Here is a 230686-nt window from a genome sequence, read left to right on the forward strand (position 1 = left end):
TAGATTACATCTAACACTCTTTTAGTAGCTTTTTCCCTGCTATTAGAAGGAATCCCAACGCATTTATTTACTAATTTACTATAAGTCATATATAATTTCCCAGCGTTTTTACTACCTTGAGATATTGCAAGTGGAATTAATTTAGCCATTATTACATCTGTTTCATTTCTTCTGCATAGTTTGCCTTTTACTCTTGTTGCCTTCCAGTCACTAGATAACTTTTCTCTCAATAATTCTCTCATCCTAAAAAATTCTTTCACTAAATCAAACTTAAATTTTACTACTTCAGGTGAATTTTTTAATAATGTCATGAGAAAAGTAGTTTGTTGTTCATTCAAATATGCAATCTTTTCTTTTTGGCCACTTTCTAAAGGTCGCATTTGAAATGCGACCTTTCCAAACTCTTTTATAAGATTCATATATCTATAAATCATATCAAGTATACTTTTATGATTATTTTTCGTTTTAATTGCTATTAATTTGCTTTCTACATATAAATCCTCTATTCCATTAACTCTTTTTATTATTACTAATTTATCCATTTTGTATTTACCTCCTAATATAATTTATCTAGGAGCAGCCGGAACATACCCGGCTGTTACTCTCACCTAGGAGGTTCAGCATGTCTCACGACGTTCTTTTCCTCAAAATAAAAAAACACCCTTTCGAGTGCTTATTATTATCTATTTACCTTTTCCTTTACCGCCTTTACATTTCCCCATCACTTGCTACCTTCATCTTTCTTCTTTCTATTTATCAAGCATAAAATTATTATAGTAACACATATTATTGCTGTTATTTGTACAGATATAGCCATGTTATTCCTCCTATTTAAAAGACTTATTAAAACTACATTTTATACTGAATGCATTCCTGTAAAATTGCTTCTTTATCTTTTCCTTTATTTCTTCCATACTGGTATTTATATTGCCATATTCGCCCATGTTTATTGTTATTGGTGTATATGGCCTTGCCATTGGTGCCATTAATGAGGCTGTAACTGGTACTGTATGATTAACGGAAGCTTTCTCTGATATTTTCACAAATGCACAAGCTTCCATTCTTTTATCATTGCAATAATCTACATGAGGACACTTCTTACATTTCTCTGCTAATTTACTTATGCTCGCCATCAAACCATCCCTCCTTATAACCAACTAGGCACACCTTTTGCCCTGCGATATTCCTTCCCGTTTATTATTTTTACATTTGGATTATTTGTATTAAAAAACAAAAAATCCACTAATGTTTCAAAGTCTGTATCATCTATGTTATTTAAACACCAATTAAAAGTATCTACTAGCTTTTTATATATACTCATAAGTCCGTCATAATCGTTATCGGGTTCAGATTCTCCATCATCCCCCATATTTAGTTTTTTGTTGCTTTCCTCACCACTCCCGTTACTCCATTGAGGATTTTGTTGACCTCTAAGTCTATTTCTTCCATTGTTAAATTATTTTCTAATTCATCTATAGTAAATTTACTTTCATAAACATCTATTATTAATTGTTCTTTGCGATCATTTAATTCCTCTGTTGAAATAATTAATTCCCCTGCTGTATTTATTAATTCCTCGTCAGTCATATCATTTTCAACACCTTGAGCTTGTAACTTTGTCCCTTTTTGGGCAAGCTCTATAGCTTCTCTTTGGATTTTCAACGCTTCTCTGGTAATTCTAGCTGTAATTTTCCCGGTACTATATGTTTTATCTCCTAATTTAAGTTTTAAGACTTTCATATTTTCCCCCTTTTATAAATTAAAAAGGTGGCATTTAAGCCACCATTAAGCTGTTGCAAAATTTATCACTTGGTTTGATAAAGATTGTCCATAGATATCTTTTATATTCGTTGCAATAACAGCGTATGCACTTGCAGCATCTAAATTTGAACTTGGATTTATTGTTAATACTTTTCCTGCTGTATCGAAACTATTTGCAGTAGTTACAGGCGTAAAGTCTGATTTAACCATAGTTACATTATAGGATGCTATCTTATTATTGAATGTAAGCACAACATTTGCATCAACTGCCACAGACGTTGCGTTATCATCTGGAACACTGGATATAGTCAATGTACTTGGTGCTGTAGTTGTATCTGGCGTTTGCACTTGTGTAAACCATCCAGCAGGATTGAATGCGCTGTCGGTAGTTTCTCCTATGATCCTCTTTAAGGATTTTTCAACTCCATCAATTAACCACTGATATGTTGTAGTTACTGCTGTAAATGTCATTTGATATGTCCTTATATCAACATCATTGCTCTTTGTAGCACCTTCTTCATTTCCGCCACTAAACTTTCCTTTCAAATACCAATAATGTCTAGCATCAGTTTTCCCTTTGTTAAAAATAAATCCCAATGCTACATCTGGTGGATCTGGTTCACCACTATCATACATCCTTCCAGTTGATGCATCATAATGTTTTCCAAGCAGTATAGCCGCATCTTCGATAGGTACACCGGAAACCGTAATTGTAACTGTTGTGGCACCTTCTGTTATATAAGTATCTGCAGGTTTATTGTCATAATACGTAGGTGTATTAGATAAATCCGGCTCATTCGTTATCTCTGCTGCTGGAGCTAGATATTTTGGTGCGTCGGCTGAATAAGCTTCTTCCGTATCTGCTGTAATTATGGCATAATGTAAGTCTTTTACACCTACAAATTCACCATATTTTTTATCCATATAAATTCCTCCTTATTTTTACAAAATAAAAAAGCACCTTTCAAGATGCTTTAATCTTCTATTAGATAGTACCTATAGTCACAGCTATAGCAATAATGCCCCGTATCAGGATTAAAAGGTAGATCACGTCCGCCTAATCTCGTAAAGCCTGCCGGGAGCATTACAGATTTAAATAAATTATCTCCACTCTGTTTTATACTTGGTTTTTTACTATATATATTTACTTGTATCCTTGGTTCTTGGCTTGCCAACATATTGTCATATGCGCTACTAGTAGGATTATCCACTATGAAATAAGTAATATAAGTTTCTGGTAATGTGCTTGTATCTATATATGTCCCCTGTTCTTTCACAGGGTAGCCTAATTGGATTAAGGTATTATAAACTAAAGAATATATGTTATCCATCAGTAGGCACACCCCATTTTTTTAATACAAGCTTCTGTATTTGTTTAACTCTCTTTTTATTGTTATCAAAAGCCGGTCTAATAAAAGGGTCCGGAAATCCGGCAGAGTGACCGTCACCATACTCTTGAAATACCGCATGTCGGGCATTTGGATTTTTCTTCATATCTATACCAACAAATGACGATATTGTATTCCCACTTTTTGTGGCTGGTGTTGCTTCTATGGCATCATATACGGTTCTTTTGTCCATATGTCTGGCTGCTCCTTCTTGCATATCTTCTAAAATTGGATCAACAGATTCATTTACAGCTTCTATCACAGCATCATCAACATTTTTTCCTAACGCTTCAATAGCTTTTAAATATTCGTCTATACCACTAACTTGAAAGCCTTTCCCTAAAGCAGTTTTACCATAGCTTTTATAACCGCCTCTTTGTGACCAAGTTTTTTTAGTCATTACGAAATCACCGTCCTTTTAACTCGAACCTGCATATACATACGCCTTTGCTCTATATCCTCTACATTCTCTACCTCATAAGCTTTATCTGTATTATTGTCTAATAATATTACATCTTTTTCACTTAAGCCTGGATCATACCACATTGTCAAAGTGGCAGTATCTAATATTGTAACTACTCCAGCATTCGCATTGTCAGTACCACCCATACCCTTCCAATTGCAAAATCCTAATTCTGGATCACCATAGCTTACTTCTATAGCTCCATTTACATCTGTTTCAATCCTATGCTTTATTCCTATGGCTGTACTGAATTGCTGTATTCCACTTGGCCTCCACATATCAAGTCACCTCCTGGGTATCGGGTATGCTGACTACATAAAGTTGTTCCATCAATATACCAAAAGCAGGAGAAAAACTTATATCGCCACTTGTTAAATTCCACAAATCAGTTACTCCAACGGTTAAAGTTGCAATTCCTAAATCAGTTTCAATTTGTTCTTGAGTTATCCCCGCATTTAGCATATATTGTTTTACCGCTATCGTTTTCCCTTGTAAAGTATTATCATTAAAAGTTCCGGTAATTGTTAATCCTTGCTTTACCTTTTCTAATAATTCTGTATCTTCCATAAATACACCATCACACAATCAAATAAGCATCTACTACTTTACTATTCAAGCTACTATTTAAATCTATAGTATTTCCTTCTAAATTGGCACTATCTATAGTTACGACGGGTGCTGTAGATTCTTTTGTATTATCCAAATAGGAAGCCAATACGGTATTATGTGCCAATTTATAGGGCAAGCCTAGCTTTTCCCCAAATCCTATGGCCGTTGTAGCTCCTGTTCCATCATGGGCAGGAATGGTTATCTTGGTAATTGTCTTAAAAGCCTTGCTACCCGTTACAGTTCCAGCAGTGTCTACAGTAAAAGCCGGTAATGTTTCAGTTATTGTTTCCCCTGCATAATTAGTTCCTTCAATAACTACTTGTATTGCCTTTATATCTGTTGCTGTTCCCCCTGCTGTGGCTGTGATATTCCTCGGTACACTTGGCTGAGTTATTCCTGTAGTAACTACAGATGGGCTTGCAGTGCTTGTTACTGCTGCATGAATACCCGTTGTACTCGCTACCGTTGCTTTTGTTGCACTCACTTTAAAATGTGCTATATATGACCTTTCTGCTTTTTTCCCTTGCACATCAGAGGGGATATATTTATCAAACTTAGGATAAAATCTGCTCATTCAAATACCTCCATTCATTTTTAAATAGAAAAAAGAAGGCTTGTCGACCTTCTTTTATGCTTCTTCATAACTCCAATATGTGAATGTATCTTTTGCAAATAACGATTTGCCACCACTATAAATTTTCCCTCTCCAAACTGTCTTATCTGCACTAAACTTTTCAGATGTATTAGACTCAATAACAAATGATCCAGATTCATTTACAACAAAGGTTGTTAAATCTCCATAAAGTATGGAATCTGTATCGGGCATTTGTGAAGTAAATATTACTGGTTGCCCTGCTATTAAATAAGGGCTTGCAGCTCCAAAATTATCTTGTCCAGGTTGGCCTTGTACTGGTGCTACTGTAACAAGTGGTTTTCCTGCTGCATCTGTAAGAGCAAAGAATTTCTTAAAGAATGTACTGCGTTTCATAACCCATGTTGCATTGTCACCATATGGGCTTTCGACTTCTGCACATATATTTGCAATTTGCTGCCAATCCATAGTAGAATAAGTTTTTGCTGCGGAAGGTGCTGTTTTTAATGCTGTTATAATACCCTCAAAAGTAGAAGTTGAAAGGGAACCACTCAAAACATAATTTTCAAGTAATATCCCAATATATTTTCCTATTTCATTACTTAAGTATTGTTCAAAAGCTGGAATACTATTTCTAAGCAATACATTCTTAACCTCTATAGTTGCCACTACCGCCATTTGTGAAATTTTAACTTCTGTAAATGTGAAATTAAGAGAAGTTGTACCATCTGCATTATCTGTTGGTGTTCCTGCTGTACCTATAGGTAATGCTACATCTCCGGTAAATCCATATTTGGTTATAGAAGAATATAATTTACCATATTGTTTAATAACATAATAAACATTATTAAGCGTTGTTTGTGGTACTAAGTATTCACCACCAGATGTCACAGCCCCGCCATTTACATCAGTAATTGCTCTTTTACCAAAAGACATTATTTCTGCATCTGCTTCAGCGACTTTGTTATTTAAGAAGCTTCTGTAAAAAGCATCTCTATACTTTGCACTGGACCTATAATTTTCTGCTGTTATTTCTTTTCCATTAATATCTTTTATCATATTAAACACATCCCTCTTTTCTGGCACATCAGCATCTTTTAATTGTTCTCCAATTATATCCAATCTTTCAGATACGGTCCTTAGATTTTCAGTTACACCATTTAAATCTTCGACCGACATATCTCTATGGTTCTTGCACTTTTCTTTAAGTTCAGATCTTTTTGTTTCAAGCTCTGTTTGCTCTCTTTTTAATTCTGCTATTTCTTTTTGAGTTAATTTCATTTTTATATTCCTCCTTATAATTGACTTATTAGATTCATTAATGCTTGTTTAGTCGCTTCTGTATCTAAACTCTCGTTCACATTTTCTTGTACATCTTCTGGGGTTGGGTCTGGCGGTATTTCTTCCTCTGGTGTCGATATTGGACTCGGAGTACTTCCATCTGCTGTAATAACAACCGTTTCTTCATAAGCCGGAAATGTTACTATGCTTACTTCATAAACTGCATTTATCTTAGTAACAACATCGATTTTATTAGACCAATCTGTAGCCACCATAGCCTGGTTATCAAACCAGAAACTCATACCGTCCACCAATTCACGCTGTACTCTATCATAAACATAATCATCCAACCAAGTATTGCCTAGTGTTACGCTTACAAATAATCCAATATCGTCAATAGAAACTTCCATATTCTTTCCTGATTTACCTAAAACCATTGAAGTATCATGGTTAAAAAGTATTACTAAATTTGAAAAATCTACTGTTGCCAATGCGTTTTTATCTATCTTTTCTAACCATTTACTACCTAAATATGGATGCCCATATACATCAAATAAAACCGGATATCCTTTTAAAATTCTTACCTGTTGCCCATTTATTTCCTCTGTTACTGCTCTAAATTTAGATTTTGTATTCTCAAAATTGACTCTTCTTTTATTTTGTTGTAATAACGGTGATCTTTTTTCTTTATTTTCATCCAAAATTCTATACCTCCTTACTTTTTAATATTGAATTACATTTAATTTTGCAAATTCTTTGAAATAAAAAAGAGCCTTTTCGCTATAAGCTCTTGCAGCATCTTCTTCATTCTCAAAAGTGCCTATCAATATTCTTTTACCATCTACTTGGATTCTCGCTTTCCATCTTTTAAATTGCGAGTTCCAATAAACGCCTTTATATTTTGAAGTTTTCAAGACTTTATATCGCCTATTGAATGAATTTTGTTGACTCGTAACTATTCTAAGGTTTGATTTGCAATTATTTAATCCATTGCCGTCAATATGATCTATTATTTGTTTTGGTTTAGCATTCATTAAAACTCTATGCATATGTGCCGCGGTACGTTTACCATTTTCATTTTTGATATTGCATCTAACATAATAAGTATTACCATCTTTAAGTGCGTACCATTTTCCAAAATTAGAAATCGAATAATTATAATCTTCATCATCAATGTTAGTCTCAAGTCCATTCTATAATTTTATTTTTCTCATATCATCCCTTCTTTACTTACCGTCTTCCGGATTATTCTCTTGTCCACCCACTTCATATATTCCTGGCTCTAACGATTGAAAATTTTTGTTTCCTAAGAATTTGTCAAGTTCTGGTGGTCCTTTAGGCATCCCTAATCTACGCCTTATTTCATTTCTTGTCATAATAGTTCCGTATGACATTTCTTTATAAAACGCTGTCTTTGCTGCCAATGTACTAATTTCTAAATCTACAGTTTCAGCCTGGATTTTATTATAAAAAGATATCTCACCCTTTGAAAATAGTTTATAAGTGAGTTCTTCTTCAATTTGATAGATAATAGGTTTTAATGTGTTGTCAACAAACTGCTCATATTGCAATTCACTAGCTATATTGTTAATAATTTCATACGATACACCAAAATAGTTATAAAGCTGCTTTATTATGCTATTTAAAAACTCTGTATTTAGTGGTGTATCTTTAAAATTAAAAGGTAGCAACTCATATTCGCTGCCTATCATACCTAATCCAGCTACATTTTCAGCAGTTAAGAATGTATCTTTAAACTCATTTAATTTCTTTTTCATATCAGAAGATTTTAAATTAACTTTTGTCTGTAATAATCCTGCTATTCTTCCGGAAGTTTCACTATCCTTTACAGCTTGATTTTCCATAGCATTAACCATGGTTATATAATTGCCTGTAGCTTGTTTACTAGCACCACCTTTGAAAGTTGGGAATCTTTGCAGATGAATAATATCATCATAATAAAATGTATAGCTCGAATTACCTTGAAACTGAATTATTAATTTCCCTGTTTCCTCTTCCTGTGCAAATTGAAATTGTGTAAAAGGTAAAAGATATAATGCTGTAAGATTTCCCCTATTATCCCAATCAGGCATTATGAAAGCATTATTATTTAATAGATACATAGTAGCAACATGTGTCCAAAATACTTGTGGACCTTGATATTTATTTGTCCTAACTGTAAGAACGTATTGGAAACTATCGTTTATCATATCCATATTGCCTTCATTGTCTGCCCTCACATGATAGAAAGGTACGCTACCAATCTTTTCAGCTACGAAATTTATGGCTGTCCTTATTTCAGGAATATCATATATGTTTGAATTTATTTGTAATAACGAATACCCTTGATTAAGTAAATCCACAAGCTTTGTTATTGTTAGTCCATCATTATTTCTATTAAATAAATTTGATATTCCTCCTACAATACTTCTGAATAATCCCAATGTCTCACCACCTTTCAGGGCAAAATAAAATCAACTTTGGTATTCCTCAAATTCATCCTTACATTTTTTATAAGCAATATAAGCACATAAAAAAGACACGTATCCATCAATACGTGACTTTGATTTTGCCTTATCTGGTTGGATATTCATATTTAAATCTATCCTTGCAGCTGTATTAGTTGTACACCACCTGAATAAACCATTATGCTTACTAAATTGTATTATTTTATCTTCAAATAATGATCGGGTTTCTTTCATAGGCGTTGATAAACTCTTTGCACCCATAGCTACAGGAAATACAACTCCCCTACCTTCCTTATCTTCTTGCGGGAAACCATTCATAGCCATATCCTCGCTCCATTCATCAAAATGCCATCTATCGGCACCTATCTTCCAGAATGTCACTTGATATTTTTCTGAAAGTTCAACAAACCATTCTGTAACATCTGATTTTTTAACTAAACTACCCTCGCATATTTTAAGTAATTCATTATTGAATGGATCCAAAGCGTTAGTATGGCAAAAACTTTCATAAGCCATCTTGTCAACCTTAGAATTTTTTTCTATCCTTTGACTAGCAATAAAATATTTTTGGAATAAATATAATTTACCATTCAAAGGTATTAAAGCAGATGCACAACACAAGTCTGTAGTCTCTGCTAAATCAGCACCACCTACAGCATATTTATCCTGTATCATATCTAAATTCATATCTATGGCACATTTATCTACTTGCTGCAAATCGAAATATACAACGCACATAGAGCTTGCCCTATTTAAATGCTTGCATAAAAAAGAAGGCATTTGAGCCGGATCTTCAAATGCCTTTTGATATTCTCCTTCAAGATAACTCATTGTTGGTCTCGCTTCAATTAAACCAGGATTAGCTTTAATCCAACATTTTCTATCATTTGGTTTATCATCATCATCTATTCTAAATATCATAGGGAATAATCGTTCTTTGCTTTTACCTTTTAATTTATTTTGGCACCTTTCAAGAACACTATCAAATATTCCTTCCCTAACAAAGCCAAATGTCGATATGATAAATATTAAAGGCTGTGTCCTAGCTCCCATAGCTGAACTAAATACATCATAGGTATTTCTATCTTTAATAGCATGGCATTCATCTATAACACAACAATGAGGATTCAAACCATCCTGAGATTGTGAATTTTTACTTCCTGCCTTCATATAACTATTTCCGGCAGGGAATAAAAATATTTCCGAATTGTCTTTATCTCTCCTGGTTTTTACATGAGGTTTTAAAGCTTCACTACCTAATGCAAAATTTTTAGCTGCTTCGTAAACTATTGAAGCCTGTTGTTTTTGAGTAGCCAAGCACCAAACTTGCGCTGCCGGTTCCCTATCACACATGAGCATAAAATCAGCTATTGCAGATACGAAAGTGGATTTCCCCCATTTTCTAGCCACTAATAATACCATTTCTTTAAAGTATCTAACAACCATATTCAATTCAGTATCCATTATCTTAAAACCAAATACACAAGCTGCAATATATTTTTGCTCTATACTTAATTCCAAAGGTTCCCCAGCCCAACGTCCTTCTCTATGCTTTACTAATTTGCAAAAATCAATAAAAGCCTCAACATCTGTATTGTCGTAAAACACCGTTTTACTTTTTAATAATTTCTCAATCATTTTCTTTAAAAGTTTTATATCCTTGCCATGGTTCTGTGGTTCTGTTTCAACATAATCATGCCAATCTTTTATATATTTTGGTATCTCAGCTTTAACCATTATTCTCACGCTTTAATATTTTAATAAATTCATCTTCTTTCTTAGGAGCCGGTTTCTCTGGCATAAGATCAGTGAGTTGTTTTATTATTCCCATGTGATTTTTTATCATGGTATTATATACTTCGACCTCAGGTGATTTCTTTGTACCATATTGATTTTCGCCATTTTTATATTCGCTTATCGTACCATTTTTATTTATGGCATCTTGCAAGTCTTCAAGGGTAACAGTCATAAATGCAGCATTCTCAATAAGTGAAATTACTTTCTTCATAGTATTTTCTGCCATGTCTTTATATAATTTTTTTAATCTGTTTATTTCTTTTTTTATTCTATCTTCTTTTGTTAATTCTTTTTTAATCATAAAAATCACCTTCTTTATTAAAAACACACTCAAAAATGGCTACACCCATTATGTATAAAGGCTCGAGTGAAATGAAAGCTAATCCGTACGCTCCCTTCATATCGTAAATTCCGATCGACCCCGGGGGGATTTTAAAAATTATTTCACAGGCTCTACAAAATTTTTAAGAGTTCCAACTCTTTCATGAACCTCTTCATGGCATGGATTACAAAGATATTCTAAATTATCAGGATTATAGGCTATATCCCAATCTTTTTTATTCTTATCTGTTAGCCATACCTTATGATGTACTATCTTGCCTGGTACTATCTTCCCTTTTGCCTTGCACCTCTCACATAATCCATTAGCTCTCCCAATCACATAGCCTCTTACCTTCTCCCATTCTTTAGCTTTATATATATCATTGTGTCTTGCCATAATCTTTATCACCTCTCTTAAGTCTTCTCAAGAACAATCCATCTAGTTCTTTACTCTTTACATTCCCCAACAATCTTTCTGTCTCGAGATATACTTTTATATCCATGTTCATCCTCCCTTATATTCCTAAGTAACTATTAATCAATAACCCTTATTTGCTTCCTATTATATTATAATATTTATTTACTAAAGTATTTATAAGAGCAATAGTAGCAGCCAGCTTATCAGTCTTACTTAACTAAGTATTATTATTCTCAGTATTATTACACTGTATATTTTACATGTTCGTAGCTGTATGATTTTCATGTTCTGACGTGCATATATTGCATGTCATTGTAAAATCAGGTCTGAACTTGCCTATATAGATTCTATTAGGCATATTTAATCCCTGCCTTTTCTGATATATTAATTCGCATTCTTCCAATACCTTAAATGCTTTATATACAGTTCTAACACTAATGCCTAATATATTGGCTATATCTTCCTTAGTATACAATAGATATATTTCATCTCTATGGTTAACCCATTTATTCTTTTCAGATAGATGCATCCTATCCAGTAATAAGGTATATGTTAGTTTAGTATCTGAATTTAATTTACATCTATAGCATCTATTTATAAAAAGTTCCTTTGGTATTTGAAAGAACTTAAATTGATTAGCTTCATTGATTTTATATTTTTCCATTTCCGAAATTCCACCCCTAAACAAAAATAGAGCCAACTAAATGACTCTATTCCTGCATATTAAACTAAATTTAAACTTTAAAGGAGACGTAATAATAATGAACTTACTTAACAATACTATTTTATGTCACGTGGTAGTTGCACTTATACTTTACGTCTGCTACAACCGCACAGACAGCAATTGAAATAACATTTTATCTTATCCTTTAAGTTAATATCAGTTAGTGCAAATATGTAATAACTGATATATAGTTTACATTTATTTTTATTAACATAATATTTCATATGTATACTTTTGCTGGAGTAGGTGAAGAATCTAACATCACAATACTACTCTGATTAAATAACATCATGGCAGGAGTTGCACCTGCTGTATATCTGGTATACACTCTATCACCATACATGATGTTACCATTACATAAATGCATGTAATATTTATAATTCAAATATGTTGGTAGTTCCGTATTATTTATTTATGCCCCGGAACCATAGGCACTATTTTATAGGAAGATTAATTATATTTGAAAATAACTGCCTGTAGTCCTGCTGTTACTTTCATCCAATCATTGCATACTACTATATTAAATCTTTAAGGTGGACATTGAAAGGACATCTTTATGACACACTTTTGTCAATATTCAATTTTAACTGCATCAACCCCGAATAAGAATATTCCTAATTCTCTACACATATTATTCATCCATCTTCTTAATGTCCTTTCCACAGTGTGAAATTTATCTTCTAATTCCTGGTATGTTTTACCTCCTATATAATGATCTATGAATGCTTGATACTCATTTGATTTTTCATTTTCGTACGTTTTTTTCTTTAGTAGCTCTAAGGATACATCAATATGTGTAATCATTGTCAACGTTCTAAATTTACTTCTTTCTATACTTTTTATATATAATTCATCATAATCTACCATTCCATATATTTCTTCTAGATTTTCCTCTTCTATATCATCAAAGCTTTTATCAGAGCTTAAAATTTCCTTTGCATCTTTTAAATTACTGATTGCCTTTTTAGCATGTTCTTTAAGAGAATTATAATTCTCCATAAGCAACTTTGTATTGTGAAATACATATTTCTTGGCTTCTTTCTTATGTGCCTTGTCAAATTCTTCTATTGCTGTTTTGGTAGCTTGTTCTATTATTTGATGTATATTTACTTTATTTTTCAAAAGAACTCACCTCACATATTATTTTTTCTCCATGCTTTTATTCTCCATGTACTTCACCTATATCTATTTTTTCAAACTCAAACACCCATACCCAAGGATTACCACTCCAGCTATTAGGCCATTTATACCCACAACTATCCCAGAGTTTCCCGAATCCATATTTATAATTATCATCTAGCCCATTAAAAAACTTTTGTGAATAATGATTATAAGAGGCTTTTTCTTTTATCCCTTCCTTTTTAGCTTCATCTTCTGTTATATCCTGTATTCTTTGAACCTTTATATCCGTAACCTTTAAAAATATTCTAGCTGCTTTCTTCGGCATATGAATTGAAGGTATCCACACTTCATCTTTACATTGGTTAGCATTTCCCCAATAAGGAAATTTAGATGGTTCGCCATCTGCTTTATATACAAAACCTTCTTTGCCATCAGGAGTCCATGTATTTGCAAAAGTTTCCCTAACATAAAGAATGTCTCCAATCCAATAAGGTAGTTTATAAAACTTCTCCCCATATTGTCCATCAAAGATTCCTCTAAAACTCACATGATGTTTAGGAGTAAAAAATGTATATCCCCACTTGGCATCTTCAGGAATGTACTCCTTTATAATTCTCCTGGTCTGCGTTTTTCTACTCTCAAGTATTGCTTTTATCATTTTAGTATTAAAAATAATAGGCTTCATCCCATTCCCTCCTACCTCAATCTATTTATCCTCTCCTGGGTTTTCCTGATTCTGTCCTCAAACTCCTTGTCTTTCCTAGCTTTATATTCCTCATACCACATGTCACGATTCTTTTTATAATTATTTATAGTAATGCATATAGCCACAGTACAGATAATACTTATCAGAATCCACGCCCCTATTATTTCAGGGATATATTTTATTAAATCATGCATTTAATCACCTTCTTTAAATTTAGCTTTTACAACCAAAGGATCATCTTTTAAATGCTTTCTAGTATAAACCAAACTATATGGTAGCAAACTTGTTAAACACTCTTTTATACCCCATATAATTAAGAATGGCGCTGTAATTATAACTCCAGCAACAGATAAAATAAGTTTGAATAACTCAATATACGTTTCCTTTATTTTCTTAAAATAATATCCTTCATTTGTAAGGGTAAATACATATTGTATTCTTTTATCCGGGTCATATTTAATTCCAAATTTTCTCAACATTTCTCGTTGTTGAGTAGTTTTTATTATAGTCATTTCATCACCCTACTTTCACATTACACTAATACAGTAGTGGTATGACTATTGCAGGATTCTACTGTATTAGTGTCTTTAATTTATAATTGTTTTAAATATCTAATCAGCAATTCTCTATCTGTATCATATAGTTCTTCTCCTGTCCAGTTTATCATCTCAATATTAATTGCATTAACTGTTTGGACTTTATCTATAATTCCAAACCTATTATATTTTAAATCTAATTCAATCCCATAATAGTAGCCCTTCTTTATAGTAAAATATACGGTACCTTGTTTTTCTTCAATTAGTGTTGTACCATCCAACTTCATGGAAAACCTTGCTTTTTTAAGACATTTTGGTTTACCTTTAGGAACTTTGAATTCATTTGGATAATTACAATTCAAAAATTTCATTTTAAAACTCCTACTATGAGATTATCTTTACTCCTTCAATATCTTTGAGGTTTTCTTCCAAGTACTTCTTAATCCTCTGCATAGCCTCATTTCTCCACGCTCCACCATCTGCCTCAAAGAGTGCTGCGCGTGGTCCACTTTGCATCCTAAAAATAAATTTACTTTCTGGCTGCTCTATCTCTGGAAATGTTCTGTATGGTGCAAGAACTACTGGATTCGGTACAACCACATCATTCACACTTGCGACACCTGTCTTGACGGTCGCTGCTTGGCTAACTCCATCATCTCCATACTCTTTTACAGATGAATCTTTAATATTTCCAGTTATCTTTAACAGTAACCCTCTATCCTTATTTTCTACAAAGCTGCTCTGCAGCATGATATTGAATTCTTCAGTGCCTATAAACCTATCAAATACAAGATTATCTGGCAACAATGCTCTAACAGATATATACTTTTCTCTATCCTTATCGTCTCTAAGTTCTGAATAAAGTTCTACACTAGATGGACTAACAACGTGTATTAATCCTTTATCTCCAAATTTATCATCAATTCCTGACTTAATATAATCAATTAAAGCTGTAAGTGTTGTAACTGTCAATTCTGCTGGCTTAGGGTCTTGTACTCTATAAACTTGGTTTGTGGTAAATTTCTTCCCATCAATATCCAAAACCTTTATTTCACCTAACCCCACTAAATATTCCAATGCTTCTCTTTCTGTGTAATTACTCATTTTTACATTCCTCCAATTTTTTATTTATTATTTAACTATTTTTAAGCCATCTGTATTGTCCTGGTTGTCATTTTCTTTCTTTTCAAGTATTTCTCCAGTTTCAGTGTCAATTTTTACTGCCTGTTGTCCTGGAATCTGCTTTTTATATTCTGCTGCAATTATTTCACCGTCTAAATCCCTATCTATGATTATATTGGTGTGTACTCCTTCTTTTGGTGCCAACGTTGGTTTAGATACTATATCCACATTGGTAATATTTCTGTCTTCATTGGCTTCAAAAACCATGGTTATTACAACTTTCCTCTTGGTCTTCCAAGGTGTATTAGGGTCTGATATATTCTCCATTACTTCCTGGATAGCCTGATTTACCCTTTCTGTAAAAGCCCCCCCTGCAAGATTTTCTAGATTTAACTTTTTAGCCATGATATTTCCTCCTTAAATTTGATTTAATTTGAGAATTACTCTTGGTTGCTCACTATAAAATTTATTTATAGACAAACTTACAATTTGTTTATCATCTGAATAAGCTATTGAATTTAACGAATCACATATCACCTTGGCAATATTATCTAAATCAGGCTTTTTATCTGGTCTTAATTCATTGTGTAGCATTTGTTGACGTTTCTTATTGCTTGTACTTTTGGGAATTTTATAGAATGCCATAATTTCAACTTTTATATATCCTTCAAGCATTGGCAATCTATTGCTTACATAAAGTTCTTTTATATACGTCTCATAATTCACTGTCTTTTCTGGAGTATGTGCTGACTTTGTAAAGCTATTAAATTTAGGTCTTTGCTTGCCCATTGGTTCTCCTGGTATTAATAAGTTTACTGCTTCTTTCACTTTATCACCCCAACAAGCTCCTGCAACTCCAATATCAATCCTGCCAGTTCATCCTTTTTAATTGAGAATCCTGAATTTGGCGTGCTTTTGTATATTATTACTATGTCTTCACCCATTTTATAATTGAAGATTTCTCCTTCTAATTCCTTAATTTTCAGTCTTTTCTTAGGCTTTGCTATGCACGGGTTCATCATTGGCTCACCTTTTGATTTCTCACCCGTTGGAGTTGATTCCCAAGTGCGTTCTGGCTTACTATTTTGTTTTTCTTCTGGAACTATTTTCTTTTCCACTTCTTTTCCTTCATCCTCTCCCCAAATCTGTTCCACTGCTTTCTCTGCCACTTCATCAATACTTTTATTTCCTTTCCACTGGTAGTAATAATTCTCTGCTGTTAAAAGAGTTATTTTAAGTTCCTTGGCTGCTCCATTAATCATTTTTTGTTTAGGTAATTCCTTATGCTCATCAAAATACTTAAAATATTTTTCTTTGTTGCTCATTAATTTCCCTCGCTTTCATATTTTACATATCCTTCCTCTACACCATGCCCACAACACGCTGAAATTGCACCCTCTATATGTCCTAAACAAGCATCATATCCCTCTCTAGTCGGCATACTTCCACACCTTATGCATGGCCTTTCTTCTTTGCTTATAGGTACTCCATCTTCATATACCCAACTATTATCAACATATTTTATTAGGTTTCCTCTGCTATATGCTGTAGCCAATTATCCATCCTCCTATCATATTAGTATTCTAATTTACTCATACATCAATTTTAAGACTATGCTATTTTCCAGTATCCATTTATACCTTTTCGTATTTACTCTTTGAAATTAAACGTTTTTTAATTAATCTGTGGGGTTATTCATCATGCTTTCTAACTTGTCTAGCTTCTTTCTCTTAAATTCATCTATCTTTTTAACATCAAAGACATATTTTAATTGCTCCAAAACTATCTCAACATCTGCGATTTCTTCCTCAACATTATGCTCTTTTCCATGAATATCTTTAACTAACGCCTGAATCAATTCACTACATTCTTCTATGGCTTTTTCTTCTTGATGCTGTATCCCATAGTAGCTTATGGCTCTTTTGTATATCATTGTCCTATATGCATCCTGTAACCTTTTATCTGCAAATCCTTCTTTCATGGCTTTTACTATTTTCTCACCAAGATCTCTTCCTAGTTTACTTTCACCGACTTTAGATTTTGGCACTTCATAATTACCGCATTCTTCATTTCCATCCTTACCCTTTGCAAATCTACATATTGAATTTGTAAATTTACATCTGCCATCTTCACGTTTGTTATCACAATCTTTCTCCAACTTCCATCACTCCTTTACATAATCTTTGTATTGTGAATTAACAGCTTAACCTCAATTGCCCATTTGAATCTGATATTAAATCAGTCCCATAATCCTCATTTATTATCACTTCAAAAACAGCTTCTAAAACTTGTACTACAATGCTATTGCCAGCCAATGCATAAAGAGTTGCATTGCGCTTACCAGTTTTTGTAGGAAATTCTTTTAACATAAGTTCATAATCTTCATCATCAAAACCAAGTAACCTCCAACATTCACGTTCTGTTAAATAGCGATACTGTGGTTTGTTCAATCTAATAATACCTGCATTGGGGCATCTATCTTGCCGTTCAGTTATCGTATAACAGTACTCACCTATAACATCTAATTGGCGTTTATAATTTCCAGATGGATTAGGATTAAATTCTTTGATTTTATTAAGCATTGATGGAATGGTGATTAAATATTGTTCTGGAATCTTATCATCTGGTCCATATTCCAAAAATTCTTTAATATTCCTCATAGATTTGTGCTTCAACTTACTAAAATCAAATATCGAATTTCCTAATAAAGAGATACAAAACAATCTTTCACGAGCATGAGGAATGCCAAAGTTACGTGCATCCAATATATCAAATGAATTGGTATATCCCATATTCTCAATCTCCTGTAGGTAGTAATTAAATATTGAAACCACATCTTTATCAAGTACACCCTTCACATTCTCCCAGATAACTACTTTAGGTTTCCATTCACCCATTTCTTTAATTATCCTCAATGTTTCTAACATTAATTGTGAACGTGAACCTTCTGCGACTCCTTTACGCTTTTTATTTCCTCTACTGTTGTCTTGGCACGGAGAACCATGTACTAATATATCGGGTTTTAAATCCCACCCTCTAATATCTTGTGGCTTATGCAGATGGTCATAAAGAGCGTTATATGCTTTAACTCTATTTGGCTGCCATTCCACATAATCTATACATTTATGATCCACACCAAGATTTATTAATGCTTTACGTGGAGCACCAATGCCGCCAAATAACTCAAGAATTTTAATCAATATTACCGCCCTTTCCTTCGCTTATTTCTTTCATGAATGTTATCTATTACAGTAATAGTGTTGTCAATACTGCCTATTTCTTTATTGTTACGCTCTCCCCATGTTTCTACACATTTAGGACAATACAAAGCACTTCCATAACTTCTCCATCCTGCATGTATGGTTTTATTTACATTACTTGCGGTGTATGTAAGTCCTCTTATAGCACCACAATTACTACATTGAACACGCATATTGATATCCTCCTTTTCTTCGCATAAATTTCACTTCACGAAACAACCTCCACATCTCTAGTAAGAAAATCCACATAACTAAAACTCTCTCTGCACTTTGCTTTATTCCTCACAGTAATAAAATAATTAGTTCTAGCAATTACAACTCCTTTAAAATACCTGTCTCGACCTCTCCCATCCCTCCTTTTGATTCTTACACCTTGCCCTATCCTGAATCCATCTCTGATATATCTCAAACTAGCCCTGTTGAAAATTCCTGTATTCATTTTTTCTTTAACTGCACTCATAATATTTCCCTCACTATCGTTTTTCCGGTGTAAATATCCTCAATTCTGAAAGTCTCTGTATAGTTCTTGGTTTGGATCACAATCAAGTGTTGTGTTTTGCCTATGACTTTTCCCATAGTTGGCACATATCCAACTTTCTTATTTATAAATTCCTTGATATTCAATACCTTATTATCTGGTATCAAATCTTTTATTTTAGGAATAGCAGCAGTCTTTCTCCTGCCCTCTATTTCAAGAAGAGTATCGTTCCCAGACTTATATGTCTCTATTTCTTTAGCTGTATTTGACATGGTAAGCTTTGGTTTTAGTCCAAGTTGCCTAGCTTTTCTTGAAATAGAAGTCTTGGAGATATTTAATATTTTTGCTAATTCCTTATTTTTCATCTTGTGAAAATTCTGCATGAAAAATTGTTCTTTTTCAGGTGTTAATCTTCGCATGGCATCACCTCTTTTCTCTTTCCTTGAGTAATATAAATTCTATCAACCCCTCCTTGACTTCTTCTGCCTGTGCTTTCTCTATGTCCTTGACAGTTATCTTATTATTTCCGCCCTTGAGATAGTTAAAAATCTTCCATCTGTCTATCACCTAATTACCTCCTAAATAAAAATCTGTGATTCTCTGATATTCTGGTTCCCATTTAAATTTCAATGTTCCAATTTCACCGTTTCTCTGTTTAGCAATTATAGTCTCAATAATATTCTTTTCCTCGGTATCGGCATTGTAATATTCATCCCTATATAGGAACATAACTATATCTGCATCCTGCTCTATGGACCCTGATTCTCTCAAGTCTGATAAATTAGGTCTATGGTCCGATCTTTGTTCTGGTGCCCTGCTTAATTGTGCCAAGGCTATTATCACAATATTTAATTCTTTAGCCATTTGTTTTAGTTGCCTGGATATTTTACTCACTTCCTGATTTCTATTTTCAGACTTTGCAACTCCATCTATCAGTGTCAAATAATCTATAAACACTATGTCCAATCCTTCTTTAAGTTTTCTTTTCTTACACTCTGCTTTAATGCCATTAAGTGAATATATTTGGTCATATATTTTTAAATTAGAACTCACTATCAAACCACTTATTCGGCTTATTCGTGTCCATTTCTCATCCTCTAAATTACCTGTTTTAATCTCTTGAAGTTTTATTAATGCCTTAGCTGCTAATGCTCTTTCTAAAAGTTGCTCCTTTGACATTTCAAGAGAGAAGAAGCTTACTTTAGAGTTTTTAGATGTATTAAGGGCTATATTTAATGCAAAGGCTGTCTTACCCATACTTGGCCTAGCTCCTAGAATTATAAAATCCGTTTTATTCAATCCATTGATAGCCTTATCCAATTTTCCAAGTCCTGTTTCTATTCCTTGTATAGCACCACCATTCTCATATCTGGTTTGAAGATTGTCCAATACAGTTTCCATAGCATTACTTATATTCCCATCATCTTTGTTTTGTTTAACTTCAAGCTTTAGTGTAAATTCCTGTAGTTCTTTAGAAATATCCTCTATATCCGCATCAGTGTTTTTTATTTTTAATAAATTTGTCTGAAGCAAATTAGCTAGTTTTCTTATATTGGAATATTTCTTTATAATCTCACCGCAGCTTTTTATATTGTTATTTATTAAAGTTTGCCCGGCCAACTCGGAAATGTATGTTATCCCTCCAGCATCTGATAAAGTTTTCCCCAAGCTTTCTGCAATGGTAGTTATTGATACATCTTTACTCCCTGTATAAATCTTTTTAATTGCACTATAGATTAATTTATGACTATCCTGGTAGAAATCATCTGGATCTACTAAGTCTATACAATCACATAAGTTGTCTGGCTTAATAATTACACTGCCCAACAAATCTCTTTCAGCTTGTAAATTACACATATTCATAAAAATCACTCTCCAAAGGGCTTATAAGCCTTAGAATTTATCTTGGCATTTGACTTAGTATCCTTATTCTTTCTTTTGTGGTTTTCCTTATCTGCATTTATAGCTTCTACAGTCAATAAATTATTATCTAGGTATCTATGAAGAACTGCTTTCACAAATTTCATGTTCCTAACGTTGCTATCTATGGCTTCCTTAAGTGCCATGACTATAGCTCCTGGTGTAAGTCCATCAGCCTCAAAGCTTTCAAGTTCCTGCCGTTCAAAGTCTGTTATAGGGTGAAAATTTTCATTAAAAAATTTGTAGTAGTTAGTGGTAATATTATCGTCCCTATGATCTATAGTTAGATCTACTACTACAGTATTATCTAGATCTATATTCTTACTTCTACTTCTAATATAAGAAGGAGTCCCAGGGGATTGTCCCGGGATTGTCCCGGGGACATTGTTAGGTTCCTTATTATTTTCAGGGGGTAATTCTTTAAGTTTTTCCCTTTGTTTCCTTTTTTTGAGCTTTTCTTTTTCTCTTTGTTTTATCTTCTCTAGCCCTTCTATATTCTGATACTTAGTAAAGTTAGAAATAAATATAGGACCATTTTCGATTAATTCAATCATTCCTAGTTTGGTAAATGTACTAAAAGCAAGTTTTATTATAGATTCTGGTTTTTTAAACTTATGAGCCAAGGCATCAATCGTATATGGAATATTTTCAGTTAGAAATATATATCCTCCTGCATTACACTTGCCCGCCATTGTTAAAAGCCTTATCCAAATTATTAGAATTGAGTCTCCTTCAGGTAAGCTTTGAATATAATCAATTTTTTCATCATCAAACATATCAGTCATCAGTTTGATCCATTTTACTTCTGCCATAATTTCACCTCTAAAGCTCTGTATAGTGAAAAGCCCTATCTAGTTTCTTGGTAGCCCTACAGTATGCACACCTCTCACACCTCATAGGTTTTTCAAGTCCATTCTTAACTTGCATAACACGCTCTATATTTTCTCTAACCTGATTCATGCCTATTTCATAATCTTCTGGTTTGAAATATAGGATTATCTTATCAGGTGGGTCTTGTTTGGTTACAGCAATTATAAAGCCCTCTAAGTCATTAATTCCTGTGTTTTGCCTTAAGATTTCCTTGTATACTGCTATTTGAATTAAATATTTCCATTTCTCTACAAAGGAAACCTTTGTATTTCTTCCTTCTTTTTCAATCCACTGTTTTTCAAAGTCTCTGGTGGTTTTCAAGTCTACAAAATATCCATCCTTGACGTTCAGGCAATCAACTTTAATTTTCCAATCTGCATCAAATAATTTACCGGTGAATATCTTTTCTTTTTCCCCGACATATATTTGTTTAAAATTTTCATCCATTTCCAGGCAATTTATCATCTCATTAGCTTGTCTATAATTTGCTTTAAGTTCCCCCTTTGCTGTAAATATTTGTGGATGTTCCTTCTTGAATTTATCTAGTGTTCCTTCGAAATGACTGTGGAAGTAACTTCCTACTAATAATGCTGTACTCTCTTCTTCTTTCCATTCTCCACTCAGGGAAGCCAGGGCAGCTGCTTCACAGCCGCCGAAAGCTTTAAATTGTGATACTGACATATATTGTTGGTTAGCTTCTTGAGAAAAGTAATTTTCATCTGTAAGTTTTATAAGTGTAGCTTCCATTATTTATCATCTCCCATCTCAAAAGGTGTACCTTTAAATAAATTTTCCTGTTTATCTTCTGAAGGGGTATCGTCTTTTTTCTTATCTTGTGCAGAATCTCCATTAGCTTTTTTAAACTTATCATCCAGTTTAGTTGTTGCCTTTCCAGAATCCACTTCCTCAAATTCCGCATCTATACTATCAGGATTATCAATATAATCTAGGTTTACCTCCACAGACTCACCATCAAGCACACCTTTTTTAACTGTTGCCTGGTCTGCTTGCAATGCTGTCTGCATGTCTATACTTAAAATCCCCCACTTGCTTAAAGTGTTCTTGAGTATAGTTTTCTTAGCCATTGCATCAAAGTCAGTCTGCCAAGGGCCATTATTATAAGTTTTAGAGAATTTTTTTCCATGAGCTGTAACTTTCTCTTTGCTCCAATAAACCGTCTTTTCAAAGCCATTAATCAAGCTAAAATATGCTGCATACCCTACAACCTCATTACTCTCTTTACTGTCAAAATCAAGCTCTAATTCTTCTGTAAGAGGATTATAAGTTTTTAGTTGTCCTTTATATATCTCAATGACATTTATGTGCTTATATTGGCCTGTTCTCAATGCTAATTGTACAAATCCTCTATATCCCATTTGGAATTGTGCTTTCTTGCCATAGGGAACTATCCATGCAAAACCCAGGTTAGGGTCAATAGGCAAGTCTAAGGTAGCTGCTATCATTGCAGAAGATACAATGCTATAAGGCTCTATCCCCTTTAATTTGCCATTAGATATATTTACGAGATTCGCCATAAACCCCGCGGCCTTTTTACCTAGAATCTCCTGAAATCTCTTCTGCATATTTATATTTGCTAGAATATTTTTCACTTCCACAGGCTTACCATTTATTAAATTACCCATTTACTACCCCTCCTAATTTTTGAATTTCCATTTCTTCACTGTCCGTATGTTCCGTTATAAAGTACTGGTATTCATCATTCATTGCAGCCTTAAGGATTGCTTTCTGGTCTGATTTAAGGCTTTCAAACCTATCAAGGCATATAACCTTTAAATCTCCTGCTTGTGCCTTTGCTATTTTAAAGGCTAATTCCAGTTTTTCTCCATCTGAAAGGCCATCTATTAAAGTTCCATTTATCCGAATCAATCCTTTTTCATCTACTGATATGCCATCAATCGGCATCTTAGCAGTTTTCAAAAGTTCTTCGGGTAATGTTCTTGCTTTCTCAATCCTTGCAGTAAGCCCAAGGGAATATCTTTCTTTATCTGAAAGTTGGTTGTCTCTAATGTCAATCATCATGTCCCATTGCCTAAGATAGCTCTGCATTTCTGCTACTTTGTCAGCTTCCTGCTGTAACGGTTCAATATCTACCGATTCATTCTGTTCAAGATATTCTGCAGCCTTTCCCACCCTGATTTTTTCTTTCTCGATTTCAGATATCACCTTTTCATCTATGCTTTTTAATTCCTGCTTTTCCAAGTTATCCAATGAATTTAATTCTTCTGTTTTTTGAGTAATCTTATTATTCTGGATATTTATATTGTCAATGTTTTCCTGTTTTTCAGCTTCAAGAGCTTTCTTGACACATTCTTTCGATTTCTCTCCAGCTGCCTTTATCTTTGATATGGCTTCTTGAATTTGCTTGTCAATTTCTAGGTCAATGGCTTGAAGCTCATTGGCACTTCTTTGATTAAATCCATTAATTAAATCCTGCGATTTCTCAATCTTACTCTTAGACAAATCAATAATATCTTTAATATCCTGTCTTTGATCTTTATACTTCATCTGCGCCCTTGATTTATTACTGTCAGCATTGGCTTGTATAGCTTGAACCTTATTTTCAAGTCCTTCCTGCAATGCTTTTGCCTGTTCTATAAATTGATTAATCTTTTGGGATTCTGAAACTTTACTGTAATATTCCTGGACTTTTTTATTTCTCCATTCCTCACCATCATAGTTAACAGGAAGATCCTTTTTTATAACTTCAACTTGTGTCTTTAATTCCTTGATTTGTCTATTAACCTCTTCTCTATCCTTAAAATATTTAGTCTCAATAGCCTTTAAAACCATCAAAATGTGTTGACTATATTCGATATTTGAAGGTATTTCACTAAACCATTTTTGAATATCTTCTTGCACCCAATCAATTTCAAGCATGTTTAAAATGCTTTTTGTCTGTTCTTTGGATGAAAGATTTACCCATTCAATAGGTCTAAAAATATTACCATTTATGAGTTGCCTTAAAAATCTTTCGGTAGAAGGAACACCTTCGTCACCTTTTCTGAGCTTCAAATAATCTGCTTTTCCATTCCTGATTTTACGGTTTATTTCAAGTCCATTATCTAATTCAATGTAGAGAGTGGCTTCATCCTGTCCGTGCCTTATAACCTCTGTACGTCTCTTTGAATTTGTAAATGCTGTTTCCAACGCTTCAATAATACTGCTCTTTCCTGAACCTTTGGGTCCTCTGAATATATTTATTTTTCCTGCATCAAAGCCAAATTCTTTAAGCCCAACATAACTATTTATCTCAATTTTTTTAATCTTACTCATGTTTTTTATCTCCTTTACAATCATCACATAATCGTGGATATCCTGGTCCAGGTAATAATTCGTCAGTACCTTCTTGAATTAAATCTTCTATTAAGCACCCACATCTTTCGCACAGAACACCTTCCATAATCAATTCAGATATATCTCCCACCAATGATTACCTCCATATTAATTTTTCTATAAATAAATCCTTAACAACTCTTTCAAAGTCTTATTTTCACCCTGCAACTTGTCGAATTCACTTTTGGCTATATATGCTTGTCGCAACCTCTTTTCTGTCTCTTCACTCTTCTCCCGCCACCAATTAATTACTTCTTTTATACTGCTTTTGGTGCATTCATCTTCTTTAACGGGTGCAGTAAACCCCATTGTGTCTGTGAGAAGATCTATACCTAAGTACCCATCTTCTTCTTTTAAATTCATGCATTTATTTTTATTCCAACCTACAAAACCAATTTTATCTTCATTTATTTTTACAAGGTCACCAACCTCAAACTTTGCCATCTTAATATCCCCCTTAATTATCTATATCAAAGTAATTGTCTATATCATCTTCACTCTCAACATCAATTTCTATTGGAGTATCATTGTATTTTAAATTTACAAGTAACCTTTCGATATCAGACATATTACCAAAATTCAAAGTTTTATCTAAGCTATATCCACCAATACGTAGGCTCCCTATACTCCCCATATTTTTATCAGAATAACTTCTATGAATCGTAAATTTAATTCCGTCAAAATCATAACTATTTTGAGGCTCTTCTTTTGCAAGTTTCACATCTAACCAATGATATTTTTCATCCTCTTTGATACTTATATAAAAATATTCCAAGTCGTATTTTTCATCTTCATCCGTATTGTCATTCATATAATCCCTATATGCATCACATATCTCTGAAAGTTTTATTTTATCTCGTTTAAGCACTAATATTTCATCAAATGTTTTAGCTATCTTATCCTGAATATCTTTATTTATAACTCCTTCTGTAATCTGTTTGAACTTTTCAACTATAAATCCGTTGTAGGCAGTAAAACCAATCTGTGATACAATTCCAGATACTTCTTTTTCAAATTTTCCCTCAATCATGCATTTTAATGAATATCCTTCTAAAGCATCTTTTGCAGCTTTAATGATTGTCTTTTCTATAGTTTCCTCAATAGCATTTTCAACTACTTTCTTTTCTTCCATATCCTTAATCTTATCTATGACAATTTTTGATATATCTATATTCATTTCACAATCCTCCATTTGATTTTTTACCCATTCCGGTGTAGAATGGGAATATCGAATTTTTAATTTATTTACCCTTTGGCGAGGGTATTTTTTTATTCTTGTGGCATTTCGAGTACTGGTTTATAGGTAATTTGTCTATTGCCTTGAAAGCTTGCTGATATAAAAGGTTTAGTATCTTTTCCCTCTGTACAATGTAAAATTTGATTCTGTATATCATCTAATATTTCGATAGCTCTTTCTTCAGATTCATATTCTCCTAAAATGTCATAATCGTCTGATACATCTCCCATGTACAAAACCTGATTAATAATTCTAAACTTACCTCGGTTTTTACATATATTAAGTCTTTTGGGTTCTACCAAACTCATTCTATCCTGTGATCTAATCCACATATCTATCCCTCCTTTGCAATAATTACAGCTACTTTCCAATATGCTTGTAGTAAGTCATTCCCTAGCTTTTCATACATTCCCCAATGTTCTTCCTTAAAACTATCTTTATAGCCTATATCTAGCGTATATCCATAATCGCCATCATAATAAATTTGAACTTTAGTATCTGTCTTTTCCTCTATGAATTTTCTAAGTTGTCCTTCTGTGAATAATGGCATACATAGCTCTTTATCCTCCCATGCATAGTCATTGCCAAGGGGTAATATATAACAATTTTTACTAGGTTGATCTGTTACTTTTATTGCTAAATTAATTTCATTAAAGCCCTGATAATCAAATATATACAAATCACCGTATTCAGGCTTCCACCAGTCTTTTAAAACCTTTTGCACTTTTTCAGATTGCTTTAAGAACTCTTCTGAACTTATAAAATCCATGTCTATCCCTCCATAAATCTTTTAAATTGTTCTGGTGTTGCATCCCTGATATCCTCGCATACAGTTTCGCCAGTTTCTTCATCATATAATTTCTCACCATCTAGTCCTAAACCATAGTTGCAACATTTATTACGGTTATTGCAAGCTTCCTCACAAGTGGGCTTCTGTTTGCAATAGATACAGCATAGTCTATCTTTTGTACCTTGTGGGCATGGTAGATTTAAGGTACAGTAAATCATTTAATCACCTTCTTTCTCCTTTTCTTCTCTGAATATCCATAGTTGAATTAGAATAACCCAACATACACCATATATGGCTTTATTCCAATTAGCATTAAATGCAAATACCGTAGAAGATACAAGCCATATAACTAACAGAACTTCATAAATTTTTTCCTTCATAACTTCCCCCTTTCAATCCATCATGTCAAAACGCAGCACGTGATATCCTTTTTCTTCTAAAACTTTTGAAAATTTATCCCTTATTCTAGTTCTGTTGTTTGCTTGACCACCACCAGTATTAATCATGTATCCTTCGCCGATCCAGTGGGTCTTGTGTCTGCAATAAAGGCCTGCCTTTTCTATAGCTTTAAGTACTTTTCTTTCCTGCCATCTCTTTAATATCAAAAATGTACTATCAAAATTGCAGGTACCACTATCATCTGTTGCGCTAACTTCTAACGCCTTTGAATAAGCTTCTTTCAAATCCTCTGTTAACTGTTCGTATCTATTAGGTTTTTCCGGTTTTAATTTCACACTTATCTTTCTCCTTTCAAATCACATTTGCCAGAAATATTACTACTGGAATTAAAACAGCTATTGTCAGTTGGTTTTCTCTGTCATCTTCTCTTTTGTATTTCACAGCATTATATATAGCTAGTCCTATAATGGCTATTAAACTATATGCTCCTAGAATCTCCTTGCCTAACTGTGTCACACTTTCACCTTCTTTCTGGCATTTCTAATTCTCATGTAAACAACTATCCACAGGGCCATCAAATTTTCAAATACCATTGCCCACTCTGTAATATCTCTGCTAGTTGTTTGTTGTTAAAACAGAGGCTTAAATTGTACATAATACATGAAAGCATCCTGAAACTACTAAATATATTCTTTAGCCCTTCATCTTGTATTAAGAAATGGTCTACCTTTACTTTTATATCTGGACTATTTTTTATAGCTTCCAATGCCTCATTAAAATTCCCTGACATGTTTATATCCCTCCCACGTTTTTTGTAATCTCTCTAGATTTGGCCAATCATACTCACAAATGACGTTCATAAGCCCAATAGATATTTCTTTTGCTATGTCATAGTTGGTTTCATTTACCTCTGAAAGCTTCTTGATATTTAGTAATTCCCTAACTATTTGAGATATTGGGTTTAAGAAATAACTTGAACATGGTCCAATATATCCATATCTTTTTCTTAGTCTAGGGAGTAATTCACCCTCTCTTATTCCAGTCCAGTTCTTTTGTTCTCCTAACTTCTTGGTAAGTTCTAAATTCTTATTTTTTAGATTTTCATTTTCCATAGTTAGTTCCTGCAGCTTTTTAACTAAATCACAATGTTCCATAAAGTACCTCCTATAATATGAATTTTAGCAAGAATCCCAAGGCTATAATTGCCGCCCATAGTTCGCCTTTTCTTTGATCTACTTTCTCTTTGGTGGACATATTGTAAACTTTATGATAATCCACTTAATCAGCCCCCTTGATATACCACTTGCCATTTAGAATAACTTCTTTTAGTTCGCTTGAAAGTAATTCTCGACCTAAAAGGTACATTAAATCGCATAATGGATTATATTGTTTTAAAGTGCTTTCTCGGCATTTAGTTAATTTAGATAGAAGTACATGTTCAACCTTTACTCTTCCATCACTCTCCACAGCTTCCATAAAAGTTACTGGCCCTTGAACTTCTTTCCATTTGCCATCCAGACGTAATGAACAGGTTTGACAACCATAGCATCCTTCACAATCCACTCTGATACCTCCGGAAACTAGCAATAACGTCTGTGTGCAATCACCACTCTCTACTTTAAATTTTAATTTAGGATTTTCAGTAAGCATTTTCATTGCTTCCCAAGTCTTATAAATCTTTTCCATTCATCTTTCCCTCCTTCAAATTGCCTATTAGAGTGCTTTTGTATAACTCATAAGCATGTTGAGTATCGTCATGATTAAATCCCAAATACTTGTAACGTAGGTAGAAATCATGCCTTAGACTTTTTAAAATCTTCTTTGGGTCCGTCATGGGTTATTCCTCCTCGTATTCTACAAATTCACCATCTTTAAGCATATAATAGGTATCAGCCTTTATTTTTTCTCCATCTACTTTAATAGATTTAACTTCTTTCATATCTTACCTCTCCTTTTTTATTTTTATATGTTCGGCCACAAGGGCCTTTTTCAGTTTTTTCTCTTCCTCCTGTGAGGTCTTTTCATCCTTTTTAACTCTTTTGAATATTCACTCAAACATAAATTTTCTAACTCTTTCGCATAGTAATCGGCATCCTCGTATGAGTAACAATAGCTTTGAATGATGGTTTCTACCAATTTTTCATGTGAGTATTTTCTCACTTCCTTGTCTGGTGTAAATATAACCTCTCCATTTTTAACAGTCCAAGTATATTTTGTTTCCATTTTTATAAAACCTCCTTTGATTTTATGTAGTAATGAGGTATATTTACTTTTATTTCAATTACAAATCTAAATCATTTTTACTTTCATTAATTTCAATTTCTTTAGGCACGATAACAAGTAATTTATCACCTGAATTGCTATCCTCTGAAAAATAAATATCTTCTGTATCTGAACAAAATTTTTCTTCGCCTGATACTATTGATTCAACTACAACCTCTGTATCATCATCTAAATCTTTTATAAATTCTTTTAATTCTCTTATATTCCATTTCACTTACTATTCATCTCCTCCTTTAAAACCTAATTGGTAATAATGTCTTTCCTGTTCTCTTGTCTTTAATTGCAAAGAGTCATAATCTGATCTTACTAATATAAAATTGTTTGGATTTATGCCGTTCCAATAGAGGATATTCCAAAACTTTCTAGGCATTTCTTTGTTCATATCTGAAAAGCCTCCTTTTCGCATAGCATAGCTTCCGTAGCAGTAATATTTATTTTTCGTAGAGCTGCTTCTGCCTTTTCTGCCCGAGTTTTCCACTCTTCCAGTTCTCTTTCAAGGCGTTTTCTTTCAAGTGGTGAAAGTTTATCAAGTTTTATGCCTATCAATTCTCTGATTTCCTGTGGGTTGTATCTTACAGCCGGTATCCTGCAAGGGGTTATTATTCCGTCCTCTCTATACCTATCTACGGTCCTTTCATCCACCTGAAGGATTTCAGCTACTTGACTCTTTTTTAGTAGTGGTTCTATATTTGGCATTTAGATCACCCCATCCGACAATTTGATTTTATCCTTGATAGCCATCTCCTTAACTATAGTAATGTAGATTTCTTTGAGCCTTGGCTCATTCTCAAGAACATCTAAAATATTTAATTGTTTCACTTTACTAGGTGGCATTCCATTTTTTTCAGCCCTCTTTTTCAGATTTATTATTAAAACATTAGGTCTACACTTTCCTCTAACCTTTAGAATTTCATATACCTGATCCTTTGGAGCCTTATAATCTCCAAGTTCTCTACCTATTGCATTCAAAATCCTGTTACATTCTCTTCTCCATGCTGCCTGAGGGTTCAAAGTTATGACATCACGTATGCCTTGAACTTCTTCTTTAGTTTCTTTAATCTGCAATTTTACGTCTTTCATCTCTTGAAGAGATTGGATTAAAACATCTTCAATACAGGTTGGTTTTTGCTGTTTACTCTCCATATCATTGAATTTTTTAGTATACATAGCTGTAAAAGCTGTTCCTTTTACTCCAGTCAATTTGTTACTAACAAACTCACACCCTAATTTTGTTAACAAATAACACGGATTTTCTTTTCCTGATGTATCCTTATAAGTGCTTTCGATAAAATAATCTGCTGAACGCAATTTTGCGTTGAGTGTTTCGTTAGCTTCATCCATTTGACTTATATAAGTTTTTATATCTCTCAATAGATCACCATGTCTTTTACTTATCATTTTCGCAACTTCTCTGCTGTCTAAAGTTATTAGCTTATTGATTTGCGTTAAATTTTTCATTTCCCCATCCTCCTGTTTTTTAATCTTCTTCCATGATTGCTTTTGCTACTTCTTCGATAGACACTCCTAATCTTCTTGCTATTTTAGTAAGAATTTGCAATGAAGGATTTTTATATATGCCAGTATTAAGTCTAGATAAATAAGTAAACGAAACGCCTTCTTCTTTAGATAATCTTCTAAATGAATATCCATGTTTTTTGCACAATGCCATTAAGCTCATGTCATACCTCCTTTCTAAAAGCAAAAGAGCCACCGGCTCGATACATTCAACTAGTATCGTCTGGTGGCTTCTGCGCTCTGGCATCTCGTGCTCTGGCATCTGAGCTCTGGCTCTCTATATCATTTTTTATTTCTATCTCTCTGTTGCAGTGTTTATTTCTACATTTTATAAATACTCCTGAAATATTTTGGGTATCATCTATCATTGCGAGCTTTTTCCCACAGTATGGGCATTCATACCATACCTTCATAATAATCCCCCTATCACATATCTTTTACACTTGAAGCAAATTTCATTCTATGTACTCCTTTCTTTCTAAAATTTTAGTTTTAAATTTATGTACTTTCTTTAATTATAAATTCCTTATCATTGGAGTCTATGATTATATCTGATTTAAGTAATTTATAAGCTATAACTTCACCTCTTTTCCTTAAATCCAGAAACTCATCATTGATTTCCAACGCATCTGCAAAGAAAACCATACCCAAAAATCTAACCTTGTTAGGCAAATCTATTTTGATATTTTCTTCAAAGCTTAAATGTTTAATCAAACTATCATCTCCTTTAGCTTTTGAACAAGCTGTGTTATAATCAACTTGTATCATTTACCTTTTTCAACTTTGTTTTCCCTCCTTGGTACAATTTTATATTACAGTATACTCTAACATAAATCAAAGTTCATATTACCGTATACTGTAACATTAGCTTTTAATATCTTTTCTTTTCTATATTTTTCTTTAAATATCTTCCATTTTAAAAATTATTATGTTAGAATAAATTAGCGTATACTATAACACTAAGGGGTAATGATATGTCTATAAGTGAAAATTTAAAAAGAGCAAGAAATGCGAAAGGCTTGTCGCAAAGAGGCTTAGCTGAAAAAGCTAATGTTAGTTATACCTATATTAACAGAATCGAAAGAGAAGTTTATAAAAATCCTTCATATGAACTTTTAAATAAATTGGCAATAGCTTTAGAAATTCCTGTAGAAAGTTTATACAAAGAAAATAACGAAAAGGAATTATCTTTACTTGAAATTCTACAAGGAATTTATGAAAATACGCCTGACATGAAAGAAACCATAGTAGGCCAACTTGTTAAAGGGTTAATAGAAAATGATTTAATGAATCCAGATGGTACTATACCTAAACAAGTTGACAAACAGGTTAAAGATTTAATAATTGAAGCTTCGAGACTTCAAGCCATATCTAAAAATATAAAGAAAGGTGAATAATTCATTTATCTTTCTTTATATTTTTGAGTGTGTTTAGATCAAAAAGGGTTATAGGGTGATTCTTCAAAAACTTCTTATAGGAATTAATTACATGAAGTAAATTTTCCTCTTTAAGTTCATTTATTTCTTTATCATTTTTCATTAGATTACCCCCTAAAAATATATCTCAATATTATATATGAAAATGTGTGAAAATTATGTAATACCCTTGGCTCTATTATAAACCCACCCTTGTCCTAATGATTAGGACAAGCCAATATTTTGATTATTTCAGTCGACATCATTGTCGCATATAGTTCCCTTGTATATACACTTGTAAACATTTACCACTATTTTTATATTAATTTTTAATTTAAAATAGATATACGGTAAAATTGTCGAATGGAGGAATATTATGCAAATGATGATTAAGAAATATAGAGAAGAAAAAGGATTATCTTTAAGGCAATTGGCAAAATCGGCGGGTATTTCTAGAAGTCAATTGAGTTATATAGAAAATAGAGAGAGTGAGTATTTAAAAAAATTGAAAAGAATAGCTAAGCATTTGGAAGTATGCACAAAAGATTTATTTGTGAATTGCTGTGACATAAAAGAAGAATGTGACTATAAATGCGCAAACTGTTGTCACCGTAAAAGGGGAATTTGACATTGCTAAAAGGTTTGCAACCTTATGCAACTATATGCAACTTTAACGTTAAAGTTTCAAACCTTTTATATACTTTATTTGAAATCTAAAGTATATAAAGCAGGTGAAACAATGATAAAAAAAGAAAATATTAGAATAGCAGCTATAATTCCTCGGAAAGTTTATAAAAAACTTATAAAAGAGGCTGAATATGAAGATAGATCATTAAGTAATATGGTATGTAAAATATTAAAAGAACGATATAATTATAAAGATGATAAAGAAGATGAATAAAGAAGTCTAGAGAGGGCTTCTTTATATCATATATAATTTTATAAAGGAGTTGGTTAAAATGCAATACAATATTATATACAGAGAAAAGGATGGCAGTTGGCAATATATAATTTCCTACAAAGATATAAATGGAAAATGGAAACAAAAAAGTAAACAGGGGTTTCCGCTAAATAGAGAAGGTAAGCGAAAGGCAAAAGATAAAGCGTTGGAAGCACTTAAGGAATTAGAACAAACAATAGGGCAAAATGTAGATATTAATACTGAATATGAGAATATTACTTTTAAAGAGTTCTCTCACATGTTCTTAAGTCACGAGAGACTATATAAGGAGGGTAATACATTAAGAAGATACAATACAAGCATAAAAGCTTTTGATAGCCTTTTTGACGCTAAAATAGTAGATATCAAACCGTTGCATGTGCAAGAATGTATTGACAATCTAATAAAAAGGGAACTAAAGGCATCCACTATAAAATTATATATAAGAGGAATTAAATTAGTATTTGATTATGCTATCAATCTAAATATAATATTATTAAATCCAGTTACCAAATTGCAGGTACCTAAAGATAAATCAAATAGCGATAAAAAAGCATTAACAGTAGATGAGCTAGATGATCTTTTGAGCAAAATAGAAAACAGAAAGTTTTATATAATATCTATGATTGCAGGAAAATGTGGCTTACGTTTTGGAGAAATTATGGGGCTTACTTGGGATGATGTAGATTTCCAAAATAAACTAATTAAAATTAATAAACAATGGAAAGTATTAACTAATAATAAATATGGGTATGGGGAATTAAAAAGTAGAAATTCTAAAAGAGAAGTGCATATACCTAAAACCGTTAGGATTGAATTGAAAAAATACAAAAATGAATGTGGTATAAATAAGAATAGAAGAATTTTTAATAATATCAATAATATTTCTCTATCACGTAATCTTATGCGTAATTATAAAAAAGCCGGCTATAATATAACGGTGCACGAATTGCGGCATACCTATGCTACTAATCTTGTGGCCGGCGGGATGGATTATCCATCTGTAGCTAAAATAATGGGACATGATGTAAAACAAACCATGGATACTTATTCACACGTAACTAAAGATATGATAAATAGAGCGTCAAAATTAATTGACGAAATTTTTTAATTCTAAATTTTTGACGAATTTTTGACGTATGAATTTTAACCCCTTTGAAATAAGGGCTTAGAGACATTTTGTCTGATTCCAAAAACAAGTTATACCATGAGTATTTGGAAATGCTCCCGTAGCTAAAGATGCCCAGTTAGGAGGGGTAATTGCCGGCAATACACTTCTCATAGAATAATCTTTTGTTGTAACACCGCTGGATATTACTTTCTTGAAATTCGGTAACTTACCTTCCTTTATATACTTCTCAACTAACATTGGATCCGCACCATCTAATCCTAATAAAAGTACTTTCTTAGCTTTTACCTGACTATTCAATATCTTATACCTCCTCGTAAGCCTAAAAAAGCTGGATAACAAGTTACTATATAGTATTTTAATTACTATATAAAACCTGCCTCCAGCTTTCTGGTCAACAACTCTATTTAAATGTAAAAATTACATAATAAAGACAATACATTTTACATTTTTAATATAGATACATACTATAGCATTTAATATATACTGTCAATTAACTAATATTTATACCCCCAATAACTTTCATTTATTTATACAAAAAATTCAATAAAAAAATTAGATTTTAAACCTCTTCTTTTGTCAACACCTCATTCACACTTTCAGTTCTATAACCTAGTACATCTAAAGCAACATATACAAATCCTATAGGCGTTAATTTTTTTACGGTTACAAATATTTTACAGCATCAAGGAATAATAAAACAATATTGACATGCATCTACAAAAACATTAAAATAAAGGAAATACATGAATATTAATGTAAAAATTAGATATATATTGCTAATGTTAAAGTACATAGGGGGGAAAGTAAATGGATTTTAAATTAGATATAGGGGAATTAACTAATACAATAAATGAAGATGAAAACATTATAAAGACATTAGAAGAAGAAAAAGAAAATATAAATAAAACTATCGCAGAGCTTACTGAAGCTGGATGGTCAGGTGAAGCAAAAGATAAATTTATGGAAGAGCATATTAAAAAACAGGAGTCTTATACAAATTTAATAGAAGATATAAAGTATACGAAAAATGCTTTAGAAAATGAAGAAAAGCCAAGGGCAGTTAGATTAAAAAAGCAAAGTGAGGATTTCGTAAACTGCATAAAAAGAAGTGCAGGAGGAGCAGCCCTTACAAATGATGATACAGGAGTTATTTCGCTCCAATATGAAGGACAACCTAGAATAAATAACAATGTTGATGAATGTATAGATAATTATAAAAAGATGAATTCTAAACTTGAAGAAATATTAAATTTAGCAAATAGTTTAACTTTTACATCATTCCCAATTGCAGATGATATCCTCAATTTACAAAATTCACTTAAAAATCAAACAACAAGTTTGACAGAATTTAAAGATTCATTTAATGAATATTGTAATGGTGTAAGAGATATGGAAGAAAATATATGTTCCGTATTTTCAAAAATATCAGGAATAACTGTAGGGATATCTGAATTCAGGGGTGTTTCTGCTATTTCAGAAAATGGACAAGTAGATAAGAATAAAGTAATACAATTAATGCTAAAAAATCCAAAGGATTTGACTAATGGGGAAAAAGAGTTATTATCATATGTAGAAAAAGTACTAAGTAAAGATGAATATAAGAAAATAAAAGAAACCGTATTTACATATGAAGAAGCAGAAAAATATATTAAGAGTGATATTTTAGGACTTAATGTAGGACTTAAGACATATTTTCCAAATGAGATATCTAATTTGCCTAAACAAATAACTTATGAAAAAGATGGATATATTTATACTTATGTTTTAACAGAAAATTCTCCACTTACATTTAATGGAGTAGAACTTTCTGATGATGATATAATGACAAAAGATGGTCAAGTGATTAGCAATAAATTATATGGTTATAAACTTTTTTATACTAATGAACCAAAGATATCAGCAGGGACTGTTTTTGTTTCACCTACAAAGGGATCGGCTGACCCTAGAAATGTGTCAGAAATTGCAAGTGGTGGTGAAAATCTATCAAATCCACTTAAGTCAATGAGAGGTTCGAATGGTAATATAGGGTTAGTACCAAAAGAAGTTGCTGATAACTTAGGGGGGAGAGAATTCAGTAATTTTGATGAATTTAGAAAAGCCTTCTGGAAAGAATATTCTAATTCAAGTTATGCAAGTGAATTTAGCAAGTCAAATATTAAGAGAATGAGTCAAGGATTAGCACCAAAAGCGCCTGCATCACAACAATATGGAAAAATTTCAAGTTATGTACTTCATCATAAAAATCCAATTTATAATGGCGGAGGAGTATATGATTTAGATAATATAGTGATATCTTCTCCAAGAATGCATCAAGAAATATTAGATAAGGGATTCCATTTTAATAAATAAGGGAGTGAAAATATATGCTAGAAAAATTAACAAGAGAAGAACTGATAAGTTTAGTGAGTAAAATAGTGGAATGTGAAGGAACGGAAGAAGAGATTGATGAAATGATAGAAATTGTAAAAAGAAATGTTCCGCACCCAGAGGTAAGTGATTTAATATATTGGAATGAAGAAGAACTTACTCCTAAGCAAATAGTTGATATAGCACTAGCTTATAAGCCAATACAACTTTAGTAAGTTGAGTTTCTCAACATTTCGCTGCATAAATAGTGTTGATGTAGCTACATAATTAAAGAAAACTTAAAAGAGCTATAAATTCAATACTAGTAAGAAAATAGCTATATGCATAATTTCAATAATACAGTGAGAAAAGACTAAATGAACTAGCTGAAAATAAGTAGGCTAGTTCATTGCTTTTTATAGTGATAAAAAAGTCATAGATTCTGAAAACAGTAGACTGTACCACTAAAAGATAATAAGACAGACTCAGTATCAGGGGGCGACAGATGCTGCAAAGAAAGTTAGTACAAACTATAAAGAAACTTTCTTTGAGAAACATCCTGACTTAAGAGGAGAAGTTGTAGCATCATTCTGTCGAACAACAGGTATTAAGAAAGTATCCAGGGCTTTTTACAGAGGAAGAGATGCCTTCATATGAAAGTTTGAGAGGAATTCCGAATGAGGTAAACAGTGAAGTCCACTTATCAAAGATTAGAATTGAATGGAATAAATTCTATAAAGATATTGCTAAAGGTAAAATTGAAGTTACAAAAGAAAACTTTTTAAATAAAGCAAAAGAAATAGATGAAAAATTCGGAGATAAATTTAATCCGAAAATGAAATAGGAGGATAAAGTTATATGGATATGTTTAGGCTTGAACCAGAAGTTGCAGGTGAAATAGGAGAAAACTCTAAGATAAAGTATGAAGGAGGAATGCTGAGTGAGGTAGAATTCTTGCATTATGAATTTGCAGGATGGTTAGGAGATGAAATATTAACATCTTATCCTTGCTTTATAGTGAGTGAGAATATTGTCGATGATATTTTAAAGAGTAATTTAAAAGGATATAGATTTGAGGATATAGAAATATCAACATCTGATGAATTTAAAGAAATGTATCCAAATAGGACTATACCAAATTTCAAAAGATTAATTCCTTTAGGAAAAGTAATTGTAAGCGATGAAAAAATAGTTCAGTTTTCTGATGACGATTTTTGCTTAGAAGATAATGTAGAATTGGTAGTTAGCTATAAGGCATTAGAAATATTAAAAAGGCACAAGATGGAATATTGTGAAATAACTCCTTTAAGTTGCTAAGGTAAAGTTAATACAAAATAGGAGAAAAATATGCTACATAAAATTGATACTTTAAGTAGCTTATTAAAATTAATGAAATGCAAATTGAATTTTACTGCATAACTTCAGTAATGCAGTGAACTGTAACTAAAAGAAAAATTAGATATATATTATAACAATGATAAGAGTCAATATTTCAAATGAAGAAGCATTGGCTCTTTTTCCATGTAAAGAAATTGAAAGGAATAAAGATGATGTGGCAATTAATTGAAGATTTCAAGATGAGCCTAATTGAGGATGGTAAGAGCCCTAAAACAATAGAAAGCTATGTTGGAGATACTTCTGCCTTTGTAGCTTTTCTTGAGAATAGAGGAGTAGACTTCACAGGAGAATGAAAAGATTCTACATCACCAGCTATAGGAACTACCTCATTGAAAATCGATATGAGCTATCAACTAAAAATCAAACAACAAGTTTGACAGAATTTAAAGATTCATTTAATTTATATTGTAATGGTGTAAGAGATATGGAAGAAAATATATGTTCAGTATTTTCAAAAATATCAGGAATAACTGTAGGAATATCTGAATTCAGGAGTATTTCTTCTATCTCAGAAAATGGACAAGTAGATAAGAATAAGGTAATGCAGTTAATGTTAAAGAATCCAAATGACTTGACTAATGGAGAAAAAGAGTTATTATCATATGTAGAAAAAGTACTAAGTAAAGATGAATATAAGAAAATAAAAGAAACCGTATTTACATATGAAGAAGCAGAAAAATATATTAAGGGTGATATTTTAGGACTTAATGTAGGACTTAAGACATATTTTCCAAATGAGATATCTAATTTGCCTAAACAAATAACTTATGAAAAAGATGGATATATTTATACTTATGTTTTAACAGAAAATTCTCCACTTACATTTAATGGAGTAGAACTTTCTGATGATGATATAATGATAAAAGATGGTCAAGTGATTAGCAATAAATTATATGGGTATAAACTTTTTTATACTAATGAACCAAAGATATCAGCAGGGACTGTTTTTGTTTCACCTACAAAGGGAGCGGGTAAAGCTGAAACTAAAACCTTAAATGAATGGTTAAAGGATTCACCTGACTTGCTCGATGAAACTAAACAGTGGTATAATGAAAAACCAGAATGGTGGAGTATTAACCCAGATAAGACAGAAGTTTTCTACAGGACTAAAGACGAGGTTGATGCAATTAGAAAATTGCCAGGTGAAAGCGGAGGCCATCATCCTCATGGTTTAGCTTTAGGTGGACCAGAAGGACAGGAATTAACTATAACTGGTGAAACAAGAACAGTTAAAAATCCAACTCATAGTCAAATTACTGGACTTCAAAGAAGAGTTATAAGAGAAATAAAGAAAAATACGAAATGATAGGGGGGAATTTAATGAAAGACAGAATTGAAAAGTTTTTAAAGTGGGCTGAAGATAATGGTTGGAATGTTAAACGACATCAAAATACTGATGTATGCTTGCCAGATAACATAATTAGTCGTTATCCTAGTATTTCTAAGGAGTATATAGAATTTCTGAAATCAGTAAATGTTTGCATTGCTCCGGATGATAGTTCATGGTTCTTATGTCTAGACGATTATAATGGAGTAAGTGATTCTGCGTATTCTTGGAATGAAATAGAAAAATTGTGCTTAGAAGAAGCGGAAAATGATGAGGAATGGAAACAAGAAATAACTGAATTTTGGGATTGTCATCTACCAGTATATTTTTCAGTTAAGAGTGGATATGCTTATTATGCATTAAATACTACTGGTGAATCAGGTTCTATAGTGCATGGTTATGAACCTGAATTTGAAGAGACGGATATAGTAACAACATCTTTCGTGGATTTTTTAGATGCAATCATGAAAAATAGCATAGAAGTTTAATAGAAAAGTAAGGGTTTTAATAATGTTTTACAAGGAGTTGTAGGACAAATTTTATTGGATTCTGATGGAATTAGTGAAGATAGGTTGAACACAAATATCAATAAACTATATGAATTAGAAGGTCAATATATATACAATGTATTAGGTCGGGGGGCAATGTCATCAACTTAAAGATACACAAATTGGTAAAATGACTTTAGAGAAAATTGAAAAAATAAGATTTTTAATAAGACACCTTTATAATTAATAAAGCAACCTTTAATGGGTATGACTTATTAATTATAGAGGTGTATTTAATGAAAAAAAAATTATTTTTTACAAGGGATAAAAATCACTAATGCACTTATTGATGATATAATATTCTTGTTTGAATCAAGAAGTAAAGCAACATATTTTACAAGAATAGGGAGTAACATAATGACATTTAAGAGTATATTAATTTTCATTTTAAACTTTGTGAAGAGAAGTCTTCAAATAGAATTGGATGATTTTTTTACTAGGGTGTGTCTGAAAACATGAAGTTGCACCAAAACTAAGTTTTAGGTAAAATAGAAGAAAAACTTGGAGGTTACTATTATGGCACAAAAGCGTTATGAAATATCAGATGAACAATGGAATCAAATAAAAGACTTATTTCCAGTTGCAAAACTGGACGACCTCCAATAGATAATCGTATTATATTCAATGCTATCTTATGGATTGCAAGAAGTGGAGCACCTTGGCGTGATTTACCGGAACGTTTTGGTTCATGGAAAACCGTATATAGCCGTTTTTGTAAGTGGCGTGATAACGACACTTTATTAACCATTTTTAAGGAACTAAACTCAGAAGCTGATTATGAAAATCTAAGCATCGACTCTTCATGTGTAAAATCCCACCAGCATAGTGCTGGCGCTAAAAAGGGGCTATAAATCATGAATCAAATCAACATATTGGGCTGAGTCGTGGTGGACATACCACGAAAATACACGCAGTTGTTGACGGTATTGGTAATCCTATCTATTTTCAATTATCTCCTGGTAATTTGCATGATAGCACACTAGCTGTAGATGTTCTTTCCAATATCGATATAAAAGATAGCAATATTTTAGGTGATAAAGCCTATGGTACAAAGGAAATTAGAGAATACATTGCTTCAAAAGAAGCTTCTTATACTATTCCACCAAAATCCAATACTCAAGATCCTTGGGACTGTGACTGGTGGGTATACAAAGAACGCCATTTAGTTGAATGTTTTTTAATAAAATCAAGCATTTTCCCAGAGTTGCAACTCGTTATGACAAGCTGGCATCTTCTTTTCTTGCTTTTGTTTATCTTTCTTCTATTTTTATTTTGTCCAAATAATGTAATCTGTAGCTTGTTTTCAGACACGCTCTAATACAAATGGGATAAATTCTTATGTTACAAAACAAGCATTTTCAAAGGCAAGAAAAAAGATACTGCCTGCGGCATTTATAAAAATGAGTGACGAGATAATTAAATGGTTTTATAGAGATACTGATTTCAAAAAAATATAGGGGGTATAGATTACTTAGTATTGATGGAAGTGTATTAGAAATTAATAATACAGAGGAATTAAGAGAAGAATTTGGTTACATTGAAAATCAAAGTATAAAAGTTGCTCGTGCTAGAGGAATAGGATTATATGATGTAGAAAATGATATGATTATAACATCAGCTATAGATTATTACAGGACAGGAGAAAGAGCATCAGCTATAGAGCTGATAAACAAGCTAGAAGCACTAAGTTCTTATAATGATTTAATTTTATTTGACAGAGGGTATCCTTCAAGAGATTTTATTAGTTTTATAGGAAGTAAGAATATAAAGTATCTAATGCGTGTGTCCACTGCTTTTTTGAAATCAGTAGTTAATGTACAAGGTGAAGATCAAATAGTGGAAGTGAAATGTAAGAAAGAAATTATTAAAATTAGAGTTCTTAAATTTAAATTGGACTCAGGAGTAACAGAGATTTTAATAACAAATATATATGATAAAACTTTTACAGTAGATGACTTTAAAAAGCTATATTTCAGGCGTTGGGGTATAGAAGTAAAATACAATGAATTAAAAAGCAGGTTACAAATAGAGAACTTTAGTGGTGAAACACCAATTGCAATAAAGCAAGATTTTTATGCAACAATGTATTTATCAAATATGGTATCTCTAGCTAAAAAGGATGCTAATGCAATCATTGAAGAAAGTAATGCTGATAAGGAACTAAAGTATGAATATAAAGTAAATACTAATATTCTTACAGGTAAATTAAAGACTTCATTAGTTGTTATGCTATTAGAAAAAAATCCTAGGAAACGCCGCAAAATTTTCAATAAAATAATGGAAGAGATATCAAGAAATGTTATACCTATTCGTCCAGAAAGACAGTATGCTCCAAGGATGGCTGTCAGAGCTAATAAAAACTCATTAAATACTAAGAGGTCATTGTAACTTTACCCACAATTGCAATCATTATCTAAATCCAACTCAAAAATAGTCGTATGTTTATTAATTATACTTAATATTACTACTAATTGCAAGTTTAATATTTATAATCAGTGATATTAAATTCACTATAATTTTAGTCACTACAATCTAAACCATTCCATATTATAAATTTCCTTGGTAACGTACTTTACATTTAACAGGTGATATGCAATACCAATATAAATAAATGTGCCTTTATTCTTTCGGCTTTCTGGTGATATACCGGCCTTAGCCCAAAGTCTGTTTTTAGTGTCTTGAATGAATATTCTACATTTGTTAATGTAGTGTATAGGTTCTAGATATTTTTCACATCCAGTTCCTTATGGGTTGTTTCTATAACATAACATCCAGAAAGCACATCTTTCTCCTGTTTTTCAGGTTTTCTACCCCAATTTATTCCTTCAGCTTTTCTAGTCTCTCTGAATTCAGGGGTGTTTCTGCTATTTCAGAAAATGGACAAGTAGATAAGAATAAAGTAATACAATTAATGCTAAAAAATCCAAATGACTTGACTAATGGGGAAAAAGAGTTATTATCCTATGTAGAAAAAGTACTAAGTAAAGATGAATATAAGAAAATAAAAGAAACCGTATTTACATATGAAGAAGCAGAAAAATATATTAAGAGTGATATTTTAGGACTTAATGTAGGACTTAAGACATATTTTCCAAATGAGATATCTAATTTGCCTAAACAAATAACTAAGGAATTTAATGATGCAGCTTTTGCAGATAATAGACTAAATAAGAGGTTAACTAAAATAGCTAACTCTTTCTACGAAAACCCTGAAAGTTCAATACCTCAGGCATGTAAAAGCTATGCTGGAACACAGGCAACATATAGATTCTTTAGTAATAATAGAGTTAAACCGGAGGTAATCCTAATGAGCCATAGAGAACAAACTATCGAGCGTATGAGAAAGTATGACACTGTCTTGGCAATCCAAGATACTACCGCATTAGATTATAAAGATCATCCTGCAACTAAAGGTTTAGGTGTATATGGTAACACAGAACATGATCTTGGGTTGTTAAATCATACTACTCTTGCAGTAACAGTAGATGGTATTCCTCTTGGCATTTTATCAAGATATGTATGGACACGTAATCCAAAAGAACTTGGAAAACGGGTTACCAAACGTGAACGCTCTACATCAGATAAAGAAAGTCAAAAGTGGCTTGACGCTTTAGATTCAAGCCTCAAAGATGTTCCAAAACATATAAATGTAGTTACTGTGTGTGATCGTGAAGCTGACATTTATGATTTCTTCCATAAAGCAGTATCAGAAGAAAGAGATTTGCTCGTAAGAGTCGCTCAAAAAAGAAGAGTTCTGGAAAACGAAAAATCTCTAATTCAAGAAATTGAGAGTAGTCCTGTAATGGGTCAATTACTTATAAGTGTACCTAGAGACACTGGAAACAAACGTGCACCAAGAGAAGCTACATTATCTATGAAATATTGTCCTGTTACAATAAAACCTCCGGTTAATCGTAAAGATTCAAAGTCATTACCGAATCTTGAATTATATTTAGTTTTGGCGGAGGAGATAAATCCTCCTAAAGGAATTAAACCTATATATTGGCTTCTTTTAACAACATTACCTGTAGAAAACCTTGAACAGGCAGTTGAAAAAATCAAATGGTACAAACAACGTTGGAAAATTGAACGTTATCATTATACTTTAAAAAGTGGTTGTAATATTGAGAAACTCCAATTGGAGAGCACAGAAAGCTTGCAAAACGCCCTTGCAGTATATTCTATAGTTGCATGGAAGCTTCTTTGGTTAAAGTTCGAATCTGAGCAAAATCCAGAAGCAGCATGCGATATAGTTCTACAACAGTATGAGTGGCAAGCACTCTATTGCGTAGTTAATCGAGTTTCCATTCCACCAATGCAGCCTCCAACATTGAAGGAAGCTGTAATTATGATAGCTAAATTAGGTGGATTCCTTGGTCGTAAAAGTGATGGTCAACCAGGCGTAAAGGTTATATGGCGTGGTTTAATGTGTCTTAATAATATTAACCTGAGTTCGAAAATAAAAAAAGTATTTATAGATATAAAAAATCCCATCAAAATGTTTTATTATATAAATACAGAGAAAAAACAAAACAAAAGGATGGGATTTTATGCAAAATTTATTATTTGAAGTATTTTACGATGTTGATAACTATTGTATAGCTTTTGAAGAATACTGCCGGAGCCATTTTATAGAGGAAAACAACTGTAGTCATTTTTCAATAATAAAAAGTAGAAACTTATCGCTTAGTGAAGTCATGACAATAATCATATACTTTCACTTATCAGCCTACAGAAATTTCAAAGCCTATTATATAAAGTATGTATCAACTGTTCTAAGACCCTATTTCCCTGAGCTTGTAAGCTATAACAGGTTTGTAGAACTAATGCAGGAAACATTGCTTCCACTACTATTATACATGAGAAAATTTAGAATTGGCAAGTGTACAGGAATTTCTTTCATTGATTCCACCACTTTAGATGTATGCCATAACAGGAGAATCCATTCCCACAAGGTTTTCAAGGGAATTGCAGAAAGGGGAAAGAGTTCAACAGGATGGTTTTATGGCTTCAAACTTCATCTTGTCATAAATGACAAGGGTGAAATTCTTTCTTTCTATCTGACACCTGGGAATGTGGATGACAGGAATATAGAGGTTATAGAACAACTCTCAAAAGAACTCTACGGAAAATTATTTGGGGACAAAGGTTATTTGTCCAAGAAAATATCAGATATACTGTATTCCAAGGGGGTACAGCTCATAACAAAACTAAAAAGGAATATGAAAAACAAGTTAATGTGTATGGAAGACAAAATTATTCTTAGGAAAAGAGCTGTTATAGAGAACCTAAACGATCATTTGAAGAATGTATGTCAAATAGAGCATAGCCGTCATAGAAGCCTTACCAACTTTATGGTAAATATAGTTTCTGGACTAGCAGCATATAGTTTTCTTCCTAAAAAACCTTCCTTGAAATTGGACAAACATCTTCATTTAGCTTAATCACAATATTGCTTTAAATGTGAATAAATGTTAAATAATTTCTTCATTTGTAGTTAAATTATTTTTTGCATTTTCTATATCTATATTTATACAAAATTGTAGTTTATTTTTTCGAACTCAGGTTAATATTACAAAAGGTTGGCTTGCAGCTCGTTTACCAATTTCTTACCAATGATGTGTACAATGTATAGCTTTGAAGAAGATAGGGGAATTAGCAATGGTAGCCTTCGGATAAAAGACAGAAAGATGTATTAATAGTTAACATTAATCTTATTTTTACATACTAATAAATTAACAACAATTAATTTTTTGGAGAGTTATATGAACTTCTGTCCTTTTACAGATTATTTTTTATCTCGCAGCCCCAATCCTATATATAATATCACAATCAACAGGGCTGCCCGAAGACTTACCTTATATAGAAACGGGAAGATATATAGAACATATCCTGTAGCTGTTGGCAAAAGTGAGACCCCTACCCCTGCAGGAACATTTAGAATAATAAATAAACAGATTAATCCCGGTGGTCCCTATGGTGCCAGGTGGATGGGATTAAATGCTAGAGGTGTAGGAATACATGGTACAAATAATCCACATTCTATAGGTGGCCCTGTATCCCACGGATGTATACGAATGTATAATAAAGATGTAATAGAACTATTTAATATAGTTCCAGTAGGCACTGTAGTAAGAATCATTTAAATTTCACAATTAATTCCATGAGTATAGTCTTTTTAAAATATCCTATTGATTTTTCACAACAGGATATTTTAAATTTGTTAATTATTTTTTTCTATTGAAATGTTAATTTCAACGGGAAGATCATCTACAAATAATTCAACGCATAATATCTTGTCACTAGCGGCAGTGGCTTTAAATTTACCGTACATTAAAGTAGGTGTAGATATTTCTATATTAACACCTTCATCTGAAAATAAGGTACAGGCTCTTGCAGTTACCATATTGGTCATCTCTGAAATAGCGCTTTGAGCCATTTCATTCAATTCTTCAACAGGCATTCCCATCATCATTTTAGAGGCAATATTTTTTGCACTTTCCATGGTAACTCCATATATAATATTTCCTTTGAGATCTCCTACGATTCCAATTATAATTAACACCCCAATGCTATCTATGGTCTTATTCTTAACACTAAGTTTGCCTTTTTTTATATTACCTACGCCAAGCTGAGGCATTATATCTATAAATGAATCTATAAATGGATTTATATACCTGACATCCATTCTCCCGACCTCCTTTGAAAACCTATATTTATATAAATATCCCCAAAGTTTGTTTTAGCTGTAGAAGAAGTAGTAGTGTCTAGTTCTGCTTTAGATATATTTATAGAATTTCCATAAAATATAGTCGGAGGTGCTACTCTTAACCCCATTAATTTATTGGTCCTATTCATTACAGAAGATGCATTTCCTGCTATCATATTGGACAATTCCCCCATGATATTCAACATTTCCTCTGAACTTTTAGGTTTTCTCTTCAACATAAATGTAGAAAAGCTTTCTGCAGTATCATAGGACATGTCCAGTAACATCCTACCTGAATATTTCCCTATAATGCCCATAACAATGGATACTCCTTTAGATACATGTTCTACATTTGATTTGTCCTCTTTTTCAAATTCAGGAATGGACTTTACCAGTTTATTGAATATATCCATAAAAGCTTCTTTATATACTTTATAATATACAGCTTCCAGTTCCTTAAAAAGCTCTTCATCTGCCATTATTCTATTTATTAATAGAGAAAGCTCTTCTGGATCTGCAGGTTTTTGAATGTATCCAGAAGCATGATTTTTTCTTGCTTTTTTTACTATTTCATCATCCATCATAGAACTTACTATTATAACATTTATATTTGAATCTATATTATGAATTGCCCTGGTACATTCAATACCATCTGTTCCAGGCATAGTCATATCCATAGTTACAATATCCGGTTTAAGTTTACTTACTACTTCAATTGTTTCTTCCAGTGAAGTTGCCTCTCCCACAACTTCAAAACCATTTTCAACAAGCATATCTCTAAGCATTGCAATTGAAAATGGAGAATCATCTACAATAACTATTCTAGTTTTTTTCATTTTTGCACCAGCCTTCCTAATTTTTGTACAATAACATCTTCTATAATATATCAATTATGGAGATAACTTTTTATTATTTTCTACTACCTTTATTATGTTCAAAAATGTTTTATTAACAGGGGTATCCATGTCATATTTTTTCCCTAATTTGCAAACAGTTCCTGCAAACATATCTACTTCTGTTTTTCTTCCATATGTAATATCTTGAAACATTGAAGTCTTGCTGTCAGGATTCATAGTCTCTAATACTTTATACCATTTGTCAATATCTCCTTTATCTAAATTAACCCCCACCTTTTCAGATAATTTTACTACCTCCCACATGGCAGATTCCATAAGTTCTCTGGCCTCTTTTACCTTTTGAAATACACCATAGGTACCTTTAATTACTGCTGATGCTTGATTTATGCCTACATTTATCATAAATTTCCACCACAGTGAATGCATCATATCCCTGGGAATTTCATAGGAAATACCCGCCTTACGAAAAATTTCTTCAACAGCTTGTACCTTTTCACTATAAGTTATATTCTTTTTCTCTCCAAAAATTATACTGCCATAGCTTGAAAAATGAATATTATTTTCCCTGCGGTTAGCATCAATGGCAATACATAGTGAATACAGCACCTTGTCCATGCCATATTGCTTTCCTATAATTTCTTCACTGGTAATTCCATTCATAAGGGAAATAATAATTGTATCTTTTCCTACATGATTCTCAATATCCATGACAGCCTGTTCCAATTCATTTGCTTTTACTGAAACAATAATTAAATCCGCTGGTTCACATTTTTCCTGGGGAGATACGTATGTAAAATCATATTTTTTACCATTAATTATAAATCCATTCTTTTTATATCTATCTGCCCTTTCTCCTCCTGCTATAATCTTTATTCCTTCTGGATTCATATCATATAATTTACTGTTATACGCACATCCAATGGCGCCCAGTCCTATAGCAGATATATTTTTTATGCTTTTCATAAAAATATCTCCTCTCTTATATTAGGTGTACTTAAAAAATAGCTGCCTTAATATCTATTGTAAAACAAATGCTTCCTTTATAGTATACTTTTTTCTAAAATCATAAAAATATTTATATATTATTTTTCAAAAATATTTGATAAGCTTTCTAATAATTTTTTTGGTTCTAGTGTCAAAAGGAGGGTATACCATTGATAGCAGAGAAATTTTACCTTGTTTCATATAGGAACGTTCATGGGTAAATGCCATAAAGCCATAATATCCATGGGATTTTCCAATACCACTGTTGTTGAATCCCCCAAAAGGCAGATTGATATTACCAGCATGCACTACTACATCATTTATTACTGCATCTCCAGATTCGGTATTATCCAATAAATAATTCACTGCTTTTTTATCTCTGCTAAATATGTAAATAACTAAGGGTTTAGGTTTAGATTTTATATATTCTAGGGCTTCATCCATAGATTTATAGGATATAACTGGAAGCACTGGGCCAAATATTTCTTCTTCTAATAATTTAGAATTTAAATCTACATCAGTAATTATGGTGGGATATATAAAATTATCATATTCATTAAAATATCCCCCACATCTTACTTTTGCCCCTTTATATACAGCCTCTTCTACAAGCTCTTTTATTCTAAAAAAATGTTCTTTTGTAATTATTCTAGAATATTTTAGATTATCCATATCCTTTTTAAAAGTACCATAATACTGAATAATATATTTAATCATCAGTTCAACAAATACTTCTTCTTTATTTTGCGGAATTAATAAATAATCGGGAGCTACACATATTTGACCTGCATTTAGACATTTGCCCCAGGCTATCCTTCTGGCAGCCTCATCCAAATTTGCAGAGGGATGAATTATTACGGGAGATTTTCCTCCAAGTTCCAAGGTAACAGTGGCAAGATTCTTGGCGGCAGCTTCCATAACCATCTTTCCCACAGTAGGACTTCCCGTAAAAAATATATTTTCAAAAGGCTTTTCCAGAAGCATTTTAGAAATTCTATAATCTCCTTGAAATACAGCCACTTCATCCTCTTGAAATATACAGGAAATCATTTTTTTTATACACTTCCCTGTAAGAGGTGTATACTCTGAAGGTTTTAATATTACACAATTTCCTGCTGCAATGGCAGAGACAAGTGGTGATATTGCCAGCTGAAATGGAAAATTCCAGGGAGAAATTATTAGAGAAACACCCTTCGATTCATATTTTATTTTGCACACAGCTCCAAAATATGTAATAGGAGTTTTTACTTTTTTGTCTTTCATCCATTTATGTAAATTTTTTATGGCATGATTAATCTCCCATATAACAGGATAAACTTCTGTCAAAAGTACTTCTTCTCCTGGCTTTTTAAAATCATCATAGAGAGCCTTTTCAATTTCATCCATACAATTTATTATATAATTCTTCAGCATTTTTAATTTTTTAATTCTATCCCTAGCACTACTTCTTCTTAATTTCCATTTATTATTTATCTGTAAATTAAAAATCCTGTCCATTTCTTTTTTTATTTCAATTAAATTTATATCCATTTTTATACCCTCTTTAAATATTTATCGAATTAATAACAATTTCAATTAAAGATAATATATATTGTACTTAAAGAAATTGTTGTGATATCATTATAATGTTGGTTTAAAAACATAATATTGCTTAATATAGAATACTTTGAATCAGGCGGTGAGTTGTAAATGAAAAAACAGGAATTAAAATCCAATATACTTCTTTTAATAACAGCAGCCATATGGGGACTAGCTTTCGTGGCCCAAAAGGTGGGTGCAGAATATATAGGCCCCTTTGCTTTTAATGGAATTAGATTTGCACTGGGAGGCATTTCTTTAATTCCCCTGTTATTATATTTTAATAAAACTCAAAATCAAACTATAGACAACTGTAACAAAAAATATACATTTATAATTGCTGGAATAATAACTGGATGTGTACTTTTTTTTGGAGCCTCTCTTCAACAAATAGGTCTAAATTACACTTCCGCGGGAAAAGCCGCCTTCATAACAGGATTATACATAGTATTCGTACCTATTATAAGTATTTTTTTCAAAAGAAATATACCTTTAACTATTTGGATCAGTGTAATTATAACTGCATTTGGTCTATACTTTTTAAGTATAAATGAAAATTTTTCCATAGGTCAGGGAGACTTATTAGAAATTATAGGTGCATTTTTTTGGGCAGCACATATATTACTCATTGACTACTTTATCAAAAAAATAGATGCACTAAAATTATCTTTTGTACAAACTCTAACTTGCTCCATACTCAGCATAATAGCATCGCTTATTTTTGAGAAAACAACTATTTCCAGTGTATATAGTGCTCTTATACCTATACTTTACGGTGGAATATTCTCTGTAGGAATAGCCTATACCCTACAAATAGTAGGGCAAAAGCATGCCAAACCTTCCCATGCAGCAATAATACTCAGTATGGAATCAGTTTTTGCAACCCTTGGAGGTATGATGCTTTTAAATGAACATTTACAATTAAGAGAATATATGGGCTGTTTTTTAATGCTGTCAGGAATGCTTTTATCCCAGGTTTCTAATTTTAATAATGCTAAAACAGTCAAGGAATAATTATCTATTTAATTACTTGATCTGGTTACATTAAATTTTGCCTTATTTACACTATCTCTATTTAAATCCACCTTAGGTATGGTAAGTGTAAGGGTTAAGAATACTGCAATAATTGGTAATATAGTTAAACTAGATAGAGCTGTATGAATTCCATAATTATCTGATATCCATCCGAGCACAGGTGAAATTACCCCTCCCATGGTAACTGCCAACCCCAGGGTAACACCTGATGCCAGTCCCATATGGTTTGGCAAATACTTTTGGCCCAATACCACCATAGGACTATAGGGTGCATAGAGAGAAAGACCTATTGGAATTAGCAGTAAAGTCGCTAAAATGACATTTCTTACATTTATAAATATAAAAAGGAGTGGTATAAGTGTAAGAAAACCTGCCATTATTACTCTTCTGTTCCCAAATTTATCTGCCATCCGTCCTGCAATGAGAGTTCCGACCGCACCTACAATTATAAGTGTAGACAGTGCTATACTCCCGCCTCTTTTAGACTGATTCAATACATGTATCCAATAAAGAGGCAAAAATGCATTAAGGCCAAAAAAAATCATGGCTCTACAGGTAAGTGTTGCTGTCAAGCGGCTAAAAGGCTTCCATTCATCTACTGTATTTTTAGCCTGTACCTCTTTTTTAACCGTGGCTTGCCCTTTATTTTTTGTCAATTTGGGTAACTGAATCAAAAAAACTATACACATAACTAGGGCAGGCAAAGCTAAGATAATTGTTCCCTTTAAACCAAATAACAATAAAACTTCTGTAGTTATTATGGGACTTACAGCAAACCCTATATTTCCTCCCGCAGCAAATCTGCTTACACCTGTTGCTTTATTTTCTCCAGCAAAAGTATTTGCAAGCTTAACTCCTTCTGGATGAAAAGAAGCTATTCCAACCCCACTCAATGCTATAAATACAGCCATAACCCAGTAATTGTCCACAGCACCTGACATACCAAAACTAATTCCTGCCAGTAATACTCCGAGAGGTAATGTCCAAGGTACAGAAATTTTATCTGAACATATGCCAAATAGAGGTTGTATTATGGAAGAACTCACATTAGCTGAAAAAATTAAAAAGGCAGCAGCAGCATAACTAAAATGCTTGTCAGAAACCAAAAAAGGAAGCAGTGCAGGTAATGCACCTTGATAAAAATCCGCTACAAAGTGTCCAAAAGTCAAAAGATTACCATAAAATCGATTCATTGTCAGCTCTCTCCTTTACCTACAAGCTACAGAGCTATCTATAATATATCTAAAAATAACTGATGATTTTTTAAAAATATTTCTGATGATATACTGGCTGAGTTTATAGGAATTAAATATATATGTAAATACTTCAAAATTTGTATAAACTTATTTAGCTATTGATTAATAACATTTATAGTAGCATAAAAAATTAAGAAATACAATAATAACTATAAAGCAAATTACAGGCAAAAAGAGAACCTATATTTCAAGATTCTCTCTTTTTTATATTATTTAAATCTTTACTTAATTAAAGAACACACATCATTTGCAAACTGTACAGGATCATCCACAGAAAGCCCCTCAATTAATAATGCCTGGTTATAAAGCACATTGGAAAACATTTTTAATTTGTCTTTATCCTCTGTAAATGCCTGTTTAACAGCATTGAACATTTCATGATTTGTATTTATCTCAAGAATTTTATCCGCTTTAATATTCTGACTTTCTGGCATCATATTAAGTACTTTTTCCATCTCAATAGAAAGTTCTCCACTGCTTGCAAGGCAAACAGGATGGGTTTTCAAACGTTTGGATGCCTTTACTTCCTTCACCTTGTCCTTTAAAGCTTCCTTCATAAAATCAAATAACTCTTTATTATCTTCTGTTTCCTTATCACTTTCTTTATTGTCTGATTCAAATCCCAAATCCTTGCTGGAGACGGATTTAAATTCCTTTTCATTGTACTTTGCAAGCACTTTAATAGCAAATTCATCTACATTATCAGTAAAATATAATATTTCAAAACCCTTATCCTTAACCAGTTCAGTTTGAGGCAGTTTATCAATTTTTTCTATACTTTCTCCTGATGCATAATATATAAATTTCTGCTCATCTTTCATGCGAGATATATATTCATCAAGACTTACAAGCTTTTCCTCTGTAGAAGAGTAGAACATAAGCAGCTCTTTAAGTACATCTTTATTCATTCCAAAATCAGAATACACCCCATATTTAAGCTGCGTTCCAAAATTTTCATAAAACTCATTATACTTTTCCCTATCATTTTTGAGCATAAGTAAAAGTTCACTTTTAATCTTGTCTTTTATTTTTTTAGCAATAAATTTAAGCTGTTTATCATGCTGCAAAAGTTCTCTTGAAATATTAAGAGAAAGGTCCGCAGAATCTACCAGCCCCTGTACAAAGCCAAAATAATCCGGTAATAAATCAGCACACTTTTCCATTATCAGCACACCATTTGAATAAAGTTCTAATCCCTTTTGAAATTCCTTTGTATAGAAATCATAAGGTGTCCTTGCAGGAATAAAAAGCAAAGTATTATAACTTGTTACTCCTTCTACACTGGCATGAATTGTTTTAAGAGGTTTTTCATAGCCAAAATGTTTATCCATATAAAACTGCTCATAATCCTCAGGCTTTAGTTCGTTTTTATTTTTTCTCCAGATAGGCACCATGCTGTTTAAAGTTTCATCTTCAAAATAGTCTTCATAATCCTTGTCACTGCCTTCTTTCAATTTACTCTTTTTCACCATCATTTTAATAGGATATTTTATAAAGTCAGAGTATTTTTTTATTAAGGATTTTATTTTATATTCGTCTAAAAATTCGCCATACTTTTCATCCTCTGTATCCTGTTTAATTTTCAGTATGACTTCAGTTCCCACATCTTCTTTTTCACAGCTTTCAATAATATACCCTTCTACTCCCTTTGATTCCCATTTATATGCCTTATCTGAATTGAGGGCACGACTTTTTACCGTAACTAAATCAGATACCATAAAAGCAGAATAAAAGCCAACTCCAAATTGACCTATAATATCTACTCCTTCTTTCAATTCATTCTCATTTTTAAAGGCAAAAGAGCCACTTTTGGCAATAGTCCCCAGATTATTTTCAAGTTCTTCTTCTGTCATGCCTATTCCTGTATCAAAAATTGTAAGTGTTCTGTTTTCCGCATCTGCAGTAATTCTAATATAAAAATCCTCCTTGTTAAAAGTAACATTTTCATCAACAAGCGAACGATAATAACTTTTATCAATTGCATCACTGGCATTGGATATAAGTTCTCTTAAAAATATCTCTTTATTGGTATAGATAGAGTTAATAACTAAGTCAAGCAGCCTCTTTGATTCTGCTTTAAACTGTTTTGTAGTCATTTTATCATTTCCTTTCTTTAATATGTAAAATGTATGGCTTAAAATTTTAATAACACATGGATCACATAAAATCTATGTAAATATATGTACTTTTCATCCATACTATATTATTACATAGATACTATTTATGGTTTTCATATGACCTTACCTGAAAGGTGTTTAAATTTACTTTTGTTAGCACTTATAATACTTGAGTGCTAATTTTATTTTAGCAATTATTTTTTCTTTGTCAATACATTTTTAAATTAAATTTTCCTCTAAATCCATTTTAACTATTATATTTTCCACATTTTTTATCTCTTTCTCTGGTAAACTCAATAAGAATTCAATGAAATAATTTTGCCATTCCGATTCCATATCATCCCTATATTTAATTAATTCTTCATAGGATAAATTCAGAGAATTACAGTTTAAATCATCATAAAATACTGTTTTGCCAAGTACAGCCAGAGACATATCATTAAGCGTGCTAAATACTTCTATATATTCACTGCCAAACAGACACTCAGAATCCAAGAGATCCATGTAGTCTTCAAGGGACCTTAAATTTGAAGCTATAATATTAATTTTATCCTTAACATACCTGCATTCCATTACCTCCTCTACAATAGAGGTGAACTCATAATCATTCATTTTGCTGCCTTTTGTAAATGCAATTTTATCTTCTCTGGATTTTTCCTTTTCTATAATGATCATATTTGACAGATTTCCATTATCATGAGCATTTAAAAATCGTATTATAAATGAATTTTCATACCTTTTTATATAATCTATAAGCTTTTTATCTCTAATATTAAATTTAACGATTACCCCTTTAAAGATTTCCTTTAAGATACTTTTTAGTTCCTCTCCATTTTTTTCAAGTAAACTTCTTTTTATTATTTCCCTGTCATGTGGTGAGATTTCAAGAGTAATTTCATTGTTTCCACACAAAAGCACAAAAATAGATTGCTCCAAAAGCACTTGAAATACATTGATTGGAGACTTTATAATATTGATTTTATATTTTCTACCATAATCCCTGAGTATTTTTCTAATGGAAGATTGTTTAAAAAAATTACAAAAATCAGTTTCCATTTTTAATTTTTCAATATACTGTTTTATATAAAAAATCCCTGTTAAATTCATATTGTCAAATGTAAGTGGGTAATCAATGCTGCAGGGTATGTCATAAGCCCCAAAGACCTCGTCATAATTATCAAAAAAGTCTTTTAGATTATCTATTGTATCATTATAAACCTCCAGAGGAATATTGAGTTTATTTTGTTTTATATTTTTATAAAGCTTTCGGCACTCTTCAGTATATTTTTTAACAATTTCAACACCTTTTTTGTATATGAAATTAACATCTCCTGTATAAATTGAATTAGAACATATCTCTTTTTTTCCATAACACTGCATATAGGCATTTATAGAATAGTATATAGAACTTAAAATATTAAGGGCATTGTCCTCTTTTATAGAACTACTTTTTCCTTTTGTATACCTTATAATTAATTCTTTGAAAATTAAAAGAACACCTGCTTCCATACTCTTGGGCAAAGTCTTCAATACTCATCTCCCTCCTCATCTTCCATACTGATAAGTTCCCTGCCATTTCTAAAATTATTTACAATTCTTTCAATACCCTTTCCTTTCATAAGTTCTGTGGAACCATTATAAACCTTGTTAAAAAGAAATATTACAGCTTTAAATATTTTTTCATCTCCTAAAAAATCTGATGTGTGATTTTTTATATAATGGAATATTTCATAGATATCATTAATACTTTCAACCAGATTATGTTGATTTATATAAGGAGAATATGCAAGCTCTCTTACAATATCTTTTAAAATATCCATATCAAGTTCCAATCTTCCCTGGGCTTTTAAAGTAATATTTCTCGTTTCCATAATATCTCTTATATCCTTCTCTTTAAGAAAAAGATCTCGCTTTTTAAGACGTTCATTTAACTTTAAAATTTCAGTGATGCCCTTTGATTTTTCAACATCATTAATAGAACTAAACATTTCGGGTAGGTTCATAATTATCACTCCTTAAAAAATAAAACAAAATACTTGACATATGATTCATAATATGATAAGATAAGATTATAGTATAATTGTGTGTTTTGTATATATTTTATTATAACACACTTAAATAGAAATTCAACATAGCAGCAGTTAATTTTGCTGTTTTTTATTTTCTAAGTATTAAAATTAAAGGAGGTTGTATCCTCCTTATATAACTTGCCAGGGATTTTGTTTTCCTTCCATAAATAAGGTACAACTTAAAATAGAGTTTTCTACCATATCACTTACGGATTGATCCGTATAAAAGGCCGTATGAGGTGTAATAATTACATTAGGATAGGATTTTAAAATTGCCAACTGCCTATTATTTAATATTTCACACTTTAGATCATTGTAATATAAATCTGATTCGTGTTCGATAACATCTAAAGCCGCCCCTGCAATTTTTTTCTTTTCAATGCCTTCTATTAAGTCCTCTGTATTAATAAGGGAGCCTCTGGCTGTATTAATAATAAATACCCCCTCTTTCATCATATCTATAGAATTTTTATCAATGATGTGATAATTATTTTTTCTGGCAGGAATATGTAATGTAATGATATTGCTGCTTTTTAAAAGTTCTTCCAGAGATACATAGTCAGCATATTTTTTCACATCTTTATCCTCATGGGAACTATGGGCTATTATTTTACAGTCAAATCCACTTAAATTTTTAATTACCCTTTGTCCAATTTTCCCCGTACCAATAACACCCACAGTTAAATTATGAAGTTCTCTCCCCTGTACACCTTTTAAGGAATAATCCTGCACACTTGTACATTGCATAATAACTTTCATCTTCCGTATTGTCATTAAAATTACCATGACTGTGTGATCTGCTACACTGCTTGGAGAATAGGTTACATTTCCTACATGCATATCCAATTGTCTGGCCTTTTCAATATCTATATGATCATATCCAATAGTTCTTGTAGATATAAACTTTACCCCCATTTCATGAAATTTTTCTACAAGTTCTCCTGAAACAGGGGTAGTAACTATGCTTACACATTGAAACCCTCTGGCCAGTTCTGCATTCTCCATATTGGGAGCATCATCACATAACACCACTTCAACTTTATACTTTTTACTGAATTCTTGAAAATACACGGTTTCATCAGCCCTATAACTATAAGCTAGTATCTTCATCCTCTTTCACCTTCCTTTGCTAGAGAATATTATACCATATTAATAATTCACGATGCACAATTATCTCATATTGTATATAATTCACCTTTGTTTTATACCGTTTATCAACAAATCACAGTATTCTTCTGTAATTTCATCTATAGACTTTTCATACTTTTTATATGCAGCATATCCTTTAGAAAATTCTGTTTCCGGTATATTAAGTTTTTCTATAATAAAATCCCTAAGCAGTACCATATTTCTAAATATATAAAATATCATAATGTTTTTATCCAAATCCATACGTATTAGCTTTTTGTCCTGCAGTATATCCAACATATCTATAAATTCTTTTCGATTCATGGTTAAATATGACTTAAATTGACTGCTTTTACGGGCATAGAAAAGAAAGCTGGCATAATTGTAATACATAAAATCAAATTGTAGTACATGAAGTACAATTTTCTTTGAAAGAGTTATTGCATCCAATTGCTCTTCTTCCGGGTTAAAATCAGTTACATAAGTCAGCTGCTTGTTTAAGGTATAATCAATAAGAAATATATACAAATCCGTTTTATTATTAAAATACCTGTAGAAACTTCCTTTAGCAATTTTTAATTCATTTATAATTCTATTTAAGGAAGATGACTCAAAATCCTGATTTGCAAATTCTTTAATAGCTACCTGTATAATTTCTTCCTGCCTTTCTTCTGGCAAATTAAAAAAGGTTTTACTAGGCAAGTTTACCACTCCTAATTTTATAATTTTATAATTGATAAAACTTAAGTAAAATATATCCAATTATGTAATCTCTTCAATATCAATTATAACATTTATGAAAAAGTTTTCTAGTATTGACAATGTAAAGGGTGTAATGGTATAATCTACTATGCTGACCGAATGGTCGCGACTTATAATTCTCATTTAGGAGGTTTTTTCTATGAAAAAAGGAGGCTTAGTTTTCACATTCCTAGTTATAATAATAAGTTTTTTTACAGGATGCGGTAATATAGCTGCATTAACTGGAGATGATTTAACACAAAAAAGCAATTCTAATTTAATCGTTCAGGGAAATATAGAAACCAAGGAAGTAAATATAAACTCTAAAGTTGCAGGAAAAATAACAGCTATAAAGGCAGATGAAGGAGACAGTGTAAAAAGTGGACAAGTTTTAATAACTATAGACAATAGTTCATTGGTTGCAAAGGAAGCCCAATCCCAAGCTGAAATTGAAGCGGCCACCGGACAAATGAAAGCAGCCCAGGCAGCCAAGGAGGCAGCTCAGGCCAAACTTTCAGAAGCTCAAAATGGGGCAAGAGCAGATGAAATTGCTTCGGCTAAGTCTCAATACGATTTAGCTAAGGCTACATATGACAGAACAAATACATTATTTCAACAGGGGTATACAACTAAAGAAAATTTAGATAAAGCAGAGACATCTATGAATGTGGCAGAAAATCAATATAATATTGTTAAAGATGGAGCAAGAACTGAAGATATAGCAGCATTACAAGCACAGGTAAGCCAGGCAGATGCAACAATACAAGCATATCAGGCTCAAATTAAACAAGCCCAGGGTGGAAAAAGCGAAGTACAGAGTTATATATCAGATACTACAATTACAGCACCGGTAGATGGAATTATAAATCAGCAAAATGTAGAAGTTGGTGAACTGGTGTCCACAGGTATGCCCCTCCTTGTAATAACAAATACAACTACTCCATGGATTGAATGCAATGTAAAGGAAACAGACCTTTCAAAGGTAAAATTAAATCAAACCGTTTCAGTAAAACTTTCAAGTTATCCTAAACAAAAATTTAAAGGTAAGGTAGTAAGAATAAATGAAAAACCGGATTTTGCAGTTAAAAGAGCTACAAATGACAACGGAGATTTTGATGTATTATCTTATGGGGTTAAGGTTGAATTGACATCTGTAAACAAAACCCTTTATCAAGGTATGACAGCCTTTGTTGATTTTGGAAAGTGAAGTGATTGACTCATTATGAAGGGTAAAATATTGAATTTTATAAAAACAAGTTTAAAATTAAAACAAGTTTTCATCTTTATTTTCTTTATATTTGTAATTCCTATTGCCAGTAGTTTCATTCTAGGAAATGAAATGCATGAAGGTGAAATCAAAAATATTCCAACCATAATTGTCGATCATGATAATTCTTCCTACAGCCAGATGCTTGTTAAAGAAATAAAATATAATGAAATATTTAATGTAAATAATTATGGTGAAAATGATTATGATGTTAAGACTTCAATAGAAAATGGTAAAGCCTCAGTGGGTGTTATTATTCCTCAATCTTTTTCAAAAGATTTAACAGAAGGAAATGCCCCTAAAGTTCTTGTGCTTTATGACGGTTCACAAATGTCAATTACCAGTGCTGCTAAATCTAGAATGGATGAAATACTTTTATCCATAAAAACAGCGTACATACAGGAAACTATGCAGGGAAAGCTTGGAATAATGCCAGAAATATCCAGAAATTATATAATGCCCATGTATTTTAACTATAGAATTTTAAATAACCCCGCTAGAAATTACAGTAACTTTTTAAATATAGGAATGCTGATTTCTATTGCTCAAGTGTGTATTGTAATGCTTGGAGCAGTTATTCCAAAAAAAGAAAAATACTATTTACCTATATGGATCAAATCTATTTTAGCAGGCTTGGCAGGTTCGGCTTCCATTCTACTGACCTTATGGATACAAGTGAAATATTTTGGAGTGCCCTTTAGAGGGATGCCTAAAGAAGTTATTATGCTAACAACATTATTCTCTATTGCAATAGCAAGTTATGGCGTTTTGGTAAGACTTATCATAACACAAGAGTTGTTTTCAATACAAATTAGTGCAGTAACGGTGCTGCCTACAAGTGTACTTGGAGGATATACTTTCCCACTACTTGCAATGCCCAAATTTTTTCAGGATTTATCAAATATCCTTCCCTTCGTGCATTATGCAGACCCTATGAGAAGACTATTCCTTGTGGGCATAGAAATGACGTATATCACTCCCGAAATAATTTGGTTTATGAAGTTTACACTTTATATGTGGCTATTTTCTTTGGCAGCATTCTACATAAAGAAAACAATCAGAAAAGTAATTGCCAATACTAAAGATAATGAAAATAACACCCAAAATACTGGAGAGGTGATAAAGGTATGATTAAAGGAGAATCTATTAAAGTTGCAACAGAAAGAATAAAGAATATTGTAATTATTATAATAACACCTATTTTTTTCACCTGTCTTTTCTGTTCAGTATTTAGCAAAGTGTTTGTTGAACAAATACCTTTCGGTGTTTTAGATTTAGATAATTCCTCCACTTCCCGAACTATTATAACACAATTTAAAGATCATCCGGGATTTAAAGTAGATTACTACGCCCAATCCTATGATGATATTAATGAAAAATTAAAATCCGGAAAAATTCAAGCAGCTATTATAATACCAAAAAATTTTGGCAGGGATGTATCGGAAATGAAGGCTCCAAAAACTATACTGCTAGTGGATGAGACCAATATAGTTATAGGAAATAATGCATTATCCTATGGCAGTGCCATATTAAATACTTTAAATGCAAAAATTCAACTCAATGTTCTTCAAGGTAACAACATGATGCCTTATGTAGCCCAGCAATCAATTAGTTCTTTATCTTTTGTTGAGCGTATATTATATGATCCACAGATGTGTTATGGTAAGTATTTAATTTATGGTCTTATAGCAGTGGTAGCTCAACAATGTTATTTAGCTGTAATAACACCTATTTTAATTGTGGAGAAATCCAATATAATAAAAGTTAAACTTCGTTCAAAAAAAGGATTAAAAAAGGTGGCAGTTCTCTGCTTGAGAATTTTTTTATGTATATTATGTTCTTACATAGGATTTGCCATCAGTTTATATTGTGCTGGAAAATATTTTAATATGCCTCTTAGAGGAACTATAGTAAATTATTTTAAATTGATAACCATATTTATTATAAACCTTACTGCAGTATCCTTCATATTGTCTATCATTTTCAATAAGGTTTCATACTTCACCAGATTCTCCATGTGTTTGTCTGTTCCAACATTTCTTACTGCAGGTTATACCTGGCCCGGATATATGATGCCTGGCAAATTTAGTCATATTGTTAAAGTCCTATGGCCTATTATATATACAGCAGATCCTTTAAGGGCCATAAGTTTAAGAGGAACAAACAATATGGAATTTTTACTCCCATATATACAACAAGGAATTCACTATGGGTTAATATGGCTCCCCATAGGAATATTACTTTATATTGTTAAAGTTATAGTACTTAAATATATGTATAAGAGGTTTCCTATTTCCATAAAATTATTAGAACATTAATAAATATCAAGAACAATCTTGCCTTAATATGATCCTTTACTATGAAATGAAAAGAAGCAGGTGGTTACAATAGATAGAAGTATTTCAAATTGGAATATCTTAATATATGTTTCCTAAAACTACTCTATTTAAATATTTTCTTCCCACTGCTTCTGCTTTTTTCATGAAGTTTATATCCGTAGGAGGATTTTTAAATTTATACCTTGGAAAATATCTTGAAAGATGCAGAGGAATATTATTATCTATAGAGCTTAAGAACTTTGAGATACTTTCCACTTCCTTTAAATTATCATTTTTTTCACTTACCAAAAGTGTGGTAATTTCAACATGGCAAACTGCTGTAGCTTTTTCAATAGTTTTTAGTACCGGCTTTAGACTTCCCCCACATAGATTTTTATAATACCCTTCATTAAAGCTTTTTAAATCAATATTCATGGCATCTACATAAGGAAGAAGTTTATCTAAGGGTTCTTCATTTATATAACCATTGGTAACAAGTACTACTTTCAAATGGGGCTTTTTTTCTTTTAATAGTCTGGCACAATCATATACATATTCATACCATATTGTAGGTTCATTATAAGTAAAGGCTATGCCTATATTATTCTTTAATTTTACTGCAGTTTCCATTAAATCTTTTTTAGATATAAACTCACTCTTAGCTCTGAACTGGGATATAGTATAATTTTGACAAAAATCACAGGTGAAATTACATCCAAAGCTCCCTACTGAAAAAATATAGCTGTGCGGTTCAAAGTAATGAAGAGGTTTTTTCTCTATAGGATCCAGTGCCCCAGAGGTAATTTCCCCATAATTTATAGTAAAAAGTTTTCCTCTTTCATATATTCTCACATTACACTTTCCAAAACCCCCCTCTTCAATTACACAATTGTGGGGACATAAAAAACAGTGCACCTTATCTTTAAATTTTTCATAAAATAAAGCTTCCTCCTTCATAGCATCACCCTTCTTTTCAATGTTCTTTATAACGAACTACTTTAAACCTTTCTATTTTATATTCTTCATTAGGTTTTATACCTGCTTTTTCCAGGGCAATTAAAAGCTGTTTTTCAACTGTATCTACCCCTTCTAAATTAGGAAGCAAAAGTCCTGTTTTTCTCCCTTTCCTTACAATAACGCCATATTGCTCCGGATCCAATTCTTCCCTACAAGAGAGTTCAGGTTCTGTTAAAACATCCACTGAAAACACAATATCTAAAAGTTCCTCTTTTTCCACTTCATAAAATCTTGGATCATTGAAGGCCGCTCCAACAGCATTACGCATAATTTCTTCTGCTACATTATCTGCAGCAGGAAATATGGTACCTATACATCCTCTTAAATCTCCATATTTTTTTAAGGACACAAATACTCCTCTTTTAATATTTATCATTTCATCTGTTATATAATCTGGAATTTTTTTAAGCACTCTTCCCTTATTCAAATAAAACTCAACACTTTCTCTTGCAAGTCTTACATAGGGATTGCTTTCCTCTTTTCCCTTTTCCAGGGCATGACTTTGAAGCAATTCTAATTGCTTTAATTTTGAGGTATCCTCTGATAACACATTAAATCTCATTACTCCATAACCCACTCCAAAAGTTCCCTCATAACTTAAAAGTTCCCCATTAAATCTACTCTTATCTAAAGCTCCCAGTAAGGTTAAAACAGAATTTCTCCCACACTCTGCTGCATTAGTTATATTCTCCTTATCCATATTAAAAATGTCCTTACTATCTCCATTTTTTAAATTTTCAAGAAACTCCCTATCAAACTTTTCTCCAAAAGGACTGTACCCATAAGGTCCTTCTTCTTTTAATTTATGGGATAAGTCTCCACTTGCTATAAATACAACTTCTTCTCCTAACTCTTCTACTGCTTTATTTATATACATACCAAATTTATATAGATTAATATCACCTAAAGGTGCATAAGTTATGTGTACAAGTTTATAGTCCTTATAGTATTTATCAATAAAATACAGAGGAACCATAGCTCCATGATCTAAATAAATAGAAGTATTATATTTATTTAAAAGAGAATTGGTGGCCATTACAACAGGTATATGAGCTTTATATGCAAGTTCATATATTTTACTGGTAAGGGGTTTGTTAATTTGTAACTTCATAGAAATATCTGATGTCCCAAAATTTTTTAAATCCCCTGATATTTCATTTTCATAGCTTAAAGAAATAGCATCTTTAAACATGACACCATGGGGGGTCACAAGTATAATAGTATCTGGAGCCTTTTTGGCAATCTCTTTTCCTATTACATGAAAACCATCACCGGTATTACTAATCTTTTTTTCCTGCCCTTTTCCTATCTCTGGAATTACAATGGGAGGATGGGGCAGTAAATAAAATCCTTTTAAGCTCAAAGAATCACCTCCATAAATAATATTTACACTTTTCTATAATAATATTAGAAAATTAAATATTATGCAATATATAACCAATAAGACAATTACATAAATTAATTCTTGAATAAAATTTTTCATAAAACTCAAACTAATTTTATACGATGTGTAAATTACTATATTTTATAAAATTAAGGGGTGTTTCATTTGAACAAAAAATTAAATCTACTTATATTTAGTGGAGATTATGACAAAGCTCTTGCTGGACTGATTATAGCTAATGCAGCCAGAGAAATAGACATAGACGTATCAATATTTTTTGGTTTTTGGGGGCTTCTCCTGGTACGAGATCCTAATGCCCCTCCCTGTGAAAATAAAACTGTTTATGAGAAAATGTTTTCCATGATGACTCCAAATGGCATTGAAGAGTTGCCCCTATCTAAAATGAATTTCAGTGGTATAGGTAAAGAAATGCTTAAAGCCATGATGAAAGAGGAGGATACTCCAAGCATCACAGCTTTTTTAAAAGGAGCCTTAAAAAAAGGAGTAAAATTTTATGGTTGTAAACTTTCAGTAGAAATCATGGGATTTAAAAAGGAGGAACTCCTTCCTGAAGTTGAAATAATAGAAGCAAAAGATTACTTAAAAGATGCCGTTAATTCAAATATGCAGTTGTTTATCTAAATATAATCTATGAATAAAGTATAAGTTTTAAAAAATTGTGTCCCAATTTTACTCCATAAAAAATAACCACACTGCCGCAAATTATATTTATTTTTCCAAGTATATTTTCATTAAAATTATTTTTAAAGATTGAAAAAACTGCAGCAAGAAAAATAAACCATATAAAGGATGCCATGCATACTCCGGTAATAAAAAATTTACAGGCATATAAAGGCATGGATGCCCTAAAGCTCCCCAGCAGCAGTGAGCCATCTATTATAGCCTGGGGGTTAAGCCAGGTTACTGTAAAGCAGGCCGCCGCCAATTTACATAAGGATATATCTACATTTATGTTATCCTTTGACAATTGAGGCTTGGACCTAATAAGTGATATTCCTATATAGATAATAACAATGGTTCCCAAAAGAAAAATCAACAGCTTTAAAAAATAAAAATTATCTATAAGTATACCTATTCCAAAAAAACTTGCAACAGATAAGGTTATGTCAAAAAATATAGTAATAAACGCTGTTTCATAAGCTCTTCTCTTACTCATAGCCACAGCTGTATTTATCACATATAAATTTTGCATTCCTATAGGTGCCACATAACTAATTCCAAGTATGAATCCTTGTATTAAATATTTCATCATAATTATCTTCCCCTTGCTGAATTGATTTTTTTAGTGTCTTAACAGAGACCCATTACAAATTATAATAGTAATGCCATCTGTTATCTCCATCCAAGAAAATAAAACTTATACCAACCAAACACACAAAAATAGTTGTTAAATCTTAAGATCACTTGATTTAACAACTATTTTGTTCTTTTTCCAATTTTCTAATTATATGGGATAGCTTTTTAAGTCCCATTTCCATTTGATTCATTAAAGCATAAGAATAAGATATTCTCAGATTTTGATTATTAGAAAAGCTATACATGCTTCCGGGATTAATAAGAATTTTTTCTTTTATTGATTCTTGAAATAATTTATTTATAGATATATTGGAGTTTAATTTGAGCCATATGTAAAATCCTCCTTGGGGAATATTCCAGGAAGCTATGTCTTTAAAGTTATCCTTTAGAATTTCTATAGTTTTATCCCTACGAAATCTAAGTTTTCTCCTGAATTCTTTGAGATGTTCCTCATATAATCCACTGCTTATCCACTCCATTAACATCATCTGAGATATAGAGCTAGAACCATAATCAGTTTGCATTTTTATATCCGCCAGTCTTTCTATTACACTTTCAGCGCCTGCAATCCATCCAATTCTAAAACCAGGAGCGAGACATTTTGAAATACTCCCAAGATACAGTACATTACCATTTTTATCTCTACTCTTAAGAGGCATGGGAGGAGATTTTTCTATCCACAATTCTCTATATACATCATCTTCTACAATGGGAATTCTTAAATCTCCGCAGCATTTTAAAATTTTCATACGTCTTTTTTCACTCATTACAATTCCTGTTGGATTATTAAATGTAGGAATGGTGTATAGCATTTTAGCAGCATTCTTTCCTCCATTTTTTTGTATTTCTCCAGGAATAATTCCTTCACCATCCATTTTCAAACCAGTCAGATTCACTCCAAGAGATTGGAATATGTGCAAAGATTTTAAATAGGATGGATCTTCTACCAATATTTTAGATCCTGGAGGTAAAAGGGATAGTGATATAAGCTGTAATGCTTGAAGTGCTCCAGAAACAATAAGTATGGAAGAAGGCGGTACCTGTATGCCATATTTTTTTATGTATTTACTAATTACCTGCCTTAATTCCAACAGCCCTTTTGCTTCAAGATACCCTAATGAAGTAATTCTATTTAAACATCTATTTAAAACTTTATTCATCATATGCCTGGGAAATAAATCAGGACCTGGTTCCCCAGTTCCAAGTCTAATTATATTTTCTTCATATTCCAACTTATTAACCATTTGAATGGTATGGAGATTCGGCTTATGAATACTTCCTTCAATATAATTCTTCCAATTCAATTCTGGTTTTGAGGAAAGTAAGGACCATGTATTATTTACTATTGTAGTACCTCCTCCTTTATTGCCTTCAATAAGTCCCCTGCTTTTTAACTCATCTAAAGCTTCAACTATAGTACTTCTGTTTACTTCAAATATCTCTGCAAGTTTTCTTTGAGAAGGAATTTTAGTACCTATAGCAAAGTTTCCACTGGATATTTCACTGATTATATAATCTACAATTTGTCTATACAAAGTTCTAGAAGAATTTTTATCCGGTTTCCAATTAATATCTATCACTTATATTGCACCTTCTTTAGTCTAAACACTTACTACATAATATCATAAAGGTACATTTTTAAATATATGTAATTAAAATTTACTAAAATACTATTGATAATTAAGTTTTGGGAAAAATCCATTTAATTCTTTCATTAAGAATTAAAACTAAAATGGAATTTATCGTATTTATCGATTTCGCAGCAAATACACTGAATCCTCCCATTAATGCAAGAGCGCCAAATGTAATATTATATAAATTTGCTATTTTAATATTCATATCTATTATTTTATAAGAACTTTTAGACAACGTAATTAAATCATTCAATCTACCCATATTATCTTCAAATATTATACAATCTGAATTTAACTTGATTTGATCACAGAATGAATCTGCAAAGCTCACACTTACATCTGCAGCCCTCATTGCAGATACATCATTTAAACCATCTCCTACCATCATAACTATATTATATATTTTCTGCTTTTCTATAATCTTTAGCTTTTCTTCATCATTACAATCACCATAGATATTATTTATATCTAATATATCAGAAACATATTTACCTCTGTCATAACTATCACTTGTCAATAAAGATAAATTTGTTATACCCTTAAGTTTAAGCTTAGGAATTAATTCATAAGAACTATGCCGTATACTTTCCCGCATTATGATCATGCCTGTAAGTTTGCCCTCTAAGCTAATGAGAATAGGCGTATATAGCTTATTTTTATAATGTAAGTATTTATCTAGTATTTCATCTAAAGCTATGTTATTTTCCATGAAAAATTCATCATTTCCTATTAGAACTGTATGATTATTGTATACAGCTTTTACTCCTTTTGACGGTATCAATATGGAATTTTGTACATTTTCTAAGATATAATTATTTCTATAAAATTCATTTTCTACTAAAGAATCCTCAGCTGCCTGCATTTTATCTATATTATGTAATTTTTGTAACTGACTTTTGAAAGTATTAGATATAGGATGATAATTAGATGCTTCACAGGATGAACATATTTTAAGTATAGCTTCATCAGTATAGTTTTTATCAAAGGACTGTATATCTATAATCTCCATATTTCCATAAGTTAATGTACCTGTTTTATCAAAAACTATACTGTCGGTATCTATAATTTTCTCAAAGGTGTTGGGATTTCTAAGGTATATATTATACTTACTCAATAAATGAATATAATTTTTTATTCCAGTATTTAAAGCTAATTCAGATGATTCCGGGCACAAAACCAATATTATTGATAAAACATTCAATATATCTCTTGTAAATATATAACATGTAATTCCTAATAAAGCAGCAATAACTACAATTCTATCTTGAAATTTGACTACTCTCTTATTTAAATTTAATTGTTCAAAAGAGATATCATCTTTATTTAACACCTGTGGAATTTTTGTTATGCGAACTTTTAAATTACCAGATAAAACTACAGTACCCTGGTATACTGTATTTCCTTTACTTATAGGAAATACAGTGGGTTGGCCTGTGCGATAAAAATTGCTAATGAAACTACTGCCATCTAAAACTTCTCCTTCCGCTGGAACTAGTTCACCCTTGTGGATATATATAATATCGTTTAACTCTACTGAATGAATTGAAGTTAACATCTCATCACCAGTACTTGTGATAATCCATGCGGTATTAGGAGGGGTAACCATATTATGCTTTAATAATTTCTGACATTTTAAGTCAGCAGATAATTTTATGTAATTGTTAAAATCAATTAAAGCAATTAATAATAAACCTTCTGTACTTTCTCTTAAAACAGTAAGACACATAGCCGCTAATTTTAAGATGAATTCTGAATTTAAATAAATATGTTTTGTAAACTTCTTATAAACGTTTTTGAGAAAAGGATATCCCGCTACAATAGTAATTACAGAAGCTGTCCCTAATGCCCTTATGCTGCTGCTAATGAAAGATTTTCCAAATATAGAATTTTTAATTCTAAATAACAAATAGACTAAACCAGACCATACAAGTTTAGTCTTAACTTTATTTGTTTTTTTCTTAATCTCATAATATGAATTATAGGAATCCAGACTTTTAGAATCATAATTTATTTTAGATGATAAAACTTGTTCTATATTATGTTTAATTAATTTCATATTTGTCTTTGCTTCATCATATATTATAAGAATGCTTCCAGTATTGCAACTTACATTACTATATTTTACTCCATATATATTTCCAATATATACATCCGTATATTTAGCTAATACTTTGTTTCTATAGATTTTATTAGTTTTAAATCTAATACGCCCAGGTAATATATTTACTTCTTTCAATTTTAAGATACAGCCTCCTTTTTAAAGTTAAAAATTATCAACTTTATCAGATATACTTTCTAACTGTTTTTTTAACTCAGACATTTTATCCAATGCATGCCTTTGTTCTTCTAAAAATTTAAAATCCTTTTGTCTATCTATTTCAGAAACTGTATTACATATATTATTATTTTGCTTTTGCACTTCTATTTTTATCTCATCAATAAAACTTCTTGTATTTTCCTTAATTGCCAGAGTATTTCTTATTATTTTCATGGCCATAGGCCTTATATTATTTTTTACGTTGTGATAAAATCTATAGCTAACTAAACCAGCTGCAAAGCCATATAAAAATTTTTTATTTAACATAATTAAAATCCTCCATGGGCAATTATTACAATTTTATTCTTTTATTGATTAAAGTTCTATTGAATTTGATTCTACTCTATAAATGAGTGCTTTTAAAATTTATAATTATCAATGTTTAAACATTACTAGCCTCATTATACGTTTATACAACTTCTTATTATTTGTCCTTTCAAATTCTTGGAAAAAGAAGTCATTAAAACTTTTTATGGAATTACACCACAATGTTAATATTTTCTCTTCAGAGGATGGATTATTTTTAATCTCCTCTAAACTAGAAATCAACAAATCTTGTAATATCTCTTTTACCTTATCTAAATTATTATTTAACAATACTAAATTAGCTGAATTATCCTTATTATCTTTCATACACTAACCCCTTGTGAACAATATTTTAGTATATTAATTTATAAAAATATAACTTGTGCTTTATATATGACAAATTATTGTTTTTTTTCAATATTATAGAGTTTCAATCTAAATTTTAAAGTTAAAATTGAAATCAGAGTATTAAAACTATAAAATATTATGGATTTTAATGGATTTAAATAATCCATAATTGATAATAACATTCCGATTATATTCAGTGTTACAGCAACATTTTTAGTTTGAATATCTATTTCACTACAAAAATGACTTAGTTCTATTATTAAAGGTAATTTATACATATGATTATATTCAAGATTAATATTGCCTTTTAACATATCTATCATAGCAGCATAATTCTTATATACACATATAACCAGATCATGATATAAATATTCCTCAAACTCCTCTAAAAATTTATTTGTAACCAAAAAAGCTCCTTTTTCTTTTGTTTTATTATTAAAACCATAGTTAGCATTATATTTCAAAACCTCATAATCTAATATACCTATCCCCAAATAATAACTAATATAGCTTATAACAACATTTTTACAATTTCCGATTATGGATATGTTGTTAATTCCTAACAAGCGTATATTTTCTATAATTGATTTCATTCTATTAGAAACAGGATTCTCTAATTGATTTAATATTATAAGTTTCTCAAAATCCATTCTGTCTAGATGTGATAATAATTTATCGTACTTATGAAACTTATTTAAAAATAAACTGCTATCTATCAATAAAGTATTTACATCCTTTATTAAATAAAAAGAATGATAATCTTTAAAATATATACCATCATATTTTAGTTTGGATGATGCATAATAACATGAAACTAAAGCTATAGAAAATAAAATACCTGGATAGCCTAAAATAAGCACCGAAAAAGCTTTATATATACTATTAGTGACTAAAAACGTAATACCCGACATAATTAGTGAAATATTTATTATTTTCTTAGAACTTATATATTCATTTCTATATATTTCTTTAGCCCGTTTTTTTCCAAACAATGATAGAGGATTTAATGTGTGGAATATTATTTTACATAATGAATCATTATTTACATTTCCAGCAATCTTTAATTTATTTTTAATATTCAAACATCCGTCTAAAATAATTATAATTTCATTTTCGGATATACAGGCAGTATCATAATTAATAAGGACATTTCCAGTTACTTTACTTGGTTTAACAGAAAATATACCCTTTGATCTGATTAGTATAATTTTTATATTAAACGCTATTTTATCATTTCTAAAGAGATTAGATATATTAGCTCTAAGCCTTCCCGGTAGAGAGGATACAATTTTTATCCTGTTATAATTTAAATTGATCATTTTACACTTTCAGGTTCATCCATATTAGCCATGTGTTTTTTTCTGCGTTGATACTGTACCTCCGCTACTATATCCTCTAATCCTTCTTTAGCTCCACAGGTTAGTTCAGTTACTTTGTCTGTTACTGCAAGAATTGAAGCTATAGTTCCCACCGCCAGTTTCCTTAAAGGATTAAATATTATTTTTTTCATTGAAATATCAATTCTGTCATCTTCAATATGATCATCATTTGAATTTTTATCCTTTATATTAATATTATCAAGCTTTGATAATATATTTTCAACATTTTTACTCATATGGCTAAAATTATCGTTCATAATTTTAATACTATTTTTTACATCCAGCTTATCATTTTGCAGCTCTTCTACTTTCCCGTTTATTTTACTATACCTTTGCTGTAAATCAACAAGTTCCTGCTGCATTCTTTTCTGCAGCTCTTCAATTTTTTCTGTTGAACTATTTTTTCCTTCCATGGAGTGTGTTCCATTATTATCCATTTGATTACAACCTCCTTAAATTATATACATTTTATTATGCTCGGATCTTCTTTTTCTATACCCGAACAAGGTAATTTTAACCATAGAATATATCTGTAATAATTCATGATTTTATAAAATATTTTAGGCATAAATTAATATAATGAATGGCATTATATATAATATAAAATTTAAAATAATTAGTGTGGAGGAATTTAATATGAAAGTTCGCAGAGGAGCAATCCCAACCTTCCTTGGAACAGCAGTTACAGCTACTGGAGCTGCTTTAACAGCTATGGAAATAGTACCGTTGGTTGCTGCTGGAGCAGTTGGTTTTGGATTAGCACATATAGTTCTTGGAGGAATAGAGATGAGCAGAAATAAAAAGAATAGGACAAAAAGGATGAATTAGATATAACGTTAATTTTCTTATCATTTTTATGACATTCACAAAGAAGCCTTTGACTACTGCCAAAGGCTCTTTACAATTTAATTATGCAATTGAAACTAATTCTTCCATATTCTCAATACTGTTTATGGATGTAATAAATACTTTAATTAACTGATTTCTTAAATTTACTTTTGTATTAATTAAAAATCCTTCTATTTGCTTGTAGATTAATCCCTGATGTCTCTTTATTTGATTTTGAAGATTATTGTTATGCAATATTTTTTTACCGGAAATTATTTTTTCACATAAATTATTTATCACTATGTCAGAAAATAATGCATCAAACATACATGAGATTGTAAAATCCATAATTTTTTCACTGACTTTTGTCACTATTTGAGTAGTTGTAAAATTCTTAATAGTATTTTCAAGAAAATTACCGAACTTATTGAAATCAAATGAATTCATACATTCATAATTTACACATATACCATTCATATTATTCTTAAATTGCTCATTAATTTTTAATATTATATTTTCTGAAAAATTTTTAATTGTTTCAGGAGATAATACCATTTGCTGAAACATCTCTTTATTATGTACTAAGGGCTTACTAGCTATAATCACTGAATAAGTTTTAACTGATTTTAAGCATTTAGAAAAAAAAATGTCTAATTCTTTTTCTATTAACGAAATATAAGTTTTTTCAAATTCACTTACATAATATTTAAAATAAATACTTGAATCTATCATAATTATCTCCTTTTATTTCAATAATTTCATATCAAGTGATTCTTTTAGATTCAGGTGGAGTTCGATTATTGATTTTCATTTTACGCTAACAAGGTAAAAGCAATATAAAATCCATGTTAAATAAATTTAAAAATATTAAGGAATAGCTGGCAGAATATTGGGGAAACTTATTTAGATATATTAGATTAATTTCAAATAAAGATGATGGGAGAGTGTTTTATATGTTTAACAATAGGCCAAATATCAAAAAATTAAATGACTACATTTTATATAAAAGAATAAGAATGCCTATCAAATATGTATACAGAAATGAAAACATGTCAAAAAAAATAACTAATTTCATTATGTCTATTGAAGGAGTAGCTGAAGCAAAAGCCAATCCCATAACAGGCAAAGTACTTATAATATTTGATGAAAACATAGTATCAGAAAGCTACATAGAAAGCCAAATTAACATCTATATAAGAAAGTCAAAAATAAAATGTAACTCTAATGTAATTAAAATCAATAGAACTCATGAGGAAATGTCAGAGTCTATTGCCTTTGACGATATTAGAACTCCCCCACTTAGCAAAAATGCACCAGTTGACGGCCTAACAACATGGCATACCATGGATAAAAGCCAGATAGAGAATATACTTAAAACAAATTTTCAATCTGGTTTAACCAATAAAACTGCAAAAGAAAAGATTAAAGAATTAGGGTTAAATGTCCTATCAGAGAAAAAGAAAAGTTCTTTAATATCTAAATTTATAAAAAATTTAAATGAATTTTCAGTAAAGTTATTTTTAGGTATTAGTGCTATTTCACTTTTTTTAGGCCAAATACCTGATGCCATAGCTGTACTTGGTATAGTACTTATAGAAACCATACTTGGAACAGCCCAGCAATATAAGGCAGAAAAATCTCTATATTCTTTAAAAGATATGCTTGTACATAAAACTAAGGTGCTCAGAAATGGTAAAGAAATCTATATAAATGCTAAACATCTAGTACCTGGTGATGTTATCTTATTGGAAGCAGGAGACAAAATTCCCGCTGATGCCAGAATAATTGAATGTAATGATTTAAAAACTACAGAAGCTTCACTAACTGGCGAATCCACTGCTGTAGTTAAGTCCATAGATGCCTGTAACAAATATACTGAACTAGGAAACAGATATAATATGTTATTTATGGGCACCGATGTAATATGTGGAAGAGGAAAAGCAGTTGTAGTAGCTACAGGAATGAATACTGAAATTGGGAAAATTGAAGCAATGCTTCAGAACATAAAGTCGGAGGCTACTCCTCTTCAATTGAAAATACAAAATTTTACTACAAAATTAACTAAGGTATGTTTAATTTCCTGTGCTGTTATCGGTTTTGGAGCACTGCTGGCAGGCATAAGTCTAGCTCAAGTATTAACCATGGCCGTAAGCTTCTCCATGGGAGCATTGCCTGAAAGTCTTCCAGCTATTGTAACTGTTTCAATGGCCCTGGGAGTACAGAGAATGAGCAAGCACAATGCAATTGTAAGAAGGTTAAATTCAATAGAAACTTTAGGTTCCACTAATGTAATTTGCTGTGATAAGACAGGAACACTTACCATGAATGAGATGACAGTAAAGAGAATTTATACAGATAAATGTTTATATGACGTAACCGGTTCAGGATATAGTCCAAAAGGAGAAATTGATCTTATTGAAGGTGATCCAACAAAAAAGACCAGTTTAGAAAAATTGTTAACTGCAGGAGTAGTTTGTAATAATGCTTCTTTAGTAAATAAAGAAAATAAATGGATCATAGAAGGAGATCCAACAGAAGGATCACTAATAACTGCTGCACATAAGCTGGATTTAGATGAATATGTAATAAGAGAAGCCAATCAACGACTAAAAGAAATTCCTTTTGATAGCTGTAGACGGTTTATGACAGTAGTGGTGGAAAACCCGGATGGAAAAATAGCATATTGTAAAGGCTCTTTAGATTGCATTATAGAAAAATGCAAAACAATATATGACGATGGAGTTGAAAGATTACTAACATCAACGGACAAAGAAAAATTATTATCTGTATGTGATGAAATGGGTGAAAATGCTCTTAGAGTTTTAGCTTTTGCATACAAAAAAGTAGGTAATAGATCCTCTGAAGATATTGATAATAATTTTGTCTTTCTGGGGCTGGTAGGAATGGAAGATCCTCCTAAAGAAGGTGTTGAAAAGTGCATACAAAAATGTCATAATGCAGGTATTAAAGTTGTAATGATTACAGGGGATCATAAAAATACTGCATCTGCTATAGGGAGAGAACTGGGTCTATTAACCGACGGATTGGTTATATCAGGAAATGAACTGGAGAATATGACTGAGGAAGAACTAGATTCTAAAATTCAAAAAATACAAATTTTTGCCAGAACATCGCCGGAACAAAAACATAGAATTGTAAAAGCTTTTAAGCGCTTTGGATATGTGGTTGCCATGGCCGGTGACGGAGTAAATGATGCGCCAGCTATAAAAGAAGCCAATGTAGGTATAGCCATGGGAAGCAATGGAAGTGATGTGGCAAAAGACGTTGCATCTATAACCCTTGTTGATGATGACTTTTGTACTATAGTAAACGCTATTGAAGAAGGAAGAACTGTAAATAACAATATAAAAAATTCAATGAGATATTTATTGGCAGGCAGCATAGGTGAAATAATAGCTATTGCATTAGCTTCAACTGTAGGAGGAATTTTGCCTCTTATATCCATACAAATATTATGGATAAATGTAATTTCAGAAAGTATTCTAGGCTCTACACTGGCAACAGAACCTTCCAGTGAAGAAGTTATGGATAATCCACCTATAAAAAGGTATGAACCATTAATTGATAGGAAACTAGGATCACAGATTATTAGAAGAGGTGTTGGAATAGGTTTAACCACTTTCGCAATATTTGAAGGTTCCATACTATTAGGTGCTGGATTAAATAGGGCAAGAACTTTAGCCTTTTCCAGTTTAGTATGTTCTCAGCTTGCTAATGTTTATGATTGTAGAAGAAACAAATCAACGCTGCCTAATAGGTATACTAGTATTGCAGCTGCTTCTTCTATAGCTATGTTACTAGGTACTATATACATACCATTTTTAAATCCTTACTTTGGAACCCAAGCTCTTACTCTAATAGATTGGGGGGCAATAGCTGGAGTAACTATGCTTAGCAGGATATAAAATTATAGAATGCTTTATATTAACTAAATCAATTGTTAACTAAAAAATAAATGCTGCTGTTCAAATACTTTTTAAAGATATATGAAACAGCAGCATTATTTTTATAATAATCTATATGTATTAACTAACTTTAAATTCAGATATTCTACTTTGTAATTCTACTACTATTTGTGTCAACGATTGGGCAGCACCCGCCACCTGTTTCATAAGGGCAGTCTGTTCTTCTGAAGCTGCTGCTACATTTTCAACATAATTAGAAGATTTAGTCGAAATATTAGAAGTATTTTGTATTCCCTTCACCATATTGTCAGAATGACTATATAACCCTCCAATAATCTCTTCTATTTGTCCCATTTGTTCTGAAACATTTTTAACAGAACCTGCTATATTCTTAAATGAATTACTAGCTTCATTTACCATGTCCTTTCCTGTATCCACTGATGTATTTCCTTTACTCATAGCTATAATTGTACTTGTGATATCTTGTTGTATTTCCATTATAATATGATTAATTTTCCCCGCTGCAGTCCCTGATTGTTCAGCTAATTTTTTAACTTCTTCAGCAACAACTGCAAAGCCTTTTCCCTGTTCTCCTGCTCTCGCAGCTTCTATTGCAGCGTTTAAAGCAAGAAGGTTTGTTTGTTCAGATATACTATTTATTATAGTAATGATACTATCTATTTCCCTAGATTTTTCACCTAGTGCATTCACAATATGCGTTGATTCAGAAACTTGTAAACTTATATTCTCCATCTGCTCTATTACATTACTTATTATATCACTACCCTTTTGAGCTATTTTAGTAGAATCAAAAGATAATTGAGTTGTCAGGTTCACATTTTCTTTTATACTTTTTATACCATCATGGATTTGCTCAACTGATTTGGATATATCTCCCGTCTCTTTAGTTTGTAATCCAATGTGCTGGGATACTTCCTGCATTGATACAGCTACCTGTTCAGCAGCAGTCTGAGTCTGCTGTGCACTTGCAGTCAATTCTTCAGATGTGCCTACAATGTGATCAAGGTTATGGATAATAGAATGAAAAGTTGTTTTCAAATTTGACGACATTTTATTTAAGTCTTGAGTCATATGGCCTAATTCATCTTGGGAATTAACATTCAAGGTATAGGTCAAATCTCCATCACAAATATTAGAGGTTAATTTAGTAACCTGATTTATATTTTTCGTAATATAGCTGCTGTAAAAAAATATGACAACAGTAATTATTATTATTAAAAGTATGCTGAGCAGAACAAGTGTAGTCACCAAGCTGTTTAGGGGGCTATATAATTCTTTTTGTGAGACGGTGATGCCCAATACCCAATTTGTTGAAGTTATAGGTGTATAATAGATGATCCTTTTATCACTACCATCCATATAAGAAACATTACCACTTTTGCCACTTAGTATATCTTTGCTAATATCCGAAAACTTGGAATCATCTGTTATCTTGGATTTCATCACTTTTTTTCGGTCTACCCCAGCAATGTATAATCCGTCACTTGTGGTCAGAAAAACTTTTCCTGATTCACCAAATTTAATTTCATCCACCATTTTTTCTAAATTGGTTAAATCAATATCCGCACTAATTTCTCCAATAAAATTACCCTTTCCATCAAAAAATGGTGCTGAAGCAGTCGCCATAGTAATTTGGGTATTATCATCATAAAAAGGAGGAGTCCAGCTTACTTTATTCTTTGTGATTTTTCCTGCCTTATACCAGTCCTGAGAAGGATAGTTATAATCATCATTCATATAATTTTCTGTATATACAACTTTACCATTATCTTTATATGCATAAGGACCAAAAAGCTTTATATTTTCCTTATATTTGTAAGGTTCAAACCATACTCCTACTCCAAAAGTATCTTCATTAATTGCAGCATATTTTTGCACCAAATTTTTATATTCATCTTCAGGCACAGTATTTGGTGGAACTTCAACAGTTCTTGCTAAAATTTCAGCAATTCTGCTGTGGGAAGCAATTCTGTTGTTAACCGATAATTTTAGTTCATTTATTTTATAGGATATTTCTCTATCAATTTGCTGACTTATAATTTTTCTTCCAGTATAATAGCTTAATACAGATAATATAATTAATACTATTATTGTAATAGGAAGAATAGTTATAATAGTTCTTGTTCTAATACTTTTAATTTTTATCAATTTTATTTCACCTCAAATTAATTATTTTACAGTCTTTTATTACTCAATTTTTAATACATTACTTTTCGACACAATTATTCATAACTTTACATTTTTATTATGTTAAAAGATTTTAACATATAATTTACATCATCGCCAACGATACATGATATACTTATGTCATAAGTATCTTATATACTTATTTTTCACTTTGTTTTAATAATATAATAATTCGGGGGCATGTATAATGTCATGTAAATCATCAAATAATCTCCATGATAAAGAATTTCATGAGCTATTAAAGATAATTGAAAATGCAGATATTTCTACTGTATATCAGCCCATTGCATCCTTAACAGATGGAAGTATTATTGGATATGAAGCATTAAGTCGTGGTCCTGAGAATTCCTTATTGCAAAGTCCTGACAAATTATTTTCTGCTGCTAAAGTTCATAATAGAACCTGGGAGTTAGAACTTTTGTGCAGGACAAAAGCTATTGAAAGGGCATCGGATATTCCAGATGACAAATTTCTCTTTATCAATGTGGATCCATACATTTTTAAAGATGAAAAATTCAAGCGTGGATTTACAAAAGAATTTCTTTCAAAAAATAATATGTCTTCTGAAATAATAATTTTTGAAATAACCGAAAAAACTTCCATAGAAGATTATAAAAATTTCAGAGCTGTACTTAATAATTATATAGAGCAAGGATACAAAATTGCCATTGATGATACTGGTTCTGGTTACTCAGGTCTTAAAATGCTAAGTGAAATACAGCCACATTATATAAAAATTGATATGGATTTAATTAGAAATATCCACGAAGACACTTTTAAACAAGCATTAATAGAATGTTTTGTACGATTATCTGAAGTGACTAATATGAAACTAATTGCCGAAGGTATAGAGGATAGAGAAGAACTTAAAACGTTGATTAATCTTGGAGTTTATGCAGGACAAGGATATTTTATCAGCCGGCCTGCAGGAGCTTTTTTAGATATACCTGATTATGTAAAAAATACTATTTTATCTTGCCATAAAATGAAAAATGCCAGATTTATTTCTTCTTCAAATAATTACATAGGTAAGATTACGCGTTTAGACAGACCATTTAATACAAATACTACTTGTAGGATTATAAAAGAGTATTTTCATAATAACAATACTATCACAGGAGCATGCATTGTAAATGATACATTTCCTGTGGGACTTATAATGAAACATTCTTTAGATTCAGTGTTTGCAACTCAATATGGTGCTGCTATTTTTTCCAAACGCCCCATAACTTTGGTTATGGATTCCAATCCTATAATAGTAGATTACTATATCCCTGTAAACCAGGTTTCTAAAATTGCCATGGAACGAGAAATTGATAATATATATGACTATATCATTGTAACTAAAAATAATAAATATTACGGAATTGCTACCATAAAAACACTCCTTAATTATACTACAATGCTAGAATATAATTATGCAAAACAGCTTAATCCCTTAACAGAACTGCCTGGTAATTCAATTATAGAAAATAAACTTAGGGATATTCTTTCCTTTAATAAGACATGCTGCATTTTATATTTTGATTTAGATAATTTCAAAGTCTATAACGATACTTATGGATTTGAAAATGGAGATAAAGTAATTAAATTTACATCTGAGGTCATAAGATCAGAAATAGGAAGTTTATTTCCTTATAACAACTTTGTAGGCCATATTGGAGGGGATGATTTCTTCTCTATAATAGAAAATTCTTTGGATAGCTGTTTACAATTATGTGAAAATATTATTAAAAAATTCGATACAGGTATATTGGATTTTTTAAATGAAAAAGATAAAGCTAATGGATATATTAAGCATATAGACAGGAAAGGAAATAAAGATATATTTACACTTCCCTCCATATCTATTGCAGGCATCTATGGTAATATAGGAAACTTCTCCAGTATTGAGACCATTGGCGAAAAAACAGCATCCATAAAAAAGGAAGCTAAAAGTATAAAAAAGAGTTGTTATATAATAAAAGAGTGTTATTAAATTTAATAGATAATTATTTAGAGGCCTTTTCCTTAATCTCATTAAAATATTCTTTTGGAGGATATCCTGTATCTAACTTTAATCCTTTTTCTGCAGACTTCAGGGCTCCTTTTTTATCCCCTGACTTTAATTGTGCCTCTGCCAGATAGTACCAATAAAAGCCGGCTCCTGGCATTTCCTTTACCTTTTGCTCATAATAAGGTACCACCGACTGTTTAAAATAATCAGGACAATCAACTTTTTCTGGAACAAAGGTTTTTCCGTTCCACTTTAAGATATCTATCATGTAAGCATCCCCAGTATCATGCTGCCATACAGCTATATCTTTTATATCTTTTCCCGGAACATTTACTATATCTAGTTTAGAATAATATAACCCCTCATCTGAAACTTTACTCAACACATTGTTATTCCATTGATACACAAAAATCTCTCCTACAGTTCCCCCAATTCTTCTACTTAAAAGTACTTCTTCTCTTCCATCTCCATTTATATCTGCAGTTAAGGCTAAATCCAATTTAAAACCCTGTCCAGATTCATCTAAAGACTTAACCCAATTTTCTCCTGCTTTTTTGAGAACTAATATATTCATTTGCTCCTCTGATTGTCCAGATAATTTATAAGCAGTTATAATTTCATTTTCACCATCATTGTCTAAATCTTTTAACAAAATATTATCCTCTTCTGTTGTTTTGCCATTTGCATTACTAGGAGTTATAATTTGTGAATTTGCAGGTAAAAATCCCTTTACTATATTTACATAATCTATATTGCTTTGTTCTTTTTGCAGTAATTCTCCTTCATTTTTTAACACTGCAGCTTTAATAGGTGCATTGGTTATACCAGTTATGCACAGGGCTATTAAAATACAAATTACAGCTATTGACCATTTATATGGACTTTTTTTGAATTTTTTTATCATAATTATCCTCCTCTTTATATTTGAATTTCCTTTAATTATCCCTGTGGCTCCAGGAATATATTTTATATCCGATACAAGCTTCGCCATATTGATAATTGTCTTGCCGTACTCCCCTTGTTCTTTCTCTTTTAAATGAGATAATACATAATCATCACAAGCTAATTCGCAATCCTCCCACATTCTGTGAAGAGAAAACCATATTATAGGATTGAACCAATTAAGTATTCCGCAAAACAACATTATCCAGCTTATAAAAATATCTTTTCTTTTAAAATGGGAGAGTTCATGTAAAAAAATATACCTTTTTTGTTCAACAGAAAGCCTAAGTATAAAATCTGAACTAATTAAAATTTTAGGTTTTACATTTCCAAAAAGAGAAGGTACCTTTACATATCTATCACAAATTATTGGTATATCTCTTGAGATATTAATAATGGATTTACATTCCTCCAACACCTTAAGTGTATCTTCATCCTCACAAAAAGGCTGTTTATATACTTTAAATATAAATATACAATTTATAAATAATATAATAAGAAAAGCAAAAACAGCACCTGACACCCAAATTATACTGGCTATATTAAAATAATAGTTAAAATCTTTAGGTACTGTTTGTTTTAAGCTGCCCTCTTCATTTAATTTTAACCCTGAAACTTCACTGATATTTTGTAAATTAATTTCACTTACACTTTCCAAATCATTGGTAGTTTTAGATGAATTTGAATGTGACTGAATTTTTTCAGCAGCAAATTCTATATTATTGAATTTACTTAAAGGAGTTTCAAACCCTGCGGGTATAATTAATCTTATAATAAGCAGGAACCATATATAATATTGCCAGAAAGCATTAAGCCTTTTTTTAAACATTCCTTTTATCATAAGAATAATAATTGCAATTACACTTCCTATAACAGATGATAAAATAATCATTTTAAATATAGAAGAAAGATTCATGTAAATCATCTCCTTCTACTGTTTTTTTCATCTAGTATTTTTCTCAATTCCTCTATTTCTTCATCTGATAATTTTTCATTTTTTATAAAATTAGAAATTAATAGATGAATTGAGCCATTATAAACTTTCTTGACAAAGGATTTTGTCTCTGTTTTTCTACATTCCTCCTCGGATACTTTAGGATAATACAAATAAAAAGGTGTATTTTTTTTCACTTCAATGGCATCCTTTTTTACCAGTCTACTAATGAGAGTATGAATGGTCTTTGGATTCCATGAAATATATTCTTTTAAAATTTCAATTATTTCACTAGAAGTAAGGGGCGATTTTTTCCATAATACTCTCATTACCTCCCACTCTGAATCAGATATTTTTGGTGTTTTCCTCAACATTTCCCCTCCCTTCGTACTACAACTGTAGTCTCCACTATCATACTACACTTGTAATCTATTTTTGTCAACTATTATATTATTAAAATTTTATTATCAATACCCCAATCCTGAATAAGTTTTCCTAATGTTTATATAAAGAAACGTATTCCTTGTATGCAAACCCACTTGAATCTAAAACCATTTGATCATAAAAACCCTATAAGATTAAATTCCATATAGGGTTTATAAATACTATTCTTCTACTAAAAGACTGGAAGCTGCTGCACTAATTTCTTCACTGTTTGCAGATATTTCTTCAGTAACAGAAGAAATATCATTTATGGAACTATTTACACTCTCCATTTTTGTATTTAAAACTTTTGATACTTTATATATTTGTTTTATAAGCTCAATCATCACGGCTTGATCATTTTGTGTGGATGAAGCTACATCTTTCGACTCATAAGATAATTTTTTTACTTCATCTGCAACTACAGAAAATCCCCTTCCCATTTCTCCAGATCTTGAAGCTTCAATAGCAGCATTTAAAGCTAAAAGATTGGTCTGATTTGCAATATCTACAATTTGTTCTGAGGCTTTGGAAAATTTATTTAATTTATCTCCCATTTCCTCTATACTATCTTTAAGAGTATTAGTTATATTTAACACCTCTTCTATATCATTTGATATATTAGAAATAGCCGCTGCACTTTCTTCATTGCCCTTTGTAACTTCCTTAACTGAAAGTATTATTTCTGAAACCCTTTTCCTTAATTCTTCAGTATTTCTAACCTTTTCCTCAGATAATTTATTTAATTCTTCCAGAACCTTCATTTCCTCACTTTTAAGATTTAAAAGCCGCTGCTCATTATTAACTTCCTGTTTATTATAATCAATACAATTATAATAAACATTTAACCCATTATGTATTGCCCTTGCCATATCCCTGCATGTGCCATAGCCACAGGAAGAACAGTTGATATTCCTCTGAGTTTCAGTAAACTTATTTAAACGTTTAAATATTTCATTATATTGAATTTCCGTTGGTTCCTCTATATTAAATACAACTTGATTTTTATTATATACCCTCATAAAATCTTCTAATTTCAGGGTTTTATCAAATATACTAAAAAGATCATCCTTATTTCTTTTTATAAATAACCTATTATTTTTTTGAAGTTTAATTTTTTTTAAGTTATTGAATTCATTGTCACAATCATCAACAGATATTTTATTTTCATCTGGAATGGCACTTCCAAAATTACATCCATTGGAACAATTTAAAATATCTACAATCAAGGGAACTGGTTCTCCTCTTACAACACGCTCTTTATACTCATTTAAATAATCATATGCAAAATGTTCCCCTTCAATTTGACGAACCCAGGTATCCTGAACTCTGACCTCGATATTTTCCTTTAAACCCCCGGGTCTGCTAAATAAGAATCCCAATTCACATTTAATATCATCAAAATCACACTCTTTATAAGAATTTATATTTATAAGATTTTTATTTAGATACTCCAAAAGTTTTTTAAAAGTCACATTATAATTTACATACCCAAAAGTATTTTTATGGTGAATTTCATCTGACTTTCCTATACAGGGTGATATAAAGGCAATATTATCAGCAATATTTCTATATTTTTTCATATAAATGGAAGTACATATCATTGGACTTTGAATTGGCGCCAAAAAATCTATTAACCTTGAATTATACTTTTCTATATAATTAACTATAGCTGAACAGGGTTGTGCAATAATAGAAGATAATTTATTGTCCTTTATAGCTTTTAAATATGCCCATACAGTTATATCCGCCCCCAAAGAAACATCATATATAAAATTAATACCTATGGATTTAAAATATCCAAACAACTTTTTATAATTTTCAATATTAACTCTAATAGAAGGTGCTACTATTAAAGATATTTTTTTCCCCGATGACAAGTCATTAAAAAAATCTTCAGTATCGTCATTAAAGTCTCTTGCAAAATGGTCACATACCTTTATACACTCACCACAATGTATACATTTTTCTCCATTTATTTTTACTTTGTTTTTTCCTTCTACTATATATGCGATGTTAGCACCTATCACAGGGCAATTAACTATACATTTATTGCATCCAACACACTTTTCCTCTTTTAAATAAATCAATTTATCATATTCATACATTTTAATACTACCCTACCCTCTACATAATATGTATAGCTTTTCAATTAAATTTTACCATACTTTTCAGCAATTTAGCAAATTACCAAAAAGTATAGTTTGTATTAAATTTTAAATAGTCAAGCTCCATTCAACATATTAATTTTTAGTTATAGATTGTACTGTTATTACAGGAAACCTTTTACCATCTGCATCAGGTCCGGGATTAGTCTGCATACTTCCATCTAATACTCCAGTCACAGTGGCAGGTACCGGCTTCGTTTTATCTGATCCATTATTAAGTTCAACTTGGTGCTTAACTATATTCCATGCATCTAACTGTGACCCTGTACCGTTAAATGCCCACGTACCTCCTTCTCCATCCTTATTATCCGTGGAGATATTTCCATCAAAATAATAAAAAACCCATTCACCATTTTCTTGAAAAGTTATTCCAAGGCCGGATAATGCCATTAGTCTCATATATATCATAGCTGCAGTATCTTCTTTAAGCCCTGCTGCAAAATCATCTTCTGTAGTAATGTATCCTGTAAATGTCTGCACCTGTGGATTAGAAGCATTTTCCGATCCTGACTTAGATTGTGATTCCAATTCAGCTTTCAATATTGCTGCGGATTTTGATATTGATGCTGATGTACCGGAATTTGTTGGATCTTCAGGTTGAGTTTTATCCTCTACCCTATCTGAAGATTTAGTTTCAACTTGATTTGAACTTTCTCCATTTTTTGATACAGTATCTTTAGGTTTATTACTATTATTTGAATTAGTGGTAGTATTAACAATATCAGATGACTTCAATGATTTGTTCTTTATATTCCATATAATTGTCAATACAGATATGCAAATAATTACAGATACTCCTATAATAATTATTTTTTTTATTTTCATTAATATTCCTACTATAAAGTTATAGTAGTTTCCACCTCTCTTCTTAGATTCAGATCATTCAGTTTATATTATCTGCGCTTATGGATTCTACAGTTATTACCGGAAAATTTTTGCCATCTGCATCAGGTCCAGGATTTGTCTGAGTATTTCCCTTTAATATTCCCTTTACAGTAACAAGTACGGGATTCATCTTATCCGAACCATCATTCCTTTTAATCTGTTCTTCAACTATATTCCATGCATCTAACTGTGAACCTGTACCGTTAAATATCCATGTACCCCCTTCTCCGTCCTTATTATCTGTAGATATATTCCCGTCAAAATAATAAAAGACCCACTCACCATTTTCTTGAAAAGTTATTCCAAGGCCGGATAACGCCATCATTTTCATGTGTATCATATGTGCACTATCCTCCTTAAGGCCAGCTGCAAAATCATCCTCTGTAGTAATATATCCTGTAAATGTCTGTATTTGTTCTTCTGAACCATTTAATGTATTTATTTTATTTTCAACAGCTTCTGGAACTACTCCCGTTCCTCCTAAAATTTCCACTTTTGATGAGGAAGTTAAATTGGTCTTTAGATAATTTAAGGCATTTAATGTAGCTGTAGAATTTTCTTCATCTACTAACACAAGAGGAGAATTATCTCTTCCTGCTAAAGCGGATGCTGTAAGGGCATCTGCATAGCCATTTCCACTGGCACTTGCCACATAAACTTTATCAAATTTTATATCACTTTTAAATGAATCAAGTACTTTGAGATTTGTATCAAATCTATTATTTCCTCCATCTATCCTGTTAACTCCATTGACAGCCTTATATGTACTGTCATTTATAACAGAGGTTGTACCAACTACAGTGGAATTGGATTTATGAGAGTTTATAAAATCCGTAACTGGCTTTATACTATTTAGATCATTGGTGCCAATCAATAATATTTTACCCTGTGAAGCTGCAATGGAAGCCACAGTCAGTGCATCTGAGAATCCTTCTCCTCCAACTAATATGACATCAGAAGCATCCTCTCCCTGTTTCACAAGTTCATGAGCTACAGCTGCATTTGTAGCATATCTGTTATCTCCTTTTAATTCAATAATATTATAGGATTTCTTTAATAGCTCCCTAATTTCCTTAGAAATTACTGCATCTCCTCCTATAATATATATATTCTTTGGTTTCAATGTAGAAAATGCGGATTGCGTGTAAGGATTCAAACTTTTTGAATCTGTCAAAAGAATAGGTGCATCTAACTTTTTAGCCAGTACAGAAGCACTTATTGCATCTGCATACCCTTCACCTGACACCAATACCACATTATCTGTATTGCTCCAATTTGACAAGGCACCTTTAGCAGCAGTGTCATATCTATCCTGTCCACCTATTCTGGTTACCCTATTTTCCTCTGCTTTAACTGTTGAATTTATAGAATTTCCTAAAACTGAAGCTGCCAAACCTGCCAAAAGTACTAAAGACACTAATTTTTTGCTTTTCATAATTTTATTCCCCCTTAAATTTAAAATGAAAAAAGCCAAAACCTTCTTTATTATACTTAAAGAAAGTTTCAGCCTCTAGCTTTCTAGTTAGCTACAAAATCATATAATTGTTATTGAATATGTTAATATAATTTTTGTCTATTGTCAATGAATAAAATATGTAGATTACATGTAGAAATTATCAATATTTTATTAATTAAATATTAATATTCAGTTAATTGATCTAAATACTTTTTTAACTACAAATCATTGACACCAAATTCCCATCATGCTAGAATACAAGAAATTGTATTTCGTTGACCAGAAATCTGGAGACCAATAATCTATTGCTGTGGATTATTGGTCTTTAATTTTATCTTAAATTATAAGGATGTGGTAGAATGATTAAAAATGCTTCATTAAAAGTTTACGGCATGACTTGCACACTATGTTCCACTACAATAGAATGTGCTGTTTCTGAAATTAAAGGCATAGATAAAATAAATGTAAGCTATGCTGCTGAAAAGGCAAAGTTTCAGTATGATAGTGATAAAACAAGCTTAGAGGACATAAAACAAAAAATAGAATTATTGGGCTTCTCTGTGGGAGAGGAAAATGAAAAAAATACAGATAGAGGCCTTACAAGACAGGAAATTGAGAGAAACAAGCTTAGAAATTTATTTATAATATCCGCTATTTTAAGTACTCCATTAATAATAGGCATGATACTTGGTACTACAGGTTTCTGTCACAGTAACTTTGACCTTAATTCAGCTAACAAGTGGGGAAATACTATTGAAACTTTAAGATTTAAGTCCTCACAGCTCCACAACTGGAAATTTCAGCTTACACTGGCCACTATAGTCCAATTCATAATAGGTTTTAGATTTTACAAGAGTTCCTTTTATGCATTAAAGGCTAAAGCCTTTACCATGGACCTATTGGTTGTCATAGGAACTACCGCTGCATATTTTTACAGCTTATACATTGCACTTTTTCAAACTATAACATACACTTTAGGAATGGTAAATTTATATTTTGAATCCTCTGTTACTATAATTACCCTTGTACTTCTTGGAAGATATCTGGAATCCATTGCCAAAAGTAAAACAGCTGCTTCCATAAAAGCCCTGAACAAGCTCCAGCCCAAAACAGCCAGAATACTAAAAAACAATGTTGAACATGCAGTTCCCATTGAAAAAGTATCCATAGGTGACATTCTAATGGTAAAACCGGGTGAAAAAATACCTGTAGACGGCATTGTACTTACAGGTTACTCTTCTGTTGACGAATCAATGCTTACAGGAGAAAGCATACCTGCTGAAAAGAAAAAAGATGATTTGGTAACAGGTGCTTCCATAAACAAAAATGGTACTTTTACTTTTAAGGCTACTAAAATTGGTGATGATACTGTATTCTCAAACATAATAAAGTTAGTCGAAGAAGCCCAAGAAAGCAAGGCTCCCATTCAAAAAATTGCAGATAAGGTATCAGGATTATTCATACCTGCCGTACTCGCTATATCAGCCCTTACATTTATTATATGGTATTTTGTGATTTTCGATCAGCAGATATTTATTATGGACATTGCTATAATTCATGCTGTTTCAGTTTTAGTAGTATCCTGTCCATGTGCACTGGGTCTTGCTACTCCTGCTGCATTAATGGTAGGAATGGGAAAAGGAGCAGAGAATGGAATATTAATTAAGAATGGTGAAAAATTAGAACAATGCTGTAAAATCAGTACTGTGGTATTTGACAAAACGGGAACTTTAACCACAGGAAAACTTCATATTACCGATATTATTTTATTTAATAAAAAACAAATTTCATCTTTAAATATCATCAAAGAAAAAGATTTGATGATTTTAGCTGCAGCAGCTGAAAAACCTTCTGAACATCCTCTTGGGGAAGCTATATACAAATATGGAAAATACACTTATGAAGATGAGCTAAGTACTCTGGATTATTTTAAGTATTTTCCAGGCAGGGGTATAACTGCACTTGTAGATAACAAAAAGGTTCTCATAGGAAAGGAAACCTTTTTAACAGAAAATTCGGTGGATTTATTGGAACTTGAAGATAACTTAAGTGAACTTCAAAAACAGGGAAAAACATCTGTGCTGATAGCAGTTAACAATATTTTAGCTGGAGTTATTGCCATGCAAGATAAAATAAAAGATACTTCAGCGGATGCAATTAAATCTCTTAACAAAAAGAATATAGAAGTTTATATGATTACAGGAGATAATAAAAATACAGCTCTATCAGTTGCAAATAAGCTTGGTATAAAAAATGTAATAGCCGATGTACAGCCGCAAAACAAAGCTCAGGAAATTTCCAAATTAAAAAATAAAGGAAAAGTGGTAGCCATGGTGGGAGATGGTATAAACGATTCCCCTGCTCTTGCTACAGCAGATATAGGATTTGCCCTGGGATCAGGGACTGATGCTGCTATTGAAAGTGGTGACATAGTACTTTTAAAAGAAGATTTAAGAGCCTTACCGGAGGCAACAGAACTTTCAAGGATAACTATGAGAAAAATAAGACAGAATTTATTTTGGGCTTTTATCTATAACATAATTGCCATACCAATCGCAGTAACAGGACATTTAAATCCTGTAATAGGTGCTGCAGCCATGTCGTTTAGCTCCATATCTGTTTTATTAAACTCACTAAGTCTTAAAAGATTTAAATTTTAACTAATTCTATACCAAATACAGATCACACACTTTTCAGTAATTTAATAAATTGTTGAAAAGTGTGTGATAGTTTAAATTTAAATAAAAGATAATATAATTTTAATTCATTCCAATACTGGTGCTCTCTATTCCGAATTCTTCTTCAAGTGCCTTTTTCATAAAATAAATTGAAGTCAATATCACCACTCCATCAGTTATTGGATATGCAATAATAGCACCTTTCATGCCAAAAATTTTTACAAGAAATAGGGCAAGAGGTATAAATATTATAATTTCCCTATATATAGATAGCAAAAAGCTTTTTTTGGACTCTCCTATTGCCTGATAATAATACATGGTAACATAATATATTCCAAGGAGAGGGATCATTGAGATACTTATTCTAAAAGCATTGATAGTTTGGTAAAGCAATGCTTTATCCTTTAGGAAGAATCCTATTATTTCATAGGAAAAAAGCAGAAAAATTGCCCAGAACACTATAGAGAGCACAATAACAATCTTAATAGAACTTTTTAAAACTTCTTTAACTCTCTCGTATTTTTCAGCTCCAAAATTATATCCTACTATGGGCTGCATTCCAGAACTTATACCTATAATTGCACTATAGATAAACATGGATGTTTTTTCAATTACTCCCACAATAATTATGGCAGAATCCCCACCAGTACTATAAAGTACATTATTTAACACCCCGGCCACCACTGCATCTGAAATCTCAACTATAAAAGTGGAAAACCCACAGACAATTATTTGATTTAAAATATCTATGTTTAAATATTCTAGAACAGATTTGTTTGAAAATTGAATATGAAGTGCTTTACTTAAATTAATAAATTTAAAGAATGCAAACATACAAGAAACAATCTGTGCCACTACTGCAGCGATAGCACTTCCCTCTATTCCCATTCCCATATTTGCAATAAATATATAACTAATTAAAATATTAAATGAAACCCCTATTAAATTGGTATATAACATAATTCTAGTTTGATTAAATGATATCATCATATAACAAATTACGGCAGACAGTGCTTGAAAAACACTTCCAATCAGTACTATTGATACATATTTATTTGCCAGTGGATAAGTATTATGGCTGGCACCAAGTGCATAAAGGATAGGACTTCTAAAAACAAATACCATTAGGGAAATTAAAATTAAAAAAGTTAAGGTTAATATAAAAGAATTCACTATTATTTTTTTCAATTCAGATATATCCTTTTTCCCTATTATCCTGGCTGCATAAGTTGACGTTCCAACTGCTATTAAAAGGCCAAGGGCAATAAAAAATCTCTGTATGGGAAATTCTACTGTAAGTGCACCTATGGCATTTGTACCTATATACCTTCCTGCAAACACTATGGCAATTATATTATAAAACTCACCTACAAGTAGAGAAAAAATTGCAGGAACAGCAAATCTAAAAAGTAATTTGTTTACTTTATCATTTAAAAAGCTTTTATCATCTGCTCCCATAAAACCACCTCAATTCCCGAAATCCGAACTAGTTCAGACTTCTAGGTTAAATTATAATATTTTAACCCGGTGGATTTCATCAACTAAAATGCTGCTATAAAAGTACTAATATGCTATATGAATAAAATATATTTTTTATGGCAAAAGCAGAAAAAGCCATGTTTTTTATTTATTTATACCTCTTTTATTATTATAAGAGCTGCACCATACCCTTGAATTTTAGCTTGTATGTTAAATACCGTACTTTTTTTTATACTCTTAAAACGTATTTGAGGGAAAGAGGACTTATAAAGTATTTCCTTTTCTTCTTTGCTCAACCTCTTTGGCTTGCCCATATCCGCCCAGTAATTATAGGAAGAACCCACTTTTTCATTTATATCATAAGTTATTATTCGCACAGCAGAAGGTATACCCACAACATTTAATGAAAATTTCTTTTCAGTAATATCCTTACTGCCTCTAAACTTAGAAAAATTTTCAGAAAAATTAATATCTTCTATGTCTTCATGATAACTATAGAGCAGAATCTGATATTCTCTATAACTTCTGGTGGCTATAAATCCTTTATCTCTCGCAACTAAAGTGTCTCCCATCTTATTCATTAAAAAATATGCATAATATGAAGGTTTCTTTATACCTTTATCATTAATTAGCCCTGGATATCCAAAGAACACTTCATTTGTAATATTTACTTGTTTATCCAAAACATCAAAAGCTCTTAAAATATCCATATTATTTTTTTTATTTACCATACCATTAATGGTGAAAGGAAGCATGTACGCTGTATCATAGATAAAATTCACTCTATTTCCATGAAAAAATCTACTTTTTAAAACTTCAAATTCATAGTTTTGAAGCAAAAATTCAGTTATTTCCCCTACATAATTCCCATCCATCTCAGATACAAATTGAAATTTAAAAGAAGTGATATCTATGGTATCAAGTTCATTGAAATAATCTAAAAAAGATTTCAATACTCTTTTAAATTCTTCCTGTGCAAAAGCTGTATTATCAAATACCACAATTGTCCCTATTCCTATATCACCTAAAAATTCAAAAACATCCACTGCTCTATTCCAGTTGTAGAAATTAGAGCCTTTAAATATGCCCATGTCCTCACTAAATACATTTAGAACTCTTGCATATTCAAATCCTATTTCATCTTGAAGTGTTTCAAGCATACGTTTATTATCTTCAATTAAAAGGTCAAAGGCATCTCCTACATTGATTGTTTCTTTAAAATCTTTACAAAAACTGCCCTTATTCTGTGACATATTTAAATATATTTTTGTTATTTTTTCTTCATAATTAAATCTGTCATAATCTTCAAGATAATAGGTTATAAACTGAAGGCCATTTGAAAGCTCCTGAAAAACTATCTTTTTTTGTTTCTTAAAAGTTTCTTCATCTACTTTGAATTTTTTTCTGTATTGGGAGGGTGTACATTTAAATCGAATTTTAAAATGTTTATTAAAATACCTTGTATGTGAAAATCCCACTTCCTCTGATATTTCAGATATATTTTTATCAGTATCTAAAAGAATTTTTAAGGCTTCATCAACTCTAGTTAAATTAAGTAAATCTGTAAAACTGTATCCTGTAGTATCCTTAATTCCATGGGACAGATAATGAGTACTTAAGAATTCTTTTTTAGCTATATCTTGAAGTGTTATATTATCATTATAGTTATTGTATATATATTTAGTAATTCTATGGTACCTTTCAAGTAATTCTTCATTTTCTCTTAAGTCTTCCATTTCATTTGTAAGATAATGAAAATTATTTATAAGATGATAGAGAATTTTTACTAATATATCTTTAACTACTTCGTCATAATTATCCTGTTTCTGTATAACTTCACAGACTATCCTGGAAAGAAATATTCTAAGTTCGTCATATTCCTCCCCTTCCTGTGCATTATCATCAGTAATATTGGTGTAAAAAAACATATTTTCAATATCCGTATAATATTTTTCAAAAAAATTGGGATCTATGTGAAATATGAGCATCTTATTGTCTTTGTGACTGCTGTAAATACTATGGGCTTCATCTATATTTATTATTTCTATATCTTTTTCCACCAGTTCATATTTATCTGAATCTATGGTTACATAAAATTTGCCCTTAAGTACATAAAGTATTTCGATAGAATTGTGCCAGTGTATGGGATATCCAATTATATTGGCACAGGAAATTAAAACAGGTACATCTTTTGGATAATTTATATATTCTCTTCTCATAAAATAACCCCTCCAAATATATAGAAAATAAGGACATATACCTTCTTTTAGGAATATGCCCATTAGTTAAATATTTATTTCCTTCTCTGATTTTTTCTAGAAGCTTTTACCTGCTTTCTTTTTTTCTTCTTTTTATCTGCAATTTTTCTTTGAATATGGGTTACATTTTGTGGTTCAGATTTAATATTCTGCTGGAAACATGGCCAATATTCCAAATCCTTAATGGTATCTCTTATAAATTCATATCCTCTCCTCTTTAAATTTAAAATTCTTTCATCATCTTCAATATAAAAATTCTCTTCTACTTCTTCTAAAGATATGTAGAAATTTTCTATTAAGTTATCCTTATACGCTTCCTTAATTTCCTCATATAATTCATCTGGACATATTTCACAACAATTACTTACCAGACTGCCCCAAACAACAGAACGTTCTCTTTTTAATTTTTCTTTAAATAAACTTCTATAATATTTAATTATTTCATCCTTGGATATAACACCTTCCACCCATAATACAGGAAATGTCTTAATGGCAGCAACTCTTATATACTCATTAATATTTTCATTTTCCAATAATTCTTTTACTGGATAGATATTTCCTTTGCAAACAGATGCCAAAATTCTATGTAAATCTTCTGTGACAACATCACCAAATATCTTAAATACAATTTCATCCGGTAAACTAATTAAATCTATGATTAAGGAAAAACTCTGTTCTTCATTAAACTGTGCCAATAAATATGCCGCATATATATGTAAAAAATAATTAGGTTTTCCCAAAATCTTATTATAGTTATCTTTAGCAGATCTTAGTATTTCAATTAATTCAGGAATAAACTCTTCTTTTCTACTTATTATCTGTCGTATCTGTTCCTCTGGAAATTTACCATTAGCGTATTTAATTCGTTCTAATAATGCATTCATAAAAGCATACTCTCCCCTCTGCAATATTTACCTTTAAAATTGTCACTACATACATCCCTTTATATATCTTATGATTTGGGGAAACCTTTATTTCTATTATATACTACTGATTATGCCTTGTCAGCAGTCTCTATTTCATATTATTTATCAAGTGATTCTTGAGTTCAGATTGTAAACCAATATATATTATCCGTTGACAATTCACTGTCCGGTTATTATAATTATATTGTCACTATTTTTTATAATTCAGTTAACGATACTTGAAAGGAGTAAAAAGATGAACTTAAAAATAAGAGATATTACCATAACAGCTATTTTTACAGCTTTGACAGCTATTTTAGCTCAAATTTCCATCCCTCTTCCCTTTAGTCCCGTGCCAATTACTTTCCAAGTAATGGCAGTGTACATATCTGCAATAATATTAGGTAGTAGACTTGGAACACTATCTCAGATTATATATATACTTTTAGGCGCAATAGGAATTCCTATTTTTGTAAATTTTCAAGGGGGATTAAATGTGGTATTTGGCCCCTCAGGAGGGTATCTCATATCTTATCCTATTGTAGCTTTTATTGTAGGAAAAATATCTGATAAAAACTTATCCCATATACAATCAACTGCGGTACTAATTGCATCCCTGCTGATTTGTTATGGAATGGGAATAGTCCAACTGTCATTTATAACAAATATCACAATTAAAAAAGCCTTAGTAATAGGTGTTCTTCCCTTTATACCTTTAGATGTTATAAAAATTACATTAGCCTATTTATTAGGAGGCAAAGTAAGGATGGCTCTTATAAAAACCCATCTCATAAAATGTTAACGCTTAGAGCCCATCATCTATTATGCATTCAGGGATATAAGGGATATGGCTATAGCAAGAATTTTACTGAAAATATGGATAAAATAATTTGCCAGCTAAAAAAAGATACTTTTACTAGAATAAAAGTTATATCTGGTGTAGATGAAATTTGTTCCTGCTGCCCGAACAACACAGAAGAAAAATTATGCCGATATGAGATTAAAATTAAATCCATTGATAAAAAGATATTAAATTTGTTAGATTTAAATTTAAATGAAATTTATACTTATAAATATATTTTAGATACTATTCATGAAAAAATAAATCATAAAATTTTTGAAAATATATGTAGTACCTGCCAGTGGTTTAAATATGGATATTGCCAAAAAGGACTGGGGCTATAATAGAAAAACGCAAAAAATTTTTGTTTAAACTGAATAAAGAACACTCTTTCCAGACAATAATTTGAAATGTTCAAATGATTCTTCAAATAAATTCACGATTATTTCTATGGAAGGGTGTTTTTTTATATTGCATTTTATATTTATTGCATTTATGTACATTTTAAAAAAATTTTTAAACAAAATAAACATTTTGTACAATTAATTATAACATTATTATACATTTAAATCTGATTTTTATCTAAATTTTTAATTAAAATCATTTCTCCAAAAAATATTTTTCTAATTTTCACATTATTTTACTTAAAAATGCTGACCGATTTACTTTAAATTTAAAACAAAGAATATTATTACATAAAAATCGAACTAAATGTTTAAAAAGTGCAATATTATAAGTTGAGGTGAAAATTTTATGAAAATATTATCAAATTGGAGTATTTTTAAAAAACTGTTACTGTCATTTATTGTAGTGGCATTGTTGGGATCTATAATCGGCATTACCTGCATTACCAGAATGAAATTAATAAACAAAGACCTAAATAACATATACACTGTAAATTTAAAGGGAATAAATTTATTCTACAAGTTAAAAATAAATATGCCCAGTGATAAAGAAGATGATATTCTAATTGTTATAGATCCTGAGAATAGAAAAAATTTAGAAACTGCAATAACTAATATGAATAATATATCAAAACAAAATGATGAACTTATTTCAAGTTATGCTTCCCTCATCACAGATACTGAAGCTAAACAACTAATTTATGAACTTAAACAGCACATACAAACATGGAACGATTCCCGTGAAAATTGTATCAAATTAGCACGAGATGGAGATTATACAGGTGCTCAAGAAGAATTTTTAACGGCCTCAAAATATAGAAAAGAAGTACTGTCAGTACTTGACAGAGGTATAAATTTAAATATGAAACTGACACAAAATGATTACAACAACAGCATTAAACATTATAATTCAACTTTAAAATTCACAAATATATTAGTCATATTCACTTTAATTATTTCCATAGTCCTAGGAATTATAATTTCAAGATATATAAATACCCCCCTTTTGCAAATTAAAGAATTTTCAAAAAGATTTGCTAAACTTGATTTTTCTACAAAAATAAATACAAACCATAAGGATGAATTTGGTGAAACTGTTGAAGCACTTAACACTGCACAAGAAAATATAACTGCTTTACTCAAAAAAATCATAGAAGATTCTGAAGAAATGAGTAGTTCCAGTGAAGAGCTATATTCTACTGCAGAAGAACTCTCCTCAAAAACCGAAAATATGTCTGGTGCTATAAAAATTATAACAGACAGCATACAAGAATCATCCGCTGCATCAGAAGAAATAAATGCTTCCATAGAAGAAATTAATTCAAATATAAATGAATTATCTCAAAAAGCTTTAGAAGGAAGTGCCGACGCAAATGCAGCAAAAAAAGCAGCTATCACTATAAAAGAAAATGGAAAAACTGCTGTTGAAAATGTACATACAATATATAAAGATAAGAAATATACAATAATGCAAGCCATCGAACATGGAAAAATAGTTGAAAACATACATATCATGGCCAATACTATTGCCGATATAGCAGAACAGACTAATCTTCTTGCCTTAAATGCATCCATCGAAGCTGCTCGTGCCGGAGAACAGGGAAAGAGTTTTGCCGTAGTTGCAGAAGAAGTGGGAAAACTTGCAGAAGAATCCTCTCAGGCAGTGGGTGCTATTGAAGATACTATTGAAAAAGTGAGAGAAGCTTTTAAAAATCTTTCTACAAGCAGTCATGAAGTACTGTCCTTTATTAATGAAAAAATAAATCCACAATTTGAGTTATTTCAAAATATGGGAGAACAATATTACACTGATGCAAAATTTATAGATAATATGTCAGAAGAAATAGCTTCTATGTCAGAAGAGTTATCCGCCACTATATCAGAAATAAGTAAAGCCATATACAATATGGCATCCAATGAAGAAAAATCTTCTCAGTATGCATATGATATAAAGGACAGTATTTATGAAACAACCAAAGCCGCAGAAAAAGTTGCCGCAGCATCCCAAACCCAGTCAAAAATGGCACAAGAATTACATACTTTAGTGCAGAGATTTAAAATATAATTATAATTTTTTCTATATACTTAAAAATGCACCTGAAAGTGTTAGTTTTATATCTAACATTTAGGTGCATTTCAATTTAGTATAGTTCATTTTTATCTAAATTATTATTAATTAACTTTAAACTTATTTACTATGTGGGTAAGTCTTTCTGCAAGTTCTGCCTGACTTTGAGAAGAGGCAGATATATCTTCAATTGCTTTAGTTACCTCATTTATACTGCTCGATATTTCCTGTGATTCAGAAGAAGATTCTTCCGCCGTTGAAGTAACTCCTTGAATATCATCATTTACTTTAGATACCAATTGTTTCATATGTTTAGAAGCACTATCAATTTCCTGTGATATATTGCTTATGAATTCTGCATCTTTTTCATACTGAACTCCTGTATCCATAAGAAATTCATAGCTGGATTTTACATTATTGGCTATATAATCTAATATTTCTTCTCCACTTCTGGAAAGATTTTTAAAAGCAGCTTCCACTGAAAAAACCATTTTATTAATAGTATCTATAGTACTAGAAGATTGTTCTGCAAGCTTCCTGACTTCATCTGCAACAACAGCAAATCCCCTGCCATGTTCACCAGCACGTGCTGCTTCTATGGCTGCATTTAACGCCAGAAGATTTGTTTGTTCTGCCATGCTGGAAATGGAAGCAGCCATGATTTTTACTTCAGATACCACTTTTCCATCTTCAATTGCTTTTATAATATTATCTTTCTTGTCATTATATATACTTTCTCCTTCTTCTATATTCTTAGAAGCTGTTTCTTTTATATTTACAGCGCGCTTTTTTATTTCCAATAGAGATTTTGCAGATTCCTCTGCTTTATTTGAAAGTTCAGATATACTACTTTCCATTTCCTCCGACGATTGACTAATACTTACTGTAATACTACTTAAATTTTGCGCTCCTTTAGCTATATGATCTGAAGCTTCATTTACAGATGCCATCATAGAAGAAATTTCCTCACTGGTAGCAGAAAGTTCCTCACTAGAAGCACTCATATCTTCCGTGCCCTGTAATATTTCCCCTACTAATCCCTTTATACTCTCATTTGCATCATTCAATTTTTCAGCTATTAATCCTATTTCATCTTTGCTGGATGAATTTATAGTTTCACTTAAATCACCTTTACTGATTAGCTCTGTAAAAGATAATATTTTAAAAACTTGTGATGAAATTGAAGAAGAAATTTTAAGGCTTACAACTAGGGATATAATTAAAGCTGCTGCAACTATTAGAATTATTATGTACAGCGAGGTATTATATAAAGAAGTGTTTTCCATATTACTATCCTTAGCTTTTTTATCTACAATCTCAACCAATTGCTCAATACTTTTTGTTAACTTGTCCCTATAACTGGCTGCTTCTTTATTTAAAGCCATGGCATCATCATATTTGCCCTCAGTCATTAATTTTACAATGTCATTACAAATATTTCTCCAATCAGTTAATTCACTTTCTAATCTAACTAATATATTTTTTTCCTGAGCGGTTAAATTTCCTTTCTTATATTCATTTAATATACTATTGTTTTCACTTTTCAGATTATCCATAGAAGTTATTGTATCTGAAACTTTACTATTATCTCTACTCTCTACTAAATTTATTACACTAAGGCGCAAATGCAGCGTATTAGCATCAAATTTATCAAGATTTCTAAGAGTTCTTAAATTATTACTATAAAGCTGATTAGAACCTGTATTTATTTTTCTCATATTAATCATACTAATCAGAGCAATTATTACGATAAATAAAACTATACTTAAAAAACTTACTAGCAATTTACTCCTGATTTTTAAATTATTAAACTTCTTCATATTTACCCCTCCTAAAATACAAACAATTTATATTAATTAATCTTAAATATTAATTAATATAAATTGTTGATAATGTCCTCATTATATCATTTTACTTTTATATTTACAATACTATTTAGTGTATTATCTTGGATTTATTTATTTTAAAAAGTTCTATAAAAGTACCCTTTTACAGTCAATTTTGGCACTATAAATAAAAAAACAGCAAACTTTAAAATTAATTTAATATTAAAGTTTGCTGTTTTTTTTATGGATTAAATGGGTTCAACTATGAAAATTTTTCATTAGAAAGTACTGGAACAAATCCTTCTTCCATCCATTTTTCATTAGATGAAAGATACTTATTATCATATTTATTATCTTTCAATGAAGCACAGGAAAAAATTTTCTGGCTGTTAATAAACTCTTTTCCTCTTCTATCAATACTTGTATAATAACCATTTGAGCCTAAAATTCTAGCTTTCACTGTATCAATTAGAGAAACCTCCAAAATTTGTTTTACCTTTTTCTTTACATAAATATCCTCAACAGGAAATAATAACTCTACTCTTCTATCTAAATTTCTACTCATTAAATCTGCACTGGATAAATAAATAGACTCTTCTCCTTCATTATAAAAGTAATAAATACGGCTGTGTTCTAGAAATCTCCCCACTATACTTCTCACAGAAATTTTATCACTTATACCGGGAATTCCTGGGGTTAAACAGCATATTCCTCTAACAATTAGGTCTATATTTACCCCTGCACAAGATGCTCTATACAATGCTTCTATAATTTCCTTATCAACTAGAGAATTTATCTTAATTATAATTCTAGCTTTTTTCCCATCTTTAGCATTTTCTGTTTCTCTATCAATTAAATATAAACATCTTTCTCTTAAGTGCAGAGGAGCTAAAATCATTTTAAATAATTTTGTTGGACTTGAGTACCCAGACAACATATTAAATACTGTAGAAGCATCAGCCCCAAAATAAGGATTTGCCGTAAATAATCCCAGATCTGTATATATTCTAGCAGTTATGTCATTATAATTTCCAGTAGCCATATGAACATACCTTTTAATGCCATCATTTTCTTTTCGAACAATAAGCAATAGCTTGCAGTGAGTTTTAAGCCCCACAAGTCCATAAATTACATGACAGCCAGCCTTTTCTAGATGTTTTGCCCAATGAATATTATTTTTTTCATCAAACCGTGCTTTTAATTCCACAAGCACTGTAACTTGTTTGCCATTTTCAGCTGCTTCTATTAGAGCATCAATAATTGGAGAATTTCCACTTACACGATATAGGGTTTGTTTTATTGCAAGAACTTTTGAATCTCTGGCAGCTTCCCTTACAAGGTCAACTACGGGCTCAAAACTTTCATAAGGGTGGTGCAATAAAATATCTTCTTTTGAAATAGAAGAAAATATACTCTCTCCTTTTGAAAACTGGTGTGGAACATATGGTTTAATAGGAGGGTATTTTAAATGTTCATAATTTTTCATATTACTTAATTTCATTAAAAATGTTAAGTCAATAGGTCCATTGATTTCATATTCTCTGTCTTTTGATATTTCCAATTCCTTTTCTAAAATTTTAAGCAGTGAACTATGAATACCATTTTCCACCTCAAGACGAACAGTACTTCCACGTTTACGCTGTTTTAAGGATTCTTCAATAGTTTCAAGTAAATCCTCTGCGCCTTCTTCATCTAGAGTTAAATCGGCATTTCTTGTTATTCGATAGCAACTGCAATCTAAAATAGGATATCCACTAAAAAGTTCATTTAAATTCATCTTAATTATATCTTCTAAAAATACAAAAATCTTTTCAGTAATATTTTCATTATCAGAAGGAACCTCAATAAAACGTTCAAGTACAGAAGGCACTTGAATTGTTGCAAAAATGCCTTCATGCCCTTTTTTATCATCTTGCAGAAGTAAAGCAATATTTAAGCTATGATTTAATATAAGTGGAAAAGGTCTACTTTGATCAACTACCATAGGTGTTAGTACAGGATAGATATTTTTTAAATAATACTCCTTTAAATATGTCAATTGCCTTTCACTAAGTTCTTTAGGTTTTAAAAAAGCAATATTTTCTTTTTTTAAATGAACTTTTAAAGACCTATTATAACAATTTATTTGATCATAGACCAATTTGTGTGCCCTAATTAAAATCTTCTCCATTTGTTCCAACGGAGTCAGTCCAGAAGGGTCTGGCTTATCAAAACCTGCCTCAATTTGAGTAGCCAAGGAACCCACCCGAACCATAAAGAACTCATCTAAATTGGAACTTACAATAGATGCGAATTTGAGTCTTTCAAAAAGAGGATTACTATTATCCTTTGCCTCTTCAAGCACTCTCTGATTAAATTCAAGCCAGCTAAGTTCTCTATTAATAAAATTCTTTGGTGAACTATATTTACTCATTTTAATATATCCCTCCTTGATCATATAATAGGTCTTACTCCAACAACCTCCTCAAAGAAATCTACATTCTTTTTAAAATTCCATTCTTCCAAAATTATTTCATCTTCACTTTCCAAATTAAAAAATAAAGTTTCCCCAGATAATGCAAGCTTTAACTTTTTTATTTTTTGCAGGTGAGAAGAATCCAGACACTCAGCTAATTTTAAAATTGCCGCCAGAGTAGATACAATTATCTTGGACTTATCATCTAATACTTGATAACTATTATGAGCTCTCATAGGAATTTCATAAGAATGATATCTGGCTATATTGGCGATTAAATCTATTTCTTTACTTGAAAATCCTAAAATATCTTGATTTTTTATAATAGTATAAGAATGAATATGGTGATAAGTATTATTTATTATGTTCCCTACATCATGAAGAATAGATGCCACCTGAAGATACATTCGTTCTTTATAGCCTAATTTATGCAATTTATAAGTCTGATCAAATATACTTAAAGATATTTTTTCTACAAAAGCAGCATGTGGTTTATTTATTCCATATTTATTTCCAATATGCCAAACTGAACTTATAATATCCCGGAAAGATTCCTCTTTACCTATGGTACCCATAAGTTCATCTACTAAATCATACAATATCCCCTGCCATAATGATATTTTAGGGACATATATCCTGTCACTATTGGTAATTTTAAAAAAATAGTAAAATATTGAAATGGAAGGCATTAAAAGTTCTGTTTCTTTTTTAGATAAATTATAGGTAAACATAAGTTCGTCCTCACTCATGTCTTTAATCTTATGGTATAATTCCATGAAATTTTCCTTTAAAATAAAACCTTTATTAATACTTATATCATTTGATTTGTTTAGACCCTCTACCATTTTAATGACAGTTTTCAGCTCTCCTCCCAGTCCAATAAAACAGTCCGTTTCATATTTCAATATAACATCTTTTAATAAATAAAGTTTACTCTCAATGTGTTGTTCCATAACCTTTGAAAAATGTAATGTTTTTTTTTCTAATTCCCATAGATTTTCTTTAAGCCTCAGTGCACCTAATTTCTCATATTCAGCAAATTTAAGTTGATTTTCCTTATATATTAACATCTCCAGTCCACCAGAAGTAACATTTACAATTAAAGTATTTTTTAAAATTTTAAGGTTTGATTTCAAAAAATATTTTCTAATGGCCTTAAGCATAAAGAACCGCTCCTCCGCAGCAGTAATGGCCTGTACATCAATTCCAACCCTGAGCCTTATTTTCTCTAACACATATTGTTTATTTTCTGCTTCTCTAATTCCACTAGTAGAAACAGCCTTATAATGTCTAACATTATAATCTTTCATTAAATTTACAAAACCTTTTAAAGTATCACAAGTTTCATGAATAGTATTTATAGAAATTCTTCCCGATATAAAGGTATCCCTTCCATTTTGCGTAGGCTTTATAACACTTTCGAGAATTTTTATATTAATCTTTTCATCCACTTGTGTAATACTCATCCTTAAGTAATTGGATCCTACATCAATAACTGCAATAGGTTCATTTAAATTTTCTGTCATCATGCAAAATCTCCTCATATATAACAATTTTATACAAAAATAGACTTATTACTTTTAATAGTATATGTACAATGTTAAATAAGTATTTACTTCGTGTTAACAAAATTTAACCCATGTAAATGAAATAATGTTATCTTATCATTATTCTTTATATGATATACTCTTTATTAACCTATTAAGTTATATATGAAAAAGGAGATAAGATTAATGATTAGACTAGGAATTATTGATATAGGATCCAATTCTATGCGTTTAGTAATAGCCCAAATTCATGAATATGGTTCTTTCAAAATAATAGAAGAATCAAAGGAAACCATAGGTCTTGGAAAAGACATGAATTCAAAAGGAGAACTTAACATTACAAGAATGAATAAAGCAATATCTGCATTGTGCTCCTTTAAACATCTTTGTACATATAAAAAGGTAGACCAAATTATACCGGTTGCCACAGAAGCTGTACGTAAAGCATCCAATCAGACAGAATTTTTAAATAGAGTAAAAAATGAGCTTAATATGGATATACGTGTATTATCAGGTAAAGAAGAAGCCTATTATGCTTACCTCGGTACAGTAAATAGTATAGATTTTTCTGAGGGCCTTTTAGTTGATATAGGAGGAAGTAGTACTGAACTTATTTGGGTAAAAGAAAGATATATAAAAGAATCTATTAGTTTACCCATAGGTGCAATAAATCTTACTGAAAAATTTTCTCTTTCAGATCCCATTGATAAATACACCGAAAGTAAATTAATAGAATTTATACTTTCCTATTATAATAATGTTCCCTGGTTAAAAAACTTAAATAATATCCAATTGATTGGTATAGGAGGCAGTATTAGAAATATAGCTCGAATTAATCAAAAAAAAGATAATTATCCTTTAAATAATCTTCACACTTATAAAATAAAATCAAATGAAGTAAAGGAAATTTATGAAAATATAAAATATAAAGATTGTACTGAACGCAAGAAAATTAAAGGACTTTCCAAAGACAGGGCTGATATATCCCTAGGTCCTATGGCTGCCTTATTAACTCTGCAAAAATTTATTCATTCAGATGAACTATGCATAAGTTCAAATGGTATAAGGGAAGGACTGATCTATGAATATATTTTAAAAGACAAAATTCCCCTAATCAATGTATTGGATTTTTCTTTGAATAATTATATCTCAAATCTTCATGTTGATAAAGTTTATGCCATGCAGATATGGACTATCATACAAAAGTTATATGAGGGTGTAAAATCTCTAATTAACGCTTCTTCGGAAAATTTGCATAAGATTTTAAAAACAGCTTCCTTATTGTATAATTGTGGAATTAATGTAAGCTATTACGGTCGTTTTAGACATTCCTTTTATATAATATCAAATTGTAGAATTAATGGTCTATCTCATAGGGAACAGCTTATTTCCTCTTATGTGGCAGCTTCCCAGGGAAAGAGCACCTTAAAAATACAAAACGATCATTATGGAAATATAATTAATGAAGAAGATATTGAAATAATTGAAAAGCTTTCAGTTCTTTTAAGAGTATCTAGAAATCTTCATAAAGTGGTAGACAAAAATATTGATAAAATCCAATGCACCCTACTAGAAAAAGAAGTAATTATAAATATTACAGTTTCATCAAAAGTACCTTTTCAATTAGAAGAAACCTCTGATTTTGAAAAAATTTTCAATCGAAAATTAACTGTGGAAATACAATAATATTGAATATTTTTCTCTGGTATTTCATATAATTTAAAATAAAATTATGGTTATATTAGGAGAAAAATATGAAAGTTATTGAAAGCTACTTAAGCAGATCAGAACAAATATTGGTTTTAAACAAATATAATGTACATAATATTGCTCTGCACCAACAGAAAGTAGCGTACTATGCCTTAAAGTTATTCGATTATATAAATAAATATTATTCCTTTACAAAAGAACATAGGGATATATTGTATTATAGTGCTCTTTTACATGATATAGGGTATTTTATCAGTAAAAAATCCCATCATAAACATACCAAGCAGCTTATTTTAACGGAGCCAATACTATGCAAAATACCAGATGACATAAAAATACTAATTTCTTTTATTGCAAGTGGACATGGTAACTCAATTGACTCGGGTATAAAAGTTTATTCCCATGAAGTTGAACTAAAAATACTTCAATTAATTGCTTTATTGAGAATTGCCGATGTATTAGACCATACCCATAAATTAAAAGTATCCCTAGAAAAAATTGAACTTAAAAATAAAATTTTGAAACTTTCAATTAATGAAGAAAATGCCATTAAAATTATAAATAAATTTGAAAAAAAGTCCTTCTTGTTCGAAAAGGTGTTTAATATGCCAATAGAATTAGAGCACCATTACGGTAATTTTAATTCCATCTGAATTTTATAAAACTTTTGTTTAAATCCTAATATGATATTGTATCTAAAATAATAGTCTGTGCATTTTTAAAATATTTCACAGACTTTGATTATTTTTAATTATTATTCAGTTTTTAAATTTGATTCTCCATTTTCTATTAATATCTTACTGCTTATTAAGAAAAAACTTTGAATAAACATAAATATACCCGTACCTATAAGTAACCATTCTATTTTAATCATATCTGATATTGGTCCAAATATCAGCATTCCAAGAGGCATCATAGAACTGGATATCATAGTCAGCACTCCAAATACCCTACCTAAAAAATCCTCCTGTACTTTTTCTTGCAATAATACCATAGAAGGAGTATTAAATAGTGGTATAGCTATTCCAACTAGACCCATAAAGATTAAATACAACACAAAATTAGGTGTAACTCCCAGAAAAAAAGTACATGCTCCTATGAGGAAACTTGACAATGTCATTGTATAAATTCTATTTTTAAATCCTCCCCAATAGGCCATAGCTACCCCTCCCAATATCATACCACTGGAAAAAGCAATTTCAATTGAAGTTAATCTCCATACATCATTTCCAAAACTTCGTGATACCTGCAGAGGAGTTAAAAATGCGGCAGGAGCCGATAAAAAGAAAAATCCAATACAAAATAAAAAGAACTTCTTTATATACTCATGATTTTTAATATACGTAATTCCCTTTTTCATATCTACAAAATAACTATTGGTCTGTTTTCTTAATGCTTTATTATGGGCAGGAACATGTAAGAATAAAACCAGCATAAAAATTGCTGCAGCCGCAGTGACAACATCTATAAAAAATATTATCTCTATTTTAGTTATAGTAAGAAGTGCTCCACTAACCATAGGAGATATCAACATAACAATTGATTGTATACTTCCATTTACAGCATTAATTTTAGTAAGTTTATTTTCAGGTATAAGCTGTGGAATAAATGCACCTATTGCAGGAGTTTGAACGGCTGTTCCAAGAGCTCTTATGGCAGATATAACAAATAACAACCATACTTTGTCATATCCCAGAAGAAATAATATTGCCAGAATAAACGTTGACATCGCAATAAAAGAATCAGATAAAATAATTAATATTTTTCTATCATACCTATCAGCCCACACCCCTGCAAGAGGAGAAAGAAAAAATATAGGGAGAAAACCGCTGACAATTGATATGGTCATCATAATTCCAGATTGTGTTTTTAATGTAATAAACCATATAATGGCATATTGAACTAAGGATGTTCCAAAAAGGGATATGGTTTGGCTAGCCAAAAAAATCATTATGTTCTTTTCCCAATTTTTATTCATATATAAACTTTCACTCCCATCATATTTAATCATATTTCATTATACCAGAAAATTTTTTAGGTACATATCTTAATGGGATGAAATTAAACAACAGAAGTATATTTTTATAAAATGAACAGTTTCCTGCAAGTCCAATAATTAAAAATTATAAAAAAACAAAGTACATCTATATATGCTTTAATAAAAATCAAATACTATCTTTAGAAATTAATCATAGTATAAAAAATCACAATAGAATATAGGGAACATATAAAATTTTTTTATAGTTTCTTAAAAAATAAATGTATGTCCATAGTAAATTAATAAAAAATAAGTACTACAAATATAAATAGCTCAATAGTTCTTTCCTTTCTCTCACTGTAGTTTATCTAAATTAATAGGCTAAATATTCTGCTATATATTTCTAATCTATTATATTTTCTACCATAATATTATAAAAATAATAAGCCAATTTTAAATTTACATAACCCATATAAGATGATATAATTTAGTTAATACAAGAAATAAATTTCATTTTAGGCTTAAATCAGAATATTTATTGAATGATTTCACAGATGATTTCCCTAAAAATGAATAAATAAAATCATAAAATACCTATTAAGTGCTGTATATATGTTTAAATCGGCTAAATACAGTTGAAAATATTTTGTAATCTGAAATGTTAAATTTTTATCATTCCAATTTTCAGAAAACGGTTTCGATTGTTAATATAACTACTAACTTAATTTATAGCAATTATTTTTAAAAATTTATATTAAATTTAAAATACAGTACTTAAGGAAAATATTTAAAAGGAGTATTTAAATGATTACAGTTATTTTAGATGGTAAAGAAATAAAGGCAAAGGAAAACTCAACTATATTACAGGTAGCAAGAGATAATAATGTGGATATACCTACACTATGTTATCTAAAGGATTGCATGAATATTGGTAAATGTGGAGTCTGTCTTGTGGAGGCAAACGGTAAAATTATAGTGGCCTGTGCCACAAAAATTGAAGAAGGCATGGTTATTGATACTAAATCAGAGGCTGTGAAGGAGAGAATTAAAAAAAGAATATCTTCACTTCTAGATACCCATGAATTCAAATGCGGACCATGCCCAAGAAGAGAAGATTGTGAATTTTTGAAACTTGTAATCAAAACTAAAGCAAAGGCTTCAAAACCATTCTTGCCGGAAGATAGAGAAAAATATATAGACTCAAGGAGCAGCGCACTTGTACTAGATAGGACTAAATGTGTATTGTGTGGTAGATGTGTAGCAGCATGTAAGGTACACTCTGGTACTTCTGTAATGCAATTTATAAAAAAAGATGGTAAGAGAACTGTTGGAATTGAAAATAACCCTTGCTTTGATAATTCAAATTGTCTATTATGTGGACAATGTGTTATTGCATGTCCTGTAGGTGCTTTAACTGAAAAACCTCATATATCCAGAGTACAAGAAGCACTAAAAGATCCAAAGAAACATGTAATAATTGCCATGGCACCTTCTGTTAGAGCCGCTATTGGTGAATTATTTAACATGGGATTTGGCAAAGATGTAACAGGTAAAATTTATACTGCTTTAAGAATGCTTAATTTTGACAAAATATTCGATATAAATTTTGGAGCTGATATGACTATAATGGAAGAAGCTACAGAACTTTTGGAAAGGATAAAAAATGGAGGTCCTTTTCCAATGTTTACATCCTGCTGCCCTGCCTGGGTAAGACAGGCTCAGAATTATTACCCTGAATTGCTTGAAAATCTTTCATCTGCAAAGTCACCACAGCAAATATTCGGCACTGCAACTAAAACTTATTATCCATCTATATCCGGTATAGAAGCAAAAGATATATATACTGTTACAATAATGCCTTGCAATGACAAAAAATACGAAGCAGATCTTACTGATATGGAAGTTAATGGTATGCGATGTATAGATGCTGTGCTAACTACAAGAGAACTTGCTAAAATGATTAAAGCTGCCAAAATTAAATTTACATCTCTTGAGGATAGTGAAGCAGATGCTGCTATGGGTGAATATAGCGGGGCTGGTGTCATATTTGGTAATACCGGTGGAGTTATGGAAGCTGCTCTTAGAACTGCAAAAGACTTTGCAGAAAATGTGGATCTTAAAGATATAGAATATAAGCAAATTAGAGGATTAAAAGGCATAAAAGAATCTTCTGTTGAAATATCCGGCAACACCTATAATATAGCTGTAATTAACGGTGCTGCAAATTTATTTGATTTTATAGATTCCGGAAAAATGGGAGAAAAACAATATCATTTTATAGAAGTTATGGCCTGCCCTGGCGGTTGTATAAATGGTGGTGGACAGCCTCATTTAAATTCACTCAACAGAGAACTTGTAGATTACAGAACCTTGAGGGCCTCTGTATTATACAATCAAGATGACCATCTGCCAAAGAGAAAATCACATGAAAACACCGCAATAATAAAAATGTATGACACTTATTTTGGTAAGCCAGGACATGGACTTGCACATGAGCTTTTACACTTTAAATATACAGAAGATTCCTCTGAATCTAAAATTGTTTAATAGATAGAAAATTGCAAGCAAAATTATAAAATTTTTGAGGGTATTTACTTGAATAAAGAGTAAATACCCTTTTACTATAATTTTATCAGCAAATACTATGCCAATACACTTTTTATTGTAAGAAGTTTGCTATAACTAGGTATTTTATAAAATCCAAAATGTCCTTATAAAAAGATGTTGTAAAAAACAACATTTCCCTCAAACAACAGTGCTGTTTTTTACAACACTGTTGTTTTTTTATACGCTTTACAGAAAGTTTTTAAATCTTTTAATTTTATAATATTATAAGATAATATCTAAACAGTTGTATAATTTATATACTTATGATATAACTTCTTGTAGGAATCATTTAATATGGAGAGTATAGCTTATGAAAATTTTATTTATGAAAATTACTTTAAGAGCCTCCTGGGTACATTCACTAAAAGAAAAGAGAATGATTGTAAAAAGTATAACTCAAAAACTAAAAAATAAATTCAATATATCCGTATCAGAAATCGCTGAACAGGATACCCATAAAACCATAATTATAGGCATTGCAGGAATATGTGCAACTATAGCACAAACAGATTCTACCATGGAAAATATTATAACTTTCATAGAAAATAACACTGATGCTGAGATAATTCATATTGAAAAAGAAGAACTTAAAATATGAACAATATAATATATAATTTTAGGAAAGAAAGGGAACTAAAGATGAATCCACTAAAACATATTTTAAAAGATTTTAAAGTTATTATTTTAGATGGTGCTCTCGCCACAGAACTTGAAAGAAGAGGCTGTAATATAGATGATTCCCTATGGTCAGCAAAAATGCTTGATGAAAACCCCAAAATAATAGAAGATGTACATTATGACTACTTTGTATCAGGAGCGGATTGTGCTATTACCTCAAGTTACCAGGCCACTCTTTTCGGTTTTATGGAAAAAGGCTTTAAAGAAGATGAAGCCATAGAACTTATAAGGCTTTCTGTACAAGTAGCAAAAAGGGCAAGGGATAGATTCTGGGAAAATCCCTTAAATAGAATAAACAGACCCAAACCACTAATTGCAGGTTCAATAGGTCCTTATGGCGCTTATCTTGCAGATGGTTCTGAATATATAGGCCATTACAATATTTCCGAAGAAGAATTAATGGAATTTCACAGACCAAGAATGAAAATTTTAATAGAAGAAGGAGTTGATATTCTGGCCTGCGAAACAATTCCAAGCCTTGTGGAAGCTCAGGCAATTTTAAAACTACTGGAAGAATTTCCTTCAGTTTATGGCTGGATAAGTTTTAGTGCCAAAGATGAATTAAATATAAGTGAGGGAATCTCCATAGCTAAATGTGCCAAGTATCTGGATTCAAACCGCCAGGTGGCTGCCATTGGAGTAAATTGTACTCCACCTAAGTATATAAATTCATTAATTGAACAGATTTCAAAAAATTCCTCAAAACCCATAATAGTGTATCCAAATTCCGGAGAAGAATATGATGGTATCACCAAGACCTGGCATGGAGACTCTTCCAGTGAAGCTTTCAGCTGCAGTGCCAAAGGATGGTTTGATAGAGGAGCCAGACTTATAGGCGGCTGCTGCAGAACAACTCCTGAAGATATTGAATCTACCTGCAAAGTTCTTAAAAATAACCTTTAGAAAATGATAGTTCCGGAGGCGTTAGCTAATTGCAGCCTTCGGATAAATATTACAGTTTCAAATTTTTATAAATAATCTCTCCAATATATTCATATCCTTTGTCACTGGGATGTGCGGTGTTTTTTCCGCTACTTCCAGAATAGTCATTCTTATCCACTCCAAATAGTCCTAATTTTTGGGCAGCAGTATAATCTTCAAAATAAGCCTTGTAAATATCTATAACACCCACATTATATTCATCTGCTATTTCATACAGTACTTTTATGTAATCTGGCCAATTATTCGCCCATGAATCTGCAGGCTTCTGGTTTGACACCAGGCATACATCACTCCCTCTTCTCTTCCAATAGCTCACTAACTTTATCATACTTTCCTTATACTCTTTAAAAGAAACTCCATTTCCCGCTTCATTAAGTCCAAAAGATAAAAGTACAAGATCTGGTTTCTGGGAAGCATTCCATACCTCTTCTGTGAAATTTCCTTCAAAATAACTTGCCATTTTGCTGGAAATTGCTATTTTATCAATTTGAACTCCTATTTTGCTGGATGAAGCAACTGCACCTTCTATAAAAATATTTGAATTTGTACTTGGAATTACCTTCAATTCATGTTTTTCATCATTTAAACCAGAATAATGAGCTTTATTTGAAAAAGTTATTGATTGTCCTAAACAATTTATAATTCCTATTTTTTTACCATCTATTACTATGTCTGCTGTACCCCCATCCTTTGCCCTGGAGTATAATAAATCCAAATCTGTCCCAATAAAATTCAAAGTCAAAGGGGATTCATTCCCAGAAGAAATTGCAAAACACCCTCCAAAGCCTCCTACATTAGATGTAAATTCTTTAGATGCACCAGAGACACTCCATCCACTACCCAGTGTCCACCTTGGCTTAGTTCCTTCAGGCAAGGCACCTTCATAAACACTAATAAATCCTTCTCCTGCATTTCCATATTGATTTTGTAATAATGATTTCATTACACCTACCCAGGACTTGTTTACCTCATCGCTGGAATATTCCCCTCTTGTATTGGATTCACCTATACAGTATATCTTTACCTTTTTTTTATTCACATTTTTTAATGCATTTTTATATTTATACAGACTGCCTTCTATATTATAACCATATTCTCTATAACTCATCTGTTTCTTGGTTGCTTTTTCTTCATAACCAGTGTTAACTGGAAAATTGGTTTTCACCCATGAACTCATAGGAAAAATTACACAAAATAAGACTATGAAAACAACAATAAATATTTTTTCTCCCATAATTATTCCTCTTTTAAAATTTTATTCTTCAACAAACCTGTATCCTACTCCAACCTCTGTATATATATACTCAGGTTGGGAAGGATCTTTTTCTATTTTTCTTCTTAAATTGGCCATGAAAACTCTAAGTGACTGTGTTTCATTTCCAAGGGATGTTCCCCAGATTTCCTTGGTAATAAAATTATGGGTTAATACTTTCCCTGAATATTTGCAAAGAAGTTCCATTATCCTATATTCTATGGGGGTTAAATGTATTTCATCATCATTTACAGTTACACGTCTCTTATCAAAATCCACAAAAAGCTGTTTTACCTTGAAAGTATGCATTGCCGTATTTTCCTTTTCATTTGATGTGCCGTGCCTTAAGGATACACGAATTCTGGCTAAAAGTTCCCCTATTCCAAAAGGCTTGGTTAGATAATCATCAGCTCCTTTGTCAAGAGCTTCAACTTTTTGTCTTTCTTTTTCTCTGGCAGATACGATTATAATTGGAATATTTGATAATTCTCTTATTTTTGATATAACTTCGATTCCGTCAATATCTGGAAGGCCCAAATCAAGTATAATAATATCTGGATTATTTGCCATAGAAAGTGCAATAGCCTCCTTTCCCTTGTCCGTTTCAATATATTTATACCCTTGTGATGATAAAGCTGCTGCTATAAAATTTCTTATAGGTTTATCATCTTCAACTATAAGAATATAAGGCTTATCTTTCATAATTAATTTCCTTTCTCTTTTCTTTTGGAATATTAAATTTAAAAACAGCCCCTCCTTCTTTTTTGTTGTAGGCTGTAATTTTTCCTCCATGTAATTCCACTATGGACTTGCAAATGGCAAGGCCCAAGCCTACTCCCCTCCTTGAATCGGATACTTTACTCCCATTTGTAAAAAATCTATCAAATATATAAGGTAATATTTTCTCAGGTATACCCTTGCCATTGTCAACTACTTCAAAAATTACATCTTTACTTTCCTCATGAACCCTTATTTCTACAAGGGATCCTTTGGGAGAAAATTTAACGGCATTGTCAAAAAGATTTATAAGTACCTGTTCAATTAAACTCCCATCCATGGAAACCATTATAATCTTTTCAGGAATATTTACTTTTACCCTATGATATTTGAAGCATTTAGAACTTCTCTGAACTGCCTCGGATACTACTTCCTCCACCAATTCCATATTCTTAGTTATATTTACATTTCCTTCGTCAAATCTTGTCATACTTAGTAGGTTTTCAACTAATCTTATAAGCCACTCTGTATCATCATAAATTCCAATTAATAAATCTTTTTTTGTATTTTCATCTATGAATTCACCATTTTCCAGTATTGTACTTACGGAGCCCTTTATACCTGCAAGGGGACTTCTTAAATCATGGGAAACTGATCTTAAAAGATTGCTCCTAAGTCTTTCCCTTTCAATTTGAACTTTAGAAGCCTCCTGCTGACTCGAAAGGATTTCTCTATCTAAAGCCACCGCCATCTGTCCCACAATAGTTTGAACAATAAATTTCTGTTCCCTGTCAATAATCCCCTGGGAGCAAGAGATTCCAATTACCCCCAGCACTTTGTTATGCACCTTTACAGGTGTGTAATATACATCACATTGACCAAAAACATCCGTACCTTTTCCCGATTCCTTTCCATTTAAAAAAGTCCAATAGACTATTTTCTCATCATTTAAAAATATACTTTTACTATCTGATTTATTTTCATTATATATTAAAGGGCTAGATAGTTTACCCTTTTCTTCTAAATACCCCACTACATTCCTGTTGATTAACCTGGAAATGTATTTTATACCTGTGGAAATCACATCATAGGTACCCACTGTACTTAATAATTTACTGCTGGCCCTATAAAGTATTTCCGTTCTTTTTTCCCTGGTGTAGGAATTATAAGCCTCCTTTTGTATTCTATTTGTAAGACTGCCAATTACAAATGAAACTATAAGCATAATTGCAAATGTAGTTATATAATTTTTATCGTAAAACTGCAGTGAACCCCTGGGCTGTACAAATAAATAATTAAATATCAATACCCCTACTATGGAAGATATTATGCCCATCAAATATCCCTTGGTCTTTATATATACCATTATAACCCCTAAAATAAAAATCATAATCTCATTCACATCAGTAAATCCCATATAATTAAGAAATTTTGCAATTACAGTTGCAATTGCCATAATAATTATGGTCTCAACAATTTCTTTAAATGATAACATTTCATTACTGAATTCTGAAATAAAATTACTCTTCTCCTTCTTGTAAAAAGGACTTGGTATAATGTACACATCAATATAGTCATTGGAATCCATAATTTTATCTACCAAGTCCTTTTTATAGAAATGAGATATACTGGTAAACTTTTTATGATTTTTCCCTATTATTATTTTAGTAACATTTCTCAATTCAGCATATTGTATTATCTGTTTATCCACACTATCTCCATACACTGTGACCATTTCTCCTCCAAGCTGTTCCACCAAATTGAAGTAGGAATTCAATCTTTTCTTCTCCTCCCGGCTCAATGTTTGGGATTTTATAGACTCTACATACAATACTATGAATTTTGAATTACAATTTTTCGCCATTTTTACAGCAGTTTGTATCACTTTTTCCGAAGATGGAGAGGGACTTATGCAGGCCATTATCTGTTCAGAAGACTTCACTGAAGTGTTCTCCTCCTTTGACATTATTTTCACTCCCCTCCACAATATTCTAAACATATATTCCTTTCAATTATACCCAATTAACATTCATCTATTATATAAGGTATGGTAACTATAGCTATATTTCTTCTCCTTAAAAGTATGGTTTTAATCAATAGTGCAGTTTGATTATGGAGTATGTTACCCCACCATTTGGTGATGACAAACTGTGGTATCACAACAGTTACAGTATCTTCAGGCCCTGCATAATATTCCTCTGATTCTATAAATTTAACAAGTGGTCCTATAACACTTCTATAGGAAGATTTTTTTACAACTATAGGTATATCAATATCATACTCATCCCATTTTTTCAAAAGCTTATTGGTACTTTCATCATCTATGGAAACATGAAATATTATTATATTTTTAGATATAGTTCTTGCATAATTTAAAGCCTTTAAAAATGATTTGTTTAAAGTGTCTATAGGAACTATTACATATCTTTTTTGCTCTGAAAAATTAACTTCTTTAGGCATTTCACCCATAAACAGTTTTAACTGTTTTGCAACCTTTCTATAATGTTCATTTATTTTCAGCATTATATAAACTAATGCAGGTATAAGTATAAAAACTATCCATGCACCGTGTTTAAATCTAGTCACTCCTATAATAATGGTTGTAATAAAAGTTAATAATCCTCCTACTCCATTTATAACAGCTCTATGCTTCCATCCTCTCCCCTTATTTCTAATCCATCTTGTAAACATGCCAAATTGAGACAATGTAAATGATATAAACACTCCTACCGCATAAAGAGGCAATAGAAAATGAGTATCTCCTTTAAATATTATAACCAGTATAGATGACAATACCCCAAGTACTATTATACCATTAGAATAACTAAGTCTTTTTCCCCTCTTTGTAAATTGTCTTGGTGCATATCCGTCCTTGGCTATAAATGCCAGTAAAAGCGGCAATCCAGTAAAAGCAGTATTGCTGGCCATGATAAGTATAATTGCCGTAGTACATTGTATTACATAAAACATGATATTGCCCCCAAATATTTGATGTGAAATCTGGGCAACTACAGTTACTTTTGAATTTGGAACAGCATGATAAAGTGTAGCCAGGTATGAAATTCCCCCAAAAACTATAAGTACTATCAATGATAGAAGCAGCAGCACAGTTTTAGCATGTTTTTGAGAAGGTTCTTTAAAGCTTGGCACACCATTACTTACTGCCTCTATACCTGTTAATGCAGTACATCCTGCTGCAAAAGCATTTAAAAGTAAAAACCAGGTTACCTCTCCTGAAACAGCAGGTACATTGTAAACGGGTTTTGGAACATACCCTCCAAAGTGTACTTTAATTATTCCCCATAAAATCATAAACAATATTGAAAATATAAATAAGTATGTGGGAACACCAAATAATTTTGAAGATTCTCTTATACCTCTTAAATTCCCAATAACCAGAAATATTATAAGTACCAAAGTTATGGCTACTTTATGAGAGAGTAAGGCAGGTACAGCAGAAGTTATGGCTGCAGTACTTGCTGAGGCACTTACAGCTACAGTTAGTATATAATCTATAATCAAAGACGCTCCTGCTACAAGCCCTGTATTTCTTCCAAAATTATCCTTCGCTACAATATAGGAGCCTCCCCCTTCTGGATAGGCATCAATAGTTTGTCTATATGAAAACGTAAGCATAAACATTAAAAATACAATACATAATGACACATAAAGCATATAATTATATGACAATATGCCAATAATAGGAATAAGTTTCCATAATATTTCTTCCCCGGCATAGGCTACTGAAGAAATTGCATCGCTGGACATTATAGGCAGTCCCCAAAATACATTAAACTTTTCTTGTGCTATCTCTTCAGTTTTTAGTCTTTTACCTGTTAAATTATCTAATAGATTACCTAATTTCAAGCTCATTTTTAACACCTCTATGAGTAAATTTTCATCTTTTACTGCTATGATTTATTATATTATCATCTTGGATATAAATCTGTTATTAAGATTGTGTCGGTGTATATAAAGATTCTATAAATATTCGATATATGAAAATATTCTATTTACAGTGTTTAAATTTGTAATAAAAACCAGTATAATGGTATAGGAGGATATAAAATGGTAGTTTTAAACGCTTTAGAAAGTGTATTTAGTATTGTCTTGATGATTTCTACAGGATTTTTTTTATGTCATAAAGGATGGTTTAATGAAAATACCTCTAAACTTTTTTCCAAAATAGTATGTAATCTAGCTATTCCCTGCCTTATGATATCTCAATTTAATGAAAGTTTTGACAGACATAAATTGATTACTCTTGGCAGAGGACTATTTGTTCCATTTACATCTATGGCAATTTGTTATTTGATTGCTGTGGTAGTTTCTAAAATTATCAAAGTAAAAAGAGGACGAATAGGTGCCTTTAGATCCATGTTCTTTGTATCTAATTCTATATTTATTGGACTTCCAGTAAATATATCTTTATTTGGAACACAAAGTGTACCTGATGTTTTACTATATTACATAGCAAATACCGCTTTTTTTTGGACTATTGGCTCCTATGAAATAAGCAGAGATGGAGAATACGGGAATGCACATATATTTTCTTTTGATACACTGAAGAGAATTATGTCCGCCCCCCTTTTAAGCTTTATCCTGTCAGTTGCCCTGGTTTTATTGGATGTTCATCTTCCAAAATTTATCCTGGATACTTTCAGGTATTTCGGCAATTTAACTACCCCTTTAGCTATGCTATTTATAGGGATAACCATTTACTCTGTTAATTTGAAACAATTTAAATTTAGTATTGACATGTTAGTATTATTTTTAGGGAGATTTCTCATTTCACCAATGACAGCTTATATACTGTGTGTATTTTCAGGTACTCCTTCACTTATGAAGAAAGTATTTGTTATACAAGCTGCCATGCCAGCAATGACCAATACTGCTGTAGTTTCAAAGAACTATAATGCAGATTATGAATACGCATCTATAAATGTAGTAATAACCACAGTTTCCAGCATGTTGATTATTCCCATTTATATGCTGCTGTTAAGTTGATTACAATTATTTCATAAGCGGAGATGATATTTGTGAAAAAGAAAAAACATTTTAACACCACAAGGTATACTACTATTATAATAATTATGTTATTGATTTTTTCAACTATAGCTGGGAGACTTTTTTTCCTTCAGGTGGTACAGGGAAAACAATACATGGAACAATCAAATAACAGAGCTATAAGAGAAATACCTGAAGCTGCCCCTAGGGGAGATATTTTGGATTGTAAAGGAAATAAGCTTGCTAGAAGTGCTCAAGGTTATGTACTTGTGTATAACCAGACAGATGAAAGTGACAAAACTTTTTTTTCTACCATGGATAAGGTATTTAAAATGTTGGATGAAAATGCACAAAGTCAGCAGGATGATTTTGAACTTAAGGTGAATCCTTTTCAATTCCAATTTAGAAGTGATGATGAAAATACCCGAAATGCCCTAGAGATAAAATTTAAAAGAGATAGAGGATTAAATGAGGCCATAGAGAAAAAAATTAAAAGTAAAAATGAAGATATTTCAGATGATGATTTAAAAACACAGGTTAACAAAGAACTTTTAAAGATATCTGCAGAAGATACCTTTAAAGCACTGCTAAAGGAATATAAAATTCCAAGTGGGTATTCACTGGAGGAGCAGAGAAGATTCATGATTATAAGAGATACTTTAAAGATGCAGAGTTTTTCGGGCTATAAGCCAGCAACAATAGCAAATAATATAAGCAAAGATACCGCTTTTAAATTTTTACAGATGTTAAATGAACTTCCAGGGGTAGACGTAAATACCCAACCTATAAGGTCATATCCAAATAAGGATCTGGGTTCTGCTTTCTTAGGGTATATATCAAAAATAGCCTCCAACTATGAAAAATATAAAGACAAGGGATATGATATAAGCAGTGATTATGTGGGTCAGGGAGGACTTGAGGCAGCTTTTGAAGACAGATTAAAGGGCTCCAAGGGCGGCAGGATAGTAAAACTTAATAAAAATGGAAGGGTACTTGAAGAACTGGGCAGCAGGGATTCCTACCCTGGACAAACCCTGCAGCTTACCATAGACAAAGATGTACAAGCCGCGGCAGAAAAATCACTGGATGAGAGAATGGAAGAATTAAGACAAAATGCTTATGGCCAGGAAAGGGCTGATACCACAAATGCAACCAGAGGGGCAGCTGTAGCTATCAATGTAAATACAGGAGGTATAATAGCTCTTGCCAGCAGGCCAGGATATGATCCTAATGATTTTTCAACTCCTGGAAAACTTTCTACAGAAGCATACAACCAATATTTCAATCCCAATTTGGATGAATTTGGAAGAGAATATATAAGGGCAAGAAACATTACAGGCAATTACCCTGGAAAGACCGAGGACGAAGTGTTGGATATACTTTTTCCTATTGATAAAAGCATTAAAAACAATACTACCATAAGACAGGATCTATATGATATATACCCAAAGCCTTTTTATAATTACGCCACCCAGTCTCTAATACCTCCAGGTTCCACATTTAAACCCATGACTGCCATTGCAGGACTGGAAAGCGGTGTTATAACACCTTATTTCAGTTATTATGATAATGGCACTTATAATCAGGGAGGAAGAATTGTACCATTTGATTTGGATGGACCTAATTATTGGGTGAACCTTACAACTGCCATACAAAAATCAAGCAACCCTTATTTTATGGAGGTAGCAAGACTTATTAGAGAAGCTTTTGGAGATGATACCCTGGCTAAATATGCCTGGAAATTCGGACTTGGCATACCTTCAGGCAGTGAAGAAAAACCTGCTACAGGCATAGAAATTTCAGAAAATTATGGTCAGGTATATAATACTGTATATAATGAAAATACTCTTGCCAATATTTATCTTCAGAAGACTATGTCAGTACTTAAAAGTGGAGTAGATGACAGGGGCAGCAGCATAGTTAAAATGAATTTATACGATAATGAGGGTGATTCTGCCAAAGTTAAATCATTAAAAAATGAAATAAAAAATTTAATAAAGAATTCCATAAAAGGTGGAAAGAATGCCTTTAATAAAGAAAAGTACAAAGAACTATTTTCAAAACTCACATTAGAAGATCCAAATAACAAAAAAAATATCAGTGATAAAGATATAGATAATTTGATTCAGTCAATATACTACATAACTATTTCTGATGCCAATGCCCAGCTGGATGTGCCTGCCAATATAGAAAATGCAGCTATAGGACAGGGTTTAAACCAGTTTACCCCCCTTCAAATAGCAAACTATATTGCAACGTTAGCAAATGGGGGAACCAGATATAAGCTTCACCTTGTAGATAAATTTTTGGATTCTGATGGAAATGTTATTGAACAGGTTAAACCTGAAGTTCTTGAAAATACGGAAGTTAAATCTGAAAATATAGAGGCAGTTAAAGCGGGAATGGAAGCAGTTAATGAAAAGGGTACTGCATCTAAGGCTTTTGCAGACTTTCCTATAAAAACTGCTGGAAAGACAGGTACTGCAACTATAGTCAGCCAGGAACATCAAACTCAAATTGGAAGAACGGACTATGCAGAATATGTAGGTTATGCACCACTAGACAAACCTGAAATAGCCGTATATGTAGTGGTATTTGACGGAGGTATGGGATCTGGTTCTGCCTATATAGCAAAAGATATTTATTCTGCATATTTCAGCAAACAATTAAGCACCAGTACCAGTTCCGTAAATAATTAAATTGAATACTGCAGAATATTAATATAATTCTGTAGTATTTTTATAATATTATTTTATCAAGATCATATGAGCCATTTTTTTATTTCCCTCTGGGTTCAAATGAATGCCATCTATATAATATTCTTTTTTTCCTCCATCATCTTTTTTTACAAATTCACTGTAGAAATCAATGGTTTTTATATTATAGTTTTTACAGAAGTTTTTTAAAGAGTTATTAAGTTCTTTCAAGTCCCTGTTTATATTTTTAAAATCACCGGCAAATCCCCATTTGTCCAGAGCAGCTTCTACACAAATAGGTACAGAAAGTCCTACTAAAGGTTTTATATTACTACCCATACTTTGAAAAACTATGGAAGTTATATTTGCCATTACCTGTCCTACTGGCAAATTCCATATAAAATCATTTGTTCCCCCCATAATTATTACATGGGATGGTTTCTCAAGTATTACATCACTGTATAATCTGGAAAGCATACCTGCAGAAGTATCACCAGATATGCCCTTGTTTAAAACTTCAATTTTAAATTTTTCCTCCAACAAGGTAGTCCATGCTTCCCTTCTTCTAACACCATAACCATAAGTTAAACTATCCCCAAGGCAAACAATCTTCATTTTTGTCACTTCCTTAATATTAAAATAATTCATGTCAGATATAATTAAAACTATCGGCACTGCCATTTAATTATAAAATACTTGAATTGAATCCCCTGCCATCTACTTCTGAAGCATCTATTATTGAGATTAAAGCATCCCTGTCTATTTTCTGTACCCAATATTTAAACTGGGGCAGTCTCGATATATGTACTATACAATATATAACTTTTCTTTCCCTGCCTGTAAGTGCCTTGCCATTTAATATTGTAGCTCCGGGGTGCATAAAGGTAGTTATATATTTAAAAACTTCCTCCTCCTTATCTGTAATTACAAACAATACCTTTTTCCTTGATAGGCCGTGAATTACCTTATCTGTGACAAAAGCTGCTATATACATACTCATTAATGTATATAATGCAGTAATTATTCCATTTATCATCATACCTAAAGATACAATTATGCAATTTACAATAAAGCCCAATTGTCCTACATCAAAATTATCATATTTCTTTTTAACTAGCATTACTATTATATTCATGCCGCCTTCTGAACCATGGTTTGAGTACGCAAGTCCAGCTCCAATTCCAGTCAATACTCCTCCATATACGGAGAACAACAGTGTATCCTGTACTTTAAAAATACTGCTTAAATTTTTAGTCAATATTAAGAACAGTGATAATGAAAAAGTTCCAATTATGCTGTATATGGTAAATCTTCTGTTTAATTTTCTATAACTTAAAACCAACAAAGGTATATTAGCCACTAGTACAGTATACCCTGCAGAAATATGAAAAGCATATTGTATTAAAATAGCTATACCTGACACACCTCCGCTAAGTAACTTTGCAGTGACCAAAAACATATTTACCCCAATAGCCGATACTAAACACCCCACTATGACAAAAACTGTATTTTTTATATTTCCCTTATTAAATAGAGTATTAATTTTCACACTAATCTCCCCATTTTTATTTATTTTAACCATGTTTAATGTAACAATATTTTCTCCAAATTTTCCCCATTATACTCTTTGGTAAATATAAATGGTAAAAATACCACGCCGCAGATAATTATATTCAACACTAAAGATTTAGGTGTAAATACTATTCCACTTAAATTATTACTCGTAAGCGCCATGGAATTATTTATTAAATGAATAATTATAACCGACCAAAGATTTCCTGTTTTCATATAGGCAAAACCAAAAAAAATTCCAATAAACATACAATAAAAAATATGAAATATTACACAGTAAACAGGAGTCTTGGGGCTATAAAACATAAAGCAAAGAGGTAGATGCCATATTCCCCATATAACTCCAAGTACTATGACCCCAAATCTTTTTCCAAATAAAATTTGAAGCCTTGGCTGCAGATATCCCCTCCATCCCAGTTCCTCTCCAAAAAAAATTACAAAGGATATGAGAATACTAAGCAGTACATTAAAAGGAAGAAATCCTAAAATACTTATACTCTTTTTTATACTTTCAATAAAATTACCATAAGCCACTCCATTTATAATTGATATTAAAAATTGAATCCCTATAAATACTAAACATAAGATTAAGACTTTCTTAAAATTCTTTTGAAAAACCATATTGATTTTTTCAAAACAATTATCTTTATTATTAACCATTAAGGAAAAAAGAATGACACTAAATATATATACCAGTACATTTAATACTTTGGATACATACTTAGGAAAGATAAAAATTCCACTAATTAAAACAACTATAGACAAAATACATAAAACAATATAGATCTTAAAAAAATTACTCAAGGTTCTATGTATATTATCTTTTTCATGAATAATTATTAATATAATAGCCACTAAAGCAGGATAAAGCATCTGTGCCAATCCAAAACTTGACATGATATCTTTATCAAGGTGCTTGTACACCCAAAACATAAGTATTCCCATGGAAAATGTAATCACAAAGGTGGTTAATAAAAAGACTACTATTTCATTTTTAATTCTAGCCAATTCTATTTTCATACTATTCCCCCTAATTCTTACTGCCTTAGTCCTGCAAATTAAATAGTAAGTATATTATATCATTTTATACAATATTTTGCTATTCATCTGTAAGTGATACGTGTTTTGAATAATCCTGAATTGTAAAATGAATTGCAGCCCATTAACTTTATTTGAGTTATAAAATTTTAAGTTAAATATATATGTCCAGGAGGCTGCATCCTGGCTTACAAAAAGATTGGTGAGGAGCCAGTCTTTTTGTTGCGTTGTTTTTATCAGACATTTATCCTTAAAACGTTGGCGGCAGAATGGAGGATATATGTATAATTTTTTTACCTATGAAGAAAGACTTGAGTTGCAGAAATATCTGAAAAAAAGTCTTTCCTTTAAAGAAATCAGCTGCAAATTGGATAAAAATCCAACTACGATATCAAGAGAAGTACGTAAATACTATTCTGAAGTTGCCACCGGTTATCCTGGTTTCCCTTTTAATTCCTGTAAGAACCGTTTTAACTGTCGAATGAAAAAAGTCTGTGGCAAGGAATGCTCCAGAAAATCAGATATCTATTGTAAACTTTGCACTTCGTGCAATGACAACTGTTCTCAATTTGTAGAAGAGATCTGTACCGCCAGATTCAGAGTTCCCTACGTTTGTAACGGATGTGAAACGATTGGTAAATGTACACTTTTGAAGAATATTTACGATGCGGAGCATGCCCATATTAAAGCTTATGAAGCTATTTCAAAGTCACGAAGTGGCTTGTGTGTATCTGAAGATGAAATCAGCAGACTTAATAAGATTATTTCACCTCTGGTTCAAAATGGTCAGTCTGTGAATCAAATCTATATCAATCATAAGGATGAACTGATGTGCAGCGAAAAGACCATTTACAATTATATTGATGCATGCCTGTTTGATGTCAGGAACATTGATCTTCCCAGAAAAGTTAAGTTTCGTGAGCGATACAAAAAGCCTGAATTTAAAGTAGATAAAGGCTGCCGCATTGGTCGCAATTATGAAGCATTTGGAACTTTTATGGATAAGAATCCTGACATAGCAGTAGTACAAATGGATTCTGTCATTGGTAGTAAAGGAGGTAAATGTCTTTTAACTATTCATTTTGTAGAATGCAGTCTTATGCTTGCTTTTTTAAGAGAAGCAAACACATCAAAATCTGTGATTGATGTATTCAATCAACTTGATAGTACCCTTGGGAAAGACTTGTTTAGCAAACTATTTCCAGTTATTCTTACTGATAACGGAAGTGAATTTTCTAATCCCAAATCGATTGAATATAGGAATACATTTCCTTTGCTGCGTACGCATGTATTTTACTGTGATGAGGGAAGTCCCTATCAAAAAGGAGCTATTGAAGTAAATCATGAACTTATACGTCGTGTACTTCTAAAAGGAACGAGTTTTAATCAGCTTACACAGGATGATATTAATTTAATGATGAATCATATCAATTCCTACAAAAGAAAAAAGCTAAATAATCGTAGTCCCTACGAAACATTCAGCTTTTATCATGGAGAAGAAGTTTTACATAAGCTTGGATGTGCACCAGTTGCCCCCAGTGATATCATGTTAAAACCTGCTCTTCTCAAAAAATAATAAATTTGCGTGCCGCCAACCATCTATTTGTCTAAGGAATAAAGGGGTGGATTCTCCGATTACAAAAAAATCGAGAGGGAGTTGACTCCTCTTTGGCATGCCTGTGATTATTATAATACTCCAATAAAAGTTGAAGATCAAACTGCATTTGGTTTACAAAAGTGGCTTCTCGTTTACAAAAACTGCGATTCGAGTACAAAAATGGCATTTCGTTTACAAATATTCAGTTGTCGTTTACATATATTGCTTCTCACTTTACAAAGTGGCTTCTCACCTTACAAGTAAGTTCGTGTTTTGAATATAATTGGATGTTAGTTCAATAATCTACAAGCACACTTGTCGTTTTGATAAGTATACTTGACATAGATATTATCATATGATACCATCTAACTAATGGAGGTGTTACTTTGAACACTAATATAAAATTGAATAATCGTTTAAAGGTTGCACGTGCTGAACTTAATATTTCTCAAGGTCAGCTTGCCAGTATGGCTGGAGTAAGCCGTCAAACAATAAGTTCTATAGAAACAGGCCAATACTGCCCCAGTGCTAAATTAGCACTTATTCTTTCAAAATGCCTACAAAAAAATTTTGAAGATTTATTCTACTTGGAGGAGGAATAAAAAATGTTTAAAAAAAGTAACAAAGAGAATGAAGGTACCCCTATTTACGGTATTGTAGATGAGAGGACAAAAGCTATTGTATATCGCGGAGATGCTTATACCGGCAGATTTATGTTGTTTGCAATTCTCATAGATGCCTTTATAAGGGGACTGCACTTAAATAGTTCGTTTATATCATCAAACTGGGATTTAATATTAATTGTAATAATTGGAGGCTTAATATCGACAATTTACCAGATTAAAAATAAAGTTCTTTCCTATGGCTCTTCTGCCCGTGCTTTTATTGCCATTGCATTATTTACAGCACTTATTGCATTTTTAATAATATCTTTTTTATAATTACACTCCTATCCATCAGATTTAAGTGGTAATTCCAGCATTCGTATAAAATAGTTTATATTTTTGTTATATTTTAATTAGCTAAAATTAAGAAATATGTTGTAATATAAATTATATAAGGGATTTTATACACATTATGGTTTCATATGGATGGGAGATAAAAAGAATGACGAAAAAAAATAGAAGAAATAAACGTATTAAAATTTTAAGAAATAGATGTCTGTTTTTGTTGGGGGCGATTGCAATTTTTATTATATCATATAAAAGTTATAATTATTTTCATATTCATAAGATAAAAAGTGGTAAAGTAATATCTACCGACCAATTGAGTACAAATAAAACTTATAAGAATGGATCTTTTAAAAAGGCTGGTGAAAATAATAGTCAATCAAATGACAATAAAGAAACTAATATTAAAGAAAATACAACTAAAAATAAAGACAATAGTACTAACAAGATTAATTTATCTAATAATGTAGAAAATGATGCTGATGGGAATGTATCAAGTGATGGAAAACAATATGCTTATGATGCACAAAAAGTAAAAGATATACTGGACAACAATTTTGAAAGTGATGGTGAAAAAATTGCATTTCTCACTTTTGATGATGGTCCATCTACTTCTGTAACACCGCAGATATTAGATACACTAAAAAATTATGATGTAAAAGCTACATTCTTTTTAATAGGACAAAATATACAAACAAATGAAAGAAGCAAAGAATTAGTAAAGCAAATATTTGAAGATGGACATGCTATTGGAAATCATACTTATTCTCACAACATGAGAAAATTATATCCTGGAAATAAGCTTGATGTAGATTATCTTATGGGAGAAGTTGAACAAACTGATACCGATATAAGAAATATTGTTGGACAAGGTTTCAATACAAGGATATTGAGACTTCCCGGAGGATATATGTCAAGGGTATATTACAATGATCCTAATTTAAATGAATTTAATGAAAGATTAAAAGAAAAAAATATGTATAGTATAGATTGGAACGCCTATGACTTTGACGCAGAAGGTAGATGGAAGAATTCAGAAGAGCTTTTGGAGTGTGTAAAGGAAAGTGTGGGAACAAAAGAAAAAGTAGTTATATTAATGCATGATACTTATGGCAAAGAAGAAACGGCTAAAGCATTGCCTCAAATTATAGAATATTTAAGAACTCAAGGATATGAATTTAAAACAATCAATTAAAAATTATTCATACCTTGAAAAGAGCATCTATAGACACAAGCAGACATAATTTGTCTAAAGTCAGTGACTAAGCCATTATAAGTTAAATATAAAATGTTTAAAGTGGAATATAATGATTAATACCATAAGAATACTTTAATTATCTCACTAAATGGTTTTAATTTATAAGAGCTCTTGGAGTGGCCTGGGACTCTTTAGTAATTATTTCATTAATTCTTATTACCAAACTTTATTAATAATCAATTCCCAAAAGTATTATACTAACATAATATAAATATTGAAATAATATATAAGGAGAAAATAAACATTGGAAAATTATTATTGTCCTTTTGATTATTATGATGATTACTATGACTATTTTAGACAACGTATTACTCCCGAAGTAATACAATCACATGTTGGTCAAACTGCACTTGTTGATATTAGGGGGCGTGGCACAGTCACAGCGCATATAAATGGTTACAATCGGCGTACGGACATAGTATCTTTAACCACATTTACACATTCTGGTAACCGACCTATTCGTGTTCACCGTCGCGACATACTACGTATTACTCCAATTCATGTACCTCCACCTCAAGGAAGACCACCTCAAGGAGGAAGACCACCTCAGGGGAGGCCACCTCAGGGAAGACCACCTCAGGGAAGGCCACCTCAGGGAAGGCCACCTCAAGGCGGAGGTCGATATTTAGATGAAGATTTTGAGTAGTTATTTCAATTCCTTTTTTTACTTGAATGCGTAATTTATTAAACATCAAAACTAAAAACCTAGTAGGATTTTTCCACTAGGTTTTTATTGTCACACTTTATTTTAGTCCCTGCTCATAAGCTTCAACCATTTTTTTAACCATGTTTCCACCTATAGAGCCAGCTTCTCTTGAAGTGAGATCTCCATTATATCCGTTTTTTAGATTTACTCCTACCTCTCTAGCTGATTCCATTTTAAATCTATTTAGAGCTTCTCTAGCTTGTGGAACTACCAAATTATTACTGTTACGTGTCATAGTTAACACTCCTTTACATAGTAATTTTTACTGCTTATACTTAAAGTTTGTACATTTCTATAAAAAATACTCCAGGTAATTGAATGAATACGTGGAATATAAAAACTATTCTGTAATGTAACATGAATATCATTAATTATCAGGCCACACTTTTCTTATTTATGGTCATTTATCGTTAATAGGAACATCCCATATAATACAAGATACGTACGTCAAAAAATAGTATGATTATTACTCAATCATACTATTTGGAGTGTGAATTTGGAAAAATTAAACTTACATTAAGTTGTAAAGAATTAATCAGGAATGTTGACCTCATAAGTATATAATATACTATTTTACAATATATGTAAACGGGTTTTAAAAAAAATATAGTGGGCTGTTAAAGCTAATAATCTATCAATATCTAAAGCTACAGTGCCATTCTCATCAGAATACAATCTCAAATAAAGCTGGAATTTTTTATTTATCAACTTTAATACATCTCCTTCATCTTCCCCTGCAATTACTTTTTACAAAGAAAAGCAGCGACTTTGATTCGTGTTCAAAAGCCACTGATTATACATATGGATTTCATCTAGGCATAATATATATCTTCTCAACTATGGCTCTTTTTATATGCCGCAGGACAGTATTTATTTTAGCATTGTTGGATCAGGCTCAAAAAGTTTATCTACTGTTGTTCCAAGTATACTTGCCAGTTTAAAGGCTAGCGATAGACTTGGATCATATTTATTATTTTCGATTGCATTTATTGTCTGTCTTGTGACGCCTAATGCAGTAGCTAAATCTTCTTGCCTATAGTTTTTTTCTTTACGTAGTTCTTTTATACTATTTTTCATAATTCTCAACAACCAACAGTAAAATACAAAATTACGCCAAATACAATTATCAAGAATATTACGCCAAAATAAATCAATATTTGTTTTCTGCCACTGTCATCACCCACCTTTAATTTAGCAATGCTTGTAACAAAAAAGTACACCAAAAATTGTAATGTGACTAGAGTCAGAGGAAGCGACACTTCTTGGGTTTTAACATAGTTATATCCACCCCATATAACAAGGGACAACACCATAAAAAACCAACTCCATTTGATTCCTTTCTGATTTATCTTTAATTCCATCTCATCCATTTTTCTCATAAATAAGCCTCCGTAATGTCAAAAGTATTTTACATTAAAAGCATACTGCCTGAGTCTTAAAATGTCAATAGTTTTTTACATTTTCAAAGCTGTCAGTTTTTAAAAGTACTTTCCTTATGCACCCTGCCCATTATTTCAGTACACTCTCTACAATGATTTTAACGAATTGTTTGGATTGGGTATAAGGAATAAAAAAGGACCGTAATTGATGTTTAAGGGTATGGATACATTCAATGATGAGCTTTTTGACTTGCTGTATGAGAAGGTATTTGAAGTAGCAGATGAACTTGAAGCAGGATGGATATATGATTAAAGCCTGCACCCCTTAAGGTACAGGCTTTTCATTACTTTATTATTTTAAGTCTTCTTCATAGGCTTTAATCATTTTCTTAACCATGTTTCCACCCACTGAACCAGCTTCTCTGGCAGTTAAATCTCCATTGTAGCCATCTTTTAAATTTACTCCAACCTCTTTGGCTGACTCCATCTTAAACCTATTCAAGGCTTCTCTGGCTTCTGGGACTACTAACTTATTGTTACGTGTCATAATAAACACCTCTCTAAATAGTAATCTTTGATGCTACATTTAAAGTTTGTGCATTTCTATAAAAAATACTCTAGGTAATTAAATGAATTTTTGAAAAATAAATATATAGATAAGCTAACATCATATTATTCTTAATGTTCTAAGAAATTCATATCCTTTCTTTTGGCTAAAAACATAATTGTAAATTTTAGTATAATAAAATATCGTTAACATAAGCTACATGTAATATTCTTTATATTTTAATAGTATAATTTATTGCATTCTTGGAGGTTTAATTAAATGGAAAGAAAAAAAGGTATCTGGATATTTACCATTGCTGCCTTGATTTTTATTATAATAGGCTATCTAATCATTAAAAGCTGGACTACAACAAACTATGGCAAACTTCATATAAGAATTGCCATAATGTTAAAAATCAAGGAATATATTAACCCCAATTCAATTAATGATCAAGTGATTCTTAGGTTCAGGTGGAGTTTGCTGTAGAGAACTGCTTATCTCCATCTGAACCTTAGAAGAACTTATCCAGGCGCGTAGCAGTGCTTATCTCCCACTTTGAAGAAGATGGGAGTATTAGCAATGGTAGCTGTTCGGATAAATCAATAAATGATATACGAAATATCATTGATAAAGATTTTACCAGATGGAATACTGAGCCTATACTTTTCTAATATAAAAAACTTAAGTATACCTACATCGTCAATACATATACCAGTGCGTATATACACACCTCAAATTGCTAGTAAGCTTCCTATAATTATTTATTCTCATGGTAGCAGCTGGATTGGAGGAAGCCTCAATACTCATGACAATATTTGCAGAAAACTTTCACAAAATACGAACGCAATTGTGATATCTGTAGACTACTGGCTTGCTCCAGAAAATCCTTTTCCAGCTGGACTTAATGATGTATATGCTGTACTCCAATGGACTTATAAAAATGCAGAAAGTATAAATGGAAATTCGGCACATATAGCTCTTGTAGGAGACAGTTCAGGAGCAAATCTTTCTGCAGCAACTTCTTTAATAGAACGCGATAAAGATGGTTCCCATATAGCTTGCCAGGTATTAGTATACCCTTCTACAAACATATTTGAATTAAACAGTAGATCCTGGTCTTATTTTGCTAACGATTTTAATCTTTCGATGACAGATATGCAAAAGTATATCTCTTTGTATGTGCCAAAAAAAGAAGATAGAATTAATCCTTATGCATCTCCACTCTTAGCAAAAAATTTTAAAGGACTTCCTGATACACTTATAATAACAGCAGAATTTGATCCTGTAAGAGATGAAGGAGAAGCCTATGCTAAAAAATTAAAAGAAGCTGGTGTTAAGGTGGTTGTTACTCGATACAAAGGTGTAACCCATGGATTCTTATTAATGAATCAAATTACAAGTGAATCAGATAAAGCTCTGAATGAAATTTCCTCATATCTTCAAAAAGAACTTTAATAAACATGAAAAATATAGATTCATTTAAATAGTTCTAATCTTTGTATAAACACTTATGAAATGAATATAAAATGTTTAAAGTTGGGTATAATAACTAATGTTCATAAAAATACTATGTTATCTCCTTAATATTGTTTCGATATGTTTTAACCAATAAAAGCTCCGGCAAATACCAGAGCTTTTATTAAATTATATTGGTTGTAAAAAATCAAATAAGGGTATTAACCTTATAAATATATAATATATAATTTTGCAATATGTGCAAATAAGCTATAAGCAAAAAAATATAGTGGCCTGTTAAGACCACTAATAAACTATCCCTATTTTAAAATATTTTGATTTTAAATAAATTCTATTAATTATTCTCTAGCTTCACGTGCTGGTGCAAAAGTTTTACATCCCCACCTACTTGTAACTCTGGATAAATAAAGTTAAAATTCGGAGTTGTATTTATCAAGTCAAAAATTCACTCTTTGCATCACCACTAATAGTAGTATAATACGAATATGTTTGCCCTGGTATTACTGCATTTGTTGAAGCTCCGCCATCAAGTTTTGTACTTATCGGTGCGGCTTGTACACTAGTTAATGATAATCCAGAAGTCAATACTAACCCGTAAATTACAGAAGATAAGACTTTTAATTTCTTATTCATACCTAGAATACATATACACTCCGCCAATGACAATTATACTCCCTATAATTTGTGAAACCTGTGGGATTTCCCCATAAATCAATACTGCCAGTATAGAAGCAAATACCGGTTCTAACAATTTAGCTGAAGATACATAAGAGGGACTTAAATACTTAAGACACCAGCTAAATACACTATGGCCTAATAATGTACAAGAAATGCCAAGTAAAAGTCCAAGAATGATTTCATTGATTCCATACCCATAGATTGGCGTATGACTTATAAAATCAAATATAATAAGTGTAATAAAACATGCACTATAGGTTACAAATGTGTATACCGTGGTGCTAAGATGATCCCTTTGTTTTCTACCAATTAATGTGTATACTGCAACCATAACAGCTGCAAGCAGTGCCAGAGCATCTCCATACAGTACATTCTTTCCACCGCCATAATCATTTGCGGCAATTACTATACTTCCTAAAAAAGTAATTATAATTGCAAGTATTCCATATCTATTTATTTTGCCTTTAAATACAAGCACAAATCCAAGGGCAGAAAAAATAACTTCCGTACTCACAAGCACTGTGGAACTGGCAACTGATGTAAATTTCAGGGATTCAAACCAAAGTGAAAAATGGACTGCCAGGAAAAATCCACTTACTATATTCCACAGAACATCATCTTTTTTTAATTTTAGAACTTCCCCACGAAATTTCATTCCTATTAAAGGAAACAGGATGAGAACTGTCCACCCCAAACGATATGTAGCTATAACCAGACTGGGAGCATTTGAGTATTTTATAAATATGGACGAAAAAGATACTCCAAATACTCCCATCAACAAAAGTGCTTTAGGGTTAATTCTAGTCAATTGTTTTTCCAAAATTTCTTCTCCCCTTATCAAACATTTCTTCTAATTTAAATAAAGCTTGTTTTCATTTTATCATACTCTTTTTCAATAAGAAATCCATATTCATGAGGATCATAATTATTTAGGATAAGTTTATTTAAACCTGTGATGTAGGCACTTCCTGTAATCTGCGGAATAATGGCCTTTCTTCCGCAAATTTCAATCTCTTTCGTTGCCATCCCTTTAAATATAGAACCGGTAATACCTTCATAAACGAATTCTTCCCCAAGACCTATTTTACCTTTTTCATAAAGATGGGCCAGTTTTGCACTGGTTCCAGTACCACAGGGTGAGCGATCTACCTGTGCATCTCCAAATATAACAACATTTTTTAAATTCGCTTCTGGATTATGGGACATTCCGTAAAATTCAACTAAATCTACTGTAGTTATATCCAGATATGGATGTGTAATCTCTATTGACTCATTTATTTTTTTTCTAAGTTTCATACCCAACTCCGTTAATAACGGTAAATTATTCTGTTCAATTTTAATTCCCATTCTTTCCGTATCAACAAGTACAAAAAAACTGCCTCCAAAGGCAATATCAAATTGTATCTTTCCATAAATATCCAGACTTATCTCCAAATCCTCTCTATATAGAAAAGCAGGAACATTTAAAATACTCACCTCTACTGCCCTTCCACTTTCAACTTTTACCTTAGCCCTAATTATACCCGAAGGGGTTTCCAATACTACATTTGTATAAGGTTCTACAATTTGGACTAAACCTGTTTCCACAGCTACAGTAGCTGTTCCAATGCTGCCATGACCGCACATGTTCAAATATCCGCCGCTGTCCATAAATATTACACCCAAATCGGCTTCCCCGCTTATAGGTTCTGTGACTACAGCTCCAAACATATCCCTGTGACCCCTGGGTTCCAATATAAGTGCTGTTCTGTAGTGGTCATAATTTTTTTCAAGAAATTTTTTACGTTCCATCATAGTTTTACCCTGTAATTTGGGAAAGCCCTGCAATATAATCCTTGTAGGCTCTCCCATAGTATGGGAGTCCACCGCAAGGAATGTTTTCTCGGCATTTTGTAATTTTGGTAAATACTCCATTACTGCCACTCACTTCCTTTTATGAGCATTAAACTACACATTATGTCTATATTCATAAGGTAACAGCCTCAATTGGCCAAAATGATCAAATTCCTCTATACATTGAAGCGAATCTTTAAGAATTCCCATCTGCATTTCCACATTATTTGGCTCACCTGCATTTGAGCCTATTGGTACATGGGCCGCCGCAATACGTGGGGCACCCTGCTGCTGTGCAATAGGGGGCAGTGCTGCAATTACAATACAGGACATGCCTGCTTCCTCACAAGCCCTTGTTACAATGGTAGCTGAACGGTGACAAGTACCACACCCTCCAGTACAGAGCACAATGTCTACCTCCTGTGCTTTAAGATTGGAGGCAATCTCGGGACCTGTTTCATTTTTAAACTTATCCACATTTCCTCCCCCTCCCATAAAACCATACATTTCATCTGCCAGACTTCCTATAAATCCTTCCTGAACCAGTTCACGCAATCTGTCAAGCGGAAACATTGCATTTACATCTTTATTGATATCAGAATTATCAAATCCTCCATGTGTAACCATAAGCTGTGAAGTTGGAGTATCACATGGAATTGGACGATAGGTGTAATCCCCTGCGGTATTAAAAGGTTTTTGATCCTTTTTATGAATTCCTCCTGCGGTTATAAATGCCACTTTACATTTATTTAAGGGTTTTGTAGGCGGTGTCCAAACTGCTTTTGGAGTGACTGGAACAAATATTTCCGATTTTAATCCTACTGCCGTTGTAAGTTTCATTTTATTTTCCTCCTCAACTCATAAATTCTTTTATTTAATTTAAATAGTTTGCATATAGCTGAAGTAAAATTGTACCATCTGTCCAATTTCAAGCTTCTTATCTGTAAATACCCATCTAAGCGGCACAGAAATTACACCAAGTCTTCCTTGAACATTCACTTTTACTGCAGTGTCATTTATCTCCACAATTTTTCCTTTAGTCAATATCGGACTTAACTCAATCATCTCCCCAATACCTCATCCACAATCTCCTGATTTTTTCCAATAACATCCTTGTTCCACTTTCGCTCCGCCGTTTCTATAGGAATACCTGCCATCTTTGTCTTTAACATAAGTATGGCTCTGTCTGCATCCTCCTTTGTAATGGAACTGCACCCTGCAATTTCATTTTCAAATCCATCTTCATCCTTATTAATTTCAACCATGGCATCCATATATTTGTTTCCAACCACAAGCTGCCCCTGATAAGCGCAAAAAGATACTCCCACCACTGGAATTCCTCTCATACCAATCTGTTCAATATGGGATGTAAAATCAATGTGGTTATTCCCAAAACCTTCAGTGGTAATAATGGCACCTTCCACTTCCAAAGTTTCTATGAGTGTTCCAAGCCTTTCTGAAACATAGTTCTTTTCATCATTGACCTGGGGACTTCCCACAAATACAACACCGACCAGATTTAACTCATCATCTTCTGCCAGCCCCTCCACTAAGGGTTCACGGAAATAATGTCTTGTCATTTCCTTGGTTGCAGGTCCAATACAAGTTAAAGCATGAATTGCACCATCCCGCACCTGGTTTGCTGTCATCATAATTGGAAGATTACCGAGATCTACATTCTTCTGGCCTCCCTGTATACCAGCAGGTTCCATAGGACAAAGTACATTATCATGCATAGCCCCCTGCCCCATAATTTCTTTGATTAAAACAATCCTTGGTCTTCCATATTTTTTTATGTCTTTACATACTTTCTCCTTTTCTACAGTCTCTTGAGTGTCCTTAATTATATTTCTAACTTCCTGAATAATTACATCTTCTGCAGAATGTGCTGCAAAAGGACCTCTTCTTTCCATTCCAGTACCACTTTGAACGACCACATGTACACGAATAATAATATCTTCCTCATCCGCACATCCCGGTCTTCCAAATTTCATCTTTTCATCCAGATAACCCTCGGAAGAACCAAACTCATGAATCTGAACACCTTCTTCATCAACACCTGTAAGCATAAATACAACACCATCTAATACATGAGAAATACCCTCACCCAGTTTCCCTTCCACTTTTGTAGAAACTGGACATACATCCATAATGGTTTCTGTAAAGACATGTCTATTATCTGGCGTAATGACATCCATTTTTAACTTCTTTACTAGGGGATCTGCCTCCATAGCCTTATTTATAATATCTTCATCTATAGTTAATACTCCACCTACAAAAGATGTTTTTGAGCCAATTTTTACTTCTTTCACTTTATAATACTTTTTCACTAAAGTTCTTATAACTTTATCTTCTATTGGTACTTTAGGTGATGCTTCCTCCACTGAAACTTGGTTTGTTATGAGATTAGCAGGTATATCCAGCTTTAGGCCTTTCAATTTTTCAATTTCAATATGAATCATCCCATTTTTAATTTCATGTATCTGAAGTTCCTCTGTGCCAACAGGTGTTTTATACTCTGTTTCTGATATTTCATTGATGTCATCCAACATATCTCTAGTAATTGAGGTTAAAGCATCAGCATCTTTTATAAGCGTTTTCCCCAGTACTTCTTCAATGGTAAGTCCATGGTCACTTAATGTCATAAGTCCCGCCTCTATCATATCCTCAAATAATGTTGGATCTTCCAAGTCATGTTCACCTATTACCAGCCCTTTTTTTCTCTGACAGCAAAAAATTGCCGGATCTTTTAAATGCTTTTCCACTATTTCCTTTGTAATTGACATATTTATTTCCCCCTGCCTTATTAATAAAAAGTATTAATCACGAAATATTCAATTTTCGTATCAATTTATGATTTACTGCCCTAAGTGCACCATCAGTACAATGATATACTGGAAGCTTAAGCTTTGGAGCACAAGACATCACTGTATTTGTACAATCACTGCAATTGCTAATTAATATTGCTTTAGCCCCTGTCTTTTTCAAAGCCATAACCTTCTCCACCTGTCCCGGACATATTCCTGGATTTTCACATTTATAACCCTTTTTTGTTTTTTGTGCTTGTTTACAATACTCAACTCCTACAACTTTCGATGTCATATCTTTTGCTATCTGTTTTAATCTTTTTTCATCTGCTCCACAGGCACATACTAAAAGCCCAATTTTATCAGGTCCTTTCAAAAAAGTTTCTGTTACAATAATTCCTCCTGTTGTTTTAATCACCGGAAAATCCACAGATATTCTCTTTCCCGTAAATGGTCCCCCCATTATAATTTCACCATATTCTGGATAACATCCCCCGGCTTTCTCTATCAGTGAACCAACTCTTGTACCAATTGGAACATCCTCAAATACTTGAATTAAATTATCTCGGAGTTTACCTGCCACTGTGATATCTTTGTCTATAAGAGGCTTTTTTTTATCTACCGCTTCATAAATCCTATAAATGGTTTCTGCATTAATCACAATAGCATTTGCTGCAGCAGGAAGCTGCTCAACATTCAAGGTTACATTCTCAACCTGCCTTATAACTGCTCTTTCTTCTCCCATAGGATACATATCTGGAAGCAGATAAATTTGAATCTTATTATCTGATATACATTTTTTCAATACTTCTATAGCCTTTTTATGTTTTCTCTTCATAGCAATTATTCCATATCCTGCATTAACCATTTCCATAACAATGTGTATGCCCCGAATTACTTCTTCAGCCTTTTTCTCTATCATGAGAATATTGTGGGTAAGAATTGGCTCACATTCCGCTGCATTTATTATAACTGTTCCTCCCTGCTTAAATGGCCTTTGAAGCTTTATATAAGTTGGAAATCCCGCCCCGCCTAAGCCCACAATACCCGCCTCTTCTACAAGCTCTAGTGGAGTCTTCCCTTTCAGTTTTACATATTCATAAGTATTGGCATCACATTCCTTTTCAATTTCGATGTATTTGTCCGTTATCCATAGAACTCTGCCATTTATGCTGGAGTGAATATTGCTTCCCACGGCTCCCGAAGTTTTTCCGGCTATAATTTGTCCACGATTTATTCTGTCCCCCATTTCGACCAGGGGTACTGATGGCATTCCCACATGCTGATTCATCAAAAATCTGTAACTTTCCATTTTGTTTCCCCTTTCTCCCTTTGAATTTTTTAATACAAATTATTAAATTGTTAAAATAACTCCTGGTTATTTGTGTTTTTAATCTATTTACACTATAATAATGCATAATGTGTAAATAGTAAAATTACAATTTAAAATACCAGACATCATTTTTTTTCATATCTAATTCATTAATGAAAGGAGAAAATGTTAAATGGATTTAAAAAAATATGAATTACTTGCAGACGTGGCTGAAAGTGGAAATTTTACCACAAGTGGTAATAAGCTTGGTTATACCCAATCTGGAGTAAGCCATATAATAAAGGGCTTGGAGGGGGAAATAGGCTTTCCCTTGTTTATTAGGACAAGACGTGGAGTATTACTTACAGATAATGGCAGACGAATTATTCCCCTTATAAGACAGCTTTTATCAGAAAATTCCCGGCTGGAACAGACAATAAATGCTTTAAAGGGTGTAAACATTGGTTCTATAACCATAGGCACATATTCAAGCATATCTATAAATTGGCTTCCTAAAATCATATATGAATTTCAAAAAAAATTCCCATATATTGACATACATATGAAAGAAGGCGGTATCGACGAAATAGAATTCTGGATTGAAAACAATACAGTGGATTTTGGGTTCTGCAGCCAGAGGAACTCCCAGAAATTTGACTGGATACCCCTCCAGGATGATCCTCTTATGGCTATATTACCAAAAGATTTTCCAATTCCTGAAGATGGATCCTATACAATTTCTAATCTCCATAATCAACCCTTTATCATCTCTGCACTTGGCATTGATTATGATATACATCTTGCATTAACAAAAGCAGGGGTAACCCCAAACATCCGTTTTTCATCAACAGATGACCATGCCATTATCTCTATGGTGGCTAATCATCTTGGTATAAGTATACTTCCAAATCTAATTATTCAGGGGTGGTCAAATCAGGTTATTACCCTGCCACTTAAACCATATTCCTCTAGAAGTTTGGGAATTGGAATAAAATCACTAGAACACATTTCCCCGGCATCTAAAAAATTTATTAAATATGCCAAAAGAATTGTGCAGAGTGAATTTAGCCGGTTATTCTAAATCAATCTGTTTAATTACAATGATTATGACACCGCTGCACCAACAAATTAACATTAGCACAATATCTTTATATAGTTATTGATAAAATAATAGTTGAAGTAATAAATTATTGACAAATTATTAAACAAATGATACTGTGTATAAAAGATTTACAAAAAGGGGGAATATATATGAAAAAATTACTAACAGCATTGTTGACAATAATTTTGATAGGAACATTAGCGGGGTGTGGTAATAGCAATGATTCAAAAAATACTACATCTTCCGCAGACACCTATACCGGTGAACTTCAAGGAGCTTTAAAGGATTATTCATTTAAAATTGGAACTTCAGGTACCTATGCTCCTTTTAGTTATTATGATACAGACGGAAAAACTTTAATAGGATTTGACATGGATTTTCTCAAGGAGCTTCAAAAACTGCTGGGTTTTAAAATTGATGGTACTATACAAGCTATGGATTACAGCCCGCTTACTACCTCTGTTGCAGAAGGAAAACTAGATATTGCTATGGCGGCTCTTTGTGCAACAGATACCAGAAAAAAAGTAATGAACTTTACTGAAACATACTATAATGCTGGAATGACAGTAATTGTCAATAAAGAAACTAGTCCAAAAGAAATAACGGGAATTGACAGCATAAAGAGTGGTAAATATACCGTTGCCGTAGAAAAAGGAACTGCGGGCAACTTGTATGTAACCAGTATCGGTGTACCTTCAAGCAGTCTTCAAATATATGATTCCATTACAACAGCTCATGAAGCACTAGAAATCGGTAAAGTGGACTGTCTGGTTTATGATGCTCCCGGCACAGCATACTACATAGCAAATAAAAAAGATTCAAAACTTAAAATGGTTGGAGAACAGTTTGCACAGGATCAGTCACCATACGCAATTGCAGTTTCCTTTAATGCTTCTAAAAAGAATCCCAAGTTGATGAGTATTTTAAATTCAGCAGTTAAAAAATTAAAAGAAGATGGAACCCTGACTAAGCTTGAGCAGAAATGGTGCAAATAACATAAAGCATACAAAATGTAGATTCATATTCTTCTGACAATTAAATTAATTATTTTAAATATTAACCATTAATAAATTTAAATTGTTCAGAAGAAACCCTTAATATTTTTTGACTCTTACGTTCTCATGTAATTATAACTAACTATTAAAGCAGCTTTTTACTTAATGCTTAAGGAAGGATGATATTATGGATTTGAGTTTTCTAAAAGTGTTGATGCCTATGCTTTTAGAGGGATTTAAAATAACACTGTATATTTCAATATTTGGAATTATTTTTGGATTTTTGCTAGGATGTATCACTGGTTTTGCACTTCAGTGCAAAAATAAAGTTGCAAAAGCTATTGCAAATGTGTATTTATGGATTATTCGTGGTACACCTCTGATTGTTCAAGCTCTGTATGTATACTTTGTTATACCCAAAATTATCGGACACGACATTAAAAGCAATATGGCAGGAATTATAGTAATATCTCTAAATGCAGGCGCATTTATTGCTGAAATAGTGAGAGGCTCTCTGGAGGGAATTGATCCTGGTCAAAAAGAAGCAGGACTGTCACTTGGTCTTACACCTTTTCAGACTCTACGACATATAATTGTTCCACCTGCTTTCTACTCCATGCTGCCTGCTTTATTCAATCAATTTATCATTACAGTTAAAGACACAGCAATACTTTCTGTAATAGTGGTAAATGAAGTAACAAAACAGATTCAAAATTATGCTGCAGTAACTTTTAATACAATACAGGCCTATACAGCAGGTGCACTATTCTATTTGATAATAATTTCCATACTTATTATTGTTCAGAAGCAAATTGAAAGAAGGGTTAAAATATGAATAGTTTGATAAAAGTGAGCAATTTATCTAAAAATTTTGGCGATCTGGAAGTACTTAAAGATATTAATCTGGAGGTTTCAGAAGGTGAAGTTATATGCATTATTGGCCCTTCCGGCTCGGGAAAGAGCACATTGCTTCGATGCATTAACCAACTTGAAATTCAATCTGGTGGAGACATTTATTATGATGGTAAAAATATATGTGAAAAGGGCAGTGATCTTCGAAAATACCGTGAAGAAGTTGGAATGGTATTTCAAAAATTTAATTTGTTCCCTATGAAAAATGTACTGAAAAATATTATGCTTGCTCCTATTTTAACAAAGAAAAAATCAAAACATGAATGTGAAAAGAAAGCAATTGAATTGCTTACCAAAGTAGGACTGGCAGATAAATCAAATGCCATGCCTTCCACTCTATCTGGCGGTCAACAACAACGTGTAGCTATAGCTCGTGCACTGGCAATGGAACCAAAAGTTTTACTTTTTGATGAACCCACTTCTGCACTTGATCCAGAACTTGTGGGAGATGTTCTTAAAGTTATGCGTCAGTTAGCTAATGAGGGCATGACCATGATAGTGGTAACTCACGAAATGGAGTTTGCCAGAGAAGTCTGCGACAGAGTGATTTTCATGGACGATGGATATATTGTGGAAGAAGATAAGCCAGAGGAAATCTTTACAAATCCAAAAAATCAACGTACAAAAACTTTTCTTGCAAGAATAGTGGGGTGATAATGACCATATGGATAAATATTATATAACAATTAACAGACAATTTGGAAGTCTAGGAAGACCAATAGCAAGAGAAATATCTTCCACACTCGGAATTGAGTATTATGATAGAGATATTGTAGAAGCAACATCAAGGAAACTAAATCTTCCCGTATCCACTATAAGCAGACATGAAGAAACAAGCTTTAAATCAAATTTTTTTAATATGCTTTTTCCTTTAGGAGATTCTTCAAAGAACAATCAAGATAAAATATTCGATGCTGAAAGACAAATCATACTTAATCTGGCTGATAAAGAAAGCTGTATTATTGTAGGTAGATGTGCAGACTTTATTCTAAGAGATCATAAAAACTGCATGAATATATTCATATATGCTCCAAAAGAAGCACGTTTTGAAAACTGTGTAAAAATATTAAAAATGGAATCGGAAGAAGCACGTAAAATGATTGCAGAAGTTGATAAGGCACGGGATAACTATTACAGAAATTATGCTGGATATTCACTGGAAGATATCAAGCATAAACATATCATGATTGACAGCAGTTTACTTGGAGTTCATGGCACAGCAGAAATTTTGGTTGAAATAATAAAAAAACGATTTGAAACATCCTAATATAGAATTTAATCAGAAAATTTTAGAGGACTGAACCCTGTATTGAACAGAACTTAGTCCTTTTAATTTGCCCCTAATAAGTTAATATGCCATCAAGTTTTACTTCTTGAACTCATCCAGAATTCTATAAGCACCTCCCCAGCAACTGCAAACAAAAATACTACCCAAGAGTATTTAAAGCCAATTACAAAGCCAAACACTACAAAAAGCGCTGCTGCAAATAACCAAAGTGCCCCGGACAAAAGCCCCCTTTGTTCCATAACTTTGGGATCTTTGTAGACTTTAGCATAATTTTCCCTCCACACTTTTTCTCTTTCCAGTACCCAGGGTTTATGTCTATCCTTTTCAGTAAGCAGTAGAAACACCAGCACACAAAGTCCCGGGATTACAAAAGGTATAAGACTTCCGGATACAGATTCAAGCACCACTCCTTTCATAAAATACAACGTAGCTGAAATACAAACTCCAAAGGCAATTGCAGCTGATGAAATTCCATATACCAGAGCACGCTTCCACTTCATAGGAAAATCACTGTCCGTTTCCTGGGTAAGACCCAAAAATACAAACATAGCTGTGGAGATTGAAATAAATACCGATAAAACAGATACTCCCGTAGATATATCACCTGTACTAAAATAAGCGGTAAATGCAGAAATTATTGCAAATAGTGCAATAGCACCTGCAATTACATACCCTGCAGCATGTTTTTTATCAATTGGTATTTTTGAATGTACATACATCTTGTCAATTACCTCCTTTCTCTTCTGGCGGCTGATCTGATCTGCAATCTCAGTAATATCACCTAATTCAGCCGATGCCTTATCAAAGGCCTGATCAGGAGAATCACCCTTGCTTTTAAATTCTTTAATACGCTCCTGCAAATTGATTGCAATTTCTTCCTTAAAATCCTTAAGTTCTGGAGTATCTTCATAATCTTGAAATAACCTATCTATATAAACCTGTACTTTCATATCCATTTATCATTCCCCCTCCAATAATTTATTGAGTATTCTCTGTGAAAATTCCCAATCTTCTTTATTTTGTCTGTACAGTTCCTTTCCCTTTCCAGTAATTCTGTAGTATTTACGGCGCCCTCCCTGGGATTCATCTCCCCAATAAGCAGTAATATACCCACCCTGCTCCAGCCTTCTATAACTTGAATACAAAGTTGCTTCTTTTAATTCAAACTGATTCTCAGCCTTTTCCATAATTGCTTTATGAATTTTATACCCATAACTGTCTCCTTTAATCAAAATGGATAAAACAATAGTATCTGTATGTCCCCGCAGCAGATCCGATGGTGTTTTTAAGTCCATCTTATCACCTCCCATTGTATTTCTTTGATTGCCCAATTACAATATATATCAAATTACTATGATTGTCAATATACTTTGATGGAGATTATATATTTTAAAAATTTATTACAGTTTGACTTATATAGAATTAAGTATTATAATGTGACTAAAAAGTCATATGACTTTTTAGTCACATTATATGGAGGTATAGTGTAATGCCCAAAAAAACATTTTTAAATTTGGAAGAAAAAAAGAAAGAAAGCATAATGCGTTCTGCTGTAAATGAATTTTCAGAGCAAGGTTTTGAAAAAGCAAATGTAGGTAATATAGCTAAAAACGCCAATGTATCAAAAGGTAGTATATACCAGTATTTCAACAATAAAAAAGAATTATTTTTCTTTTCAGTAAAATGGTCTACAGATTTTATCGGTAAAAAATATGGTAACCATTTTATCTCTGATACTAAAGATATAAATATTTTTGATTTATTCCATAAAAATTCTAAATCCCTGTGGGTTCAGATGAGAGAGGAAAGAAAACTTATAATATTTGTCCAGGATGTATTCCTTGGAAAATATAAAAATTTGACTGATGAATCCATGTCCTATATGATGGATATTTTAAATGAATATACACTAAAATTAATCCAAAATGGTAAAAAAAATGGTTCTATAAGAGAAGACATAGATGACAACATGCTTTCCATATTCATTACAGCAGTATCCATGGGATTTAAAGAACACATGATGAGAAACTCAAGGGAAAATGGAAGAGATATTGTAGATGAAGATTTTGAAATAAATGAGAAAGAAATTAAGTCCATGATTGAGCTTTTAAAGAATGGAATGGGAGGAAAATAAAATGTTCATGCAGGTTAATAATCTAAAGAAAAGCTATAAAACAGGTAATATAGTTACTCCTGTCTTAGACAATGTAAATTTGTCCCTTGACAATGGGGAAATTGGTGCAATTCTTGGTCCTTCAGGCTCCGGTAAATCCACCCTGCTCAACATAATAGGCGGGCTGGATTTTTGTGATCATGGATCAGTTATAGTAGATAACACAGAAGTCACCAAACTTTCAGATAAAAAACTTACTGAATATAGAAGAAAGAAAATAGGATTTATATTTCAGTTTTATAATCTTATACCCCACCTCACTGTAGGTGAAAATATTGAAGTTGTTTCAAATATAAGCAAACATCCATTGTCCACAGATGAGATATTAAAGGATGTAGATATGCTTGATAAAAAATACAGATTCCCGAATGAACTCAGCGGAGGTGAACAGCAGAGAACTGCAATTGCAAGAGCTATAGTTAAAAATCCATCCCTTCTTTTATGTGACGAGCCTACAGGGGCACTGGACTTTTTAACTTCAAGGGAAATATTGAAACTGCTGCAGAAAATCAACAGAAATTTTGGTACAACTATACTCATGATAACCCACAATGAAGCTATAAGTTCCATGGCCCATAGAATCTATAAAGTGAGAAGTGGAAAAATTTTAGAAAACAAAATAAATAAAAATATAATTCCTGCAGAAAGGATTGAATGGTAATGGTCATAAATAAAAAAATTAAAAGAACCATTATGGAAAATAAGTCACAATATATGGGTACTCTGCTGCTTATCATTTTAAGCTGTGTTCTATTTACTATGTTCAACTTGCTTTCCAGCAATATATCAAGTATATCCTCTTCTTTTGAAAAAAACTACAACCAGGAAGATGCAAATTTTATTCTGGATAAAAGATTAAACAATCTAGATTCTCTTAAGGCAAAATTCAACATGGACATAGAAGAAACTGTAACAGTTGATTATACAATATCAAATAACAACATTCTTAGGATATTCAGTCAAAATACAAAAATAAACATTCCCGCAATCATTGAGGGAAAAAACTTAAATGGAAATGATATTCTGATTGATCCTGCTTATGCAAAGGCAAATGCTCTCAATATCAATGACCATATAAAGATCTATGGGAAATCCTTTAAGATATCAGGCTTTATGTCACTGCCAAACTATATATACCCTCTGAAATCGGAAACGGATTTAATAAATGATCCAAATAGTTTTGGAATAGGGGTAATAAACAAAAAGGATTTTAGTAATTTTAAAGGTGGAAACAGTTTCTATAGTATAAAATTTAATGACAGTGAAGGAAATGTGGATTCTAAAATACTGCAGTTTAAAAACTATTTAAAAAGTCAAAATATAATTGTACTTCAGTGGACAAATACCAGTGAAAATCCAAGAGTAACCTACGTAAGTGCAAAGCTCAACAGCATAGATCAAATAAGTTCCTCCATGCCAATTGCCTTATTACTCCTAACTTGTATACTCACAGGAACTGTCATGTGGAGGATGTTAAAAAAGGAATCTGCAATTATAGGAACCCTTTATTCTCTTGGATATGACAAGGGGAAAATCACAAAACACTACCTTATGTATCCCCTACCCATTGCATTTACAGGTGGATTAATTGGAACCGTACTTGGAGCCATCTTCTCAAAACCCATGGTCAATTTAATGCTTCAGTATTTTAATATGCCTATGGACTCCATGAACTTTACTGCAAAATATATAGTATCAAGTATCCTTCTACCTGTAATTTTTCTGGGAACTTGCAGCTATTTTGTAATAAGATCCACACTTAAACATTCTCCCATACAGCTGATAAGAAACAACTACGGAAAAAATAAGGTAGGTTTTATGGAAAGAAAATTAAAACTTGACAGATTAAAATTTTCCACCAAGTTCAAGATCAGGGAACAGCTTAGGAACATACCCCGAAGTATATTTCTTTTATTAGGTGTTATATTTGCAACAATGTTTCTGCTCTTTGGATTTGCCGCCAAAAGTTCTATGGACTATCTTATGAAGGATGCTTTTAATGAATCATTTAAATATAATTACGCCTACATTTTTAATTCTATCCAAAGTGAAGAACCTGCAACAGGTGAAGCCTTTTGCGAAATACCCCTAAATTTGAAATATAACAACAAGATGAATATAACTCTATACGGAATAAGCCCCAATTCAAAATACGTTTCATTGAAAGATAGTGCAGGAAATAAGTTGGATACGGATAAAGTTATTATTACAAGACCCCTTGCAGACAAACTTGGATTAGGTCCAAATGATACCATAAATGTTATAAACAAGCTCGATTCAAAAGAATACAATATAAAAATAGATGATATTGCAGAAACTTATTTGGGGCAATATGTATATATGCCAATAGAAAAATTTGACCATATGTTTGGTTATCTGCCTAACAGCTATATGGGCCTTTGGAGTTCAGATAAACTGAAAATTCCAGAAGGCAAGCTACTTACTACTGCTTCAGTGGAGGATATAAAAAAATCTTTTAATGCAATGATACAGCCCCTTAAATTAACCATAGGCTCCATATCAGTTATATCCTTCATAATAGGGCTCATAGTTATATATGTAGTAACTTCTTTAATCATAGAAGAGAACAGAAAAAATATAGCACTGCTTAAAATATTGGGCTATAGAAAAAAAGAGATTTACTCCCTCATATTAAATAGTTCTTCACTTATGGTTTTAGCAGGTTATATTCTGGGAATACCACTGATTCTTGTATTTTTGAACTCACTATTTAATTCTGCAGCCAAAGACATGAGCATTTCATTTCCTGTAACTATAAACTATATATACATCATTTTAGGGTTTATCATAATATATCTGACCTATGAATTATCCAAAGCTCTAAACAGGAAGAAAATCAACAGAATTTCAATGACTGACTCTTTAAAATCGGAAAATGAATAAAAAATATATTCATGAAAAGCTGCTTCAAAAAATTTTTGAAGCAGCTTTTCATAATTTTTCCATAACTGAATTAACATAAGTTATTATTTCATCTATATTCTTCTTTCTTGTAAAATCCACCGGTTTGTCATACACGGCAAGCATACCTATTTCATCAGTTGTTAATTCTTCTTTCTTTTTATTCTTTATCTTCCATTTCAGTAATGTCATAAGAAATTTATCAAAAGTGTTCAATTTACTATAATTAAATCCTCCCCTTAAATAAAAGAACTTAATATATTTTTGTTGATCTAAAGTAAAATTTTTACCTTTAACTTCACTTATTACACTATCTCTTGGTGGTGATGCCCCTGTTGCAAAAACAACTATCTTCTTATCTTTAAGTTTATCAATATTTTTGGTTATTAACCCTACCCCATTTATACCTACTGCATACAAACTCCCTCCATAAATTATGATATCATATGCAGTCAGCATATTTATAGTAACTTTTGATATATCAAAAATATCAGCCGATAACTCTTCTGCAATCCATTCTGCATACTTCTTTGTAAAACCTGTTTTTGACTTGTATATTACCACAGTTTTCATTATTCATACCTCATCATAATCTGATACATAACTATTTACAACTTCAGCCCATTTCTAAAATAATAATATCATCATATATATACATTTACAATAATTTATCCGATCGCTACCATTGCTAACCCCCACTATCTTCTATCAAAGTGGGGGATAAGCACTGCTACACGCTTGGATAAGTTCTTCTAAATATAATACATAAAAATATTGACATATGGTTAAAAATACTATATTATAATGTTATGTCAAATATATAAAACAGTATATTAAAAGGGAGTAATTGAAAATATAATGTCAACATTACGATTGATTCTCCAATCTGGCATTATATACCAATTTATTGGTTATAAGACTTTTAATATAATTTTGGATTTTATCCAGAATTATATTGAAGGTCTTTATTTATTTTATAGGGCAGGTGATTTCATTGAAAAATTTTTATCAACAATCTATCTCAGAAGTTTTGGATATTTTAAAAGTTTCTCCCAATGGATTAAAGGATTCAGAGGTAGAAAAAAGGCACCAGGAATATGGATACAACAAACTATATGAAAAAAATAAAAAAAGTATATTTCAAGTTTTTTTGGAACAGTTTAAGGATTTACTGATAATCATACTAATAGTAGCTGCCACTGTTTCAATATTTTTAAGCAATGTTGAAAGTGCTCTAGTCATATTTGCAGTTATAATTCTTAATTCAATTTTAGGTACCATACAGCAGATTAAAGCTGAAAAATCACTGGATAGTTTGAAATCTCTCTCTTCCCCTAGAGCAAAAGTGCTGAGAAATGGAACACAGGTAGAAATACCTTCTAGTGAAGTTGTAGTAGGAGACATATTGTATCTAGAAGCAGGAGACTATGTAAGTGCAGATGGCAGAATAATAGAAAATTACAGTATCCAGGTAAATGAAAGTTCACTTACAGGAGAATCGGAAAATGTGTCAAAAACAACAAATACAATAGAAGAGGAAAATGTACCTATTGGAGATAGAAAAAATATGCTTTTTTCCGGCAGCCTTGTAACCTATGGAAGGGCGGTTATGGTTGTAACCAGTATAGGTATGAATACGGAACTTGGAAATGTAGCTTCTCTTTTGAAAAATACTGAAGAGAAAAAAACACCCCTTCAGGTAAATTTGGACAATTTCAGCAAAAAGCTTTCAACCATCATACTTATCATATGTGCTTTAATCTTCATTTTAGATGTATTTAGAGGATACTCAATCATAGACTCCATAATGTTTTCAGTAGCGCTGGCAGTAGCAGCCATTCCTGAAGCTTTAAGCTCCATTGTCACCATAGTTCTTGCCCTGGGTACTCAAAAAATGGCCAAAGAAAACGCCATTATAAAAAAACTCAAGGCTGTAGAGGGACTGGGAAGTGTTTCCGTAATATGTTCAGATAAAACAGGAACCCTGACACAAAATAAAATGACTGTAAAAAAACTATATGTGGACTATAAAACATTGAATTCCAAAGATTTAGATATGAACAATGATATAGAGAAAAAAGTTGTACTGATGAGCATATTGTGCAACGATGCATCCTCATCTAGAAAAGACGAAATAGGGGATCCTACCGAAGTTGCACTGGTGAATTTAGGTAAAGCCTATAATATAGATGAATTGTCATCCAGGGAAAAATACCCTAGAATAGACGAGATTCCTTTTGATTCAGAAAGAAAATTAATGAGTACAGTTCATAAAGTAGATGACAAAATTTTAATGGTAACAAAAGGAGCTTTAGACGTACTGATAAACAGAGTTTCAAAAATACAAACTTCAAGTAAAATAAAGAATATAACAATGGAAGATAAATTGAAAATAGAAAATGCAAATAAAGATTTCTCCAGAACCGGTTTGAGAGTGCTGGCCACAGCCTATAAAGAAATAGATACTGATAAAACCAAAATAACTTTTAAAGAAGAAGATGATCTGATTTTTGTGGCATTGATAGCCATGATGGATCCACCTAGAGAAGAATCTGCTGAAGCTATTTCAGACTGTATAAGAGCAGGAATCAAGCCAGTGATGATAACTGGAGATCATAAAATAACAGCTTCTGCCATTGCCAGAGAAATCGGCATTTTAAAAGATGAAAGTGAAGCTGTGGAAGGATATGAACTGGATCATTTAAGTGAAGGGGAACTTAAAAAAAGAGTGGAAAAAATATCTGTTTACGCCAGAGTATCTCCAGAACACAAAATCAAAATAGTAAGAGCATGGCAGGATAGGGGAAATATAGTTGCCATGACAGGAGACGGTATAAATGACGCTCCTGCCCTTAAACAGGCGAATATCGGAATAGCAATGGGTATAACAGGCACGGAAGTATCCAAGGATGCAGCTTCTATGGTTTTAACAGATGATAATTTTGCCACCATAGTAAAATCAGTTTCAAACGGAAGGAATATATATAACAATATAAAAAACTCCATTAAATTTTTACTATCTGGAAATACAGCAGGAATACTGGCAGTACTATATACTTCTCTAGCAGCTTTGCCAATGCCGTTTACTGCAGTTCACTTGTTATTCATAAACCTTATTACAGATAGTCTTCCTGCAATTGCCCTGGGGCTGGAACCTTATAAAAATAACGTTATGAAAGAAAAGCCCAGAAATATAAATACCCCTATTCTGACAAAAACTTTTGGAAAGGAAATATTGACTGAAGGCCTAATTATTGCCGCATGTACCATAACTTCCTTCTATATAGGATTAAATACGGGAGATAAAATACTTGCAAGTACCATGGCATTTTCCACATTATGCCTATCAAGACTATTCCATGGATTCAACTGCCGATCTAATGAGTCAATTTTTAGAATTGGTATATTTTCCAATAAATACGTATGGATTGCCTTTGGATTAGGACTGGTACTTTTAAATTCAGTGCTATTTACACCTTTATTGAGAAATATATTTGAAATTGAAGAACTTACCCTAAATCAACTTGGTATTATATACCTGATGTCTTCTATACCTTTTATATCAGTACAAGCTTACAAATTTATATTTGTGAAGTCTGCAAAGACCCATTAAAAACGTTTGATACAAAATACCCACTACTATTTAGTGGGTATTTTATACATCAGATATCACTTTTCAATTTTAATCTATTAAACTTAAGTCTCTTATATTTTCTGCCACAAGAGTACGAGTCTTTATGGAATGGATTATCAAGTGATTCTTAGGCTCAGGTGGAGTTTGCTTGTAAGGAATACCTTTCTCCAGCTGAACCTTAGAAGAACTTATCCAGGGGTGTAGCAGTGCTTATCCCCCACTTTGAAGAAGACTATACATTGTACACAACTTTGGAAATTGGAAAAACTATTCAAGTTATTATGAAATAAGGGTTTCATAAATGGCAACTGGAAACTATATTCTGGTAAAGCATCATTACTTGGTTAACCATGGAAATATATTGCCATAAGTTTCCTTTCAAACTCTTATTAAGCTAGCTTTTAAACCATTTTATGGCTCTTATTTAATGACTACCAATTTGTTACCAATGATATGTGCAATGTATAGCTTTGAAGAAGATGGGGGTATTAGCAATGGTAGCCTTCGGATAAAAATGTTAAAGGTCAAGATAACATTATTCTTTTAAATCTATAATATTTACACTAAAGTGTTCATTCGTATTTAAATCCTTAACCTGTATCTTATCATCTTTATCCGTACTTATACTTTCAAGCCACACAGGATTATTTTTATACTTTACTTCTATAATTCCTTTAGATTCAAGTATTTCTTTCACCCTATTTTTATCCAAAACTATCATCTCCTATATATAGCTTTACATATAAATTGCTGAATTATACTCCTCACAGAGATCTTCTCTGCACAAAATAATAAAGTTAATCAAATTCTTCTAGAATTTAGGTGGAGTTTGCCTATAAGAGCTGATCTACTACTAAATTTATTAATTTCAAAATGAATATTAAACCAATTCACGTTTGCAATAGGACAAAATTGTGAGGACTACAAACAAAGGAATGGAAATAATCGCTGCGCCAATTATTACATATGGTGCCCATAAACTAAAAGAGCCTAATTTAAGAAAGGTAAGTCCCACAAGTTCACAGCCAAAACTATTTCCAAGACCTGTACCCCCAGATGGCAAAATCATTCTAATCCAATTCATAATATTGCTTCCAGAAATAGAACTAAGTATAAGGGGCAATATACAAAATACAATACTTATTATAATTGAATTAGCTGTATTCTTGCATCTTGCAGATAAAAACAGTGTAAAGCTGACAACTGCAATAAGTGTCAACATGCCTGCAGTTGCAGTAATCATCTGGGTTTCACCAACACTTACAGCAGGCAGGCAGATAACTCCTACACTTTGAAGTGATGCCTTTAGACTATCCCATCCAAACACCTTGTTTTCAATAATACTAAATATAGAAATACAAATTGCAAAGGTTATGCTGCAAATTAAAATAGCAGAAATTACTTTACATACAGAAAGTTTTGCTTTGCCATATTTAGTACACCTCAATATACTGTCTGCCCCTGTCTGATATTCTGCAGAGAATATTGGAGCAGTAATAAATGTGCATATAATTACTAAAAGAAAAATCAACATAATAAGATAGCTTCCGGCATCACTGCTGCCATAGCCATATATGAATTTAAAAGGTTTATCTACTTTTTCATACATGGAAAGTGCCTTCCTTTGTGATACAGGATCCAAAACTCTTTCTTTTATTTGTTCAGTATATTTTTTATAGAAATTTGCCGCAACCTCTTCGGGAGAAATCTTACTTAAATCTGCAGGTGCCTTTGTATTTGGATCCGCATATACACTCTCCAACCGATATATTATATATTGAACCGGAAGTATTTTTTCATTATAGATATCTTGGGGGATATCGTCACTATAAATACTTCCATATTTCTTTGTGACTTCCTGATAATTTTCAACTGCTTTATGTATTTTATCTGGTGTGATCTCTCCCTGTACCATCAGTCCTTTTTGGGCTTCTATAGCTTTTATTCCAGAAATCGATACCTGCTCTCCATCTTTATCAACATAAGTATAATGGACATATGATATGGGAAAGTATGCCATAATTCCAGTCAATAAAATGGCTGCCAACAGCAAAATCCATGTTGAACGAGTTCTTAGCACCCTCTTCAATTCCAAACAAAAAATGCTCATATCAAATTTTCTCCTTTCCTGTTCCATCTTGAGGGAAAAGCCATAAATACAGATCCTCAAGCCGTGGAACAGCATGTTTTGAATCAGGTACATCTGGTGTATTTGACAAATACCTGATAGAAAGATTTCCATCTTCCTCATTTAGTACATTCACAATGCGGGCAATTTTTTCATAATGGATAAGTTGTCTAGGTGATATTATGCTCTCCCATACCTTTCCTTCAACAGTTTTTACAAGTTCTTCAGTAGTCCCCATGGAAATAATTTCTCCATCTTTCATAATTGCATTACAGGTAGCAATATATTCCACATCGGAAACAATATGAGTAGAAATCAACACAATTCTATTCTGTGCAAATTCAGAAATAAGTTTGCGAAATTTTACACGTTCCCCTGGATCGAGACCACTGGTTGGTTCATCTAATATTAAAACTTCCGGATCATTCAAAAGGGCTTGTGCAATACCTACCCGTCTCTTCATTCCTCCAGAAAGTTTAGAAATTTTCTTTTTTCTGACTTCAGTAAGAGTAAGTATTTGAAGCAATTTATCTATTTTTGCCTTTGTATCATCTTTAGTAAGACCTTTTAAAGCAGCAATATATTTCAGATAATCCATCACTGTAAATTCAGGATAGAAACCAAAATCCTGGGGTAGATAACCTAAAATATCACGATAGGCTCCCTTAAGTACACCAATTTCAATTCCATCATATAATATCCTTCCCGAGGTTGGTACCATAATACCAGCAATCATTCTTATTAAAGTAGTCTTTCCGGCACCATTTGCACCAAGAAGTCCCCATACACCAGAGGATATATTCAAGCTTACATTGTTAACAGCAATTTTATCTTTATATTGCTTGATCAAATTACAAATTTCAAGTTCCATGGTTATCACTCCAATCTAGAAATTAAATTTATTAAACGACAGAATAATCATACATCTTGTTTGATTTCGCTATTAATTGATATACTTGAAAGGCAAGAATTACTGCAAAAAAAATACTAAGTACAATCCATCCGATTAAGGATGTTCTATAGTAAGCCTGTGGTACTAATGTATGGAATAAGAACTGCAGAGGTAATACAAGCAAACAGAAAATTTCACAAATAAATACACCATATTGCTTATGATTACAGCCGAGAATAAAAATACAACCACAACAGCATATTAGGAATGGCAATAGTAAATAGAATATTATAAAAATAGTGGAAATATTCACTTTATTCAACATAATAAGAGCAATAGTAATCAAAAAAGCACTGTCCCCAATAGCAACAATAATTAGTCTGCTTGATACTAATTTAGATATTGACATACATGCAGCTAATTCCACTTCATACATCCTGTATTGTCTTGATCTATGGAGAAATGGTAAACCAGTTATAGTAATAAAAACTGCATAGAAACAAAGCAGATCCGGAATATGACGATTTACAATATATTGAAAATCTCCATCAAAAATTATATTTAGCATCAAAGACATCAAAATCAATATTACTCCCTGATACATCCATACTTTTCTACCTATAAATAAAATTTGACGAAATAAAAATTGAATATAGCCAATTCTCTGTCTTCCTTTATAATTTTCATATTCTTTACACACTACGTTGATAGTCTCATTAACATGATTCTGTGAATATATTGGGTATGTATTAAGAACCTTTTTTAAATCCAAACATAGTTTTTTATTCATGAGCCTATTCTCCTTTTCTAACATTTTTCTTAATTTGTTTCAGTGCCGCCCGTAAACGGGATTGTACAGTCCTAAGTGGTATATTTTCTATCTCTGCGATTTCTCTTATGGATAAATCCTGTGCAAATCTTAATAATACAATTTCTCTATATTTTTCAGGTAAATTTTCCACCAGACACTTCAAGTCCAAATCAGATTCAGTCTGTGCAAATCCATTTTCCATATATGCCAGATTTTCAGGCAGAGACTCCATTCCCTTTTTGCGCCAAATATCAATACATACATTTGAAGCCACTTTATATATATAAGATTTAAATTTTCCACAATGAATATATTTTTTAAAATAGCGAATAGTCTTTAAAAATGTTTCCTGAGTAGCATCTTCTGCCGCTTGACGATTTGGTGTATGCCAAAGGCAGTATCGAAATACATCTGGATAATAAAGATTAATCAAATCTTCCAAACAAGTTGTATTGTCATTTTCAATTTTGTGTAATATATTATATTCTCGAATCAAGTTTTATCCTCCTAAATATCCCTCAAAAAACATCCTCTATATTATATAACGTTTATAAATGCCCAAATGATTTAAAAATTATCAATTAGGTCCAAACTATTTATCTGAAGAAAGATAATATATAAAATCATTTGTGATTTTCTACACTAAAAAAGTGCAGTCACAATGTCAATGACTGCACAAAATATAACTATATTAAATATTAACCGTCTTCATAGCTCTCATGGAATTCAGCACCGCAAGTAAAGTTACTCCCACATCACCAAATACAGCTTCCCACATGGTACCTAAACCAAGTGCTATAAGTACCAATAAGATTACTTTAATGCCTAATGCAAAAATTATATTTTGCATTACGATGTGTCTAGTTTTCCTGGCTATTTTTATGGCTGAAGCAATCTTTGAAGGCTCATCGGTCATTATAACTACGTCAGCAGCTTCAATTGCAGCATCAGATCCTATTCCTCCCATTGCTATACCTATATCCGCTCTGGCTAAGACAGGAGCATCATTTATACCGTCCCCTACAAATATTAATTTGCCCTTTGATGATTTTTCTTTATCAAATGATTCCATCTTTTCAACTTTTTCGTCTGGAAGAAGTTCAGTATAAACTTCTTCTAATCCTAACTGTTTTGCAACTTTAGTTCCAACTGTCTTATTATCGCCAGTGAGCATAACTATTCTCTTAATACCTATATCCTTTAATGCCTTAACCGCTTTTGCTGAATCTTCCTTAACTTCATCAGATATTATTATATATCCCGCATATACTTTATCCACAGCAACATGAACTGCTGTACCCACTGTCTCAACCTGTTCATAAATTATATTTTCTTTGTTCATCAGTTTATAATTACCCGCTAACACTTCTCTACCTTGAATCACAACTTTCACGCCATGACCTGATATTTCTTCATAGTTTTCTATTGAATCCTTAACTATTTCCTTTCCATAAGCGTTTAATATAGAAGTTGCTATTGGATGGTTAGAATAACTTTCTGCATAGGCCGCATAAGCTATAAGTTCATCTTTTGAAATATTGTTTTGTGATTTTACCTCCGTTACCCTAAATACACCTTTTGTAAGTGTCCCTGTTTTATCAAATATTACACCTTCCACACTATTTAAAGCCTCAAGGTAATTTCCACCTTTAACAAGTATCCCATTCTTTGAAGCCCCACCTATTCCTCCAAAGAAACCAAGAGGTATAGATACCACTAAAGCACAAGGACAAGATACTACTAAGAATGATAATGCTCTATATATCCACTGTGAGAAAGTAGCACTTTCAATAAATAATGGAGGTAGTACAGCTAAGGCTATGGCTGAAAAAACAACAATAGGGGTATAATATCTAGCAAACTTTGTAATAAAATTTTCAGTTGGCGCTTTTTTACTACTTGCATTTTGAACTAAGTCAAGTATCTTTGCAATAGTAGAATCTCCAAATTCCTTTTCTACTTTAATAGAAAGCAATCCATTTTTGTTAATAACTCCCCCCAGTATACTGTCTCCTACTCTCACTTCTCTTGGGACTGACTCGCCAGTTAAAGCAGATGTATCTACCATTGAATTCCCTTCAACTACTTTACCGTCTAGAGGTACTTTTTCTCCTGGTTTCACCAATATGATATTGCCCACACTAACCTCTTCCGGTGATACTCTTTTAATATCATCACCTATCTTTAAATTAGCAAAGTCAGGTCTTATATCCATAAGATCCGTAATGGACTTTCTCGAACGATTAACAGCTATTCCCTGAAACAGCTCTCCTAACTGGTAAAAAAGCATAACTGCCACACCTTCTGGATATTGGCCGATAGCAAAAGCTCCAATAGTTGCTGTACTCATTAAAAAATTTTCATCAAATATTTGACCCCTGCTTATATTTTTCAATGCTCTTAAAACTACTTCTCCCCCCACAAGTATATAGGTTATTAAATACATTATCAGTTCCATGACATTTGAGAATTTAAAAGCAGTTGCTATTGCAAAAATTACTGCACCGACAACCAATATAACCATTTTCTTTTTGCTGTTTTCTTCGTGCTCTTCTTTACGTTCATAAATTTTATTTTCAATCTCAACAACATTGACATCTGGTTCTATTCTTTTAACAATTTCTTTAACTTTAAGAATAATGTCATTTTGCTTAGATGGATTCTCTATATCTAAGATAAGCTTTGTGTTCACAAAATCTACCGTGGCAGATTTTATGCCCTTTATATTATTAGATTCTTTTTCTATCCTTGCAGCACAGTTTCCACAGCATAATCCTTGTAATAATACTTCTTTCCTCAATTGTTTGTGTAGGCTTTTTTCAATTACCTTTACATCAGGTTCTAGTTTTTTTACCACATCCTTAGCCGCTGCAATCAGTTCTTTTGTTCTATTAATTTCCCCGATCTCTAAAGTTAACATCTTAGTTGCAAAGCTTACATTAACAAAGTTGATTCCCTCTATTTTGCTAACCTTCTCTTCTATCTTGGCAGCACAGTTAGCACAATCCAATCCTTCCAATACAAACTCTTTTTTTACATTGGAGTCAAATTCCTTTGGTGTAACACTAGCACTACTTTTAATAATATTTTTAGTTACTAATTTTATATTGCTCTTGTTAGGATTTTTAACTACTTTATCCATTCTCCCTTCCCCCTAATAGTTCAAAATTTTTCCCATATATAAGTTAATACCCAGTAAAAAAACCTTACTATGCTCATCATCTAAAATAAATAATAATCTGCTTTTCCATAATTCCTACATCTTTTATGAACACATAAACATATGAGTGATTGTTCATATGTTTATTATATGTAATTATCTTATTAATGTCAATAAACTATGAAGTTCTTTAAAATAGGAGGTTAGATTATTTAAATCTGACCTCCTATTTTTGTATTGAAGTAGATTGGTATGGTTTTATATAATATTGCTCCATACATTAGTCAGCCTTTTTCCATTGTCTTCATAGTATATATATGCTGGCTGCCAGTAATTCCCTATATATTCACGCTGACGAGTGTTTACAGATACAATTATTTTATTTGGAATATCTGTTTTGGATATTTTTATTATATTATATCTTCCTGGGACACCTGGCCATAAACCATTTTTTCCAACGCTTAAAGCTCCGGCTCCAATCATAATCATGTTGGGATTTATATTTTGAGGATTTAAATAGTCAAGGCTTATACTTCTATGAACATGACCATGTAAATAAATCTTGAAATTCTCATTTTGCAGTACATTTGCAAAAGGAATATTATTGTCATAGCCACTTATAATATTTACAGGATGATGCCCTACTGCTATTTTTATTACGTTATTTTGAGGCAGTTGTCTTGAAGCTTTTATCAAACCTTCCGTATCAAAATAAGTTATTTTACGATGAAAATGGTCAATTTGAGCTGAGGTATTCAGCATAAAAAATGCTAATTTTTTATTATCTATAAAATCTCCTAGTATGACTTTAAGCTGTTCTTTAGGATTCTCTGGAAAAGGTACTTTATATAATCTTTCATATAGATATTTACTATAGTTTGTAAATTTTTTATACCACTCTTTACTATCTCTTCTTAAATAAAATAAGTCAGTTCCAATATTAGTAACTACTTTATCTTTAGGCCTTGGAGTGCCAATGGCTAGATGATAGCTGCTCATAGTAATATTCCAACTCAAATCATGGTTTCCAGGTACTATAATTATATTTTTATATGGTACATTAAGCTGTTTGCTCAATATATCTATAAAATGAAATGCCTTCTCAAAGGATGCTTCTGAATTACCACCTTCAACAAAATCTCCACTAAATACTATATAGTCAATATCATTTAAGTTTAAACTGTTTTCAGGATTATCAAAATAAACCTTTTTTAAATCAATAATTAAAAGATATGCCTCATTTTTTTCATCCAGATCCAGTATATAGTGTAAATCACTTAGGTCTAGTATTATTCCTTCTCTTTTAGCCTCTCTACTAATTTTCTTCTGTAATGGAGTTTTTACTTTTTCCTTTAATTTATAATCCACAGCCTCATCCCCAAATTTAATAGTATTTAATTTCTAAAATTTCTATATTACTACTATATAATACTCATCAACGAAGACAAGGTTCTAATGATTTACTTTCATGTCCTAATCTTAAAACTTGGAGAATATTCCTATGATATCTCTTGATAATTCTCTTGATTTTATATGTATTATTAACTCCTCAATGGCAGCTATACTTGCAGTAACACAAATCACATATCCTATAATATTTATATCCAAAAATCTATATGGATATGGAAAACAGAACAAGAGCAATCCTGTTATTTTATTGGCATATGTATGAAGAATAGCAAAGGTATGATATTTGAGATAGACTATAAGCAGTGAAATAACTCTAATAAAGAAAATCCATATTATCCATATTAACATTTTCATTGGAATGCGTATTATTGGTAAAAAGACAATAATTGCAGAACTCATAAACATAATATCTCCAATACTATCAAGTGAGCTTCCCAGCCTACTTGTTGAATTAGTTTTTCTTGCAATATATCCATCAAAAATATCACTAAATCCACACATGGAATACACAATCCAAAATAAAGGACTAAATGGTTTTAGAAATAACAAGCTTACAGATAATACCATTCTTAATATGGATATAATATTGGGTATACATTTCATACTATTTTCCCTTCAAAGATTATTAATATATAAAAAATAATAGTCTCAACGGATAATTGAGAGCTACTATTTTTTCAAACTTTCCATAAAAATATTATCTTATATGTTTAATCATCTATTTTTTGAGGTTCATCATATTTTTTATCAAAGGTTTCTACAGTTAAACTCTTCATTCTTTGATCTTCATAGGGTTTATCATTATAATCTCTTTTCTGTGACACTATTTTGTCTACTTCTTCAATACCTTCTATAACTTTTCCAAAGGCAGCATACTGTCCATCCAGGTGAGGTGCATTATTTGCCATTATAAAAAATTGTGAACCTGCCGAATCAGGAGCCATTGTTCTAGCCATAGAAATCACTCCTTTTTCATGCTTTAAATCATTTTTAAAGTTGTTAGATGAAAATTCACCTTTAATTGAATAACCTGGGCCTCCCATTCCTGTGCCTTCAGGATCTCCTCCCTGAATCATAAATCCTGGTATAACCCGGTGAAAAATTGTACTATTGTAAAATCCATTTTCTACCAATGATATAAAATTATTTACAGTATTAGGTGCAATATCTGGATAAAGCTCTATTTTTATAAATTTCCCATTTTCCATTTCAATTGTAACTATAGGATTTTTCATTTATTTACCCTCTTTCTATAATATGTAATACAGCATATGCCGCATTTATACAATAAACTTTATTAAAACTACTGTCAAGTGGATAATTTTCATTAACTAAATAATTCATTTTGAAAATTAATCCATTTATATTATAATATTAGTAAATTTAAATACATTGGAGGAATATCATATGAAATTTAGTGAATTCAAATATGAAAGACCCAGCTACGATGAAATCAAAAAGTCCATTAATTCTCTTGTGGATGAATTAAAATCAGCTAATAGCTGTGAAAAGCAGCTTGAATGTATAAACCATATAAATAATGTAAGAAATCACCTACAGACCATGGGAACCCTGGCTCAAATAAGACACAGTATAAATACAAAAGATGAATATTATGATAAAGAGAGAAGCTATTGGGATGAATATTCTCCCCTATACGATGAACTGGACTTTACATTTTACAAAGAACTGGTCCAATCAAAGTTCAGAAAAGAATTAGAAAAAAAACTTGGCAGACAATTTTTCATCCTGGCTGAATTTTCTTTAAAATCTTTCTCACCCAAAGTAATAGAAGACCTTCAGCTTGAAAATAAATTGTCATCGGAATATACTAAATTGCTGGCTTCTGCAAGGATCCCCTTTATGGGTGAAACAAGAAATTTATCTGGTCTCACCCCATTTATGCAAAGTAAAGATAGACAAATAAGAAAAAATGCTTCAGATGCCAAATATAAATTTTTTACAGATCATGAAAATGAAATTGACAAAATATATGATGATCTGGTAAAGGTGAGAACTAAAATAGCACAAAAATTGGGCTTTAAAAACTTTGTGGAACTAGGTTATATAAGAATGAAAAGAAGTGACTACACTCCTGAAATGGTAGCTGAATTCAGAAAGCAGGTGGAAAAGTACCTTGTACCTGCTGCCTCAAAACTTTACAAAAGACAACTGGAAAGGCTTGACCTTGATACTCTTACCTACTATGATGAAAAATTTGAATTTACAACAGGAAATGCCAAACCAAAAGGCAGTCCACAATGGATAGTTTCAAATGCCAGTAAAATGTACTCTGAATTATCTGCAGAAACCGGAGAATTCTTTAGATTTATGCTGAAGGGAGAACTTTTAGATCTGGTAACTAAAGAAAATAAGGCTGGAGGTGGGTACTGCACCTATATACCAGAGTATAAGGCACCTTTTATATTTTCAAATTTCAACGGAACTTCAGGAGATGTGGATGTTTTAACCCATGAAGCCGGCCATGCCTTTCAGACTTATCTATCCAGATGGATTGAAATTCCAGAGTGCATATTTCCAACCTATGAAAGTTGTGAAATACATTCAATGAGCATGGAGTTTTTCACCTGGCCCTGGATGAATCTATTTTTCCGGGAAGATGCAAATAAATACAGATTTGCCCACCTTGAGAGTGCTGTGAAATTCATACCTTATGGAGTTACAGTAGATGAATTTCAACACTATGTGTATGAAAACCCAGAGGCAGCCCCTGAAGATAGAAAAAAAGCTTGGAGAACCATAGAGAAAAAATATCTGCCTCATAAAAATTATACCGGCTGTGACTTTTTAGAAAATGGAGCATGGTGGTTCCAGCAGTCCCATATATTCAACGTACCTTTTTACTATATAGATTACACTCTTGCCCAGATATGCGCCCTTCAATTCTGGAAAAAAGCAATGAACAATAGAAAATCTGCCTGGGAGGACTATATAAGGATATGTAAAGTTGGAGGTACAAAGTCCTTTTTGGAACTTGTTGAAATCGCCAATCTCAAGTCCCCTTTCCAAGATGGATGCATAAGTTCAATTATTGAAGCTATAAATAACTGGTTCAATTCAATAGATGATAAAAAACTATAATTCAAATTTGTATAATTCAATCAGCTTTACAACTAAATTTTTTATAAAATTATAGATATATACAATAGACCTAGAGTCCATGCTTTTATGATTTTATCAAAAAAAATGGTAATTTAAAATAAATTTTATTCTATATGCTTGTTATATTATTAACATTGATAATTTTACTTATAAAAAAGTATTGACAAAAACATATATACGGTTTAGAATTAAATTCATCAAAGAAAAGCGATGATGGAGACAAGTAGGAAAAATATTCCACCAACAGTGAACTGGGGACAGTGTGAACTCAGGAGGCAGGGTTTTTTTGAATAACACTCCGAAGTTGCAAACCGAAATATTTGTGTATTTAATTTAAACCTCTTAAAGCAGGTTCAAATAAAGTAGGAGCGTCGTATTCCATGCGTTATTTGGATACCAGTATTAGCTGGAAAGAGACCAATTATATTATGGTAAATTAGGTGGCACCACGGATAAGCGTCAATTCGTCCTATTATTAAGACGAATTGACGCTGTTTTTATATCTAAAACAAATTATGAAAAGTCGGCTGACTACACTTTTGCAGGAGAATCAAAACTTCAGTATTTCAGCTTTGTAAATAAAATTCAAAAAGATATTTATTAAACTTATTGTATTAGGAGGAATATTATATGTGTACGATCATGTGTTATACAGGAACAGATATGAAACATGGAAAATTTGCAGAGGCTCTTCAAAGAACGGAGTCCAGAGGGCCGGACATGATGGAAATTCTTACTTTGCCCTCCGGTATTTTGGGATTTCAAAGACTTTCTATTATGGATTTAACTTTTAGCGGAATGCAGCCATTTACCAGAAAAATGGATGCAGCTATCTGTAACGGTGAAATCTACGGCTTCCGTGAGATCAAAAAAGATCTTATAAAAAAAGGACATAGATTTATTTCCGATAGTGACTGCGAAATATTACTTCCCATGTATTATGAATACGGACTAGATATGTTTTCAAAATTAGATGCGGAATTTGCAACTATTATCTACGATGGAAAAAAGGACAGCTACATTGCAGCCCGTGATCCAATTGGAATTCGTCCTCTATTTTATGGCTATTCTGAATCAGGTAAAATTATATTTGCAAGTGAAGCAAAAAATTTAATTGGTCTTACAGACAAAATTATACCATTTCCACCAGGACATTATTATACTGACGGTAAATTCACATGTTATTGTGATATAGCAGCAAAAGAGGGGGACTATTGTAAAGATGATCTGGAAATTATCTTCAATAAAATTCATGATAAATTAGCGGCCGCTGTGGAAAAACGCATGGACGCCGATGCTCCTGTAGGTTTCTTATTAAGCGGCGGCTTAGACAGCTCATTGGTATGTGCAATTGCCCAAAAAATGAATCCTAAAAAACCGATTAGAACATTTTCTGTAGGTATGACTGAAGATGCCATTGACTTAAAATATGCAAAAGAAGTTGCAGATTATATTCACAGTGATCATACCGTTGTCTATATGACAAAAGAAGAGGTGCTCAAGTCACTGGACGAAGTTATTAAAATTCTTGGAACCTACGATATTACCACAATAAGAGCAAGTATGGGAATGTATTTAATCTGCAAGAAAATACATGAAATTTCTGATATAAGAGTTCTTCTCACCGGTGAAATTTCCGACGAATTATTCGGATATAAATATACTGATTTTGCCCCAAATGCGGAAGAATTTCAGAAGGAATCGCAAAAGAGAATTCGAGAACTTTATATGTACGATGTACTTCGTGCAGACCGCTGCATCAGCTCAAATTCCTTAGAAGCAAGAGTACCCTTTGGAGATTTGGACTTCGTAAAGTATGTTATGTCCATAGACCCTGAAAAGAAATTAAACAAATACAACATGGGTAAATATCTTTTAAGACGTTCATTTGAAGGAAGTTATCTGCCACATGATATCTTATACCGGGAAAAAGCAGCATTTAGTGATGCTGTAGGTCATTCCATGGTGGACTATTTAAAGGAATATGCAGAAACATTCTATAGTGACGAAGAATTTGAAAAAATATGTGAGAACTATGAATATCATGCTAGACCATTTACAAAGGAATCATTGTTATATAGGGAAATTTTTGAAAAATACTATTCAGGACAAGCAGAAATGATAGTAAACTTTTGGATGCCGAATAAAGAATGGGAAGGCTGTGACGTAAATGATCCTAGTGCCAGAGTATTGTCAAATTACGGTGCCAGCGGTAAGTAATTTATGACAAATAACCAGCATGCCAGACTATTAAGTTAGTAACATGCTGGTTTGCTTATAGCCTGTCCTTAAATAAATTTGCCCATTCATTTGCCACAGCATTTTTTGTACTTTTTACCACTGCCACAGGGACAAGGGTCATTTCTTCCCACTTTAGGTTCTTCTCTTATGTAAGTATCTTGAATCCTCTGCCAAAGATCACAATTCCCGTTATTTCCTACATTATTAAATAACTTTTCCCCCCCTATGCCTTCAAGGGCCATTTCAAGCCTGCCTCCACGGCTTTTAAAATATTTCTCATGCTCTTTAATCATTTTATTTCTCTCACTACCATTAAATGCTTTTTCAAAAAAATCTTTTAACTCCTCATATAAATTAAAATATTTTTTTGAAAGTGATATAACATATTTTCTATATTTATTTATATGCGTTAAAAATTGATGCTCCGCCCCACGAATATAAAGTTCTGAGCCCATTGACTCCTCAGGCAATATTTTACTAGTTACAAAACTCACAAAATCTTCATGGTACTCCTCATCTTTTTCCAAACTCAAAAGTTCTTCTTGAAATTTACAGAATCTATCCACCTTCAATTTAAGTTTTCTTATTTCTTCATTACCCGATGTAATTTTTTCTGCCTTTTCTAAGATTTCTTCAGCAAGTCCAAACATTTCGGCTTCAACCATTCGTTTGGAAATCATAAGTAATATCCATGCTACATGTTCTTTTTCATCTTCTTGTTTAATTACTTCATCTGATAACTTTTCAAGATTTTCTTTCATACTTTCAAAATTACCTTCTTTTAAATCTATAATGAAAATGGCAAGGTAAGCACTTATAATAAAGTTTTCATTTTCTTTTCTTTCAATTAATTCATAAAGGACTTCCTTAGCTTCTTTAATATTGTTTCCTTCCATGTGTGCCTGGCTAAGACCCAACCATAAGGAAATATTGTCTTCATCTAATTCTATGGCTTTTTCAAAACTTTTAATTGCTTTTTTATGCCATCCCCTCATTAAATATGTCTTAGCTAGATATCCGGCAAAACTTGCATTATCAGGTTCTGCTTTCACAAGTTCTTCAAATATCTTTATGGCCTTACCATTATTGTTATTTTCAATACATACCTCCCCAAGAAGACTTTGTATTACCAATATATCTGGAAACTCCTTATGTAATTCCTCTAAAATTTTAATAGCCTTTTGATTTTTACCTTTTTTAAAAAGTTCATTTGCAGCATCAAATCTTCCTTTGGCATCGCCAGGCACATTAATAAAACTATCATATTCTTTTCTAGTTTTTTCATTACTTAATATTTCATAGGCCTTTCGAATTTCCATAAACTTTTCTGAAAATCTTTCTGACGGGTATTTTCTCACCATTTTGAAATAAGATTTTTTTATTTGTGCAGAATTGGTATCCTGGCCTATTTCTAAAATGTCATAATAGGTATTCATTTAATTTATCTCCTCAATTAGTTATTAAAAGGTTCTTTTATCATACTAATAATCCTTTAAATTTTTTCACTTTCCAAGATTCGGATAAATGGCATCGACTTTATTATACCATATTAAGGCACTACCTGGCTGCCAAATATCTAAATCCCTAGTAGAAGACTATATAAACTCTTTTTAAGTTTACAATAAGTAATTTTTTGCAATAATATCTATTCTAAACTGTTAATTAATTGTATTCCATGACACTTTACTACTTCATTACAAAAAATAATAGATTGGTTAATACTGCTTATACTTTTATTAGATTTTCTTAAAATATTATTTAATAACTAAATATCCTTTTAAAACATATAATATGGTGTATGTTTAATTCTAATAAACAATCAATATAGAAAGGATTTTCCCTATGCCATATAACTATTATAGACAATGCCCTGCAAATCATTATCCTTATGTAATACAGCCTGGAGATACATTATATAATATTTCACGAAGATTAGAAGTCAGCATTCAAAGAATTATTGCATCAAATCCTGGAATAAATCCATATTATCTCAAGGTAGGCCAGATTATATGTATACCTGCCTGTCCTCCAAATTATACTTCTAGAATCATTCAACCAGGAGATACTCTATATAAAATTTCACGAGAATACAATGTCAGTGTAGAAAGCATTTTGGACGCAAATCCAGGTATTGATCCAAACTATTTAAGAGTTGGTCAACGTCTATGTATACCTCCATCAAATTCAGAATCCGAAAATTGTGAAAAAACCACATCTGCCATGCAAGACGATATTGATGTCTTAAAAAATGAAAGTACCGTCCAAAAAACTCACGAATCAAATTATAGAAATTCTACACAAACAACTACTACCGCTACAGTAACTGAGAGACAAATACGTTTTAATGCTGTAAATGTAGCCTTTTCTGGAAATTATAGTGGACATTACACTTCTGGAAAAAGTTATCCATATTATGCTGATGCATCATCGGGGGGTCAAAGAGGTATAAATGTACGTGATAATTTTGGAGTATGGCATTCCTTTAATTATCGTGTACCGTTAACTTAACAGCTTCCTTATGAAATTGTATATTCTTGTCTCCTATCACTTTTGATAGCTCTTTTACAATTTAATCGACAATGTATAATTAATATTAATATAAAACAAGTTCCATACGACAAACATTGTATGGAACTTACATATAATGACTATATTGAATCTTAATCTACTTTATATTTTTCTTTAAGAACACTAGAGCCTAAACCTGCACTGATCATTAAAATTAAAGGCCCAAAATTCCAAAAAAACCATCCACCATATAAAGTAACATCTAAAGGAATTAACTTATTTAGAATAAGAATACCTATTTTTACTATAAGAAGTACAACTCCAATTAAAAATAAAACATCAAATATTGATTTTAGTTTTGGATGTGCCAATTGCTTACCATCATTTATAACTTTTTCTTTCAATTCCTCATCACTCCGTAACAATTCATCAGTGGTAATATTATAGCGATTGGAATTTAAATGCTTTATGTGTCTACTTTTTCCAAAGAAGAACTGCTTTTGAGGAATTCTTTTGTAGTTCTTTTGTAGATAGTTTTGGAATATGTGAGTAATCCAGATAATATACCGCTGATATCTCTTTTTTTACCTCTATAAATTCATTGTCGTTATCATAATTAAAAAACGTACTATTGTTGATTGAATACTTATATTGCTTATCCTTTTGTGGCTTAGAAAAATGCTTTGTCCATATAGTATCTGTGTAATAAATATATGCAATATGTTGTTTTATACCATCTTTTTCAATTGTGGCGTTCCATTCATATGAACAGTAGTAATCATCTCCGTTAAAATAAATATCAAGCATTCCGTTATCTCCCATTTTCACACTCACTAGTCCATTTTCGTAGGGAATTGGCATCTGGTAGTGAAAGATAAGTAAAAATGCTCCTAATAATACAGCTATTGCACATATAACTGAAACAGCTGATATTATAAGATTTTTTCTGAGCAGCTTCTTTTTTATTCCTTTTAATATATCAGATTTTACTTGCTCTGCTGATTTCTCAGCATTAGTTTTAATGAAATTACTATTCATATCATCAAGATATTTTTGGCAGGTATCACACTCTAGTAAGTGTTCCTCGACAATGGTACGACTTTCCTTACTGCAAATATTATCATGGTAGAGTGGTAGTAAGTCTTTAACTATTTCACAGGAAATTTTCATTTTAACCTCCCCTTGACTTTAATCTTCGCACGATGAAATGTGACTCTTGCCCAACTTTCTGTTTTTTCAAAAAGCTCAGCAATTTGTAAAAAAGATAATTCACCAAACACCCGTAAAGTGAAAACCTCTTTATATGGTTCATCTAAAAAATGAAGTATTTTATGTATTTCCCATGCTATTTCACTATTTATTAACTTTTGTTCAATACACTCGCCTTCATCTTCTTCATGAAATTCATCTGTAATATGTTTATTTTTTTGATATATAGAAAAACAAGTATTTTTTGCTATTTGACACAGCCAAACTCGCATTTTACAGTCTCCTTTAAACTTGTCTATACTTTTCAAAGCCTTGAAAAACGTTTCCTGGGTTATTTCCTCTGCCAAAGTTTCATTACGACATAGTGACAAGGCATATTTATAGACATCAGCAAAATATTGAGAGTATATAACTTCAAAATCAGTCACAGTTTCACCTCGCTCTCATACATAAGACTCTTGAAACTGAATTCTGTTACAATATTTAAAAAATTTTAGTATGCTGCTTAACACATTTGCCTAAATTTATATGAATTAATTTACAAACAAATCATGTCGTTTTATACACAATTTTACATATAGCCGACTATGCTGTAAAGATACCTGTCAGACTGCATGTCAGATTGACAAGGGAAGGAATATGAAATGCCGGAATGGGTCTTGGCCTAAACCCGATATTGTTTCCACCGAAGATGGAAATGGATATATTGATATGGAAGTTGATCGAAGTGATATACCATTCTTATCGGAGTATTTTTTTCACTTGCGTACAGATGCTAAGATAATAGTACCAAGCTTACCATAAGTCTGAACAGAAATTTCTGATTTTTCAGTGTAATTGAGTTCAATTAAAACATCATTTTCTTTAACCTATAGCATAATAATATCAAGCGTATCTCTTGGGCGCCACTTCTTTATATTCACTTTATCCCTCCATTAAAAACCTTACACAATTACTTCTCATATAATACTTGAACTTCTAGTACCTATCATTAAAATATTTCATCCAAACTTTTAGCATTTATCAACTTCCTAAAATTAGTGTATCTAGGTGATTGAGGTGCTAATTTATGATTATTTTTCGGTAATTTTATATCCTGTATTTTAATAGCTTTATCTTTAAAACACACAATATACTTATTGGTATTTTCATATCTTTCGATTTTACTAACTTCTGCATAATAGGTTATTGCTGATATAGGTGCACTCTGATATGCTGCAATATATTTTACCCTTTCTAACATTGAGCTTGACATTCTTATTGCGTACCAACAATCTTCTCCTAAAAATACTTCATTAAAGCCTTCTTCTCTAGCAGGAACTACTATTGTATCCAAATCATCTGCTGATAATTCAGTTTTTGTATCGATATCAGCTTTAATATCTTCCTGAAATGGTTGGAATTTAAATATCTTCTCCCCCTCCTTATTTACAAATGTCTGAAATTCAACAATATCTGTTTTCATAGTTATCTGGCTTAATACATTTTCTAACTCATATGTATTTTGATCAATTACAACTATACATCCTACTTCTCCAAAAACCATTTCTTCAATTAAGTTATCTATATTCCTATACTTAGCTTTTTCTATAAAATCATTAACCAACTCTAAATAGTATTTATTTTTTTGAATTTCTTCTAATAAAAATCTTTTAATTTTTCTTCCACTTGCTTTATATGAAATAGCAAATTTCAATATTTGTTGTCCAATATGTTTATATGGATCATGTGTTACCAATTCATTTTCGATAATGTAAAGTTTTGGTTCATTAACAAAAGAAAAATCTAATAAATATCCATCAGGAATAGATAAAATACTATCCCCTATCCTTTTTTTAATATCAACGTAAATTGACTTTTCTCCAAAAATTTTGTTAGCATTTTCAACTATATATCTCTCAAATTCAGCTTCATTGATGTACTCATAGTAAATAAATTCTTTATCATTAAATATAAGCTTATCCATTAATATCTCTCCAGTTTTAAATATTATAATTAGCCAGTGAAATTCCCACTAGCTAATTAAACTCTAATTCCCCTCTAAAAGCTTTTTGCATAAGGGAATTGAATAGATTTTCTAATTCTTTTAAACTCTCTTCCATTTTAAATTTCAATTTATCGACTTGATTAATGAAGTCTGCAAACTGGTTTTGTAGTTCTATTGGTGGAATATAAATATCTATTTTCTTAAATTCTTCTGCATTTATATTTGCCATTCCTACAATATTCTTTGCCATATTAAATAATTTTGATTTAATATATTTAGTATTCATATATGTTGCAATAAATACTCCATTTGCTTTTTCATTTGGTATCGCCTTTACCAAATATCCAGCATAAGCCATAGGTTCTTGTTCCTTATAAACTGCTGTCTTTCCAACTAATTCTTTACTATTAGTTCTATTAAAAAGGACCTCACCTTTAGATACTAAATATTTTTCTTGATCTTTCTCATCTAAATCAACATATTTCATACTACTAAAATCCCACTCGCCATTGTATGTGATATTATTCATACGTAATATTTTATATTTTCCATTTTGTTCATCAGCTTTATTTCCAGTTCCATATTGTGTTTTGACAATAACATCTACTATTCTTCCTTTTGGCCATCCTTTAGTGTTTTTAACAGGGTCACCAAACATCTCGATAAATCTCGATTTGATTAAATCATTTAGAAGCCTGATGGCTTCCTTCTTCTTTTCTAATGCTTTTTCAGCTTTTTCTAAAACTTGAACTATTTTCTTTTGGCTCTGCAATAGTGGAACCAGAACTTTTATACTTAAAATTTGATCAGGACTTATATTAGGTTGGGCACATCCACTAGCCATTACTCTAATCTTATTTTGTACAGAACCTGATTTTAAATAATAATATAAATAACCATTATCTAATTTTTCTTTATCATACACATAAAACCTGCCAACACGTTGATTAAATAAACATCTCTGATTATCTCTATACATAGCCAATTTACCGGTAGTTGCTCCCGACATAGCTATCAAAATGTCTCCATGATTTACATAATATCTTTCAAATTCACTATTATTAACCTTATAGCAAGTATTATAATCTAACTCTATATTACCATCAACAATATTACCAATTCTAACAATTGGTACAGCATTTTTTGTAAACCTATCACTTTTAAATGCAAAACCGCCATCAATTCTAAGTAAGCTTCCTAACTTCTCAACCTTCCACCCCTCAGGCAATCTCCTTTCCTTCATACTACTTCACCATTCCTTTTAACTCAGCTATGTCACTTAATATTTCTTTTTCTAGAGCTTCAATCCTTTCCAAAATCACCTGTGGCTTTTCATATTCCACTTCTTCATATTCTATTTCCTTGTATTTATTTATGGACAGGTCATAATCATTATCTGCAATTTCTTCTTTTTCCACCCAGAACCATTTATCCTCTTTATCAGGTTCCAATTTATCGTCTTTTTTTACTTTTTTAAAACTTTTTATGATATCCGGTATATCGCTGTTATCTATTGGATTTCTCTTGTCATCCAGTGAAAAGCCATCTGCTGTCATATCATAAAACCATACCCTGTCTGTTTCTCCTCCCTTGATAAACATAAGTATAGCCGTGGAAACCCCCGCATAGGGTTTAAACACTCCCGAAGGCATGGATATGATTCCTTCTAATCTGTTATTCTCCACTAAATCCTTTCTTATTTCCTTATGAACTTTAGTTGAGCCAAACAGCACTCCATCTGGTACTATTACTGCACATCGGCCTCCCAAGTCCAGTATTCTATTTATAAGTTTGATAAATAAAAGTTCTGTTTTTGTAGTACCTGCACCTTTAACCAGAGATTTGCTGATATCTTCCTTGTCTATACTGCCCTTAAAAGGAGGATTTCCTAAAACTAAAGTATATCTGTTCTGCTCTTCATATCTTTTAGACAAGCTGTCACTTTGTACTACATTAGGATTATCTATGCTGTGGAGCATCAAGTTCATAGAAGCTATTCTAACCATAGATGGATCAAAATCAAAACCATAGAACATAGAAGTCCTGAAATGTTCCCAATCCTGGCTGCTCATCATATCACCAATTCTTTTATGGACAATGCCCTCATCATCCGTAAATACACTTTCATGTTTTGTATACTTTTCCAATATGTATTCCAGTGAATTTATCAAAAATCCTGCTGTTCCGCAAGCAGGATCACATATTCTGTCCTCCGCTGTAGGATCTAATTCCACCATCATTCTTATAATATGCCTTGGTGTTCTAAACTGCCCATTCACCCCTGATACTAAAAGTTTGGAAAGCAAATATTCATAAAGATCCCCTTTAGTATCTGCATCTTCCATATTTATTCCATCAATAATTCTCACTGATTCTTGAAGTAGTGATGTTTTAGGTATCATAAATACAGCATCCTTCATTTCCGCAGTAAAACTTGAATCTTCTCCGCCCATATTTTTTATAAATGGGAAAACCTTTTGTGATACCATATCAAACATTTCATTTACATCCAAATGCCTGAAATTACTCCACTTCATCAATTCTTCTGGAAATATTGAAATATAGAGTTTACCAATTCTATTTACCATTTTTTCCTTTGAGCTATCAATATCATCTAATCTTTTAATAAACAAAAGATAAGATATCTGCTCTATTACAGTCAGTGGATTTGATATTCCCCCTGACCAGAAATTATTCCATAGTTTATCAATTTTACTTTTTATCTCGCTGTTTAACATTTATTTTATTCCTTTCGTAAATTATGGTAAAAAGCCTACATATGATTTCAGTTTCTAATCTACCCTATATTTTTTATTTTCATCAGTTAAATATAGTTCTAAATTTCAGTAACCTGAAACTGTGGAAACTTTTCTATCCAATCTTCTATACTTAATATCATTCTTTGTTTTATCTTAATCTCTTTTTTAAATCCAAATTTTGCTTTGATACAAGTTGGTAATTTACCACTCAAATCCTCACTAAGTTTAATTTTCTGAGCTGCATCCATTTCCTTAAATTCAATTATTATTAAATACCATATGGGTTTATCAAAATTTTCTTCTTTTGCCCAGCGTCTTATTAATGTGTCTTTAAACTTTACTCCCAAATCCATTAAAAACAAGTTTTCTTTCCTAACTTTAAGCCTTTCAATCCATTCCTTCTTTTGCTCTCTTGGAACTTTATTGTTTTCTATATCCTTTAACTCTATAAAAAGAAATTTATCTTCAAGTTCCACCACAAAATCCACTCCACCAAGTCCATTCAAAGTACAATCATCTGGTTTATATTTAGATATAGCACTACTAAAATCAAATCTAAACCTACCTTCTTTCATGTAAGAACTATTCATCTTCTGCCTCCTGGGCTGCCTTATCCAATATGTCATTGTATAACCTTTCATTGGCATCTTCAATGGCATTATTATATATTTCTCTATAAATTTGTGCCTTTGCACATTGTACACCATTATCCGTTTTATAGAGTGAATAATATACTACTTCATCATTATCCTTACTTAAAACCTCAAAATACTTTGCAAGGTTATAATCATGGGTAGCAAGAAAAATTTGTACCCCATTACGCTGCAATTCCAAAAGTATTTTTACTATCTGGGGTATGAGCTGAGGGTTGATGTTTGCCTCTGGTTCATCCCAAAATAGTATGCTGTCTCTATTTATTATTCCATTTCGTATTAATTTCCACAACAATCCTATTTTTCTGATACCTTCTGCTTCCATTGAAAATTCAACCTTTAAGCCATTCTTTTTCAATATAAAGAATGTATCATTTTCATAGATTACTTTTCCATCAATGACATCGGATAGTGTTTTTAAAATGTTCTTATTTAAATCTGATACTTTTTTACTCTCTCCTAACTCTGCTTTAGCAATTATATCAATCAATGTTCTATCAAAAGGAATACTTCTCTCGCGTTCTAAGGCTAAAAAGCCTTTTGAATGTGATAGCATCTCCACAGCAGGAATAAATACTGTACTAACATCATAAAATTTTTGACTTAATATACCATCTTTATTTTCATATGGCTTATCCCTATTAAATAAAATTTTTATGAAAAATTTTTGATGCTTATTCCTTCTAAAATAATCTGGTACTGTTTGAACTCCAGTATTATGAGTAAATACATCCTCCCAAAATACCATGGATCTACTATTTCTTTTTGCAAGAGGTGCATACATCAACTTCATCAAATGTGTTTTGCCTGTGCCATTTTCTCCAATTAAAATATTTATTCCCCTGCAAAAATCTATTTCTAAGTTTTCAAACACTGTGAAATTCTTTACATTAATTTTCTCTATATACAATATACCAACTCCTTATGAATATTTTAGGCCTACCTTTTTATTATATTTATCATTTGAAATTATATCCATGTATCCACAAAGCTATATGCAACTAATAATTAAACATCATTATTTACTAAGAAATATACCATGCCCTAAAGGGTGCAATCAATTCAAATACATCATCCGCCATTTTACCAAATATGCCATCCACACCATTTTGGTTAAAATTTGTATAGGGTTCCGCAAACAATGCTGCAAATGATATTCCCCTGTTTTTGGCAATATCATTTTTTATTATTTCTAAAGTTTTTATTTGTGTTGAATTCATTTTATTATGATGTTTTTGAATGAAATTTTCAAATCTTTTATTGAGCTCGACCTCATCAATACCAATAAATTTTCGTATTATTCCAATTATATCTTCCTTATCAATATCAGTTTTTGTGGAAAGTTCGTCAATGCTGTATATAAAATCTTCACCAAATATGGAATATATACTTTGTATTTCCTCTTGAGACAACTTTTCACCTTTTCTAATCTTGTGAATCACAATTTGATCCTTTAATTTATTCTCTATAGCAAGCCTTACCCTCTTTTCATAAGGTTCCATATTACCTCCATAGAGTACTGACGCAGCACTAATTTCTTTAGTTATTGAACCTGTATCCTTTATATCAAGAACTATAAAAGTATTACTGACTTCTCCCTTATATTTCACAAGTTCTCTAAGACTCACTCTGATCTTTTCCAGCCTTTCATAGCTTAAATCCTGCCACCCAAAAGGTTGAAGTAATGACTTCACAAGTTCTCTTTCACCATCAAATTGATTCAAATTAAGCTTTAATCTTGAAAGTTTTTTTATCATATCATTTATTTCCTTTACCAAATTATCTTTATCATTGGAAATATTATTAATCATAATTCTATAGATAGAATTATCAAATCCTACTGCATCTGAATTATCCTTACTTTCTATCCATTTCGTTAATGGTGCAATTTCAAGTTTTAGCTTTTTAATAAAATCCTCGCTTAAATTGTTCCAGTATTCTTCCCTCTTTACCTGTTCTACTTTCTTTCTGTTCTTTTTAATCTCTATGCTGTCCTCCGGTAGTTCCTCTATATCTGCCTTTAATTTAGCTGCAAAGGCTTTACATATATCCAACTCTCCTTTTTCTTTGAATTTTTCTAAAAGACTACACATAATTTGAAACCTCTTTTGAATAGAAGTCTTCTGAGGTTTGGGTTCATACCCCTTCGCATGTATTTCAAAGAACTCAAAATTCTTGTAACAATCAAAAATAGGAAATTCCTTCTTATCCCATCCTTCTCCATACAGGTTTTCACATCTTCTAGTTCCCCTGCCTATCATCTGCCAGAACTTCACTTTTGAATAAACAGGCTTGGCAAAAACCAAGTTAACAATCTCCGGAACATCTACACCTGTATCAAGAAGATCTATTGAAATAGCTATTCTAGGAAAGTCTTCTCCTTTAAATTTTTCTATTAAAACGGATTTATCTTTTATATCGGAATAAATTACCGCTGTAAGTTTGCCTTTGTATTGAGGATAGAGTTCATTAAATAGTAAGTCCAAAAGATTGGCGTGTTTTTTATTTTTAGCAAATATTATGGTTTTGCCGATATAATCTCCTACCTTTATCCCTTTTTCCATTAAGGTTCTTAGTATATACCTGTTGGTATCTTTGTTAGTAATTTTCTTTTCCAGCTCTTTCTTGTCATAATTTATTTCATCACCATCATAACCTTCTTCCTCTATCTGCTGTCTTTGCTCTTCTGTCATTTCATTGTATTTGATACCTTTTCTTAAAAAGTCTGTAGTGGTATCTATAACCCTGGGTTCAATTAAATATGGTGGTACATGATTCCATGCATCTTCTATAGGAAAATTAAATGTTGGATCTCCATTATCACAATTAAATAAGTTAAAAGTATTTCTTTCAATAAAATCCACCGGTGTAGCTGTTAATCCTATTATATGGGAATCAAAATATTCAAGAATATCTCTATATACCTTATAAATACTTCTGTGGGATTCATCACATATTATGAGGTCAAAAAATCCAACACTAAACTCCCTATAATAATTTATCATGGTCTGGTAGGTTGAAAAATATAGTGTAGCTTCTCTATTATCTGAGTTTTTTCCAGTAAATCTACAGGATATTTCTTCCGGCATAAAAGTTTTAAAGCTGTTTTTATCCTCTTTTGCTTGTTTCACCAATTCATCTCTGTCTGCCAAAAACAAAACTCTCTTTACCCAGTTTGCTTCCATCAACCCTTTAGTCAGTGCAATTACCGTTCTGGTTTTTCCCGTACCTGTAGCCATTACCAGTAGGGCTTTTCTTTTTCCATTTTCATATTTTTCATAAACTCTCTTAATACCTTCTATCTGGTATGGCCTTCCGGATATATTTTTATCTATTTTAATTTTATTTAAATCCTTTTTATGTCTATGTTTGAAAAACAGTTCCTCTAAATCCTCCAAAGTATAGAAGCCCCAAATTTGTCTGGGCTCGCTGTAATTATCATCCCACATATATATTTCATATCCATTGGTATAAAAAATTACAGGACGTGCCTTGTATATCTTTTCAATACTATTTGCATATTCCACAGCTTGTTGTCTGCCAATTATAGGATCTACAGAAGTTTTTTTAGCTTCAACCACTGCTACAGGCTTACCTTTTCTATTGAAAAGTACATAATCAGCATATCCTGTTTTACCTTTTCCTTTATGATCTCCTAAAGGCAGCTCAACCTTTACCAATTCCTTATCATTTAAATACCAGCCTGCATCTTTCAACATTATATCTATAAGTTTCTTTCTTGTCTGTGCTTCATTAAATTCCAAGGTGCTTTCAACTTCTTTTTGTACCTTTTTATCTTCTTCAGTTTGAACTAATCCATCCGCTTGTTTCTTTACATCCTTTATCTCTTTTGTATGATCTTCTTTGATTTTTTCTTTTTCCCTGACATAATCATCCATACCATAAACTTTATTACCAGCCGCTTTAGGTTTTGGTATTTTGTAAGTTAATGGTTTAATTGAAGTATCTTTTGTAATTCTAATATAAAGCCATGCAGCTATTTTATACATAGAAACCAGACATTCCAAGGCATACTTTTTATTTTCATATCCATCATGGTTTGCTTTATTTCCAAATCTTCTTACTATATCAAACAAATCTGGAATAGCCTTATTTATATTTGTAGTCCTCAAAAGTTTAATTTTATCGTCCTGTGTAGCAAACCTGCCTGCCTCTACCTTGTACATTGCCAATATATAATCAATTATTTTCTCCCCAAACATACGCATTTTTAACATTGTGGCATTATTATCTGTATGCAGATAGTTTTCTGCCTGTATCCCAAGCTTAGCCAATACAGGCCATTTTCTATTCAGAAATGAAAAATTCGACATGCTCCCAACCCCTCAGTCTGTATTTTAACATATCTATTGAACTTTTTTACATATATCTAAATTATATACTAAATAGTGCTTTTTTTCATTACTACCAATAAAAATAAAACAGAGCAAACTATCTACTCTGTTTTCCACTTTGCTTTATTTTTTAAACTGAGAATTTAACTGCTTTTATTCTATTTATACATCCATCATACTACAAAATGATTAATGTTTAAATTTCTCATATTTATTTCCTAGCTCTGGATCTTCAATTAAAAACAAATATTCTAAAAAATCTACTAAAGTTCCGGGAAAAGCAGTTCTACTATTTCTATTTCAAAAGCTTCCAATATTGTTTTCCATGCCGCATCAAAATCATGTTTCTTTGTCAAAAACTTTCACATCTGTTTCAAATCTTGTTAAGGTTGAACTATAAGAGCTACAAAAGATGTAAATGTTATTTGTTCATTTAAATACAATCCTTGTTAAGGTTCAACCAGATTGGGTTGTTGGCACTATTGCACATTTAGCCGCATTTAAATACAATCCTTGTTAAGGTTCAACGAAAGGAGGAAGAGAATGTCGAGAACTATAGCCAATTTAAATACAATCCTTGTTAAGGTTCAACACGTGGAGCAAACCGTCATTGTAAAATACTTGATACATTTAAATACAATCCTTGTTAAGGTTCAACTTGAAAACGGAAGGATATATAAAAATAGGAATACCATTTAAATACAATCCTTGTTAAGGTTCAACTATACCCACCTGGATAACATCCAGCACCTCTTCCAATTTAAATACAATCCTTGTTAAGGTTCAACAGTTTTATCAAAAAATCCAGAGACTTTTGTAGAAATTTAAATACAATCCTTGTTAAGGTTCAACTTTCCATATCTACAGGATGAACCAGAGTTATATCATTTAAATACAATCCTTGTTAAGGTTCAACAGCAGTTCAAGCCTCAAAGTAAATATATTACAAGTATTTAAATACAATCCTTGTTAAGGTTCAACCTAATGAATCCATAACAGCAACAATCACACTAAACAAATTTAAATACAATCCTTGTTAAGGTTCAACTAATGTAAATTAGCCATTCTTTATTTTTATTATAACCTTAAATGCATTGGTAATAAAGAGTTTGTTCGAAATTTTTCCAACCGTTTTTTATTTTTCAAAATCATTATAAAAAACTGGCTGAAGCCATTGCATTTAAATGGATAGAGATACCTTTATTTTAGAAGTCGGTTGGAAAAATTTTTATCATAACGGTACCCTTGAAATTTAATCGCCACTTTATTCTAAACAATCTCCCACTTCTTTTTATCCTAATACTGCCTAATACTTCCATATATTCTTCAAAGTAAAAAATAAGCAGATCTACACACCTAAATAAGTTCTTCTTTAAATATTCAACAGTTCTAATAGCCTGAATCATAGCTCTTTATAATAGTTATACCAAATACTTTTTCTAAAACATTGCATTAAAATTTACTTGATTAATATTATACCATAGTGTAAAATTACACTATGGTATAATCAATTGCTATAAAAGGATAATTATATCCCATTAAAAATATTATTAATGAAAGGACTACCATGACAAGAGAAGAGTTTATAAAAATAGTAGATTCAAAAATCAAGCTTTTAAGAAATGAAAAGAACTATACCCAGGATAAAATGGCAGATATGCTAGGTATATCGAAGAAAACCTTAGTTCAGATAGAAAAAGGACGACATTCTTTAGGATGGACTACTGCTGTTGCTGCATGCACTATCTTTAAAGATAGCGAAATCTTACAACTGGCTTTTGGAGATGATACAGAGGATATTATACTAACTTTAGCTTTTGACAGTTATGATAATAAAACTTACGAAAAAACCTTAGGTGGACATATATGGTGGAAAGATATTGAACTTAAGGGTAACTATAAGATTCAACAGAATATAATATCAAAACACTATAGAATTTTAAATAATAAGAATATGAGAATATGTTCATCTTTTGATTTTGACTATATACAAGAAAGATTAAAGGAACTTGGAAAATAGCTTTTCACAAAGAAGGTGAAACATTTGAAGGTAAAATCCTTTTTAAGCTTAGCCATTTTTGGCATAAAAACTATACTTTTCAAGATGGAAAAACCCATTTTAGGCGGCATAATTCTTACAGATTATTGTAATTTAAACTGTAAACGCTGTGCTGTCAATAACATAAACAAAATTATATATTCCTACAGGGACATACTAGAAGAAATGAATAACCTCTATAATGAGGGTATTAGGATACTCCTTTTTTATGGTGGTGAAACTTTAATCTGGGAGGATCATAATAAGACAATACATGATCTTATTAAAGAAGCAAAACAAATAGGTTTTTTAATTGTAAATATTGTAACTAATGGTACTATAGATCTGGACATTCCCTATGCTGATACAATATTTCTAAGTCTTGATGGAATTAAAGAAAGTCATAATTTTATAAGAGGTAATACCTTTGACACCATTTTACATAATGTCTCTAAAGCCACCTCTTCTAATATTTGTGTTTACATGGCTGTGAACAATGTGAACTACAAGGATATTGAACCCTTATGTAAATTAGTGAAGAAAACCCCAAATTTAAAATCCATATCCTTTAATTTTCACACCCCTTACAAGGGTACGGAATGGCTTTGCCTCACTAATCATCAAAAAGTGAAGGCTGTAAATTCAATCAAATCTATGATTAAAGAAGGCTACCCTGTATTCAATCTTTACTCTGCCCTGGATCATTACCTTGAAGATAACTGGAAAAGACCCTGTTATCAATGCATAGTTTCTGAAAATAAAAGAAGATTTACCTGCGGCAGATGTATAGAAGTTGAAGGCCTTTGTAAAAAATGCGGTTATCTTTTCGCCATTGAATTTTCTCTTCTTTGCAGGGGAAATATTAGAGTTATTATTGATATGATAAAAACTTATTTAAAATATATTTAGGAGTGCTGTTTAATGATTACGAATTTATTGAGATTTCTTTTTACAAGATCCTTAAGACCTTTTATTTTTAATAACGAAAATAAATATGGGTTCAATACAGATGTCCCGGGGGTCGGTATATATGTCCATATCCCCTTTTGCACTACTCTTTGTCCCTTTTGTCCTTATAACAAAATAAAATATGATGAGACTCTGGCTTCTTCCTACAAGGATGCTTTAATAAGAGAAATTCATATGGTAAGTACTTTAAATAACAAAAAGAATGGGATAACCAGTGTATATTTTGGTGGTGGTTCACCGGCACTTATGCTTAATGAACTTTCTGATATTTTAACTGCACTTAAAAATAATTTTTACATAAAATCCAATATAGGTATAGAACTTCACCCAAAGGATATTAATAAAGAAAGTCTTATGAAACTTAAAAATGTTGGTTTTGACATGGTTAGCATAGGTATCCAGTCCTTTGAAGAAAAATGCTTAAAAGTTTTAGGAAGAGAGTACATAAACGGTGCTGAAAAAGTAAAAATAGCAGTTGCTTCAGGATTCACCACCATCGATGTGGATCTCATGTTTGGCATAAAAGGGCAGACCAAGGAAGATTTAAAAAGTGATTTTTACTGCATTTAATTCAGGAGCAACTCAAGTTTCCACCTATCCTTTTATTGATTTCTCCTATGCAAATAACCAAAGTAAACCTTTGGGGAAAAAACACAAAAAGGAACTTTTTAAATACCTTGAAACAATAAGCAAAGAACTTCAATGTACCAGAACTGCTGTATGGACTTTTGGAAAGAAAGATATTCCTAAATACTCCTCTATTACAAGGGATAACTTTATAGGTTTTGGCTCAAGTGCTACTACTATTTTAAGGGATTTTTTTAAAATTAATACTTTTTCAGTAACAGAATATATAAGATGTATAAATAACAATAAAATACCAACTTCTCTTACTTTAAATTTCACTAAGAGAACCCGTGCACTTTACTGGCTATTTTGGAATTGTTATACTTTAAAAATCCACAATGGACACTTTAAAAGGCTTTTTAATACTGAATTAGAACATACATTTAAACTAGAATTATGGCTTGGAATACTTTTAGGGCTTATTAGTAAAACAAAAGAGGGTTACGAATTAACCAAAAAGGGAGCCTATACATATCACTTAGTTGAACAAGCCTATACTCATCACTATATAGATAAGACCTGGAGAATATTAAAACAAGAAGCATGGCCTGATGAAATAAAATTATACTAAAAAGTTGCTTTAATTATTTCAAAATCCTATTCCCCTATATGATTATTACCAATTTATCTCCAGGCCAACTCCGACTTCCTTTATAGGTAAAAACTTATGTATTTCTGCTTTAACACAAAAAGAAATGCAGTGGCAGGAATATAATTCTTTTACATTATTTTTCTTTAAATATTCAATAGCTCTAATAGTCTGGGAATTTATCTCAAATAAATAGAGTCCCCTCCTATAATTCCAAGTAATTATCACTACAAACTTTTTTAGCATATTCTATTATATTGCATATACCGCTGTGGGAACATCCTGTAACAATGTGAATCCAGTACTTTCATCTTCAATATAATAGGACACAGCAGGTTCGCCATAATAGTATTGATCTATATATGTATTGTTATCTACTTAAACTTTTAGTTTTATTTTTTTACCCTAAAAAATAATTTTTGCCACTGTAAAATATCTTATCTGCGTTTCATATTTTTAATAACCAACTTTGTCTCATTATCAATTCTAAGAGATTCTGTTATTTTCTGAAGTGATTTATTATATGTAAAGTCATCTAAAGAATTGTTTTTTAAATATGTCATTGTAATTTCAGGAAATTTTATATAGCAAATTGATACTGTCCAGGCAACTGCCATTTTTACATAATAGCCAGGGTGTTTTATTTCATCTAAGGTATCAAGCACCCTATTTATATATGTTTCATCTATATAGAAATCCAGTAAAACCACCACTCCAAAACGAACATAAAATTCGTGATTTGATTTTAAGTAAGGCTGTATGAAATTCCACACCCTTTCTTTATTTGATTTTATAAATTTAAGTCCATTACAAAAACTATCACAAATACCCCATCCATCAATCTTAGGAATAAATCCCCTAATAAGTTGAAGTCTCTCCTCTACATCAACTTTTACACAGCCTATCACTATTCCCTGAAGCATTATTTCCTCATAGTATTTACTTTCAGCTGTTTTTAGATATTCTCTCCAATCTCCCTTTGCTATTTCCCTAGCAAGTTTTCTTAGGAGAGGCATTCTAACTCCAATTATATTGGAACCAGTGGGAGATAGTTTGTTATGGAACTCTTTATATTTTTCATCTGACAATTCAAAAATTTTTTGTCGTATTTTTTGATTCAATTTGATTCTCCTTATCTTGGATTTGTGCTTTTAAAAGGTTACCTTATAATTAAGGTTCCTAGTTTTATTTCTAGATATATTATTCATAATTCCTCACCAAAACCTCATTAATCTCTCCTCTCTTATTTCCATTAGAATTAATAAAGCGTTTTGCCTGTATTATTTTAATATTATAATCTTTATATAAATCTAAAATAAAATCTGTTGAAGAATTAGACAGTAGAAACTTAATTCCCTTGGAATTTAATTTATCACATACACTTCTTAGTCTCCATTGTTCATCTCTATTGAATCCTTCTTTAGCATAACCAGTGAAATTCGAACTATTTGATACAGGATCATATGGAGGGTCGAAATATATAAAAGCTCCTTTTCTAATAGATTTGAGAGTTTCTTCATAATCACAACACTTTAATTTAATATTGGCTTCATTTAGGTACTTACTAACAGCTCTTATAGTTATTTCATTAGTTATATTAGGATTTTTATAATTTCCAAATGGAGAATTGAATTGTCCTGCCATATTAACCCTAAATAATCCATTATAACAGGTCTTATTTAAATAATGAATTCTTGAAGCTCTTTCTACTTTTGTGAGTTTCGAATAAATACTTGTCTCTCTATCTAATCCTCTAATTTTATAAAAATAGTCTGGCGTGTTTTTATGTTCTTTTAAATCCTCAATTAACTCATCAACGTTATCTCTTATAGCCATATATAAATTAATCAGCTCTTCATTTATATCACTTACAACTGCTTTCTTAGGTTGAATATCAAATAAGACTGCTGCTCCGCCAAGAAAGGGTTCATAATAAGTTGATATATTTTTAGGAATATATTTTTTTAACTCAGGCAATAGTTGCCTTTTACCACCAGCCCATTTAACAACAGGTTCAACTAACTTATCGTATTTCAATTTTACTCCTCCACCCCTACTTTATATGCCAATTATTATAACCTATTATAAAAAAGCAGAACATATGTTTTAACAAAGCACTTATAAAAAATAAAACAACCCAAAAACATTGAGCTGCTAAAAGCATTATACATTATAATTTAGTGTGGAACAATAGCAGGATACAAAAACACTTTATTGGATTCTTTTACTTTGTACATTTTAAATAATAATCTTACTTTTCTTCCTGATTTAAATACAATTCTTGTTAAGGTTCAACCTAATGTAAATTAGCCATTCTTTATTTTTATTATAACCCTAAACACATTGATAATAAAGAGTTTAATCGAAATTTTTCCAACCGTTTTCTATTTTTCAAAATAACTATAAAAAACTATCCAAAATCATTGCATTTAAACGGATAGAACTACTTTTATTTTAAAAGTCGGTTGGAAAAATTTTTATTCTACAAGTACCTTTAAAATTTAATTTCCAATTTATTCAAAAAATTCCTGCTTATTTTATCCTAATGACACCCTTATTAAGACCTTATATTTTTTTCGAAACAAGAAATATATGGATATATACCTAAATAATTTCTTCCTTAAAATATCGAATAGTTTCAACACCCTTAAAGCATATCTATTTATAATAGTTATAATCAAGTGACTCTTATACTCAGGTGGAGTTTGTTTTCAAGGAATATAATACCTAACTTTAAATAAAATTATAGTATTGGTAATTGGTATCATTCGGATAAATACCCCTTCTAAAGCATTGCATTGAAACTAGCTAAGCTTAAAGGTACTTATAAAATTCAACAGAATATGATATCAAAACACTATAGAATTTTAAATAACAAGAATATGAGAATATGTTCATCCTTTGATTTTAATTATATACAAAAAAGATTAAAGGAACTTGAAAAATAGCTTTTTACAAAGAAGGTAACCCATTTTCTGTATTCAATCTTTCTTCTGCCCCGAACTATTATCTTGGAAACAACTAGGAAAGCCCCTGTTATGAATATATAGTTTCTCAAAATAAAAAAGAGATTTATCTGCGGCAGATATATAGAAATGGAAGACCTTTGTAAAAAATGAGGAGTGCTACTTAATGATTACAAATTTATTGAGATTCCTTTTTACATCATCCTTAAAATTTTTTATTTTTAACAATAAAAATGACTATGATTTTGATACAGAATTCCTCTGTATGATTATTGCCAATTTATTTCCATACCAACACCCACTTCCCCTATAGGTAAGGATTTATACATTTCTGCTTTAACCTGAAAAGAAGTACAGTGACAAGGATATAATTCTTTTATATTATTTTTCTTTAAATACTCAATGGTTCTAACAGCTTGAGAATTCACCTCAAATAAATGTAGCCCTCCTATAATTCCAAACATCCTGTTATCACCGCAAACCTTTTTAGCATATTCTGCTATATTGCATATGCCGCTGTAGGAGCATCCTGTGATAATATAAATCCCCTTTTCACCTTTATACACAAGTGCGGTATCATCCATCGAATAGTCATCAATTGAAATCTCGCCAAAAGACTGTTTACCAATGGGTTTTGTATTTTCAAAATTATTCGTTCTTGGCATTTCACCTAAAAAAGTTATATTTTTGCTTACTTTTTTAGGTTTTTTTGAAAGAATTAAATTACACTTTTTCTTTAACTCTTTTTTTAGCATAGGAGAACAAATTCTAAAACTTTCTACTGTTTTTTCTTTAAAGGCATCAGTGTGTGCAATTATGGAAATATTATTTCTATAATTTTGCTGAAAATAATACTTCAATCCCCCTGTATGATCATCATGTCTATGTGAAATGACAATTGTATCTATATTTTTTAAATCCACACCTAAAGCAGTTGAATTTTTCAAAAATATATCTGAATATCCCACATCAAATAAGAGTCTGGTATCTTCATCTTCAATATAATAACACACGGAAGGTTCCCCATAATAATATTCATCTATATATGTATTGTTATCTACTAAAACCTTTAATTTCATTTCACCACTCGTTTCCATCTATCCTATTATAAATTTAAAATCTCCAGGAAGCAGCTTCTAACTGCATTTCAGTCATGTGCTTATATATTCCCCCTTTTTTAACTAATTTATCATGAGTGCCTTGCTCGGCCACAACGCCGTCCTTTAACACTACAATTTTATCAGCTCCCGCTACTGTTCTCATTCTATGTGCAATAATAAGTACCGTTTTATTTTGAATAAGCCTAGATAATGACTCCTGTATCATGGTTTCATTTTCAACATCTAGTGAAGCAGTTGCCTCGTCCAACAATATAATAGGTGCATCTTTCAGAAATGCCCTGGCAATAGATATTCTTTGGCGTTCACCACCAGAGAGTTCAGAACCATTTTCACCAATCATAGTATTCCATCCTTCAGGTAATTTTTCTGCAAATTCATCACAATGTGCAAGCCTTGCAGCCTGTATAACTTCTTCATCTGATGCATTTTTGCGTCCAATACGTATATTTTCTATAATAGAATTATTAAATAAAGTAACATCCTGAAAAACAATGGAATATAGATACATTAAAGCCTCCGGGTCAATTTTTGAAATATCCATACCACCCACAGTAATTCGTCCTTTACTAATATCCCAGAATCGCGCCGCCAACCTAGATACGGTAGTCTTTCCACCACCAGATGGACCAATCAGTGCGGTAACTTCTCCTTGCCTGGCAGTAAATGATACATCCCTTAACACTGTTTCATTATTATTATAAGCAAATGCCACATGGTCAAATACAATATCACAACCTTTGTTTGTAAGTCGTTCCAAGCCTGTTTGTACCTCATGTCCAAGAATTTCATCCATACGTTCGCACTGAATATTGCTTGAAATAATAGCTGCCAGATTCTGTAATGACATCTGCATAGGGTCATATAATCTTGATACCAAAAGTAAAAACATAAAGAAAGTCAAAACATCCAAACTTCCATCTACAAGAAATATTCCCCCAGCTAATGCAACTGTTGCAATTCCAAGCTTTAAAACCATCTGTGAAGATGCAACAAAAGCAGCAGTTCCAAGTTCTGTAATAAGTGCACGTTTTTCAACATTCTTAATTTTTACATCCAATCCCCGCATATAAGCTGTTTCTGCATTGTTTGATTTTAAATCCCTTACAGATTCCAGACACTCCTGGATTCCATCTGCACAGTCCATTTTCACTTTCATCTGTTTTTTTCCTAGTGTATACTGCACTTTTGATGAAAACAAGACAATGATAAAAGAAACGGGCAGTACCCAAAATGCTGCAATTGCCATACGCCAATCAAAGAAAAATAAGCTCACAGCAATGATAAAGGTTGAAATAATAGAACCAATAAGTTCTGGTATCCAATGTGATGATGCTGTTTCTAATAAAGAGCAGTCTGCCATAATAGTGCTTGTCAAATCCGATAAGTCCTTTTTTCCAAAGAAGGAAAGAGGAAGTTTTCGTAATTTTTCAGCAAGTGATATACGTCTCACTCCGCTCTCTACATAGGTTGCAAAAAAGGTTGCGTTATACTGAAGATATGTTGTAATAAATATCAGCAGAAGACATACTATACTTCCTATTACATAAAACACAGTATATTTTCCATCAATGTTGTTATTCATTAAATCACGAACTAGATAATAAAGAAGTGCTATGGGCAGCATCAGCACAATATTGGATAACGTACATGCACCAAATGCTTTTATCATGTCCTTTGCACCTTTTTCTGAAAGGGCATATTTATGTTGGAGTTTTTCAATTAACTTCACTTTGAACACCTACCTTCCATTTTGCAGCACTGTTATACTCATTCCACATATGTGTATACAATCCTGCTTGTTGTGTCAATTCATGATGGTTGCCAGATTCACATATTTTCCCATCCTCTATAACATATATACGATCTGCTCCTGTTACAGTGGATAATCTATGTGCTATCATGAGTACTGTTTTTCCTTTTGACAAAGTTGAAAATGCAGCCTGTACCTTTGATTCATTATCGGGATCAGCAAATGCAGTTGCTTCATCCAATATAAGTATTGGGGCATTTTTAAGCATTGCTCTTGCAATGGAAACACGCTGTCCTTCACCACCAGAAAGGTAATTTCCATTTGTGCCAATTATGGTATCCATACCATCTGTCAGTTTTTCTATAATATCCTCACACCGAGCATCCTTTAGTGCTTTTAATACTTCTTCTCTCGTTGCATTTGGTTTTGCAAGGCGCACATTTTCCAAAATTGAAGTTTTTAAAAGTCTGCTCTCCTGAAATACAAAAGAAACTGTATTCATCAGTTCTTCTTTTGAAATATCTTTTACGTTTACTCCGCCTATTGCAACTTCACCACTATCTACATCCCAAAAGCGAGCTATAATACTGGCCAAAGTTGTTTTACCGCCGCCAGATGGTCCCACAAAAGCCACATGTTCACCTGGGTCAATTTTCAATGAAATATTATTTAATGCATTTTCCTTAGCATCTTTATAACGAAATGATACACCATGAAGTGATACTGAGTTATCCTTTGGATGCTCAGGTACCGCATTTTCCTGCAGTGGCTTCATAGCCATTACACTATCAATCCTCTCTAATGCATCCTCCACAATCATCATATTTTCACTAGAATACATAATTTTATTTAAGGTAACCGTTATAATAGGTGTAATAATAATATAAAATAAAAGGTTTAATAAAAACTCACTGGTAACCCCATTGGATGTAAAAAATAAAGCTGCCGCTATTAACACTGCGAAAACGGCATTAATTGCTGTAGTATAAAACATCATTGGCAGGCGTAAATCTTTCGTATAAGAAATTACCCATTTTTCATAGTTATCAATAGATGTTTTAAATCGCTTAAAGGAAAAAACAGACTGACCAAAGGTTTTTACCACTGGTATACCACGTACATATTCTACTGCTTCATTTGACATCTGTTCTAATGAGTTCTGATATTCTTTCATTTTCTGCTGCATCCTGCTTCCAGTCATTACTGACATAATGCAAAAAGCAATTACAATGGGTATTAAACTTAGAAGTCCTAAACGCCAGTCAAATACCAAAAGCATAGCAAGCAAGCCAACAGGTGTTGCTAAGGCGCCTGCCCGATCAGGCAATTGGTGGGCCAAATAAGTTTCTGTAGCTGCACTTGATTCATCTACAATTTTTCTGATTTTTCCACTTCCAACGCCATCCATAAAACCTAAAGGCAATGTAATAATATGATGCATAGCTTGTGATCTTATATTAGCCTGAACACGGAATGCAGCAATATGCGAACTCATTAAAGCTACTATATAAATAAGCATTGATAAAACAGAAAAAATTACTGCCATCACACCATAATGTGTCAAATTATCCGCTGCACTGAAATCTGGTGCAACTTTCAAAACTTCTTTAATAATTTCCCATATATACACAAATGGTACCAATGCCACAAAAGCACTTACAGCAGATAATACCCAAGAAGCTATTGTTAGATATTTAAAGCTTCCTGCATATCCAAATAGTTTTGACATATTTGATTTTTTTTTCATTTTAAATCCTCTCCTTTCATTTGAGGCTCACATCTATATTCTATATCTTCTTTTATCGATTAGTTTTAACTAACTAGTGTAAACTTTTGTACTATCTCTCAGGTACACGACTAATTCTAATATACTACATTTCACTTTTCTACTCTATTTAGTCGTCAATGCTCCATTTAGACATTTTTTCGATATACGCTTGGATTTACACCTATTACCTTTTTAAATGCCTCTGAGAATTTACTTGCATTATCATATCCAAGGCTCGCTGCAATCTCATTAATCTCTTTGTCGGTATTTTTTAAAAGTTCTGCTGCCTTCTGCATTTTATATGTTCTTATGAAAGAATAAATGCTTTTTCCATATACTTCTTTAAATATAAGTTTCATTGTTGTAAGAGGGATCTTAAATTGTATTGACAATTGATCTAAAGTAATTTTTTCAGAAAGACGTATTGTTAAATATTTCTTTATTTCTTTTATAATATTAACCTGTCTCTTCGAATAATATTTTTTACTCTGTTTTAATTCTTCCTGTTCTAGACTGCTTAAAAAAAGAAGTAATTCTAAAACTTTTACTTTATAATACCCTTTTCTTATTTTTTCAGATACTGCATATAATTCTGAGAAAATATGCTCAATACTCTGATTTTCTCTTATTACTAAGAACTCCCTACTATTTTCACAAAACTTACTTTTTAATCCCGATAGATTAACCGAAACTTCCTCTAGAATACAGGATAGATACCCATGAATTTTATCAAAATCCACAGCTACAGTAATTCCATGGAAATGATTTAACGGAAAATTAGAACTATTACTTGTGCTGTTCTTGAAATTTATGGCAAGATTTCCTTTGGAAAGGTAAAGATAATCCCCCTTTTTACTTTCACATTCAATTATACCTTCTCTGCAATGATTGATTTCCAAAATATTTTTTGGGGGATCTATATCGACGCTTACCCATTGTGTATGAACATCATTATATATCAATTCAATACCTGGAAACACTGAATAGCTTGTCATAACAACATAGCCTTTTGAATTATTAATCCTATAAATCGTACAATCATCATCTCTTCTAATAATATCCACCTGATTGCCATATAATTGCTTATCTCTGTGTGTTGCACGCATTCTACTATTACCTCTCATATAATATGCAGTTAGATTCTTCTAACCTTATGTTATATTATATCATATACTTAAAAATATAAATAACTGAGTACCTGTAAATTATTATATGAGGATAATCTTATAATATTTGTCCTTATTTAATATTGAGTTGAGGTTCTTGTAATCTTTATTCGGTTAATAGTTTCATCAGCTATAATGAAATTATTAATTTGTGCTTTAGCTTTGTCCTAAAAGACACCCCTTCGTCATAATTCTTTATTTATTCCTAATATTATCTTATTATCATTAATTATTAAATCTTTTTCATAGCATTTTGTTATGAAAAAATTTTGCTGTCAGTATTCCAATTTATTATTCGGAAAAATTGGGGTCAATTCTTTAACCTGTTTTTCTGGCAATTGTTTTACAGGGGTTAATATTTGGAATTCTCGTTATAATGTTTTTTAAACAATGAAACATAGATTAAATTGACACCTCTATAAATAACAATATATACTGGAATTATACAAAATGGCAGATGTAATACAAACTCTTAAAATTCAGGAGGTTATCAATGAAAAAATTTCTTCTAGGTCTTTTTGTACTGTTTTTCATAATTTCTGTTAACCCACTCAATGTTTCAGCTTCATCGGAGGAAATAGCTCTGTCCAAATTCAACATAGAAACTACCATAAAAGAAGATGGTTCTATTGATATGGTGGAACTTATAACTTACAATTTCAAGAAAAAATTCAATGGAGCTTATAGGGACATATCCATCAGAAACACAGAGGGCATATATGATATAAAAGTGTCATTTATATCCGAAGCCGGACAGGAAACACCTTTTAGGAAGGTAACTGACGCCAAAAACGGAGATAACAATGTGTTTGAAATATCAAAACAGAATAAGGATCTCTACAGGCTCAAAATCTACTCACCTTCAAAAAATGAAGAGAAAACTTTTAAAATAGCCTATACCATGAAAAATGTTGTCACAAAATACAAGGACACAGGTGAGCTTTTCTATGAATACTGGTCAGATTACAACGAAACTAAAATAGATAATCTGAAAATTCACATTAACTTGCCGTATAATATGGAAAATCAAGATATTAAAGCTTATTACCATACTGTTTCATCTGGAAATATATCTGTCAAAAACGGGACTGTAGAGTATACCTTTCCCCATATTAATTCAAAAGAGCTTGTAGAAGCAAGGGTGCTTTTCCCCGCTAGTTCAATTCCACTGTCCCCTAAAACAAGGAATGAAAATGCCCTGGACAGAATTTTAAGCGAAGAAGCAGACTACAGAGAAAAACAACAGCAGAAAATAGCCCTTGCCCTTGCGAGAAAAAAGACTTTCAATTATGTAAGCATAATTTCAGTATTGTTTTTTCTCATATTCATTCTCATAATATGGAGAAAATTTAGAAATAATAACCAGGATGTATACAGCATATACTCTCCACCAGAACTCCCTGAAGAATGTACTCCTGCAGTAGCAGCTTATCTGGTGAACAGGACTGCAACTGGAAGAACTATATATGCAACCTTACTTGATTTATGGAGAAAGGGTTATTTAACTATTAAAAAAGCAGAACCTGAAAACAAAAAAGATAAAATTAATTTCTCAATCAATAAAGTTGAAAAAGATAGTGGAGAACTTTTAAATCATGAGAGATATTTTATGAACTGGTTATTTGACAAGCTTGGTAACGGTAAAAGTGTCACTACATCCTCCATAAAAAAAGCCAACAAGAAATCTCCCTTTTATCATGATTCCCAAGAATGGTCAAATCTCATAAGAGAAGAAGTCAAATCTAGAAATTATTATGACAAAAAAGCCAACCGTACCGGCATATGGTTAATTGCATTTTCCATTATAGGAATAATTATTTCCATTGTATCTCTGGCTTTTGGAGCTGGTATGGGAATATTGAGCTTGCTTGCATCGGTTATTACTATGATCTGCGGAGTATATTATTGTGTCAAAAAAAGCCCCAAGGGCCAGTCTAGATATAATAACTGGATAAAATTTATAAAATACATTAAAAATACGGACTTCACCTGTGATCTCAATACCCATTATATAGAATCCTATATCCCCTACGCAGAAGCCCTAAATATTAAGAAAGGGAGTATGTCAAATCTCACGGCAGCCTTTCACAATCCTTCACAAAACATGGGCTGGATATACTATTACCTTCTCTTTGACAGCATGAATTTAAATAGGAAGGAACAATTCAGTTACTATATATACGATTCCTTCAATACCGGATCCTCAGGCAGCTCAAGTTCTGATTCAAGTAGTTCCAGTTCAGGCAGTTCCGGTGGTGGAGGTGCCGGTGGATTTTAATTGAATGACAAGTCCCCACATTTGATATCCAAAAATCAAAAAACAAATATATGACAAAAATGAAAGTATTATAGCTATAGTTAAAGTGAATTGAGGACTTTTCTTATCGGCAATTCGTCCTACTATTGAAGCTGCCAAAGCTCCTAAAACTCCCACTAATCCAAACATTCCAGCAGCTTGAGCTCCTAAGTTGTAGGCTGGTGATTTAAGTAAAAAAGATAGTGTAGTCCAAAATATGCTGAAAGTCCCAAACAATCATTGCACCAATTAACGAAGATTCCCTTAAAACCGGCTGATTTTTCAGTAATCCAATTAAAGATTTGAGTAATTTTCCATAACCCATAGAAGTATCTGGAACAGATTTGGGAAGCCATAAATTAAATATTATAATTAGTAATCCCATCATTCCGGCAGCTATTCTATAAACAACCTGCCATCCTAAAGCTGAGCCTATAATTCCACTAAAAACACGAGATACTAAAATGCCGATTAAAAGGCCACTCATTACAGTTCCAATCACCTTACCTCTTTCTACTGGATTTGCCAGATGTGCAGCCAAAGGCACAATCAACATTGGAATAATAGAAGTTAGTCCAACCAATAGATAACTACCCAATAACCAATATATGTTTGAAGCAAATGAAAGAGAAATCAGCGATATTGCTGAACAAAATAACATTGTAATGATTAAACCCTTACGTTCTTTAATATCTCCCAAAGGAACTAGGAAAATCAGTCCCAGGGCATAGCCAATTTGAATCAACATGGCTGAAATTCCAATCATAGATGATGACACATTAAAGAATCTAGAAAGTTATTCCAGCTTTAGTTTTGGTATTTTCAATAATTGATTCCATCTTCTGTAGCCAAATCATATCAACGTTTAAACCGAAGCATAAATGTCAAAGTATTATCATGATAATCTGCATTTATATTACTTAGTTGTAATTCCATCAGCTCTTTGGCAATGGCCAAACCCAAACCCGAAGAGTGCTTAGAGCGATTACTATCAGCCTTGTATGTACGGTTAAAAAGTTGTAATACATCTTCCTCACTTAAAGGCTCACAATCGTTGCTGATGCTGATATTAACATACTCATACGTTACTCCCAAATCAACTTTGCAGTATGATTTAGCATAGCGTATGACATTTTGGAGTAAATTCAGCAATACCCTATTGGTAATTTTTTCATCCAACAACACCAAAGGAACTTTTTCATCAAGATTCAACTGTAATGAGATACTTTTATCTTCAAAGTCTTGATGAAACAGTAATAAACTATCACACAGCAGCTGATATACTGAGTGCGGGTTTAACTGCACCGGATACTCCTTGGCATCGATTAAAGATAAATCATATAATGAATCCACCAGATTGTTTAAGGTTTTCAATTTATATTGCACAGTCTCTAAATATTTTTCTTTGTCTTTTTCCGATAGTTCTAAATGCAAAATTATGTCGATATATCCCATGATAGAGGTTAGTGGTGTCCGTAAGTCATGAGAAAAATTAGCTAAGATTTTTTTGTACTGCTGCTTTTCTTTAATATTTTTCAATTGTAATGTCTTATAGCAATCAACTAAATGATTAATTTCAATAGCCAGCTTCTCTGTTGTTTTATCAGGGGCAACCACCTTAATTTGTTCATTACTTTCAGAAATAAGCCTATTCAATCTGTTAGTTTGTGCAATTAATGCATGGATATTTATTTTTGTAAAATAATATTTTATCAGACAGAGGATAGTTACAACTGACAGTATACACACAATATAAATCATAACTCTCCTCCTTCCATTAGGCTAAATCCTTTTTTTTGAAAATTGTCTGCCCAATAATCAAGCTTATAAAAATAATCATCAATCCCAACGCCCAACACTTCACATCGAAATAAACATTATTGGACATATAATGGACTAAATTATTATCAAACAAGGTAGTGGGTGTCCATTTAGAGATGGTTTTTAGGGCACTTACTCTGCCCGCTAAAGTATTGATTGAAACACCTAAAACACGATAAATGAACATCAAAATAAGTAGGTTTAAAATTTCTGAAACTCCATTAATGGCCAAAACATACCCTAAAATAAAGCTAGAAGCAACAATGGGAAATATATTGCTAAAGGCAATTAAAAATTGATCTAGAGTTGAATTATTTGCCAAATCAAAAATGACATTACCACTTAAAATAGTAACTGATAAAATAATAGTGCCCATAATGACTACCCCAAAAGATAAAGTAATCAATTTTGACCAGAAAATAGCTTGACGAGAATGTCCAAAGGAAACTGCCGCACACATTTTTGTCTTACTTTTTCGTGTTAATATTAAAATAACCAATAAGCATAAAGTAATAATTAAAGTAGTCATACCGAGTACATTGCTATAATAGAACATTCTTGTGCCATAGGGAAAAGTTGGTTCCTTAAATCTAAAATGCTGTAATACCCCTGCGGCAGCCGTGACAAGAAAAGTACTAACTATAATAAGTCCGCAGTATAGCTTTGAACGTATTAAGCGGTAGAATTCACTTCTAATTAGATTCAACATTCTCATCACCTCCTACCAGCCCTAAGAAATATTCTTCTAAGTTCTTACTTTTAACCGTCATCTCTAAAATATCCACATTACCTTCATTTAAGAGCCTATTAATTTTTTGACGTTGTGCAATATAATTATAAATCTCCAACTGCTCACCGGCTAAAACCCTATAGTCCATATCTACAAAATGATTTTCTAATATAAAGCAAGCTTTCTTAGCATCATTGACACGAAGGAAAATAAACTGCTGACTCATTTCCAATAATTCTTTCCGGGATAAATCTTGAACAACTTTACCTTTATTTAAAAAAACAAAACGTGTGGCAATTGATTGAAGCTGTGATAAAATATGACTTGAAATCAAAATTGTAATTTGATGTTCTTGATTTAATTTAAGAAACAGTTGACGCATTTCAACCATTCCTTCAGCATCCAGACCATTGGTTGGCTCATCTAAAAGCAAAAAGTCCGGTGAAGACAATAAAGCCAATGCCAATGATAACCGCTGTTTCATCCCTAATGAATATTGGGAGAATTTCTTACGATTATGTTCTGCAAGTCCTACCGTATTTAATACCTTCTCAATTACTGCCTTTTCAGGAATTCCACGCAGCAAACGGTAATACTCTAAATTTTGGTGGGCATTAAAGTTATCAAAAAACACATTAGTTTCAATCATGACACCCATTCTCTTGCGGGCATTACGTTTTCCATATGGTTCGCCAAACAAAGTGATCTCACCTTTTGTAGGAAATATTTCTTCAGCAATCATCTTGAATAAAGTTGATTTACCAGCACCATTTTTTCCGATAATAGCACATATTTCCCCTTTATATAGTTCAAAGTCAGTACTTTCCAAGGCAACCTGATCCTTATACCTTTTCTCTAAATTAGTTGTTTTTAAAATTGGTGTTTTCATCTTCAGTCCTCCTTTACACTTCTTAGTTTACAAACTGTTTTTTAAGAAGCCTTAAGCAAATTATAAAGAAATCATAAAGATGATACCTAAACTAGTGAAAAACCGATTCCCCAAATAGTTTTTATATATTCTTCATTGGTAATAGCAGAAATTTTTTTACGAATATTAGATACATGGACACTAATACTATTGTCATTTCCCTGATAAATATCGTTCCACAACAGTTCATACAGCTTAGCTTTAGAGAATACTTGTTTGGGATGCTTCAACATAATTTTTAAAATATCGAACTCAACATTGGTGAGATTTAAATCCGACTTTTTAACCATTACCCTATGCTGACTTTCATCCAAAGTAAGTTCTTTCCAGCTTAGACAATCTCCTGTTTGTTGTAAATAATTTTTACGTAGTTGAACTTCAATTCGTGCAGCAACTTCTTCACGGGCAAAAGGTTTAACCATATAATCATCTGCACCTAATTTTAGAATGTTCACCTTGTCTTCAATAATACTCTTCGCAGAAATAACAATAACCGGAATAGATGATTGCTTTCTAATTTCCCTCAGCAATTCCTCTCCAGTTAGTCCTGGCAGCATGATATCCAGCAAAATTAGATTAAAGGATTGTTGTTGAAGTCTTAATTGAGCCTCTGTACCAGAAAAACAGCAAGTTGCTCTGTATCCTTGTTTTTTCACAATTAATTCCAATATTTTATTAATATCATTATCATCCTCCACAATCAATATTTCTATTTGTTTCAAAAACTTCAGCTTTAAGAAATCTATAAAAATCCAAATAAATATATAAGAATTATAGATTTAATTCATACACTCAATATTGCTATTAGTGTACATAATAACATTTCTCTATAATGTTATACCGCAAGCCAACGGTACTTTTGCCACGTCCTTTCTAAAATTAAGCAACTAATTTTCCATTTCGAAAATATAGAGTAGTTACTTTATTTATATTCTTATAAGTGAACTGTTCATTTTCTTTATATCTATTAAAGATATTTATTGCAGAATTGATATCCCTATCTATACTCATTCCACATTCGCATTTGTAAACTCTATTGGATAATGGCATATCGTGTTTATTCCCACAATTTGAACAAATCTTTGAAGTATATGCTTCGTTAATCTTTACTATTTCAACATCATGCAATTTTGCCTTGTATGTTAAATAGGTTTTAAACTTGCCTAATCCCCAATTTTCCTTAATACTTCTATTAAACTTCTTAATCTCTGAGTTTTTTATCATTTTCTCTTGTGATAAATTCCCTATAACTATAGTTTTATTATCTTCTATAATATGCTTTGTAACAGAATGTAAAAAATGTTCTTGCTGTTTTTTTCTCTTACTATATGTTTTATTTAGTCTTTGAGTAAGTTTTTTATACCTTCTACTATCTTTTTTCTTTTTATCTCTCATTGACCTAATTTGGTCTAATTTCTTATTCCAGTATTTATCATATCTTGGATTAATTATTTCTAAAATTTCTCCATTTTGATTAGTTGCTGTAATTAATTTACTGATACCTAAATCAACTGCCAATATATTTTCATTTTGATTTTGTTTTTTATCTAATTCATAAGTAATTGAAAGAATATATTTGTCTCTCGTTTTAGTAATCCATATCTCACCATAGTTTTTAGGTATTTTATTGATATCCATTTTTAATTCATAAAAACCTAGTTTAATTGTTCCATCTTTTATTTTTACATATTGTTTTGGTGTTTTTAATGGATACCAATAGTTCTTATCCTTGTATCTTGGGAGTTTACATTTTTCTCCTCTGGCTCGTTTTTTTATACACCCTTTATAATCTTCTTCTAAGTCCATACAAACCGCATGAAGATGTTTTGCGTAAATCTTTGCATATTCAGAATTATCTTCTCTTAATTTAATTATTTGATTTCTTTGTTCTGACATTTTTATACTTTTGTTACTATAATCATAAATCTCTTTTCTTTGAGAAAGATATGTGTTATAAAGAATTTTACACCAAAAACTATCATGTTCTAACTGATTTATTTGTTCTCTTGTAGGATAACACTGTATTTTTTTTCATAAGTATAACTTTGATTTCATCTTTCTTCTTGAACATCTTCTTTTATCACTTCCTTTATCACGTTGATTAACTTTTTTTGTTTATAACTTCTACTTCCATAAAGCCTTTTAGAAAAAACATGAACTATTGTCATTAAATTTTCTACCATTTCTTGTTCATATATTTTTTCTTCTGCTTTATTCATATAACAATCTCTATATTAAATCTTTTACACATAATTTCAAAAAAGTCATATCCAAATCTCACAAATCTATCTTTATAAGCTATAATAATTCTTTCAACTTGATTAGATAATATTAAATCCCACATTTTCTGAAACTTAGTCCTATTATAATTTAAAGCACCTCATTATACCATTATTTCTCTAATCAACAATTTTTATCAAAGACATCCTTTGCACTGTAAAATAAGAGCTTTTTCCAAAAAGGCTGCCTTAATTCTCTATCATATCTATTCTTTCAGTATTAATTTAATACTTACATTATACAAAAATCACACTTGCTATTTTAAATATAAGAGTTAAAATGATTATATCACACAAACTGAAGGAGTAATTAAAATAGAGTTTATAAATATCTAAAAAATAATAAAAAAACCTAAAACTACTAAATTTTAAACCTACTTTCAAAATATTGAGCTATTATATATCAAATTATTATTTATATTATTTTTGCATATTCACAAATAAAGTTATTTGATATATGTAATGAGGTTGGAATTTCTTTCTGGTATATTAACTGTCTCAGTATTCTTATATCCAAACACAGCCGCATAATACGGTTTGTAGCCATCTTGTATTTGTAATTCTTTTCTCAATTCAGCGGCTTGTGATGAAGCAAATGCAAGCGTGACAAAGAAAATCCAACACGACCCTAAACCAATGGATTCTGCAGCTATTAGCAGATTTTGTGTAGCAGCAGCACAATCCACTTCAGGACATATGCTTTGTTCATCACCTGACACTATTATCAGTGTCGGTGCGTTATACATACAATGGAATTTCTCATCGCTACCCAATGCTGCTAATGGTCCGCCCATATGCTTTGCTACTTTCTTTGCTAAAATATTTAATTTATTCATGATTTCCTTGTTTTGAATGGCTGTAAAATGCCATGCTTGATTCCCAGCATTAGGTGCATATAGCCCCGCTTCTAACACTATCTGTAATTCTTCATCTTTTATCTGTTCATTTTTAAAACTTCTGATGCTCCTGCGTTGCTTAATGTTTTTTAAAGTTTCATTGGTAAATATATTTTGCATATTCCTCTCCTCCATGAATTATTTAAATTATCTTTACTTTGCTTTTTGTACTTTCTTCTTTGATTTTCAATCAATAATTCTAATCTTTCATTCCAGCTGCTTCCAAGATGTGCATTTAGCAGTATTATGATTTCCTCTAACCATTTTTCATAGGGTATTCTGATTCATCAAAAGAATTAAAGCTATCTGTATAATAGCTCGGTAAAATATTTATTTTATTTAGTACATAATACTCTCATAATGCAAATTACTTACAGGACCTATATAGAAAAAGGGCTGTCAAGCCGCAATCCTATTTTCTATTTTTTATTTTTCAAATTTTATACTGTCATTATTTTTTTCACGGTTTTCAAGCATAATTTTTTTCGACACGATTAGATTTTTCTTCTTTATCCGGCATCAGATAAACGTACTTTGAATAATCATCAAATTGAACGGTATTTGTTAAAGTTAGTAGTTCACAACTACCCAATGTGCAGCCCATAATTCCCGCAAAACTAGTTAAAGTATCCTCAAACCCTCTTTCAACATGAATTTCATCACTGACATTCATTGTTGCAACCAAAGCTGTTTTAAAGTTTTTTGGTTTAGGGCCTGTAGATGTACCGCCGTAATCAAGATGTTGAAAATAATTTGTCAGCCAATCTTAAATTTACACACTCGCCCCATACATGCCAAATACCCTTGACATCTTCCAATCGTGAGAGAGAAGAATGGATACGTTATGCTTATTGGCCTCCCCGATGCATCGGCCTCCGTATTTTATCCCTTCCAATTAATTATACAATATCACATTTTACTACTCTTTATTATTATTTAACATATATATTTTTTCAACCAATGTCTAAAATACTGCAACTCTTTCTCAGTATGAAAATAGTGTTCTCCATTTTTCATTACTTGTAAGCTACAGTTGAACCTCTTTGCAAATTGGGATACAATGTGAAACTCACATAAGTTATCTTCTGAGCCATAGAGAATTGAAGTTGGATTATTCCAAGCAATAATAGGATGTTCTTTCACATAACAGTAGTAATCCCAATAAAGAATTTGTCCAATAGGTGTTGAAATTTCTTTCTCTATTTTTAATCTGCTTTCACTTATATTAAACCACGTCATCATATTACTTATGATGCGTTCCATATTCACCACTGGGGAGAGAAATAAGCACTGCTTCAATGACTCATGGCTATATTCTAATAAGCTAAAATATGCTCCTATGCTACAAGCAAAAATGCTTATATTATTAGATAACGATTTTGCATAATCCTTAATAGTATTAAGATCTTGAACGCAGTTTTGAACTTTACAAGCATAGTGTTCATCTTTACGGTCACCATGTTGGGGCAAATCAAAGCTGAGCACCTGATAACCTTTCGTTGTTACTTCTTCTGCAAATATAACAATCACATCATCAGCCTTATTTGACATACTGCCATGTACAACTACGAATAATTTATCTGATTTATTACCCCACAAAATTGCTGGAATATTATCTATTTTAAAATTATATTTTATCATTACAATTTATCCTCCATGAAATATAAATAATCTGCGACTCGTCATATATTACTACTGTGAATAATTTATGTATAAATTATTCTATTTTATACAATATCCTGTACCCTTGAATAACTGTTTTGAAATAAAATTACCCTGCTAACGAAATATTCCTAAAAATCCTGTCAACAATACCACAACTGCAAATATCATTCTATATACTGCAAATATTCTCATAGGTTTCTTTTTCAAATACAGGATAAACCTGTCGATTACTATTAAAGCCACTAAAAATGATACCAGAAATCCCACCGCAAGAGAGATTATTTCTATAGATGTAAGGCTTGCCATACCACCAATTTTTAAAATCTCCAAAGCGCTCATCCCTACCATGACCGGAATTGCCAGAAAAAAGGAGAATTCAGCAGCAGCAACGGTAGAAAGTCCCGACACCCATCCGCCTATAATTGTCGAAGCTGAACGCGACATTCCTGGAATTATGGCCAGACATTGAAAGGTGCCGATTATCAGGGCCTGCTTTGCTGTAATACTCAATCCCCTGTCTCTGGAATTTTTATTTCTAAATTTATTTTCAGCATATATCATCCATATACCACCTAAAAACAAAGTTATTGCCACAGATACCGGTACAAACAGATATTTATCTGCCAGATCACCCAATATCAGCTGACAGATAACTCCAGGAATACAGGCAATAAATATCATGAACCAAAATTTAAATCCCGATTTTTCATATCCAACTTTCTGCGGAAAGAAATTTACAAGAGTTTCTTTTATTTTCTTCCAATACAGTATTACTACTGCCAGTATAGCTCCAAGCTGTATAACATATGTGTACATTTCAACATAAGCAGGGTTGTCCCCTCTAAATCCCATCAAGTTTTCAAAAATCACCATATGTCCTGTTGAAGACACTGGCAGAAACTCCGTTATTCCCTCTACTATTCCTAATATTATAGATTTTATTATTAAAAATATACTGTCCATGTGATCATCCTTTTCTATTTTTGTAAATATTTTATCCGAACGCTACCATTGCTAATACTTCCAACTTCTCAAAGTGAGAGATAAGCACTGCTGCACGCCTGGATAAGGTGATTCTTAGGTTCACAGTGATTTACTTATAAGAAAAATCTTTTTCAAGAATCTAAGAATCATTTGATTTCATCCATGTATTTATCTGTTTGTCATATATGTTTCTTGCACATGCAAGATATAACAGCTGAAGTACAAGGTAAATTGAAGATATAGCTATGAAATATCCTGAAAGATTATCTCCTAGCAAATTGCTCAGTGACTTTATTGCAAATATAGAATGACTTACTGCTACTGCAAAAGGCAGCAAAAACATTATTGCACATTGGGTTCCTACAGTTCTTTTTATTTCATCATTGGATACCCCCATTTTCTTTAATGCTGTAAATTCATGTCTGTCCCTCTGTATCTCATTGAAAATCTTAAAATACAGTATACTGCTGGTTGATATAAAAAATATTATAGATATAAATACCCCAATAAACAATAAAAGTGACATACTTCTTACAACAGGCATATATTTTATAACTCTCTCTGAAAATAATACTCTGTTATTATGGGCAGATATCTTTTTGATCTGCTCTACTGCATTGGAAGCATTTTTCCAATTTTTTATATTGTATCCATAATAAATCAATCTTTCACCGTCAGGAGTACTTTTAAATATACTATTAAATACATCATCGGCTACAACAGCAGTGTTAGTATTTTTATCATCACTATTTATTATTCCTCCGCTTGTTTCATCCTTTATTTTAAATTTCAAATTTTTATCACCGGCGGTCAGAGTCAAATATTTTTTGTCATCTATAAAGTATTTGATCCCCATATTCCCCATTATATTATAGGTGTGTATAAATACCTCTCCATTTTGCAATTGTACCTTGTTTTTGTCAAATTGAGAAGCCATAGCATTGTAATCTGAATTGGACATAATGTAAAAATCTTTTTTATTCTGAAGCTCACTTGATGTGTCTCTTTCACCATTTTGGGCTTTTATTAGTGGAATTCTGTTTTTATACTGCAGTTAGTGACCATACTCTTTTATTGTTTTTTCTATTTCTTCAGATAACATAACATTATTAGAAACAGGCTCTCTTTCAATTATACTAAAATCCTGTGGAAAATTTTGCTGTATGGCTCCTAAAATGTTTTTTTGTATGGAATATACACTTACAGAAGCTGTTAATGTAACCGCACTTAAAATAGATGCTATAAATAAAATCTTTGCATTATCTTTTAGTTTATATATGATTTGGGATAATGTTATGAAGTTAATCCCCCTATAATAAATTTTTTTATTCTTCTGAAGCCCGTTGGTAAAAAATACGCTGAACTGAGAATACAAAAGATAAGTTCCCAGAATAACAAGAATTAAAATAGGAAGCATGGTAAACATTATAGCCATGCCGGAATATACAGCAATTATATATCCTGCAGCTATAAGTACTATAGAAAGCAGAGCTTTAACTTTGGAAAACTTCGGCACTGGTTTGGGAATTCTGTCCCCTTTTAGTAATTCTATTATATTGTCATTTTTTATTTTATAGCTGACTATAAAACCAATTCCCTGAAATAAAACAAAAAACGCAATCAGTGTTATGATAATTGCTTTAGCTGAAATTACAAAAGGTATTTCTACATTCAAAGCTAAAATCACCGTAATAGCCATGAAAAACAATTTGGAAAACAACATCCCAAATAGAATACCAGTAGCTATAGCTGTAAGAGACACAATAACATTTTCAAGTATCACATATCCCCTTATCTGTCCCCTGGTAAGTCCGAACATGGAAAGAAGTCCAAACTCCTTTTTCCTTGATTTCAGGAAACCTGAAATAGAATAAGTAGTAAATACCAGTGCAAATATAATTATTATGGAATTGCATAAAAACATAATTTCCGAGGCCATGGCTCCCATGCTTCCCATTATATTTACACCCTTCACCTGTGGGTTGTATATAAAATTTGCAAATATAAAAAATATGGTCACCACCAAAGTATTGCTCAAGTAGTACATAACATACTTATTTAAATTTCCCATAATATTTTTATAGACTATATTACGGAATGTCATTATAATTCCCTTCCAACATTGAAAGTGAATCCATAATTTCTTTAAAAAAGCTCTGTCTGCTATTTCCCCTGACAATTTCAGAAAAATATTTTCCATCTTTAATCATCACTATTCTCTTGCAAAAACTTGCTGCAAAAGGATCGTGGGTAACCATCATTATGGAGGTTCCCTTATGTTGATTTAAATTTTCCAGTGCTTCCATAACATCCTGAGATGCTTTTGAATCAAGATTTCCTGTGGGTTCATCTGCAAGTACAATAGACGGATTGTGGATCAAAGCCCTGGCACATGCTGCTCTCTGCTGCTGCCCGCCTGATACCTCATAAGGTCTTTTAGTAAGAATGTTTTTTATATTTAAAATTTCTGCAATATTATCCACTCTCTTCTCTATTTCCCCTACCTCCAATTTATCCAGAACCAGTGGAAGTATTATATTTTCCTCTATTGACAACGAGTCCAGGAGATTAAAGTCCTGAAATACAAAACCCAGTTCTTTTCTTCTAAAAAGTGCTGCATCTTTTTCACTTAAATCAGACGGATTTGTTCCATTTATCAATAATTTGCCTGAGGAGGGTGTATCAATAGTAGCCAATATATTCAAAAGAGTAGTTTTCCCGCTTCCAGAGGGTCCCATTACTCCTATGAACTCCCCTTTTTCTACACTTATATTGAACTTGTCAAGAGCTTTTACTCTGACTGCTGCGGTTTTTCCGCCATATATTTTAGTTATATTTTCAGCTTTTAATACTGCCATAATTTTCTTTTCTATCTCCTTCCAAAATAATTTGCCGGCTAACCATATTATAAAAAAAATAGAGAAATCAACATATCGATTTCCCTTTCATCAAGCAATTTTATGTTACAATCTTGTAAGATTATAATTTAAATATATTTTTCCCTCTATAAAATACTATTGAAAATTCAGTTCCATCACCCTGTTTTGATCTGACAAACAATCCATGTGAAAGTTTATCACATATTCTTTTGGACAAATACATGCCCATCCCAGTAGATTCCGATGTCTTTCTACCATTTTTCCCTGTAAAAAAGGCATTAAATACTCTGCCCAGATCTTCCTTTGGTATTCCAATTCCATTGTCTTTTATGGATACAATCACCTTTGATTCTTCCTCCATTATTTTAAACACCATGGATTTATCCTTTTTTTCTACAGCTTTAGAATATTTTACTGCATTGATTAGTATTTGATTTATTACAAAGGCTATCCATTTCTTATCTGTTTCTACCAATACGATTTTATCACATATTATTTTAGGAAATATATGAATTCTCTATTCCTATCTGTTCAAGTTTTTTCCTAAGCCTTGTCATATTCACTGAAAGAGTATTGTCATCTACAAAATCTATATCGTTCCAGAGCACTTCAAGCAAAGTTTCTCTTGATACAATTTTATTTCCATTTTTCAGTAGAGAATGCAATAGCAAAAATTCATTTTTACTCAATTCTATTTTTTTATTATTAAATTCAATCATATTCTGATTTATATAAACCAATAATCCATTGACCTCATATATGTCCTTAGAAGTATTTTCCGAATAGATCCCATAAACTCTCCTTATGACACTTTTTATTTTAGCAAGCAGTACATCATAAGAAAAAGGCTTTGTTATATAATCGTCTCCTCCATTTTCTATTGCCATTACCTGATCCATATCCGAGTTTCTGGCTGAAATAAAGATCACAGGAACATTGGATAGGGTTCTTATATTCCTGCACCAATAAAACCCATCATAAAATGGAAGATTTATATCCATAAGTACAATTTGGGGCTTACAATCCACAAATTCATTTTTTATGTTTGAAAAATCTTTTACCATAAAAGTTTCATAACCATATCGTTTCAGAAATCTTTCAATTAATTCACTTAATTTTTTATCATCTTCTATTATCATTATCCTGTACATATTATCAAACCCTTGTTTACTAGAATAAAACCCATCTACCATAGTCGAATATGGTATCATAAAAATAACACTGCATTGATTGTTACTTATTATATCTTAATTTACATAAAAGAACAAATCCATCAACATTCCACCTTGTAATTGACGAATTCCTGAAGTCTATAATCCCTGTGCATAAAGAATACCTTTTTTTATTGCTTCTGCTTTGGGATTTTCCCAGGCCATAGAATGTCCTGCTGATTTTACGATTTCAACATTTATCATGTGTCTCTCCAACTCAGTTTGGTCATCATCCGGCAAAGATTTCTCACCAAAAATGAATGTCCTTTTACATGGCAGCGAATATAATATTTCACGCCATGACGGCTCTGCTCCGACAACCGCTGACTTTGAAATTCTACTAATCGCTGTAGAGGAGCAAACTGATAATGCGGATGCCCACATAGAATTTACACTAGAATTTTCACTGACAACTTCATCAAATATTCCATTTACAAAATCCTCTTCCTTATAGGTTCCAAATTCATAACTTAATGAGCCCTGACTACTTTTATCCAAATTAGCTTCACTAAGAATAATTGTTTCGATATTCTCCCTACATTTATTGGCAAGTTCAAGTGCAACAGCTCCGCCTAAGCTATGTGCAAAAATAATAAACTTATAAAGCCTTAGGTCTTGTACAAAATTATACAAATATTTCGCATGTTCCTTTACAGTATATAAACAACTATCTGGTTTATCACTAAACCCACTGCCAAGCAAATCTATTAATATTCGCCTGTGATTTATTAAACAGATTTGTGATGCTACTTCAGGATAATCAAATGATCCAGCACAGCCCAATCCATGAATAAATAATATTGGTGTATCCTTACCAGGTAAATCATGATACCTAATCTTGTTGTTCATATTGTCTACTATGTATTCTTTCATAAAAATCCTCCTGTTAAATATAAATACTTAAAATCTTCTTAAGTAAATTGGAAATTTATCTCAAAGATTATTTTCCTTGAATTGTAATGTATTTCCTCTTATAATATCCTCGACCTTAACATTTGGATTGTGATATCTTGTACGTCCGATTGTGCTTTTGCCATACTCTATTGCCTCATATGGACACCACTGAATACAGGCAAGACACCGCTCACAATGATGCTGCCAAATCGGATTGCGTTCTTCCATTTTTATATTATTTACAGGACATACTCTAGTGCACAGACCGCAGCCGCTGCACTTTCCACTCACCTTAAATTTTTCGTCCCATTCGGAGATACCTTTGTACAAATAACTACGATTGGCTATCTTACTGAGAAGCCTGGCCTTTCTTTTAACCGGCTGAAACTTACCATCAACAACTGCCTCGGCGGCTTCATCCGCCTTTTCCATTGCATTTTTTATCAGCTTTTGCACAACGTCAGGAGCGAAGGCCTGATACTTCACGATATAATTCCCTGGCATCTTTACTCCGGCTGCATAGGACAAACAAACACCCTTTTCTTTCAAGATATCGTCCAGCATTCCCAGAGTGTCTGCTCCATTTCCACCGAAATTTATAAATGCAAAGCAGTAAGTTCCTTTAATGATATTGACGTTTTGTACAAAGCGTTTTACAAGTCTCGGTAACCCGATATAAAAAACGGGAAAAACGAAACCAATCGGATTATCAGAGCCACCGATAGGCTCATCCGTTGCTCCTGCAGCCATAGACTTAATTGTGCAGTTTCCAAGTCCCTTTGCCATTTGTCGGGCTATTGTCAGCGAATTGCCCGTAGCGGAAAAATAATAAATTGTCGGCTCCATTACATACGCCTCCTTTATAGATCATTTCTGAAAGTAAATATTTTTAAATTTTATTATCATAAAAAGTTGCCTGTTATATTTATACTGAATTGTATCCAATAAACTCATATCCGTAAATGGTGTAAAACTTAATGAATTCTCATAAAGTTCAACATGATTATCTTCCCAAATTTCTTGAAATAAAATCTCTACCTCTGCTTCTTGCTCAATACCATTCAATTTCTAATGATACATTGGGATATACTCTTTATTAAAGTACGATATTTTGTCATATACAGTAAATCTATTATTTTTAGCCACTATTTTTTCCTAATTACGAGTTTCTATAACAAGTGTCGCTTTCTTTTTAAGTACTTGAACCAGATTTTCTCTTGTTACTGCATTTGGTGAATGAACGATTGAGTTGCCTATATTAAACACAATATCAAATTGTTGCTGAAAGACACTTGGTAGTTGTTCAGTCGCCATATCTCCATAGAAAGCATTATACAACCAGTTCATTTTATTATAATTTCGTTACTAGTGTGAATTACTATAGGTAGATTATATCATCTTACAAAATGCTCTGCATCCTCTAAATATAAAAATAAAGCATTCGTAGCAAAAACATAAGTACATTGAGGAAGAGAAGCGACATATAATGGATGCACAAAAAAACAAGACTGCTCAAGTGGAATTAATTACTAATTTTACTGTTCGTTACTTCTATAAACACCAATCTTTTTCCGTTGTAAGCTTTTAATATTCATTTTAAAGAAATAAAAGAATAGTAGCCCCCTGTGCAAATGGTCGCTACTATTTTTATTAAGAAATTTAGTGTTACCAGTTGCCTAAGCAACTAAGTTGTATACTACAGGATGTTAGTGGCTTCACAAAAGTCGTGGTTGAATCATTATTTAACAGTAAACTGATACCTTAATTCATTCACTAAAGAAGTACCATCTTTTGCTTTAACACCTTTTGTAATATATAAGTAATACGTTTCTCCTGATTTATAAAGCTCTACAGGAGTTACCTTTAGTAAATTGTCTGAACCATAGCTTATCTCTACTTCTACTTTTATTCCCTTGGAATCCACTACATAAATATTATTCTTAGTAACTGTAGCTGCATCTGCTGGCTTTGTGAATTTTATCTGCCATTTTTTATCTACACCCACAGTATCCTTCATTACTGTAGTTCTCCCCTGGAAATAATTTTCCGGTAAACTTATTAAAACAAAGCTGCTGAATTTATCTACCCAGATAGATATACCCACTACATTTCCTTTTTCATCATATACAATAGTTCCTTTATCCACCACATTTTCTCCATCACTATGATGAACCATAACTGCTAAGGAAGAAAGAAATTTATCTAATTCTTCTTTTGAAGTTGGGAGTTTTGATGAGTCTATGGGTATAGTTATTTTTACTCTGCCTGTAATATTGGCTTCTATATTAAGCGGTGCTGCAATTATCTGCGCACCTGAAGCTAATTGTAAAATTAATCCCTTATATTCTGCAATTTTACTGCTTTCCTTTTCTTCACTGACTTGTACCTTTATGTCCTGCCCCTTTGATTTCTTAATGGTTTCTGCCGGCAGCTCTAAAGAAGCTCTTCCTGTTTCAATTATCAATGACATATTGTTACTTGCAAACTGAGCCATTGAAGTTGATGGAATCTGTGCCTCTGTCTCATCTGCATTATCTCCTGGTATATCTGTTATAGCTATGACTGCAGTTATACTCTTTACTTCTAAGGCTTTTTTTACTGTTACTGCTGCTATACTTTCATCCAATACTAAAGTATCCTTTTTAGAACCATCACTACCCGTTATTCTTGTAATGGTTGCCTGTACTGCAGTGCTTTGCTGCCCACTATTTCCAACTAGTACTGGTACTTGTCTAGTTTCAGTTGTAGGTTGCGGGGGTGTATAGGGCGGTATATAGGGTGGCACATAGGGTGCTGCTCTTGTTACTGTTACTGTATATGTGTTTGTAGTTCCATCCTGTGCTGTTACTACTACATTTATTGTATTAGCTCCAACATTTAAATTCACTGCCTGTGACACTGGATTTCCGTTCACTGTTACTGCCGCATTTGCTTCATTTACTGTTGGTGTCACAGTAATGCTTGTCACTTCATTTCCCACACTTGCCGTATAGATTGTTGTTTCTCCTGTAAATACTGGACTTAATGTCCCGCTGCTTAAGGTGAGACTTTTTAATGCTGCATCATTTGATGCTGCTCTTGTCACGGTTATTGTATATGTCTTTGTGGTCCCGTCCTGCGCTGTTACTAATACAGTTATTATATTATCTCCAACATTTAAATTCACTGGCTGTGAGGGTGAACTTCCATTCACTGTTACTGATGCATTTGCCTCATTTACTGTGGGTGTCACAGTAATACTCGTCACTTCATTTCCCACAGCTGCTGTATAGCTTGTTGCTGTTCCTGTAAATTCCGGGCTTAACGTGCCGCTGCTTAAAGTGAGGCTTTTTAATGCTGCATCACTTGATGCTGCTCTTGTCACTGTTATTGTATATGTCTTTGTTGTCGTTCCGTCCTGTGCTGTTACTAATACAATTATTGTATTATCCCCAACATTTAAATTCACTGCCTGTGACGCTGGGTTTTCATTTACTGTCACTGCTGCATTTGCTTCATTTGCTGTTGGTGTCACAGTGATACTTGCCACTTCATTTCCCACATTTGCCGTATAGCTTATTGTTTCTGCCGTAAATGCTGTGTTTAATATCCCGTTACTTAAGGTGAGACCTTTTAATGATGCATCATTTGATTTTGCTCTTGTCACTGTTATTGTATATGTCTTTGTTGTGACCGTTTTGTCCTTGGAAGTAGCAACAATATGGATTTCTTTTGCTATACCGGCATTCAGGGGAATAGATTCCGAGGTGCTGCCGCTGGCAGAAGCATAGTCAATTCCGTCTGATGTAATTTCCATCGTTGCACTACTGTCGTTTACTATAGTCGTCACCGTGACACTGCCTGTGTTGTTATCAACATTCACATTATAATCTATCATACTAGGATCATATGATAACGATCCACTGCTTATTGCAAGACTAGTTAATACTGGCTTAATCTTTATAGTCCCTTGAGCCATGTCTGACCAATCCCCCATACTGTTCATTTCCTCAACATATAGTGTATGCGTTCCCGAGTAAAGAGAAGCCTGCGGTGTATAACTTTCTGATGAAGTATTTGTCCATTCTGCTGCATTATCAAGCTTATGTCTGTAATAACCATAACCTGTGGCATCACTCCAGCCCCATGTGGGCATGGTATTTTCCGTTTCAGAGGAAGATACTGTTACTGAAGGCACAGGAATTTTTTCGAATGAATTGGTTGAATCAGTAATTGTTACATCATTTAGTGGCATTATAAAGCTTGTTCCGCTAATTGATATACCATTATATTTCAGATTCTCAGCTGTAAGTGTATAACCTGGAGCTGGATAAATACTAATGGCTTCTCCTGGTATGCCAGCATTGGTGCTTAAGCCTATAGCTTGGTTAACAGAGCCGCTTACGGTAATGTTATAAGTAGAAGATTGTATATATGAAGCATCCGAAGGGAAACCCATACTGCCTGACTTATAATAATATTTCATATCTGAAGGACACCCTGAAAATGGTAAATAACTCTCAGTAGTCCAATTGGGCTTATATATGGATAGGTAACTCTTTGATGTTATCTCCAAGTTTTCCCCCCATTCACACTGTACATGCGACTTTCACCGCATACAGCGTTCCAACTAATTGTGTTTTACTTTATTTAACTTGAGATTTGAATATCTGAATTTCCTACTAGCTTTCTTAAAGAATTTACCTTTTTCAAACCTTTAATATCCAAATTTATTTTATCCATATACTTATTGATAGTATCTTCTACTGTAGCATGGATTAGTTTATGTGCATCTGTACATACCCAAATTAGGTTTTTGTACTCATTTGTGCCACCTAGCTCTCTAGGGTTCTTATGGTGACATTCCATATCTCCTATTTTAAGATATTCACCTGTTATTCCACATTTACCTTGTTGTCCTGCTATAAGTGAAATTCTATTATCATTATATTCAGTAGAGTTATATTCACTTGCGTTTCTTAGAGCATACTCAATAAGTTTATTTAGATTTCCTCCTAATTTTTCATGTATAATTTTTCTACCCTCTATTGTATAGTTATTTGTTTCTTGGGTAAAATTCATAGGAGGTTTAGTTTTAATTCCATATATGGGGAATATTGTGGTTTCTGATATCGTGTATTTTTTACCATTGTATTCTCTATATAGTTTTTGGTATGCTTTGGATATTTTGTGTTCTTTTTTCATAACATTCTTCAATCTGTTATACAAGGTTCTTGTAACTAAGAAATTGATTTTCGAGAAGTCAAGATTTACTTGGGTTGCCATTTTATAGTAGTTATGACTTCCTAATATCATGGCATTTAGCTTGTTGACTTCTTTTGGTGTTGTTTTATTCTTAATTTTCTTTATTTGTTCTTTAAGGTTTTTGATGGTTCGTTTTTTTTGACTTGTCACTCATTCTACTATTACAGATATATCTATTGTTTTTAGTCACCACTTTGAGTTTGATGCCTAAAAATTCTGTATAGTTTCTTCGTAAATTAGTGATTTTAGATTTTTCTGGACTGATATCTAAATCTAATCTTTCTTTGAGCCATAACCTTGTAGCCTTGAAGATTTTCTGTGCTACTCCATAATCCCTACAAAATATCTTAAAATCGTCTGCGTATCTGACAATCCATATTTCTTTAAGATTAGATTTTTTAATACTAGCATACTTATTATAATCTTTATTGAAGTTGTACTTGGTTTTGTATGTTTCCCATTGACTACTAATCCACCAATCCAATTCATTTAAAACTATATTTGATAATAATGGACTTATAATACCACCTTATGCAAAGTTGGAGATTATGCGAAGTAAACCTCATCAGGCATTGGTTTAACTGGGTTCTCTGAAGATTTACTTTGCATAATATCTCGACTACTTTAATTTAGAAAGCCAATTTAGTAATGACGCATCTTCACTCCAATCAGGCAGGTTGATATCAACTAAATCGGGATAAGCACTCTCAATTGCCTGACGTTTTAACTCTGTATCACACTTAGCATAAGTCTCTGTAGTTTTGATGTCCTCGTGTCCTAAAAAATCCCGGATATATATCAGATTGACTCCGGCTTGTAGCAGATGCATTGCTTTGCTGTGACGAAACATATGTGGTGTTACTTTTTCAGGGACAATCGTTGAGATTCTTCTTGCTGAGCATACATACTGTGAAATAATGTATGCAATACCCTCTTTAGTAAGTTTGTTATGCTGCTTGTTCGTAAATAAGGGGCAGTCACTTTTCCAATTCACGTTTAAGGAATTTTCCTGAATATAGCGTGACAATAAAGCAAGTGCATTTTTCAATAGTGGAACTCTACGTACCTTATTTCCCTTTCCAGTAAGAATAAGAACTCCTGGATTATTCAACACAACATCACGCACCCTTAGATCGACAAGTTCCTGTACTCTGCATCCAGAATCATAAAGGATACTTAAAAGGGTTAAATCACGACGTCCTTTTGGAGTAGTCTTGTCTGGCTGGGATAATAAGAGCTTCATAGCCTCTGGTGTAAGATGCGGTATTGATGGTTTTTGTGTCTTCTTAATCGGCAGTGAAATCACTTTTTGAAAATGAAGAATTCCCTCTGGTTCCTCGTACTGCGCATAGCGAAAAAAGGAATGTATAGCTGCAAGTCGTTGGTTTCTAGTTGAAATACTACATTTTTTGCTTGTTTCCAGCCACTCAAGGAAATCCTTAATCAATCCATGCGTCAGCATGTTCAGGTTGAGTCTTTCAACAGGCATATTTCGTTGTTCCTGACAGTATCTAATTAGCAGTTTAAAGGTATCCCGGTAGGATGTTATTGTATTTTTGCTAGCATTTTTTTGTCTTGGCAGGTATTCAGACAAGAATCCAGTAAGGTGTATTGCAAAATCAGTAGGTTTCACCAGCATCACCTTCCAATTCGGGGATAATGTCTGGATAACATCCCTCTAGCTTAATAGATATATCGGGGAATACATCAGCAGTCATTCTAAGGTAATATGAAGTTTCATTAAAGGAGTCGTGTCCCATATATGTCTTCAGTATTGGAAGGTAAACTGAAAGGTCTTTTTCTTCTAGAACCCATTTTTTCAGACAGTGGCATGCAAAAGCATGGCGAAAGTCATGAACTCGTGGACCCTTGCCGCGGCCTCCATGTGAAATTCTAGCTCTCCATAGAAAGCGCCTAAAGTTGTGATATACATTACCTATAGTCATTGGCTTGCCATCCAATCCGGGAAAAAAGTAATCGCTACGCTTGGAAATCACATGGACACATTTGAAGTAATCGCGACAGCGACTTGTTAATTCATCCGACATTGGAACTAGACGGCTGTTGTCTTTCTTGGAATGCTGGATGGTTAGTACTCCATCCCTAAGATCTACATCATCTATTTTAAGTAGTCTTGCTTCTGAAGAGCGAAGACCGCATGAGTAGATCATTCTAAAGAATACTGGCATAATCAAGTGTCGTTGTGGACATTCGCTGACATAAGGACATTTGTCTGTCTCATGGAAGAAACGCTGCAATTCATCTACTGTATAAATATATGGAACGTATTTCTCTTCAACCGGATAGTAACCTTTTGGAAGAATATATGCATTTATTCCTATACTATCCAAATATATAGCAAACTGTCGAAGTACTGAAGCTCTTGAGCATTGATTAGCTTGTGCCTCATAAATCTTCTTAGAGCACCAGTCTAAAACTATTTCTCTTGTAAGTTCTTTTGCTTTAGAATACTTTTTAGCAGTAAATGCAGAGAATCGCAGGAGATGCTCTTTCTCAGTTTTATACTTATATCCGATTGCTTGTTTTAACTTAACATGGTTTTCGATATACTGAGCAAATGGGCCTTTGAAAAAATAATCACTCATGGTTATCCACCTCCGGTGTATTCAGGCAGCATTCCTTCAGCTTATTTAAATCTACTTTTAAATAAACTGCTGTGGAATCAGTATCCGTGTGACCAAGGATATCTGAAATTACTGCGAGAGGTGTGCCATGTTCAAGCATTCTCGATGCTGCAGTATGTCGAAGCGAGTGCATACCCCGACGTTTTTTTAGTGTTGGCAGATGGGCAATTACCATGTAGTTCTTGATTAATTGAGATAAGTGATCCCCTTCTGAAAAAGGGAGGAATGGTGCCATATGTCTTACAAATACAATTGATGAATCAACCTTTGGTCGTCCATATTTCAGATAATCAATAACAGCCCATCCTACTTCAGAGGGAATTGGAAGAGTAACTGTTTCTCGCGTCTTTGATTGTACGAATACCAACTTCTTCTCTTCCCAGTGAAAGCAATTAAACGTCAGGTTTTTGATGTCAGTAACCCTAAGTCCCAGCATACAAGCGAGAAGAATGATGGCATAATCCCGTTTTCCTTTTGGGCTTCCACGATCAATAGCTCCTATCAGTGCGACCAATTCAGCCTTTGTCCAAACGGAAGGAATGCGTGTCTGCTTACGTGCTTGAACCATCGGTGTCTTTGCAGCTAAATCAGTTTTTAAAATGTCCTGCTCGAGAAGATATCTCAAAAAAGTACGTATTGAGCAGATATTCTGTTCCACAGTTTTATAAGTGTAACCAGCTAGAGTTCTGATATAGCTATGTATAATTGAAAGGCTGATATTACGGCAATTACAGATGCCCTGTGAAATAAGATAATCCATAAATCGCTCCGCTTGATTCACGTAGTGATCAATAGTTACCTTAGAATAACTCCTAGCTTCACAGTAACTTTTGAAGTCACTGCTGATTTTCATAAAGTATGGATCAGTCAAAAGATCTCTGTATTTATAATACCGCCTTAAAACGGTATTATGCATTTGGAAATCGCCAATCATTCTGATGATACGAAGTTCCTGAGTATCCTTTTGGCACAAGGTTTTATCAAAATCCTTTTTAAAAATCTGAAAGTATTTTTCTACAAAGTCTATTCCCAATTGTTCGGAGTAATAAGTTTCGTTACGATTTTCTGCAAACTTTATGATTTTCTCCCAACGATTACGATAAAACTTCATAGAGCCTTCAGTGTAGCCTAATCTCAGTAGCTCCTGTTCTAAATCTAGCAATAATTCTTTAAGTGGTTTTCTATGCATATAAAATGCCTCCTTCAATAATTTTTTAGTTTTTACATTATTATCATTGACGGAGATTATGCAAAGTAAAACAAGTGTAATACCTGCAAGAATGCGGCAATTCAAGGTTTACTTTGCATAATTACTTTCTTTGCATAAGGTGGGTTATGCGAAGCTTTGCATAATCCACCTTGTGGTGTACCTTTTGTTGGTATTCCTACCCCTTGTATTTCTGATTTTACTATTTTACCTAATATGCTTATTAAATTTTTGTCTTGTATACCTAAATTCCATATTTGTTTCTTAAGTTTACTATGGTTGACATTATCAAAGAAACCTTTAATATCAATATCTACTACATAATGTAGGTTGGATTTCCACATCAAGTAATTACATCTGGCTATAGCATGACCTGTAGACCTATTTGGTCTGAATCCATAACTATGTTTGTGAAATTTAGCTTCACATATTGGCTCTAATACTTGTTTAATACATTGTTGTATTATTCTATCTTCTATACAGGGTATTCCTAATGGTCTTGTTCTGCCAGTACCATCCTCTTTAGGGATATCTACTCTCCTAACACTTTTAGGGTAATAGTTTTGCAATTTTCTTTGTATATATTTAACAAAGTAATTGCTATCCATTTTCTCAAAGTAGTTTATATTTAATCCATCAGTTCCTACCGTTACTGAACCATCATTTCTTTTAATATTTCTATATGCAAGTAGTATATTATTTTCTGATATAATGTATTTCATTAAATCAGAGAATTCATAATTACCTTTTGACTTACTGTGTAAATTATCGAATATATCTTGCATACCATAATATTCATTATTTCTTAGTTTTTGTTTCTTCTTTAACAAGCTTTCCTTCAAGTCTGTTAATCCTCCTTGATGAAGTTTCACATCTCTTAGTCGTACCCGAACCTTGAATTTATTCAGTTATTCAATTTTCAAACAACAATTAGTCTAGTGGCTATTGCTCCATTTCCATTACAGAAACTTCTCAGCTTCATGCCACCACTTTCACTTAGATTAAGATAAGTTATAGATTACTCTTTTTCCTATCAATACTTCATAGGTAGTAAAACCTCCATATTCTAAGCTTCCCTTGTTCCGTTATCGCTATCTTTTACATATATCCGTAGGTTTTTGGTATGAGCCTGTAAGCCTGATAGTGCCTGTAACACTATATGGATTTTCATAATGGCAAATTTTACTCATCCACACTTACCACACTTTTTGTGTTATACCCATTTCTAGGTATATTTCGTCTAGACCCTTACATTCCCAAATTCGTCAGTTACTTAGTAACATACTAACCATAGATATTTTATCAACATCCGACCTATCACCACTCGACTACCTCTAGTTCGCATTTCGTGTAGGAATGATATTTCATCTACTTACGGTGGTTCTCAGCCGACTTCACCGAGCTTTTAACCCCTTAGTATTTACTTACTACGACGCTAATCGGAGTATTAATGGAAACCCTTCAAGGCGTTACCCTTTCATTTGATTTCTTGCAATAACAGTTCTAATTTCTGAATTTAATCAGCTAATTAGGCTAATCTTTTCAATTAGCAACAAGTCGCACTGCCATCAAAATAAACGCTTCTTAGGCTACTACAACCTGCAAATGCAAGATCTCCAATAGAAGTGACACTGCTTGGTATTGTTATACTTGTCAGCATTGAGCATGACCGAAAAGTATTGCCTTCAATTGAAGTTATGCTGTTCGGAATTACAATGCTAGTTAAATTTTTACAACCATCAAATGCATAACTTCCAATATAGGTGACACCGTTTGGAATTACCATATTGATTATGCCAGAACCTCGAAACACCCATTCTCCAATATAGTTTACGCTTTTAGGTATTATTATGCTGTTTAGCCCAGTACATCCATAAAATGCATAGTGCCTAATATCCTTTATGCTATTTGGCAGCTGCACACTGGTAAGACTGGTGCAGTTAGAAAATGCATATTTCCCAATAGCAATAACATCATAAGTATTGCCGCTGTTAGTGACAGTGGCAGGAATAATTATGTCCCCGCTATAACTGCTATCGACATCAGCTTCTAAAGCTACTTCTACAGTCCCTTTGTCTCCGCCCGTGGGTTCAGTTATTATTGTATAAGCTATACCGTTGTATTTAAATTTATCTCCCACAGCGGCGCTTATGCTGTCCCCTTTAACTTGCAAAATAACTGCAGACATAATCGCTGTTATTAGTATCACCCACAGTACCTTTTTAAAATCATGTAAAATATATGATTCCATTATTTTTTCCCCCTGAATAAATTATGAATGGTTTATTAATCTCTCAGCATAAACAAAATATTGTCTATTGTAATTCTTAAGAGCCATATAGTTGATTCTGAAGCATTTGAGCTGTTCCAGCAGATTGCTTTATCCTCAAGCTTTACTTCTTTGAATCGATTCAAATCTTTCAAACTGGAGTAGGGTATGGTTTTAATTAACCTCTGCATATTAAACAATATTTTACTACCCTGCTCAAATTCTATCAGCAGCGTATAATCGTCATTTGGTATTACACTTATTATCCTGCTCATAAAACCATCTCTTTAAATTTCCAATCATTTGAGCTATTAGTACAAAAAAATACTCCATATATAATTATATGGAATAATTTTTTTTGGGGTATACGCCATTTGGCGTATCTTTACAGAATTTTTATATAAAATTATCAATTCAAAACTATATTAATCCGTTCATTTGAGCAATTTTTATCGCTGAAACCTTTCCGCTAGTTTCAAGTTTTTGGTAAATATTTTGTAAATGTGTTTTCACAGTACCCTGTGACATAAAAAGACGATTTGCAATTTCCTCTCTCTTTAAGCCTTCCGCTGTGAGTGAAAGTACCTCTATTTCCCTTTGTGATAGTTTAACCTTTTTTAATTTAGCACTGTTTAGACTTTCAACATATTGCTCACTGAAAACAAGTATTCGTTTTATATATTCATTATTAGAATCATTATGTGCTATTGCTTTTACCATTGGCATTATATGGGTTGCATTTTCCACAAAAGGCATTATGATGTCATCTGCTTGTCCTTTTACAAGAGCGCTTTCCATTACTGCTGTTCCAGTCTTAAGCCCATACAGCTGATATTTCGCTGCCGCTTCAAAAATACTGTTATGTATGAAGGCCAATTGGTTGCTAAAAACGGAAAAATAATCCACAAAGCTCTCTGCCAACATCTCAAGCTTCACATAATTTCGGGACAACAGCACGGCCTTCCCATAGACTAAATAATTAAATGCTATTCCCTGATAAAAAAAGTTAGCAGAACTCATATCTCCTATTTGAAGCCAATAGGGTATTTTTTCAGCCTGATCAAGATTAGCATATGTATATCCCTTACATATATCAATAGTTGTATTATAAATAGGATTATTTACTTCTGCAATATCTTTCTCCAACTGCTTAAGCATTTCAATAGCTTTTGTTATTTTTCCCTGTAATATATAGAGCCTTATCAGATTAAAATTTGCACAAATAATAATGCTATTTTGATCCTTTGTTTTAGCCTTATAAATAGCCTTGAAACTGTTCAGTTCTGCTGCCTGCCAGCCACCAGTTTCAAGTTCATATTCTGCTAGGGCCAGATACTCGGAGCCAGTTCCGCATCCATCTGCATACTTAGAATGTACAGGGAATTTATTGATGATGGTACTTAATATTTTCTTAAATGTACCCTGATCCCTAAAATATATGTAAAGCAAATGAGGTGATCCAAAAGTAAACTCATTTTCCCTAAGCAATATATAGGACTGTTCCCCTTTTAAAAGCTCTAAAATAAAATCGTTTCTAGAAGAGGTTTCTTCTATATGATTGAACATTATAATTTTCCTAATAATATTGGCTTCTGCAATAACACGATTTCTATACCTGTCATCTATATTTTTCATAAGTTCAAAATCCTGCTCCAGTTGATCCAGTCGTTTTGCACACACTGAAATGGTACCTTGATTTCCTTTTACTATGGCAAATAAGATATACTGCAAATATGCAATTGGATATTTATTCAGCAATTCTTGTGGTGCTCTACGGAACATTTCAAGAGAATCTTCAAAGTCGATAAGCTCATTTCGAATATTAGCTGGATTATTTAAATGTGTAAGAATACTCTCTACAGCTCCAGCACGATTCAGATAACTATAGGCAGTTAAGAACTCCTTTCTTTCAAGATACCACTGGCCAAGGCGTCTATATAACTCTTGAAGCTCTTCTTTTTTAAAATGCTGTCTAATCTTTAAAAAATCTAACATCACATTGTGAATTTTATATATTTTGTTTATATCATCGTAGAAAACAAAGGAATTCTCTCTATGAAGACTTTTTAAAATTTCATGGGTTTTCTCCTCCTGAGTAACAAATAAAACTTGTTCTACAGTAAAACTATCCATAATTGAAAGCTTTAGCAAAAAATTCTGAAGAAATTTATCATAACTGTTAAAAAGAACTTTTTCAACTAGTTCATCAATAGTATCATTGATTCCAACTGGAATACCTTTTTTCAGTGCTACCAGTATCATATATATCAATGAAATCCATCCATCTGTGTATTTACTGATATTTGATAAATCAGCTTCTGATATAGTATTTGTCATCATTTTGCAATAACTATAAATCTCATCGTCAGTAAATTTTAATTGCTGTTGAGATATAACATGGCACATCCCTTTTAAATATAAATCTGTAAAATTTATTTTAGTTGTATCCCTAGTAATAATCACTATATAAAGGTTATCCATATCTTCTGAAACAATCTGAAATAATAGCGTACTAAATTGCATATTAGATAAAAGATGATAATCATCTAAAAGCAAAACCGTCTTTTCTTTAAATTCAATTTCACCTAATACCGCCAGAACCTTTGCTGTCTGTGGCACATCAACAGGAAATCCAAGTTTTTGAAGTCTTGTTCCTACCTCTTCATCTACTTTACTTATTTCACTTGTGAATTCATGCCATAAAAAAGATAGAGGTTCTCCTGTATTAAGGAATGTAATCCATAGAGGCTTCTGCTTTTTAGCTGCTAAAAAACCCTTAACTGCTGTTGTTTTACCAAATCCCATTGGAGCTTCTACAATAGTGAGAGGATAGTCGTAAATGGCTGATAGGATACGATTTATACGTTCTCTTTTTAATAACTTAATCTTCAAAGTAACACCTTCAATTTAATTTTTTATTATAGAATAGCACATTTTCTGATTTCAGTTGCCAAAATTCTATAAAAATGTATACGAATGTATAAATATATATAAATTTGTTTAATTCTCTATTCATAGTGTTCGATTTTGTAATCCTAAAAGGATCCTTTTATAATATTGGTACACAAATTTCACAGTAATGCTTATTTATCATCTGCATTGCATAGCGTTCAATAATAGGTCTTCTATTATCAAATTCATAATTTCTTTTTAATAACTCTGGAAATATCTCCATCCATGCTTTTTGCATAGCATCTACCGTATGACTTATTTTAAATACGCAGTATTTTCCACCAATAGTCTTTCCAAAATTAATATACTTATTGTCAACCTTAAATTCACCTGAAACAACTAAACATGTATCATAACGACAATCTTTAGATTCTGTGAATTGAGGGTTATCTTGGACTATTCCTAATATGATTGAACTTTCATTTAATAAATTTTCTTCTCTAGCCCAACTTTCTAATTGTTTCATCATTTGCACATTCTCTGAACCGTAAGATCCTGTTCTTCGTATATAAGCAACTTTATATGATGGTATTATTTCAATATTAGTATCCATAACTTACCTTCTTCTTAAATAAAGTACACCGGTGCCTGAATTCATCATATAATGCTTTAAAATATATTTCAACTTATTTTTTAAAATTGCAAAATTAGAAAATTACTGCCTGTTTTTTAAGAGAGCGTTTTGCACCTTTATACTCATATTGATTTAATTATTTCTTGTATCTTTAAAAAATGATCTATCTCAATTCCTCACTACCGTTCATTTCATCAAATTTATTGTTATTTGTAACTACTTCCCATAATCTTTTAATATCTGCTTTAAATACAGCAGTGATTGTTGATTTTCTCATAATATACATTCTCCCTAATAAATTCGAATTTATTTATTAAATTTTCCAAGTCCCAGACATTGTCTCCGTCTTCAATGTATACAATTATTCCACAGTCTTTTAGTGAAAATTCATCTATTGTTTTTCTTTCTAGCTTACCTATGTTATTGTATACATTTTTGAAATATTCCTCAATCCCCTGAAGTGCTTCTCTGTTTATATGTAATTTCTTCTTCAGTAGTTCAATATCTTTTAGTATCTTAATAATCCTTATATTACCATCCTCCAAATATAAAAATAAAGCATTTATTGACTTTTATATCAACAAATGCTTTTCTTCTTTATAATATATATTTAAAGTTACAGATAATACTAACTGTAGAATTATCCTATTAGACATGCTATAATTTATTGGTACAATCAAATACGTTGCCTGTGGGCTACTGGTATCACTCATCCCTCTTGAAGGGAGGTGATACAATGAGTAATGACATCTTAATGTTACTTTTTGAAGGAGGGCTTTTCCTCATTTCACTGTTAACATTCATAGTATTACTTATTAAAGAAATAAAAAAATAGTAGCCCCGTCTGCAAATGGTCGCTACTATTTTTATTTAATAAACTTAGTAATACCAGTTGCCTAAGCAACTAGATTGTATACTACAGGATGTTCTCAGCATCCTGTTTTTATTTTTCTCTCTTTGTATCTATATTATAACACATTTTATGATTTAAAATCATATATTTTATAAAAGTTTTCATCTATATTAACTTTCATTATATCCCTCTGAACCCGGTTATATTAATCCATTTCACAAAAAAGCTCCGTAATTTATGGTACGATTCACCGTAACATAAGTAACTGCGGTTTTTATATCCGTACAAATAACTGGATAACTTTGGTGCCTGACATCTATCTTAATCTCTTTCGAACAGGAATCCAAACTTCACCATAAGCATAATCATTTTTGACTTTATCCATTTTAGTAAAAGAAAAAGCAGGGGCGTTGATTACTTCATAATTAGAAGAGGGAAGCCATTCTGAATATACTTTTGCCATTGTTTCTTGTAACGTAGAAGGAAATGGTCCTTCACTTGGGAATATTGCCCAAGTATATGCATCAACTGTCACCTTTTCTAATAAATTACTTACTTGATTTTCAGTGGTTAAAATGCCTATCAGATGAGTTAAATCGCCCTCTTCTTTTAAGAAATTAGCGTCAGCCTCATAAGAAGCATTGACGATTTCATAAGGTTCAATATTTTGAAGTGAATGCATCTCTTCTTTTTGTTCATCTGTTATGCTTTCTGCAAGCTTTACAATCTCATTATTAACACCTTCAAATTGCATAGGGACACGTTTACTTACACCGACTAAATTAAATGCAGATTTGTCTTCAATTCTAAATTCCATATTACTTCCTCCTTTGACGGTTATTATGAATGAAAGTTTGGGAAACGATTTACTTATACCTTTTCTCATTACATCTGAGGGTAAAAAACCACCCCACTTTTTAAATGCTCGAGTGAAGCCATCCATTGACTGATAACCATATTTGAAAGCAACATCTGTTACTTTTTCTCCATGTAATAAATCCATACTTGCTTCCGACAATCTCCTGTTTCTGATATATTCACTAAGTGTTAACCCAGAAAGATAAATAAATATCTTTCTAAAGTGATAGTCAGAAACCCCGGCATATTCAGAAATTTTTTCAAGAGATAGATCATCGGTTAAATGATCTTCAATATAGTCAATCACACGATTTAATCCGATTAACATTGCCTCTCTCCTTTCATATTTACATAATACCAAAGCTACTTTAACTATGCTCGACTTTATTAGCACAAAAAATATCGAATCGTTGAGTGCCATCGAGTGTAATTTCATTTTTCTGAGATTTCCCAGTCTGCCAACTTGTCAACTCATTTAAACTTTTGACAAAACAAACAGTCCAGAAGCATTGATACATCATGCTTCTGGGCTGTTTTCGTACTTACTTGTGATATGGCTCTCCCTTCATTATCCTAAACCCCCTATAAATCTGCTCCAGAAGCATTATTCTAAATAATTGATGGGGAAAAGTCATCTTTGAAAAACATAGTTTATAATCAGCCCTTTTTAAAATTTCACTGGAAATACCAAGGGAACCTCCAATTATAAAGACAATATTGCTTTTTCCTGAAAGTCCTAGATTTCCTACAAATTTCGAGAACTCTTCAGAGCCCATCATATTTCCCTTTAAATCAAGAGCTACCACATACATATTGTCATTTATATGCTTAAGTATTTTTATACCTTCCTTTTCCTTTATAATATCCTCTTCACTACTTGAAGCATTGTCAGGAGTTTTTTCATCTTGTACTTCTATTATATTCAATCTACAATATCTAGAAAGTCTTTTAGAATACTCCTCTACTGCAGCTTTAAGATATTTTTCTTTTAACTTTCCTACGGCAATTATGGTAATGTTCATGTTATCTCCACTTTCATATATTTTGTTTAGTTATGAATCACTTGATTTAAATATGCCTTAATTGATTTAAAATACTTTTATACTCTTCTTCAAGCATTTCCTTATCACAATTTGGCAGTGACATTTTAGAAATAATTTCAGTAAGTCTCATCTGCAAGATGGACTTTTCCATGTTGTAATTACTGCTGTTATTTTTCAGCTCTTGCTTCTCTTCAAATTCTTTTAGATTCCCATGAAATTCTGTTATTTGTCCATTTTTCAATAACATTAAGCTGTCTGCCACCGAATTTATAAATTTATTATCATGGGATACAAATAAAACTGTACCTTCATAGGTTTTAATAATATTTTCAAGAGCCTCAATAGATTGCATATCAAGATAATTTGTGGGCTCATCAAGAAGTAATACATTAGCCTTTGAAACAAATAATTTTGCAAATGAAACTTTTATCCTTTCCCCTCCGCTGAGTACGCAAACTTTTTTATATACATCATCACCAAAAAATAATAATCTTGCCAGAATTGTCCTTACTGAGCTTTCACTTTGAATTGAATCTTCCATTACATTTTCAATTAAGGTTTTATTATAGTCTAAATTTTCAAACCTCTGACAGAAGTAACCTATTACCGCTTTAGGTACAGCATATATTGGATTAAAGTGATTATTTATAAGATTTAGCAATGTAGTTTTTCCCGAACCATTATTTCCAACCAGAGCAGTTTTACTTCCATTGTATATTTTAAAATCAGTATTATTTAAAATAACATTACTGTCATAGCTGAAACATATTTTATTTCCAGATATAACTACTTTATTTCTAGGAGGATCAGTCAGTGAAAAATCAAGCTTTACTTCTGGAATTTTATCCAGTTTTTCCTTAACCTCCAGCTTCTCCAGACGGGTTTTCATAGTTTTTGCTGCCCCTTCTACTTTTTTTCTTCTTTCATAGGTTTCCCTCTTGTGAAGTCTTGCTTCTGAATTTCCCATTCTCTTTGGAGCTTTTTTCATAGATTTTGATTTATTTTCTCTCCCTGTAATAGCCTTCTGAAGCCTTGACTTCTCACTTATATATTGAGTATATTCATTTTGAATGCTTTTCCTCTCTATAGATTTTTGTTTTATATATGAGGAGTAATTTCCTTCATAAAAGACAAGTTTTCCATTTTCTATTTCTATAATTTTATTGCAGAGTGAATCCATAAAGTCCCTGTCATGGCTTATTAAGATAAATGTTTCTATATTGGATAATTTTTTTTGTAAAAGTTTAATGCCATCATAATCAAGATTAGAAGTAGGTTCATCTGCCAGAAGCAGCTCCCCCTCCTTACTCAATGCAGCTGCAATATTGAGTTTGGTATATTCTCCTCCACTTACATTGTCTTTATCAATTTTTTTATCCACTTTAAACTCTTTTAATATTTTTCCATCAGCTGTTATGTCCTCATTTGAAAATTGTTTAATATATGCTATGGAACAATGCCTGTAAATGATCCCCTCATCTTCTTTTGCATTTCCTGCTAAAATATTCAAGAGAGTACTTTTACCTGCACCATTTCTCCCTACAACTCCTATCTTATCTCCACTTTCTATTTTTAAATTCTTAAAAGATAGAATCAATCTATCTCCATAATATTTTTTTAAATTCCTAGCTTCTAAAATAAGCATAAAAAAATCTCTCCTTTGCAAAAGCTGGAAAGATAAATGAAAAACAGGTACATAAATAATACACTACAATTAAACTTATAGTACTGTTATTATAATACTTATATTATTGTTCCATTTAAACTAATCCAGCAAAATAAAGGCATGTCTTGCCCATAAAATTTAAATACAATTTGATTTAAAGCTGAATTAGTTTATTTTCATTAATTACATACCTTGCCCTTTCATAATATTAATTACATTTTATCAGATTTAATTTAAGATATCAATTATAAAGATTAATGTTCTTCCACTTCATCCCATATCATTTTAGCTCTTGGAAATGGCATCAAGGCTCTGTCCAGTATACCCTGAACATAGGCAATAAGTATACCATAATTAACTATAGGTACCTTAAACTCCTTGGCAGTATTAATTCTATGCAGCATTGCAGATTTATTTAACATACATCCTCCACAGTGAACTATAAGAGAATATCTCTTTATGTCATCTGTAAAAGATACTCCCGAGGAAAACTCAAAATCTATTTTTTTACCTGTAATCTGCCTTATCCATCTTGGTATTTTCACTTTTCCTATATCATCTGATTGTCTGTGATGGGTACACCCCTCTGCTATTAATACTTTATCTCCATCTTTTAAATTCTTTACAGCTTTAACCCCTTTTATAAGTTCTATTAAATCACCTTTAAATCTGGCAAATAATATAGAAAAAGAAGTCATTAAAATATCCTTTGGTGTATCTGCAGCTACTTTTAAAAATGCCTGGGAATCTGTAACTACTATTTTAGGTTTTTTACCTAAGCTTTCCAATGTTTCTCTAAGTTCATATTCCTTGGTAACCACTGCAATAGCATCACTTTCAAGTATATCCCTTATGGTTTGCTGCTGAGGCAGTATAAGTCTCCCCTTAGGTGCGGCCTTGTCTATAGGAGTAACCAGTACCACAAAATCTCCGGGACTTATCAAGTCTCCAATTATCTTGAATTTATCCTCTTCTTTAGGCAATATACCGGCTATCTGATTTTTTAATTCTTTTATTCCCTTTCCTGTAACAGCAGATACAGCTATAAGAGGAATATCCAATTCCTCCTTTATATTTTTAATATCTTTCTCATCTATATTAGATATATCCCACTTATTTAAAATCCCCATAAGAGGAATTTTTTTACTTTTGATTTCATCAATTATATATCTGTCATACTCTGTAATCCCTACCGTTGAATCTATTACTACCAATGATATATCTGTCTTGTTCAAAACTTCCAAGGCCTTTTTCTTCCTCAGTTCTCCAAGCTGTCCACTATCATCCAGTCCTGCTGTATCAATTATGACACAGGGGCCTATAGGAAGAATTTCTATAGATTTATACACCGGATCCGTAGTGGTGCCTTTCACACTGGATACAATAGCTATATCCTGCCCTGTTATGGCATTTATAATACTTGACTTACCTGCATTCCTCCTTCCAAAGAGAGCTATATGTACTCTAACGGAACGAGGGGCTTCATTTAAACTCATTTGTTATCCTTAGTGAGAGAAATTCTCTATAAATTTCAGACTCTCACTAAATTCACCTCCTTTTTAATAATTAAGAATTAAAGGTTAAAGAAAAATTTTTAGATTTTCTAAAGTTTACTAAAAAAAATCATCCTAAGCTCTTAATCCTAAGCTCTTAATTCTTAACCCTCAACTCTTAATTGTTTAAAAACTCATGTTCCCGGTATTCCAGGCTTTGTAAGTTGATATGGATTTATTATTTCATCTATCTTTTCCCTTGAAAGTACTTCCTCTTCATATAAAACTTCTCTTATTGTCTTATGTTCTTTTAAAGCTTTTTCTGCCAGTTTTCCAGCTTTATCATAACCTATATAATGTACAAGAGCCGTTACCATGGCAGTAGATGCTTCCAGGTTTTTTCTGCAATTTTCTTCATTTACCTTAATACCCTTAATACATTTTTCTCTAAATATTATAACTGTTTTTTCTAAAAGTTCCAATGACTCAAGCAAACACTCCGCAATTAAAGGAGTAAATGCATTCAGTTCCAGCTGACCTGAACCGCTTGCCATGGTAATGGCAGTATCATTTGATATTACCCTCATACTTACCTGGGCTGTCATTTCAGCTATAACCGGATTAACCTTTCCCGGCATAATAGTGGAACCGGATTGAACTTTTGGAAGTATAATCTCTCCAATTCCCCCTACAGGCCCTGAATTTAAAATTCTTAAATCATTTGAAATTTTTAAAAGGTTAACAGCCAGAGACTTCAATAATCCTGAAACTTCCACAAATATGTCACAGTTTTGA

Annotated in this window: 237 protein-coding genes, 6 pseudogenes and 1 CRISPR repeat array (2 of these 244 running past the window's edge); of the genes and pseudogenes, 61 read left to right on the forward strand and 182 right to left on the reverse strand. The window is 31.9% G+C overall.

Features of this window, described 5'->3' with window-relative positions:
* The 62 genes from BS101_RS11905 to BS101_RS12170 form a co-directional block, all read right to left on the reverse strand.
* Positions 1–542 carry the 5' portion of a Rha family transcriptional regulator gene (locus tag BS101_RS11905; protein WP_073539018.1) on the reverse strand. 145 nt of this gene lie to the left of the window's left edge, so 542 of the gene's 687 nt are visible here — the first part of the coding sequence; its start codon is at positions 540–542; its stop codon lies beyond the left edge, outside the window.
* A gap of 285 nt (positions 543–827) precedes the next feature.
* Complete coding sequence (locus BS101_RS11910; RefSeq protein WP_073539019.1) at positions 828–1133, reverse strand: hypothetical protein; 306 nt, start codon at positions 1131–1133, stop codon at positions 828–830.
* Positions 1134–1147: 14 nt separating this feature from the next.
* A complete protein-coding gene (locus BS101_RS11915; RefSeq protein ID WP_073539020.1) occupies positions 1148–1369 on the reverse strand; it encodes a hypothetical protein in 222 nt (73 codons plus the stop codon).
* A 2-nt stretch (positions 1370–1371) separates the two neighbouring features.
* Positions 1372–1740 carry a phage tail assembly chaperone G gene (gene gpG / locus BS101_RS11920; protein ID WP_073539021.1) on the reverse strand — a complete coding sequence of 123 codons (369 nt, stop codon included), beginning with the start codon at positions 1738–1740 and terminating at the stop codon, positions 1372–1374.
* A 45-nt stretch (positions 1741–1785) separates the two neighbouring features.
* A complete protein-coding gene (locus tag BS101_RS11925; protein ID WP_073539022.1) occupies positions 1786–2685 on the reverse strand; it encodes a major tail protein in 900 nt (299 codons plus the stop codon).
* A gap of 50 nt (positions 2686–2735) precedes the next feature.
* Complete coding sequence (locus tag BS101_RS11930; RefSeq protein WP_073539023.1) at positions 2736–3092, reverse strand: hypothetical protein; 357 nt, start codon at positions 3090–3092, stop codon at positions 2736–2738.
* Complete coding sequence (locus tag BS101_RS11935) at positions 3085–3549, reverse strand: HK97-gp10 family putative phage morphogenesis protein (RefSeq protein WP_073539024.1); 465 nt, start codon at positions 3547–3549, stop codon at positions 3085–3087. Before BS101_RS11935 ends, BS101_RS11930 begins: the two co-directional genes overlap by 8 nt.
* Complete coding sequence (locus tag BS101_RS11940; protein ID WP_073539025.1) at positions 3549–3890, reverse strand: hypothetical protein; 342 nt, start codon at positions 3888–3890, stop codon at positions 3549–3551. Before BS101_RS11940 ends, BS101_RS11935 begins: the two co-directional genes overlap by 1 nt.
* 1 nt (position 3891) lies before the next feature.
* Complete coding sequence (locus BS101_RS11945; RefSeq protein WP_073541285.1) at positions 3892–4179, reverse strand: hypothetical protein; 288 nt, start codon at positions 4177–4179, stop codon at positions 3892–3894.
* Between the two features lie 10 nt (positions 4180–4189).
* Positions 4190–4795 (reverse strand): hypothetical protein, encoded by a 606-nt coding sequence (locus BS101_RS11950; RefSeq protein WP_073539026.1) that lies wholly within the window; start codon positions 4793–4795, stop codon positions 4190–4192.
* A gap of 54 nt (positions 4796–4849) precedes the next feature.
* On the reverse strand, positions 4850–6094 hold the full coding sequence (locus BS101_RS11955) for a phage major capsid protein (RefSeq protein ID WP_073539027.1): 1245 nt from the start codon (positions 6092–6094) through the stop codon (positions 4850–4852).
* Positions 6095–6108: 14 nt separating this feature from the next.
* A complete protein-coding gene (locus BS101_RS11960) occupies positions 6109–6795 on the reverse strand; it encodes an HK97 family phage prohead protease (RefSeq protein ID WP_073539028.1) in 687 nt (228 codons plus the stop codon).
* Between the two features lie 21 nt (positions 6796–6816).
* Positions 6817–7128 carry an HNH endonuclease gene (locus BS101_RS11965; RefSeq protein ID WP_073539029.1) on the reverse strand — a complete coding sequence of 104 codons (312 nt, stop codon included), beginning with the start codon at positions 7126–7128 and terminating at the stop codon, positions 6817–6819.
* Between the two features lie 192 nt (positions 7129–7320).
* Entirely contained in the window at positions 7321–8538 is a 1218-nt protein-coding gene (locus BS101_RS11970; protein ID WP_073539030.1) for a phage portal protein, read from the reverse strand.
* 30 nt (positions 8539–8568) lie between these two features.
* Positions 8569–10299: a terminase large subunit gene (locus tag BS101_RS11975; RefSeq protein ID WP_073539031.1), complete on the reverse strand. Its 1731-nt coding sequence runs from the start codon at positions 10297–10299 to the stop codon at positions 8569–8571.
* Positions 10292–10660, reverse strand: a complete 369-nt coding sequence (locus BS101_RS11980; RefSeq protein ID WP_073539032.1) for a hypothetical protein — start codon at positions 10658–10660, stop codon at positions 10292–10294. The genes BS101_RS11975 and BS101_RS11980 overlap by 8 nt, the downstream gene beginning before the upstream one ends.
* 138 nt (positions 10661–10798) lie before the next feature.
* Positions 10799–11077, reverse strand: coding sequence for an HNH endonuclease (locus tag BS101_RS11985; RefSeq protein ID WP_073539033.1), 279 nt, complete (start codon positions 11075–11077; stop codon positions 10799–10801).
* Positions 11061–11183, reverse strand: coding sequence for a hypothetical protein (locus tag BS101_RS24250; protein ID WP_278335232.1), 123 nt, complete (start codon positions 11181–11183; stop codon positions 11061–11063). The genes BS101_RS11985 and BS101_RS24250 overlap by 17 nt, the downstream gene beginning before the upstream one ends.
* Positions 11184–11354: 171 nt before the next feature.
* The gene (locus BS101_RS11990) at positions 11355–11798 is read right to left on the reverse strand and encodes a replication initiator protein A (protein WP_347472770.1); all 444 of its coding nucleotides are present in this window, start codon (positions 11796–11798) and stop codon (positions 11355–11357) included.
* A gap of 244 nt (positions 11799–12042) precedes the next feature.
* Positions 12043–12207, reverse strand: a complete 165-nt coding sequence (locus BS101_RS23285; RefSeq protein ID WP_198039468.1) for a hypothetical protein — start codon at positions 12205–12207, stop codon at positions 12043–12045.
* A gap of 185 nt (positions 12208–12392) precedes the next feature.
* The gene (locus tag BS101_RS11995) at positions 12393–12944 is read right to left on the reverse strand and encodes a hypothetical protein (RefSeq protein WP_073539034.1); all 552 of its coding nucleotides are present in this window, start codon (positions 12942–12944) and stop codon (positions 12393–12395) included.
* A gap of 37 nt (positions 12945–12981) precedes the next feature.
* Positions 12982–13629, reverse strand: coding sequence for a hypothetical protein (locus BS101_RS12000; protein WP_073539035.1), 648 nt, complete (start codon positions 13627–13629; stop codon positions 12982–12984).
* Between the two features lie 11 nt (positions 13630–13640).
* Positions 13641–13844, reverse strand: coding sequence for a hypothetical protein (locus BS101_RS12005; RefSeq protein WP_073539036.1), 204 nt, complete (start codon positions 13842–13844; stop codon positions 13641–13643).
* Positions 13845–14162, reverse strand: a complete 318-nt coding sequence (locus BS101_RS12010; RefSeq protein ID WP_073539037.1) for a hypothetical protein — start codon at positions 14160–14162, stop codon at positions 13845–13847.
* A gap of 80 nt (positions 14163–14242) precedes the next feature.
* Positions 14243–14557, reverse strand: a complete 315-nt coding sequence (locus tag BS101_RS12015; protein ID WP_073539038.1) for a hypothetical protein — start codon at positions 14555–14557, stop codon at positions 14243–14245.
* Positions 14558–14570: 13 nt separating this feature from the next.
* Positions 14571–15290 (reverse strand): hypothetical protein, encoded by a 720-nt coding sequence (locus BS101_RS12020; RefSeq protein ID WP_073539039.1) that lies wholly within the window; start codon positions 15288–15290, stop codon positions 14571–14573.
* A gap of 27 nt (positions 15291–15317) precedes the next feature.
* Positions 15318–15713 (reverse strand): replication terminator protein, encoded by a 396-nt coding sequence (locus BS101_RS12025; RefSeq protein ID WP_073539040.1) that lies wholly within the window; start codon positions 15711–15713, stop codon positions 15318–15320.
* Between the two features lie 12 nt (positions 15714–15725).
* On the reverse strand, positions 15726–16136 hold the full coding sequence (locus BS101_RS12030; RefSeq protein ID WP_347472773.1) for a RusA family crossover junction endodeoxyribonuclease: 411 nt from the start codon (positions 16134–16136) through the stop codon (positions 15726–15728).
* On the reverse strand, positions 16133–16633 hold the full coding sequence (locus BS101_RS12035; protein ID WP_073539041.1) for a hypothetical protein: 501 nt from the start codon (positions 16631–16633) through the stop codon (positions 16133–16135). The genes BS101_RS12030 and BS101_RS12035 overlap by 4 nt, the downstream gene beginning before the upstream one ends.
* Complete coding sequence (locus BS101_RS12040; RefSeq protein WP_073539042.1) at positions 16633–16863, reverse strand: hypothetical protein; 231 nt, start codon at positions 16861–16863, stop codon at positions 16633–16635. Before BS101_RS12040 ends, BS101_RS12035 begins: the two co-directional genes overlap by 1 nt.
* 123 nt (positions 16864–16986) lie before the next feature.
* The gene (locus BS101_RS12045) at positions 16987–17466 is read right to left on the reverse strand and encodes a hypothetical protein (protein ID WP_073539043.1); all 480 of its coding nucleotides are present in this window, start codon (positions 17464–17466) and stop codon (positions 16987–16989) included.
* 37 nt (positions 17467–17503) lie between these two features.
* Complete coding sequence (locus BS101_RS12050) at positions 17504–18508, reverse strand: DNA cytosine methyltransferase (protein ID WP_073539044.1); 1005 nt, start codon at positions 18506–18508, stop codon at positions 17504–17506.
* A 2-nt stretch (positions 18509–18510) separates the two neighbouring features.
* Positions 18511–18741 (reverse strand): hypothetical protein, encoded by a 231-nt coding sequence (locus BS101_RS12055; RefSeq protein WP_073539045.1) that lies wholly within the window; start codon positions 18739–18741, stop codon positions 18511–18513.
* Positions 18742–18776: 35 nt separating this feature from the next.
* Entirely contained in the window at positions 18777–19028 is a 252-nt protein-coding gene (locus BS101_RS12060) for a Veg family protein (protein WP_073539046.1), read from the reverse strand.
* Positions 19025–19465, reverse strand: coding sequence for a hypothetical protein (locus BS101_RS12065; protein ID WP_073539047.1), 441 nt, complete (start codon positions 19463–19465; stop codon positions 19025–19027). The genes BS101_RS12060 and BS101_RS12065 overlap by 4 nt, the downstream gene beginning before the upstream one ends.
* A 4-nt stretch (positions 19466–19469) precedes the next feature.
* A complete protein-coding gene (locus BS101_RS23290) occupies positions 19470–19613 on the reverse strand; it encodes a hypothetical protein (protein WP_198039469.1) in 144 nt (47 codons plus the stop codon).
* Positions 19614–20909 carry a replicative DNA helicase gene (gene dnaB, locus BS101_RS12070; protein ID WP_073539048.1) on the reverse strand — a complete coding sequence of 432 codons (1296 nt, stop codon included), beginning with the start codon at positions 20907–20909 and terminating at the stop codon, positions 19614–19616.
* Between the two features lie 5 nt (positions 20910–20914).
* Positions 20915–21778, reverse strand: a complete 864-nt coding sequence (locus BS101_RS12075) for a phage replisome organizer N-terminal domain-containing protein (protein ID WP_073539049.1) — start codon at positions 21776–21778, stop codon at positions 20915–20917.
* A gap of 10 nt (positions 21779–21788) precedes the next feature.
* Complete coding sequence (locus BS101_RS12080; RefSeq protein WP_073539050.1) at positions 21789–22583, reverse strand: PD-(D/E)XK nuclease-like domain-containing protein; 795 nt, start codon at positions 22581–22583, stop codon at positions 21789–21791.
* The gene (locus BS101_RS12085) at positions 22583–23479 is read right to left on the reverse strand and encodes a recombinase RecT (RefSeq protein ID WP_073539051.1); all 897 of its coding nucleotides are present in this window, start codon (positions 23477–23479) and stop codon (positions 22583–22585) included. Before BS101_RS12085 ends, BS101_RS12080 begins: the two co-directional genes overlap by 1 nt.
* Entirely contained in the window at positions 23472–25130 is a 1659-nt protein-coding gene (locus BS101_RS12090) for an AAA family ATPase (RefSeq protein WP_073539052.1), read from the reverse strand. The genes BS101_RS12085 and BS101_RS12090 overlap by 8 nt, the downstream gene beginning before the upstream one ends.
* On the reverse strand, positions 25123–25281 hold the full coding sequence (locus BS101_RS23295) for a hypothetical protein (protein WP_198039470.1): 159 nt from the start codon (positions 25279–25281) through the stop codon (positions 25123–25125). The genes BS101_RS12090 and BS101_RS23295 overlap by 8 nt, the downstream gene beginning before the upstream one ends.
* A gap of 26 nt (positions 25282–25307) precedes the next feature.
* Positions 25308–25634 carry a hypothetical protein gene (locus BS101_RS12095; protein WP_073539053.1) on the reverse strand — a complete coding sequence of 109 codons (327 nt, stop codon included), beginning with the start codon at positions 25632–25634 and terminating at the stop codon, positions 25308–25310.
* A gap of 13 nt (positions 25635–25647) precedes the next feature.
* Positions 25648–26367 (reverse strand): hypothetical protein, encoded by a 720-nt coding sequence (locus BS101_RS12100; protein WP_073539054.1) that lies wholly within the window; start codon positions 26365–26367, stop codon positions 25648–25650.
* 92 nt (positions 26368–26459) lie between these two features.
* On the reverse strand, positions 26460–26759 hold the full coding sequence (locus BS101_RS12105; protein ID WP_073539055.1) for a hypothetical protein: 300 nt from the start codon (positions 26757–26759) through the stop codon (positions 26460–26462).
* 2 nt (positions 26760–26761) lie between these two features.
* Positions 26762–27196: a hypothetical protein gene (locus tag BS101_RS12110; protein ID WP_073539056.1), complete on the reverse strand. Its 435-nt coding sequence runs from the start codon at positions 27194–27196 to the stop codon at positions 26762–26764.
* A gap of 2 nt (positions 27197–27198) precedes the next feature.
* Positions 27199–27435: a hypothetical protein gene (locus BS101_RS12115; protein ID WP_073539057.1), complete on the reverse strand. Its 237-nt coding sequence runs from the start codon at positions 27433–27435 to the stop codon at positions 27199–27201.
* Positions 27436–27597 (reverse strand): hypothetical protein, encoded by a 162-nt coding sequence (locus BS101_RS22755; protein WP_156876040.1) that lies wholly within the window; start codon positions 27595–27597, stop codon positions 27436–27438.
* A gap of 12 nt (positions 27598–27609) precedes the next feature.
* Positions 27610–27951 (reverse strand): hypothetical protein, encoded by a 342-nt coding sequence (locus BS101_RS12120; RefSeq protein WP_073539058.1) that lies wholly within the window; start codon positions 27949–27951, stop codon positions 27610–27612.
* 16 nt (positions 27952–27967) lie between these two features.
* Positions 27968–28132 carry a hypothetical protein gene (locus BS101_RS23300; RefSeq protein ID WP_198039471.1) on the reverse strand — a complete coding sequence of 55 codons (165 nt, stop codon included), beginning with the start codon at positions 28130–28132 and terminating at the stop codon, positions 27968–27970.
* A 58-nt stretch (positions 28133–28190) separates the two neighbouring features.
* A complete protein-coding gene (locus tag BS101_RS12125; RefSeq protein ID WP_073539059.1) occupies positions 28191–28406 on the reverse strand; it encodes a hypothetical protein in 216 nt (71 codons plus the stop codon).
* Positions 28390–28770, reverse strand: a complete 381-nt coding sequence (locus BS101_RS12130) for a hypothetical protein (protein ID WP_073539060.1) — start codon at positions 28768–28770, stop codon at positions 28390–28392. The genes BS101_RS12125 and BS101_RS12130 overlap by 17 nt, the downstream gene beginning before the upstream one ends.
* Positions 28771–28894: 124 nt before the next feature.
* Complete coding sequence (locus BS101_RS12135) at positions 28895–29302, reverse strand: hypothetical protein (RefSeq protein ID WP_073539061.1); 408 nt, start codon at positions 29300–29302, stop codon at positions 28895–28897.
* The gene (locus BS101_RS23305) at positions 29286–29450 is read right to left on the reverse strand and encodes a hypothetical protein (protein WP_198039472.1); all 165 of its coding nucleotides are present in this window, start codon (positions 29448–29450) and stop codon (positions 29286–29288) included. Before BS101_RS23305 ends, BS101_RS12135 begins: the two co-directional genes overlap by 17 nt.
* 155 nt (positions 29451–29605) lie before the next feature.
* The gene (locus BS101_RS12140) at positions 29606–29839 is read right to left on the reverse strand and encodes a hypothetical protein (RefSeq protein WP_083585713.1); all 234 of its coding nucleotides are present in this window, start codon (positions 29837–29839) and stop codon (positions 29606–29608) included.
* Between the two features lie 58 nt (positions 29840–29897).
* Positions 29898–30113, reverse strand: coding sequence for a hypothetical protein (locus BS101_RS12145; RefSeq protein WP_073539062.1), 216 nt, complete (start codon positions 30111–30113; stop codon positions 29898–29900).
* Positions 30114–30116: 3 nt separating this feature from the next.
* The gene (locus BS101_RS22760; RefSeq protein ID WP_156876041.1) at positions 30117–30281 is read right to left on the reverse strand and encodes a hypothetical protein; all 165 of its coding nucleotides are present in this window, start codon (positions 30279–30281) and stop codon (positions 30117–30119) included.
* The gene (locus BS101_RS12150; protein ID WP_073539063.1) at positions 30278–30595 is read right to left on the reverse strand and encodes a helix-turn-helix domain-containing protein; all 318 of its coding nucleotides are present in this window, start codon (positions 30593–30595) and stop codon (positions 30278–30280) included. The genes BS101_RS22760 and BS101_RS12150 overlap by 4 nt, the downstream gene beginning before the upstream one ends.
* Entirely contained in the window at positions 30596–31357 is a 762-nt protein-coding gene (locus BS101_RS12155) for a Rha family transcriptional regulator (RefSeq protein WP_073539064.1), read from the reverse strand.
* Between the two features lie 19 nt (positions 31358–31376).
* Complete coding sequence (locus BS101_RS12160; protein ID WP_073539065.1) at positions 31377–31577, reverse strand: helix-turn-helix domain-containing protein; 201 nt, start codon at positions 31575–31577, stop codon at positions 31377–31379.
* 46 nt (positions 31578–31623) lie between these two features.
* A complete protein-coding gene (locus tag BS101_RS12165; RefSeq protein ID WP_073539066.1) occupies positions 31624–31827 on the reverse strand; it encodes a hypothetical protein in 204 nt (67 codons plus the stop codon).
* Positions 31828–31912: 85 nt separating this feature from the next.
* The gene (locus tag BS101_RS12170) at positions 31913–32182 is read right to left on the reverse strand and encodes a hypothetical protein (protein ID WP_073539067.1); all 270 of its coding nucleotides are present in this window, start codon (positions 32180–32182) and stop codon (positions 31913–31915) included.
* A gap of 206 nt (positions 32183–32388) precedes the next feature.
* On the opposite strand from BS101_RS12170, the gene BS101_RS12175 reads away from it, so the two are divergent.
* Positions 32389–32811, forward strand: a complete 423-nt coding sequence (locus BS101_RS12175; RefSeq protein ID WP_073539068.1) for a helix-turn-helix domain-containing protein — start codon at positions 32389–32391, stop codon at positions 32809–32811.
* A gap of 1 nt (position 32812) precedes the next feature.
* Here BS101_RS12175 and BS101_RS22765 read toward each other — a convergent pair whose 3' ends face one another.
* Positions 32813–32953 carry a hypothetical protein gene (locus BS101_RS22765; protein ID WP_156876043.1) on the reverse strand — a complete coding sequence of 47 codons (141 nt, stop codon included), beginning with the start codon at positions 32951–32953 and terminating at the stop codon, positions 32813–32815.
* Between the two features lie 252 nt (positions 32954–33205).
* Between BS101_RS22765 and BS101_RS12180 the strand changes: the two genes are divergently transcribed.
* The 3 genes from BS101_RS12180 to BS101_RS12190 all read left to right on the forward strand — a co-directional run bounded on the left by BS101_RS12180 (position 33206) and on the right by BS101_RS12190 (position 34880).
* Positions 33206–33457, forward strand: a complete 252-nt coding sequence (locus BS101_RS12180; RefSeq protein ID WP_073539069.1) for a helix-turn-helix domain-containing protein — start codon at positions 33206–33208, stop codon at positions 33455–33457.
* A gap of 111 nt (positions 33458–33568) precedes the next feature.
* The gene (locus tag BS101_RS23310) at positions 33569–33730 is read left to right on the forward strand and encodes a hypothetical protein (protein WP_198039473.1); all 162 of its coding nucleotides are present in this window, start codon (positions 33569–33571) and stop codon (positions 33728–33730) included.
* 58 nt (positions 33731–33788) lie between these two features.
* Positions 33789–34880, forward strand: a complete 1092-nt coding sequence (locus BS101_RS12190) for a site-specific integrase (RefSeq protein WP_073539071.1) — start codon at positions 33789–33791, stop codon at positions 34878–34880.
* A 57-nt stretch (positions 34881–34937) separates the two neighbouring features.
* Here the strand turns inward: BS101_RS12190 and BS101_RS12195 are convergent, their stop codons facing one another.
* The gene (locus tag BS101_RS12195) at positions 34938–35198 is read right to left on the reverse strand and encodes an alkaline phosphatase family protein (RefSeq protein WP_073539072.1); all 261 of its coding nucleotides are present in this window, start codon (positions 35196–35198) and stop codon (positions 34938–34940) included.
* A 510-nt stretch (positions 35199–35708) separates the two neighbouring features.
* On the opposite strand from BS101_RS12195, the gene BS101_RS23315 reads away from it, so the two are divergent.
* The 9 genes and pseudogenes from BS101_RS23315 (at position 35709) to BS101_RS23325 (ending at position 42908) form a co-directional block, all read left to right on the forward strand.
* The gene (locus tag BS101_RS23315) at positions 35709–37250 is read left to right on the forward strand and encodes a hypothetical protein (protein WP_198039474.1); all 1542 of its coding nucleotides are present in this window, start codon (positions 35709–35711) and stop codon (positions 37248–37250) included.
* A 14-nt stretch (positions 37251–37264) separates the two neighbouring features.
* Complete coding sequence (locus BS101_RS12205) at positions 37265–37480, forward strand: bacteriocin immunity protein (protein ID WP_073539073.1); 216 nt, start codon at positions 37265–37267, stop codon at positions 37478–37480.
* A gap of 428 nt (positions 37481–37908) precedes the next feature.
* Positions 37909–38091, forward strand: coding sequence for a hypothetical protein (locus BS101_RS12210; RefSeq protein WP_207649433.1), 183 nt, complete (start codon positions 37909–37911; stop codon positions 38089–38091).
* A gap of 14 nt (positions 38092–38105) precedes the next feature.
* Positions 38106–38564: a hypothetical protein gene (locus BS101_RS12215; protein ID WP_073539075.1), complete on the forward strand. Its 459-nt coding sequence runs from the start codon at positions 38106–38108 to the stop codon at positions 38562–38564.
* A 179-nt stretch (positions 38565–38743) separates the two neighbouring features.
* The gene (locus tag BS101_RS12220; protein WP_073539076.1) at positions 38744–38938 is read left to right on the forward strand and encodes a hypothetical protein; all 195 of its coding nucleotides are present in this window, start codon (positions 38744–38746) and stop codon (positions 38936–38938) included.
* A complete protein-coding gene (locus tag BS101_RS23320; RefSeq protein WP_073539077.1) occupies positions 38935–39951 on the forward strand; it encodes a hypothetical protein in 1017 nt (338 codons plus the stop codon). The genes BS101_RS12220 and BS101_RS23320 overlap by 4 nt, the downstream gene beginning before the upstream one ends.
* Before the next feature lie 14 nt (positions 39952–39965).
* Complete coding sequence (locus BS101_RS12230) at positions 39966–40460, forward strand: SMI1/KNR4 family protein (protein ID WP_073539078.1); 495 nt, start codon at positions 39966–39968, stop codon at positions 40458–40460.
* Positions 40461–41033: 573 nt separating this feature from the next.
* A pseudogene (locus BS101_RS22355) lies at positions 41034–41804 on the forward strand (IS5 family transposase).
* Between the two features lie 213 nt (positions 41805–42017).
* The gene (locus tag BS101_RS23325) at positions 42018–42908 is read left to right on the forward strand and encodes a transposase (protein ID WP_242951484.1); all 891 of its coding nucleotides are present in this window, start codon (positions 42018–42020) and stop codon (positions 42906–42908) included.
* A 188-nt stretch (positions 42909–43096) separates the two neighbouring features.
* Here the strand turns inward: BS101_RS23325 and BS101_RS24595 are convergent.
* Positions 43097–43335, reverse strand: a pseudogene (locus BS101_RS24595) (transposase); the annotation flags it as partial.
* Positions 43336–43431: 96 nt separating this feature from the next.
* Here BS101_RS24595 and BS101_RS12250 point away from each other — a divergent pair.
* The 3 genes from BS101_RS12250 (at position 43432) to BS101_RS12260 (ending at position 46666) form a co-directional block, all read left to right on the forward strand.
* Positions 43432–45090: an IS4 family transposase gene (locus BS101_RS12250; RefSeq protein WP_073539080.1), complete on the forward strand. Its 1659-nt coding sequence runs from the start codon at positions 43432–43434 to the stop codon at positions 45088–45090.
* Positions 45071–45964 (forward strand): IS982 family transposase, encoded by an 894-nt coding sequence (locus tag BS101_RS12255; protein ID WP_073539081.1) that lies wholly within the window; start codon positions 45071–45073, stop codon positions 45962–45964. Before BS101_RS12250 ends, BS101_RS12255 begins: the two co-directional genes overlap by 20 nt.
* Before the next feature lie 321 nt (positions 45965–46285).
* A complete protein-coding gene (locus BS101_RS12260; protein WP_073539082.1) occupies positions 46286–46666 on the forward strand; it encodes a L,D-transpeptidase in 381 nt (126 codons plus the stop codon).
* A 77-nt stretch (positions 46667–46743) separates the two neighbouring features.
* Here BS101_RS12260 and BS101_RS12265 read toward each other — a convergent pair whose 3' ends face one another.
* The 4 genes from BS101_RS12265 to BS101_RS12280 all read right to left on the reverse strand — a co-directional run bounded on the left by BS101_RS12265 (position 46744) and on the right by BS101_RS12280 (position 50600).
* Positions 46744–47208 (reverse strand): chemotaxis protein CheX, encoded by a 465-nt coding sequence (locus BS101_RS12265; protein ID WP_073539083.1) that lies wholly within the window; start codon positions 47206–47208, stop codon positions 46744–46746.
* The gene (locus BS101_RS12270; protein WP_073539084.1) at positions 47190–48065 is read right to left on the reverse strand and encodes a response regulator; all 876 of its coding nucleotides are present in this window, start codon (positions 48063–48065) and stop codon (positions 47190–47192) included. Before BS101_RS12270 ends, BS101_RS12265 begins: the two co-directional genes overlap by 19 nt.
* 54 nt (positions 48066–48119) lie before the next feature.
* Positions 48120–49049 (reverse strand): ketopantoate reductase family protein, encoded by a 930-nt coding sequence (locus BS101_RS12275; protein WP_073539085.1) that lies wholly within the window; start codon positions 49047–49049, stop codon positions 48120–48122.
* Between the two features lie 126 nt (positions 49050–49175).
* Positions 49176–50600: an aldehyde dehydrogenase family protein gene (locus BS101_RS12280; RefSeq protein WP_073539086.1), complete on the reverse strand. Its 1425-nt coding sequence runs from the start codon at positions 50598–50600 to the stop codon at positions 49176–49178.
* A 159-nt stretch (positions 50601–50759) separates the two neighbouring features.
* Here BS101_RS12280 and BS101_RS12285 point away from each other — a divergent pair, with 159 nt between their 5' ends.
* Positions 50760–51662, forward strand: a complete 903-nt coding sequence (locus tag BS101_RS12285) for a DMT family transporter (RefSeq protein ID WP_073539087.1) — start codon at positions 50760–50762, stop codon at positions 51660–51662.
* Between the two features lie 8 nt (positions 51663–51670).
* Here the strand turns inward: BS101_RS12285 and BS101_RS12290 are convergent, their stop codons facing one another.
* The 6 genes from BS101_RS12290 to BS101_RS12315 form a co-directional block, all read right to left on the reverse strand.
* Entirely contained in the window at positions 51671–52876 is a 1206-nt protein-coding gene (locus BS101_RS12290; protein WP_073539088.1) for an MFS transporter, read from the reverse strand.
* A 284-nt stretch (positions 52877–53160) separates the two neighbouring features.
* The gene (htpG, locus tag BS101_RS12295) at positions 53161–55035 is read right to left on the reverse strand and encodes a molecular chaperone HtpG (protein WP_073539089.1); all 1875 of its coding nucleotides are present in this window, start codon (positions 55033–55035) and stop codon (positions 53161–53163) included.
* A gap of 240 nt (positions 55036–55275) precedes the next feature.
* Positions 55276–56586: a DUF6179 domain-containing protein gene (locus BS101_RS12300; RefSeq protein WP_073539090.1), complete on the reverse strand. Its 1311-nt coding sequence runs from the start codon at positions 56584–56586 to the stop codon at positions 55276–55278.
* A complete protein-coding gene (locus tag BS101_RS12305; protein ID WP_073539091.1) occupies positions 56583–57059 on the reverse strand; it encodes a DUF6323 family protein in 477 nt (158 codons plus the stop codon). Before BS101_RS12305 ends, BS101_RS12300 begins: the two co-directional genes overlap by 4 nt.
* A gap of 195 nt (positions 57060–57254) precedes the next feature.
* Positions 57255–58235 carry a D-isomer specific 2-hydroxyacid dehydrogenase family protein gene (locus BS101_RS12310; RefSeq protein WP_073539092.1) on the reverse strand — a complete coding sequence of 327 codons (981 nt, stop codon included), beginning with the start codon at positions 58233–58235 and terminating at the stop codon, positions 57255–57257.
* Between the two features lie 81 nt (positions 58236–58316).
* Positions 58317–58964, reverse strand: coding sequence for a TetR/AcrR family transcriptional regulator (locus BS101_RS12315; protein WP_242951485.1), 648 nt, complete (start codon positions 58962–58964; stop codon positions 58317–58319).
* Between the two features lie 190 nt (positions 58965–59154).
* Between BS101_RS12315 and BS101_RS12320 the strand changes: the two genes are divergently transcribed.
* From BS101_RS12320 to BS101_RS12330, 3 genes are read left to right on the forward strand one after another with little or no spacing between them, the layout of a single operon-like run.
* Positions 59155–60201: an HlyD family secretion protein gene (locus tag BS101_RS12320; RefSeq protein ID WP_073539093.1), complete on the forward strand. Its 1047-nt coding sequence runs from the start codon at positions 59155–59157 to the stop codon at positions 60199–60201.
* 15 nt (positions 60202–60216) lie between these two features.
* A complete protein-coding gene (locus BS101_RS12325) occupies positions 60217–61392 on the forward strand; it encodes an ABC transporter permease (protein ID WP_073539094.1) in 1176 nt (391 codons plus the stop codon).
* Complete coding sequence (locus tag BS101_RS12330; RefSeq protein ID WP_073539095.1) at positions 61389–62579, forward strand: ABC transporter permease; 1191 nt, start codon at positions 61389–61391, stop codon at positions 62577–62579. Before BS101_RS12325 ends, BS101_RS12330 begins: the two co-directional genes overlap by 4 nt.
* A gap of 99 nt (positions 62580–62678) precedes the next feature.
* Here BS101_RS12330 and amrS read toward each other — a convergent pair whose 3' ends face one another.
* Together amrS and amrA are read right to left on the reverse strand one after the other, a co-directional pair.
* On the reverse strand, positions 62679–63536 hold the full coding sequence (amrS, locus tag BS101_RS12335) for an AmmeMemoRadiSam system radical SAM enzyme (RefSeq protein ID WP_073539096.1): 858 nt from the start codon (positions 63534–63536) through the stop codon (positions 62679–62681).
* Positions 63537–63552: 16 nt separating this feature from the next.
* Positions 63553–64959: an AmmeMemoRadiSam system protein A gene (gene amrA, locus BS101_RS12340; protein WP_073539097.1), complete on the reverse strand. Its 1407-nt coding sequence runs from the start codon at positions 64957–64959 to the stop codon at positions 63553–63555.
* Positions 64960–65145: 186 nt separating this feature from the next.
* On the opposite strand from amrA, the gene BS101_RS12345 reads away from it, so the two are divergent.
* On the forward strand, positions 65146–65622 hold the full coding sequence (locus BS101_RS12345; RefSeq protein ID WP_073539098.1) for a DsrE/DsrF/DrsH-like family protein: 477 nt from the start codon (positions 65146–65148) through the stop codon (positions 65620–65622).
* 7 nt (positions 65623–65629) lie between these two features.
* Here BS101_RS12345 and BS101_RS12350 read toward each other — a convergent pair whose 3' ends face one another.
* The 7 genes from BS101_RS12350 to BS101_RS12380 form a co-directional block, all read right to left on the reverse strand.
* A complete protein-coding gene (locus BS101_RS12350) occupies positions 65630–66253 on the reverse strand; it encodes a LysE/ArgO family amino acid transporter (protein WP_073539099.1) in 624 nt (207 codons plus the stop codon).
* Between the two features lie 157 nt (positions 66254–66410).
* On the reverse strand, positions 66411–67877 hold the full coding sequence (locus BS101_RS12355; protein ID WP_073539100.1) for a PLP-dependent aminotransferase family protein: 1467 nt from the start codon (positions 67875–67877) through the stop codon (positions 66411–66413).
* A gap of 100 nt (positions 67878–67977) precedes the next feature.
* Positions 67978–70167 (reverse strand): HAD-IC family P-type ATPase, encoded by a 2190-nt coding sequence (locus BS101_RS12360; protein WP_073539101.1) that lies wholly within the window; start codon positions 70165–70167, stop codon positions 67978–67980.
* A gap of 27 nt (positions 70168–70194) precedes the next feature.
* Positions 70195–70515, reverse strand: coding sequence for a hypothetical protein (locus tag BS101_RS12365; RefSeq protein ID WP_073539102.1), 321 nt, complete (start codon positions 70513–70515; stop codon positions 70195–70197).
* A 108-nt stretch (positions 70516–70623) separates the two neighbouring features.
* The gene (locus BS101_RS12370; RefSeq protein ID WP_012102567.1) at positions 70624–70881 is read right to left on the reverse strand and encodes a hypothetical protein; all 258 of its coding nucleotides are present in this window, start codon (positions 70879–70881) and stop codon (positions 70624–70626) included.
* A 74-nt stretch (positions 70882–70955) separates the two neighbouring features.
* Positions 70956–72221, reverse strand: a complete 1266-nt coding sequence (locus tag BS101_RS12375) for an HMA2 domain-containing protein (protein ID WP_242951251.1) — start codon at positions 72219–72221, stop codon at positions 70956–70958.
* Positions 72218–72718: a hypothetical protein gene (locus BS101_RS12380; RefSeq protein ID WP_073539103.1), complete on the reverse strand. Its 501-nt coding sequence runs from the start codon at positions 72716–72718 to the stop codon at positions 72218–72220. Before BS101_RS12380 ends, BS101_RS12375 begins: the two co-directional genes overlap by 4 nt.
* Before the next feature lie 199 nt (positions 72719–72917).
* On the opposite strand from BS101_RS12380, the gene BS101_RS12385 reads away from it, so the two are divergent.
* Positions 72918–73109, forward strand: coding sequence for an asparagine synthase (locus BS101_RS12385; protein ID WP_073539104.1), 192 nt, complete (start codon positions 72918–72920; stop codon positions 73107–73109).
* An 81-nt stretch (positions 73110–73190) separates the two neighbouring features.
* Here the strand turns inward: BS101_RS12385 and BS101_RS12390 are convergent, their stop codons facing one another.
* Positions 73191–73841 carry a hypothetical protein gene (locus tag BS101_RS12390; RefSeq protein ID WP_073539105.1) on the reverse strand — a complete coding sequence of 217 codons (651 nt, stop codon included), beginning with the start codon at positions 73839–73841 and terminating at the stop codon, positions 73191–73193.
* Between the two features lie 221 nt (positions 73842–74062).
* Between BS101_RS12390 and BS101_RS12395 the strand changes: the two genes are divergently transcribed.
* On the forward strand, positions 74063–77035 hold the full coding sequence (locus tag BS101_RS12395) for an HAD-IC family P-type ATPase (protein WP_073539106.1): 2973 nt from the start codon (positions 74063–74065) through the stop codon (positions 77033–77035).
* Positions 77036–77155: 120 nt separating this feature from the next.
* Here BS101_RS12395 and BS101_RS12400 read toward each other — a convergent pair whose 3' ends face one another.
* Entirely contained in the window at positions 77156–79204 is a 2049-nt protein-coding gene (locus BS101_RS12400) for a methyl-accepting chemotaxis protein (protein ID WP_073539107.1), read from the reverse strand.
* Between the two features lie 226 nt (positions 79205–79430).
* Between BS101_RS12400 and BS101_RS12405 the strand changes: the two genes are divergently transcribed.
* Positions 79431–81221 carry a GGDEF domain-containing protein gene (locus BS101_RS12405; protein ID WP_073539108.1) on the forward strand — a complete coding sequence of 597 codons (1791 nt, stop codon included), beginning with the start codon at positions 79431–79433 and terminating at the stop codon, positions 81219–81221.
* A 13-nt stretch (positions 81222–81234) separates the two neighbouring features.
* Here BS101_RS12405 and BS101_RS12410 read toward each other — a convergent pair whose 3' ends face one another.
* The 5 genes from BS101_RS12410 to BS101_RS12430 all read right to left on the reverse strand — a co-directional run bounded on the left by BS101_RS12410 (position 81235) and on the right by BS101_RS12430 (position 88026).
* Positions 81235–83073, reverse strand: coding sequence for a M56 family metallopeptidase (locus BS101_RS12410; RefSeq protein WP_242951252.1), 1839 nt, complete (start codon positions 83071–83073; stop codon positions 81235–81237).
* 29 nt (positions 83074–83102) lie between these two features.
* Positions 83103–83489: a BlaI/MecI/CopY family transcriptional regulator gene (locus tag BS101_RS12415; protein ID WP_073539110.1), complete on the reverse strand. Its 387-nt coding sequence runs from the start codon at positions 83487–83489 to the stop codon at positions 83103–83105.
* A 231-nt stretch (positions 83490–83720) separates the two neighbouring features.
* Positions 83721–85646 (reverse strand): [Fe-Fe] hydrogenase large subunit C-terminal domain-containing protein, encoded by a 1926-nt coding sequence (locus BS101_RS12420; RefSeq protein WP_073539111.1) that lies wholly within the window; start codon positions 85644–85646, stop codon positions 83721–83723.
* Positions 85647–85781: 135 nt separating this feature from the next.
* Positions 85782–86531 (reverse strand): hypothetical protein, encoded by a 750-nt coding sequence (locus BS101_RS12425; protein WP_073539112.1) that lies wholly within the window; start codon positions 86529–86531, stop codon positions 85782–85784.
* 58 nt (positions 86532–86589) lie between these two features.
* Positions 86590–88026: a cell wall-binding repeat-containing protein gene (locus BS101_RS12430; protein ID WP_073539113.1), complete on the reverse strand. Its 1437-nt coding sequence runs from the start codon at positions 88024–88026 to the stop codon at positions 86590–86592.
* 380 nt (positions 88027–88406) lie between these two features.
* Between BS101_RS12430 and BS101_RS12435 the strand changes: the two genes are divergently transcribed.
* On the forward strand, positions 88407–90707 hold the full coding sequence (locus BS101_RS12435; protein ID WP_073539114.1) for a heavy metal translocating P-type ATPase: 2301 nt from the start codon (positions 88407–88409) through the stop codon (positions 90705–90707).
* A 99-nt stretch (positions 90708–90806) separates the two neighbouring features.
* On the opposite strand, the gene BS101_RS23850 is transcribed toward BS101_RS12435, so the two are convergent.
* The 3 genes from BS101_RS23850 to BS101_RS12450 all read right to left on the reverse strand — a co-directional run bounded on the left by BS101_RS23850 (position 90807) and on the right by BS101_RS12450 (position 95346).
* Positions 90807–92183: an MATE family efflux transporter gene (locus BS101_RS23850; protein ID WP_073539115.1), complete on the reverse strand. Its 1377-nt coding sequence runs from the start codon at positions 92181–92183 to the stop codon at positions 90807–90809.
* Between the two features lie 173 nt (positions 92184–92356).
* Positions 92357–94423 (reverse strand): helix-turn-helix domain-containing protein, encoded by a 2067-nt coding sequence (locus BS101_RS12445; protein ID WP_073539116.1) that lies wholly within the window; start codon positions 94421–94423, stop codon positions 92357–92359.
* Positions 94424–94497: 74 nt separating this feature from the next.
* On the reverse strand, positions 94498–95346 hold the full coding sequence (locus BS101_RS12450; protein ID WP_073539117.1) for a DUF1186 domain-containing protein: 849 nt from the start codon (positions 95344–95346) through the stop codon (positions 94498–94500).
* Between the two features lie 277 nt (positions 95347–95623).
* On the opposite strand from BS101_RS12450, the gene BS101_RS12455 reads away from it, so the two are divergent.
* From BS101_RS12455 to BS101_RS12465, 3 genes are all read left to right on the forward strand, one after another.
* Positions 95624–96169, forward strand: a complete 546-nt coding sequence (locus BS101_RS12455; protein ID WP_073539118.1) for a biotin transporter BioY — start codon at positions 95624–95626, stop codon at positions 96167–96169.
* A complete protein-coding gene (locus tag BS101_RS12460) occupies positions 96163–96552 on the forward strand; it encodes a DUF1284 domain-containing protein (RefSeq protein WP_073539119.1) in 390 nt (129 codons plus the stop codon). Before BS101_RS12455 ends, BS101_RS12460 begins: the two co-directional genes overlap by 7 nt.
* A 409-nt stretch (positions 96553–96961) precedes the next feature.
* On the forward strand, positions 96962–98677 hold the full coding sequence (locus BS101_RS12465) for a methyl-accepting chemotaxis protein (protein ID WP_073539120.1): 1716 nt from the start codon (positions 96962–96964) through the stop codon (positions 98675–98677).
* 107 nt (positions 98678–98784) lie between these two features.
* Here BS101_RS12465 and BS101_RS12470 read toward each other — a convergent pair whose 3' ends face one another.
* The 3 genes from BS101_RS12470 to BS101_RS12480 form a co-directional block, all read right to left on the reverse strand.
* Positions 98785–100500 (reverse strand): methyl-accepting chemotaxis protein, encoded by a 1716-nt coding sequence (locus BS101_RS12470; protein ID WP_073539121.1) that lies wholly within the window; start codon positions 100498–100500, stop codon positions 98785–98787.
* Between the two features lie 268 nt (positions 100501–100768).
* Positions 100769–102919 (reverse strand): RNA degradosome polyphosphate kinase, encoded by a 2151-nt coding sequence (locus tag BS101_RS12475; RefSeq protein WP_073541308.1) that lies wholly within the window; start codon positions 102917–102919, stop codon positions 100769–100771.
* A gap of 20 nt (positions 102920–102939) precedes the next feature.
* Positions 102940–104490 (reverse strand): HD domain-containing protein, encoded by a 1551-nt coding sequence (locus BS101_RS12480; protein WP_073539122.1) that lies wholly within the window; start codon positions 104488–104490, stop codon positions 102940–102942.
* A gap of 204 nt (positions 104491–104694) precedes the next feature.
* Here BS101_RS12480 and ppx point away from each other — a divergent pair, with 204 nt between their 5' ends.
* Both ppx and BS101_RS12490 read left to right on the forward strand, forming a co-directional pair.
* Entirely contained in the window at positions 104695–106194 is a 1500-nt protein-coding gene (gene ppx, locus BS101_RS12485; protein ID WP_073539123.1) for an exopolyphosphatase, read from the forward strand.
* Between the two features lie 68 nt (positions 106195–106262).
* The gene (locus tag BS101_RS12490) at positions 106263–106871 is read left to right on the forward strand and encodes an HD domain-containing protein (RefSeq protein ID WP_073539124.1); all 609 of its coding nucleotides are present in this window, start codon (positions 106263–106265) and stop codon (positions 106869–106871) included.
* Positions 106872–106972: 101 nt separating this feature from the next.
* Here BS101_RS12490 and BS101_RS12495 read toward each other — a convergent pair whose 3' ends face one another.
* Complete coding sequence (locus tag BS101_RS12495) at positions 106973–108196, reverse strand: MFS transporter (protein WP_198039475.1); 1224 nt, start codon at positions 108194–108196, stop codon at positions 106973–106975.
* Between the two features lie 804 nt (positions 108197–109000).
* On the opposite strand from BS101_RS12495, the gene BS101_RS12500 reads away from it, so the two are divergent.
* From BS101_RS12500 to mmuM, 3 genes are all read left to right on the forward strand, one after another.
* Positions 109001–110743, forward strand: a complete 1743-nt coding sequence (locus BS101_RS12500; protein ID WP_073539126.1) for a ferredoxin hydrogenase — start codon at positions 109001–109003, stop codon at positions 110741–110743.
* Positions 110744–111113: 370 nt separating this feature from the next.
* The gene (locus BS101_RS12505) at positions 111114–111401 is read left to right on the forward strand and encodes a DUF503 domain-containing protein (RefSeq protein WP_073539127.1); all 288 of its coding nucleotides are present in this window, start codon (positions 111114–111116) and stop codon (positions 111399–111401) included.
* Positions 111398–112384, forward strand: a complete 987-nt coding sequence (mmuM, locus tag BS101_RS12510; protein WP_242951253.1) for a homocysteine S-methyltransferase — start codon at positions 111398–111400, stop codon at positions 112382–112384. Before BS101_RS12505 ends, mmuM begins: the two co-directional genes overlap by 4 nt.
* Before the next feature lie 49 nt (positions 112385–112433).
* Here the strand turns inward: mmuM and BS101_RS12515 are convergent, their stop codons facing one another.
* From BS101_RS12515 to BS101_RS12530, 4 genes are read right to left on the reverse strand one after another with little or no spacing between them, the layout of a single operon-like run.
* Positions 112434–113657, reverse strand: coding sequence for an SGNH/GDSL hydrolase family protein (locus BS101_RS12515; protein WP_073539128.1), 1224 nt, complete (start codon positions 113655–113657; stop codon positions 112434–112436).
* A gap of 21 nt (positions 113658–113678) precedes the next feature.
* Positions 113679–114377 (reverse strand): response regulator, encoded by a 699-nt coding sequence (locus BS101_RS12520; protein ID WP_073541312.1) that lies wholly within the window; start codon positions 114375–114377, stop codon positions 113679–113681.
* Positions 114367–116367, reverse strand: a complete 2001-nt coding sequence (locus tag BS101_RS12525) for an ATP-binding protein (protein ID WP_322977337.1) — start codon at positions 116365–116367, stop codon at positions 114367–114369. Before BS101_RS12525 ends, BS101_RS12520 begins: the two co-directional genes overlap by 11 nt.
* Before the next feature lie 47 nt (positions 116368–116414).
* Positions 116415–118265, reverse strand: coding sequence for an APC family permease (locus BS101_RS12530; protein WP_073539130.1), 1851 nt, complete (start codon positions 118263–118265; stop codon positions 116415–116417).
* 195 nt (positions 118266–118460) lie between these two features.
* Between BS101_RS12530 and BS101_RS12535 the strand changes: the two genes are divergently transcribed.
* Both BS101_RS12535 and BS101_RS12540 read left to right on the forward strand, forming a co-directional pair.
* Positions 118461–119399: an AEC family transporter gene (locus BS101_RS12535; protein WP_073539131.1), complete on the forward strand. Its 939-nt coding sequence runs from the start codon at positions 118461–118463 to the stop codon at positions 119397–119399.
* Positions 119400–119422: 23 nt separating this feature from the next.
* Positions 119423–122098: a penicillin-binding transpeptidase domain-containing protein gene (locus tag BS101_RS12540; RefSeq protein ID WP_083585719.1), complete on the forward strand. Its 2676-nt coding sequence runs from the start codon at positions 119423–119425 to the stop codon at positions 122096–122098.
* 48 nt (positions 122099–122146) lie between these two features.
* Here BS101_RS12540 and BS101_RS12545 read toward each other — a convergent pair whose 3' ends face one another.
* The 3 genes from BS101_RS12545 to BS101_RS12555 form a co-directional block, all read right to left on the reverse strand.
* Positions 122147–122710 (reverse strand): GDSL-type esterase/lipase family protein, encoded by a 564-nt coding sequence (locus tag BS101_RS12545; RefSeq protein ID WP_073541314.1) that lies wholly within the window; start codon positions 122708–122710, stop codon positions 122147–122149.
* 70 nt (positions 122711–122780) lie between these two features.
* On the reverse strand, positions 122781–123644 hold the full coding sequence (locus BS101_RS12550) for a YitT family protein (RefSeq protein WP_073541316.1): 864 nt from the start codon (positions 123642–123644) through the stop codon (positions 122781–122783).
* 35 nt (positions 123645–123679) lie between these two features.
* The gene (locus tag BS101_RS12555; protein ID WP_073539133.1) at positions 123680–124687 is read right to left on the reverse strand and encodes a CPBP family intramembrane glutamic endopeptidase; all 1008 of its coding nucleotides are present in this window, start codon (positions 124685–124687) and stop codon (positions 123680–123682) included.
* Positions 124688–124985: 298 nt separating this feature from the next.
* On the opposite strand from BS101_RS12555, the gene BS101_RS12560 reads away from it, so the two are divergent.
* The 5 genes from BS101_RS12560 to BS101_RS12580 all read left to right on the forward strand — a co-directional run bounded on the left by BS101_RS12560 (position 124986) and on the right by BS101_RS12580 (position 129156).
* Complete coding sequence (locus BS101_RS12560) at positions 124986–126281, forward strand: IS30 family transposase (RefSeq protein ID WP_073539134.1); 1296 nt, start codon at positions 124986–124988, stop codon at positions 126279–126281.
* A gap of 407 nt (positions 126282–126688) precedes the next feature.
* Complete coding sequence (locus BS101_RS12565; protein ID WP_012102621.1) at positions 126689–126904, forward strand: helix-turn-helix transcriptional regulator; 216 nt, start codon at positions 126689–126691, stop codon at positions 126902–126904.
* Positions 126905–126907: 3 nt separating this feature from the next.
* Positions 126908–127243 carry a hypothetical protein gene (locus tag BS101_RS12570; RefSeq protein WP_012102622.1) on the forward strand — a complete coding sequence of 112 codons (336 nt, stop codon included), beginning with the start codon at positions 126908–126910 and terminating at the stop codon, positions 127241–127243.
* Positions 127244–127409: 166 nt separating this feature from the next.
* Positions 127410–128447, forward strand: coding sequence for a polysaccharide deacetylase family protein (locus BS101_RS12575; protein ID WP_073539135.1), 1038 nt, complete (start codon positions 127410–127412; stop codon positions 128445–128447).
* Between the two features lie 307 nt (positions 128448–128754).
* Positions 128755–129156, forward strand: a complete 402-nt coding sequence (locus BS101_RS12580) for a hypothetical protein (protein WP_073539136.1) — start codon at positions 128755–128757, stop codon at positions 129154–129156.
* 97 nt (positions 129157–129253) lie between these two features.
* On the opposite strand, the gene BS101_RS12585 is transcribed toward BS101_RS12580, so the two are convergent.
* The 4 genes from BS101_RS12585 to BS101_RS12600 all read right to left on the reverse strand — a co-directional run bounded on the left by BS101_RS12585 (position 129254) and on the right by BS101_RS12600 (position 131142).
* Positions 129254–129451, reverse strand: coding sequence for an alpha/beta-type small acid-soluble spore protein (locus BS101_RS12585; protein WP_073539137.1), 198 nt, complete (start codon positions 129449–129451; stop codon positions 129254–129256).
* A gap of 635 nt (positions 129452–130086) precedes the next feature.
* Positions 130087–130293 (reverse strand): helix-turn-helix transcriptional regulator, encoded by a 207-nt coding sequence (locus BS101_RS12590; protein ID WP_073539138.1) that lies wholly within the window; start codon positions 130291–130293, stop codon positions 130087–130089.
* Positions 130294–130298: 5 nt separating this feature from the next.
* The gene (locus BS101_RS12595; protein WP_073539139.1) at positions 130299–130595 is read right to left on the reverse strand and encodes a hypothetical protein; all 297 of its coding nucleotides are present in this window, start codon (positions 130593–130595) and stop codon (positions 130299–130301) included.
* 352 nt (positions 130596–130947) lie between these two features.
* Positions 130948–131142 carry an alpha/beta-type small acid-soluble spore protein gene (locus tag BS101_RS12600; RefSeq protein ID WP_073539140.1) on the reverse strand — a complete coding sequence of 65 codons (195 nt, stop codon included), beginning with the start codon at positions 131140–131142 and terminating at the stop codon, positions 130948–130950.
* 279 nt (positions 131143–131421) lie between these two features.
* Here BS101_RS12600 and BS101_RS12605 point away from each other — a divergent pair, with 279 nt between their 5' ends.
* Both BS101_RS12605 and BS101_RS12610 read left to right on the forward strand, forming a co-directional pair.
* Positions 131422–131628 carry a hypothetical protein gene (locus BS101_RS12605; RefSeq protein ID WP_073539141.1) on the forward strand — a complete coding sequence of 69 codons (207 nt, stop codon included), beginning with the start codon at positions 131422–131424 and terminating at the stop codon, positions 131626–131628.
* Between the two features lie 120 nt (positions 131629–131748).
* A complete protein-coding gene (locus tag BS101_RS12610; protein ID WP_242951254.1) occupies positions 131749–132597 on the forward strand; it encodes an alpha/beta hydrolase in 849 nt (282 codons plus the stop codon).
* A 453-nt stretch (positions 132598–133050) separates the two neighbouring features.
* Here the strand turns inward: BS101_RS12610 and BS101_RS12615 are convergent, their stop codons facing one another.
* The 7 genes from BS101_RS12615 to prdC are packed head-to-tail and all read right to left on the reverse strand — an operon-like array spanning position 133051 to position 139248.
* On the reverse strand, positions 133051–133278 hold the full coding sequence (locus tag BS101_RS12615; RefSeq protein ID WP_156876045.1) for a hypothetical protein: 228 nt from the start codon (positions 133276–133278) through the stop codon (positions 133051–133053).
* A complete protein-coding gene (locus BS101_RS12620) occupies positions 133244–134116 on the reverse strand; it encodes a DMT family transporter (RefSeq protein WP_083585824.1) in 873 nt (290 codons plus the stop codon). Before BS101_RS12620 ends, BS101_RS12615 begins: the two co-directional genes overlap by 35 nt.
* Before the next feature lie 35 nt (positions 134117–134151).
* Positions 134152–135210, reverse strand: coding sequence for a proline racemase family protein (locus BS101_RS12625; protein WP_073539143.1), 1059 nt, complete (start codon positions 135208–135210; stop codon positions 134152–134154).
* A gap of 33 nt (positions 135211–135243) precedes the next feature.
* Positions 135244–135969, reverse strand: a complete 726-nt coding sequence (gene prdB / locus BS101_RS12630) for a D-proline reductase (dithiol) protein PrdB (RefSeq protein WP_073539144.1) — start codon at positions 135967–135969, stop codon at positions 135244–135246.
* A 39-nt stretch (positions 135970–136008) separates the two neighbouring features.
* Positions 136009–136194 (reverse strand): CBO2463/CBO2479 domain-containing protein, encoded by a 186-nt coding sequence (locus BS101_RS12635; protein ID WP_073539145.1) that lies wholly within the window; start codon positions 136192–136194, stop codon positions 136009–136011.
* On the reverse strand, positions 136191–137915 hold the full coding sequence (gene prdA / locus BS101_RS12640; protein WP_073539146.1) for a D-proline reductase (dithiol) proprotein PrdA: 1725 nt from the start codon (positions 137913–137915) through the stop codon (positions 136191–136193). Before prdA ends, BS101_RS12635 begins: the two co-directional genes overlap by 4 nt.
* 37 nt (positions 137916–137952) lie before the next feature.
* On the reverse strand, positions 137953–139248 hold the full coding sequence (prdC, locus tag BS101_RS12645; RefSeq protein ID WP_073539147.1) for a proline reductase-associated electron transfer protein PrdC: 1296 nt from the start codon (positions 139246–139248) through the stop codon (positions 137953–137955).
* A gap of 193 nt (positions 139249–139441) precedes the next feature.
* On the opposite strand from prdC, the gene BS101_RS12650 reads away from it, so the two are divergent.
* The 5 genes from BS101_RS12650 to BS101_RS12670 all read left to right on the forward strand — a co-directional run bounded on the left by BS101_RS12650 (position 139442) and on the right by BS101_RS12670 (position 143524).
* A complete protein-coding gene (locus tag BS101_RS12650) occupies positions 139442–140329 on the forward strand; it encodes a LysR family transcriptional regulator (RefSeq protein WP_073539148.1) in 888 nt (295 codons plus the stop codon).
* 170 nt (positions 140330–140499) lie between these two features.
* A complete protein-coding gene (locus tag BS101_RS12655; RefSeq protein ID WP_073539149.1) occupies positions 140500–141345 on the forward strand; it encodes a substrate-binding periplasmic protein in 846 nt (281 codons plus the stop codon).
* Positions 141346–141532: 187 nt separating this feature from the next.
* Positions 141533–142180, forward strand: a complete 648-nt coding sequence (locus BS101_RS12660; protein WP_073539150.1) for an amino acid ABC transporter permease — start codon at positions 141533–141535, stop codon at positions 142178–142180.
* Between the two features lie 5 nt (positions 142181–142185).
* The gene (locus tag BS101_RS12665) at positions 142186–142911 is read left to right on the forward strand and encodes an amino acid ABC transporter ATP-binding protein (RefSeq protein ID WP_073541321.1); all 726 of its coding nucleotides are present in this window, start codon (positions 142186–142188) and stop codon (positions 142909–142911) included.
* Positions 142912–142921: 10 nt separating this feature from the next.
* Positions 142922–143524, forward strand: a complete 603-nt coding sequence (locus BS101_RS12670) for an AAA family ATPase (RefSeq protein ID WP_073539151.1) — start codon at positions 142922–142924, stop codon at positions 143522–143524.
* 92 nt (positions 143525–143616) lie between these two features.
* Here BS101_RS12670 and BS101_RS12675 read toward each other — a convergent pair whose 3' ends face one another.
* On the reverse strand, positions 143617–144501 hold the full coding sequence (locus tag BS101_RS12675; RefSeq protein ID WP_073539152.1) for a permease prefix domain 1-containing protein: 885 nt from the start codon (positions 144499–144501) through the stop codon (positions 143617–143619).
* A 3-nt stretch (positions 144502–144504) separates the two neighbouring features.
* A complete protein-coding gene (locus tag BS101_RS12680; RefSeq protein WP_012102631.1) occupies positions 144505–144840 on the reverse strand; it encodes a PadR family transcriptional regulator in 336 nt (111 codons plus the stop codon).
* Positions 144841–145034: 194 nt separating this feature from the next.
* Here BS101_RS12680 and BS101_RS12685 point away from each other — a divergent pair, with 194 nt between their 5' ends.
* Genes BS101_RS12685 through BS101_RS12695 form a run of 3 tightly spaced genes read left to right on the forward strand, consistent with a single transcriptional unit; the run spans position 145035 to position 148622 of the window.
* Positions 145035–145679 (forward strand): TetR/AcrR family transcriptional regulator, encoded by a 645-nt coding sequence (locus tag BS101_RS12685; RefSeq protein WP_073539153.1) that lies wholly within the window; start codon positions 145035–145037, stop codon positions 145677–145679.
* Position 145680: 1 nt separating this feature from the next.
* Positions 145681–146379 carry an ABC transporter ATP-binding protein gene (locus tag BS101_RS12690; protein ID WP_073539154.1) on the forward strand — a complete coding sequence of 233 codons (699 nt, stop codon included), beginning with the start codon at positions 145681–145683 and terminating at the stop codon, positions 146377–146379.
* On the forward strand, positions 146379–148622 hold the full coding sequence (locus BS101_RS12695) for an ABC transporter permease (RefSeq protein WP_073539155.1): 2244 nt from the start codon (positions 146379–146381) through the stop codon (positions 148620–148622). The genes BS101_RS12690 and BS101_RS12695 overlap by 1 nt, the downstream gene beginning before the upstream one ends.
* Before the next feature lie 48 nt (positions 148623–148670).
* On the opposite strand, the gene BS101_RS12700 is transcribed toward BS101_RS12695, so the two are convergent.
* The gene (locus BS101_RS12700) at positions 148671–149213 is read right to left on the reverse strand and encodes a flavodoxin domain-containing protein (protein ID WP_073539156.1); all 543 of its coding nucleotides are present in this window, start codon (positions 149211–149213) and stop codon (positions 148671–148673) included.
* A 421-nt stretch (positions 149214–149634) separates the two neighbouring features.
* On the opposite strand from BS101_RS12700, the gene BS101_RS12705 reads away from it, so the two are divergent.
* Positions 149635–152253 (forward strand): calcium-translocating P-type ATPase, PMCA-type, encoded by a 2619-nt coding sequence (locus BS101_RS12705; RefSeq protein ID WP_073539157.1) that lies wholly within the window; start codon positions 149635–149637, stop codon positions 152251–152253.
* Positions 152254–152809: 556 nt separating this feature from the next.
* On the opposite strand, the gene BS101_RS12710 is transcribed toward BS101_RS12705, so the two are convergent.
* The 9 genes from BS101_RS12710 to BS101_RS12750 form a co-directional block, all read right to left on the reverse strand.
* On the reverse strand, positions 152810–152986 hold the full coding sequence (locus BS101_RS12710; RefSeq protein ID WP_073539158.1) for an H-type small acid-soluble spore protein: 177 nt from the start codon (positions 152984–152986) through the stop codon (positions 152810–152812).
* A gap of 168 nt (positions 152987–153154) precedes the next feature.
* On the reverse strand, positions 153155–154384 hold the full coding sequence (locus BS101_RS12715; RefSeq protein WP_073539159.1) for an ABC transporter permease subunit: 1230 nt from the start codon (positions 154382–154384) through the stop codon (positions 153155–153157).
* A gap of 1 nt (position 154385) precedes the next feature.
* On the reverse strand, positions 154386–155273 hold the full coding sequence (locus BS101_RS12720; protein ID WP_073539160.1) for an ABC transporter ATP-binding protein: 888 nt from the start codon (positions 155271–155273) through the stop codon (positions 154386–154388).
* A gap of 31 nt (positions 155274–155304) precedes the next feature.
* Complete coding sequence (locus BS101_RS12725; protein ID WP_073539161.1) at positions 155305–156084, reverse strand: hypothetical protein; 780 nt, start codon at positions 156082–156084, stop codon at positions 155305–155307.
* A gap of 4 nt (positions 156085–156088) precedes the next feature.
* On the reverse strand, positions 156089–156601 hold the full coding sequence (locus BS101_RS12730; protein WP_073539162.1) for an RNA polymerase sigma factor: 513 nt from the start codon (positions 156599–156601) through the stop codon (positions 156089–156091).
* A gap of 195 nt (positions 156602–156796) precedes the next feature.
* Positions 156797–159247, reverse strand: coding sequence for a heavy metal translocating P-type ATPase (locus BS101_RS12735; RefSeq protein ID WP_073539163.1), 2451 nt, complete (start codon positions 159245–159247; stop codon positions 156797–156799).
* A gap of 276 nt (positions 159248–159523) precedes the next feature.
* A complete protein-coding gene (locus tag BS101_RS12740; protein ID WP_073539164.1) occupies positions 159524–160633 on the reverse strand; it encodes a metallophosphoesterase family protein in 1110 nt (369 codons plus the stop codon).
* A 111-nt stretch (positions 160634–160744) separates the two neighbouring features.
* Positions 160745–161278, reverse strand: coding sequence for a CDP-alcohol phosphatidyltransferase family protein (locus BS101_RS12745; protein WP_073539165.1), 534 nt, complete (start codon positions 161276–161278; stop codon positions 160745–160747).
* A 107-nt stretch (positions 161279–161385) separates the two neighbouring features.
* Entirely contained in the window at positions 161386–161910 is a 525-nt protein-coding gene (locus tag BS101_RS12750) for a peptidylprolyl isomerase (protein WP_073539166.1), read from the reverse strand.
* Between the two features lie 172 nt (positions 161911–162082).
* Here BS101_RS12750 and BS101_RS12755 point away from each other — a divergent pair, with 172 nt between their 5' ends.
* Both BS101_RS12755 and asnB read left to right on the forward strand, forming a co-directional pair.
* Positions 162083–163777, forward strand: a complete 1695-nt coding sequence (locus tag BS101_RS12755; protein ID WP_073539167.1) for a M3 family oligoendopeptidase — start codon at positions 162083–162085, stop codon at positions 163775–163777.
* A gap of 651 nt (positions 163778–164428) precedes the next feature.
* Positions 164429–166018 (forward strand): asparagine synthase B, encoded by a 1590-nt coding sequence (asnB, locus tag BS101_RS12760; RefSeq protein ID WP_073539168.1) that lies wholly within the window; start codon positions 164429–164431, stop codon positions 166016–166018.
* An 86-nt stretch (positions 166019–166104) separates the two neighbouring features.
* Here the strand turns inward: asnB and BS101_RS12765 are convergent, their stop codons facing one another.
* On the reverse strand, positions 166105–167475 hold the full coding sequence (locus tag BS101_RS12765; protein WP_073539169.1) for a tetratricopeptide repeat protein: 1371 nt from the start codon (positions 167473–167475) through the stop codon (positions 166105–166107).
* A 406-nt stretch (positions 167476–167881) separates the two neighbouring features.
* On the opposite strand from BS101_RS12765, the gene BS101_RS12770 reads away from it, so the two are divergent.
* Positions 167882–168547 carry a LysM peptidoglycan-binding domain-containing protein gene (locus tag BS101_RS12770; protein ID WP_073539170.1) on the forward strand — a complete coding sequence of 222 codons (666 nt, stop codon included), beginning with the start codon at positions 167882–167884 and terminating at the stop codon, positions 168545–168547.
* 152 nt (positions 168548–168699) lie between these two features.
* On the opposite strand, the gene BS101_RS12775 is transcribed toward BS101_RS12770, so the two are convergent.
* The 3 genes from BS101_RS12775 to BS101_RS12785 form a co-directional block, all read right to left on the reverse strand.
* On the reverse strand, positions 168700–168951 hold the full coding sequence (locus BS101_RS12775; RefSeq protein WP_198039476.1) for a hypothetical protein: 252 nt from the start codon (positions 168949–168951) through the stop codon (positions 168700–168702).
* A 70-nt stretch (positions 168952–169021) separates the two neighbouring features.
* Positions 169022–169717: a zf-HC2 domain-containing protein gene (locus BS101_RS12780; protein WP_073539172.1), complete on the reverse strand. Its 696-nt coding sequence runs from the start codon at positions 169715–169717 to the stop codon at positions 169022–169024.
* Complete coding sequence (locus BS101_RS12785) at positions 169714–170184, reverse strand: RNA polymerase sigma factor (protein WP_073539173.1); 471 nt, start codon at positions 170182–170184, stop codon at positions 169714–169716. Before BS101_RS12785 ends, BS101_RS12780 begins: the two co-directional genes overlap by 4 nt.
* Positions 170185–170395: 211 nt before the next feature.
* Between BS101_RS12785 and BS101_RS22770 the strand changes: the two genes are divergently transcribed.
* Positions 170396–170560, forward strand: a complete 165-nt coding sequence (locus tag BS101_RS22770) for a hypothetical protein (RefSeq protein ID WP_156876046.1) — start codon at positions 170396–170398, stop codon at positions 170558–170560.
* A gap of 187 nt (positions 170561–170747) precedes the next feature.
* Here the strand turns inward: BS101_RS22770 and BS101_RS12790 are convergent, their stop codons facing one another.
* The 7 genes and pseudogenes from BS101_RS12790 to BS101_RS24600 form a co-directional block, all read right to left on the reverse strand.
* Entirely contained in the window at positions 170748–171722 is a 975-nt protein-coding gene (locus tag BS101_RS12790) for a hypothetical protein (RefSeq protein WP_073539174.1), read from the reverse strand.
* A 52-nt stretch (positions 171723–171774) separates the two neighbouring features.
* Positions 171775–172986 carry a restriction endonuclease subunit S gene (locus BS101_RS12795; protein ID WP_073539175.1) on the reverse strand — a complete coding sequence of 404 codons (1212 nt, stop codon included), beginning with the start codon at positions 172984–172986 and terminating at the stop codon, positions 171775–171777.
* 1 nt (position 172987) lies between these two features.
* The gene (locus BS101_RS12800) at positions 172988–174481 is read right to left on the reverse strand and encodes a type I restriction-modification system subunit M (RefSeq protein WP_073539176.1); all 1494 of its coding nucleotides are present in this window, start codon (positions 174479–174481) and stop codon (positions 172988–172990) included.
* A gap of 98 nt (positions 174482–174579) precedes the next feature.
* Positions 174580–175092, reverse strand: coding sequence for a hypothetical protein (locus BS101_RS12805; protein WP_073539177.1), 513 nt, complete (start codon positions 175090–175092; stop codon positions 174580–174582).
* Positions 175085–176065: an AAA family ATPase gene (locus BS101_RS12810; RefSeq protein ID WP_073539178.1), complete on the reverse strand. Its 981-nt coding sequence runs from the start codon at positions 176063–176065 to the stop codon at positions 175085–175087. Before BS101_RS12810 ends, BS101_RS12805 begins: the two co-directional genes overlap by 8 nt.
* A gap of 115 nt (positions 176066–176180) precedes the next feature.
* Positions 176181–179489, reverse strand: coding sequence for a DEAD/DEAH box helicase family protein (locus BS101_RS12815; protein WP_073539179.1), 3309 nt, complete (start codon positions 179487–179489; stop codon positions 176181–176183).
* A gap of 287 nt (positions 179490–179776) precedes the next feature.
* Positions 179777–179866 (reverse strand): annotated as a pseudogene (locus tag BS101_RS24600) (Rpn family recombination-promoting nuclease/putative transposase); the annotation flags it as partial.
* A 75-nt stretch (positions 179867–179941) separates the two neighbouring features.
* Positions 179942–180558: a CRISPR direct-repeat array (repeat unit 30 nt; unit sequence ATTTAAATACAATCCTTGTTAAGGTTCAAC).
* A 519-nt stretch (positions 180559–181077) separates the two neighbouring features.
* On the opposite strand from BS101_RS24600, the gene BS101_RS12820 reads away from it, so the two are divergent.
* From BS101_RS12820 to BS101_RS23860, 4 genes are read left to right on the forward strand one after another with little or no spacing between them, the layout of a single operon-like run.
* On the forward strand, positions 181078–181530 hold the full coding sequence (locus tag BS101_RS12820; protein ID WP_073539180.1) for a helix-turn-helix transcriptional regulator: 453 nt from the start codon (positions 181078–181080) through the stop codon (positions 181528–181530).
* A gap of 15 nt (positions 181531–181545) precedes the next feature.
* Complete coding sequence (locus tag BS101_RS12825; protein WP_347472774.1) at positions 181546–182457, forward strand: radical SAM protein; 912 nt, start codon at positions 181546–181548, stop codon at positions 182455–182457.
* Between the two features lie 12 nt (positions 182458–182469).
* The gene (locus tag BS101_RS23855; protein ID WP_242951255.1) at positions 182470–183087 is read left to right on the forward strand and encodes a radical SAM protein; all 618 of its coding nucleotides are present in this window, start codon (positions 182470–182472) and stop codon (positions 183085–183087) included.
* A complete protein-coding gene (locus tag BS101_RS23860; RefSeq protein WP_242951256.1) occupies positions 183068–183715 on the forward strand; it encodes a hypothetical protein in 648 nt (215 codons plus the stop codon). The genes BS101_RS23855 and BS101_RS23860 overlap by 20 nt, the downstream gene beginning before the upstream one ends.
* 45 nt (positions 183716–183760) lie before the next feature.
* Here the strand turns inward: BS101_RS23860 and BS101_RS23865 are convergent.
* The 7 genes and pseudogenes from BS101_RS23865 to BS101_RS12865 form a co-directional block, all read right to left on the reverse strand.
* A pseudogene (locus BS101_RS23865) lies at positions 183761–184031 on the reverse strand (MBL fold metallo-hydrolase); the annotation flags it as partial.
* 139 nt (positions 184032–184170) lie between these two features.
* Positions 184171–184854, reverse strand: coding sequence for a DNA alkylation repair protein (locus BS101_RS12840; protein WP_073539183.1), 684 nt, complete (start codon positions 184852–184854; stop codon positions 184171–184173).
* 79 nt (positions 184855–184933) lie between these two features.
* Positions 184934–185770: a DNA adenine methylase gene (locus tag BS101_RS12845; RefSeq protein WP_073539184.1), complete on the reverse strand. Its 837-nt coding sequence runs from the start codon at positions 185768–185770 to the stop codon at positions 184934–184936.
* 1198 nt (positions 185771–186968) lie between these two features.
* The gene (locus BS101_RS12850) at positions 186969–187778 is read right to left on the reverse strand and encodes an MBL fold metallo-hydrolase (protein ID WP_073541323.1); all 810 of its coding nucleotides are present in this window, start codon (positions 187776–187778) and stop codon (positions 186969–186971) included.
* Positions 187779–187812: 34 nt separating this feature from the next.
* Positions 187813–189489, reverse strand: a complete 1677-nt coding sequence (locus BS101_RS12855; RefSeq protein ID WP_198039613.1) for an ABC transporter ATP-binding protein — start codon at positions 189487–189489, stop codon at positions 187813–187815.
* A gap of 46 nt (positions 189490–189535) precedes the next feature.
* On the reverse strand, positions 189536–191317 hold the full coding sequence (locus BS101_RS12860; protein WP_073539186.1) for an ABC transporter ATP-binding protein: 1782 nt from the start codon (positions 191315–191317) through the stop codon (positions 189536–189538).
* 167 nt (positions 191318–191484) lie between these two features.
* Positions 191485–192444: a helix-turn-helix domain-containing protein gene (locus BS101_RS12865; RefSeq protein ID WP_073539187.1), complete on the reverse strand. Its 960-nt coding sequence runs from the start codon at positions 192442–192444 to the stop codon at positions 191485–191487.
* A gap of 553 nt (positions 192445–192997) precedes the next feature.
* On the opposite strand from BS101_RS12865, the gene BS101_RS12870 reads away from it, so the two are divergent.
* Positions 192998–194782 carry a DUF2207 domain-containing protein gene (locus BS101_RS12870; protein ID WP_073539188.1) on the forward strand — a complete coding sequence of 595 codons (1785 nt, stop codon included), beginning with the start codon at positions 192998–193000 and terminating at the stop codon, positions 194780–194782.
* Here the strand turns inward: BS101_RS12870 and BS101_RS23870 are convergent.
* The 31 genes and pseudogenes from BS101_RS23870 to BS101_RS13015 all read right to left on the reverse strand — a co-directional run bounded on the left by BS101_RS23870 (position 194744) and on the right by BS101_RS13015 (position 224523).
* The gene (locus tag BS101_RS23870) at positions 194744–194950 is read right to left on the reverse strand and encodes a hypothetical protein (protein ID WP_242951257.1); all 207 of its coding nucleotides are present in this window, start codon (positions 194948–194950) and stop codon (positions 194744–194746) included. The genes BS101_RS12870 and BS101_RS23870 overlap by 39 nt on opposite strands.
* A 37-nt stretch (positions 194951–194987) precedes the next feature.
* Positions 194988–195566 carry an MFS transporter gene (locus BS101_RS12875; RefSeq protein WP_242951258.1) on the reverse strand — a complete coding sequence of 193 codons (579 nt, stop codon included), beginning with the start codon at positions 195564–195566 and terminating at the stop codon, positions 194988–194990.
* 92 nt (positions 195567–195658) lie between these two features.
* Positions 195659–196561: a sensor histidine kinase gene (locus tag BS101_RS12880; RefSeq protein WP_073539189.1), complete on the reverse strand. Its 903-nt coding sequence runs from the start codon at positions 196559–196561 to the stop codon at positions 195659–195661.
* Positions 196562–196577: 16 nt separating this feature from the next.
* A complete protein-coding gene (locus tag BS101_RS12885) occupies positions 196578–197330 on the reverse strand; it encodes a hypothetical protein (RefSeq protein ID WP_073539190.1) in 753 nt (250 codons plus the stop codon).
* Positions 197314–198240 (reverse strand): ATP-binding cassette domain-containing protein, encoded by a 927-nt coding sequence (locus BS101_RS12890; protein ID WP_073539191.1) that lies wholly within the window; start codon positions 198238–198240, stop codon positions 197314–197316. Before BS101_RS12890 ends, BS101_RS12885 begins: the two co-directional genes overlap by 17 nt.
* Positions 198241–198326: 86 nt before the next feature.
* A complete protein-coding gene (locus tag BS101_RS12895; protein ID WP_242951259.1) occupies positions 198327–198977 on the reverse strand; it encodes a response regulator transcription factor in 651 nt (216 codons plus the stop codon).
* 181 nt (positions 198978–199158) lie between these two features.
* Positions 199159–200304, reverse strand: a complete 1146-nt coding sequence (locus BS101_RS12900; RefSeq protein ID WP_278335284.1) for an RNA-guided endonuclease InsQ/TnpB family protein — start codon at positions 200302–200304, stop codon at positions 199159–199161.
* A 26-nt stretch (positions 200305–200330) separates the two neighbouring features.
* The gene (locus tag BS101_RS22775) at positions 200331–200498 is read right to left on the reverse strand and encodes a hypothetical protein (RefSeq protein WP_156876047.1); all 168 of its coding nucleotides are present in this window, start codon (positions 200496–200498) and stop codon (positions 200331–200333) included.
* Positions 200495–200623, reverse strand: coding sequence for a hypothetical protein (locus BS101_RS24255; RefSeq protein ID WP_278335235.1), 129 nt, complete (start codon positions 200621–200623; stop codon positions 200495–200497). Before BS101_RS24255 ends, BS101_RS22775 begins: the two co-directional genes overlap by 4 nt.
* A 381-nt stretch (positions 200624–201004) precedes the next feature.
* Positions 201005–201574 (reverse strand): nitroreductase family protein, encoded by a 570-nt coding sequence (locus tag BS101_RS12905; RefSeq protein WP_073539193.1) that lies wholly within the window; start codon positions 201572–201574, stop codon positions 201005–201007.
* 349 nt (positions 201575–201923) lie between these two features.
* A complete protein-coding gene (locus BS101_RS12910) occupies positions 201924–202139 on the reverse strand; it encodes a hypothetical protein (RefSeq protein ID WP_242951260.1) in 216 nt (71 codons plus the stop codon).
* A 251-nt stretch (positions 202140–202390) separates the two neighbouring features.
* On the reverse strand, positions 202391–203095 hold the full coding sequence (locus tag BS101_RS12915) for an alpha/beta hydrolase (protein ID WP_073539194.1): 705 nt from the start codon (positions 203093–203095) through the stop codon (positions 202391–202393).
* A gap of 138 nt (positions 203096–203233) precedes the next feature.
* The gene (locus BS101_RS12920; RefSeq protein ID WP_073539195.1) at positions 203234–204082 is read right to left on the reverse strand and encodes an undecaprenyl-diphosphate phosphatase; all 849 of its coding nucleotides are present in this window, start codon (positions 204080–204082) and stop codon (positions 203234–203236) included.
* 160 nt (positions 204083–204242) lie between these two features.
* Positions 204243–206207, reverse strand: a pseudogene (locus tag BS101_RS12925) (FtsX-like permease family protein).
* Positions 206194–206961: an ABC transporter ATP-binding protein gene (locus BS101_RS12930; protein WP_073539196.1), complete on the reverse strand. Its 768-nt coding sequence runs from the start codon at positions 206959–206961 to the stop codon at positions 206194–206196. The pseudogene BS101_RS12925 and the gene BS101_RS12930 overlap by 14 nt, the downstream one beginning before the upstream one ends.
* 121 nt (positions 206962–207082) lie before the next feature.
* Positions 207083–207499 (reverse strand): annotated as a pseudogene (locus BS101_RS12935) (ATP-binding protein); the annotation flags it as partial.
* Positions 207480–208133, reverse strand: a complete 654-nt coding sequence (locus tag BS101_RS12940) for a response regulator transcription factor (RefSeq protein WP_073541325.1) — start codon at positions 208131–208133, stop codon at positions 207480–207482. The gene BS101_RS12940 and the pseudogene BS101_RS12935, both read right to left, overlap by 20 nt.
* A 159-nt stretch (positions 208134–208292) precedes the next feature.
* Positions 208293–209066, reverse strand: coding sequence for an alpha/beta fold hydrolase (locus BS101_RS12945; protein WP_073539198.1), 774 nt, complete (start codon positions 209064–209066; stop codon positions 208293–208295).
* Positions 209067–209126: 60 nt separating this feature from the next.
* Positions 209127–209933, reverse strand: a complete 807-nt coding sequence (locus tag BS101_RS12950) for an EFR1 family ferrodoxin (protein WP_073539199.1) — start codon at positions 209931–209933, stop codon at positions 209127–209129.
* An 892-nt stretch (positions 209934–210825) separates the two neighbouring features.
* Complete coding sequence (locus BS101_RS12960) at positions 210826–213642, reverse strand: cadherin-like beta sandwich domain-containing protein (protein ID WP_073539201.1); 2817 nt, start codon at positions 213640–213642, stop codon at positions 210826–210828.
* Between the two features lie 74 nt (positions 213643–213716).
* Positions 213717–214481, reverse strand: a complete 765-nt coding sequence (locus BS101_RS22370) for an HNH endonuclease signature motif containing protein (RefSeq protein ID WP_242951261.1) — start codon at positions 214479–214481, stop codon at positions 213717–213719.
* Positions 214444–214815 carry a reverse transcriptase domain-containing protein gene (locus tag BS101_RS23875; protein WP_073539203.1) on the reverse strand — a complete coding sequence of 124 codons (372 nt, stop codon included), beginning with the start codon at positions 214813–214815 and terminating at the stop codon, positions 214444–214446. The genes BS101_RS22370 and BS101_RS23875 overlap by 38 nt, the downstream gene beginning before the upstream one ends.
* A gap of 135 nt (positions 214816–214950) precedes the next feature.
* Entirely contained in the window at positions 214951–215964 is a 1014-nt protein-coding gene (locus BS101_RS12975) for a site-specific integrase (RefSeq protein ID WP_073539204.1), read from the reverse strand.
* The gene (locus BS101_RS12980) at positions 215951–216937 is read right to left on the reverse strand and encodes a tyrosine-type recombinase/integrase (RefSeq protein ID WP_073539205.1); all 987 of its coding nucleotides are present in this window, start codon (positions 216935–216937) and stop codon (positions 215951–215953) included. The genes BS101_RS12975 and BS101_RS12980 overlap by 14 nt, the downstream gene beginning before the upstream one ends.
* Positions 216930–218165 carry a site-specific integrase gene (locus tag BS101_RS12985; RefSeq protein ID WP_073539206.1) on the reverse strand — a complete coding sequence of 412 codons (1236 nt, stop codon included), beginning with the start codon at positions 218163–218165 and terminating at the stop codon, positions 216930–216932. The genes BS101_RS12980 and BS101_RS12985 overlap by 8 nt, the downstream gene beginning before the upstream one ends.
* Positions 218166–218266: 101 nt before the next feature.
* Complete coding sequence (locus BS101_RS12990) at positions 218267–219025, reverse strand: reverse transcriptase domain-containing protein (RefSeq protein WP_431732540.1); 759 nt, start codon at positions 219023–219025, stop codon at positions 218267–218269.
* A 704-nt stretch (positions 219026–219729) separates the two neighbouring features.
* Positions 219730–220434, reverse strand: a complete 705-nt coding sequence (locus tag BS101_RS12995; protein WP_073539207.1) for a leucine-rich repeat domain-containing protein — start codon at positions 220432–220434, stop codon at positions 219730–219732.
* A gap of 35 nt (positions 220435–220469) precedes the next feature.
* Complete coding sequence (locus BS101_RS13000) at positions 220470–220727, reverse strand: DUF2442 domain-containing protein (protein ID WP_073539208.1); 258 nt, start codon at positions 220725–220727, stop codon at positions 220470–220472.
* A gap of 145 nt (positions 220728–220872) precedes the next feature.
* On the reverse strand, positions 220873–223344 hold the full coding sequence (locus tag BS101_RS13005; protein WP_073539209.1) for a LuxR C-terminal-related transcriptional regulator: 2472 nt from the start codon (positions 223342–223344) through the stop codon (positions 220873–220875).
* A gap of 157 nt (positions 223345–223501) precedes the next feature.
* The gene (locus tag BS101_RS13010) at positions 223502–223957 is read right to left on the reverse strand and encodes an AraC family transcriptional regulator (RefSeq protein ID WP_073539210.1); all 456 of its coding nucleotides are present in this window, start codon (positions 223955–223957) and stop codon (positions 223502–223504) included.
* Between the two features lie 266 nt (positions 223958–224223).
* The gene (locus BS101_RS13015; protein ID WP_242951262.1) at positions 224224–224523 is read right to left on the reverse strand and encodes a hypothetical protein; all 300 of its coding nucleotides are present in this window, start codon (positions 224521–224523) and stop codon (positions 224224–224226) included.
* 209 nt (positions 224524–224732) lie between these two features.
* Here BS101_RS13015 and BS101_RS24395 point away from each other — a divergent pair, with 209 nt between their 5' ends.
* The gene (locus tag BS101_RS24395) at positions 224733–224813 is read left to right on the forward strand and encodes a putative holin-like toxin (RefSeq protein ID WP_254904849.1); all 81 of its coding nucleotides are present in this window, start codon (positions 224733–224735) and stop codon (positions 224811–224813) included.
* A gap of 334 nt (positions 224814–225147) precedes the next feature.
* Here BS101_RS24395 and BS101_RS13025 read toward each other — a convergent pair whose 3' ends face one another.
* The 5 genes from BS101_RS13025 to BS101_RS13045 form a co-directional block, all read right to left on the reverse strand.
* Positions 225148–226017, reverse strand: coding sequence for an AraC family transcriptional regulator (locus BS101_RS13025; protein WP_073539211.1), 870 nt, complete (start codon positions 226015–226017; stop codon positions 225148–225150).
* Between the two features lie 214 nt (positions 226018–226231).
* Positions 226232–226711, reverse strand: a complete 480-nt coding sequence (gene rlmH / locus BS101_RS13030) for a 23S rRNA (pseudouridine(1915)-N(3))-methyltransferase RlmH (RefSeq protein WP_073539212.1) — start codon at positions 226709–226711, stop codon at positions 226232–226234.
* Positions 226712–226757: 46 nt separating this feature from the next.
* Entirely contained in the window at positions 226758–228377 is a 1620-nt protein-coding gene (abc-f, locus tag BS101_RS13035) for a ribosomal protection-like ABC-F family protein (RefSeq protein WP_073539213.1), read from the reverse strand.
* 275 nt (positions 228378–228652) lie between these two features.
* Positions 228653–229894 carry a [FeFe] hydrogenase H-cluster maturation GTPase HydF gene (gene hydF, locus BS101_RS13040; RefSeq protein WP_073539214.1) on the reverse strand — a complete coding sequence of 414 codons (1242 nt, stop codon included), beginning with the start codon at positions 229892–229894 and terminating at the stop codon, positions 228653–228655.
* A 191-nt stretch (positions 229895–230085) separates the two neighbouring features.
* Positions 230086–230686, reverse strand: the 3' portion of a protein-coding gene (locus BS101_RS13045; protein ID WP_073539215.1) for an aspartate ammonia-lyase. It continues 797 nt past the right edge of the window; 601 of the gene's 1398 nt are visible here — the last part of the coding sequence; its start codon lies beyond the right edge, outside the window — the gene reads right to left on this strand; the stop codon is at positions 230086–230088.

Origin of the sequence: Clostridium kluyveri (assembly GCF_001902295.1) — a bacterium.
Classification (GTDB): Bacteria; Bacillota; Clostridia; order Clostridiales; family Clostridiaceae; genus Clostridium_B; species Clostridium_B kluyveri_B.

Excerpts from the sequence above, each read along its gene's own strand:
- BS101_RS12160 (WP_073539065.1), bottom strand. The coding sequence starts at position 31,577 with ATGAGCTTAATGGCATTGTGCAAAAAACATGGATATTCATTTAGAAGA.
- BS101_RS12110 (WP_073539056.1), bottom strand. The coding sequence starts at position 27,196 with ATGGATTTTATAAGTTCAGAAGAGTTCTTAAAGCAATCTGAAAAAGTG.
- BS101_RS22755 (WP_156876040.1), bottom strand. The coding sequence starts at position 27,597 with ATGAAGGAAAAAATTTATGAAGTTCTGTTAGTTATATGGCTTGTATCT.
- BS101_RS12530 (WP_073539130.1), bottom strand. The coding sequence starts at position 118,265 with ATGAGCTTGAAATTAGGTAATCTATTAGATAATTTAACAGGTAAAAGA.
- BS101_RS12505 (WP_073539127.1), top strand. The coding sequence starts at position 111,114 with ATGAAAATTTTATTTATGAAAATTACTTTAAGAGCCTCCTGGGTACAT.
- BS101_RS12920 (WP_073539195.1), bottom strand. The coding sequence starts at position 204,082 with ATGGACAGTATATTTTTAATAATAAAATCTATAATATTAGGAATAGTA.
- BS101_RS12940 (WP_073541325.1), bottom strand. The coding sequence starts at position 208,133 with ATGTACAGGATAATGATAATAGAAGATGATAAAAAATTAAGTGAATTA.
- BS101_RS12370 (WP_012102567.1), bottom strand. The coding sequence starts at position 70,881 with ATGAAAGATAATAAGGATAATTCAGCTAATTTAGTATTGTTAAATAAT.
- BS101_RS12875 (WP_242951258.1), bottom strand. The coding sequence starts at position 195,566 with ATGATTGGAATTTCAGCCATGTTGATTCAAATTGGCTATGCCCTGGGA.
- gpG (WP_073539021.1), bottom strand. The coding sequence starts at position 1,740 with ATGAAAGTCTTAAAACTTAAATTAGGAGATAAAACATATAGTACCGGG.
- BS101_RS12815 (WP_073539179.1), bottom strand. The coding sequence starts at position 179,489 with ATGTCGAATTTTTCATTTCTGAATAGAAAATGGCCTGTATTGGCTAAG.
- BS101_RS11985 (WP_073539033.1), bottom strand. The coding sequence starts at position 11,077 with ATGGCAAGACACAATGATATATATAAAGCTAAAGAATGGGAGAAGGTA.
- BS101_RS12020 (WP_073539039.1), bottom strand. The coding sequence starts at position 15,290 with ATGAGTAATTACACAGAAAGAGAAGCATTGGAATATTTAGTGGGGTTA.
- BS101_RS11955 (WP_073539027.1), bottom strand. The coding sequence starts at position 6,094 with ATGAAATTAACTCAAAAAGAAATAGCAGAATTAAAAAGAGAGCAAACA.
- BS101_RS12090 (WP_073539052.1), bottom strand. The coding sequence starts at position 25,130 with ATGAGTAAGATTAAAAAAATTGAGATAAATAGTTATGTTGGGCTTAAA.
- BS101_RS12560 (WP_073539134.1), top strand. The coding sequence starts at position 124,986 with ATGTATAATTTTTTTACCTATGAAGAAAGACTTGAGTTGCAGAAATAT.
- BS101_RS12140 (WP_083585713.1), bottom strand. The coding sequence starts at position 29,839 with ATGGAAACAAAATATACTTGGACTGTTAAAAATGGAGAGGTTATATTT.
- BS101_RS23850 (WP_073539115.1), bottom strand. The coding sequence starts at position 92,183 with ATGGGAGCAGATGATAAAAGCTTTTTAAATGATAAAGTAAACAAATTA.
- BS101_RS11975 (WP_073539031.1), bottom strand. The coding sequence starts at position 10,299 with ATGGTTAAAGCTGAGATACCAAAATATATAAAAGATTGGCATGATTAT.
- BS101_RS12945 (WP_073539198.1), bottom strand. The coding sequence starts at position 209,066 with ATGAAAGAATACATAGTAGACAATATGAACAACAAGATTAGGTATCAT.
- asnB (WP_073539168.1), top strand. The coding sequence starts at position 164,429 with ATGTGTACGATCATGTGTTATACAGGAACAGATATGAAACATGGAAAA.
- BS101_RS12175 (WP_073539068.1), top strand. The coding sequence starts at position 32,389 with ATGTCTATAAGTGAAAATTTAAAAAGAGCAAGAAATGCGAAAGGCTTG.
- BS101_RS22770 (WP_156876046.1), top strand. The coding sequence starts at position 170,396 with ATGAAATGCCGGAATGGGTCTTGGCCTAAACCCGATATTGTTTCCACC.
- BS101_RS12950 (WP_073539199.1), bottom strand. The coding sequence starts at position 209,933 with ATGGAGCCGACAATTTATTATTTTTCCGCTACGGGCAATTCGCTGACA.
- BS101_RS12055 (WP_073539045.1), bottom strand. The coding sequence starts at position 18,741 with ATGCGTGTTCAATGTAGTAATTGTGGTGCTATAAGAGGACTTACATAC.
- BS101_RS12395 (WP_073539106.1), top strand. The coding sequence starts at position 74,063 with ATGTTTAACAATAGGCCAAATATCAAAAAATTAAATGACTACATTTTA.
- amrS (WP_073539096.1), bottom strand. The coding sequence starts at position 63,536 with ATGAAGGAGGAAGCTTTATTTTATGAAAAATTTAAAGATAAGGTGCAC.
- BS101_RS13000 (WP_073539208.1), bottom strand. The coding sequence starts at position 220,727 with ATGAGCAGGATAATAAGTGTAATACCAAATGACGATTATACGCTGCTG.
- BS101_RS12280 (WP_073539086.1), bottom strand. The coding sequence starts at position 50,600 with ATGGATATAAATTTAATTGAAATAAAAAAAGAAATGGACAGGATTTTT.
- BS101_RS12855 (WP_198039613.1), bottom strand. The coding sequence starts at position 189,489 with ATGATAAAAGCATTTGGTGCATGTACGTTATCCAATATTGTGCTGATG.
- BS101_RS12285 (WP_073539087.1), top strand. The coding sequence starts at position 50,760 with ATGAAAAAACAGGAATTAAAATCCAATATACTTCTTTTAATAACAGCA.
- BS101_RS12915 (WP_073539194.1), bottom strand. The coding sequence starts at position 203,095 with ATGATAAAATATAATTTTAAAATAGATAATATTCCAGCAATTTTGTGG.
- BS101_RS12010 (WP_073539037.1), bottom strand. The coding sequence starts at position 14,162 with ATGACTATAATAAAAACTACTCAACAACGAGAAATGTTGAGAAAATTT.
- BS101_RS12625 (WP_073539143.1), bottom strand. The coding sequence starts at position 135,210 with ATGGAGTATTTACCAAAATTACAAAATGCCGAGAAAACATTCCTTGCG.
- BS101_RS12880 (WP_073539189.1), bottom strand. The coding sequence starts at position 196,561 with ATGATTTATATTGTGTGTATACTGTCAGTTGTAACTATCCTCTGTCTG.
- BS101_RS12870 (WP_073539188.1), top strand. The coding sequence starts at position 192,998 with ATGAAAAAATTTCTTCTAGGTCTTTTTGTACTGTTTTTCATAATTTCT.
- BS101_RS12415 (WP_073539110.1), bottom strand. The coding sequence starts at position 83,489 with ATGTTGAGGAAAACACCAAAAATATCTGATTCAGAGTGGGAGGTAATG.
- BS101_RS24395 (WP_254904849.1), top strand. The coding sequence starts at position 224,733 with ATGTTACTTTTTGAAGGAGGGCTTTTCCTCATTTCACTGTTAACATTC.
- BS101_RS12265 (WP_073539083.1), bottom strand. The coding sequence starts at position 47,208 with ATGGATGTCAGGTATATAAATCCATTTATAGATTCATTTATAGATATA.
- BS101_RS23870 (WP_242951257.1), bottom strand. The coding sequence starts at position 194,950 with ATGTTTGGATTAGTGGGAGTTTTAGGAGCTTTGGCAGCTTCAATAGTA.
- BS101_RS12260 (WP_073539082.1), top strand. The coding sequence starts at position 46,286 with ATGAACTTCTGTCCTTTTACAGATTATTTTTTATCTCGCAGCCCCAAT.
- BS101_RS12445 (WP_073539116.1), bottom strand. The coding sequence starts at position 94,423 with ATGAGAAGAGAATATATAAATTATCCAAAAGATGTACCTGTTTTAATT.
- BS101_RS12470 (WP_073539121.1), bottom strand. The coding sequence starts at position 100,500 with ATGAAGAAGTTTAATAATTTAAAAATCAGGAGTAAATTGCTAGTAAGT.
- BS101_RS12255 (WP_073539081.1), top strand. The coding sequence starts at position 45,071 with ATGCAAAATTTATTATTTGAAGTATTTTACGATGTTGATAACTATTGT.
- BS101_RS12085 (WP_073539051.1), bottom strand. The coding sequence starts at position 23,479 with ATGGGTAATTTAATAAATGGTAAGCCTGTGGAAGTGAAAAATATTCTA.
- BS101_RS12490 (WP_073539124.1), top strand. The coding sequence starts at position 106,263 with ATGAAAGTTATTGAAAGCTACTTAAGCAGATCAGAACAAATATTGGTT.
- BS101_RS12075 (WP_073539049.1), bottom strand. The coding sequence starts at position 21,778 with ATGGCAGAAGTAAAATGGATCAAACTGATGACTGATATGTTTGATGAT.
- BS101_RS11930 (WP_073539023.1), bottom strand. The coding sequence starts at position 3,092 with ATGGATAACATATATTCTTTAGTTTATAATACCTTAATCCAATTAGGC.
- BS101_RS24255 (WP_278335235.1), bottom strand. The coding sequence starts at position 200,623 with ATGTGGGATTTAATATTATCTAATCAAGTTGAAAGAATTATTATAGCT.
- BS101_RS12995 (WP_073539207.1), bottom strand. The coding sequence starts at position 220,434 with ATGGAATCATATATTTTACATGATTTTAAAAAGGTACTGTGGGTGATA.
- BS101_RS12405 (WP_073539108.1), top strand. The coding sequence starts at position 79,431 with ATGTCATGTAAATCATCAAATAATCTCCATGATAAAGAATTTCATGAG.
- BS101_RS12135 (WP_073539061.1), bottom strand. The coding sequence starts at position 29,302 with ATGGAAAAGATTTATAAGACTTGGGAAGCAATGAAAATGCTTACTGAA.
- BS101_RS12555 (WP_073539133.1), bottom strand. The coding sequence starts at position 124,687 with ATGAAAATAGAATTGGCTAGAATTAAAAATGAAATAGTAGTCTTTTTA.
- BS101_RS12885 (WP_073539190.1), bottom strand. The coding sequence starts at position 197,330 with ATGTTGAATCTAATTAGAAGTGAATTCTACCGCTTAATACGTTCAAAG.
- BS101_RS12780 (WP_073539172.1), bottom strand. The coding sequence starts at position 169,717 with ATGAAAATTTCCTGTGAAATAGTTAAAGACTTACTACCACTCTACCAT.
- BS101_RS12105 (WP_073539055.1), bottom strand. The coding sequence starts at position 26,759 with ATGTGGATTAGATCACAGGATAGAATGAGTTTGGTAGAACCCAAAAGA.
- BS101_RS22760 (WP_156876041.1), bottom strand. The coding sequence starts at position 30,281 with ATGAACAAAGAAATGCCTAGAAAGTTTTGGAATATCCTCTATTGGAAC.
- BS101_RS12495 (WP_198039475.1), bottom strand. The coding sequence starts at position 108,196 with ATGAATAAAAATTGGGAAAAGAACATAATGATTTTTTTGGCTAGCCAA.
- BS101_RS12015 (WP_073539038.1), bottom strand. The coding sequence starts at position 14,557 with ATGAAATTTTTGAATTGTAATTATCCAAATGAATTCAAAGTTCCTAAA.
- BS101_RS22775 (WP_156876047.1), bottom strand. The coding sequence starts at position 200,498 with ATGAATAAAGCAGAAGAAAAAATATATGAACAAGAAATGGTAGAAAAT.
- BS101_RS12205 (WP_073539073.1), top strand. The coding sequence starts at position 37,265 with ATGCTAGAAAAATTAACAAGAGAAGAACTGATAAGTTTAGTGAGTAAA.
- BS101_RS11980 (WP_073539032.1), bottom strand. The coding sequence starts at position 10,660 with ATGATTAAAAAAGAATTAACAAAAGAAGATAGAATAAAAAAAGAAATA.
- BS101_RS12220 (WP_073539076.1), top strand. The coding sequence starts at position 38,744 with ATGAAGAAGCATTGGCTCTTTTTCCATGTAAAGAAATTGAAAGGAATA.
- BS101_RS12800 (WP_073539176.1), bottom strand. The coding sequence starts at position 174,481 with ATGTTAAACAGCGAGATAAAAAGTAAAATTGATAAACTATGGAATAAT.
- BS101_RS12230 (WP_073539078.1), top strand. The coding sequence starts at position 39,966 with ATGAAAGACAGAATTGAAAAGTTTTTAAAGTGGGCTGAAGATAATGGT.
- BS101_RS12650 (WP_073539148.1), top strand. The coding sequence starts at position 139,442 with ATGGATTTAAAAAAATATGAATTACTTGCAGACGTGGCTGAAAGTGGA.
- BS101_RS12545 (WP_073541314.1), bottom strand. The coding sequence starts at position 122,710 with ATGAAGATTGTTTGCCTTGGGGATAGTTTAACTTATGGTTATGGTGTT.
- BS101_RS12435 (WP_073539114.1), top strand. The coding sequence starts at position 88,407 with ATGATTAAAAATGCTTCATTAAAAGTTTACGGCATGACTTGCACACTA.
- BS101_RS11940 (WP_073539025.1), bottom strand. The coding sequence starts at position 3,890 with ATGTGGAGGCCAAGTGGAATACAGCAATTCAGTACAGCCATAGGAATA.
- BS101_RS11965 (WP_073539029.1), bottom strand. The coding sequence starts at position 7,128 with ATGAATGCTAAACCAAAACAAATAATAGATCATATTGACGGCAATGGA.
- BS101_RS12305 (WP_073539091.1), bottom strand. The coding sequence starts at position 57,059 with ATGAACCTACCCGAAATGTTTAGTTCTATTAATGATGTTGAAAAATCA.
- BS101_RS12585 (WP_073539137.1), bottom strand. The coding sequence starts at position 129,451 with ATGACACGTAACAGTAATAATTTGGTAGTTCCACAAGCTAGAGAAGCT.
- BS101_RS12365 (WP_073539102.1), bottom strand. The coding sequence starts at position 70,515 with ATGTTAAATAAAAAATTTTTATATGGCTTTGCAGCTGGTTTAGTTAGC.
- BS101_RS12535 (WP_073539131.1), top strand. The coding sequence starts at position 118,461 with ATGGTAGTTTTAAACGCTTTAGAAAGTGTATTTAGTATTGTCTTGATG.
- BS101_RS12540 (WP_083585719.1), top strand. The coding sequence starts at position 119,423 with ATGATATTTGTGAAAAAGAAAAAACATTTTAACACCACAAGGTATACT.
- BS101_RS12065 (WP_073539047.1), bottom strand. The coding sequence starts at position 19,465 with ATGCGAAGATTAACACCTGAAAAAGAACAATTTTTCATGCAGAATTTT.
- BS101_RS12860 (WP_073539186.1), bottom strand. The coding sequence starts at position 191,317 with ATGAAAAAAAAATCAAATATGTCAAAACTATTTGGATATGCAGGAAGC.
- BS101_RS12290 (WP_073539088.1), bottom strand. The coding sequence starts at position 52,876 with ATGAATCGATTTTATGGTAATCTTTTGACTTTTGGACACTTTGTAGCG.
- BS101_RS12675 (WP_073539152.1), bottom strand. The coding sequence starts at position 144,501 with ATGGATATGAAAGTACAGGTTTATATAGATAGGTTATTTCAAGATTAT.
- BS101_RS12605 (WP_073539141.1), top strand. The coding sequence starts at position 131,422 with ATGGAAAGAAAAAAAGGTATCTGGATATTTACCATTGCTGCCTTGATT.
- BS101_RS12155 (WP_073539064.1), bottom strand. The coding sequence starts at position 31,357 with ATGAAAAATTTAACGCAAATCAATAAGCTAATAACTTTAGACAGCAGA.
- BS101_RS12150 (WP_073539063.1), bottom strand. The coding sequence starts at position 30,595 with ATGCCAAATATAGAACCACTACTAAAAAAGAGTCAAGTAGCTGAAATC.
- BS101_RS12095 (WP_073539053.1), bottom strand. The coding sequence starts at position 25,634 with ATGGCAAAGTTTGAGGTTGGTGACCTTGTAAAAATAAATGAAGATAAA.
- BS101_RS12635 (WP_073539145.1), bottom strand. The coding sequence starts at position 136,194 with ATGATTGAGTTAAGTCCGATATTGACTAAAGGAAAAATTGTGGAGATA.
- BS101_RS12595 (WP_073539139.1), bottom strand. The coding sequence starts at position 130,595 with ATGAGAAAAATGGATGAGATGGAATTAAAGATAAATCAGAAAGGAATC.
- BS101_RS12430 (WP_073539113.1), bottom strand. The coding sequence starts at position 88,026 with ATGAAAAGCAAAAAATTAGTGTCTTTAGTACTTTTGGCAGGTTTGGCA.
- rlmH (WP_073539212.1), bottom strand. The coding sequence starts at position 226,711 with ATGAACATTACCATAATTGCCGTAGGAAAGTTAAAAGAAAAATATCTT.
- BS101_RS12125 (WP_073539059.1), bottom strand. The coding sequence starts at position 28,406 with ATGTCAGGGAATTTTAATGAGGCATTGGAAGCTATAAAAAATAGTCCA.
- BS101_RS12460 (WP_073539119.1), top strand. The coding sequence starts at position 96,163 with ATGTTAACGCTTAGAGCCCATCATCTATTATGCATTCAGGGATATAAG.
- BS101_RS12060 (WP_073539046.1), bottom strand. The coding sequence starts at position 19,028 with ATGAGTGCAGTTAAAGAAAAAATGAATACAGGAATTTTCAACAGGGCT.
- BS101_RS12325 (WP_073539094.1), top strand. The coding sequence starts at position 60,217 with ATGAAGGGTAAAATATTGAATTTTATAAAAACAAGTTTAAAATTAAAA.
- BS101_RS13010 (WP_073539210.1), bottom strand. The coding sequence starts at position 223,957 with ATGGATACTAATATTGAAATAATACCATCATATAAAGTTGCTTATATA.
- BS101_RS12100 (WP_073539054.1), bottom strand. The coding sequence starts at position 26,367 with ATGAATATAGATATATCAAAAATTGTCATAGATAAGATTAAGGATATG.
- dnaB (WP_073539048.1), bottom strand. The coding sequence starts at position 20,909 with ATGAATATGTGTAATTTACAAGCTGAAAGAGATTTGTTGGGCAGTGTA.
- BS101_RS12670 (WP_073539151.1), top strand. The coding sequence starts at position 142,922 with ATGGATAAATATTATATAACAATTAACAGACAATTTGGAAGTCTAGGA.
- BS101_RS11915 (WP_073539020.1), bottom strand. The coding sequence starts at position 1,369 with ATGGGGGATGATGGAGAATCTGAACCCGATAACGATTATGACGGACTT.
- BS101_RS12330 (WP_073539095.1), top strand. The coding sequence starts at position 61,389 with ATGATTAAAGGAGAATCTATTAAAGTTGCAACAGAAAGAATAAAGAAT.
- BS101_RS12865 (WP_073539187.1), bottom strand. The coding sequence starts at position 192,444 with ATGCGTGCAACACACAGAGATAAGCAATTATATGGCAATCAGGTGGAT.
- BS101_RS12475 (WP_073541308.1), bottom strand. The coding sequence starts at position 102,919 with ATGAGTAAATATAGTTCACCAAAGAATTTTATTAATAGAGAACTTAGC.
- BS101_RS12590 (WP_073539138.1), bottom strand. The coding sequence starts at position 130,293 with ATGAAAAATAGTATAAAAGAACTACGTAAAGAAAAAAACTATAGGCAA.
- BS101_RS12600 (WP_073539140.1), bottom strand. The coding sequence starts at position 131,142 with ATGACACGTAACAATAAGTTAGTAGTCCCAGAAGCCAGAGAAGCCTTG.
- BS101_RS12450 (WP_073539117.1), bottom strand. The coding sequence starts at position 95,346 with ATGAATGCATTATTAGAACGAATTAAATACGCTAATGGTAAATTTCCA.
- BS101_RS12690 (WP_073539154.1), top strand. The coding sequence starts at position 145,681 with ATGTTCATGCAGGTTAATAATCTAAAGAAAAGCTATAAAACAGGTAAT.
- BS101_RS12170 (WP_073539067.1), bottom strand. The coding sequence starts at position 32,182 with ATGATACAAGTTGATTATAACACAGCTTGTTCAAAAGCTAAAGGAGAT.
- BS101_RS12725 (WP_073539161.1), bottom strand. The coding sequence starts at position 156,084 with ATGAATAAAAAACTATGTTTGGATTTAAAAAAGGTTCTTAATACATAC.
- BS101_RS12390 (WP_073539105.1), bottom strand. The coding sequence starts at position 73,841 with ATGATAGATTCAAGTATTTATTTTAAATATTATGTAAGTGAATTTGAA.
- BS101_RS12720 (WP_073539160.1), bottom strand. The coding sequence starts at position 155,273 with ATGGAACTTGAAATTTGTAATTTGATCAAGCAATATAAAGATAAAATT.
- BS101_RS12680 (WP_012102631.1), bottom strand. The coding sequence starts at position 144,840 with ATGGACTTAAAAACACCATCGGATCTGCTGCGGGGACATACAGATACT.
- BS101_RS12180 (WP_073539069.1), top strand. The coding sequence starts at position 33,206 with ATGCAAATGATGATTAAGAAATATAGAGAAGAAAAAGGATTATCTTTA.
- BS101_RS12905 (WP_073539193.1), bottom strand. The coding sequence starts at position 201,574 with ATGCAAAATATATTTACCAATGAAACTTTAAAAAACATTAAGCAACGC.
- BS101_RS12985 (WP_073539206.1), bottom strand. The coding sequence starts at position 218,165 with ATGCATAGAAAACCACTTAAAGAATTATTGCTAGATTTAGAACAGGAG.
- mmuM (WP_242951253.1), top strand. The coding sequence starts at position 111,398 with ATGAACAATATAATATATAATTTTAGGAAAGAAAGGGAACTAAAGATG.
- BS101_RS11945 (WP_073541285.1), bottom strand. The coding sequence starts at position 4,179 with ATGGAAGATACAGAATTATTAGAAAAGGTAAAGCAAGGATTAACAATT.
- BS101_RS12005 (WP_073539036.1), bottom strand. The coding sequence starts at position 13,844 with ATGCATGATTTAATAAAATATATCCCTGAAATAATAGGGGCGTGGATT.
- BS101_RS12765 (WP_073539169.1), bottom strand. The coding sequence starts at position 167,475 with ATGAATACCTATTATGACATTTTAGAAATAGGCCAGGATACCAATTCT.
- BS101_RS12410 (WP_242951252.1), bottom strand. The coding sequence starts at position 83,073 with ATGATTATTTTATCATCTGTTATAGGAAGTGTAATTGCAATTATTATT.
- BS101_RS13025 (WP_073539211.1), bottom strand. The coding sequence starts at position 226,017 with ATGTTAATCGGATTAAATCGTGTGATTGACTATATTGAAGATCATTTA.
- BS101_RS12425 (WP_073539112.1), bottom strand. The coding sequence starts at position 86,531 with ATGAAAATAAAAAAAATAATTATTATAGGAGTATCTGTAATTATTTGC.
- prdC (WP_073539147.1), bottom strand. The coding sequence starts at position 139,248 with ATGGAAAGTTACAGATTTTTGATGAATCAGCATGTGGGAATGCCATCA.
- BS101_RS12190 (WP_073539071.1), top strand. The coding sequence starts at position 33,789 with ATGCAATACAATATTATATACAGAGAAAAGGATGGCAGTTGGCAATAT.
- BS101_RS12165 (WP_073539066.1), bottom strand. The coding sequence starts at position 31,827 with ATGAAGGTATGGTATGAATGCCCATACTGTGGGAAAAAGCTCGCAATG.
- BS101_RS12250 (WP_073539080.1), top strand. The coding sequence starts at position 43,432 with ATGCTAAAAAATCCAAATGACTTGACTAATGGGGAAAAAGAGTTATTA.
- BS101_RS12655 (WP_073539149.1), top strand. The coding sequence starts at position 140,500 with ATGAAAAAATTACTAACAGCATTGTTGACAATAATTTTGATAGGAACA.
- BS101_RS12130 (WP_073539060.1), bottom strand. The coding sequence starts at position 28,770 with ATGGAACATTGTGATTTAGTTAAAAAGCTGCAGGAACTAACTATGGAA.
- BS101_RS12350 (WP_073539099.1), bottom strand. The coding sequence starts at position 66,253 with ATGATGAAATATTTAATACAAGGATTCATACTTGGAATTAGTTATGTG.
- BS101_RS12000 (WP_073539035.1), bottom strand. The coding sequence starts at position 13,629 with ATGAAGCCTATTATTTTTAATACTAAAATGATAAAAGCAATACTTGAG.
- prdB (WP_073539144.1), bottom strand. The coding sequence starts at position 135,969 with ATGAAACTTACAACGGCAGTAGGATTAAAATCGGAAATATTTGTTCCA.
- hydF (WP_073539214.1), bottom strand. The coding sequence starts at position 229,894 with ATGAGTTTAAATGAAGCCCCTCGTTCCGTTAGAGTACATATAGCTCTC.
- BS101_RS11950 (WP_073539026.1), bottom strand. The coding sequence starts at position 4,795 with ATGAGCAGATTTTATCCTAAGTTTGATAAATATATCCCCTCTGATGTG.
- BS101_RS12465 (WP_073539120.1), top strand. The coding sequence starts at position 96,962 with ATGAAAATATTATCAAATTGGAGTATTTTTAAAAAACTGTTACTGTCA.
- ppx (WP_073539123.1), top strand. The coding sequence starts at position 104,695 with ATGATTAGACTAGGAATTATTGATATAGGATCCAATTCTATGCGTTTA.
- BS101_RS12320 (WP_073539093.1), top strand. The coding sequence starts at position 59,155 with ATGAAAAAAGGAGGCTTAGTTTTCACATTCCTAGTTATAATAATAAGT.
- BS101_RS12685 (WP_073539153.1), top strand. The coding sequence starts at position 145,035 with ATGCCCAAAAAAACATTTTTAAATTTGGAAGAAAAAAAGAAAGAAAGC.
- BS101_RS12215 (WP_073539075.1), top strand. The coding sequence starts at position 38,106 with ATGGATATGTTTAGGCTTGAACCAGAAGTTGCAGGTGAAATAGGAGAA.
- BS101_RS12385 (WP_073539104.1), top strand. The coding sequence starts at position 72,918 with ATGAAAGTTCGCAGAGGAGCAATCCCAACCTTCCTTGGAACAGCAGTT.
- BS101_RS12820 (WP_073539180.1), top strand. The coding sequence starts at position 181,078 with ATGACAAGAGAAGAGTTTATAAAAATAGTAGATTCAAAAATCAAGCTT.
- BS101_RS23315 (WP_198039474.1), top strand. The coding sequence starts at position 35,709 with ATGGATTTTAAATTAGATATAGGGGAATTAACTAATACAATAAATGAA.
- BS101_RS22765 (WP_156876043.1), bottom strand. The coding sequence starts at position 32,953 with ATGAAAAATGATAAAGAAATAAATGAACTTAAAGAGGAAAATTTACTT.
- BS101_RS12750 (WP_073539166.1), bottom strand. The coding sequence starts at position 161,910 with ATGAAAAATCCTATAGTTACAATTGAAATGGAAAATGGGAAATTTATA.
- BS101_RS12500 (WP_073539126.1), top strand. The coding sequence starts at position 109,001 with ATGATTACAGTTATTTTAGATGGTAAAGAAATAAAGGCAAAGGAAAAC.
- BS101_RS12735 (WP_073539163.1), bottom strand. The coding sequence starts at position 159,247 with ATGGATAAAGTAGTTAAAAATCCTAACAAGAGCAATATAAAATTAGTA.
- BS101_RS12310 (WP_073539092.1), bottom strand. The coding sequence starts at position 58,235 with ATGAAGATACTAGCTTATAGTTATAGGGCTGATGAAACCGTGTATTTT.
- BS101_RS11935 (WP_073539024.1), bottom strand. The coding sequence starts at position 3,549 with ATGACTAAAAAAACTTGGTCACAAAGAGGCGGTTATAAAAGCTATGGT.
- BS101_RS24250 (WP_278335232.1), bottom strand. The coding sequence starts at position 11,183 with ATGGATATAAAAGTATATCTCGAGACAGAAAGATTGTTGGGGAATGTA.
- BS101_RS12755 (WP_073539167.1), top strand. The coding sequence starts at position 162,083 with ATGAAATTTAGTGAATTCAAATATGAAAGACCCAGCTACGATGAAATC.
- BS101_RS12930 (WP_073539196.1), bottom strand. The coding sequence starts at position 206,961 with ATGGCAGTATTAAAAGCTGAAAATATAACTAAAATATATGGCGGAAAA.
- BS101_RS23305 (WP_198039472.1), bottom strand. The coding sequence starts at position 29,450 with ATGACGGACCCAAAGAAGATTTTAAAAAGTCTAAGGCATGATTTCTAC.
- BS101_RS12115 (WP_073539057.1), bottom strand. The coding sequence starts at position 27,435 with ATGATTTACTGTACCTTAAATCTACCATGCCCACAAGGTACAAAAGAT.
- BS101_RS12375 (WP_242951251.1), bottom strand. The coding sequence starts at position 72,221 with ATGATCAATTTAAATTATAACAGGATAAAAATTGTATCCTCTCTACCG.
- BS101_RS12515 (WP_073539128.1), bottom strand. The coding sequence starts at position 113,657 with ATGGGAGAAAAAATATTTATTGTTGTTTTCATAGTCTTATTTTGTGTA.
- BS101_RS11910 (WP_073539019.1), bottom strand. The coding sequence starts at position 1,133 with ATGGCGAGCATAAGTAAATTAGCAGAGAAATGTAAGAAGTGTCCTCAT.
- BS101_RS12660 (WP_073539150.1), top strand. The coding sequence starts at position 141,533 with ATGGATTTGAGTTTTCTAAAAGTGTTGATGCCTATGCTTTTAGAGGGA.
- BS101_RS12890 (WP_073539191.1), bottom strand. The coding sequence starts at position 198,240 with ATGAAAACACCAATTTTAAAAACAACTAATTTAGAGAAAAGGTATAAG.
- BS101_RS23310 (WP_198039473.1), top strand. The coding sequence starts at position 33,569 with ATGATAAAAAAAGAAAATATTAGAATAGCAGCTATAATTCCTCGGAAA.
- BS101_RS12770 (WP_073539170.1), top strand. The coding sequence starts at position 167,882 with ATGCCATATAACTATTATAGACAATGCCCTGCAAATCATTATCCTTAT.
- BS101_RS23855 (WP_242951255.1), top strand. The coding sequence starts at position 182,470 with ATGATTACGAATTTATTGAGATTTCTTTTTACAAGATCCTTAAGACCT.
- BS101_RS12575 (WP_073539135.1), top strand. The coding sequence starts at position 127,410 with ATGACGAAAAAAAATAGAAGAAATAAACGTATTAAAATTTTAAGAAAT.
- BS101_RS23320 (WP_073539077.1), top strand. The coding sequence starts at position 38,935 with ATGAAAAGATTCTACATCACCAGCTATAGGAACTACCTCATTGAAAAT.
- BS101_RS12480 (WP_073539122.1), bottom strand. The coding sequence starts at position 104,490 with ATGATGACAGAAAATTTAAATGAACCTATTGCAGTTATTGATGTAGGA.
- BS101_RS12790 (WP_073539174.1), bottom strand. The coding sequence starts at position 171,722 with ATGGATAAGCTTATATTTAATGATAAAGAATTTATTTACTATGAGTAC.
- BS101_RS12270 (WP_073539084.1), bottom strand. The coding sequence starts at position 48,065 with ATGAAAAAAACTAGAATAGTTATTGTAGATGATTCTCCATTTTCAATT.
- BS101_RS12745 (WP_073539165.1), bottom strand. The coding sequence starts at position 161,278 with ATGAAATGTATACCCAATATTATATCCATATTAAGAATGGTATTATCT.
- BS101_RS12420 (WP_073539111.1), bottom strand. The coding sequence starts at position 85,646 with ATGTATGAATATGATAAATTGATTTATTTAAAAGAGGAAAAGTGTGTT.
- BS101_RS12700 (WP_073539156.1), bottom strand. The coding sequence starts at position 149,213 with ATGAAAACTGTGGTAATATACAAGTCAAAAACAGGTTTTACAAAGAAG.
- BS101_RS12570 (WP_012102622.1), top strand. The coding sequence starts at position 126,908 with ATGTTTAAAAAAAGTAACAAAGAGAATGAAGGTACCCCTATTTACGGT.
- BS101_RS12380 (WP_073539103.1), bottom strand. The coding sequence starts at position 72,718 with ATGGATAATAATGGAACACACTCCATGGAAGGAAAAAATAGTTCAACA.
- BS101_RS12805 (WP_073539177.1), bottom strand. The coding sequence starts at position 175,092 with ATGAATAGTTCTTACATGAAAGAAGGTAGGTTTAGATTTGATTTTAGT.
- prdA (WP_073539146.1), bottom strand. The coding sequence starts at position 137,915 with ATGTCAATTACAAAGGAAATAGTGGAAAAGCATTTAAAAGATCCGGCA.
- BS101_RS12980 (WP_073539205.1), bottom strand. The coding sequence starts at position 216,937 with ATGAGTGATTATTTTTTCAAAGGCCCATTTGCTCAGTATATCGAAAAC.
- BS101_RS12025 (WP_073539040.1), bottom strand. The coding sequence starts at position 15,713 with ATGGCTAAAAAGTTAAATCTAGAAAATCTTGCAGGGGGGGCTTTTACA.
- BS101_RS12520 (WP_073541312.1), bottom strand. The coding sequence starts at position 114,377 with ATGAAAGATAAGCCTTATATTCTTATAGTTGAAGATGATAAACCTATA.
- BS101_RS12455 (WP_073539118.1), top strand. The coding sequence starts at position 95,624 with ATGAACTTAAAAATAAGAGATATTACCATAACAGCTATTTTTACAGCT.
- BS101_RS12850 (WP_073541323.1), bottom strand. The coding sequence starts at position 187,778 with ATGAAATTAAAGGTTTTAGTAGATAACAATACATATATAGATGAATAT.
- BS101_RS12795 (WP_073539175.1), bottom strand. The coding sequence starts at position 172,986 with ATGAAGGAAAGGAGATTGCCTGAGGGGTGGAAGGTTGAGAAGTTAGGA.
- BS101_RS12275 (WP_073539085.1), bottom strand. The coding sequence starts at position 49,049 with ATGAAAAGCATAAAAAATATATCTGCTATAGGACTGGGCGCCATTGGA.
- BS101_RS12715 (WP_073539159.1), bottom strand. The coding sequence starts at position 154,384 with ATGAGCATTTTTTGTTTGGAATTGAAGAGGGTGCTAAGAACTCGTTCA.
- BS101_RS12080 (WP_073539050.1), bottom strand. The coding sequence starts at position 22,583 with ATGGAAGCTACACTTATAAAACTTACAGATGAAAATTACTTTTCTCAA.
- BS101_RS12610 (WP_242951254.1), top strand. The coding sequence starts at position 131,749 with ATGATATACGAAATATCATTGATAAAGATTTTACCAGATGGAATACTG.
- BS101_RS12035 (WP_073539041.1), bottom strand. The coding sequence starts at position 16,633 with ATGAGCAACAAAGAAAAATATTTTAAGTATTTTGATGAGCATAAGGAA.
- BS101_RS12695 (WP_073539155.1), top strand. The coding sequence starts at position 146,379 with ATGGTCATAAATAAAAAAATTAAAAGAACCATTATGGAAAATAAGTCA.
- BS101_RS11925 (WP_073539022.1), bottom strand. The coding sequence starts at position 2,685 with ATGGATAAAAAATATGGTGAATTTGTAGGTGTAAAAGACTTACATTAT.
- htpG (WP_073539089.1), bottom strand. The coding sequence starts at position 55,035 with ATGACTACAAAACAGTTTAAAGCAGAATCAAAGAGGCTGCTTGACTTA.
- abc-f (WP_073539213.1), bottom strand. The coding sequence starts at position 228,377 with ATGCTTATTTTAGAAGCTAGGAATTTAAAAAAATATTATGGAGATAGA.